Origin of the sequence: Phreatobacter aquaticus (assembly GCF_005160265.1) — a bacterium.
GTDB lineage: Bacteria > Pseudomonadota > Alphaproteobacteria > Rhizobiales > Phreatobacteraceae > Phreatobacter > Phreatobacter aquaticus.
On sequence record NZ_CP039865.1, the window covers coordinates 1,588,819 to 1,812,080 of the forward strand.

At 65.6% G+C, this 223,262-nt stretch carries 215 protein-coding genes, 4 tRNA genes, 1 other RNA gene and 1 pseudogene (2 of these 221 only partly in view); 112 read left to right on the forward strand and 109 right to left on the reverse strand.

Going from position 1 to position 223,262, the window contains the following annotated elements; all coding sequences use genetic code 11:
* The 5 genes from E8L99_RS07375 to E8L99_RS07395 all read left to right on the forward strand — a co-directional run.
* Nucleotides 1-53, forward strand: partial view of an ABC transporter ATP-binding protein gene (locus E8L99_RS07375; protein ID WP_137098935.1) — the 3' end only. It extends 661 nt beyond the left edge of the window; the window shows 53 of its 714 coding nt (coding positions 662-714); its start codon lies beyond the left edge, outside the window; the stop codon is at nt 51-53.
* A 15-nt stretch (nt 54-68) separates the two neighbouring features.
* A complete protein-coding gene (locus E8L99_RS07380) occupies nt 69-974 on the forward strand; it encodes a branched-chain amino acid ABC transporter permease (protein WP_137098936.1) in 906 nt (301 codons plus the stop codon).
* Nucleotides 975-977: 3 nt separating this feature from the next.
* Nucleotides 978-2,033: a branched-chain amino acid ABC transporter permease gene (locus tag E8L99_RS07385; protein ID WP_137098937.1), complete on the forward strand. Its 1,056-nt coding sequence runs from the start codon at nt 978-980 to the stop codon at nt 2,031-2,033.
* Between the two features lie 92 nt (nt 2,034-2,125).
* A complete protein-coding gene (locus tag E8L99_RS07390) occupies nt 2,126-3,370 on the forward strand; it encodes an ABC transporter substrate-binding protein (protein WP_137098938.1) in 1,245 nt (414 codons plus the stop codon).
* Between the two features lie 143 nt (nt 3,371-3,513).
* Nucleotides 3,514-3,589, forward strand: a tRNA-Thr gene (locus tag E8L99_RS07395).
* Nucleotides 3,590-3,728: 139 nt separating this feature from the next.
* On the opposite strand, the gene E8L99_RS24055 is transcribed toward E8L99_RS07395, so the two are convergent.
* The 5 genes from E8L99_RS24055 to E8L99_RS07415 all read right to left on the reverse strand — a co-directional run bounded on the left by E8L99_RS24055 (nt 3,729) and on the right by E8L99_RS07415 (nt 9,705).
* Nucleotides 3,729-5,993 carry a methyl-accepting chemotaxis protein gene (locus E8L99_RS24055; RefSeq protein WP_137098939.1) on the reverse strand — a complete coding sequence of 755 codons (2,265 nt, stop codon included), beginning with the start codon at nt 5,991-5,993 and terminating at the stop codon, nt 3,729-3,731.
* Nucleotides 5,994-6,467: 474 nt separating this feature from the next.
* Nucleotides 6,468-6,596, reverse strand: coding sequence for a hypothetical protein (locus tag E8L99_RS24030; RefSeq protein ID WP_256371382.1), 129 nt, complete (start codon nt 6,594-6,596; stop codon nt 6,468-6,470).
* 87 nt (nt 6,597-6,683) lie between these two features.
* Complete coding sequence (locus E8L99_RS07405; RefSeq protein ID WP_137098940.1) at nt 6,684-7,796, reverse strand: site-specific integrase; 1,113 nt, start codon at nt 7,794-7,796, stop codon at nt 6,684-6,686.
* Nucleotides 7,797-8,277: 481 nt separating this feature from the next.
* Nucleotides 8,278-8,484, reverse strand: coding sequence for a helix-turn-helix transcriptional regulator (locus E8L99_RS07410; RefSeq protein ID WP_137098941.1), 207 nt, complete (start codon nt 8,482-8,484; stop codon nt 8,278-8,280).
* Nucleotides 8,485-9,012: 528 nt separating this feature from the next.
* Nucleotides 9,013-9,705 (reverse strand): cyclic nucleotide-binding domain-containing protein, encoded by a 693-nt coding sequence (locus E8L99_RS07415; RefSeq protein ID WP_137098942.1) that lies wholly within the window; start codon nt 9,703-9,705, stop codon nt 9,013-9,015.
* 249 nt (nt 9,706-9,954) lie between these two features.
* Here E8L99_RS07415 and E8L99_RS07420 point away from each other — a divergent pair, with 249 nt between their 5' ends.
* The 9 genes from E8L99_RS07420 to E8L99_RS07460 are packed head-to-tail and all read left to right on the forward strand — an operon-like array spanning nt 9,955 to nt 22,444.
* The gene (locus E8L99_RS07420; protein WP_137098943.1) at nt 9,955-12,699 is read left to right on the forward strand and encodes a nitrate/nitrite transporter; all 2,745 of its coding nucleotides are present in this window, start codon (nt 9,955-9,957) and stop codon (nt 12,697-12,699) included.
* A 17-nt stretch (nt 12,700-12,716) separates the two neighbouring features.
* Nucleotides 12,717-16,472: a nitrate reductase subunit alpha gene (locus E8L99_RS07425; RefSeq protein ID WP_137098944.1), complete on the forward strand. Its 3,756-nt coding sequence runs from the start codon at nt 12,717-12,719 to the stop codon at nt 16,470-16,472.
* 15 nt (nt 16,473-16,487) lie between these two features.
* Nucleotides 16,488-18,005, forward strand: a complete 1,518-nt coding sequence (narH, locus tag E8L99_RS07430) for a nitrate reductase subunit beta (RefSeq protein WP_137098945.1) — start codon at nt 16,488-16,490, stop codon at nt 18,003-18,005.
* The gene (gene narJ, locus E8L99_RS07435) at nt 18,002-18,757 is read left to right on the forward strand and encodes a nitrate reductase molybdenum cofactor assembly chaperone (RefSeq protein ID WP_210421798.1); all 756 of its coding nucleotides are present in this window, start codon (nt 18,002-18,004) and stop codon (nt 18,755-18,757) included. Before narH ends, narJ begins: the two co-directional genes overlap by 4 nt.
* Before the next feature lie 13 nt (nt 18,758-18,770).
* Nucleotides 18,771-19,496 carry a respiratory nitrate reductase subunit gamma gene (gene narI, locus E8L99_RS07440; RefSeq protein WP_137098947.1) on the forward strand — a complete coding sequence of 242 codons (726 nt, stop codon included), beginning with the start codon at nt 18,771-18,773 and terminating at the stop codon, nt 19,494-19,496.
* The gene (locus E8L99_RS07445) at nt 19,493-20,332 is read left to right on the forward strand and encodes a peptidylprolyl isomerase (protein WP_137098948.1); all 840 of its coding nucleotides are present in this window, start codon (nt 19,493-19,495) and stop codon (nt 20,330-20,332) included. Before narI ends, E8L99_RS07445 begins: the two co-directional genes overlap by 4 nt.
* 13 nt (nt 20,333-20,345) lie before the next feature.
* On the forward strand, nt 20,346-20,657 hold the full coding sequence (locus tag E8L99_RS07450) for a hypothetical protein (protein ID WP_137098949.1): 312 nt from the start codon (nt 20,346-20,348) through the stop codon (nt 20,655-20,657).
* A gap of 27 nt (nt 20,658-20,684) precedes the next feature.
* The gene (moaA, locus tag E8L99_RS07455) at nt 20,685-21,686 is read left to right on the forward strand and encodes a GTP 3',8-cyclase MoaA (protein ID WP_137098950.1); all 1,002 of its coding nucleotides are present in this window, start codon (nt 20,685-20,687) and stop codon (nt 21,684-21,686) included.
* Nucleotides 21,687-21,697: 11 nt separating this feature from the next.
* A complete protein-coding gene (locus tag E8L99_RS07460) occupies nt 21,698-22,444 on the forward strand; it encodes a carbonic anhydrase (RefSeq protein WP_137098951.1) in 747 nt (248 codons plus the stop codon).
* Nucleotides 22,445-22,507: 63 nt separating this feature from the next.
* On the opposite strand, the gene E8L99_RS07465 is transcribed toward E8L99_RS07460, so the two are convergent.
* The 3 genes from E8L99_RS07465 to E8L99_RS07475 are packed head-to-tail and all read right to left on the reverse strand — an operon-like array spanning nt 22,508 to nt 25,493.
* Entirely contained in the window at nt 22,508-23,197 is a 690-nt protein-coding gene (locus tag E8L99_RS07465) for an ABC transporter ATP-binding protein (RefSeq protein ID WP_137098952.1), read from the reverse strand.
* Nucleotides 23,198-23,199: 2 nt separating this feature from the next.
* A complete protein-coding gene (locus E8L99_RS07470) occupies nt 23,200-24,333 on the reverse strand; it encodes an ABC transporter permease (protein WP_137098953.1) in 1,134 nt (377 codons plus the stop codon).
* Nucleotides 24,330-25,493, reverse strand: coding sequence for an efflux RND transporter periplasmic adaptor subunit (locus tag E8L99_RS07475; protein WP_137098954.1), 1,164 nt, complete (start codon nt 25,491-25,493; stop codon nt 24,330-24,332). Before E8L99_RS07475 ends, E8L99_RS07470 begins: the two co-directional genes overlap by 4 nt.
* 279 nt (nt 25,494-25,772) lie before the next feature.
* Here E8L99_RS07475 and E8L99_RS07480 point away from each other — a divergent pair, with 279 nt between their 5' ends.
* Both E8L99_RS07480 and E8L99_RS07485 read left to right on the forward strand, forming a co-directional pair.
* Nucleotides 25,773-26,090, forward strand: coding sequence for a hypothetical protein (locus E8L99_RS07480; protein ID WP_137098955.1), 318 nt, complete (start codon nt 25,773-25,775; stop codon nt 26,088-26,090).
* Nucleotides 26,080-27,576, forward strand: a complete 1,497-nt coding sequence (locus E8L99_RS07485) for a TAXI family TRAP transporter solute-binding subunit (RefSeq protein ID WP_137098956.1) — start codon at nt 26,080-26,082, stop codon at nt 27,574-27,576. Before E8L99_RS07480 ends, E8L99_RS07485 begins: the two co-directional genes overlap by 11 nt.
* Here E8L99_RS07485 and E8L99_RS07490 read toward each other — a convergent pair.
* From E8L99_RS07490 to E8L99_RS07580, 19 genes and pseudogenes are all read right to left on the reverse strand, one after another.
* The gene (locus tag E8L99_RS07490) at nt 27,564-28,577 is read right to left on the reverse strand and encodes a class II glutamine amidotransferase (protein ID WP_315862576.1); all 1,014 of its coding nucleotides are present in this window, start codon (nt 28,575-28,577) and stop codon (nt 27,564-27,566) included. The two genes, E8L99_RS07485 and E8L99_RS07490, sit on opposite strands and share 13 nt — an antisense overlap.
* Nucleotides 28,498-28,917 carry an OsmC family protein gene (locus E8L99_RS07495; protein ID WP_137098957.1) on the reverse strand — a complete coding sequence of 140 codons (420 nt, stop codon included), beginning with the start codon at nt 28,915-28,917 and terminating at the stop codon, nt 28,498-28,500. Before E8L99_RS07495 ends, E8L99_RS07490 begins: the two co-directional genes overlap by 80 nt.
* Nucleotides 28,902-29,138, reverse strand: coding sequence for a thioredoxin family protein (locus E8L99_RS07500; protein ID WP_137098958.1), 237 nt, complete (start codon nt 29,136-29,138; stop codon nt 28,902-28,904). The genes E8L99_RS07495 and E8L99_RS07500 overlap by 16 nt, the downstream gene beginning before the upstream one ends.
* A 16-nt stretch (nt 29,139-29,154) precedes the next feature.
* Nucleotides 29,155-30,198, reverse strand: a complete 1,044-nt coding sequence (locus tag E8L99_RS07505) for a permease (protein ID WP_137098959.1) — start codon at nt 30,196-30,198, stop codon at nt 29,155-29,157.
* A gap of 195 nt (nt 30,199-30,393) precedes the next feature.
* Nucleotides 30,394-30,792: a group II truncated hemoglobin gene (locus tag E8L99_RS07510; RefSeq protein WP_137102006.1), complete on the reverse strand. Its 399-nt coding sequence runs from the start codon at nt 30,790-30,792 to the stop codon at nt 30,394-30,396.
* A gap of 176 nt (nt 30,793-30,968) precedes the next feature.
* On the reverse strand, nt 30,969-31,589 hold the full coding sequence (locus tag E8L99_RS07515) for a Crp/Fnr family transcriptional regulator (RefSeq protein ID WP_137098960.1): 621 nt from the start codon (nt 31,587-31,589) through the stop codon (nt 30,969-30,971).
* On the reverse strand, nt 31,562-32,293 hold the full coding sequence (locus tag E8L99_RS07520; RefSeq protein ID WP_137098961.1) for a DUF4395 domain-containing protein: 732 nt from the start codon (nt 32,291-32,293) through the stop codon (nt 31,562-31,564). Before E8L99_RS07520 ends, E8L99_RS07515 begins: the two co-directional genes overlap by 28 nt.
* Before the next feature lie 75 nt (nt 32,294-32,368).
* A pseudogene (locus E8L99_RS07525) lies at nt 32,369-32,673 on the reverse strand (hypothetical protein); the annotation flags it as partial.
* 577 nt (nt 32,674-33,250) lie between these two features.
* The gene (locus E8L99_RS07530) at nt 33,251-34,150 is read right to left on the reverse strand and encodes a hypothetical protein (protein ID WP_137098962.1); all 900 of its coding nucleotides are present in this window, start codon (nt 34,148-34,150) and stop codon (nt 33,251-33,253) included.
* Nucleotides 34,147-35,388 carry a tyrosine-type recombinase/integrase gene (locus tag E8L99_RS07535; RefSeq protein ID WP_137098963.1) on the reverse strand — a complete coding sequence of 414 codons (1,242 nt, stop codon included), beginning with the start codon at nt 35,386-35,388 and terminating at the stop codon, nt 34,147-34,149. Before E8L99_RS07535 ends, E8L99_RS07530 begins: the two co-directional genes overlap by 4 nt.
* A gap of 186 nt (nt 35,389-35,574) precedes the next feature.
* A tRNA-Leu gene (locus tag E8L99_RS07540) sits at nt 35,575-35,659 on the reverse strand.
* A gap of 101 nt (nt 35,660-35,760) precedes the next feature.
* Complete coding sequence (truB, locus tag E8L99_RS07545; RefSeq protein ID WP_137098964.1) at nt 35,761-36,684, reverse strand: tRNA pseudouridine(55) synthase TruB; 924 nt, start codon at nt 36,682-36,684, stop codon at nt 35,761-35,763.
* Nucleotides 36,681-37,106 (reverse strand): 30S ribosome-binding factor RbfA, encoded by a 426-nt coding sequence (gene rbfA, locus E8L99_RS07550; RefSeq protein WP_137098965.1) that lies wholly within the window; start codon nt 37,104-37,106, stop codon nt 36,681-36,683. The genes truB and rbfA overlap by 4 nt, the downstream gene beginning before the upstream one ends.
* Before the next feature lie 120 nt (nt 37,107-37,226).
* Nucleotides 37,227-37,943, reverse strand: coding sequence for a nucleotidyltransferase family protein (locus tag E8L99_RS07555; protein WP_252511290.1), 717 nt, complete (start codon nt 37,941-37,943; stop codon nt 37,227-37,229).
* Between the two features lie 10 nt (nt 37,944-37,953).
* The gene (tsaE, locus tag E8L99_RS07560) at nt 37,954-39,462 is read right to left on the reverse strand and encodes a tRNA (adenosine(37)-N6)-threonylcarbamoyltransferase complex ATPase subunit type 1 TsaE (protein WP_315862577.1); all 1,509 of its coding nucleotides are present in this window, start codon (nt 39,460-39,462) and stop codon (nt 37,954-37,956) included.
* Nucleotides 39,463-39,481: 19 nt separating this feature from the next.
* The gene (locus tag E8L99_RS07565) at nt 39,482-42,016 is read right to left on the reverse strand and encodes a PAS domain-containing sensor histidine kinase (RefSeq protein ID WP_137098966.1); all 2,535 of its coding nucleotides are present in this window, start codon (nt 42,014-42,016) and stop codon (nt 39,482-39,484) included.
* 179 nt (nt 42,017-42,195) lie between these two features.
* Nucleotides 42,196-42,696, reverse strand: coding sequence for a GNAT family N-acetyltransferase (locus tag E8L99_RS07570; protein WP_137098967.1), 501 nt, complete (start codon nt 42,694-42,696; stop codon nt 42,196-42,198).
* A complete protein-coding gene (tsaB, locus tag E8L99_RS07575) occupies nt 42,693-43,391 on the reverse strand; it encodes a tRNA (adenosine(37)-N6)-threonylcarbamoyltransferase complex dimerization subunit type 1 TsaB (protein ID WP_137098968.1) in 699 nt (232 codons plus the stop codon). The genes E8L99_RS07570 and tsaB overlap by 4 nt, the downstream gene beginning before the upstream one ends.
* Before the next feature lie 96 nt (nt 43,392-43,487).
* Nucleotides 43,488-44,048 (reverse strand): NifU family protein, encoded by a 561-nt coding sequence (locus tag E8L99_RS07580; RefSeq protein WP_137098969.1) that lies wholly within the window; start codon nt 44,046-44,048, stop codon nt 43,488-43,490.
* Nucleotides 44,049-44,218: 170 nt separating this feature from the next.
* On the opposite strand from E8L99_RS07580, the gene E8L99_RS07585 reads away from it, so the two are divergent.
* Nucleotides 44,219-45,562 carry a hydrolase gene (locus tag E8L99_RS07585; RefSeq protein ID WP_137098970.1) on the forward strand — a complete coding sequence of 448 codons (1,344 nt, stop codon included), beginning with the start codon at nt 44,219-44,221 and terminating at the stop codon, nt 45,560-45,562.
* 2 nt (nt 45,563-45,564) lie between these two features.
* Here E8L99_RS07585 and E8L99_RS07590 read toward each other — a convergent pair whose 3' ends face one another.
* Nucleotides 45,565-46,062: a universal stress protein gene (locus tag E8L99_RS07590; RefSeq protein WP_137098971.1), complete on the reverse strand. Its 498-nt coding sequence runs from the start codon at nt 46,060-46,062 to the stop codon at nt 45,565-45,567.
* Between the two features lie 218 nt (nt 46,063-46,280).
* Here E8L99_RS07590 and lepA point away from each other — a divergent pair, with 218 nt between their 5' ends.
* Entirely contained in the window at nt 46,281-48,086 is a 1,806-nt protein-coding gene (lepA, locus tag E8L99_RS07595) for a translation elongation factor 4 (protein WP_137098972.1), read from the forward strand.
* A 20-nt stretch (nt 48,087-48,106) separates the two neighbouring features.
* On the opposite strand, the gene E8L99_RS07600 is transcribed toward lepA, so the two are convergent.
* From E8L99_RS07600 to E8L99_RS07610, 3 genes are all read right to left on the reverse strand, one after another.
* Nucleotides 48,107-49,159, reverse strand: coding sequence for a transporter (locus tag E8L99_RS07600; RefSeq protein WP_252511291.1), 1,053 nt, complete (start codon nt 49,157-49,159; stop codon nt 48,107-48,109).
* Between the two features lie 176 nt (nt 49,160-49,335).
* Nucleotides 49,336-49,674, reverse strand: a complete 339-nt coding sequence (locus tag E8L99_RS07605; protein ID WP_137098973.1) for a hypothetical protein — start codon at nt 49,672-49,674, stop codon at nt 49,336-49,338.
* Between the two features lie 100 nt (nt 49,675-49,774).
* Nucleotides 49,775-50,851: a class I SAM-dependent methyltransferase gene (locus E8L99_RS07610; protein ID WP_168201601.1), complete on the reverse strand. Its 1,077-nt coding sequence runs from the start codon at nt 50,849-50,851 to the stop codon at nt 49,775-49,777.
* A gap of 185 nt (nt 50,852-51,036) precedes the next feature.
* Here E8L99_RS07610 and E8L99_RS07615 point away from each other — a divergent pair, with 185 nt between their 5' ends.
* Entirely contained in the window at nt 51,037-51,498 is a 462-nt protein-coding gene (locus E8L99_RS07615; protein ID WP_137098975.1) for an Lrp/AsnC family transcriptional regulator, read from the forward strand.
* Between the two features lie 50 nt (nt 51,499-51,548).
* Here the strand turns inward: E8L99_RS07615 and E8L99_RS07620 are convergent.
* Nucleotides 51,549-51,622 (reverse strand) — tRNA-Gly (locus tag E8L99_RS07620).
* 92 nt (nt 51,623-51,714) lie between these two features.
* On the opposite strand from E8L99_RS07620, the gene hrpB reads away from it, so the two are divergent.
* Entirely contained in the window at nt 51,715-54,174 is a 2,460-nt protein-coding gene (hrpB, locus tag E8L99_RS07625) for an ATP-dependent helicase HrpB (RefSeq protein WP_137098976.1), read from the forward strand.
* Nucleotides 54,175-54,180: 6 nt separating this feature from the next.
* On the opposite strand, the gene E8L99_RS07630 is transcribed toward hrpB, so the two are convergent.
* Complete coding sequence (locus E8L99_RS07630; RefSeq protein WP_137098977.1) at nt 54,181-55,161, reverse strand: quinone oxidoreductase family protein; 981 nt, start codon at nt 55,159-55,161, stop codon at nt 54,181-54,183.
* A gap of 144 nt (nt 55,162-55,305) precedes the next feature.
* Between E8L99_RS07630 and E8L99_RS07635 the strand changes: the two genes are divergently transcribed.
* Entirely contained in the window at nt 55,306-56,223 is a 918-nt protein-coding gene (locus E8L99_RS07635) for a hydroxymethylglutaryl-CoA lyase (RefSeq protein ID WP_137098978.1), read from the forward strand.
* An 8-nt stretch (nt 56,224-56,231) separates the two neighbouring features.
* Here E8L99_RS07635 and E8L99_RS07640 read toward each other — a convergent pair whose 3' ends face one another.
* Entirely contained in the window at nt 56,232-58,076 is a 1,845-nt protein-coding gene (locus E8L99_RS07640; protein ID WP_137098979.1) for an extracellular solute-binding protein, read from the reverse strand.
* 131 nt (nt 58,077-58,207) lie between these two features.
* Between E8L99_RS07640 and E8L99_RS07645 the strand changes: the two genes are divergently transcribed.
* The 11 genes from E8L99_RS07645 to E8L99_RS07695 all read left to right on the forward strand — a co-directional run bounded on the left by E8L99_RS07645 (nt 58,208) and on the right by E8L99_RS07695 (nt 66,199).
* Nucleotides 58,208-58,672, forward strand: a complete 465-nt coding sequence (locus tag E8L99_RS07645) for an FxsA family protein (RefSeq protein ID WP_137098980.1) — start codon at nt 58,208-58,210, stop codon at nt 58,670-58,672.
* Nucleotides 58,673-58,782: 110 nt separating this feature from the next.
* Nucleotides 58,783-59,262: a protein-export chaperone SecB gene (secB, locus tag E8L99_RS07650; protein WP_137098981.1), complete on the forward strand. Its 480-nt coding sequence runs from the start codon at nt 58,783-58,785 to the stop codon at nt 59,260-59,262.
* Between the two features lie 67 nt (nt 59,263-59,329).
* Nucleotides 59,330-59,977: a class I SAM-dependent methyltransferase gene (locus E8L99_RS07655; RefSeq protein WP_252511292.1), complete on the forward strand. Its 648-nt coding sequence runs from the start codon at nt 59,330-59,332 to the stop codon at nt 59,975-59,977.
* 176 nt (nt 59,978-60,153) lie between these two features.
* Nucleotides 60,154-60,507 (forward strand): ribosome silencing factor, encoded by a 354-nt coding sequence (rsfS, locus tag E8L99_RS07660; protein ID WP_137098983.1) that lies wholly within the window; start codon nt 60,154-60,156, stop codon nt 60,505-60,507.
* Nucleotides 60,508-60,513: 6 nt separating this feature from the next.
* Nucleotides 60,514-60,990, forward strand: a complete 477-nt coding sequence (gene rlmH, locus E8L99_RS07665; protein WP_137098984.1) for a 23S rRNA (pseudouridine(1915)-N(3))-methyltransferase RlmH — start codon at nt 60,514-60,516, stop codon at nt 60,988-60,990.
* Nucleotides 60,991-61,152: 162 nt separating this feature from the next.
* Entirely contained in the window at nt 61,153-62,472 is a 1,320-nt protein-coding gene (gene ugpB, locus E8L99_RS07670; protein WP_137098985.1) for a sn-glycerol-3-phosphate ABC transporter substrate-binding protein UgpB, read from the forward strand.
* Between the two features lie 61 nt (nt 62,473-62,533).
* A complete protein-coding gene (gene ugpA / locus E8L99_RS07675; RefSeq protein ID WP_137098986.1) occupies nt 62,534-63,415 on the forward strand; it encodes a sn-glycerol-3-phosphate ABC transporter permease UgpA in 882 nt (293 codons plus the stop codon).
* Entirely contained in the window at nt 63,415-64,263 is an 849-nt protein-coding gene (gene ugpE / locus E8L99_RS07680) for a sn-glycerol-3-phosphate ABC transporter permease UgpE (RefSeq protein WP_137098987.1), read from the forward strand. The genes ugpA and ugpE overlap by 1 nt, the downstream gene beginning before the upstream one ends.
* A gap of 11 nt (nt 64,264-64,274) precedes the next feature.
* On the forward strand, nt 64,275-65,354 hold the full coding sequence (locus E8L99_RS07685; protein WP_137098988.1) for a sn-glycerol-3-phosphate import ATP-binding protein UgpC: 1,080 nt from the start codon (nt 64,275-64,277) through the stop codon (nt 65,352-65,354).
* 126 nt (nt 65,355-65,480) lie between these two features.
* Nucleotides 65,481-65,909, forward strand: a complete 429-nt coding sequence (locus E8L99_RS07690; protein ID WP_137098989.1) for an Hsp20 family protein — start codon at nt 65,481-65,483, stop codon at nt 65,907-65,909.
* Nucleotides 65,910-65,956: 47 nt separating this feature from the next.
* Nucleotides 65,957-66,199 carry a BQ00720 family protein gene (locus E8L99_RS07695; protein WP_137098990.1) on the forward strand — a complete coding sequence of 81 codons (243 nt, stop codon included), beginning with the start codon at nt 65,957-65,959 and terminating at the stop codon, nt 66,197-66,199.
* Nucleotides 66,200-66,235: 36 nt separating this feature from the next.
* On the opposite strand, the gene E8L99_RS07700 is transcribed toward E8L99_RS07695, so the two are convergent.
* On the reverse strand, nt 66,236-67,330 hold the full coding sequence (locus tag E8L99_RS07700) for a DUF2336 domain-containing protein (RefSeq protein WP_137098991.1): 1,095 nt from the start codon (nt 67,328-67,330) through the stop codon (nt 66,236-66,238).
* A gap of 311 nt (nt 67,331-67,641) precedes the next feature.
* On the opposite strand from E8L99_RS07700, the gene E8L99_RS07705 reads away from it, so the two are divergent.
* A tRNA-Ala gene (locus E8L99_RS07705) sits at nt 67,642-67,717 on the forward strand.
* Nucleotides 67,718-67,864: 147 nt separating this feature from the next.
* On the opposite strand, the gene E8L99_RS07710 is transcribed toward E8L99_RS07705, so the two are convergent.
* Genes E8L99_RS07710 through E8L99_RS07720 form a run of 3 tightly spaced genes read right to left on the reverse strand, consistent with a single transcriptional unit; the run spans nt 67,865 to nt 73,103 of the window.
* Nucleotides 67,865-70,951 carry an efflux RND transporter permease subunit gene (locus E8L99_RS07710; protein WP_137098992.1) on the reverse strand — a complete coding sequence of 1,029 codons (3,087 nt, stop codon included), beginning with the start codon at nt 70,949-70,951 and terminating at the stop codon, nt 67,865-67,867.
* The gene (locus E8L99_RS07715; RefSeq protein ID WP_137098993.1) at nt 70,951-72,018 is read right to left on the reverse strand and encodes an efflux RND transporter periplasmic adaptor subunit; all 1,068 of its coding nucleotides are present in this window, start codon (nt 72,016-72,018) and stop codon (nt 70,951-70,953) included. The genes E8L99_RS07710 and E8L99_RS07715 overlap by 1 nt, the downstream gene beginning before the upstream one ends.
* A complete protein-coding gene (locus tag E8L99_RS07720; protein WP_137098994.1) occupies nt 72,015-73,103 on the reverse strand; it encodes an efflux RND transporter periplasmic adaptor subunit in 1,089 nt (362 codons plus the stop codon). Before E8L99_RS07720 ends, E8L99_RS07715 begins: the two co-directional genes overlap by 4 nt.
* Before the next feature lie 113 nt (nt 73,104-73,216).
* Between E8L99_RS07720 and E8L99_RS07725 the strand changes: the two genes are divergently transcribed.
* The 3 genes from E8L99_RS07725 to E8L99_RS07735 all read left to right on the forward strand — a co-directional run bounded on the left by E8L99_RS07725 (nt 73,217) and on the right by E8L99_RS07735 (nt 77,837).
* Entirely contained in the window at nt 73,217-73,858 is a 642-nt protein-coding gene (locus E8L99_RS07725) for a TetR/AcrR family transcriptional regulator (RefSeq protein ID WP_168201602.1), read from the forward strand.
* 123 nt (nt 73,859-73,981) lie between these two features.
* Nucleotides 73,982-76,300 (forward strand): molybdopterin guanine dinucleotide-containing S/N-oxide reductase, encoded by a 2,319-nt coding sequence (locus tag E8L99_RS07730; protein WP_137098996.1) that lies wholly within the window; start codon nt 73,982-73,984, stop codon nt 76,298-76,300.
* A 43-nt stretch (nt 76,301-76,343) separates the two neighbouring features.
* A complete protein-coding gene (locus E8L99_RS07735; protein WP_137098997.1) occupies nt 76,344-77,837 on the forward strand; it encodes a carboxypeptidase M32 in 1,494 nt (497 codons plus the stop codon).
* Between the two features lie 12 nt (nt 77,838-77,849).
* Here E8L99_RS07735 and E8L99_RS23735 read toward each other — a convergent pair whose 3' ends face one another.
* The 3 genes from E8L99_RS23735 to E8L99_RS07745 are packed head-to-tail and all read right to left on the reverse strand — an operon-like array spanning nt 77,850 to nt 78,663.
* Nucleotides 77,850-77,990, reverse strand: a complete 141-nt coding sequence (locus E8L99_RS23735; RefSeq protein WP_168201603.1) for a hypothetical protein — start codon at nt 77,988-77,990, stop codon at nt 77,850-77,852.
* Nucleotides 77,991-78,010: 20 nt separating this feature from the next.
* Nucleotides 78,011-78,274 (reverse strand): DUF1488 family protein, encoded by a 264-nt coding sequence (locus tag E8L99_RS07740; protein ID WP_137098998.1) that lies wholly within the window; start codon nt 78,272-78,274, stop codon nt 78,011-78,013.
* Nucleotides 78,271-78,663: a hypothetical protein gene (locus E8L99_RS07745; RefSeq protein ID WP_137098999.1), complete on the reverse strand. Its 393-nt coding sequence runs from the start codon at nt 78,661-78,663 to the stop codon at nt 78,271-78,273. Before E8L99_RS07745 ends, E8L99_RS07740 begins: the two co-directional genes overlap by 4 nt.
* A gap of 526 nt (nt 78,664-79,189) precedes the next feature.
* Here E8L99_RS07745 and E8L99_RS07750 point away from each other — a divergent pair.
* Nucleotides 79,190-79,480, forward strand: coding sequence for a transcriptional regulator (locus E8L99_RS07750; RefSeq protein WP_137099000.1), 291 nt, complete (start codon nt 79,190-79,192; stop codon nt 79,478-79,480).
* Nucleotides 79,481-79,492: 12 nt separating this feature from the next.
* Here E8L99_RS07750 and E8L99_RS07755 read toward each other — a convergent pair whose 3' ends face one another.
* From E8L99_RS07755 to E8L99_RS07765, 3 genes are all read right to left on the reverse strand, one after another.
* Nucleotides 79,493-79,723 (reverse strand): hypothetical protein, encoded by a 231-nt coding sequence (locus tag E8L99_RS07755; RefSeq protein WP_137099001.1) that lies wholly within the window; start codon nt 79,721-79,723, stop codon nt 79,493-79,495.
* Between the two features lie 200 nt (nt 79,724-79,923).
* Nucleotides 79,924-80,955: an L-idonate 5-dehydrogenase gene (locus E8L99_RS07760; protein WP_137099002.1), complete on the reverse strand. Its 1,032-nt coding sequence runs from the start codon at nt 80,953-80,955 to the stop codon at nt 79,924-79,926.
* 30 nt (nt 80,956-80,985) lie between these two features.
* Nucleotides 80,986-81,753 carry an SDR family oxidoreductase gene (locus E8L99_RS07765; protein WP_137099003.1) on the reverse strand — a complete coding sequence of 256 codons (768 nt, stop codon included), beginning with the start codon at nt 81,751-81,753 and terminating at the stop codon, nt 80,986-80,988.
* A 310-nt stretch (nt 81,754-82,063) separates the two neighbouring features.
* Here E8L99_RS07765 and E8L99_RS07770 point away from each other — a divergent pair, with 310 nt between their 5' ends.
* The 6 genes from E8L99_RS07770 (at nt 82,064) to E8L99_RS07795 (ending at nt 88,986) form a co-directional block, all read left to right on the forward strand.
* Complete coding sequence (locus E8L99_RS07770; protein ID WP_137099004.1) at nt 82,064-83,122, forward strand: ABC transporter substrate-binding protein; 1,059 nt, start codon at nt 82,064-82,066, stop codon at nt 83,120-83,122.
* A gap of 66 nt (nt 83,123-83,188) precedes the next feature.
* Complete coding sequence (locus tag E8L99_RS07775) at nt 83,189-83,989, forward strand: ABC transporter ATP-binding protein (protein ID WP_215907058.1); 801 nt, start codon at nt 83,189-83,191, stop codon at nt 83,987-83,989.
* Nucleotides 83,990-83,997: 8 nt separating this feature from the next.
* Nucleotides 83,998-84,813 carry an ABC transporter permease gene (locus tag E8L99_RS07780; protein WP_137099005.1) on the forward strand — a complete coding sequence of 272 codons (816 nt, stop codon included), beginning with the start codon at nt 83,998-84,000 and terminating at the stop codon, nt 84,811-84,813.
* Nucleotides 84,814-84,858: 45 nt separating this feature from the next.
* Nucleotides 84,859-86,232, forward strand: a complete 1,374-nt coding sequence (locus E8L99_RS07785) for an amidohydrolase family protein (RefSeq protein WP_137099006.1) — start codon at nt 84,859-84,861, stop codon at nt 86,230-86,232.
* A gap of 4 nt (nt 86,233-86,236) precedes the next feature.
* Entirely contained in the window at nt 86,237-87,610 is a 1,374-nt protein-coding gene (locus E8L99_RS07790) for an amidohydrolase family protein (RefSeq protein WP_137099007.1), read from the forward strand.
* Between the two features lie 8 nt (nt 87,611-87,618).
* On the forward strand, nt 87,619-88,986 hold the full coding sequence (locus E8L99_RS07795) for an amidohydrolase family protein (RefSeq protein WP_137099008.1): 1,368 nt from the start codon (nt 87,619-87,621) through the stop codon (nt 88,984-88,986).
* 5 nt (nt 88,987-88,991) lie between these two features.
* Here E8L99_RS07795 and E8L99_RS07800 read toward each other — a convergent pair whose 3' ends face one another.
* On the reverse strand, nt 88,992-89,810 hold the full coding sequence (locus E8L99_RS07800) for a transglutaminase-like domain-containing protein (protein WP_137099009.1): 819 nt from the start codon (nt 89,808-89,810) through the stop codon (nt 88,992-88,994).
* Between the two features lie 850 nt (nt 89,811-90,660).
* Here E8L99_RS07800 and E8L99_RS07805 point away from each other — a divergent pair.
* On the forward strand, nt 90,661-90,873 hold the full coding sequence (locus E8L99_RS07805) for a cold-shock protein (RefSeq protein WP_137099010.1): 213 nt from the start codon (nt 90,661-90,663) through the stop codon (nt 90,871-90,873).
* A 179-nt stretch (nt 90,874-91,052) separates the two neighbouring features.
* Here E8L99_RS07805 and E8L99_RS07810 read toward each other — a convergent pair whose 3' ends face one another.
* From E8L99_RS07810 to E8L99_RS07825, 4 genes are all read right to left on the reverse strand, one after another.
* Entirely contained in the window at nt 91,053-93,689 is a 2,637-nt protein-coding gene (locus E8L99_RS07810; RefSeq protein WP_137099011.1) for an AAA family ATPase, read from the reverse strand.
* On the reverse strand, nt 93,686-94,807 hold the full coding sequence (locus E8L99_RS07815) for a metallophosphoesterase family protein (RefSeq protein ID WP_137099012.1): 1,122 nt from the start codon (nt 94,805-94,807) through the stop codon (nt 93,686-93,688). Before E8L99_RS07815 ends, E8L99_RS07810 begins: the two co-directional genes overlap by 4 nt.
* A gap of 94 nt (nt 94,808-94,901) precedes the next feature.
* Nucleotides 94,902-95,663: an aspartate/glutamate racemase family protein gene (locus E8L99_RS07820; protein ID WP_137099013.1), complete on the reverse strand. Its 762-nt coding sequence runs from the start codon at nt 95,661-95,663 to the stop codon at nt 94,902-94,904.
* A gap of 30 nt (nt 95,664-95,693) precedes the next feature.
* Complete coding sequence (locus E8L99_RS07825; RefSeq protein ID WP_137099014.1) at nt 95,694-96,044, reverse strand: RidA family protein; 351 nt, start codon at nt 96,042-96,044, stop codon at nt 95,694-95,696.
* A gap of 177 nt (nt 96,045-96,221) precedes the next feature.
* Here E8L99_RS07825 and E8L99_RS07830 point away from each other — a divergent pair, with 177 nt between their 5' ends.
* From E8L99_RS07830 to E8L99_RS07845, 4 genes are all read left to right on the forward strand, one after another.
* Nucleotides 96,222-97,199, forward strand: a complete 978-nt coding sequence (locus E8L99_RS07830) for an ornithine cyclodeaminase family protein (RefSeq protein ID WP_137099015.1) — start codon at nt 96,222-96,224, stop codon at nt 97,197-97,199.
* Nucleotides 97,200-97,252: 53 nt separating this feature from the next.
* Nucleotides 97,253-98,278 (forward strand): Bug family tripartite tricarboxylate transporter substrate binding protein, encoded by a 1,026-nt coding sequence (locus tag E8L99_RS07835; protein ID WP_252511293.1) that lies wholly within the window; start codon nt 97,253-97,255, stop codon nt 98,276-98,278.
* A 182-nt stretch (nt 98,279-98,460) separates the two neighbouring features.
* On the forward strand, nt 98,461-99,300 hold the full coding sequence (locus E8L99_RS07840; RefSeq protein ID WP_137099016.1) for a transketolase: 840 nt from the start codon (nt 98,461-98,463) through the stop codon (nt 99,298-99,300).
* Nucleotides 99,297-100,337, forward strand: a complete 1,041-nt coding sequence (locus E8L99_RS07845) for a transketolase family protein (protein WP_137099017.1) — start codon at nt 99,297-99,299, stop codon at nt 100,335-100,337. The genes E8L99_RS07840 and E8L99_RS07845 overlap by 4 nt, the downstream gene beginning before the upstream one ends.
* 414 nt (nt 100,338-100,751) lie before the next feature.
* On the opposite strand, the gene E8L99_RS07850 is transcribed toward E8L99_RS07845, so the two are convergent.
* The 5 genes from E8L99_RS07850 to E8L99_RS07870 all read right to left on the reverse strand — a co-directional run bounded on the left by E8L99_RS07850 (nt 100,752) and on the right by E8L99_RS07870 (nt 105,989).
* Complete coding sequence (locus E8L99_RS07850; protein WP_391527479.1) at nt 100,752-101,549, reverse strand: SDR family NAD(P)-dependent oxidoreductase; 798 nt, start codon at nt 101,547-101,549, stop codon at nt 100,752-100,754.
* A 7-nt stretch (nt 101,550-101,556) separates the two neighbouring features.
* Nucleotides 101,557-102,849, reverse strand: coding sequence for a TRAP transporter large permease (locus tag E8L99_RS07855; protein ID WP_137099018.1), 1,293 nt, complete (start codon nt 102,847-102,849; stop codon nt 101,557-101,559).
* Complete coding sequence (locus E8L99_RS07860; protein WP_137099019.1) at nt 102,849-103,349, reverse strand: TRAP transporter small permease; 501 nt, start codon at nt 103,347-103,349, stop codon at nt 102,849-102,851. Before E8L99_RS07860 ends, E8L99_RS07855 begins: the two co-directional genes overlap by 1 nt.
* 118 nt (nt 103,350-103,467) lie before the next feature.
* Nucleotides 103,468-104,463 (reverse strand): TRAP transporter substrate-binding protein, encoded by a 996-nt coding sequence (locus E8L99_RS07865; RefSeq protein WP_137099020.1) that lies wholly within the window; start codon nt 104,461-104,463, stop codon nt 103,468-103,470.
* Nucleotides 104,464-104,630: 167 nt separating this feature from the next.
* Entirely contained in the window at nt 104,631-105,989 is a 1,359-nt protein-coding gene (locus tag E8L99_RS07870; RefSeq protein ID WP_137099021.1) for an NAD(P)H-dependent oxidoreductase, read from the reverse strand.
* Nucleotides 105,990-106,265: 276 nt separating this feature from the next.
* On the opposite strand from E8L99_RS07870, the gene E8L99_RS07875 reads away from it, so the two are divergent.
* Nucleotides 106,266-107,210 (forward strand): LysR substrate-binding domain-containing protein, encoded by a 945-nt coding sequence (locus E8L99_RS07875; protein ID WP_137099022.1) that lies wholly within the window; start codon nt 106,266-106,268, stop codon nt 107,208-107,210.
* A gap of 79 nt (nt 107,211-107,289) precedes the next feature.
* On the opposite strand, the gene E8L99_RS07880 is transcribed toward E8L99_RS07875, so the two are convergent.
* Together E8L99_RS07880 and E8L99_RS07885 are read right to left on the reverse strand one after the other, a co-directional pair.
* Nucleotides 107,290-107,610 carry a hypothetical protein gene (locus E8L99_RS07880; protein WP_137099023.1) on the reverse strand — a complete coding sequence of 107 codons (321 nt, stop codon included), beginning with the start codon at nt 107,608-107,610 and terminating at the stop codon, nt 107,290-107,292.
* Nucleotides 107,611-107,782: 172 nt separating this feature from the next.
* A complete protein-coding gene (locus E8L99_RS07885) occupies nt 107,783-108,796 on the reverse strand; it encodes an ABC transporter substrate-binding protein (RefSeq protein ID WP_137099024.1) in 1,014 nt (337 codons plus the stop codon).
* Between the two features lie 159 nt (nt 108,797-108,955).
* Here E8L99_RS07885 and E8L99_RS07890 point away from each other — a divergent pair, with 159 nt between their 5' ends.
* Nucleotides 108,956-109,615, forward strand: a complete 660-nt coding sequence (locus E8L99_RS07890) for a TetR/AcrR family transcriptional regulator (RefSeq protein WP_252511294.1) — start codon at nt 108,956-108,958, stop codon at nt 109,613-109,615.
* A 145-nt stretch (nt 109,616-109,760) separates the two neighbouring features.
* Here the strand turns inward: E8L99_RS07890 and E8L99_RS07895 are convergent, their stop codons facing one another.
* The 6 genes from E8L99_RS07895 to E8L99_RS07920 form a co-directional block, all read right to left on the reverse strand.
* On the reverse strand, nt 109,761-110,540 hold the full coding sequence (locus tag E8L99_RS07895) for an ABC transporter ATP-binding protein (protein ID WP_137099025.1): 780 nt from the start codon (nt 110,538-110,540) through the stop codon (nt 109,761-109,763).
* On the reverse strand, nt 110,537-111,598 hold the full coding sequence (locus tag E8L99_RS07900; protein WP_137099026.1) for a dihydrodipicolinate synthase family protein: 1,062 nt from the start codon (nt 111,596-111,598) through the stop codon (nt 110,537-110,539). Before E8L99_RS07900 ends, E8L99_RS07895 begins: the two co-directional genes overlap by 4 nt.
* A gap of 17 nt (nt 111,599-111,615) precedes the next feature.
* Nucleotides 111,616-112,455, reverse strand: a complete 840-nt coding sequence (locus E8L99_RS07905) for a GNAT family N-acetyltransferase (protein WP_137099027.1) — start codon at nt 112,453-112,455, stop codon at nt 111,616-111,618.
* Nucleotides 112,442-113,503, reverse strand: coding sequence for an NAD-dependent epimerase/dehydratase family protein (locus tag E8L99_RS07910; protein WP_137099028.1), 1,062 nt, complete (start codon nt 113,501-113,503; stop codon nt 112,442-112,444). Before E8L99_RS07910 ends, E8L99_RS07905 begins: the two co-directional genes overlap by 14 nt.
* Before the next feature lie 5 nt (nt 113,504-113,508).
* Entirely contained in the window at nt 113,509-114,312 is an 804-nt protein-coding gene (locus E8L99_RS07915) for an ABC transporter permease (RefSeq protein WP_137099029.1), read from the reverse strand.
* Nucleotides 114,313-114,659: 347 nt separating this feature from the next.
* Entirely contained in the window at nt 114,660-115,490 is an 831-nt protein-coding gene (locus tag E8L99_RS07920) for a universal stress protein (protein ID WP_137099030.1), read from the reverse strand.
* Between the two features lie 171 nt (nt 115,491-115,661).
* On the opposite strand from E8L99_RS07920, the gene uxaC reads away from it, so the two are divergent.
* Both uxaC and E8L99_RS07930 read left to right on the forward strand, forming a co-directional pair.
* Nucleotides 115,662-117,101 (forward strand): glucuronate isomerase, encoded by a 1,440-nt coding sequence (gene uxaC / locus E8L99_RS07925; RefSeq protein ID WP_252511295.1) that lies wholly within the window; start codon nt 115,662-115,664, stop codon nt 117,099-117,101.
* Between the two features lie 11 nt (nt 117,102-117,112).
* On the forward strand, nt 117,113-118,567 hold the full coding sequence (locus tag E8L99_RS07930) for a mannitol dehydrogenase family protein (protein ID WP_137099031.1): 1,455 nt from the start codon (nt 117,113-117,115) through the stop codon (nt 118,565-118,567).
* Nucleotides 118,568-118,607: 40 nt separating this feature from the next.
* Here the strand turns inward: E8L99_RS07930 and recR are convergent, their stop codons facing one another.
* The 4 genes from recR to ffs all read right to left on the reverse strand — a co-directional run bounded on the left by recR (nt 118,608) and on the right by ffs (nt 121,578).
* Nucleotides 118,608-119,213, reverse strand: coding sequence for a recombination mediator RecR (recR, locus tag E8L99_RS07935; RefSeq protein ID WP_137099032.1), 606 nt, complete (start codon nt 119,211-119,213; stop codon nt 118,608-118,610).
* A 10-nt stretch (nt 119,214-119,223) separates the two neighbouring features.
* Nucleotides 119,224-119,547, reverse strand: coding sequence for a YbaB/EbfC family nucleoid-associated protein (locus E8L99_RS07940; RefSeq protein WP_137099033.1), 324 nt, complete (start codon nt 119,545-119,547; stop codon nt 119,224-119,226).
* 15 nt (nt 119,548-119,562) lie between these two features.
* The gene (locus tag E8L99_RS07945; RefSeq protein ID WP_137099034.1) at nt 119,563-121,419 is read right to left on the reverse strand and encodes a DNA polymerase III subunit gamma/tau; all 1,857 of its coding nucleotides are present in this window, start codon (nt 121,417-121,419) and stop codon (nt 119,563-119,565) included.
* A gap of 63 nt (nt 121,420-121,482) precedes the next feature.
* Nucleotides 121,483-121,578, reverse strand: an RNA gene (gene ffs, locus E8L99_RS07950) — signal recognition particle sRNA small type.
* A gap of 153 nt (nt 121,579-121,731) precedes the next feature.
* On the opposite strand from ffs, the gene E8L99_RS07955 reads away from it, so the two are divergent.
* Both E8L99_RS07955 and nudC read left to right on the forward strand, forming a co-directional pair.
* Complete coding sequence (locus E8L99_RS07955; protein ID WP_137099035.1) at nt 121,732-122,151, forward strand: HIT family protein; 420 nt, start codon at nt 121,732-121,734, stop codon at nt 122,149-122,151.
* Between the two features lie 87 nt (nt 122,152-122,238).
* Complete coding sequence (nudC, locus tag E8L99_RS07960) at nt 122,239-123,225, forward strand: NAD(+) diphosphatase (protein WP_137099036.1); 987 nt, start codon at nt 122,239-122,241, stop codon at nt 123,223-123,225.
* Here the strand turns inward: nudC and E8L99_RS07965 are convergent, their stop codons facing one another.
* The 3 genes from E8L99_RS07965 to E8L99_RS07975 are packed head-to-tail and all read right to left on the reverse strand — an operon-like array spanning nt 123,226 to nt 125,802.
* Nucleotides 123,226-124,140, reverse strand: a complete 915-nt coding sequence (locus E8L99_RS07965; protein WP_137099037.1) for a LysR family transcriptional regulator — start codon at nt 124,138-124,140, stop codon at nt 123,226-123,228.
* Nucleotides 124,141-124,183: 43 nt separating this feature from the next.
* Nucleotides 124,184-125,047 carry a prephenate dehydratase gene (locus E8L99_RS07970; protein ID WP_210421800.1) on the reverse strand — a complete coding sequence of 288 codons (864 nt, stop codon included), beginning with the start codon at nt 125,045-125,047 and terminating at the stop codon, nt 124,184-124,186.
* Between the two features lie 20 nt (nt 125,048-125,067).
* Nucleotides 125,068-125,802 carry a 3-deoxy-manno-octulosonate cytidylyltransferase gene (locus E8L99_RS07975; RefSeq protein WP_137099038.1) on the reverse strand — a complete coding sequence of 245 codons (735 nt, stop codon included), beginning with the start codon at nt 125,800-125,802 and terminating at the stop codon, nt 125,068-125,070.
* 175 nt (nt 125,803-125,977) lie between these two features.
* On the opposite strand from E8L99_RS07975, the gene E8L99_RS07980 reads away from it, so the two are divergent.
* The 9 genes from E8L99_RS07980 to E8L99_RS08020 all read left to right on the forward strand — a co-directional run bounded on the left by E8L99_RS07980 (nt 125,978) and on the right by E8L99_RS08020 (nt 133,162).
* On the forward strand, nt 125,978-126,523 hold the full coding sequence (locus tag E8L99_RS07980; protein ID WP_137099039.1) for a c-type cytochrome: 546 nt from the start codon (nt 125,978-125,980) through the stop codon (nt 126,521-126,523).
* 206 nt (nt 126,524-126,729) lie between these two features.
* On the forward strand, nt 126,730-127,425 hold the full coding sequence (locus E8L99_RS07985; protein WP_137099040.1) for a response regulator transcription factor: 696 nt from the start codon (nt 126,730-126,732) through the stop codon (nt 127,423-127,425).
* Nucleotides 127,426-127,456: 31 nt separating this feature from the next.
* Entirely contained in the window at nt 127,457-129,244 is a 1,788-nt protein-coding gene (locus E8L99_RS07990; RefSeq protein ID WP_137099041.1) for a sensor histidine kinase, read from the forward strand.
* 2 nt (nt 129,245-129,246) lie between these two features.
* Nucleotides 129,247-129,687 carry an HPr kinase/phosphorylase gene (locus tag E8L99_RS07995; protein WP_137099042.1) on the forward strand — a complete coding sequence of 147 codons (441 nt, stop codon included), beginning with the start codon at nt 129,247-129,249 and terminating at the stop codon, nt 129,685-129,687.
* A 127-nt stretch (nt 129,688-129,814) separates the two neighbouring features.
* Complete coding sequence (locus E8L99_RS08000; RefSeq protein ID WP_137099043.1) at nt 129,815-130,216, forward strand: PTS sugar transporter subunit IIA; 402 nt, start codon at nt 129,815-129,817, stop codon at nt 130,214-130,216.
* A gap of 79 nt (nt 130,217-130,295) precedes the next feature.
* The gene (locus tag E8L99_RS08005; protein ID WP_137099044.1) at nt 130,296-130,616 is read left to right on the forward strand and encodes an HPr family phosphocarrier protein; all 321 of its coding nucleotides are present in this window, start codon (nt 130,296-130,298) and stop codon (nt 130,614-130,616) included.
* Nucleotides 130,617-130,675: 59 nt separating this feature from the next.
* Complete coding sequence (locus tag E8L99_RS08010) at nt 130,676-131,215, forward strand: TIGR00645 family protein (RefSeq protein ID WP_137099045.1); 540 nt, start codon at nt 130,676-130,678, stop codon at nt 131,213-131,215.
* Nucleotides 131,215-131,922, forward strand: coding sequence for a class I SAM-dependent methyltransferase (locus E8L99_RS08015; protein ID WP_137099046.1), 708 nt, complete (start codon nt 131,215-131,217; stop codon nt 131,920-131,922). Before E8L99_RS08010 ends, E8L99_RS08015 begins: the two co-directional genes overlap by 1 nt.
* 82 nt (nt 131,923-132,004) lie before the next feature.
* Nucleotides 132,005-133,162, forward strand: a complete 1,158-nt coding sequence (locus tag E8L99_RS08020) for an aminotransferase (RefSeq protein WP_137099047.1) — start codon at nt 132,005-132,007, stop codon at nt 133,160-133,162.
* A gap of 11 nt (nt 133,163-133,173) precedes the next feature.
* On the opposite strand, the gene E8L99_RS08025 is transcribed toward E8L99_RS08020, so the two are convergent.
* The 8 genes from E8L99_RS08025 to ubiE all read right to left on the reverse strand — a co-directional run bounded on the left by E8L99_RS08025 (nt 133,174) and on the right by ubiE (nt 142,763).
* Entirely contained in the window at nt 133,174-133,587 is a 414-nt protein-coding gene (locus tag E8L99_RS08025; RefSeq protein ID WP_137099048.1) for an RrF2 family transcriptional regulator, read from the reverse strand.
* A 159-nt stretch (nt 133,588-133,746) separates the two neighbouring features.
* The gene (gene dut, locus E8L99_RS08030; RefSeq protein ID WP_137099049.1) at nt 133,747-134,208 is read right to left on the reverse strand and encodes a dUTP diphosphatase; all 462 of its coding nucleotides are present in this window, start codon (nt 134,206-134,208) and stop codon (nt 133,747-133,749) included.
* Nucleotides 134,205-135,416, reverse strand: a complete 1,212-nt coding sequence (gene coaBC / locus E8L99_RS08035) for a bifunctional phosphopantothenoylcysteine decarboxylase/phosphopantothenate--cysteine ligase CoaBC (protein ID WP_137099050.1) — start codon at nt 135,414-135,416, stop codon at nt 134,205-134,207. The genes dut and coaBC overlap by 4 nt, the downstream gene beginning before the upstream one ends.
* A 96-nt stretch (nt 135,417-135,512) precedes the next feature.
* The gene (locus E8L99_RS08040; RefSeq protein ID WP_137099051.1) at nt 135,513-137,651 is read right to left on the reverse strand and encodes an alpha/beta hydrolase domain-containing protein; all 2,139 of its coding nucleotides are present in this window, start codon (nt 137,649-137,651) and stop codon (nt 135,513-135,515) included.
* Between the two features lie 144 nt (nt 137,652-137,795).
* Nucleotides 137,796-138,881 carry an AI-2E family transporter gene (locus E8L99_RS08045; protein WP_315862578.1) on the reverse strand — a complete coding sequence of 362 codons (1,086 nt, stop codon included), beginning with the start codon at nt 138,879-138,881 and terminating at the stop codon, nt 137,796-137,798.
* 72 nt (nt 138,882-138,953) lie between these two features.
* A complete protein-coding gene (locus tag E8L99_RS08050; RefSeq protein WP_137099052.1) occupies nt 138,954-140,399 on the reverse strand; it encodes an AMP nucleosidase in 1,446 nt (481 codons plus the stop codon).
* Nucleotides 140,400-140,439: 40 nt separating this feature from the next.
* Complete coding sequence (gene ubiB / locus E8L99_RS08055) at nt 140,440-142,005, reverse strand: 2-polyprenylphenol 6-hydroxylase (protein ID WP_137099053.1); 1,566 nt, start codon at nt 142,003-142,005, stop codon at nt 140,440-140,442.
* 2 nt (nt 142,006-142,007) lie between these two features.
* Complete coding sequence (gene ubiE / locus E8L99_RS08060; RefSeq protein WP_137099054.1) at nt 142,008-142,763, reverse strand: bifunctional demethylmenaquinone methyltransferase/2-methoxy-6-polyprenyl-1,4-benzoquinol methylase UbiE; 756 nt, start codon at nt 142,761-142,763, stop codon at nt 142,008-142,010.
* Between the two features lie 99 nt (nt 142,764-142,862).
* Between ubiE and mutM the strand changes: the two genes are divergently transcribed.
* A complete protein-coding gene (gene mutM / locus E8L99_RS08065; protein ID WP_137099055.1) occupies nt 142,863-143,732 on the forward strand; it encodes a bifunctional DNA-formamidopyrimidine glycosylase/DNA-(apurinic or apyrimidinic site) lyase in 870 nt (289 codons plus the stop codon).
* A 9-nt stretch (nt 143,733-143,741) separates the two neighbouring features.
* Nucleotides 143,742-144,359, forward strand: a complete 618-nt coding sequence (locus E8L99_RS08070; protein ID WP_137099056.1) for a glutathione S-transferase family protein — start codon at nt 143,742-143,744, stop codon at nt 144,357-144,359.
* Between the two features lie 12 nt (nt 144,360-144,371).
* On the opposite strand, the gene E8L99_RS08075 is transcribed toward E8L99_RS08070, so the two are convergent.
* Nucleotides 144,372-145,403, reverse strand: a complete 1,032-nt coding sequence (locus tag E8L99_RS08075; RefSeq protein WP_137099057.1) for an NAD-dependent epimerase/dehydratase family protein — start codon at nt 145,401-145,403, stop codon at nt 144,372-144,374.
* 81 nt (nt 145,404-145,484) lie between these two features.
* On the opposite strand from E8L99_RS08075, the gene E8L99_RS08080 reads away from it, so the two are divergent.
* The 5 genes from E8L99_RS08080 to yihA all read left to right on the forward strand — a co-directional run bounded on the left by E8L99_RS08080 (nt 145,485) and on the right by yihA (nt 149,345).
* Nucleotides 145,485-146,108: a TetR/AcrR family transcriptional regulator gene (locus E8L99_RS08080; protein WP_168201604.1), complete on the forward strand. Its 624-nt coding sequence runs from the start codon at nt 145,485-145,487 to the stop codon at nt 146,106-146,108.
* A gap of 146 nt (nt 146,109-146,254) precedes the next feature.
* Nucleotides 146,255-146,389, forward strand: a complete 135-nt coding sequence (gene rpmH / locus E8L99_RS08085; RefSeq protein ID WP_136960844.1) for a 50S ribosomal protein L34 — start codon at nt 146,255-146,257, stop codon at nt 146,387-146,389.
* 48 nt (nt 146,390-146,437) lie between these two features.
* A complete protein-coding gene (rnpA, locus tag E8L99_RS08090) occupies nt 146,438-146,812 on the forward strand; it encodes a ribonuclease P protein component (protein ID WP_137099059.1) in 375 nt (124 codons plus the stop codon).
* A gap of 30 nt (nt 146,813-146,842) precedes the next feature.
* On the forward strand, nt 146,843-148,687 hold the full coding sequence (gene yidC, locus E8L99_RS08095; protein WP_137099060.1) for a membrane protein insertase YidC: 1,845 nt from the start codon (nt 146,843-146,845) through the stop codon (nt 148,685-148,687).
* A gap of 40 nt (nt 148,688-148,727) precedes the next feature.
* Nucleotides 148,728-149,345, forward strand: coding sequence for a ribosome biogenesis GTP-binding protein YihA/YsxC (yihA, locus tag E8L99_RS08100; RefSeq protein WP_137102017.1), 618 nt, complete (start codon nt 148,728-148,730; stop codon nt 149,343-149,345).
* Here the strand turns inward: yihA and E8L99_RS08105 are convergent, their stop codons facing one another.
* Both E8L99_RS08105 and polA read right to left on the reverse strand, forming a co-directional pair.
* Entirely contained in the window at nt 149,346-149,837 is a 492-nt protein-coding gene (locus tag E8L99_RS08105) for a hypothetical protein (RefSeq protein WP_137099061.1), read from the reverse strand.
* Nucleotides 149,838-149,864: 27 nt separating this feature from the next.
* Nucleotides 149,865-152,909: a DNA polymerase I gene (polA, locus tag E8L99_RS08110; protein WP_137099062.1), complete on the reverse strand. Its 3,045-nt coding sequence runs from the start codon at nt 152,907-152,909 to the stop codon at nt 149,865-149,867.
* Between the two features lie 170 nt (nt 152,910-153,079).
* Between polA and E8L99_RS08115 the strand changes: the two genes are divergently transcribed.
* From E8L99_RS08115 to E8L99_RS08125, 3 genes are all read left to right on the forward strand, one after another.
* Nucleotides 153,080-153,931, forward strand: coding sequence for a hypothetical protein (locus E8L99_RS08115; protein WP_137099063.1), 852 nt, complete (start codon nt 153,080-153,082; stop codon nt 153,929-153,931).
* Between the two features lie 181 nt (nt 153,932-154,112).
* Nucleotides 154,113-154,505 carry a thioredoxin family protein gene (locus tag E8L99_RS08120; protein WP_137099064.1) on the forward strand — a complete coding sequence of 131 codons (393 nt, stop codon included), beginning with the start codon at nt 154,113-154,115 and terminating at the stop codon, nt 154,503-154,505.
* A 12-nt stretch (nt 154,506-154,517) separates the two neighbouring features.
* Complete coding sequence (locus tag E8L99_RS08125) at nt 154,518-155,237, forward strand: cytochrome c biogenesis CcdA family protein (protein ID WP_137099065.1); 720 nt, start codon at nt 154,518-154,520, stop codon at nt 155,235-155,237.
* Here the strand turns inward: E8L99_RS08125 and E8L99_RS08130 are convergent.
* The 9 genes from E8L99_RS08130 to E8L99_RS08170 all read right to left on the reverse strand — a co-directional run bounded on the left by E8L99_RS08130 (nt 155,234) and on the right by E8L99_RS08170 (nt 162,456).
* The gene (locus E8L99_RS08130; RefSeq protein ID WP_137099066.1) at nt 155,234-156,256 is read right to left on the reverse strand and encodes an SMP-30/gluconolactonase/LRE family protein; all 1,023 of its coding nucleotides are present in this window, start codon (nt 156,254-156,256) and stop codon (nt 155,234-155,236) included. The two genes, E8L99_RS08125 and E8L99_RS08130, sit on opposite strands and share 4 nt — an antisense overlap.
* 75 nt (nt 156,257-156,331) lie before the next feature.
* Complete coding sequence (locus E8L99_RS23740) at nt 156,332-157,108, reverse strand: cyclase family protein (RefSeq protein WP_168201605.1); 777 nt, start codon at nt 157,106-157,108, stop codon at nt 156,332-156,334.
* Between the two features lie 13 nt (nt 157,109-157,121).
* Entirely contained in the window at nt 157,122-157,886 is a 765-nt protein-coding gene (locus tag E8L99_RS08140; protein ID WP_137099067.1) for an ABC transporter permease, read from the reverse strand.
* Nucleotides 157,883-158,644: an ABC transporter permease gene (locus E8L99_RS08145; protein ID WP_137099068.1), complete on the reverse strand. Its 762-nt coding sequence runs from the start codon at nt 158,642-158,644 to the stop codon at nt 157,883-157,885. The genes E8L99_RS08140 and E8L99_RS08145 overlap by 4 nt, the downstream gene beginning before the upstream one ends.
* The gene (locus E8L99_RS08150) at nt 158,644-159,420 is read right to left on the reverse strand and encodes an ABC transporter ATP-binding protein (RefSeq protein WP_137099069.1); all 777 of its coding nucleotides are present in this window, start codon (nt 159,418-159,420) and stop codon (nt 158,644-158,646) included. The genes E8L99_RS08145 and E8L99_RS08150 overlap by 1 nt, the downstream gene beginning before the upstream one ends.
* A 5-nt stretch (nt 159,421-159,425) precedes the next feature.
* Nucleotides 159,426-160,376: an ABC transporter substrate-binding protein gene (locus tag E8L99_RS08155; RefSeq protein ID WP_137099070.1), complete on the reverse strand. Its 951-nt coding sequence runs from the start codon at nt 160,374-160,376 to the stop codon at nt 159,426-159,428.
* Between the two features lie 69 nt (nt 160,377-160,445).
* On the reverse strand, nt 160,446-161,168 hold the full coding sequence (locus tag E8L99_RS08160; RefSeq protein ID WP_252511296.1) for a TetR/AcrR family transcriptional regulator: 723 nt from the start codon (nt 161,166-161,168) through the stop codon (nt 160,446-160,448).
* 103 nt (nt 161,169-161,271) lie between these two features.
* Nucleotides 161,272-161,904: an NrsF family protein gene (locus E8L99_RS08165; RefSeq protein ID WP_137099071.1), complete on the reverse strand. Its 633-nt coding sequence runs from the start codon at nt 161,902-161,904 to the stop codon at nt 161,272-161,274.
* 3 nt (nt 161,905-161,907) lie between these two features.
* Nucleotides 161,908-162,456, reverse strand: coding sequence for a sigma-70 family RNA polymerase sigma factor (locus E8L99_RS08170; protein ID WP_137099072.1), 549 nt, complete (start codon nt 162,454-162,456; stop codon nt 161,908-161,910).
* Nucleotides 162,457-162,709: 253 nt separating this feature from the next.
* On the opposite strand from E8L99_RS08170, the gene E8L99_RS08175 reads away from it, so the two are divergent.
* The 12 genes from E8L99_RS08175 to E8L99_RS08230 all read left to right on the forward strand — a co-directional run bounded on the left by E8L99_RS08175 (nt 162,710) and on the right by E8L99_RS08230 (nt 176,329).
* Nucleotides 162,710-163,444, forward strand: a complete 735-nt coding sequence (locus tag E8L99_RS08175; protein ID WP_137099073.1) for a TVP38/TMEM64 family protein — start codon at nt 162,710-162,712, stop codon at nt 163,442-163,444.
* Between the two features lie 106 nt (nt 163,445-163,550).
* Nucleotides 163,551-164,039, forward strand: coding sequence for a MerR family transcriptional regulator (locus E8L99_RS08180; RefSeq protein WP_137099074.1), 489 nt, complete (start codon nt 163,551-163,553; stop codon nt 164,037-164,039).
* A 47-nt stretch (nt 164,040-164,086) separates the two neighbouring features.
* Nucleotides 164,087-165,874: an acyl-CoA dehydrogenase C-terminal domain-containing protein gene (locus tag E8L99_RS08185; protein WP_137099075.1), complete on the forward strand. Its 1,788-nt coding sequence runs from the start codon at nt 164,087-164,089 to the stop codon at nt 165,872-165,874.
* 106 nt (nt 165,875-165,980) lie between these two features.
* The gene (locus tag E8L99_RS08190; protein ID WP_137099076.1) at nt 165,981-167,138 is read left to right on the forward strand and encodes an acyl-CoA dehydrogenase family protein; all 1,158 of its coding nucleotides are present in this window, start codon (nt 165,981-165,983) and stop codon (nt 167,136-167,138) included.
* Nucleotides 167,139-167,178: 40 nt separating this feature from the next.
* Complete coding sequence (locus E8L99_RS08195) at nt 167,179-168,390, forward strand: acetyl-CoA C-acetyltransferase (protein WP_137099077.1); 1,212 nt, start codon at nt 167,179-167,181, stop codon at nt 168,388-168,390.
* Between the two features lie 14 nt (nt 168,391-168,404).
* Nucleotides 168,405-170,612, forward strand: a complete 2,208-nt coding sequence (locus E8L99_RS08200) for a 3-hydroxyacyl-CoA dehydrogenase NAD-binding domain-containing protein (protein ID WP_137099078.1) — start codon at nt 168,405-168,407, stop codon at nt 170,610-170,612.
* Nucleotides 170,613-170,938: 326 nt separating this feature from the next.
* Complete coding sequence (locus E8L99_RS08205; protein ID WP_137099079.1) at nt 170,939-171,499, forward strand: F0F1 ATP synthase subunit delta; 561 nt, start codon at nt 170,939-170,941, stop codon at nt 171,497-171,499.
* Nucleotides 171,499-173,025, forward strand: a complete 1,527-nt coding sequence (gene atpA / locus E8L99_RS08210) for a F0F1 ATP synthase subunit alpha (RefSeq protein ID WP_137099080.1) — start codon at nt 171,499-171,501, stop codon at nt 173,023-173,025. The genes E8L99_RS08205 and atpA overlap by 1 nt, the downstream gene beginning before the upstream one ends.
* 7 nt (nt 173,026-173,032) lie before the next feature.
* Complete coding sequence (locus tag E8L99_RS08215; protein ID WP_137099081.1) at nt 173,033-173,533, forward strand: PH domain-containing protein; 501 nt, start codon at nt 173,033-173,035, stop codon at nt 173,531-173,533.
* On the forward strand, nt 173,533-174,402 hold the full coding sequence (locus E8L99_RS08220) for a F0F1 ATP synthase subunit gamma (protein ID WP_137099082.1): 870 nt from the start codon (nt 173,533-173,535) through the stop codon (nt 174,400-174,402). Before E8L99_RS08215 ends, E8L99_RS08220 begins: the two co-directional genes overlap by 1 nt.
* A 29-nt stretch (nt 174,403-174,431) precedes the next feature.
* On the forward strand, nt 174,432-175,889 hold the full coding sequence (atpD, locus tag E8L99_RS08225) for a F0F1 ATP synthase subunit beta (protein ID WP_137099083.1): 1,458 nt from the start codon (nt 174,432-174,434) through the stop codon (nt 175,887-175,889).
* Between the two features lie 26 nt (nt 175,890-175,915).
* On the forward strand, nt 175,916-176,329 hold the full coding sequence (locus E8L99_RS08230) for a F0F1 ATP synthase subunit epsilon (protein WP_137099084.1): 414 nt from the start codon (nt 175,916-175,918) through the stop codon (nt 176,327-176,329).
* Between the two features lie 59 nt (nt 176,330-176,388).
* Here E8L99_RS08230 and pncA read toward each other — a convergent pair whose 3' ends face one another.
* The 3 genes from pncA to E8L99_RS08245 all read right to left on the reverse strand — a co-directional run bounded on the left by pncA (nt 176,389) and on the right by E8L99_RS08245 (nt 178,910).
* Nucleotides 176,389-177,114, reverse strand: coding sequence for a bifunctional nicotinamidase/pyrazinamidase (gene pncA / locus E8L99_RS08235; protein WP_137099085.1), 726 nt, complete (start codon nt 177,112-177,114; stop codon nt 176,389-176,391).
* 90 nt (nt 177,115-177,204) lie between these two features.
* Nucleotides 177,205-177,711, reverse strand: a complete 507-nt coding sequence (locus E8L99_RS08240) for an RNA pyrophosphohydrolase (RefSeq protein WP_137099086.1) — start codon at nt 177,709-177,711, stop codon at nt 177,205-177,207.
* A gap of 26 nt (nt 177,712-177,737) precedes the next feature.
* Nucleotides 177,738-178,910 carry a divergent polysaccharide deacetylase family protein gene (locus E8L99_RS08245; protein WP_137099087.1) on the reverse strand — a complete coding sequence of 391 codons (1,173 nt, stop codon included), beginning with the start codon at nt 178,908-178,910 and terminating at the stop codon, nt 177,738-177,740.
* Nucleotides 178,911-179,074: 164 nt separating this feature from the next.
* On the opposite strand from E8L99_RS08245, the gene E8L99_RS08250 reads away from it, so the two are divergent.
* The 4 genes from E8L99_RS08250 to E8L99_RS08265 all read left to right on the forward strand — a co-directional run bounded on the left by E8L99_RS08250 (nt 179,075) and on the right by E8L99_RS08265 (nt 182,229).
* Nucleotides 179,075-180,367, forward strand: a complete 1,293-nt coding sequence (locus tag E8L99_RS08250) for a glutamate-5-semialdehyde dehydrogenase (RefSeq protein ID WP_137099088.1) — start codon at nt 179,075-179,077, stop codon at nt 180,365-180,367.
* Nucleotides 180,364-181,035: a nicotinate-nucleotide adenylyltransferase gene (locus E8L99_RS08255; protein ID WP_137099089.1), complete on the forward strand. Its 672-nt coding sequence runs from the start codon at nt 180,364-180,366 to the stop codon at nt 181,033-181,035. The genes E8L99_RS08250 and E8L99_RS08255 overlap by 4 nt, the downstream gene beginning before the upstream one ends.
* A gap of 70 nt (nt 181,036-181,105) precedes the next feature.
* Complete coding sequence (locus E8L99_RS08260; protein ID WP_168201606.1) at nt 181,106-181,618, forward strand: response regulator; 513 nt, start codon at nt 181,106-181,108, stop codon at nt 181,616-181,618.
* Between the two features lie 104 nt (nt 181,619-181,722).
* Entirely contained in the window at nt 181,723-182,229 is a 507-nt protein-coding gene (locus E8L99_RS08265) for an L-2-amino-thiazoline-4-carboxylic acid hydrolase (RefSeq protein ID WP_137099091.1), read from the forward strand.
* On the opposite strand, the gene E8L99_RS08270 is transcribed toward E8L99_RS08265, so the two are convergent.
* Complete coding sequence (locus tag E8L99_RS08270) at nt 182,230-182,742, reverse strand: DUF1993 domain-containing protein (protein WP_137099092.1); 513 nt, start codon at nt 182,740-182,742, stop codon at nt 182,230-182,232.
* 90 nt (nt 182,743-182,832) lie between these two features.
* On the opposite strand from E8L99_RS08270, the gene recF reads away from it, so the two are divergent.
* Nucleotides 182,833-184,014 carry a DNA replication/repair protein RecF gene (gene recF, locus E8L99_RS08275; protein WP_137099093.1) on the forward strand — a complete coding sequence of 394 codons (1,182 nt, stop codon included), beginning with the start codon at nt 182,833-182,835 and terminating at the stop codon, nt 184,012-184,014.
* 3 nt (nt 184,015-184,017) lie between these two features.
* On the opposite strand, the gene E8L99_RS08280 is transcribed toward recF, so the two are convergent.
* From E8L99_RS08280 to E8L99_RS08295, 4 genes are all read right to left on the reverse strand, one after another.
* Nucleotides 184,018-184,779: a TerC family protein gene (locus E8L99_RS08280; RefSeq protein ID WP_137099094.1), complete on the reverse strand. Its 762-nt coding sequence runs from the start codon at nt 184,777-184,779 to the stop codon at nt 184,018-184,020.
* A 111-nt stretch (nt 184,780-184,890) separates the two neighbouring features.
* Complete coding sequence (locus E8L99_RS08285) at nt 184,891-185,574, reverse strand: TerC family protein (RefSeq protein ID WP_137099095.1); 684 nt, start codon at nt 185,572-185,574, stop codon at nt 184,891-184,893.
* A 172-nt stretch (nt 185,575-185,746) separates the two neighbouring features.
* Nucleotides 185,747-186,823 (reverse strand): tartrate dehydrogenase, encoded by a 1,077-nt coding sequence (locus E8L99_RS08290; protein WP_137099096.1) that lies wholly within the window; start codon nt 186,821-186,823, stop codon nt 185,747-185,749.
* A 100-nt stretch (nt 186,824-186,923) separates the two neighbouring features.
* Nucleotides 186,924-187,997 (reverse strand): tartrate dehydrogenase, encoded by a 1,074-nt coding sequence (locus tag E8L99_RS08295; protein ID WP_137099097.1) that lies wholly within the window; start codon nt 187,995-187,997, stop codon nt 186,924-186,926.
* Between the two features lie 125 nt (nt 187,998-188,122).
* Here E8L99_RS08295 and E8L99_RS08300 point away from each other — a divergent pair, with 125 nt between their 5' ends.
* Nucleotides 188,123-188,827, forward strand: a complete 705-nt coding sequence (locus tag E8L99_RS08300; RefSeq protein ID WP_137099098.1) for a GntR family transcriptional regulator — start codon at nt 188,123-188,125, stop codon at nt 188,825-188,827.
* Between the two features lie 83 nt (nt 188,828-188,910).
* On the forward strand, nt 188,911-189,882 hold the full coding sequence (locus tag E8L99_RS08305; RefSeq protein ID WP_137099099.1) for a tripartite tricarboxylate transporter substrate-binding protein: 972 nt from the start codon (nt 188,911-188,913) through the stop codon (nt 189,880-189,882).
* A 3-nt stretch (nt 189,883-189,885) separates the two neighbouring features.
* Here the strand turns inward: E8L99_RS08305 and E8L99_RS08310 are convergent, their stop codons facing one another.
* On the reverse strand, nt 189,886-190,737 hold the full coding sequence (locus E8L99_RS08310) for an alpha/beta fold hydrolase (protein ID WP_137102020.1): 852 nt from the start codon (nt 190,735-190,737) through the stop codon (nt 189,886-189,888).
* Nucleotides 190,738-190,935: 198 nt separating this feature from the next.
* On the opposite strand from E8L99_RS08310, the gene E8L99_RS08315 reads away from it, so the two are divergent.
* Together E8L99_RS08315 and E8L99_RS08320 are read left to right on the forward strand one after the other, a co-directional pair.
* The gene (locus E8L99_RS08315) at nt 190,936-191,919 is read left to right on the forward strand and encodes a tripartite tricarboxylate transporter substrate-binding protein (protein ID WP_137099100.1); all 984 of its coding nucleotides are present in this window, start codon (nt 190,936-190,938) and stop codon (nt 191,917-191,919) included.
* A 57-nt stretch (nt 191,920-191,976) separates the two neighbouring features.
* Nucleotides 191,977-192,174, forward strand: a complete 198-nt coding sequence (locus E8L99_RS08320; protein ID WP_137099101.1) for a heavy-metal-associated domain-containing protein — start codon at nt 191,977-191,979, stop codon at nt 192,172-192,174.
* On the opposite strand, the gene E8L99_RS08325 is transcribed toward E8L99_RS08320, so the two are convergent.
* Nucleotides 192,175-193,467 carry a glycerate kinase type-2 family protein gene (locus E8L99_RS08325; RefSeq protein WP_215907060.1) on the reverse strand — a complete coding sequence of 431 codons (1,293 nt, stop codon included), beginning with the start codon at nt 193,465-193,467 and terminating at the stop codon, nt 192,175-192,177.
* 147 nt (nt 193,468-193,614) lie between these two features.
* Between E8L99_RS08325 and E8L99_RS08330 the strand changes: the two genes are divergently transcribed.
* The 3 genes from E8L99_RS08330 to E8L99_RS08340 all read left to right on the forward strand — a co-directional run bounded on the left by E8L99_RS08330 (nt 193,615) and on the right by E8L99_RS08340 (nt 197,201).
* Nucleotides 193,615-194,766 (forward strand): acyl-CoA dehydrogenase family protein, encoded by a 1,152-nt coding sequence (locus tag E8L99_RS08330; protein WP_137099102.1) that lies wholly within the window; start codon nt 193,615-193,617, stop codon nt 194,764-194,766.
* Nucleotides 194,767-194,775: 9 nt separating this feature from the next.
* Nucleotides 194,776-195,393, forward strand: coding sequence for a glutathione S-transferase family protein (locus E8L99_RS08335; RefSeq protein WP_137099103.1), 618 nt, complete (start codon nt 194,776-194,778; stop codon nt 195,391-195,393).
* A gap of 125 nt (nt 195,394-195,518) precedes the next feature.
* Nucleotides 195,519-197,201 carry a thiamine pyrophosphate-binding protein gene (locus E8L99_RS08340; protein WP_391527480.1) on the forward strand — a complete coding sequence of 561 codons (1,683 nt, stop codon included), beginning with the start codon at nt 195,519-195,521 and terminating at the stop codon, nt 197,199-197,201.
* Nucleotides 197,202-197,204: 3 nt separating this feature from the next.
* Here E8L99_RS08340 and E8L99_RS08345 read toward each other — a convergent pair whose 3' ends face one another.
* The 5 genes from E8L99_RS08345 to E8L99_RS08365 all read right to left on the reverse strand — a co-directional run bounded on the left by E8L99_RS08345 (nt 197,205) and on the right by E8L99_RS08365 (nt 202,784).
* Nucleotides 197,205-198,197: an ABC transporter ATP-binding protein gene (locus E8L99_RS08345; RefSeq protein ID WP_137099105.1), complete on the reverse strand. Its 993-nt coding sequence runs from the start codon at nt 198,195-198,197 to the stop codon at nt 197,205-197,207.
* On the reverse strand, nt 198,194-199,174 hold the full coding sequence (locus tag E8L99_RS08350; RefSeq protein WP_137099106.1) for an ABC transporter ATP-binding protein: 981 nt from the start codon (nt 199,172-199,174) through the stop codon (nt 198,194-198,196). The genes E8L99_RS08345 and E8L99_RS08350 overlap by 4 nt, the downstream gene beginning before the upstream one ends.
* Nucleotides 199,175-199,182: 8 nt before the next feature.
* Nucleotides 199,183-200,100: an ABC transporter permease gene (locus tag E8L99_RS08355; RefSeq protein WP_137099107.1), complete on the reverse strand. Its 918-nt coding sequence runs from the start codon at nt 200,098-200,100 to the stop codon at nt 199,183-199,185.
* A gap of 16 nt (nt 200,101-200,116) precedes the next feature.
* Nucleotides 200,117-201,094, reverse strand: coding sequence for an ABC transporter permease (locus tag E8L99_RS08360; RefSeq protein ID WP_137099108.1), 978 nt, complete (start codon nt 201,092-201,094; stop codon nt 200,117-200,119).
* A 76-nt stretch (nt 201,095-201,170) separates the two neighbouring features.
* Complete coding sequence (locus E8L99_RS08365) at nt 201,171-202,784, reverse strand: ABC transporter substrate-binding protein (RefSeq protein ID WP_137099109.1); 1,614 nt, start codon at nt 202,782-202,784, stop codon at nt 201,171-201,173.
* 291 nt (nt 202,785-203,075) lie between these two features.
* Here E8L99_RS08365 and E8L99_RS08370 point away from each other — a divergent pair, with 291 nt between their 5' ends.
* The 4 genes from E8L99_RS08370 to E8L99_RS08385 all read left to right on the forward strand — a co-directional run bounded on the left by E8L99_RS08370 (nt 203,076) and on the right by E8L99_RS08385 (nt 207,444).
* Nucleotides 203,076-203,969 carry a LysR family transcriptional regulator gene (locus E8L99_RS08370; RefSeq protein WP_137099110.1) on the forward strand — a complete coding sequence of 298 codons (894 nt, stop codon included), beginning with the start codon at nt 203,076-203,078 and terminating at the stop codon, nt 203,967-203,969.
* Nucleotides 203,970-203,978: 9 nt separating this feature from the next.
* Nucleotides 203,979-205,139: an acetylornithine deacetylase gene (argE, locus tag E8L99_RS08375; RefSeq protein ID WP_137099111.1), complete on the forward strand. Its 1,161-nt coding sequence runs from the start codon at nt 203,979-203,981 to the stop codon at nt 205,137-205,139.
* A 97-nt stretch (nt 205,140-205,236) separates the two neighbouring features.
* Nucleotides 205,237-206,295, forward strand: coding sequence for a GTPase ObgE (obgE, locus tag E8L99_RS08380; RefSeq protein WP_137099112.1), 1,059 nt, complete (start codon nt 205,237-205,239; stop codon nt 206,293-206,295).
* 75 nt (nt 206,296-206,370) lie between these two features.
* Nucleotides 206,371-207,444, forward strand: a complete 1,074-nt coding sequence (locus E8L99_RS08385; protein WP_137099113.1) for an NAD(P)H-dependent flavin oxidoreductase — start codon at nt 206,371-206,373, stop codon at nt 207,442-207,444.
* Here E8L99_RS08385 and E8L99_RS08390 read toward each other — a convergent pair whose 3' ends face one another.
* Genes E8L99_RS08390 through hisD form a run of 3 tightly spaced genes read right to left on the reverse strand, consistent with a single transcriptional unit; the run spans nt 207,445 to nt 209,725 of the window.
* Nucleotides 207,445-207,906 carry an arsenate-mycothiol transferase ArsC gene (locus E8L99_RS08390; RefSeq protein WP_256371383.1) on the reverse strand — a complete coding sequence of 154 codons (462 nt, stop codon included), beginning with the start codon at nt 207,904-207,906 and terminating at the stop codon, nt 207,445-207,447.
* A 3-nt stretch (nt 207,907-207,909) separates the two neighbouring features.
* Nucleotides 207,910-208,392, reverse strand: coding sequence for a UPF0262 family protein (locus tag E8L99_RS08395; protein ID WP_137099114.1), 483 nt, complete (start codon nt 208,390-208,392; stop codon nt 207,910-207,912).
* A 37-nt stretch (nt 208,393-208,429) separates the two neighbouring features.
* A complete protein-coding gene (gene hisD / locus E8L99_RS08400) occupies nt 208,430-209,725 on the reverse strand; it encodes a histidinol dehydrogenase (protein WP_137099115.1) in 1,296 nt (431 codons plus the stop codon).
* A 145-nt stretch (nt 209,726-209,870) separates the two neighbouring features.
* On the opposite strand from hisD, the gene E8L99_RS08405 reads away from it, so the two are divergent.
* On the forward strand, nt 209,871-210,662 hold the full coding sequence (locus E8L99_RS08405) for a HugZ family pyridoxamine 5'-phosphate oxidase (protein WP_252511297.1): 792 nt from the start codon (nt 209,871-209,873) through the stop codon (nt 210,660-210,662).
* A 9-nt stretch (nt 210,663-210,671) separates the two neighbouring features.
* On the opposite strand, the gene E8L99_RS08410 is transcribed toward E8L99_RS08405, so the two are convergent.
* Both E8L99_RS08410 and E8L99_RS08415 read right to left on the reverse strand, forming a co-directional pair.
* Nucleotides 210,672-211,310, reverse strand: a complete 639-nt coding sequence (locus E8L99_RS08410) for a TetR/AcrR family transcriptional regulator (protein ID WP_168201607.1) — start codon at nt 211,308-211,310, stop codon at nt 210,672-210,674.
* 25 nt (nt 211,311-211,335) lie between these two features.
* Nucleotides 211,336-212,976 (reverse strand): long-chain fatty acid--CoA ligase, encoded by a 1,641-nt coding sequence (locus tag E8L99_RS08415; RefSeq protein ID WP_137099117.1) that lies wholly within the window; start codon nt 212,974-212,976, stop codon nt 211,336-211,338.
* Between the two features lie 235 nt (nt 212,977-213,211).
* On the opposite strand from E8L99_RS08415, the gene E8L99_RS08420 reads away from it, so the two are divergent.
* The 10 genes from E8L99_RS08420 to E8L99_RS08465 form a co-directional block, all read left to right on the forward strand.
* On the forward strand, nt 213,212-214,402 hold the full coding sequence (locus tag E8L99_RS08420; protein ID WP_137099118.1) for an acyl-CoA dehydrogenase family protein: 1,191 nt from the start codon (nt 213,212-213,214) through the stop codon (nt 214,400-214,402).
* A 12-nt stretch (nt 214,403-214,414) separates the two neighbouring features.
* A complete protein-coding gene (locus E8L99_RS08425) occupies nt 214,415-215,551 on the forward strand; it encodes an acyl-CoA dehydrogenase family protein (protein ID WP_137099119.1) in 1,137 nt (378 codons plus the stop codon).
* Between the two features lie 14 nt (nt 215,552-215,565).
* Nucleotides 215,566-216,384, forward strand: coding sequence for an SDR family oxidoreductase (locus E8L99_RS08430; protein WP_137099120.1), 819 nt, complete (start codon nt 215,566-215,568; stop codon nt 216,382-216,384).
* A gap of 6 nt (nt 216,385-216,390) precedes the next feature.
* Nucleotides 216,391-216,852, forward strand: a complete 462-nt coding sequence (locus E8L99_RS08435) for a MaoC family dehydratase (protein WP_215907061.1) — start codon at nt 216,391-216,393, stop codon at nt 216,850-216,852.
* 12 nt (nt 216,853-216,864) lie between these two features.
* The gene (locus E8L99_RS08440; RefSeq protein ID WP_137099121.1) at nt 216,865-217,794 is read left to right on the forward strand and encodes an SDR family NAD(P)-dependent oxidoreductase; all 930 of its coding nucleotides are present in this window, start codon (nt 216,865-216,867) and stop codon (nt 217,792-217,794) included.
* 22 nt (nt 217,795-217,816) lie between these two features.
* Entirely contained in the window at nt 217,817-219,007 is a 1,191-nt protein-coding gene (locus E8L99_RS08445; RefSeq protein WP_137099122.1) for an acetyl-CoA C-acyltransferase, read from the forward strand.
* 155 nt (nt 219,008-219,162) lie between these two features.
* Entirely contained in the window at nt 219,163-220,410 is a 1,248-nt protein-coding gene (locus E8L99_RS08450) for a branched-chain amino acid ABC transporter substrate-binding protein (protein WP_137099123.1), read from the forward strand.
* Nucleotides 220,411-220,492: 82 nt separating this feature from the next.
* A complete protein-coding gene (locus tag E8L99_RS08455; protein WP_137099124.1) occupies nt 220,493-221,431 on the forward strand; it encodes a branched-chain amino acid ABC transporter permease in 939 nt (312 codons plus the stop codon).
* Nucleotides 221,428-222,678: a branched-chain amino acid ABC transporter permease gene (locus E8L99_RS08460; RefSeq protein WP_137099125.1), complete on the forward strand. Its 1,251-nt coding sequence runs from the start codon at nt 221,428-221,430 to the stop codon at nt 222,676-222,678. The genes E8L99_RS08455 and E8L99_RS08460 overlap by 4 nt, the downstream gene beginning before the upstream one ends.
* Nucleotides 222,675-223,262, forward strand: partial view of an ABC transporter ATP-binding protein gene (locus E8L99_RS08465; RefSeq protein WP_137099126.1) — the 5' portion only. The gene runs 159 nt beyond the window's last position; the window shows 588 of its 747 coding nt (coding positions 1-588); it begins with the start codon at nt 222,675-222,677; its stop codon lies beyond the right edge, outside the window. Before E8L99_RS08460 ends, E8L99_RS08465 begins: the two co-directional genes overlap by 4 nt.

A 223,262-nucleotide genomic window follows, 5' to 3' on the forward strand; every position in this document is an offset into this window, starting at 1 on the left:
CCCAGGACCTGAAGAACGACGAAGGCATCCGCCGTTCCTATCTCGGCTATTGAGGCAAGAGGCACGTCATGGAGCAACTCATCCAGCAGATGGCGTCGGGCCTGGCGAGCGGCGCGATCTACGCGCTGGTCGCGCTGGCCCTCGTGATGATCTTCACGGCCACCGACCACCTGAATTTCAGCCAGGGGGAACTCGCCATGTTCTCCACCTATCTGTGCTGGCAGATGATCCAGTGGGGCCTTGGATTCTGGTCGGCGCTCGCCATCACCATCGTGCTGTCCTTCATCATCGGTGTGCTGATCGAGCGGATCATCCTCAGGCCGCTGCACAATGCATCCGTGCTCTCCGTCGTCGTGGTGTTCATCGGGCTCTTGGCGATCTTCCACTCGCTGGCCGGCGCCATCTGGAGCCACACGATCAAGAATTTCCCCTCGCCCTTCCCGACGGTGACCTTTGCCGGCTCCGGCTACATCAGCTCGCACCAGATCGGCATGATCGCGGTCTCGCTGGTCATGCTGTTCGCGCTGTTTGCCTTCTTCCGGTTCACGCCGCTGGGCCTCGCCATGCGGGCGGCGGCGCAAAACCCGGTCTCGGCGCGCCTCGTCGGGATCCGGGTCGACTGGATGCTGGCGCTCGGCTGGGGGCTTGCCGCGGCCGTCGGCGCGGTGGCCGGCGCCATGGTCGCGCCCGTCGTCTATCTCGAGCCCAACATGATGGCCTCCATCCTGCTCTACGGCTTCGCCGGGGCGCTCGTCGGCGGCATTTCCTCGCCTGGCGGTGCGGTGTTCGGTGGCTTCCTGGTGGGCGTGCTGGAGAACCTGGTCGCCTATCTCGGCAACCTCACCGAGAAGACCTTCGGGGTCTACATCATCGGCAATGGCGAGAAGCTCACGGTGGCGCTGATCATCGTCATCGCCATCCTCACCCTGAAGCCGGCCGGCCTGTTCGGCCGCACCAATGTGAAGCGGGTGTAGGCCATGACAGCGATCTCCTCGGCATCGCCTGCCGCTCCCGACCGCACCGCCGACTTCACCCGCTATGCGCTTTACGGCCTGCTGCTGCTGGCCGCTGCCCTGCCCTTCATCGGCGGCAAGACCGGCCTCGTCTCCAACTTCACCTTCCTGCAGCTCAGCCTGATGATCGTCTATGCGATCGCGGTCCTCGGCCTGAACCTGCTCACCGGCTTCAACGGGCAGATCTCGCTCGGCCATGGCGCCTTCTTCGCGGTCGGCGCCTATGTCGCGTCCATCCTGATGGATCGCTGGGAGATCAACTACCTCCTCACCCTGCCGATCGCCGCCCTGTTCTGCTTCGTGGTGGGCTATCTGTTCGGCCTGCCGGCGCTCCGGCTGGAAGGGCACTATCTGGCGCTCGCCACCTTCGCGCTCGCCATCGCCGTGCCGCAGATGCTGAAATACAAGCATCTGGAGCCGCTGACCAATGGCGTCATGGGCATCAATCTGGTGAAGCCCGACGCGCCCTTCGGCCTGCCGCTATCGGGCGACCAGTGGATGTATCTGGTGGTGCTGGTCGTTGCGGTGATCATGTTCTGGTTCGCCCGCAACCTGCTGGATTCCAGGCCCGGCCGCGCCATGCGTGCCATCCGCGATCACACGATGGCGGCCGACACGATGGGCATCAACACGGCCCAGTTCAAGGCGATCACCTTTGGTATCTCCGCGCTCTATACCGGCGTCGCCGGTGCGCTCCACGCCATCATCTTCGAGTTCGTCTCGCCGGATTCGTTCCGCTTCGAGCTCTCCATCGCCATCCTCGTCGGCGCGGTGGTTGGTGGTGTCGCATCCCTTGGCGGCGCGGTCATCGGCGGCATTTTCGTCCAGGTGATCGAGAAATATGCCGATGCCGCCACCAAGAAGCTGACGGCGGCGGTCCACCTGCCGATCGAGCTCGAACCCTGGACGCTCTATGGGATCGCGCTCATCGTTCTGATCTACGTGATGCCGACCGGCATTGCCGGCGGCCTCGCGCAACTGGCAGCCCGCGTTCGAAAGCGCATGGCCGCTCCCTCTTGACCAACGTGCATGACCTCAAGACCGGGACGGCGCCCAAGGCCAAACCCGGCAATCGCTCAAGCGACGTTTCGGAAACATCCCGGAGGAAACCCATGAACGACCACACACCCAAGACTGGCATCAAGCGGCGCACCCTCATCGTCGGCCTCGGCGCGCTGGCAGCAAGCCCGCTGGCGGCCCCCGCCATCGCCCAGAAGCGCTATGACGACGGCGCGTCCGACAGCGAGATCAAGATCGGCAACATCATGCCCTATTCGGGCAATGCCTCGGCCTATGCCGCCATTGGCCGCACCTCCGAGGCGCTGTGCAAGATGGTCAATGATGCTGGCGGCATCAATGGTCGCAAGCTGACCTTCATCACCTACGACGACGGCTATTCGCCGCCGAAGGCCGTGGAAATGGTCCGTAAGCTCGTCGAGGAGGACAAGGTCCTGCTCGTGTTCAACCCGCTCGGCACGCCGTCCAACACGGCCATCCAGCGCTATCTGAACACCCGCAAGGTGCCCCAGCTCTTCGTCGCCACCGGCGCGTCGAAATGGGGCAATCCCCGCCAGTTCCCGTGGACCATGGGCTGGCAGCCCGATTACGCCACCGAGGGCGCGATCTATGCCAAGCATATCCTGCAGACCAATCCGAACCCGAAGATCGGCGTGCTCATGCAGAACGACGATTACGGCAAGGACTATTTCAACGGCTTCAAGGCGGCGCTCGGCAAGGAGAAGGAAGGCTCGATCGTCCAGCTCTCCACCTATGAGGTGACCGACCCAACGGTCGACAGCCAGATGATCCAGCTGAAGAATTCCGGCGCGGAGTTCTTCTTCAACATCACCACGCCGAAATTCGCCGCGCAGGCGATCAAGAAGGCGGCCGAGATCGCCTGGAAGCCGGTCCACTATCTCAACAACGTCTCCTCGTCCTTCGGCTCCGTCTTGAAGCCGGCGGGCATCGAGAACGCACAGGGGATCATCCTGGCGCTCTACCGCAAGGACGCCAACGATCCGCAATGGGCCAATTCTCCGGACATTCTCGCCTGGAAGGCCTTCATGGCCAAATACATGCCCAATGCCGACATCCGCGATGACGGGCACAATTTCGGCTTCTCCTGCTGTTCGACGCTCATCGAGGTGCTGAAGAAGGCCGGCGACAATCTCACCCGCGAGAACGTCATGAAGCAGGCGGCCAGCCTGCAGAATTTCGAAGCGCCGCTGCTGCTGCCCGGCATCAAGATCAACACCTCGGCAACCGACTTCTATCCGATCCAGTCGGTGCAGCTGGCCAAGGTCGAGGGCGAGAGCTTCAAGCTGTTCGGCAACGTTCTGTCCAACGAGACCGCCTGAACCTCAGGCGGTCCATTCCAAGCGCCTTGCCCCGCCGCACTGCGGCGGGGCACTTTCCCGGGGCATCGCCGACAGTTTGCCGCGCGGTCCAGGCGATCGGCAGTTGCAAATCGCCCCGCCCTTGTCTAGAAGCCGTCCCAATCGCCGCCTTAGCTCAGCTGGTAGAGCACCTCATTCGTAATGAGGGGGTCGTAGGTTCGAATCCTATAGGCGGCACCAGTTTTCCATGTTTGCCATCGATATCGCCGGGTTCCGGGCGAGCGCGGTCCACCTTCCAGGGGACCGCCCGCTGTCACGGGTCAGATGAACCCGTGACCGGATGCCGACGCCCTTGGCGATCGCCGCCCGTCTTGCGGTGTCAGGCCGCCATTTTCAGCGGCGGGATGCGATGCAGTCGCTCGGCGAACTCCAGTCCCGCCACGCCGTCGCCGATCCACCGCACAAAGGCGTCCACGTCGCGACCATCAAGACGGAGCATGATGCGCTGACCGACAGCCACACTGTCTGACGGGCGCAAGCGACAGCCGGTCAGACTGATGTCGCTCAGGTGAACCTTGCTGGCACGGCCATCCACCGTCATCTCGACCGTCAGGTCGGCCTCGCGGCGCACCGCCCTGCGGCGATCGCTGACATCGGCCTCCACCCCCTTGAGGAAGGTCTCGACCGCGTTCGACAGCCGCTGCTGCGCCTGCGTCAGCAGGGTCGCGCCGCTGGACACCAGGCCCGCCTCGCGACCGGTCTCGCTGGCAGCCGAGGTGACCGCCGAGACGTTGGACGACACTGTCATGGCGCCCTCTGCGGCGATGGCGACATTGGTCGCGATCTCGCGAGTGGCGGCCTCCTGCTCCTCCACCGCCGAAGCGATTGAGGATGTGAACACGTTGATCTCGCCGATGCGGCCGATAATGGCGCGGATCGAGCCGACGGCGGTCTGGGTCGACGACTGGATGCCGGCGATCTGGGTGGCGATCTCCTCGGTCGCCTTGGCGGTCTGGGTCGCCAGCGCCTTCACCTCCGAAGCAACGACCGCAAAGCCCTTGCCGGCCTCGCCGGCCCTGGCCGCCTCGATGGTCGCATTCAGCGCGAGCAGATTGGTCTGTTCGGCAATGTTGCGGATGAGGCCGATGATCGCGCCGATCCGCTCGGCAAGCGCCACCAGGCCCGAGACCTCCTCATCGGTCTTCTGACCCTGAAGCGTCGTCTCGCCCACGACGATCGTCGCGCGCTGGGCCTGCTGCCCGATCTCGCGCACGCAGGCGCCAAGCTCTTCGGTCGCTGCCGCAACCGCCTGGGCGCTGGCGGCAGCGCTTCCGGCGGCGCGCGAGGCGGAGCCGGCTTCCTCATTGGTCGTATCGGCTGCCCCCATCAAGGTGCGGGCGGACTGGCCCATCGAGCCGACCTGCGACGTCAGATCGGTCATGACGGTCGCCATGGCCGACTGGAAGTCCTCGATCAGCTTTTCGACATGACGCTGGCGCGCAATCTCGCCGGCCTGCGTCGTCAACGCCTGTTCCTCGAGCGTGCGTCGCTCCATGGCATTGTCGCGGAAGATCAGGATCGCGCGGCCCATCGCGCCGAGCTCATCGGTGCGGGATGCCTCCGGGACCTCTACTTCCAGATCGTCGGCCGCGAGCCGGGTCATGGTGCTGGTCAAGCCGGAAATCGCCATGATCAGTCCGCGGCCCAGCACGAAGGCGAGCGTCAGGACCAGCAGGCCAAGGCCTGTGGAGGACGATATCGACCAGACGAAGCTGCCATGCGCCGTCTCGGCAATGCGCTTCTGGTTGGCGACGCCTTCAGCCACCAGCACATCGACGACCTGCTGCGCATTGGCCAGCGCCGCATTGCCGGCTGTCCGCACCGCATCCACCGCGGCGCCACGCTGCTGGATGCCCTCGGACCAGGCGAAAAAGCTCGTGGCATAGGTTGTCAGCAGCCCCTTCATCCGCTGCTGCGCCGGCAGTGGTAGCTCGTTGTCTTCCAGCATCGCCTCGAAAACCGCGATGTTGCTCTTGAACTTGCCGATCTCCTCGGCCGTCAGCCGCAGCATGAAGTCCTTCTCGTTGCGACGAAGCTGGAGCATGGCGATCTGGAAATTGCGCGTATCGGCACAGCACACCGAGGCGAGCTGGGTGAGCGTCGTCTCGATCTCCTGGATCGCCTTGCGCAATTGTCCGTTGAGACCGAGTGTCGGGCTACGCCCCATGCGCTCCTGGATTGCCACCAGCTCTTCGAACAGGGCTGAAAGACGCGCAGGTGCGGCCAGTGCCGAGCGCGTGGCCTCGGCCGGCAGGCTCGCCGCTCCCTCCGATGTCTTCACAGCCTCGGCTGCCCGGGCTGCCGCCTGCAACGCGGCGCGGAACCGCTCTTCAGGTTCCTTGCCGCCGCCGCTGCCGGCGAACCGTTCGGCCTCGGCATTGGTCGCGCGGATGGCCGCGCGCAGATCATAAACCTGCGAGAGGAGCCTGGTGGACGCATCGAGCGCCACGATTTCAGTCTGGGTCCGCGTCGAGGTGAACCAGGTGAGCCCTGTCAGGCCCAGCAGGCCCAGCACAGGGATTGTGGCGATGACGAGAACGCGCGCCCGAATGGACAGGGAACCCAGCAGAGAAGTGGAAGCCATCGGCGGAGTCGTCCTTGGAATGGAGGCATGCCGATAGGTAAGCACGAACAATTTATGTTTAATGAATCATGGCGGATCGTTTGAATTTTGCCTCGCCCCTTCGTGGAGGGAGCACGCGCAAGCGCTCGGCCTCGGCGACCCACCAGCCGGTCATGCTGGGTCCTGGATATCAACGGATCACGCCCGGCAGTACCGGACCCCCAGACAGCAAAAAGCCCCGGAAAACCGGGGCTTTTTGCAGAGCTTCTGATGATCTCGGATCATCTGAAACGGGAATTTGGTGCCAAGAAGAGGCGCCGAATGCTAAGTCTAGGCCATTATAAAAAAGAGATAAAAAAGTTCCATCGTGACGCCGACACCAACAGAAACGCCAACAATCGACATCTTGTTCTGCGCAGCGGCCACGCGACCCGCCTGGTCGAGGTCCCTCATGCCTGTCACAAAGTGTTATCGATCCCTCGCTCATCGACTTGCTTAGAGTCGCTCCTGCATCGTGCGGTAGGCGCCGCTGGTCGCACCAAGATCGCCAAGTGTTGCCTTGTCCTCTCCAGCGCTGCCGTCACGCGCGGTCAGATGATGGCTGAGTTTCTGTGACTCGTACATGATCCCCCCGGTCCACCGGCTCAACGCGGTCGGCGCTGCATAGAACGGCAATCGATGGTCATTGCAACTGTGTCTGGCATGCGGATATCAGGCTACTGTCCTAAGGTGATCCAGCACGAGCTTGATCGTCTTCCCGTCCGGCTTCCCGTCCGGCTTCCCGTCGGCACTCGTCGCGCCCTGCGTGCGCAAACCATCGAGAATCTCGGCCTGCCGGTGGTGTGAAACCTCGCCGTAGCTCGTGAATGTTGTCAGGACGTTTTCGTGGCCGAGGTTCTGGCTCCAGGCCTTGAACTCCTCCGGGGTGCGGCAGGTCCGCTCGCCATGCAGGGCGAGAGTTTTCCGAAAGGAATGCGGATTGAAATACGGCAATCCCGCGGCCTCGAAAGCCTCCCGAAAAATGCGACGGATGACGTCAGCATTCTTCCAGTGTCGCCGTGACAGCCCTCGCCGCTTGAAGAGACCATCTATATCCGGCGCCACATCTGTGGCAGGGAAGAGCGGGTCGGCGGGACCGAACAGCTTGGCTGATGTCAGATACTGAACCCATTCGGTTACGATGGCTTCGAGTTCGTCGCCAACCGGGAAGAACCACGTGTCGATTGTCTTGCGGTTCTTGGTGCGGACCGTTCGGGCATCCTGAAGCACGAAGCGCTTGTCGATGTCGACATTGCCAAGTGATAGCGACGCGATTGCGTCATCGCGTGCGCCGGTTAGTATCGCGAAGGCCATTAGAGCGCGATCACGCTTCTCGATGTCGCTCCCGGAAGGCATCAAGCCGATAGTGTGTCGGATCTGTTCCAGGGTCGGAGCGGCTCGGTTGCGTCGAGCTGTCGCAATGCGGCTGTCATTCGCCGAGGGGTTGAAATAGTCGGCATCCGAATAGCTGATCCGAGACCGGTAGCGGGGCTGACCTGCGAGCCAGAACAGGAATGCTTTCACATTCATCAGCCTTGAATGGACGGTTGCCTTGGCCAAGGGCTTACCGGTCACCGGGTTCACCTGCTCTTCCAGCTTGCGCTTGAAGGCCTTTGCCCACTCGATCCGGAAGGCTGCAAAATCCCGATAGCCGATCGAAGCCTCGAACGCGGCAATGTCCGCTGCAACCCGATCGACGCTCTTCTGCGCCTTTCGTCTCGCTGCTTCCAGGAAGCTGAAATAGTCCCTTTTGACGCGCTCGTTCTTGGGGTGGTGCTTACGCATGGTTCAGTCATCCTTCGGGAAGTGATCAATCAGACAGGGGTTTCGGCTCTTAACTAGGTCCTTGTCTGCCGCCACGATGGATACCCGGAAGGGCGGGAGAATCGCCGCCAACCCTGACGGAGAGACGCGCTTGTTCATGACGGTGGCACAGGTCGCACACAGCGCCCTGAGAAGGCCGCCTACTCGCCCGTGGGGGCGCAGTTCGAGTTCGTCGAAGGCCGGGGGCCTGGGTTGCCGGCAGGCAAAGCAGAACAGTTCGTGTGGTGCACAGCGCTGCTTTGTCGGCTTTCGCGCTGCCAGGAAGTCAACTAAGTCGGCTCCGAGGATCAACGCGGGCCGCCTGTCTGCGATGATCGGTAGACCCTGCTTAATCCAACGGCGGATTGTGAGCTCACTGCTGACGAGAGCGCGGGCGGCTTCCGCGATGGTATAACTGCGATGCAGCCGCACACCGCGGTGTGCGCTCAAGCGGCCGCCCATCTCAGGCTACCCCCCTGCTCATTAATTCGCGGATGTCCTCGACCCGCCACGCTGTGATGCGCGAGCCTAGCTTGACGGGCTGGGGGAAGCGGCCGTCCTTCACGCCAGCCCACCAAGTGGACTTGCTGACGGGAATGGGACCTCTGGGTGCGATGATGGCGGGGAGCCGCAAAAGGCCGGCGGCGGGGAGTTCGGGAAGGTCCGACATGGTGCTACCTCGTGTCAGGGAAGACGAGGCAGCTGTAGGGAGGCCGATTGCGCCTGAGGACGAATTCGGTTTGCGCCTAACCGAATTCGGTTAGGCGTTAGCCGAATTCGGTTTCGTTGAGGGCCCGTTTGCTCCAAGGCCAAATGGCTGAAGCGAAAAGGATAAATCGATCAAGGCCAGTGTCGGAGATCGACGTTTTGGTTCTCAGCCAACGCGCTGAAAGTCTGCAAATAAACTGCAACGCTAAAGCAGATGCTGGCGATCCCCTCGCCTCCAAGCAGCGCCTAGGTCACCTCAACCGCGGCAATCGGTTCGGTCGCGGCACCGAGTGGCTCGCTATTCTGACAGTCGGCTGGGCAGGGTGAATCCAATTCGTGTGGCCCATGGACATGCCGCAGCGGGAAGCCGGATCACGGCGTCTTCGCCGAACGGAGCCCACGACGCAATCCCGCGCATGGGACTAAGGATTTCAACGGTTGAAGGACGGATCTTGAAGGTTTTCGATCAAACCTCTCGACGAGTTCGGTCTCAAACCTCATCAATCAATCTATTCAGCCTCGCTAGGCTCTCGAGCGCAGCGGGATCACGGCAGTTGATTGTCCTGCCGGTCACCGTGAGGTCGTAGGATTCGAGTGCTACGAAAGTGCGTGACAGATTTTCGCGGGTCATGCCCAGACGGCTGGCGAGCTTGCCTTTTTCGAAGGGTATGAGCGTCGTTAGGATGCCGTCCTTGACGGTCGCGTTCCGCAAGATCCAACCCGCCAGCCGCTCTAGGCCGGTCCGCACCTTTTGATCCTTCAGTTCGCGAATGACCTCGCGATAGCGCTCCGCCATCTCATTCACAACGGCGCGCGCGAATGCACCATCGCGCTGGAATACAGCGCGGATCAGTTCCGCCGGGATCATCAGAATGCGCGACGCGTGGAGGGTTCGGGCCGACTGGAGATGAATCTTGTCGACCAGCACCGCCGCCAGGATGAAGGTTGAGACCGGCGACAGGAACACGATGCTCGTCTCACGGTCTCCGTGCGTCGCATAGAGTTCGACCATGCCGTCGACGATGACATGCAGAAAGTCCGCGCTGTCGCCCTCGGCCACCAGTTCGACGTGGGCCGGGAAGCGCTGAAGGTACGAGGCCTGCATCAGCGCATCGAATTCAGGTTGAGCCATGTCGCAGAACAGCGGCAGGGCGCGAACCAGATGGGCGTCCGTTGGGCGCAAGTGCAGACTCCTCAACCATAGCCTTGCGTCATTTTTGATAATTGTCAAATATGAAGTGCAATAATGTAATTCTTAAAGCCAACATATGTATTATTTAAGAATATCTACTGTCAAAATTCGTAATTTTCCCGAGATCCGCGCTCGGTAGTTGATTTCAATCAATACATAATGCCGTCGTTCAGCCTTTTGTTCTGCCGTGTTGCGCAGCCGTCGGTGATCAGCCGATCGCGCGATGAGGAACGATAGGTCATGAGCACGACGTCTTCAGTACCGGTGGCCGACCAGCGCAGCGCGCTGTGGATGTCGACGCTGGCCTTCACCATCTGCTTCGCGGTCTGGACGATCTTCTCGATAATCGGAATCCAGATCAAACGGGACCTCGGCCTGACCGAGACGCAGTTCGGACTGCTGGTCGGCACACCGATCCTGACGGGCTCGTTGATCCGGCTGATCCTGGGCATCTGGACCGACCAGTACGGTGGCCGCCTTGTCTACACGATCACCATGCTGGCGGCGGCGCTGGCGACCTTCCTGCTGACCTTCGCCTACGATTACACGACCTTCCTGATCGCGGCGCTCGGCGTCGGCATCGCCGGCGGCTCGTTTGCGGTCGGCATCGCCTATGTCTCCAAATGGTATCCGAAGGAAAAGCAGGGCACCGCGCTCGGCATTTTCGGAGCTGGGAATGTTGGCGCAGCCGTCACCAAGTTCGCTGCGCCCTTTATCATGATCGCCTATGGCTGGCGGATGGTGGCGATCGTCTGGGCCGTCGTGCTCGCGGTCATGGCCGTCGTCTTCTTCCTCACCACCAAAGACGACCCGCAGCTCGCGGCGCGCCGGCTCAAGGGCGAGAAGCCCGAGCCCATGTCGGCCTTGCTCGAACCCTTGAAGAACGTCCAGGTCTGGCGCTTCTCGCTCTATTATTTCTTCGTCTTCGGCGCCTTCGTAGCGCTGGCACTCTGGCTGCCGCGCTATCTGATGAACGTCTACGGCCTTGGCATCGCCGCGGCCGGCATGGTCGGCGCCGCCTATTCCATCCCGGCCTCGCTGTTTCGTGCCTATGGCGGCCATCTCTCCGACAAGGTCGGGGCGCGAACCGTAATGTACTGGACCTTCCTGGTCAGCGTCGTCTGCACCTTCGTCCTGTCCTACCCGCCGACCGACTATGTTGTGCGGACCACGTCGGGCTCGGTGGCCTTCCACCTGGAAACCGGCCTCATAGCCTTCATGGTCGCTATCTTCGTGCTCGGCTTCTTCATGAGCCTCGGCAAGGCGGCGGTCTTCAAGCACATCCCCGTCTATTACCCGACCCGTGTCGGCCCGGTTGGCGGCATTGTCGGGCTGATTGGCGGGCTCGGCGGCTTCATCCTGCCGATCGTGTTCGGCGCCCTGAACGACCTCACAGGTGTCTGGCAGAGCTGCTTCTGGCTGTTGTTCGTGATTGCCACGGCCTCGCTGGTCTGGATGCACTTTGCCGTCCTGCACATGGAGCGCGAAGCCCGCGAGACCGGCACTGCCCGCGCGTCGCTACCCGAACTGCCGGAGATGCAGACGATCCATGGCGCAGGCCAGCAGGGCGCGCTGGCCGCGTCTGGCGCGATCCAGAACTGGAAGCCGGAGGATGCAGAATACTGGGCCCGGAAGGGCAAGGCTATCGCCCGCCGCAACCTCTGGATCTCGATCCCCAACCTCTTGCTCGCCTTCGCGGTGTGGATGGTCTGGTCGGTGGTCGTGGCCAAGCTCCCCGCCGTCGGGTTCAAGTTCACGACCGACCAGCTGTTCTGGCTCGCGGCGCTCCCCGGTCTGTCGGGTGCGACGCTCCGAATCGCCTATGGCTTCATGCCGCCGATCTTCGGTGGCCGGCTCTGGACGACGCTGACCACCTGGTCGCTGCTGATCCCGGCCATCGGCATCGGCATGGCGGTGCAGAACGTCACGACGCCCTATGTCATCTTCCTCGGCCTGGCACTGCTATGTGGCTTCGGCGGCGGCAATTTCGCCTCCTCCATGTCCAACATCGCCTTCTTCTTCCCCAAGGCCGAGAAGGGCAATGCGCTTGCCCTGAACGCCGGCCTTGGCAATCTCGGCGTCTCAGTTGTGCAGTTCGTCGTCCCGCTGGTCATCACGGTCGGCGTGTTCGGCGCCATCGGTGGCGAGGCCCAGGACATCGGGGGCGGCGCAAAGCTCTTCCTGCAGAACGCCGGCTATATCTGGGTACCGTTCATCGCAGCCTCCGCCATTGCCGCCTGGTTCGGCATGGACGACCTCGCCAGTATGAAGGCGACCTTCGCTCAGCAGGCCGTCATCTTCCAGCGCAAGCACAATTGGCTGATGTGCTGGCTCTATGTGGGCACCTTCGGCTCGTTCATCGGGTATTCCGCCGGCTTCCCGCTCCTGTCCAAGACGCTGTTCCCGAGCGTCGATGCCCTGCAGCTCGCCTTCCTCGGGCCGCTGGTCGGCGCCATGTCACGCTCGCTCACCGGCTGGATCTCCGATCGATGGGGTGGTGGCCGGGTGACGCTCTGGGTCTTCGCCGGCATGGCGGCCGCTGTCCTCGCTGTCCTCTACTTCATCACGATCAAGGACCAGCCCGGCGCGTTCCTCGGCTTCTTCCTGAGCTTCATGGCGCTGTTCATGCTCACCGGCATCGGCAATGCCTCCACCTTCCAGATGATCCCCGCGATCATGAGCAAGGACATGCCGCGGCTCATGCCGGGCGCCGACGAGATCACCCGCAACCGTCAGGCCGAGCTCGAGGGGGCCGCAATCATCGGCTTCTCCTCGGCGATCGGGGCCTATGGCGGCTTCTTCATCCCCAAGGCCTACGGCACGTCGATCGCGATGACCGGCGCCGTCAATGGCGCTCTGTGGGCCTTCTTCGCCTTCTACCTCACCTGCATCGCCATCACCTGGGCGGTCTACACGCGCAAAGGCGGCGTCCTGCACGACGTCGAGCGCCGCCGGACCGCGCCGTCGCTTCAGCCCGCCCAGTGACCCGAGAGGCCTGACCCATGTCCCATTTTCTCGATCGCCTGAGCTTCTTCACCAGGGCCACCGGAACCTTTGCCGACGGCCATGGCATCACCACCACGGAAGACCGGTCCTGGGAGGACGCCTATCGGCGGCGCTGGCAGTCCGACAAAATCGTCCGCTCCACCCACGGGGTGAACTGCACCGGTTCGTGCTCCTGGAAGATCTACGTCAAGGGCGGCATCGTCACCTGGGAAACCCAGCAGACAGACTACCCGCGCACCCGGCCGGATCTGCCGAACCACGAACCCCGCGGCTGCGCCCGTGGCGCCTCCTATTCCTGGTATCTCTATTCCGGCAACCGGGTGAAATATCCCATGGTCCGCTCGCGGTTGATGAAGCTGTGGCGCGAGGCGCGCGCGACGCTGACGCCCGTGGCCGCCTGGGCCTCCATCGTCCAGAACCCGGAGAAGCGGCGGAGCTACACCTCCAAGCGCGGCCATGGCGGCTTCGTCCGCGCCGCCTGGGACGAGGTCAACGAGATCATCGCGGCGGCCAATGCCTATACCGCCAAGACCTTCGGCCCGGACCGCATCTATGGCTTCTCGCCGATCCCGGCCATGTCGATGGTCTCCTATGCTGCCGGTTCACGCTACCTGTCGCTGCTCGGCGGCGTCTGCATGTCGTTCTACGACTGGTATTGCGACCTGCCGCCGGCCTCGCCGCAGACCTGGGGCGAGCAGACCGACGTGCCGGAATCGGCCGACTGGTACAATTCCGGCTTCCTGATCCTCTGGGGCTCGAACGTGCCGCAAACGCGCACGCCGGATGCCCATTTCTACACCGAGGCGCGCTATCGCGGCGCCAAGTCGGTGGTGATCTGCCCGGACTATTCGGAAGCCTCGAAGTTCGCCGATCTTTGGATCTCGGTGAAGCAGGGCACCGACGCGGCACTCGGCATGGCCATGGGCCACGTCATCCTCAAGGAGTTCTACGTCGACCGCCAGGCACCCTATTTCCACGACTATGTCCGCCAGTACTCGGACATGCCCATGCTGGTGCGGCTCGTCGAGCAGGACGGCCGCCTTGTGCCGGAGCGCCAGATCCGGGCATCCGACTTCGCCGACGGGCTGGGCGAAACCAACAATCCCGATTGGAAGACGGTCGGCATCGACGAGACCACCGACGATGTCTGCGTGCCGCAGGGCTCGGTAGGCTTCCGCTGGGGCGAGAAGGGCAAGTGGAATCTCGAGGAAAAGAACGCCACCGGCACGCCGACTCGGCTGCGACTGACCCTGACCGGCGCCGGCGAACAGCTTGCCGATGTCGCCTTCCCATATTTCGGCAATATCGAGCATGAGCATTTCGCGTCCACCAAGGATGCCTCGATCCTGGTGCGCAAGGTGCCGGTGCGCCGGCTCAAGCTGAAGGACGGCGAGGCGCTGGTCGCCACTGTCCACGACCTGATGCTGGCCAATTACGGTGTCGATCGCGGCTTTGCCGGTGATGCCGTCGCCAAGAGCTACGATGAGACCGGGCCCTACACGCCCGCTTGGGCCGAGAGCGTCACAGGCGTTCCGCGCGACCAGATCATCACGGTCGGCCGCGAGTTCGCCCGCAACGCCGAGAAGACCAAGGGCCGCTCGATGATCATCATCGGCGCCGCCATGAACCATTGGTACCACTCGGACATGAACTACCGCGGCGTGATCAACATGCTGGTCATGTGCGGGTGCATCGGTCAGTCGGGTGGTGGCTGGTCGCACTATGTCGGCCAGGAAAAGCTCCGGCCGCAAACCGGCTGGGCGCCGCTGGCCTTCGCGCTCGACTGGGCGCGTCCGCCGCGCCAGCAGAACTCGACCTCGGCTTTCTACGTCAACACCAACCAGTGGCGCTACGAGACCATGAAGGCCGGCGACATCCTTTCGCCGACGGCCCCGAAGGGCGACTGGGACGGCGCCATCATCGACTACAACATCCGCGCGGTGCGCATGGGCTGGCTGCCGGCCTATCCGACGCTGCAGGAGAATTCGCTCGAGATCGCCGGCAGCGCCGCCGCCGCGGGCCTCGAGGTCAAGGACTATGTCGCCCAGTCGGTGAAGTCGGGCGCGCTCAACTTCGCCTGGGAGGACCCCGACCATCCGAAGAACTGGCCGCGCAACATGTTCGTCTGGAGGTCTAACCTGCTGGGTTCATCGGGCAAGGGCCACGAATATTTCCTCAAGCATCTGCTCGGCACCACCCATGGCGTGCTGGGCAAGGATCTCGGCCGCACCGGCGGCGTCAAGCCGACCGAGGTCAAGTGGCGCGACGAGACCGTCGAGGGCAAGCTCGACCTCTTGGTGACGCTCGACTTCCGCATGTCGACCACCTGCGTCTATTCCGACATCGTTCTGCCCACGGCCACCTGGTACGAAAAGAACGACCTCAACACCTCCGACATGCACCCCTTCATCCATCCGCTGACGGCGGCGGTGGACCCGGTCTGGGAATCGAAGTCGGACTGGGAGATCTACAAGGGTCTCGCCAAGACCTTCTCGGAGGTCTGCACCGAGGTGCTCGGCGTCGAGAAGGACGTCGTGCTGACCCCGATCATGCACGACACCCCCGGCGAGATCGCCCAGCCCTTCGACGTCAAGGACTGGAAGAAGGGCGAGATCGAGGCGATCCCCGGCAAGACCATGCCGGCGGTCCAGGTGATCGAGCGCGACTACCCGAACCTCTATGCCCGCTTCACCTCGCTCGGCCCGCTGATGGCCAAGGTCGGCAATGGCGGCAAGGGCATGGCCTGGAATACCGAGCACGAGGTTCAGCTGCTGAAGGAGCTGAACGGCGAGCATGCCGACGGTGCCAACAAGGGCCTGGCCAAAATCGTCACCGACATCGATGCCACCGAAGTCATCCTGATGATGGCACCGGAGACCAATGGTGAGGTGGCGGTGAAAGCCTGGACATCGCTTGAGGGCTTCACCGGCCTCGACCACGCCCATCTCGCGCTGTCCAAGGAGGACGAGAAGATCCGGTTCCGCGATGTGGTGGCGCAGCCGCGCAAGATCATCTCGTCGCCGATCTGGTCGGGCATCGAGAGCGAGAAGGTCTGCTACAATGCTGGCTACACCAACGTTCATGAACTGATCCCGTGGCGGACGCTCTCCGGGCGCCAGCAGCTCTATCAGGATCATGTCTGGATGCGGGCTTTCGGCGAGGCGCTCTGCGTCTATCGGCCGCCGGTCGATATGAAGACCACCCACCCCGTGATGGCCCATGCGCCGAACGGCAACAAGCAGGTGGTGCTGAACTTCATCACGCCGCACCAGAAATGGGGCATCCACTCCACCTATACCGACAACCTGATGATGCTGACCCTGTCACGGGGCGGGCCCATCGTCTGGCTGTCGGAGGAGGATGCGGCCAAGGTCGATATCGTCGACAACGACTGGGTGGAGGCCTTCAACACCAATGGCGCGCTGGTGGCGCGTGCAGTGGTGTCCCAGCGCATCAAGACCGGAACGGTCTTCATGTACCACGCGCAGGAAAAGATCGTGAACGTGCCAGGGTCGGAGACCACCGGCAATCGCGGCGGCATCCACAACTCGGTGACCCGCGTCGTCCAGAAGCCGACCCACATGATCGGCGGCTACGCCCAGCTGGCCTACGGCTTCAACTACTACGGAACGATCGGCACCAACCGCGACGAGTTCGTCATCGTCCGCAAGCTGGCCCATGTCGATTGGCTGGAACGTCCCTTCGACGAGGCGAAAGCCCGTGCGAAGGCCGCCGCCCTCGCTGCTGAGTGACAAGGAGAGACTCCCATGAAGATCCGCGCTCAGATTGCGATGGTGATGAACCTCGACAAGTGCATCGGCTGTCATACCTGCTCGGTCACCTGCAAGAACGTCTGGACCAATCGCGAAGGCGTCGAATACGCTTGGTTCAACAATGTCGAGACCAAGCCCGGCATCGGTTATCCGAAGGACTGGGAGAACCAGGACAAGTGGAAGGGCGGCTGGACCCGCAAGAAGAACGGCAAGATCCAGCCGCGCATCGGCTCTAAGTGGCGGGTGCTGGCGAATATCTTCGCCAATCCGGACCTGCCGGAGATCGACGACTATTACGAGCCCTTCACCTTCGACTACGAGCACCTGCAGAAGGCGCCGGAGCTGGAGGCCTTCCCCACCGCCCGCCCGCGTTCGCTGATCTCTGGCGAGCGGATGGAGAAGATCGAGTGGGGCCCGAACTGGGAGGAAATCCTCGGCGGCGAATTCGCCAAGCGCTCGAAGGACAAGAACTTCGAAGGCATCGAGAAGGAGATCTACGGCCAGTTCGAGAACACCTTCATGATGTATCTGCCGAGGCTGTGCGAGCACTGCCTCAACCCGACCTGCGTCGCGGCCTGTCCGTCGGGCGCGATCTACAAGCGTGACGAGGACGGCATCGTCCTGATCGACCAGGACAAGTGCCGTGGCTGGCGCATGTGCGTCTCGGCCTGTCCCTACAAGAAGATCTATTTCAACTGGAGCTCGGGTAAGTCCGAGAAGTGCATTTTCTGCTATCCGCGCCTTGAGGCGGGGCAGCCGACGGTGTGTTCGGAGACCTGCGTCGGCCGCATCCGCTATCTCGGCGTTGTCCTCTATGACGCCGACGGCATCGAGAAGGCGGCGGCAACCGAGAACGAGCAGGATCTCTACGAGGAGCAGCTGAAGCTCTTCCTCGATCCGAACGATCCGAAGGTGATCGAAGAGGCCCGCCGCCAGGGCATTCCGGAGAACTGGCTGGAGGCCGCCAAGCGTTCGCCGGTCTGGAAGATGGCGATGGAATGGAAGATCGCCTTCCCGCTTCATCCCGAGTACCGGACCATGCCGATGGTCTGGTACGTGCCGCCGCTCTCGCCCATCCAGTCGGCCGCGGAAGCCGGCAAGATCGGCGTCGACGGCGATATGCCCGACGTCCGCTCGCTGCGCATTCCGGTCAAGTACCTTGCCAATCTGCTGACCGCCGGCAAGGAGGAGCCGATCGTCACCGGCCTCGAGCGGATGCTCGCCATGCGCGCCTACATGCGTGTCAAGACCATCGACGGTGTCATCGACGAGACCATCGCTCGGCGCGTCGGGATGACCGGTGCGATGATCGAGGACATGTACCAGGTGATGGCGATCGCTAATTACGAGGATCGCTTCGTTATCCCGACCAGCCACCGGGAATGGACCGAGGACGCCTACGAGCTGCGCGGCAATTGCGGGTTCTCGTTCGGCAATGGCTGCTCGGACGGCGACACCAAGCCCAGCCTGTTCGGCAAGCCCAAGGCCAAGAGCCCGATGGGAGTCGCGTGATGAAGACCTTCAAGGTTCTCTCGGCACTGCTGTCCTACCCGCAGGCGGGCCTCCTGCCGGCTTTGCCCGAGCTTGAGGCTGTCCTCTCCGGAGAGGCGCTTCTCTCGGCCAGCGGGCGGCGCCTGCTGCAACCTCTCTTCGACGACCTGAGGGCGAACGACCTGACGGAGCTGCAGGAGCGCTACGTCTTCCTGTTCGACCGGACACGGTCACTGTCGCTGCATCTCTTCGAGCACGTTCATGGCGAGAGCCGCGACCGCGGCCAGGCGATGGTGGATCTGAAGGGGGTCTACGAGGAGGCGGGCTTCGCGCTCGCATCTTCCGAGCTGCCCGACTTCATCCCGCTTTTCCTAGAATTCCTGTCACTACGGCCGGCGGCCGAGGCTGTCTCGTTCCTCGGCGAGACGGTTCACATCCTGATCACGCTGGCTGAGCGCCTGGAGAAGCGGTCCTCGCCCTATGCTGGCCTGTTCCGCGGACTGATCGAACTGTCGCGCGCTAGGCCCAAGCAGGAGGATCTCGCCGCGATCGTTCCCGACGACGGCATAGAAGCCGATGATCTGGAGGCGCTCGACGCCGTCTGGGAGGCCGAGGAGGTCATCTTCGGCCCGGGGGCCGCTGAGGCGGCCTGCGGCAAGGAGACACTCGGCTCGAAACTTCGCGCGGCGACCCGCCCGGCGGCCGGCGTCACCGTGCCGAAGCCGGTCGGGCCGCGCCCGATCGTCTCCCACAACAACATCCCGCGCGCCTGAAGGAGAGCGAGCCATGGCCGCCACCCTCAACCACATCCTGTTCGGCTGGTATCCCTACGTCGCGCTGACGGTGTTCCTCACGGGCAGTCTGATACGCTTCGATCGCGAGCAATACACCTGGAAGGCCTCGTCATCGCAGATCCTGCGCAAGCGGCAGCTGCGCTGGGGCTCGAACCTGTTCCATCTGGGCATTCTCGCCATCTTCGCCGGCCATCTCGTCGGCCTGCTCACGCCCATCCAGGTGTTCGATGCGCTCGGCGTGTCGCATGGTGCCAAGCAGATCCTCGCGATCATGGCCGGCGGCGTGGCCGGCATTGCATGCTTTATCGGCCTCGTCCTGCTGATCCACCGGCGCCTATTCGACCCACGCATCCGTCGCAATTCGTCCTTCTCCGACACCGCGATCCTCCTGATCCTGTTCGCCCAGCTTTGCCTCGGGCTTCTGACGATCCCGTTCTCGCTCGGCCATCTGGACGGTCACGAGATGCTCAAGTTCATGACCTGGGCTCAGGGCATCGCCTATCTGCAGCCGGGGGCTTCCGCGGCCATCTCCGACGTCGCCCTGGTGTTTAAGGCGCACATCGTGCTCGGCCTCAGCATCTTCATGGTCTTCCCGTTCACCCGCCTTGTCCACGTCTGGTCGGCACCGGTCTGGTACCTCGGCCGACGTGGCTACCAGATCGTCCGCACCCGCGACGGTCGTCGTGTTGCAACCCCCCAGGCGAGGCCCGTCCGATGACCCATGCAGCCCCCACGCGCACACTGATCTCCGCGCCAGGCCGCACGCCGGTAAGCGTCAACGGCCAGGTGATCGCCCGCGATGCCATCCTGCGCGAAGCCCGCAACCACCAGAGCGCCCAGGCGTCCGAGGCTTGGAAGGCAGCGGCAACCGCCCTGGTCGTCAAGGAACTGCTGGTTCAGGAGGCAAGGCGCCTCGGCGTCAGCGGCGAGGCGATGGACGACGGCGAAGGCCGGCGCGAGACTGATGAGGAAGCGGCAATCCGTAGCCTCGTTGACCGTGAGGTGATCGTACCGACGCCGACTGAGGCCGAGTGTCGGCGATATTACGCCGCGAATGCCGCCCGCTTTCGCTCGGCGACCCTGACGGAAGCCTGCCATATCCTTCTCGCCGCCTCGCCCGAAGACGGCGAGGCCCGACAGGCGGCAGAGGTGCTGGCGGACCAGATCCTTGCCGAGTTGAAGGATGATCCGGCCCGCTTCGGCGAACTCGCCGCCGCGCATTCGCGCTGCCCGTCGGCCTCGCAGGGCGGCTCCCTCGGACAGCTGACCTCTGGCTCCACCGTGCCGGAATTCGAGGCGGCCATGGCGCTGATCGAGCCCGGCACCGTTTCGCCAATGGCGATCCCGACGCGCTTTGGCCTCCACATCGTCCGCGTGGCGCGACGGATCGAGGGCGCGGCGCTGCCCTTCGACCTCGTCCGCGACCGGATCGCCGGCTATCTCGCCTCCGCCGTCGAGCGCCGGGCGACCGCGCAATATGTCGCGCGCCTGGTGTCTGCAGCCGATATCCGGGGCGTCGACCTGGCGGGCGCGCAAGCCCACCGCGTCCATTAGGAAAGATCAGGTCATGCTGCTCGGAGACCTTCTGGCCAGACTGCACGACGCGACCATCGCGGAGCAGACCCTGGCGTCCCTCAACGATCTGATCCTCGCGGCCACCGTGTCCCAGCGGGCGGTTGCGGCGGGTGTGCCGCTTGGCACTTTCGCCGCCGAACAGGTGGAGAGCTACGCCGACGGCGCAGACGATTCCGAATGGACCACCGTCATGGGCCTGATGGCCCGCGCCGATGATCCCGGAGCTGTCCTGTTGAGGCGCGCGCTGAACCATTCTGGCGGCGCAGCGGCCTCGGGCTGTTCCTGCGGCGGCAAGCACGCCTGAAATCGATCCCCCTGGAGGGCCACGTTCATGACAGTCTTGGGCCCGCTCATCGACCCGTTCGGCCGGCGCGTGACCTATCTGCGCCTGTCTGTCACCGACCGCTGCGACCTCCGCTGCTTCTATTGCATGTCGGAGCGCCCTGACTTCCTGCCCAAGCGCGAGCTCCTGAGCCTTGAGGAACTCGACCGCGTGGCCTCGGCATTTGTCTCCCGCGGCGTGCGCAAGCTCCGCCTTACCGGCGGCGAGCCGCTGGTCCGGCGCGACGTGGTCGAACTGTTCCGTTCACTTGGCCGCCATCTCGGATCGGGCGCGCTGGACGAGCTGACGCTCACCACCAATGGCTCGCAGCTCGCGCAGCATGCCGATACACTTGCGGCTGCCGGCGTGCGCCGTGTCAACGTCTCGCTCGACAGCCTTGATGCCGGACGATTCGCTGCGATCACCCGGCGCGGACGGCTCGCCGATACGCTAGACGGGATCGAAGCCGCCCGTGCGGCAGGGCTCGCGGTCAAGCTCAACACGGTGGCGCTGGCCGGCGTCAACGATGACGAGTTCCATGACCTCGTGGCCTTTGGCCATGAGCACGGCATGGACGTGACCTTCATCGAGGTGATGCCGATCGGCGAGATCGGCCATGGCCAGGCGCGGCATTTCATGCCGATCAGCGAGGTGCGCAAGCGGCTTGAAACGCCTTTTCGCTTGGCGCCGAGCCGGCATTCCTCCGGCGGCCCGGCGCGCTACTGGACGTCGGAAACCACCGGCCACCGTGTCGGCTTCATCGCGGCGACCACTTGTAATTTCTGCCCCGGCTGCAACCGCGTCCGGCTGACCGCCACCGGACAGCTGGAAGCCTGCCTCGGTCGGGAAGAGAGCACCGATCTCAGGGCGGCCATCCGCGGCAGCGAGGCGGATGAGGCTTTGCACACGGCTATCGATCGCGCGATCGCATCGAAGCCCGAGGGCCATGCCTTCGAGGCCGCGGCCAGCGTTTCGGCAACCACGCGCCCAATGCATCGCACAGGCGGTTGAGGAGCGATGGCATGACGCTCGACGATCTCTTCGACCGCAATGCTGCCTGGGCCGAGAAGAAGACGCGGGACGACCCGACGTTCTTCGTTCGGATGGCCGAACAGCAATCGCCGAACTACCTCTGGATCGGCTGTTCCGACAGCCGGGTGACCGCCAATGACGTGCTCGGCCTCGACCCCGGCGAGGTCTTCGTCCAGCGCAACATCGCCAACATGGTCCACACCAGCGACATGAACCTGCTGGCAGTGCTGGAATATGCGGTCGAAACGCTCAATGTCGGGCATGTGATCATCTGCGGCCATTATGGCTGCGGCGGTGTGCAGCGTGCCCTTGGCCATGACCGGTCTGCGCTGGTCGATCACTGGCTACAGCCGCTGGTCATGCTCCATCGCAAGCATCAGGCGACCTTCGCCGCGCTGGCCAGCGACAGCCTACGGCTCGACCGCATGTGCGAGCTGAATGTCGAGATGCAGGTCCGGCGCATCGCCGCGACCCCGATTATCGAAGCCGCCTGGGCGCGCGGTGAGCCGCTCCAAGTCCATGGCTGGATCTATGGCATTCACGACGGATTGCTGCGGGCGCTCGGCTCGCCGATCACGTCGATCGCCGAGCGCGACGCCCTTGCCAATATTGACCAGCGGGCGAAAGAGCCTGTCGAACCGTGGAGTGCCGCACGCCGCCACGCGGCCGAGGCCTTCGCCGCGCTCGATCCGCAGGTCGCAGAACGTCTTCCGTGCTGCAGCGGGCTTGCTCGATAGTCCTGAGAATGACCGGTCATGACCGCCACGCCTGGGCATAGGACATTCTCTGGGCGAGCCTCCCTATCCTGTGGTTTCGAGCCGCCCATCGCGCAACGAGAAGATGTGATCGAACCGCGCGAAGATCTTTTCGTCATGGGTCACCGTGACGATCGCCGCCTGCTGTTCCTGTGCAACCCTGCGCAGCAGGTCCATGACGATGCGCGCCCGGTCGGAATCGAGGGCCGCAGTCGGCTCATCGGCGAGAATGATCCGCGGCCGGTTGGCCAGCGCGCGGGCAATCGCAACACGCTGCGCCTCGCCGCCTGACAGTAGGGCTGGCAGGACGTCGCGACGGTTGGAGACTTCGAGATAGTCGAGCAGCTCGATGGCGCGGGCTCTCGCCTCTTCGGCACTCTGGCCTGCGAGCGTCAGGACCAGCGCAACATTCTCGGTCACAGTCAGGAATGGCAGCAGATTGTGGGCCTGGAAGATGAAGCCGATGCGCTCCAGCCGCATGCGCCTGAGATCGCCCTTGAGCCATCGCCCGTCGAAGATGGGCTCTCCGTCAAGCACAACGCGGCCGGATGACGGTTCCTGGATGCAGCCGATAATGTTGAGCAGGGTGGTTTTGCCCGACCCGCTCGGCCCCTTCAGGCCAACGACCTGACCCGGCATGACGTCGAGCGAGACGCCACGGAGCGCGTCGACGCGGGTCGCGCCCTCGCCAAAGTGCTTGGAGATGTCAATCAGCGACACGAGTGGGGGCGTCATGGTCAGCCCCCCAGCGCCTTGGCCGGATCGACCTTGAGCGCGAGCCGTACTCCGAGCCCGCTGGCGATCACGCAGACGCCGAAGACGACGATACCGATCATGCCGACATCCGCCGCTTCGATGATCACCCGGCGCGGGAAGTTGTCCTTGGCGAGCAGGACCAGCGCCACCCCGATGGCGAAGCCGATGGCTCCCATGGCCAGCGCCTGCTGAATGATGAGCCCCACAATGGTGCTGTCGGGCGCGCCGATCAGCTTGAGCGTGGCGATCTCCCGCAGCTTGTCGATGGTGAGCGTGTAGATGATCAGCGCGATGATGACGGTGGAGACCAGCATCAGGATCGACGTGAACAGGCCGATCTGGCGACGCGCCATCTCGACCACGGAGCGCGAGAGGATTGCTTCCTGCTCGTCCTGCGACAGCGCATTGAGGTGTTTCCAGCGCCGAACCGTCTCGGTGACGGCGCTCACCGAAGAGTTGGGCGTCAGCGTGGCCAGGACGGCGTTGACGATATCATTGGAGGCGCCGCCGGCCCCACGCGCCTGCTCGCGGCGTTGCGCGGCGGGTGACAGGTCGAATTGAAGCTTCTGCGAATCCTGGAGCGAAATATAGGCCACCGGGTCGCCGCCAGTCGCAACCTGCCCCCGCGTCGTGCCGACAACCTGGAACCGGTTGCGGCCGAGAATGATGACATCGCCAAGGGCAAGGCCGCTTTTCTCATCGGCGATCAGCTCGAAATGGCTGCGCGTGATCTGCCGGCCGCCGGCCAGAACCGACGGTCCGCCCGGGCGTCCCGGCTCGAAGCCGACGACGAAAAGACGCAGCGCCAGGCCCCTGAAGTGCGCCTCGATGTTCTGGTAGGTGACGGCGCCGGCCTGGTTGACACCCGAGATGCGTGCGACGGCTTCGCGGGTGTCGCCGGGTATGCGGGAGGCCTCCGCGAAAGGGCCGCGGCTCCTTGCCTCCACGATCCAGACCTGCGCGCCCGGCGCGCGCGCAATTCCCAAGGCATCGGCGACAAGACCCCGGTAGATGCCGATCATCGACAAGACGACGCCCAGCAGCAGGCTCAACCCGGCGCAGGTCAAAAGGAATCGCCCCGCATTGTGCCGTATGTCGCGTATGGCGAGGTTCATCGCCGAGGCACCTGATCGACGGTCACGGAGCGTCCTTCGCGGAACCGCGGGTGGCGGCTCGTGACGATGGTGACACCATCGTGGCCGGAGACCACCTCGTAGCGGCCATCGATCGTCCGGTGACCAACGACGATTGCGCGGCGGACGAGCCGTCCGTCGTCGACGGCCCAGACCTTGCCGCGTCCATGCACCAGTTCGTCAATGGCTGTTTCCGGCACCAGCGTTGCGCGCGCGAGCGTGGCCGCGGTGACCACGACTTCCGCCTGTTCGCCCAGAACATAGGCCGGGGGGCAGTTCTGGCAGACGACGTAGATGCGCCGCTCCTCGTTAACCCGATCACTCTCGAGACCGATACGGGCGACACGACCGCTGAAGGCCTGCCCGGGAAGGGAACGAAGACGGATCAGGACTTGATGTCCCTCGGCGATCAAGCCTGACCGCGCCTCATCGAGATAGGCGAGGATCCAGTAGGTCGCCGGATCCACCAGCGTGAACAGGGTCTCACCTGCGGCCGCGACACCGCCGAGCTCTCGGGATCGGGAGATGACCAGAGCATCGAACGGTGCGCGCAGCTCATGCTGGTTGAGCACGACGCCCTCGAACGCGAACTGGGCGCGGGAATCCTCCAGGCGTGCCCGGGCCGCCGTGACCTCGCTCCGCGCGACCAGCGTGTCGGCAAGTGCGGTCGCTTCTGTCAGCTGGGCCTCCTCGGCCTGCTCGACCGAGACCGTCCCTCTGGCAAGCAGGGTCTGGCGCCTCTGGTTCGCCTGTTGCCTCTGAGCGTGCACGACCGAGGCGCGATTGGAGACAGCTTCCGCGACCGCCAGGGCCGCCTCCGCATTGGCAATGCCGGACCGTGCCTTCGCCGCTCGGGCCTGCTGCTCGCGGGGATCGATGCGGGCGAGCAGCGCGCCGGCCGCAACGCGATCACCGTGGTCGGCCGTCAGCTCGACAAGTGTTCCGGAGACTTTGAAGCCGACCCGCGTGACGATCCGCGCTTCGACGGTCCCGAGCGCGAAGACCTCGACCGGCACGTTGTCGATGGTCTGCGCTCCGGCAACGGCGATCGGAGCGAAGCGCATGAGCCAGACGAAAGCACCCGCCGCGAGCGCTACCGCCACCACGACGATCGTCCACAATGATCTGGCTCGCAGGCGCATGACACATTCCCCGCCACCACCGGCGCCATGCCCCAGAGGCAGGCGTGTAGATCGGCATTGTTTCACCTTTAGAGTGCGATCGACCTAACCGATATGATCGAGATCATTCTGGATCGACCCCGGCCAGACTAGTTTCGCCTTGATCTCGGTTGCAGGCTCGGAAAGAAAAGTGTGATGGGTACGTCCCAAGGTCGCTCTCGCCTTTTCGGTCTGGCTCTGGCGCTGGCCTGCTCCACACCACTCGCTTGTGAGGCAGGTGCCGTCACACCAGCAGGTGCCTTGCCGACCCATGCCAGACTGAGCCATCCGCCGAGACTAGATCAGACGCAATATTCGCAGGCGACCCGCGAGCAGGTGGAAACGTCGGCGCGCCAGCTTCTGGCAACTGCGCGAAAGGGACGCCCGTTCACGACGCAGCGTGGCGTCAAGCGGATCCCCATCGAGATCAACGGCGAGACATATGGCACCCTCTGGGAGGATACCGATCTCGGGTTGGTGGGATTGGGCGCCCACTGGGAGAGCCAGGGCGGCATGCGTGTCGAGCTGGTGCGGGATGGACGGGTCATCGGGATGATGTGGATCGAAGATGCCCGATGAAGACCGAGGCGCGTTTGGACGATTGCGCAGCATGGCGCTCTTGTCGCGTCTGCGCGCCTATCGCGATCTGTTTGGCTATCTGGCGTTAGCCTTGGTCGGATTGTTCGCCGCGGGAATCTATTGGTATCTCTACGTCGCGCCCGTGGTTCTTCGCATTGCTGTCGCGCCGGCCGGCAGCGAGGTGGCGGAGCTCTTCGCGGCCATGGCGACGGCTTCCGAGCGGGAGCGGCTGCGAATCCGTCTCGTCGTCGCCCCGTATACGAACCTCGTCGAGACGTCCGCCGCGATCGATGCCGGCGATGCGGATCTGGCAATCGTGCGATCGGACTTCCGGTTGCCGTCGACGGGCCAGGCGGTCGCGATCGTGCACCAGAATATAGCTATCCTGCTCGCGTGCCCGGCAGTTCCAAGGGCCAGCGTTCGCCCCAGAGCGGGAGCCGCGGCCCCGTCTGCTCCTGTGAAAGCCATCCAGGGATTTGCCGATCTGAGGGGCCGCCGCGTCGCGGTACTGGGTCGTGGACCTGCGAACCTTGCCCTGTTCGACAAGCTCGCCGCCTATCATGGCATTTCGGCGCGGGACGCGGATGTGATTGCGTTGTCCAGCGCAACCGAAGTGGCAGCGGCGACTGCCGTGAAGCCGATCGATGCCATCTTCGTCAGCCCGGCTCGCGGCGATCGCTTCATCGTCGACGCGATCCAGGCCCTGAAATGCCCAGGTGACATGAGACCCGCCGTCGTGCCGCTGGCCGAGAGCGCGGTGCTTGCAACCCGCAACAAGATCTTTTCGTCGGTGGACCTGGTCGCCGGCGAATTCGGGGCCAATCCGCCAATGCCGCCCGAATCTGTTGCGACGCTGGGCTTCCCGTCGATTCTGGTGTCCCGAAACACCCTCTCCAGTGCCAAGGTCGAGGAGTTCACCAGGCAGCTTTTCAACCAGAGACAGTCGATGGTCGCGCAATATCCATCGGCCGGCCGCTTTGAAGCCCTTCCGACCGATCGAGGGTCGTCGTTCGCCCTCCATCCCGGCGCTGCCGCCTATTACGACGCCGACAGCAAGGGCCTGTTCGAAGCCTATGAGACCTTGATCTACATTGTGCTGTTCGGTGCCAGCGGCATCATCTCCGCGGGTCTCTGGCTGCTTGGCTTTCTCTTCCCCAGGAAAAAGCGTGTTCTCCACGCCGACCATAATGCGCTCAGCCATCTGATCGAGCGCGCAAGGCAGGCGCAGAGCACGCGCGAACTCGACGAGATCACGATTGAAGCGGATCACATCCTAAAAGCTCTGTCCGAGCGGATGCTGGATGGTGAGGTCGACACGGAACTGAAGCCAGCCTTCGACATGATCAGCGAGCGGCTTTCGGCGGCTATCGCCGAGCAGCGAAGCCGTCTCGCCATGCCGGCCGGGCCTGCCGAGCCAGCATCGCCGATGGCGATCATTCCTCCACCATCGACGGTTCCGGAAGGAAAAGCCGATCAGAGCGGATAGGCGCGTTCCTCGTCGGCAGAATGCCTGAGAACGGCTCGGCCTCCCGAGAAGGCGATGACGTCGCCCTGGCCGAACGACTGCCATTGTTCATCAGTCAATGGAACGCTGGCCACGAGGGAAACCATCTGATCTCCGCTCGCCATCACGACGCCATTCTGGGAAGACGGGTTCTCGTCAAAACGGCACTGACGCTGAAGGAACACAAGGCCCGGCGGTTCGACCGTCTGCGTGGGGAGTTGCTTACGACGATCGCCGTGAGCGAACAGGGCATCGCCATCCGAGTAGAGAAAGTTCGCGGGCCCAAGTGGCCTCAGTTCAGATGCAAAGGCCGCAACGACTGACAATCGGGCTTCAAGTGATGGGGCGGCTCGCGGCTCGGACCAGACCTCCTGTAGACGTTCAAGAAGATTGCAAAAGGCTTGTTCCGAGTCCGTCTCTCCGATGGGGGCAAACCGGCCCAGGCGAAATCTCGGTGAGGTCAGCATCTCGGGCATCCAGCCATTGTGGCTGAAGACGTGCATGCGGCCGGCGAGTTCCCGGGCGAATGGCTGAGCATTGCGGTAGGCAGGCTCGCCCATCGTTGCCTTCCGGATATGGGCCATGACGATGGTGCTTCGCAGGTCATGGGCGGCGACAAAGCGAACCCAGTCACTTTGGTCCGCCGGACCGACGTCCTTGATAAGACGGACATCGCGACCTTCGTAATAGGCCACTCCCCAGCCATCCCGAATAAGCGTCGGTGGGCCTCCATGGGCTGCGAGCCTGGGGAGCGAGAGGCTCAGTGTGGCGGGTTTGCTGCTCGACATTCCGAGAAGTTCGCACATTGGCCCACCGATCTGCTTGTTCAGCACGCATGGCCTGCATTGCCGGGCAACCGCATTCGGCCGGGCACCATCGCTTGCCGACCTCACATCTGGTTCGTCACGCTTTGCGTCGTATCGTTCCGTCCAGACGGGTGGCCTCGGCGATCGTGTTCGAGATCGTGCCGTACTTCCGGACATTCTTGTGCAGGAGTTCCAGGCGCTGGTCCGTCTCGTCGGTGTCGACAATCAGTTGGTAGTCGATCGAAACCATCTTGGGAGGACTGTCCTGCCGCACGCCGCGCAGCTTCACCTCGACGCCTCGCAACTCGAAGGCGATCATCGGCATGACACGCTCGATGCCCTTGATCATGCATGCGGCTACGGCTGCGAGGAGAAGCTCTGCCGGGTTGAAGGCATCGATCCGGCCGGCGAGATCCGTGTCGAGGACGATCTCCGCCGACTTCGTGGTGGCGACCGCCCCATGCGCGTCAATGCGCCTGGCTTCGACTTGATATTCCAGTTTCACGCTGCCAGCCATTTCGCGAGGTCCTCGGACTTCGGCAGGCCACCGGCATGGACGACCTTGCCATCGATGACGATGCCGGGTGTGGAGACGATTCCGTAGCCCGCGATTGCCGCGTAATCGGTGATCTTCTCGACAACCACCGGAACACCCAGCCGAGCGGCTTCCGACTTCACCATATCCTCGGTCGTCTGGCAGCGCTTGCAGCCCGGGCCGAGTACCTTAACGTCCTTCATGATGATGATCCCTTGATCAGGTGAAGAGCAGATTGAACAGGAAGCCGACGGACAGAATTCCCGTCGCGACGACGCCGACGAAGACAGCGATCAGCTTGAGATTGAGAACCTTGCGCAGGATGATCATCTCGGGGAACGACAAGGCGATCACGCTCATCATGAAGGCGAGCACCGTGCCGAGTGCCGCACCTTTGCCAAGCAGCGCCTCGACCACCGGTATGATGCCCGCGGCGTTGGAATACATGGGAATGCCGATCAGAACCGCTGCGGGGACAGACCACCAGGTGTCCTTGCCCATGATGGACGCGAGAAGGTCGGCAGGGACATAGCCGTGGATGAAGGCGCCAGCCGCAATGCCGACGATGATCCAGATCCAGACACGCCCGACGATATCCTTCACCGCCTCGATACCGGCTTGAATCCGATCAACGATGGTCAGGTTTTCCGGCGGAAGATCGATGGCACTCGCGCGGACATTGCGGACCCAGTCCTGGAGCCAATGCTCAAGGTGCAGCCGGCCGATGACCCAGCCCGACAAGATGGCAACGGCAAGGCCGAACCCGAGATAGGTCAGAGCGACCTTCCAGCCGAGGAGTGCCAGAAGCAGACCCAGTGCCACCTCGTTGATCATCGGGGCGGCGATCAGGAAGGAGAACGTCACGCCGAGTGGTACGCCAGCCGATACGAAGCCGACAAACAACGGAACGGCGGAGCACGAACAGAAGGGTGTGAATATCCCCAGAGACGCGGCAGCGACGTTGCCCAGGCCCTCGGCTCGGCCGGCAAGCAAGGCCCGGGTGCGCTCGGGTGAGAAGAAGCTGCGGATCATCCCCATGGCGAAGACCACCAGAGTGAGCAGCATCAGCACCTTGGGCGTGTCGTAGATGAAGAACTTGATGGCCTCATATGCGCCACTGCCCGGCGCCAGCGGCAATTGGCCGACAACCCACTCGGAGACCGGAACGAGCTGGCCATAGGCCAGGAACCAGGCGACGACGAACAGGATGGTCCCGACCACCCAGATCAGCGGGCGCGGGCCGCCCCGCGGCGTCTCGGTCATCGGTGTTGCCTGCGCGCTCATTGGTGGCCCGAACCTGTTGGAGCTTGCGGCCTGACGGCCTGGGCGAGGCAGACGATCAGGCTTGAACACGCCATGCTGCCTAGTCGACGCTTCCGGGAGCGGGATTAGGCCACAGGTTGGCGCTGCGGAGGTTGTTCTGGGTCAAGCGATGTGACGGCTTCGGCGCCTCGCTGGTCACGAATTCTGCATGTGATGGGCCAAGGCCTCGATTTTCGGAAGCACGAGCGCGTCGAGATCGGCATCCCGAACCGTCTCCCGCCATGCCTGGGTGAAGCAGGCCAGCCAGCCTTCGACCTCGGGTAGTCCGATGCTTGCGCGGAAATGACGCCGCCGCAGCATGGGAGCGCCATGCCGCTCGACGAAAAGCGGCGGGCCGCCGAGCCAGCCCGAGAGATATTCGAACAGTTTCTGTTCGGCCTGCACCAGGCTTGGCGGATGGACCGCCCGGCAAGCCTTTGCCTCAGGCAGTTCATCCATCAGCACGTAAAAGCGTGCCGTCAGCCGACGCACGCCGTCAGCACCACCGATGCGCTCATAGGGTGTCCGGTGATCGGCGGTCTGAAGTGCAGACATGCGTCCCTGCGGCATCACCGCTGTTGGGCCATGACGGTCGGGCACATTGTCTTCGGGCTGGCGACCGGGTGTTGAGGAACAACAACAACTCACGGCAGATTCCTGGCTGGATGGAGACCGCGCCGTCGCGGTCGACGATCTTTATCCCGTCACTGCGGCACACTGCATGATTACAATCATGCGTCTAACGATTTAGGGACCCTGATCACTGTCCCCTGACGGGTGAACGCACCCTCCTTCTCCAGCACGGCGATTGTCCGGTAGAAGGCTTCCCGCGTCAGCCCGAGATCGGCAGCCGTATCCTGCAGCGTGCCCGGCAGGCAGGCTATGCCATCGGGGTCGGCGATGTGCTTGACATACAGCATGACGCGCCGCTTGGCCGACCGGACCGACCGAAGCTCTGCCCGCAGCCGCAGTTCCTGAAGCTGGCGCGCCATATGGGCGAGCAGGCCTTCCCCACTTGTTGGGTCGGCCGCGATGGCACGCAACAGGTCCTGCTTGGGAAAGACGCGAACCTGGGTCGGCTTGAGGGCAAGGGCGTCGCAATGGTAGCGATCGCCGAATAATGAGGCCTCGGCCAGGAAACCGCCGGGACCAGCGACCTGCAATGTGATCTGCCGGCCATCCTCGCTGTGCCGTTCCAGCCGCAGCTGCCCGGAGATCACCTGAAAGATGCCGGACGCCCGATCGTTCTGACGAAACAGATAAGCGCCGGCGGCAATATCGCGCTTCGGTAGGTTGGCAGTATCGAGGCCGAGAAGGCGGATTGCTAACGGCAATTGTTGTGCAGCTTCCATTTCTCGGCGTGACCAATCGCGATGGCGAAGGCCGGCACGCGGCAACGCTCCGCCTCGGCAACGCTGTCCAAGCCTGGCGTGCTGATGGAGCGAGCCGCGGAACCGGGCATGGCAAGGACGATGCCTCCCAGCAGCGCTATGAACATTGTCAGCGCTGCGAGCTGAGCGGGGCTGACACGTTGGATGTCCTGGCGCTGGTGGATCTCGCAGGCCCCGCCGGGGCAGAGTTGCGCCTTCTCGCGGTTGAACAGGTTGTAGACCGAGCAGCCGATGCAGATGCCGAAAGCCGTCTCGAAGAACAGGAATCCGATACAGGCGAGGCAGATCAGTAGGTTGATCGGCCCCCGGACGTCGTTGAGGACGACGAGGTAGATCATCAGGGTTGCCATCAGAAGTCCTATGGCCCAGGCAAATTGCTTCTGCGGCGCTCCTACGAAGTCAGGCTTCTGGTTGCGAACGAAGAACCGGCCGATGATGAGGCTCGGAGCGAATGCTGGATTGACCAGCACACGGAGTGCAAACTCGACAAAGAAGGCGACCACGACAATGCGCGTCAGTCCAAAGTCGCCAAGATACCATGCCTTCAGAAATGCGGTGCCGGCAACGAGGAGAAGGATGCCGGCGCCCGCGCGAACCTCGCGCTCGTTGAGGACGGGCACTTCATATTCCGGACGCCGTTCGCCGAACTGAAATATCGAGGTCATCACCTAGTCCAAACCGCTATGAGAAGGTCAAGCACTAGCGCTCATGTGGAGTAGTCAGCGAGAGAATCATATGATTCAGATCATATGAATAGAGCGGTCGGAGTCTCGGCGGCACACAGGGGCCGTTACCGCCTTTCGATGATCACCCCTCTCCAGATACCCGGGACCGTCACCGCGCAGGACGACATAAATTGCCAGGATGACCAGCACGGTCAGCGTCGTCGATGACGCTAGCCCGAACAGCAGCGACACGGCCAGCCCTTGGAAGATCGGATAGGTCAGGATGGTGGCCGCACCGATCATCGAGGCGAGCGCGGTGACAAGATCGGCTTGAAGCGAAGCGCTCCAGCTTCGAGCGTCACATCGACGAGCATGCGCCCGGGCCCGCGGCCATAGCGAATTAGGGCCCGGGCTCATTGCTAGTACTGGACGGTTGCGGCGATGGAGACGGCCGCGAGGAAGTTGACAGCGCGGCTGGCGTTTACGTCGCGGCAAAGCACTTAGGCTGGAAGTCCGCCTGCGCTCGACTGCGCTTGGAAGAGATCGCCCGAAAATCCTTGCGACCCCGCGGACATTGCGGTTGCTGAGTTTCTTGCGCGGGCAGTAGTCGACTGGCGCGTCGACCCAGACCCCACCGGACTTCCGGACATTGGCGATCCAGCTGATCACACGGCGGTCGTGCACACGCAACCTGCCTCACGTATCCGTCGGCAGGTGTGGCTCAATCCGTGCAAACTACGCATCCGTGAGCCAGAAGCGATCCCGATCCATCCGTGCTTCCTCCAGAAAGCCGTGAATCACACCGAGCCTACGAAGCCAGCCGCTTTATGGGTCCGAGCCCTAGCGCCAACTCAGACAAACGAAGGTCCGAAAAGCGCGCTGATCTGACATCCAAATTTGAGCGCAGAATTAAACATAAAAAAGCAATGGCTATCTTGGTTTCCTGTTGATTGACTTCTATTTTGTCCGTCCTGGTAATAGTTCCTTCGCGTCGTTAAGATATTTTCGGATCGTATCTGAATCAAGAGATATGCCTAATCGGTCGAGATCACCTGATATTTCTTGAGTGATTGGACTGCGACTCGCTTTTGGGTTGTAAGCATAACCCTTGATGGCCATGCCAATTATCATCTTAAGCATGCTATCCCGCTCCCTCATACCCGGAGGCGAGTCAGAGTTGGCCAATTCAAGCAGGGCAATGCGTGCATTCAAGTGAAAGATCTCATTTGACTGACGCTCACAGATGCCCTTCCAATCGGCGACGCGATGCCCTTGAGCAACCACTGCTTCTTCAAGTCCAGCTGGAATATTGATTCCATTTCGCTTTGCCCATTCGAGATAGTTGTTTGGTTCCTTTTTCTCGTCGATCTGCCCGGCCTTGAGGGAGCGCTCGATTAGGTCACGGACAGCAAGAAACGATCGCAGGACGCTGGACTGCTCGCGGCTTTTCTCGGCAGTCTCGCGGGTCAACTCAGAGGGATTCCGTGCGACTAGAAGCGCCGCAGCTTCATCAGCGCTCCAATAAGCCGCCTTACTCCAGTGATCATATGTCTCTGGCGCTGCCGTAGCGGGAGGTACATTGGACCAGTGCTCACGTTCCAAGTTGGCCCTTCGCTCGTTATAGTGTGCCAGATAGAGGGAGAAAAGCTCGCTATCCGGCATAGCAAGTAATCGACTGTGATATGATTTTCCCGCCTGAAACTTCTCAGATATCCCTGTTTTGGGAAGCTTAATGCGAATTTTATCACTGGAAGGTGGGAACGTAGACGGATCCTCCATTTGTTTTATCCTCAAATACGTTGGATGGAACCAGTTGAGGAGACCATGGATGGCGAGCGCGCGCTTGGGAGTCTTCATAGGTCAATCTGAGCGGAGCAATTGCTTGTCTTTAAGCGGCTCGCGATGCCTGTCCCGTCTTTCATGCCGCAGATCTCCGCTGCCCACCATTCCGCCATCCGCACCCGTTCATCCCAATAGGTAGCCCGGTGGTAGGCCCGGCGAACATCATCCGCGCCGACATGACCGAGCTCAGCCTCAATGGCGTCAGCTAGCCACCGCCCACTCTCGTTCAACAAGGTCGAGGCTGAGGCGCGAAAACCGTGCGACGTCGCTTCATCCTTGGTGATGCCGACCCGTCGTAGCGCAGCATTCAGTGTGTTCTCGCTGAGCGACCGGCTCGTGGTGTGCATCGCGGGAAAGGCCAGACGACCTTTGCCAGTTAGGCGATGGAGATCGCGAAGAAGTGTGACCGCCGCCGCCGGCAGAGGCTTCCTGTGCTCGCGTCGCATCTTGGTCCGCCTAGCAGGTATGGTCCACGTTGCCCTGTCCAGATCGAACTCGGTCCATTCTGCCAATCTGAGCTCGCCGGGCCGCGGATAGAGCAAAGCCATGAGCTGAAGCGCGATCCGGGTAGTTGCCGCTCCAGGATATTCCCAGATCGATCTCAACAGGCCACCAAACGCCTTTGCCTCGGTAAGTGCTGCGCGGTGTACGACAGTCGGGGCAGTTAGCGCTCCCCGGAGCCCGAAGGTAGGATCATTTGAGGCAGCCGAAATCGCGATTGCGTATCGAAATACCTGACCGATTATCGCACGCAGGCGGCGGGCTGTTTCATAGTTTCCCTTGGCCTCGACCTTTCGAAGCGTGGCAAGGATCTCCACGGCTGTGATGTCGGCGATCGGCCTGACGCCCAAGTCAGGTCGCACCAAATCGACGAGCCAGCGCTTCTTGACAATTGTTGCAGGAGCTTTGCCCTCACGCACGGCCTTGGAAAGATATTCGTCGGCGACCGCGCCGAACGTCGTGGCGGTCGCGATTTGTGCGCGAATCTTTTCAATCTTGGCATGATGGGACGGATCGGTCCCATTGCGGAGCAGCCGTTTTGCCTCATCACGCTTCTGGCGCGCCTCGGCGAGTGGAACAACCGGATACGGGCCGAGCGCGATGGTTTTTTGCTTCGCGCCGAATCGGTAGGATAGGCGCCAGAGCTTTGAGCCGGTAGGCGAAACTAGAATATGAAGCCCGCCTCCATCGCTCACCTTCTGAGGCGTTGGTCGAGGGCGCAACCCTCTGATCTGAGCGTCGGAGAGCGACATTTGTTGGTATCCACGCAGCAGCCATGTTGGTGTTTATGGCGGTAGACCACAATAGGTACCAACAAAACCACTGGATGCAACTGCACTAGCCCGGACCGCATCGGACGACCAGACAACAAAAAACCCCGGAAAACCGGGGCTTTTTGTTGGGTCTCGGACGATCTCGGATCATCTGAAACGGGAATTTGGTGCCCAGAAGAGGACTCGAACCTCCACGCCTCGCGGCGCTGCTACCTGAAAGCAGTGCGTCTACCAATTCCGCCATCTGGGCGACGGGCCGTGTCATAGCGACCCGAACCGGATGCGTCAACGCAGCAATCGCAACTTCGTCACATGTCCCGCCTTTCATGTGGGAAAGGCAGGACTTGTCGGTCAGTTGGTGAAGACAAACACCCGCTTGGGGACAAGCTCGCCCTGCTCGACCTCGGCAATGGCGATCGGGTCGCCGGCAACCGACACCCAGACCGTGCCGTCGATCGGCGCATCGCGGCCGCGCACGATGGCCGACTGGCCGCGCGCAAGCCTCGCCGCCGTGTCGCGGTTGACCTTGACCTCGGGAACGTCGGCCAGCGCCGCCTCGACCGGCAGCAGCGCATCCTCGATCGTCTGCCCCTCGATCTTGCCATCGGCAAGCTCGCGCAGCTCCTCGAGCGTCACCGTGTCGTCCTCGCCGAACGGGCCGACGCGGGTGCGCCGGAGCGCCGTCACATGGCCGAAGCAGCCGAGATCGCGGCCGATATCGCGGGCGATGGCGCGGACATAGGTGCCCTTGCCGCATTCGGCCTCGAATTCGCCGGCAACGTCCGAGAAGGCGGTCAGGACCAGGCTGTCGACGCTGATGGGGCGTGCCTCCAGCGTCACCTCCTCGCCGTCGCGGGCGAGATCATAGGCGCGCTCGCCGGCGATCTTCACCGCGGAGAACTTCGGCGGCACCTGCATGATCGTGCCGGTATAGCGCGGCAGCAAGGCCTCGACCGCTTCGCGGGTCGGCCTGAGATCGGAGCTCTGCGAGACCTCGCCTTCGGTATCGTCGGTGGTGGTCTCTGAGCCCCAGGTGACGGTGAAACGGTAGGTCTTGCGGCCGTCCATGACGAAGGGGACGGTCTTGGTCGCTTCCCCCAGCGCAACGGGCAGCAGCCCGGTCGCCAGCGGATCGAGCGTGCCGGCATGGCCGCCCTTCTTGGCGTTGAACAGCCGGCGCACGGCGGAGACCGCGTGGGTCGAGGTCTGTTCCAGGTCCTTGTCGAGCACCACCCAGCCGTGAACGTCGACCTTCTTCGAGCGCGGCTGGTTCATGACTGGTCATCCTCATCGGCTGCGCCCGCAGGCTTTCCGACATCGCGGCGCACGACCTCGCTGTCGAGCAGCCGGTCGATGCGCGAGCCCTCGTCGAACGACTTGTCGACGCGGAAGCGCAGGTCGGGCGCGAATTTGAGATTGGTGCGGTGGGCAAGCTCGCCGCGCAGGTAGCGCTTGTTCTGGGCCAGCGCCTGGATCACCGCCTCGGCGTCCTTGCCGCCGAGCGGCATGATGAAGCAGGTCGCGATCTTGAGGTCCGGCGACATCTTCACCTCCGGAACCGTGACGACATTCGCCGCCAGGACCGGATCGTGAATGTCGCCGCGCGACAGCACCTCGGAGAGCGCGTGTCGCATCAGCTCGCCGACGCGCAATTGCCGCTGCGACGGGCCCGTGCCCGTGTCGAATCGTTTGGCCATGATCTTGTCCTTCTTCCGGGATCGGACCGGAGCGAAGTGGAATGAGGAGGCGCCGCATACACCGGGAGGGCCCTCAAGCGCAACCGGTTTCCCAGTTCCGAGCGTTTGACCGGGCCGGTGTCAGTGGTCGGCGGCGGCCTTGATCGCCGCCTCGGCCTCGCCGATGGCCTCCGGCGTGCCGACATGCAGCCACAGCCCGTCGAGCACCAGGCCGTGCAGCCGGCCTGCGGTGAGCGAGCTGTTCCACAGCGCATTCAGGGAGAAGATGTCGCCGGCCTTCCGGCCATCAAAATCGGCCTTCCGCATGATCGCGGCGCCCGCATAGGCGAAGGGCGCGCGGTCACGCTCGCCGCGGCGCTCCAGCCGGCCGTTATCGTGCCGGAAGAAGTCGCCCGCGCCGTCGAAGCCGACGCTGCCGGCAAGCGGCGCCAGGAGCAGCAGGCTGTCCATGCGGGCGGGATCGAAGGCCTCGATCAGCCGGGTGACGTTGGACTGGCCGTGATCGATCCAGAAGGAATCGGCGTTGCGGATGACGAAGGCCTCGCCGAGATGGGGCAGGGCCTGGGCGACGCCGCCGCCGGAATCGAGGATCGCCGCCCGTTCGTCGGAGATGACCACGCGCGGCGACTGGCGCGTCGCCACCGCCCGTTCAATCTGGTCCGCCAGATGGTGGACGTTGACGACCGTTGTCGTGATCCCGGCTTGCGCCAGCGGGTCGAGCACATGGTCGAGCAGGGTCTTGCCCGCAACCTCGACCAGCGGCTTCGGAATGCGGTCGGTGATCGGCCGCATGCGCGTGCCAAGGCCCGCGGCCAGCACCATGGCGCTGTCGATCATGGCTGACGCCTCACGGCTTGGGCACCCGGGCATCGACCCAGCGCTTCACCTCGGCGAGGGCTGGATGGGCGAGGCAGCGCTGGAGATAGGCGTAGATGCGCGGCAGGTGCTTCAGATAGGCGGGCTTGCCGTCGCGCTGGTCGAGGCGGGCGAAGATGCCCAGAATCTTTGTCGCGCGCTGCGCTCCCATGATCGCATAGAGCCTGGCGAAGGCCGCCATGTCGAAGCTCGGATCGTCCTTCTTGCGCTGGGTCGCGTAGCGCGACAGCAATTGCAGCTCCAGCGCCTCCGGCACGGTGACGCGCGCATCCTGCAGGAGCGAGGCGACGTCATAGGCGGCCGGGCCCATCATGGCGTCCTGGAAGTCGATGACGCCGATCTTCTCGACGCCCTCGCGCTCACTCAGCCAGATCAGGTTCGGCGAATGGAAATCGCGCAGGACCCAGGTCTTCGGCGCCGCTTCAACCTCGGCGAAGAGCGCCGCCCAGTGCTGCAGGAAGACATGCTTCTCGCTGGCCGGAATGCGCGTCTGCGCACGCGGAATGTACCAGTCGAGCAGGAGCTCGATCTCGATGGTCAGCGCCTCGCGGTCATAGGCCGGAAGAGTGTAGGGCCCCTTGGGCGTTGCCAGCGTCGCAGGCCTCGGTCGCGAATGGATCAGCGCGAGCACATCGACCGCCGCCATGTAGCGCTCGGCGATAGGGCCATTGGCATCCACCACGCCTTCGGCACCGAGATCCTCGAGGATCAGGAATCCCTGGTCCAGATCGACGGCCTCGATCTCCGGCGAGGACAGGCCGGCATCGCGCAGGCCCTCGGCCATGGCGACGAACGGCACCATATCCTCGGCAAGATGGGCGATCCGGCTGTAGGGCAGTCCATTGCGCACAGGCGGCCCGTCGGGCTTCTTGGGCGCATTCATCAGAACGGCGCGGCGCTGGCCGTCCAGCAGGCGCTCGTAGGCGCGCGACGACGCGTCACCCTGCAGATGGCGGCGCAGCGAGCCGCCCCAGCCGGCATTGTCGAGAAACACCCGCAAGGCCACCATGCGGGCCAGACGCGGCCCCCAGGTGCCATGGCCGATGAAGCGGGCCTCGCGGGCATTGATGCCCTGGCCCGGCGCCAGCACGAGTTCGATCTCCAGCCGGTCGCCGGAGAGCGCGCCACCGAGGCGGTCCGGCCATTCCACCACCAGGAGAGCGTTCTCCGAGACCTCGTCCCAGCCGAGTTCGGTGATCTCGTCGGGCGAGATCACCCGGTAGAGATCGGCATGGACCACGGGGAAGCGCGGCAGGTCATAGGGTTGGACCAGCGCGAAACTGGGGCTTGGGACCTCCAGTTTGTCGTCTTCGGCCAGTGCCCTGACCAGCGCGCGGGCGAGCGTCGACTTGCCGGCGCCAAGATCGCCAGCCAGCGTCACGACGTCGTTCGCCTGCACCGCCATGGCGAGATCCATGGCGAACTGACGGGTCGCGGCCTCGTTGGCCAGCAGCATCGTATGGCGGTAGGGCTCGGTCACGCGTGATCTCCGCGCACGGTCATTCCGCCGCCTTGGAATAGTCGGCGAGGTTCGCCGGGAACGTGACCTTGACCAGCGTGCCCTGACCGGGCGTCGAATCAACGCTGACGTGACCCTTGTGAAGCGTCACGAAGGACTGGACGATCGACAGGCCGAGGCCGGCGCCGCGATGCTGCGTGCCGGTGGAGCGGGTCTCGAACCGGTCGAAGATGCGGTTCATCAGATCGGGCGCGATGCCCTGGCCCTGGTCGCGCACCTTGAAGACGATCTCGTCGCCCTCGCGGCTGGCGTCGATGACCACCAGGCCGCCCTTGTCCGAGAAGCCGATGGCATTGGACAAGAGGTTGAACAGCACCTGCCGGACGCGCTGCGCATCGGCGCGGAACGAGCCGATGTCCTTCGCGCACCGCATCTCGACCCGCGTCTGGTTCTCGGCGAGCCGGTCCTGCACGGCATCGACGGCGGCCTGCATGGCGGCGCGGATATCGACGTCGGTGAGTTCCAGTTGCATGACGCCGGCATCGATCGTGGCGAGATCCAGCACGTCGTTGATGATCGACAGGAGCGAGGCGGAGGATGCGCCGATATAGCCGAGATATTCGCGCTGCTTGTCGTTGAGCGCGCCAACCGCGTCATTGTCGAGCACCTGGGCGAAGCCGATGATCGTCGTGAGCGGCGTCCTGAGCTGATAGGACACGTGGTGCACGAAGTCGTTGCGGATCTTGGCGGCCATTTCGAGCGCCTCGTTCCGTTCGGTCAGCGCCCGCTCGACCATGACCATGTCGGTGACATTGCGGAACGTCACCAGGGTCGCGCCATCCGGCAGCGGCGCGGTCACCGCGTCGAGCACGGAATTGTCGCTGCGCTCGATGCGAGACGCCTGCTGGCGGCGCTGATCGTTGAGCCCGGTCACCGCGCCCTTGATCTGGGAGAAGGCGGTTGGCTCCTTGACGAAGGACAGGCACGCCCCGGCGATCTGGTCGATATGGGGCTTGGCATCGAGAACGGTCTGGTCGAGATCCCAGAGCATGCGGAACGCGCGGTTGTGCAGCGTCAGCCGGCCATCCGAGCCGAACACGGCAACGGCTTCGTCGAGCGTATCAAGGGTTTCGCGCTGGACCTTGCCGAAGGCCGCGACCTGGGTTTCGAGCAGCAGCCGCTGGGTCAGGTCGTCGAAGACATAGGTCACGCCACCCGCGGGATCGGGATTCTGGACCACGCGCAGGAAGCGGCCGCCGGGCAGCGGCCATTCATGGATGCGTGGCTCGGTATCGACGGCCTGGTAGACGCTGTGCAGCGAGGCCTTCCATTCGCGGAAATTGGGCTGTTCGGGCAGCTTTCGCTGCTCGCGCAGGCGATCCAGCAGATCGCCGTCTGTCGGCGCCTGGTGCAGGAAGGCGGGATCGAGGCCCCAGAGCTGGCGGAAGGCCTCGTTGTGGAACACCAGGCGCTTGCGGGCATCGAAGATCGCGACGGCGGTGGCGAGCTGGTCGAGGGTCCGCTTGTGCGTCTCCATCTCGACGACCAGTTCGGAGCGGACGGCCTCGAGCTCGGTGACGTCGATGGCAAGGCCCGCCGAACCAAGGGCCGCCGGCCGCTCGATGGCATCGAAGACGCGGCGTGCGCCGGCCGAGACCGCCGTGACGCGCCGCGAGAACGGCGAGCGCTCGGCCCGCAGACGGGCGGCCTCGGTCCGGTCGGCCGGCTCCAGAAGCTCGATCCCGCGCGCAACGGCATGAGGACCGTTCTCGGTCTCGGTCGCGCTGGCATAGGCTTCGTTGACCCAAGTCAGCCGTCCTTCCGCGTCGCGCAGCCAGACCGGCATGGGGAGAGCTGAGAGGAAGGACCGGATCGCATCGGTGTCGCGGACGACGGCGTCGTGCTCGTCGCGCAACTGGGCGAGTTCGGCCCGGACGCCCGAGACGAGGCGCAACCGGAGCACGGCGCGACCGCCGATCGGCCGCCCTTCGGCCTCGACCGCGCGCCCTTGCAGGGTGACGAATTCAAGCTTGAACGGCGTACCGGACGAACGCAGCCGCTCGGCGGCGCGCTCCAGAACCTGGGCCTTCTCGACCGCCAGCCAGGAGCCGAAGGCCAGCACGCTGCGCGCGGCCGGCAATTCGACGACCAGCGAGACATCGCCCCAGATCGAGGGCTCTTCCGCGTCGCCATTCCAGACGACGACGACGTGCGGATCGAGGGTGAGCAGCTCATTGGAGCGGTCGAGCGCGAGCTTGAGCCCGGCAATCTCCTCGCGGTGCCGGCGACCCTGCGTGATCGCCTGCGCCTTGGTGCGCAACAGGCCGATACCGGTGACGACGCCAAACACCACCACGCCGACATGCAGCCCGAAGGCCGCCCATTCGTGCGGGGCAATGGCCGCGAGCGCTTCGCTGAAGCTGATCGGGTGTTCGGCCGCGCCGGCCAGCACTGTGGAACAGAGCAAGGCGGAAGCGGTTGTGCCAATCAGACGGGCGGAGCGACGGGCCAATCTTGCTCCACCGGGAACCATGTCCTGGGCGGATGCGTCGTCGACCTTTGCGAGGTCCGGCATCGCTTGTCCTTCGTCCGGCAGTCCAGGGCCTAGAAACCGCATGTGCGGAGATTCGCGACGGCGCCGCTCCGCGACGCGAATCAGTGCCACTCTACTCTCGGCGGGACTCGCGGTTTAAGAGTCCGAAACAAGAACGGTTGCAGGAAAAATTGCTTTTCTGCCGATCCTAGCGGCGCGCGTCAGATCGGCGGCAGGTTCCGCCGCATCATGACGGCGTCGGCAACGCCCGCCTCGGTCTTGTAATAGCCCTTGCGACGGCCGATCGGGGAAAAGCCGGAATGGGCATAGAGCGTCAGGGCCGCCTTGTTCTCGGCTTCAACCTCCAGGAACAATTGCCGGATGCCGGCGCGCATCAGGTCCTGGACATGGGCCGCGATCAGGCGGCCGCCATAGCCCCGGCCGCGCAATTTGGGCGTGGTGGCGATCGACAGGATCTCGGCCTCGTCGGCGGCGAGTCTGCTGACCACAAATCCGGCGACCGGCGCGCTGGCCCGCCGGCGGATCGCATGAGCCAGGATGGTGCGGTCGTTGAGCATGGCGGCGAAATCATCGGCGCCCCACCCGCGATGGAAGGAGCGGTGATGGATCTCGGCCATCTCTTCCGCATCGCGCGGCTCGGCCCGCGCGATCACCGGCAGCGCCACCGGCCAGAAACCCCAGAACGTATAGAGCGAACTCACGGTGACACTTTCCGGCGCAGGGCCTGGAACTGGGCAATGGGGGCGCGCGGCGACGGCAGCTTGGCGTCGACGGCCTTCAGATAGAGCGGCCTGGCCGGTGACAGATTTGCGTCAGCCGCGGCCCCCATCCGTGCCACGACGGCAATATCGGGAAAGGCGCGCGCATCAATCCCGGCCGGTGGTGGCGCGCCCTCGGGCCAGGCGGCGAGGATGGCCGTGGTCCCGGGGCCTCGGAGCTCCGCGCCATGCGTGCTCGCCATGAGGGCTGTCTCCGCCACCGGCACATAGGCCGCAGGCAGCAGAAGGGTGCCATCGGCGCCGGTCAGCTCCGCATAGACATGGCCGTGGCGGGCATCGATACAGGCGAGAACCGCGCCACTGGCACCGGCGCTGAGCGCCGCAAGTGTCGATATGCCGGCGGAATCGCCGCCAGCCGCCAGCGCCATGCCGCGCGCCGCCGCGATCGCCACCCTGAGGCCGGTGAAACTGCCGGGCCCGGTCGTTGCCACGAAGCGCCGGCAGTCCCGCGCCGCGATGCCCGCTTCCTCCAGAACCTCCGCGACCAGCGGCAGGAGCCGCTCGGCATGCCCGCGGTCCATGGGCTCGGACCGCGATGCAAGGATGCGGTCCGTCGCCGTGTCGAGCACGGCGACCGAGGAGGCGCCAAGGGCCGTGTCGAGAGCAATCAGCAACATTGACCTAGGAGCTACACGCTCGAATGCGGGTCGTGAAGGGCAGCCGGCCCGATGATCGCCGAAAGGCTAATCGTTCCTTCAGCGCTTCCGCCGCATTCAAATGGCCTGGACCTCGCGCACTTCCGGCAGGAAGTGCTTCATCAGGTTCTGGATGCCATGCTTCAGCGTTGCCGTGGATGACGGGCAGCCCGAGCAGGAGCCCTGCATCGCCAGATAGACCACGCCGTCCTTGAAGCCGCGGAAGGTGATGTCGCCGCCATCGGCGGCAACCGCCGGGCGCACGCGGGTCTCCAGCAATTCCTTGATCGTGTCCACCGTCTGGCTGTCACCGGCATCGAAGAACTCGCCGTCCTCGTCCGCGGCCGGCGCCGAGTCGGCCCGCACCAGCGGCTGGCCCGACATGAAGTGCTCCATGATCGCGCCGAGGATCGCCGGCTTCAGGTGCGGCCATTCGGCCGAGCCCTTGGTCACGGTGATGAAGTCAGTGCCAAAGAAGACACCGGCCACGCCGTCGATGCCGAACAGCTTCTCGGCCAGCGGCGACTGGCGGGCAGCCTCCAGCGTCGGCATGTGCAGCGTGCCCTGCGGCAGGACAGTGCGGCCGGGCAGGAACTTCAGGGTCGACGGATTGGGCGTCGCTTCGGTCTGGATGAACATGGCTCTCTCCTCGGACCGCCGGTTCAAAGGCCGGGGTCGGAACGGCGTCATCGGATTGCCGATCAGATGTGGCGATCCGCGCGGCTGGCGTCAACCTGTAAGGCCGTCACAAGGCCCGGGCCTTGACCCGGCGGGCCACGGCTCCGACGATCCGCGCCGGGAGAACGGCCATGATCATGACAAGACGAACCATGCTGCTGTCCACGACAGCGGCCACCGTGAGCATCCTGCCCGTGTGGGCCCAGCCGGCAGATCCGGTTCCGATCATCTTCGTCCATGGCAATGGCGACCATGCGGCGCTCTGGATGAGCACGCTGTGGCGGTTCGAGAGCAATGGCTGGCCGCGTGACCGGCTGCATGCCTTCAACTTCACCGATCCGCTGTCGCGCAGCGACGATGCCGTCCCGATGGCCGGGCGTTCCGGCACGGCCGACCAGCTCCGTGAACTCGGCGCGGTGGTGACCGAGGTCCGCGCACGCACCGGTGCCGCCCGCGTGGCGCTCGTCGGCAGTTCGCGCGGCGGCTATGCGATCCGTAATCTCGTCGTCGAAGCCGGCCGGGGTGCGGAGATCAGCCACGTGGTCCTCTGCGGCACGCCGAATCGCGGCGTGTTCGACTGGGAGGCGAATCCTGGCAGCGAGTTCAATGGCCGTGGCCCGTTTCTGCGGATGCTGAACGGCCGTGCGAGCGATGTCGTCCCCGGAACTGCATTCCTGACGCTGCGCAGCGACGGCAACGACAAATTCGCGCAACCCGATGGCAGGCTGCTGGGGCGGCCCGGCGTGCCGACCGGCATCACGTCAGAGGGGCCGGGCCTGCGCGGCGCGACCAATCTGGCGCTCGGGCAGCTCGACCATCGCGAAGTCGCCTTCCATCCGCGTGCCTTCCGCGAGATCTACCGCTTCATCGCCGGCCGCGAGCCTGCTCGCATTGCCGTCACTCCGGAGGAACGGGTGGTGCTGGACGGACTGGTCACCGGCAATCCGGGCGGGGCTCCGACCAATCGCCCGGTCTCCGGCGCGGAGATCGAGGCGTTCCGTGTCTCTGCCACCACGGGCGAGCGGATCGGCCCGGCGCTCCTCAAGCGGACCACGGCTGCCGACGGCCGTTGGGGTCCGGTGACCGTCGCTTCCACCGATGCGCTGGAATTCGTCCTGGCGGTTGCAGGTCATCCCGTGACCCACATCTACCGCTCGCCCTTCGCGCGCTCGTCCGCTGTCGTCCATCTGAGACCAGCCCGGCCCTTGGCTGAGGCGGACAAGGCGGCAGGTGCCGTGGTGCAGATGACCCGGCCACGCGGCTATTTCGGCATTCCGCGCGACATCGTGCTGCTCGATGGCCAGGAGCCCCGCGATGTCACGCAGGGCGTGCCGACCGATGCCACCAGCACGGTAAGGCTGCCGGCCTCCGAGATCGGGCGGACGGTGGTTGGCCAGTTCAACGAGGAGATCGTGGTGGCAAGGGCCTGGCCCGCCGCCGAAAACCGCGTAGCGATCGCCGAACTGACCTGGTGAGTTCAGGCCAGCGCTTCGATTTCCTCATCGCTGAGATGGCCAGGCACGAGGGCGACCGGGATCGGGAACGTGCCCGCCGAGCGCGCCAGGTTGGAGACGAGCGGTCCCGGCCCGTCCTTGGCCGTGCCCGCACCCAGCACCAGGATCGCGACGTCGGGATCCTCCTCGATCTGCGCGACGATGGCGTCGGCCATCTCGCCTTCGCGCACCACGAGTTCCGGTTCCACGCCGACGAGCTTCATGGCGCGGTCCGCTGCGGCGTCGAGCTTGGCGCGCGCCTCGGCATGGCCCTCGGCCCGCATCACGTCGGCGACACCGAACAGGCCCTGCCCGTCGCCGACCACCTGATCGACCACGGCCAGCATCTGCAGCCGGTGTCCGGTGCGCGACGCACGCCTGGCTGCGAAGACGATGGCCCGGTCGCATTCCGGGCTGTCATCGACGACCACCAGGAACTTCGGCGCGTGGCCGGACTGGTAGGATGTACGCTTGCGGGGCATTCGGCCTCTCCTGCGATCCGCTGAGCGTCAATGTCGCATTGCAGCAGCCCCAGTGGCAAGCCGCCCGCCTCTGCCGGGGAAAAGCGCTATCCGGGCGCGGCTTCGGTGGTAGATGACATCCGGGCCGGCCGATCGCCTTGCCGCCGCTGATGACACCCGATGACATGTCGCGCGTCGGGAACCTTTAAACTTGGGCGCTGCGCTGCTATGTGCGGCCCATGACCGACACGCCCCTCGACCTGATCCGCAACTTTTCCATCGTCGCCCATATCGACCATGGCAAGTCGACGCTCGCCGATCGCCTGATCCAGACGACGGGCGGCCTCACCGCGCGCGAGATGACCGAGCAGGTTCTCGACAACATGGATATCGAGAAGGAGCGCGGCATCACCATCAAGGCGCAGACCGTGCGCCTCGAATATCCGGCCAAGGATGGCAAGACCTACATCCTCAACCTGATGGACACGCCCGGCCACGTCGACTTCGCCTATGAGGTGTCGCGGTCGCTCGCCGCCTGCGAGGGCTCGATCCTGGTCGTCGATGCTTCGCAAGGCGTGGAAGCCCAGACACTCGCCAATGTCTATCAGGCGCTGGATGCCGGCCACGAGATCATTCCGGTCCTGAACAAGGTCGATCTGCCCGCTGCCGAGCCGGAGCGGGTGAAGGAGCAGATCGAGGAGGTCATCGGCCTCGATGCCTCCGATGCCGTCGCGATCTCGGCCAAGACCGGCCTCAATATCGAAGGCGTTCTGGAAGCCATCGTGACGCGTCTGCCGCCGCCCAAGGGCGACCGCAATGCGCCGCTGAAGGCCCTGCTGGTCGACAGCTGGTACGACGCCTATCTCGGCGTCATCGTTCTGGTGCGCATCCTCGACGGCTCGATGAAGAAGGGCCAGCGCATCAAGATGATGGGCACCAACGCCGTCTACGACATCGACAAGATCGGCGTGTTCACGCCGAAGCTGAAGGATGTCGTCGACCTCGGCCCCGGCGAGATCGGCTTCATCACCGCCTCCATCAAGGAAGTGGCTGACACCCGCGTCGGCGACACGATCACCGACGACCGCAAGCCCACCGCCCAGGCGCTGCCGGGCTTCAAGCCGGCCCAGCCGGTGGTGTTCTGCGGCCTGTTCCCCCAGGATGCCGCCGATTTCGAGGATCTGCGCGCCGCCATGGGCCGGCTGCGGCTCAATGATGCGAGCTTCTCCTTCGAGATGGAGAGCTCGGCGGCGCTCGGCTTCGGCTTCCGCTGCGGGTTCCTCGGCCTCCTGCATCTGGAGATCATCCAGGAGCGGCTGGAGCGCGAATTCAATCTCGACCTGATCGCGACCGCGCCTTCGGTCGTCTACCAGATCCTGCTCCGCAAGGGCGATGTGCTCGAACTGCACAATCCGGCCGACATGCCGGACCCGATGCAGATCGAGGAGATTTCGGAACCCTGGATCCGCGCCAAGATCATGACGCCGGACGACTATCTCGGTTCGGTGCTGAAGCTCTGCCAGGACCGCCGCGGCGTGCAGATCGACCTGTCCTATGTCGGCACCCGTGCCATGGTGACCTATGACCTGCCGCTCAACGAGGTGGTGTTCGATTTCTACGACCGGCTGAAGTCGATCTCGAAGGGCTATGCCTCGTTCGACTACCAGATCACCGACTATCGCGTCGGCGATCTCGTGAAGATGTCGCTCCTGGTCAATGGCGAGCCGGTCGATGCGCTCTCCATGCTGGTGCACAAGAACCGCGCCGAGAGCCGCGGCCGGGCCATGTGCGAGAAGCTGAAGGACCTGATCCCGCAGCATCTGTTCAAGATTCCGATCCAGGCCTCCATCGGCGCCAAGGTGATCGCCCGCGAGACGATCTCGGCGCTGCGCAAGGACGTGACCGCCAAGTGCTACGGCGGCGACATCAGCCGCAAGCGCAAGCTCCTCGACAAGCAGAAGGAGGGCAAGAAGCGCATGCGGCAGTTCGGCAAGGTCGACATCCCGCAGGAAGCATTCATTGCCGCGCTGAAGGTCGACGTCTGAGGCCTGGCGGGAAAGCCGGGCTAGTCGCGGGCTTTCGACAGCCAGCGGAACCAGAGATAGGTTGCAAGCGAGCCGCTCACCACGAGCATGGCGGCCCACAGCGTGCCATTCTCCACATCGTTGAACGGCATGTCCTTGGTGTTCATGCCGAAGAAGCTGGTGATGAGCGTCGGCGGCATCAAAAGCGTGCCGATCACGGTCAGCGTCTTCAGGAGCCGGTTCGACTCTTCGGCAACCTTGGCCACCACCTCATCCTGAAGCAGGCGCGCCCGATCCCGGGTTGCGACCACCTCGTGATCCAGCCAGTCCAGGCGCTGCACCAGTCGCGGCACGTGCCAGTCCATGTCCTCCGACATGGCATTGGCGCCATCGCGCTCCAGCCGGTGGAACAGGCTGCGCAGTCCCAGCAATTGCCGATGCAGGCGCACGGCATTGCGCCTGAGCTTGCCGAGCCGGTTGCGATCCTCGAACTTGCGGCCGCTGACGATGCGGTCCTCGATCTCGTCCAGCTCGGTACCGATCGCATCGGTGGCGAGGTCGATGGCATCCGCCACCTGGTCGATCACCACCTCGAACAGGGCCGCCACATTGCGCAGGCGATGGCCCTGCCGCAGCTTCTTGCGGGCATTGTCCGTTGCGTGCAGGGCTTCGGAGCGCGCGGTGATCATGCGGCGCTCGGTCATGGCGAAACGGAGATAACCCACCTGATCGGTGATCTGGCTCAGATCGCGCACCATGTCGGCGATGACGCCATAGATGCAGCGATCGGTCGTGTGGAGCTGCTGGTGCCGGTCGCTGCCGAGAAGCGCGGCCCGGGCCTGATCGGGCAAGCCTGGCGCCTCCGCCAGCCAGATGCGCGAGCGCGTGTCCGCCAGATTGAAATGAAGCCAGAGCCAGCCGTCATGCTGCTCGTCCAGCGAATGCGCGACGTCCAGTTCGTCCGCCGTGCCGTCGGGGTGGATCCGGAACGCCCAGACGAGGCCCGGAATGACGGCTGGGGCGGCGCCTGGGCTCGCGGCATTGTCCGGCTTTTGTCCGGGCGGGCCGGACATCGTTTCGAGGTGACCGCTCACGGTGTGATGCTCATGGGAGAGATCCGCCTCAAAGCCCGGTGCCTGGCTGCGAAACAGCCGAACCGGCGCCGGATCCCCTCAGATGCAGTGAAGCGCGAGGCGACGCCGACCGCACATGTGATGGCGGCGCGTGACACATGGATGACGGTGGCGCCGGCCAGGGGCCGGCCCCGGCCTCAGCCGACCGGCGTGCAGCGCTTCCAGACTTCCGGCGTGCCCGTCGTCTCGCCGCGCCAGAGATTGATCGTCGTCTCACCGTTCAGCCGCATGGTGATCGCCTGTCCGGCGCCGGGCTCGCCGGCGGGCACCGCATAGGCGAAATCGTGGCGGCCGTAGCGGCCCTGCAATGTCGATCCATGCGGCGTGATGACGGTCGGCCCCTGGATATCCATCCGGCGGCCATCTTCCGCGCACCAGCGCCCGTCAATGGCATCGGCGCGCGCCGGCGATGAAAGCGCGAGGAACAAGCCACAGAGACCGGCTGCCGTCTGCCACACAATCCGATGCCGTTGCATGCCACCCTCCCGATCTGGATGACGAAAGGTTAGCGGCCGCTGGCTCGCCCCGAAAGGCCCCGCCATTCACGGTCGCGCGAGGGCGCGCACCACCCCGTGCCTAGTCCCGCTCCATCACCAGTCGGTGCAGGGTCGCCTGCCTCAGATTGAAGAAGGCCCAGGACGAGGCGAAGAACGCCAGGTACTTGTTGACGTGCTCAACCCCGACAAGCGCGATGGCCTCGTCGCGCGATTCCACCAGCCGGTCGAACCAGGCGCGCAATGTCGGGCGGTAGTCGTGCAGGGAATCGTGGGTCAGGCGGAAGCCGGCTTCCTGCACCATCGCCAGATGGTGCGAATGCAGCGACAGCAGCGAGCCGGGAAACGGCAATTGTGCCGCGATCATCGAGGTCGGCATGGGGTCCGTGCCGTTGAGCGAGAAGAAGTGCTGCACCAGCCGACCTCCGGGTTTGAGCGCCCGGCGGCATGTCCTCAGCAGCGGCAGGATCTCGTCGGGGCGCACATGTTCGAGCGCGCCGATCGAATAGATCTTGTCGTAGCGGCTCTCCCCCATATCGGCGGTGGTGAAGTCCTCGAGCAGGACGTTGAAGCCGAAATTCTGCTCGATATGGGCCTTCTGCTCCCTGGAGAGCGTGTAGCCCCACAAATTGCCCTTGTCGCCGGTCGCGGCGTGAATGTGCCGGAGCATCGAACCCCAGCCGCAGCCCATTTCCATGATCGCCTCGCCGGCCTTCGGTTCGATCAGCGAGAGGAGATGGTCGGCCTTGTTGCGCTGCGCCTGTTCGATCGTGTCGGTGGGCGAATGGAAGTCGGCGCAGGTGTAGAACATGAACTCCCGGTCGAGAAACAGCCGGTAGAAATCGTTCGACAGATCGTAGTGATATTCGATCCCGTCGGAATGGGCCTGGTGCATCATCCGCGTGATGATCCGCCGCCGCACGGGCGCGACCGGATAATGATCCGTGACATATTGGACGGGTGCGGTGCGCAACTGGGTGAAGAAGGTCCAGACGGCTTCAGGATCGACCAGCGTCGGCGAGGACGCGAAGTAGTTGATGGCGGCGGAAGGGGGCCCATAGACCAGGCCATCGGTGACCACCCTCAGCCAGCGGCCAAGCGATGTGGTCGGGAGGTCGGGATTGCCGAACGGAACTCTCGGACGAGGTGGTTTGGTCACTGCGGGCCTCCGGTGGTGGGCACGAGCCGCGCCGGTCCTGGCCCGTGGCATGCGGTTCGATCACAGAGGCCGATCAGGCGAGACCGCACAGCGTGCGGTTGCAATCGACGAGGCCGATCATTGCAGCATTGATCGCCGCCAGCTAGTGCTTGTGCATCTGCCGACACAGATGGACCACGACAGGCATGGCCCGTTTCGATGAGATTGACCGCCGATTGATCGCCGCCCTGCAGCGCGACGACCGCCTGTCACTCGCCGAACTGTCGGTTGAGATCGGGGTTGCCGCTTCAACCCTCAATGATCGCATCAAGCGGCTGGTCCGGCAGGGCGTGATCTCCGGGTTCCATGCCCGCGTGGCGCCCGAAGCGGTTGGCCTCGACCTCCTGGCTTTCGTGCTGGTCGGCTGGAGTGAGCCCAAGGTGGAGAAGGCCTTCCTCGAACGCGTCCAGGCCTCGCCCGCCGTGCTCGAATGCCACCACGTGACCGGCGTCTGGAACTATCTCCTGAAGGTGCGCGTCGGCACCACGCGCGACTTCGAGGCCTTTCTCTCCGACACGATCAAGGGGATCGAGGGCGTGCAGCGGACCGAGACGATCATCGCGCTGTCATCCGCCAAGGAAACCTGGACGCTGCCGATATCAGAGTGAGATGGGTGGCTGGTGGCCGGCTGATCGCAGGCTCAGGGCCGGCGAGGGGCTGGAGCGGGTGAAGGGAATCGAACCCTCGTATGCAGCTTGGGAAGCTGCCGTTCTACCATTGAACTACACCCGCGATCAGCGCGGCGGACCATAGCCGCTGCGGCACGCGCTCCGCAAGCCCGGCCGTCGCTTGCAGATGCCGCCAAGGCCCCGTAAACGCCCTTCGTGTTCGATACGCACCTGCCCATCGACGAGGCCCTGCCGGCGCTGACTTTGGCGCTGTCCGGCCATGCCCGCGCCGTTCTGGTCGCCCCGCCCGGCGCCGGCAAGTCGACCCGCGTGCCGCTGGTTCTGGCGCGCGAGGCCTGGGCCGCCGAGGGCAAGATCCTCGTTCTCGAACCCCGCCGGATCGCCGCCCGCGCGGTGGCCGACCGCATGGCGAAGACGCTGGGCGAGCCGGTCGGGGCAACGGTTGGCCTGCGCGTGCGCTTCGGCTCCAGGGTCTCGGCGAAGACCCGCATCGAGGTGGTCACCGAGGGCATCTTCACCCGCATGATCCTCGACGACCCGACGCTTGCCGGCGTGTCGGCGGTGCTGTTCGACGAGTTCCACGAGCGAAGCCTCGATGCCGATCTGGGGCTTGCGCTGGCGCTCGACGCCCAGGGCGCCCTGCGCGACGACCTGCGTATCCTCGTCATGTCGGCGACCCTCGATGGCGCGCGGGTCGCGAAACTTCTGGGCGATGCGCCGGTCGTCGAAAGCCGGGGCCGCGCCTTTCCCGTCGAGACACGCTTCGTCGGCCGCGATCCCGTCGCGCGGCTGGAGGACGAGGTCGCCCGCACGGTCAGGCGGGCGCTGGCCGAGGAGCCGGGTTCGGTGCTGGTGTTCCTGCCCGGCGCGGCCGAGATCCGCCGCACGGGCGAGATGCTGGCCGCGACGGTGAAGGACCCCGCCGTCGACATCGTCCAGCTGTTCGGCGCGCTCGATCCGCGCGAACAGGACCGGGCCGTCGAGCCCGCGCCCGCCGGCCGCCGCAAGGTTGTGCTGGCAACCTCGATCGCCGAGACCTCGCTGACCATCGAGGGCGTGCGGGTGGTGGTCGATTCAGGTCTTGCCCGCGTGCCGCGTTTCGAGCCCGATCTCGGTCTGACGCGGCTGGAAACCGTGCGGGTGTCGCGCGCCGCTGCCGACCAGCGGCGCGGCCGGGCCGGCCGCACCGAGCCGGGCATCTGCTACCGTCTCTGGGAAGAGGCGCAGGAGGGATCGTTCCCGGCCTATGCGACGCCGGAAATCCTGGCGGCCGACCTCTCCTCCCTGCTGCTCGACTGCGCCGCCTGGGGCGTCACAGATCCGCTGACGCTGAGCTTTCTCGATTCGCCGCCGAAGCCGGCCCTGGCGGAAGCCCGGCTGCTGTTGGAGACGCTGGGCGCGCTCGATGGCACAGGCCGGATCACCGACGAGGGCCGGCAGCTCAGGGCGCTGCCGCTCAGCGTCCGGCTTGCCCGCATGGTGGTCGACGGGGCCCGCCGGGGCGAGGGCCGGATCGCAGCCGATCTGGCACTTCTGGTCTCCGAACGCGGCCTTGGCGGCGACGATGTCCATCTGGGCTACCGGCTGGACCGTCTGCGCCACGAACGCGGGCGGCGCGCCGAGGACAGCCGTCGCATGGCGCAGGGCTGGCTCAGGGAGGTTCAGGCGGCTCCCGATATCGGCTCGGGTCCGGAGCGCGCCGGCGCGGTGCTGGCCCTGGCCTTTCCCGACCGCATCGCCAAGGCACGTGGCCGCGACGGCGAATTCGTGCTGGCGAATGGCCGGGGTGGCGCGGTGGATGCGGCTTCCCCGCTGGCGCGCGAGCCGTTCCTGGCAGTCGCCGAGATCGGCGGCATGGCCGCGCGCTCGCGCATCCTGTCGGCGGCCCCCATCACGCTGGTCGAGATCGAGGAGGCGTTCTCGGACCGCATACAGGCACGCGACGAGGTGACTTTCGACAAAGCCGCTGCGGCGCTCAGGGCCAAGCGCGTGAAGCGGCTCGGCGCGATCCTGCTCGGCGAGCAGACGCTGGCGGTTCCGCAGAACGAGGCGAGCGCCGAAGCTCTGGCCCAGGGGATCGCGGCGATCGGCATCGCGCGCCTGCCCTGGTCGAAGTCGCAGCTGGCGCTTCGCCATCGCATCGCATTCCTCCGCCGCGTCGACGAGAGCTTTCCCGACCTCTCGGACGAAACGCTGGCCACGAGTGTCACCGACTGGCTCAGCCCGCACATTCTCGGCAAGACGGCGCTGTCACAGATCGGAGCCGATGATCTGGGCGTTGCCCTCGACCAGCTCGTGCCCTGGGATGTGAAGCGGCGGGTGGAGAACGACCTGCCGAGCCATTTCGATGCGCCGTCCGGCCAGCGTCACCCCATCGATTACGAGGGCGAGGAGCCGACTTTGTCGATCCGCGTGCAGGAATTGTTCGGCCTTGCCGTCCATCCAAGCGTGGCGCGCGGCAAGATCCCGCTGGTGGTCGAGCTGCTGTCACCGGCCCATCGGCCGGTGCAGGTCACGCGCGACCTGCCCGGCTTCTGGAAAGGGTCCTACCAGGCGGTGAAATCCGAGATGAAGGGGCGCTATCCCCGCCATCCCTGGCCGGATGATCCGGGCTCGGCGGCCGCCACCCACCGGGCGAAGCCGCGCGGCACCTGAGAGCTGTTACGGCGTGATCAGGATCGCGCCGGTGGTCGCGCGGGCCTCGGCCGCCTCATGGGCGTTGACGATCTCGTCCAGCGTGAAACGGGCACCGATGTCAACCGTCACGGCACCGCTGGCGATGGCTGCGAAGAGTTCGGCCGCATTGGCCCGGAACACCGCGACATCAGCATTGTGAGGGAAGACCGAGGGCCGCGTGATGAACAGGCAGCCCTTCTTGTTGAGGAGTTCCGGCGCGATGGCAGGCGCCGGTCCCGAAGCCGCGCCATAGGACACGACGAGACCGAAGGGCGCCGCGCAGTCCAGCGACTTCAGGAACGTGTCCTTGCCCACCGCATCATAGACGACGCGCGCCTTGCGGCCGCCGGTGGCGGCAAGCAGCGTCTCGACCCAATCGTCCTTCGAATAGTCGATGGCGATATCGCAGCCGGCCTTCCGGGCGATGGCGCATTTCTCCGGCGTGCTCGCCGTCCCGATGACGGTTGCGCCCAAGGCTTTGCCCCAGCGCGACAGGATCTGGCCGACGCCGCCGGCCGCCGAATGGACGAGGATCAGGTCGCCCGGCTGAACGACATGGGTCTTGCGCAGCAGATATTGCGCGGTCAGGCCCTTGAACAGGACGGTGGCGGCGACCTCGTCACTGACGCTGTCGGGCAAGACCACAAGCCGGTCGGCGGGCACATTGCGGCGGTCGGCATAGGCGCCGATGCCGGCATTCATATAGGCGACGCGGTCGCCGGGCTTCACGGCGGCGACGCCAGCACCCACCGCCTCGACGACGCCGGCCGCTTCATGGCCGAGCCCGGTCGGCAAGGGCAGGGGATAGATGCCACTCCGCTGATAGACGTCGATATAGTTGAAGCCGATGGCGGTCTGCCGAATCTGCACCTCACCCGGGCCCGGCGCGGCGATATCCACGGTCTCGACCTGCATGACGCTGGCGGCGCCGAGCTGATGGGCGCGAACGATCCTGGCTGTGGCCATGGCGATGGTTCCTTGTGGTTTCATTCCCTGACCGGTCCGTCCCACACTCGGGCGGAAAGGGCAACGCGGGCGAATGGCACTCCCCCGGCTGGCCGCCTTGTCATCGGCTAAGCGATTTCCGACAACCGGGGCCCGGAGGATGCCATGAACACCAAGCCCAACAGCGTCGAACTGATCGAGGTCGCGCCCCGCGACGGTCTGCAGAACGAGAAGGTGCCGGTCTCGACCGCCGACAAGATCCAGCTCATCGAACGCTCGTTTGCCGCCGGTTATCGCCAGGTCGAAGTCACGAGCTTCGCCCATCCCAAGCTCGTGCCGCAGATGGCCGATGCGGAAGCGGTGATGGCGGGCATCCTGCCGAAATGGAAGGACAAGGTGCTGATCGGCCTCGCGCTGAACGCCCGCGGTGCCGAGCGGGCGGTCGCTGCCGGCTGCAACCAGATCAATTATGTCTGTGTCGCCAGTGACACCTTCGCCGCGAAGAACCAGAACTCGACCAGCGCCGAGCTGACCGCGCGAGCCGCGGATGTCGCCGAGATCGCGAAGGGGGCCGGCGTGCCGTTGTCGATCTCGATCGCGACGGGCTTCGGCTGCCCCTTCGAAGGCGAGATCGCTCTGTCCCGCGTCATCGACATCGCCCGCGCCGTGCTGGTCCATGATCCGGTCGAAATCGGCTTTGCCGACACGATCGGTTGCGGCGTGCCGACGCAAGTGACCGAGATGATGGCGGCCGCCCACGGCCTGTCGCGCACCGTGAAATGGCGCATGCATTTTCACGACACCCGCCACACCGGCGTCGCCAATGCCATCGCGGCGGTTCACGCCGGCGTCGACTATCTCGATGCCTCGGTTGGCGGTGTCGGCGGCTGCCCCTTCGCACCGGCGGCCACCGGCAATGTCGCGGCCGAGGACCTGGTCTATTCGTTCAACCGGATGGGGATCGCGACCGGCCTCGACCTCGGCAAGCTGATCGATACGGCTCATTGGCTCGGCGGTGTGCTCGGCAAGCCGCTGCCCTCGGCGGTCGCCCGCGCTGGTCAGTTCCCCTCGACGGCCGCCTGACGCCCGCCTCAGCGCCCGCCGGTCTTGCGGGCCTTGGCCTCGTCCCACCACCAGATGGCCGGGAAGGCGGCCGCGCCATATTCCGGCATGGTGTCGGGCCTGGAGAACCGGTCCCAGCGCGCGGTGCGCTGCTCGCCCAGGTGCCATGTCGGCACCATGTAATGGTTGGCGAGCAGCACCCGGTCGAGCGCGCGCGTCGCGGCAACCAGCTCCGCCCGATCCTTCGCGAAGATGATCCGGTCGATCAGCTTGTCGATGGCGGGATTGACGATGCCTGCATAGTTCCGTGAGCCTTGCAGCGCGGCCGCCTCCGAGCCCCAATAGTCACGCTGCTCGTTGCCGGGCGACAGGGACTGGCCGAACGAGCCGAGGATCGCGTCGAAATTCCGTTCGCGGATCCGGTTCACATATTGCGCGGAATCGATGACCCGCAGCGCCAGTTCCACGCCAAGACGGTCCAGGGCGGTCTTGTAGGCGAGGGCGTGCCGTTCGAAGGTCGGGCCATTCAGCAGCAGCTCGATGCGGAAGGGTTCGCCGGACTGGCGGTTGACCATGCGCCGGTTGCGCACCTCATAGCCCGCCTCGCCCATCAGCCGGATCGCTTCGCGCAGATTGGTCCGCTGCGCGTCCTGCGATCCGCCAACCGGCGGCTTGTAGGGTGTGGTGAAGACCTCGGGTGGAACCTGGTCGCGCACGGTTTCGAGGATGGCGAGCTCCTGGCCCTCGGGCAGGCCGCGCGCGGCAAGCTCGGTATTCACGAAGAAGCTGTCGGTTCGCTTGTAGGCTCCGAACATCAGGTTCGCGTTCATCGTCTCGAAGTCGAACACCTGGGTCAGCGCGCGGCGGATGCGCACATCCTGAAATTTCCGACGGCGCAGGTTGAGGATCACAGCCTGCATGCCCGTGCTCGAGCGGTCGGCGAACGTCTCCTTGATCACGCGGCCCTCGCGCAGCGCCGGAAAATCATATTGGGTGGCCCAGGTCCGTGCCGATATTTCGGTCCGGAAATCGATCTGGTCGGCCTTGAACGCCTCCAGCTCCACCGTATCGTCGCGAAAGAAGTCGAAGCGCAATTCGTTGAAATTGTGCAGGCCGACATAGATCGGCAGATCCTTCGCCCACCAATCGGCGACCCGCTCGAGGATCAGATTGCGGCCACCCTCGAAGCTCTTGATCCGGTAGGGACCGCAGCCGAGCGGCGCCTCCAGCGTCGTCTGGGCAATGTCGCGCTTGCGGCCCTGTGCGTCGGTGCCCTCCCACCAGTGGCGCGGCATGACCATCAACTGGCCAACGATCTGCGGCTTCTCGCGGTTGCCCTTGGAATCGAAGGTGAAGGTCACCTCGCGCTCGGCGGATTTCTCGACCTTCACGACGTTGTGGTAGTAGGCGCCGAGCCGCGGATCGAGCTTCTTCACCTGCTCCATGGTCCAGATGATGTCCTCCGGCGTGATCGGCTGGCCATCGTGCCAGCGCGCCTTTGGATTGATCCGGTAGGTGACAGCGGAATAGTCGTCGGGGTGGTGGACGGCATCGCAGATCGCACCATAGGCGGTCGAGACCTCGTCGAACGAATCCGTCATCAGCGGCATGTAGAGATAGCTCTCGATCGGCGCCGCGGTGCCGCGCGGAATCACCGTGTTGAAACTGTCGAAGCCGCCCTCGACCGACTGGCGGACGGTGCCGCCCTTCGGCGCCGCCGGATTGACGTAAGCCGTGCGGGTGAAATCCGGCGGATAACGCACGGTGCCGGTCATCGACAGGGCATGACGCCATTCGGGAGCGGCCTGTGTCAGGCGCGGCGCGAAGGGCAGCGCGGCTGCCGCGAGCGTCAGGGTGCGTCGTGAAAGGCGCATGAGTCTCGTCCTGCCAATGTCTCGGGGGCGATCGCCCTCGGGTGCGACATCATAGCGATGACCATGGCTGCGGGAAGACGCTTGCATTGTGTCACCCGCGATCACAGCTATGGTCGCGTCAGGAGATCGTGATGATCCGCGTGCGTTGGCTGGCATTGGGCGTGATCGCCCTGCCTTTTGTCGAATTTGCCGCCTTCTGGGCGGTGGCGGGACGCGTCGGATTCCTGGGGGCGCTCCTCGGCGTCATCGCGACATCGTTCGCCGGTGTCGTTCTGCTGAAGGGCGGCGCCCGCCTTCTGCTCGCCCAGTTGGCGACCGGGCGCGTGGTCGTGCTGTCCGACGAGGCTGCCCGCAATGGTCTTCTGACCGCGCTCGCCGGACTGCTGCTGGCCATTCCCGGTTTCGTCACCGATGCCATTGCCCTTGTCCTGCTCATCCCGGCACTGAAGACGCTGCTCCTCGGCTCGCGCGCCGTCTCGGCCGGCAGTGGCCGCTCGCCCACCCCTCCCGGCGTCGTCGATCTCGAGCCGCAGGACTGGCGTGACGAATCCCGCCGGCCTGACCCGCCCGGCAGTCCCCGGATTGGTCACCCCTGAGCGGAGGCCGAAGCCTGCGGCTTCTTGCCCCTCCTTGCCCCGCGTGCTAGCGAGCGCGCGACATTCAAGCCTCTGCCGCGTCCCGCGCGGCGCGAACGGAGTAAAAACCAATGAACCCGAATGGCGGGAACGACATGGACGCCGCGCCGCAGCTGAACGTGCTGGCGCAATATATCCGCGATCTGTCGTTCGAGAATCCGAATGCGCCCCGCTCACTGACGCCCCAGCAGGAGCAGCCGGCGATCAACATCCAGATCAACGTGAACGCCAATCCGCTGGCCGACACCGAGTTCCAGGTCGAGCTGACCATCGAAGGCGATGCCCGCACCCAGGACCTGCTGCTGTTCAAGTTCGAGCTGGTCTATGGCGGCATTTTCCGCATCGTCAACGTGCCGCAGGAATCCATCCACCCGCTCGTGCTGATCGAGTGCCCGCGCCTGATCTTCCCGTTCGCCCGCCAGATCCTGGCCAATGCGACCCGCGATGGCGGCTTCCCGCCGCTCTATCTCGATCCGGTCGATTTCGCGCAGCTTTACCGCCAGCGCATGGCCGAGAACCCGCAGGCGGGCGGTCCGGCCCTCACGCAGTGAACCTTGCGCACAGCGCATCTTTGGAAAAGCCGGGCTCGCTGCCCGGCTTTTCTGTCTGCGAGGCCTTGTGATCGACGATCCCGCCGGATTCATTCGCGCCAATACCCGCCTGCTCGCGGTGCCGCACGCCCCCGAGATCCGGTTGCATCTGGCCGACGAGGCGACGGCGCTCTGGCAGAAGACCGAGGACGAGCTTGGAGAGATCGGTCTGCCGCCGCCCTTCTGGGCCTTTGCCTGGGCCGGCGGTCAGGCGCTCGCCCGCTATGTGATGGACAATCCGGACCTCGTGCGCGGCAAGACCGTTCTGGATGTCGCGACCGGCTCGGGCCTGGTCGCCATCGCCGCCGCCAAGGCCGGAGCGCGGGCGGTCATCGCCGTCGATATCGACGATTTCGCCGAAGTGGCGGTTGGCATGAATGCCGGGGCCAATGGTGTGGCGATCACCGCGAGAACCGGTGATCCCACGGGGTCGGACGAGGGCTGGGACGTGATCCTGGCCGGCGACATCTGCTACCAGCGCGACATGACCGACGCGATGACGGCCTGGCTCGGGCCGCTTGCCGCATCGGGCCGCACCGTGCTGATCGGCGATCCCGGACGAACCTATCTGCCCCGTGAGCGGCTGACCAAGCTCGCCGAATATCAGGTCCCGGTCACCCGCGCGCTGGAGGACATGGAGGTCAAGCGCACCAGCGTCTGGAGCCTCGACCGCTGACGTCTCTTGACCATGTAACCGCCCGATATCCGGTTTCGTTGTCCAAACGCCACATTTTCAGGTATAGTATCATTTGTTGCGCTCATTCGTGGCGCGAAGCCGAGAGGATCGGACCCCTGTCCACCACCGCCCTGCCTGGGAAGACTGCAGCTCAGTCACCCGCCAGGACCCAAGCCGTGAGCCCCGCTCCGGCCGAAGTCCTCAAAATCGTCCTCGACATCCTTGATGATAACAAGGCCGAGGAAGTGCAAACAATCGACCTGAAGGGCAAGACGTCCATCGCTGATGCGATGGTGGTCTCCTCCGGCCGTTCGCATCGCCATGTCGGCGCCCTGGCCGATTATGTCGTGCAGGCGCTGAAGGAAGCCGGCCTCTCGCAGGTGCGCGTTGAAGGCGTGCCAGCCTGCGACTGGGTGCTGGTCGATGCGGGCGACGTGATCGTCCATATCTTCCGCCCCGAAGTGCGGCTGTTCTACAATCTCGAGAAGATGTGGACCGCCGCCCGTCCGGACGATCGTCTGGCCGGCTGACCGGCCGTGCGCCTGCTTCTGGTCGCAGTGGGGCGGATGAAGTCCGGCCCCGAGACAGAGCTTGCCGACCGCTATCAGGATCGGGCGGCCAAGGCCGGCAAGTCCCTCGGCTTCCGCTCGGTCGATGTTGTCGTTCTCGACGAAAGCCGCTCAGCCGACAGTGCCCAGCGCAAGGCCGATGAGGCTGCCGGCATCCTGAAGGTTGCCGCTGGCCGGATTGTTGCGCTGGACGAGCGCGGCAAGGCGATCGCCAGCGACGCCTTCGCGGCCAGGCTTGGTCAGTGGAAAGACAGCGGGGAAGACGCGACCACCCTCGTCATTGGTGGTCCGGATGGCCTCGATGCCACGATCCGCGACAAGGCCGATCTCGTCATCTCGTTCGGCGCGATGACCTGGCCCCACCAGCTGGTCCGTGTGATGGCGCTCGAGCAGATCTATCGCGCGGTGACCATCCTGTCGGGACATCCCTATCACAGGGTCTGAGCGTTCTACGGGCGCGGATCTTCAAGGCGGCGGATGCCCCCTTACCCTGTCACTCAACCTTCATTAAAGTGTCATCCGTCCGTCATCTGGCGGACCCAAGAACGGCGCGGGTATAACCGCCAGCCGCATTGACGCTTCTGGCGTCCATTGGGAGGTTTTTCGATGTTTGACCGCCGAATTGTCATCGCAGCCGTGGCTGCCATGACCCTGAGTGCCGTCCCGGCCGCCGCGCAGACCGAGATCCAGTGGTGGCACGCGATGACCGGTGCCAACAACGACGTCGTCGTCAAGCTGGCAGAGGAATTCAACGCCTCGCAGCGCGAGTTCCGCGTGGTTCCGACCTACAAGGGCTCCTATCCCGACACGATGAACGCCGGCATCGCCGCGTTCCGCGCCAACAACGCGCCCCACATTCTGCAGGTCTTCGAGGTCGGCACCGCGACCATGATGGCCGCCCGCGGCGCCATCAAGCCGGTCTATCAGCTGATGGCCGAGGCCAATGAGCCGTTCGACCCGAAGGCCTATCTGCCTGCCGTTGCCGGCTACTACTCCACCTCGCGCGGCGAGATGCTGTCGTTCCCGTTCAATTCGTCGTCCTCGGTGATGTGGTACAACAAGGACGCGTTCCGCCGGGCCGGCCTCAATCCGGACCAGCCGCCGAAGACATGGCCCGACCTCTTCGAGGCCGCCAAGCGCCTGCGCGCCGCTGGCTTCGACAAGTGCGGTTTCTCGTCGGCCTGGATCACCTGGCTGAATCTCGAGCAGTTCTCGGTCTGGCACAATGTGCCGCTGGCCAGTCGTGCCAATGGCATTGATGGCTTCGATACCGAGCTCAGGTTCAACTCGCCGCTGCACGTGCGCCACCTGCAGAACCTGGTCGAACTGCAGCGTGACAACACGTTCAGCTATTCCGGCCGCACCAACACGGGCGAAGGCCGTTTCACCTCGGGTGAATGCCCGATCATGCTGACCTCCTCTGGCTTCTACGGCAACGTCCGCGCCAATGCGAAGTTCGAGTGGGCCAATGCTCCGATGCCCTATTATCCCGATGTGGCCGGTGCTCCGCAGAACTCGACCCTGGGCGGCGCCTCGCTCTGGGTCATGGGTGGCAAGTCGGCGGCCGAATACCGCGGTGTCGCCCGCTTCCTGACGTTCCTGTCGAGTGTCGAGCGGCAGGCCAAGCTGCACACCGATTCCGGCTATCTGCCGATCACGACGGCAGCCTATGAGCAGGTGAAGGCTTCGGGCTTCTATCGCGCCAATCCCTATCTCGAGACCCCGATCCTGGAGCTCACCAACAAGCCGCCGACGGAAAATTCCCGTGGCCTGCGGCTCGGCAACATGGTGCAGATGCGCGATGTCTGGGCCGAGGAGATGGAGGCGGCACTGAACGGCCAGAAGACGGCTCAGGCCGCACTCGACGCCGCTGTCTCCCGCGGCAATGTGATGCTGCGCCAGTTCGAGCGCACCGTCAGCCGCTGATCGCATCCCGGTCGGGGCGGCCCACAAGGCCGCCCCGACCCAATCCTCCGAAAGAACCGAGATGGAAAAGCGGGTCATCTTTGACGGCAAGCTGCTGCCCTATGCGCTTCTCCTGCCTCAGCTCCTCGTCACTCTCATCTTCTTCTACTGGCCGGCGGCCCAGACCGTCTGGCAATCGTTCCTGATCCAGGACGCCTTCGGCCTGTCGACCGAGTTCGTCTGGCTGGAAAACTACACGACGCTGTTCGCCAATCCGGACTATTACCGCTCCATGCTGACGACGCTGGTGTTCTCCGGCCTTGTCGCGGGGTTTTCGCTGGCGATCGCGCTGATGCTGGCGGTGCAGGCCGACAAGCAGATCAAGGGCGCCAGCGCCTACAAGACCTTCCTGATCTGGCCCTATGCGGTAGCGCCCGCCGTTGCCGGCGTGCTCTGGCTGTTCATGTTCCAGCCTTCCCTCGGCCTGGTCGCCCAGGCGATCCGCTCGCTCGGCTTCGAGTGGAACCCCCTGCTCAATTCCAACCACGCCATGACGCTGGTGGTGATGGCGGCGACCTGGAAGCAGATCAGCTACAATTTCCTGTTCTTCCTGGCAGGGCTCCAGTCGATCCCGAAAAGCGTGATCGAGGCAGCCGCCATCGACGGTGCCAGGCCCGCGCGGCGCTTCTGGACCATCATCTTCCCGCTTCTGTCGCCGACCACCTTCTTCCTGCTGGTGGTCAACATCGTCTACGTGTTCTTCGACACGTTCGGCATCATCGATGCGACGACCGGCGGCGGTCCGGCCAAGGGCACCGAGACGCTCGTCTACAAGCTGTTCTCCGACGGCCGCCTCGGCGGCGATCTCGGTGGTTCGGCCGCCCAGTCGGTCATCCTGATGATCCTGGTCATCGGTCTGACCGCCATCCAGTTCCGCTATGTCGAGCGCAAGGTCCAATACTGATGGTCGAGCGCAAGAGCATCTTCGACTTCCTGCCCCACCTGGTGCTGCTCATCGGCATCCTGATCGTCGCCTTCCCGGTCTATGTGGCATTCATCGCCTCGACCTGGGACGCGGCCACCATCGCCAACGGCACGATGCCGCTGAGGCCCGGCCCGCATTTCCTCGAGAACTATTACCGGACGATCTTCGTCGGTACCTCCAGCTCCACCCGCCAGCCGGTCGGCGGCATGATGCTGAACAGCCTGATCATGGCGCTGTCGATAGCCATCGGGAAGATCGCGATCTCGCTGATCTCCGCCTTCGCCATCGTCTATTTCCGCTTTCCGTTCCGCATGCCGGCCTTCTGGCTGATCTTCATGACGCTGATGCTGCCGGTCGAGGTGCGCATCTACCCGACCTACAAGATCGTCGCCGATCTCGGCCTGCTCGACAGCTATCCGGGCCTGACCATTCCGCTGATCGCCTCGGCGACCGCGACGCTGCTGTTCCGGCAGTTCTTCATGACCGTGCCAGACGAACTGGTGGAAGCCTCGAAGATCGATGGCGCGAGCCCGATGCAGTTCTTCAAGGACACGCTTCTGCCCCTGTCGCTGACGTCGGTGGCCGCGCTGTTCGTGATCCAGTTCATCTATGGCTGGAACCAGTATCTCTGGCCGCTCCTGATCACCACCCGCGACGACATGCAGACCATCGTCATCGGCATCAAGAAGATGATCGTGACGCAGGATGCGCTCACCGAATGGCAGCTCGCCATGACCACCGTCATCCTGGCCATGCTGCCGCCGGTGCTGGTCGTCATCGTGATGCAGCGGCTGTTCGTCAAAGGCCTGGTCGAGACCGAGAAGTAGGATTTGAAAGTATGAGTGAGGTCGTTCTCGATCAGGTCCGCAAGGTCTATGCCGGCAATGTGGAGGCCGTGCGCGGCGTCAGCATCGACGTGCCGGACGGCGCATTCTGCGTGCTGGTCGGCCCCTCCGGCTGCGGCAAGTCCACGCTGCTGCGCATGATCGCCGGCCTGGAGACCATCACGGGCGGCACCGTCTCGATCGGCACCAAGCGCGTCAACGAGCTGGAGCCGGCCGAACGCGACATCGCCATGGTGTTCCAGAACTATGCGCTCTATCCGCATATGAGCGTCTACGACAACATGGCCTATGGCCTGCGCAATCGCGGCACGCCCAAGGACGAGATCGACGCCCGCGTCCGCGAGGCGGCCCGCATCCTCGAGATCGGCACCTTCCTCGACCGCAAGCCGCGCCAGCTCTCCGGCGGCCAGCGCCAGCGTGTCGCCATGGGCCGCGCCATTGTCCGCAAGCCGCAGGTCTTCCTGTTCGACGAGCCCTTGTCCAATCTCGACGCCAAGCTGCGCATCCAGATGCGCGTCGAGATCAAGAAGCTGCAGCGCGACCTCGGCGTGACCTCGGTCTACGTGACCCATGACCAGCTGGAGGCCATGACGCTGGCCGATGTGCTCGTGGTCATGAACAAGGGCCTGGTCGAGCAGGCGGGCAAGCCACTGGACCTCTACGAGAAGCCGGCGACCACCTTCGTGGCAAGCTTCATCGGCGCGCCGCCGATGAACCTCGTCGCTGTCGAGCGCCAGGGCGAGAACGGCTGGTCGGTCCCCGGCATCACGGGCGGGGCGGGCCTTCCCATGCCCGCCGGTGGGGCGATGCTCGGCATCCGTCCCGAGCATCTCCATGTGGCCACCGGCAGCGTGCCGGATGGTGCGCTGGCCTTGTCATTCCCGGTGCTTGCCGTGGAGGCCGTCGGCGCCGAGACCTTCGTCCACGGGCCGCTCGGCGGCACGGGCGCGGTCGTCATCGCCCGGCTGCCCGGCAAGGCGCTGCTGGAGCCGGGAACCCCGGTTTCGGTCTTCGCTCACCATGGGGATCTGCACCTGTTCGACCGCGAGACCGGCAAGCGGATCGCAACCTGACCGATCGCCGCCCGCGTCTTGAACCGCGGGCGATCGGTCTCCATATTGGGTCTGTCCCGGAATGATCCGGGGCGGTGGGTGCCTTCAGGGGCCCATACGATGTCGCTCAGCCGAGGGCTTCGATCCATGTCTCGCGTACCATCCCTGTCGTCGCCTTTCCTGCTGGGATTCGACCAGATCGAGCGCGTGCTCGACCGCGTCACCAAGGCCGCCGACGGTTATCCCCCCTACAATATCGAGCGGGTCGGCGCCGGTGCCAATCAGCCCGAGCGGCTGCGCATCACGCTGGCGGTGGCGGGCTTCACCCGTGATCAGCTCGACGTCACGGTCGAGGAAAGCCAGCTCACCATCCGCGGACGCCAGCAGGATGATGCGGAAGAACGGATGTTCATCCATCGCGGCATCGCCGCGCGCCAGTTCCAGCGCGTCTTCGTGCTGGCGGAAGGGATGGAGGTCATGGGAGCCGACCTGAAGAACGGGCTCCTCTCGATTGATCTTGCGCGGCCTGAACCGGAGCGCATCGTGCGGCGTATCGACATAGCCGCTCAAGACTGAGGGCGCCAGTTTGCGTCCCGCCTGCCTATACCAGGAGGTTTGAGGCCATGATTTCTGAGATTTCCCCCGACGTGCTGGCCAAGCTTGGCGTGTCCAAGGTTGCCTACGTGAAGCCGATCCGCTCCGACGACGTGTCGCGGATGTTCCCTGACGCACCGCCCCTGCCGCCCGGCATCGATCTGTTCGCGCTGGTGTCCGCCGACGGCTCGCCGATCATGGTGACCGAACGGCGCGAGGATGCCGAGGCAGGCGCCTGGCAGAACGAACTCGAGACGGTCAGCCTGCACTGAGCGTTTCGTCGGGCGGTCGACAAGGCCGCCCGGCTCTCAGCTCGCCTGGGCCGAGCTGTCTCTGATCTGCCAGAAGCGCAGCACCCTCAAGGCCGTGTTGGCCGTCAGCTTGGCGTAGGTTTCCCGGATCTCCTCGATCCCCGTCTCGGAGGTCCCGGCCGAACCCGGCCGGATTTTCAGGATCGCCTTCAGAGTCGGCCATGCAAGGCCGATCGAACGCGCCAGGATCAGGATGGGGTCAGGCCGCTCGCCAAGGAACAGGCGCTCGACCATATCGATCTTCACCCCGCACAACAGCGACAAGGCGCAGACCGTCTCGTCGAACAGCTTCTGGTCGGCGAAGCCCTTCAGCGCGGCTTCGGTCAGTTCGCCCTTGCGCTGACGGCCCAGCATGGCGCGGTGGATGGCGGTGAGGTCGCGCGAATCGGCAGAACCGACGGCGATGCGATCGGCGATGCCGGCGACCGTCGCGCGCACCTGTGCCTGATCCCGCGCGGCGCTGGCCGCGATCAGACGCTCCTGAACCTGCGACTTGGCGTTTTCCAGGATGACTCGGAACAGGAAGGGCGGAATGTCCGCCCGCATGCCCACGCATTCCGCGAGCAGGTCGTCGGCCTTGGCGCGCTGGACCAGCCGGACGAATCCAGCGTCGGAGATGCGGGCGCCATTGTTGGAGGCGAGCGACAGCATCACCTTGCCATCGCCGTGGGCAACCAGGGTATCGGTCACCTTCTCGGCGACGACCGGGCGGCGGGAGATCGCCAGGCGATGCTCGTTGCTCTTGGTCTTGGCGATCTCGGCGAGCAGTGAATCATCGAGCTGCGAGCACAGAAGCAGAATGGGCCTTGCGACGTCGATCTCGTCGTCCTGGGCGAGGCTGCGGATGATGGTCGGCGGGGCATTCGGAACCGGGGCGAGACGCATGGCCAGTTCCTGGCGGGCCGCCGTCTCCATGGCCAGCCCGAGACGCGTGATCACATCGTCGAACAGGGCCACCTGTTCGTGGGTGTAGCGGGCTGCATCGACCAGGAAAAGGTCGGTCACGCGCCGCAGCGTTTCCACCCGGCGGTTGCTCGGGCCGTTTTCAATGACGTCCTCAAGCTCTTCGATGATCTTTTCGGTGGCGGCCATTGCTGTTTCGCCCGGACAACATGTGGGCGCCTTTGCTCTACAGAAACTAGGCCCGGGCCCTTAAGAAGGTCTTGCGGCAAGCCTGCAGAAAGGGGTTACAGCGGCAAGTTTATGCGGCATTCGAGACAAAATGGCGCTTTCGTCCGGGCTGTGCGAAATTCCTCCGGGCAGTGCTTGATGCCACGAATGAAATATGCCAAACACGCGCTCCGCAACGAAGGCCGCTTGGCCCGAGACGCGATGGCACGCTGCGATGCGGGCCGAACCCGGTGGATATCCCATTGTCCGCCACCGCTCTTGACAGGGCAAACGGGGCCATAGCTCAGCTGGGAGAGCGCTTGCATGGCATGCAAGAGGTCGGCGGTTCGATCCCGCCTGGCTCCACCAAATTCCCGATTGATGTGAAATGAAGTGACGGCGCCACAGCGTGCGCTGGCCGTGGCGCGCTTGTCGCCAGACTGCCGCGCATGATGCCTGTGCGGTTGCAGCAAGGGCTCGAGCGCGAGCGGCCTTCGCCGCCCGCGCACCATCGTGTCAGGCGTGGACGGCCTCGTCCTCGTGGCCCTGGCCTTCCTGCTGCCGCGGCGGGACAGGGATCCGGAACCATGCGATGTAGAGCGCCGGCAGGAACAGCAGCGTCAGCACCGTGCCCACGATGATGCCGCCCATCATGGCATAGGCCATGGGGCCCCAGAACACTTCGCTGGCGATCGGGATCAGCGCCAGGCTCGCGGCGGCCGCCGTCAGCATGATCGGCCGCATGCGGTGCTCGGTCGCCTCCACCACCGCCTCCCAGGGCGCCATCCCCTCATCGCGGAGGTGTTCGATCTGGACGACCAGGATCACGGAATTGCGGATCAGGATGCCGATCAGGGCGAGCACGCCGAGGATCGCAACGAAGCCCAGCGGCGAGCCGCTTGGCAACAGGGCCGCCACGACGCCGATGAGCGCCAGCGGCGCCACCGCGAAGACCAGGAAGAGACGGCTGAAGCTCTGCAGCTGCAGCATCAGAACGGTCGCCATCGCGAACAGCATGAGGGGCGCAACCGCAATGATCGGCCCTTGCGCCTTGCCGCTTTCCTCGACGCTGCCGGCGGTCTCCAGCCTGAAGCCCGCTGGCAGCGAGGCCGCGAACTGGTTGACCGCAGGCCGCAGCTGTTCCACCGCCGTTGCCGGCTGGATCGCATCGATGAGGCCGGCCTTCAGCGTGATGGTCGGCACGCGCGAACGGCGCCAGACGATCGGCTGTTCGACCTCGTATCGGAACGACGCCACCGCGGCGAGCGGAATGACCCGGCCATCGCTGGTGGTGATCTGCAGATCACGCAGGGTCTCCACCGCATTGCGTTCGGCTGCGATCGCGCGGCCGACAACATTGACCAGATAGATGTCGTCGCGGATCTGGGTGGCGGTCTGGCCGCCAATCATGCCGTTGAGAACGGTCGCGATATCCTCCGAGGTGATGCCGAACTGGCGGGCCTGGTCCTGCATCACGTCGACGCGCACGACGCGGGCGGGCTCGTTCCAGTCATAGGTCACCACACCGAGATGCGGATTGGCCGCGAGCACGTTCCCGAGTTTAAGCGAAAGGGTGCGCAGCTCGGTCACATCGGGGCCGCTCAGCCGGTAGGCGACGGGCCGGCCGACCGGGGGGCCGATGTCGAGCAATTTCACGAAGCCATCGGTGCCGATGAAGGTGCGCCGCAGATAGGCTTCGAAGATCGGCTTCAGTTTGTCGCGTGCCTTCAGGCTCTTGGTCACAATGACCATCTGGCCGAAGGAGGGCGAGGACGGTTGCACATCATGCGACAGGACGAAGCGCATGGCACTCTGCCCGACATAGGTCGACCAGCGCTGGATATCGGCATTGCCTGTCAGCATCTCCCGCTCGAACTTGGCCATCTGCGCCGATGTCTCCGCGATGGAGGCGTTCTGCGGCAGGTTCCAGTCGATCAGCAGTTCTGGGCGGTCCGACGCGGGGAAGAACTGTTGCTGGACGAAGCGCATGCCACCGAGGGAGACGCCGAACATGACCAGTGTCACGGTGATCGTCAGCCAGCGATGACGCATGCAGCCCAGCAGCAGCGACGAGAAGGCCTTGCCGAGCCTGCCCTTGTCCTGATGGTGGTTCGGCAGGGACTTCGGCAGGATGATGACGCCGAGCAGCGGCGTGAACAGCACCGCCACGATCCACGACAGCAGCAACGACACCGCGATCACGACGAACAGGGTGAAGGTGAATTCGCCGGCGGCGCTGCTGTTGAGGCCGACGGGAATGAAACCGGCCACCGTCACGACCGTCCCCGTCAGCATCGGGAAGGCGGTCGATGAATAGACGTAGGTGGCTGCCTTGCGGAGCGAATCGCCGAGCTCAAGCCGCGCGACCATCATCTCCACGGCAATCATGGCGTCATCGACCAGCAGGCCGAGCGCGATGATCAGCGCGCCCAGCGAAATGCGCTGCAGCGAGATGCCGAAATACTCCATGAACAGGAAGGTCATCGCCAGCACGAGCGGGATCGAGACGGCGACGACCAGGCCAGCGCGCCATCCCAGGCTCACGAAACTGACCAGAAGCACGATGGCGACGGCCTCGAACAAGGCCTTCGTGAAGCCGGACACGGCCTCCTCGACGACCAGCGGCTGGTCGGCGACCAGATGCACGCCCACACCCACAGGCAATTCGCCCTGGATCTTCTTCATCTCGGCCTCGAGCGCATGGCCGAACGTGAGAAGATTGGCGCCGGCCTTCATGCCGATGGCCAGGCCGATGGCCGGCTTGCCGTCAAAGCGCAACAGAGAGCTCGGCGGATCGGCATAGCCACGCGTGATCTCGGCGACATCGCTCAGCCGGAAGAAGCGATCGCCCGCCCGCAGGTTGATCGCCCGCAGGCTCTCCTCCGAAGTGAACGAACCGCCGACGCGGATGCTGATCCGCTCGGGGCCGGCCTGGATCACGCCGGACGGCGTCACGGCATTCTGGGCGCGAAGGGAGTTGACGACTGTCTGCCTGTCGATCCCGTAGGCGGCCAGCTTGCGCGCCGAGAACTCGAGGAAGATCACCTCGTTCTCCGTACCGACCATGTCGACCTTGCCGACATTCGGCACGGTCAGAACCCGCGCCCGAACCTGTTCGACATAGTCGCGCAGCTGTCGGGGGGTGAGCCCATCGGAGGTGAAGGCGTAGATATTGCCGTAGACATCGCCGAACCGGTCGTTGAAGGCCGGACCGACAACGCCACTGGGCAGTTCCGACTGGATATCGGCGATCATGTTGCGAACGCGGAGCCATGTCGGGTCGACGTCGCGCGCCTTGGTCGTGTCCTTGAGATTGACGAAGATGGTCGTCTGGCCGGCCGATGTCATCGAGCGGGTGTAGTCAAGCGAGGGCAGTTCCTCGAGCTTCTTCTCGATGCGGTCGGTCACCTGGCGCATCGTCTCTTCGACCGATGCGCCGGGCCATTGTGCCGAGATCACCATCGTCTTGATGGTGAAGGCCGGGTCTTCCTCGCGCCCAAGGTTGAGATAGGAGAAGAAGCCGGCAAACGAAAAGACGATCATGAAGTACCAGAGCAGCGAGCGATGATCGAGCGCCCATTCCGAGAGGTTGAACGGCTTCATCACTGAGCTCCGAGAATACGCACGCGCTGACCTTCAGCCAGGCTGTTGACCCCTGCCGTCACGACCCGGTCTCCGGCGGAGACCCCGGATGTGACTTCCACCAGATTGTCCGAGATTCTGGTCACTGATGCGTCCCGTGTCGTGACCGTGAGGGCCGCCGGATCGACGATCCAGACCTTCGTCTTGCCGTCGCGCTCCAGGACCGCCGATGCCGGCAGGAGGATGCGATCCGGACCCTTGGTCGTGAGGGCCGCGGTGATGTTTGAACCGAGGCGGAAGGTTTCGCCGGGATTGTCGAGGGCGATCCTGATGCGCCGGGTGCGCGTCGAGGCATCGGCCAGCGGCGCGATCTCGCGCACGGTGCCGCCTACGGTGACGCTCGTATCGAGCTGGAGTGCGATCAGGAAGGGCGTGCCGATGCGGACATCGCCGGCGATCAGTTCGGGAATGTCGACGATGGCGTCACGCAGACCGGGACGGGCGATGGTGACCACCGATTGGCCTGGCGATACGACCTGGCCAACTTCGGCCGAGACCGCGGTGACGACGCCATCGAAGCCCGCCGTGAGCCGGGCATAGCCCAATTGCTCGCGGGCCTTGAGGAGGTCCGACTGCGAGCGCTGCAACGAGGATCGCGCGGCCTCCAGCGCTTGCTCCGCGCTCTCAAGATCGGCCTGTGTCGCGGCGCCGGTCTGGCGGAGCGTGCGCTTGCGTTCCTCGGTGTTCGTCGCATTGACGAGTTCGGCGCGCGCGCCGGCCAGAGACGCCTCGGACGAGCGGACCGCCAGTTCCAGCGCAATCGGATCGATCGTGGCCAGACCCTGTCCCTGCCGGACGAGGTCGCCGACATCGACAGTCCGGCTCAGCAGTCGCCCGAGAATCTGGAAGCCGAGGGCTGTTCGCACCTGCGGCTCGATCGAGCCGACGAAGCGCATGGCCTGGCTCTCGAGCGGGGCCACGACCACAGAGAGGACAGGTCTCACGATGGGTGGGGGCGCCTCGGCGGCCGGGCCGCAGCCTGCAAGGCTCAAGGCGCCGATGGCGATCAGAACGATGGAGCGGTTCATCGCGCGGCCCCCGGCGAGATTTCGACAACCTGGTTTGGACGGAGCAGTTTGGTCCCGTCGGTGACGACCATGTCGCCTGCGGCCAGGCCGTTGGACACGACGAAGCTGCCGGACTCATGGGCGGCCACGGCAACCTTCTGCAGACTGACCGTGCGGTCCTGTGGGTTGAAGCGCCAGACGGCCGGTCGCCCATCGGCGGACGACAGCGCCCTCCACGGCAGCATGAAGGCGGGCAGGGGGCGCCCCCGGCCCGTGCCGCTGACGACGGCTCCAAGCGTCATCTCGGCAGGTGGATTGTCCAGTCCGATCTTGATGCGAACGGTCCCGTTTCGGGTGTTGACCGTCGGGGAGACCTGCCGGACCGTCCCCAGGGTCCGGATGTCCGGGCGCGAGACGAGCACGACATCGATCGACAGCCCGTCGCTCGGCTGCAGAAGCAGCGATTCATTCACCTCGAACACGGCGTCACGCGGGCCGTCCTGAGCGAGGGTGAAGACCACCTGAGCGGCCTGGGCGACTTCGCCGACATCGACGTTGCGCGCCGTGATGACACCCGCCGCGTCGGCCCGCAGTTCCGTATAGGACAGGGCATCCTCGGCAATTCTCATCTGGGCCTTCGCCTGCTCCGTCATCGCTTGTGCGACACGCAGGGCACGCTCGGCCTGGTCGTAATTGCTGCGCGTGGTGAACCCGTCGCCCAGCAGTGCCTTCTGCCGGTCAAAAACCGCGGAGGCCTGGCGCAACTGCGCTTCGGCCGAGGATGTGCTGGCCTGGGCTGCGCGGAGTTCGGCCTGCTGCTGCACCGGATCGATGCGCGCCAGGACCTGACCCTTGTCGACATGGACGCCGACATCCACCAGCCGCTCGGTCATCCGTCCGCTGACCCTGAACGACAGGTCGCTCTGGATGCGGGCAGCGATCGTGCCGGTGAGTGTGACGGCTGGTGCGTAAGGCTGGGGCGCCATGCTGGCGATTGTCACAAGCGGTACGGCCGGCTGGGCCTGTTCGGTCTTGTCCTGGCAGCCTGCCAGAGCCAAGGCCAGGGCGAACAGGGACGGGGTGGAGACGAGGCGGGATGGTGACATCAGGGTGTCCGGAGGGAACGGATCATGCCTCACCTTCTACTCATTGACTGACCCGTAAGTCAATGAGTAGAATTCCAATGCACCCAAATAGCGAATCACAGGCTGCTACAACCATGACCATACGTCGAGCGGGAGTGCGGGCAGAGAAGAAGGCCGCGCGTCCGGCCGAGATCCTGGAGGCCACGTTCCAGGAATTCCTCGACAAGGGTTACGACGCCGCCAGGGTCGAGGACATCGCGGCGCGCCTCGGGATTTCCAAGGGCGCCGTCTACTTCTATTTCGGCAGCAAGGAGGCCCTGTTCGCCGCGATGATCGGCGACCTCTCGACCAATCTCATGGCCAATCTGGCCGAGACCGAGGAGGTTGCCCGTGGGTCGGCGACGGAACGGTTGAGGGCCTGCATCACGCTCCATTTCAGGCGCGTCACCGCGGCCCCCAGGGGCCGCGAGGTGATCCGCTTCCTGCTGGCGGAAGGGCGCAAGTTCCCTGACCTTGTGGACCGTCACTTCAACGAGTTCGCCGTGCCGGTCTTTGCCATGTGCCAGCGGATCATCGCGGATGGCATTGCGTCCGGCGAGTTCAAGCCCTCGGCTGCCGAGCTTCATCCGCAAATGCTGCTGTCGCCCATTCTCGCCGTGGCGGTGGATCTGCTCATTCACGGCGATCGCCGGGTGGTCGACGAGGCCATCACCATCGAAGGCTATCTCAAGGCCATTTTCTCGGGCATTTCCGCGACGCCCGACCCGGTGGTTTGATACCGCAACCCTGCCTCGTGCGGAGTGCGTGGCGTTTGGCGGCCCGATCTGCTCAAGTCGGAGCATCGCGGCCTCTGGTCAGCCTGTCCTGACGAATGCCCCCGAACGACTGAGGATCCCGCCATGGCCGATGGAATCGCTTCGAACGATGCGGGTTTCAAGCCACACACGTCGCATTGGGGCGTTTTCTCGGCGCGGATGAAGGACGGAGCGCTCGACATCCGGCCACATCCCGGCGACCCGGATCCGAATGGCATCATCGGCAATTTCCCGGGCGCGCTCCGGCATCGGGCGCGCATCGCCGAGCCCATGGTCCGCAAGGGCTGGCTGGAGAACGGTCCCGGTCCCGATGAAAGGCGCGGTCGCGATGAATTCGTGGCGGTGAGCTGGGACAAGGTCATCGAGCTTCTGGGCGGCGAGCTTGCCCGCGTGAAGGACCAGTTCGGACCGGGCGCGGTGTTCGGCGGTTCCTATGGCTGGGCCAGCGCCGGCCGCTTCCACCATGCTCAGAGCCAGATTCACCGCTTCCTCAATGTCGCGCTCGGCGGCTATGTCCGCTCGGTCAATTCCTATTCGTCGGGCGCCTCTTCCGTCCTGCTGCCGCAGATTCTCGCCGGCTATGAGGAGATCACCAAGCGCAACGTCTCCTGGGACCAGATCGCCGAGCACACCGACATCGTGCTGGCATTCGGCGGCATGGCGCTGAAGAACTCGATGGTTGCCGGCGGCTCGATCAGCCAGCATGTCGAGCGCGGCGCGATGGACCGCGCCCGAGCGCGCGGCTGCGACTTCGTGCTGGTTAGTCCGCTCAAGGCCGATCTGCCCGACGAGGCCGGCGCCGAATGGATCGCCGGCATGCCCGGCACCGACACCGCCATGATGATGGGCATCGTCCACACCCTCGTCGTCGAGGGCCTTGCCGATCGCGCCTTCCTCGATCGCTACACCGAGGGCTGGCCGGTCTTCGAACGCTACCTGATGGGCGAGACCGACGGCCAGCCGAAGGATGCCGCCTGGGCCTCCGGCATCACCGGCATCGCCGCCGACGAGATCGTCGCGCTCGCCCGGCGGCTCGCCGGCAAGCGGGCCGTGATCGTCGTCTCCCACTCCCTCCAGCGCGCCGAACATGGCGAACAGCCGGTCTGGATGGGCATGGTGCTGGCAGCCGCCCTCGGCCAGATCGGCCTGCCCGGCGGCGGCTACGCCTATGCGCTGGGCGCCATCGGGTATTATGGGCGGCGGTTCAATGCCGTGCCGGGGCCGACCCTGTCGCAGGGCCGCAATGGTGTCGCGGACTTCATTCCCGTCGCGCGCATCTCGGACATGCTCCTGAAGCCCGGCACGACCTATCGCTATAACGGGCAGACCCGCACATACCCTCAGATCAAGCTGGTCTATTGGGCCGGCGGCAATCCGTTCCACCACCACCAGGACCTCAACCGGCTGCGCAAGGCCTTCGCCAGGCTCGACACGCTGGTCGTCCACGAACTCGGCTGGACAGCGACCGCCCGCCACGCCGATATCGTCCTGCCCTGCACGATGACGCTGGAGCGCGAGGATATCGGCTTCTCCTCCAACGACCCGCTCATGGTCGCGATGCACCAGGTCGCCGAGCCCTATGGCAAGGCGCGCGATGACTACGCGATCTTCGCCGATCTGGCCGAGCGGCTCGGCGCGCGCGAGGCCTTCACCGAGGGGCGGACCGCCCGCGAATGGCTCGCTCATCTCTATGAGACGACGCGCGCCGGCCTCGCCAAGCAGGGATTACCCGCGCCATCCTTCGAGGAGTTCTGGACGCAAGGGCTGATGGAGTTGCCGCAGCTGCCCGACGATGGCGGCGAGATGCGCCGGTTCCGCGACGATCCCGTCGCCCATCCGCTGTCCACCCCCAGCGGAAAGATCGAGATCTTCTCCGCCAAGATCGATGGCCACGGCGATGCCGATTGTCCGGGTCATCCGGTCTGGCTCGACAAGACCGAGGTTCCGCGGCCGGCGGCGCCGCTGTTCCTGGTGGCCAACCAGCCGGCCACGCGCCTGCACAGCCAGCTCGATTTCGGCGGCCACAGCAGCGATGCCAAACACCGCGGCCGTGAAGTTGCACGGATGCATCCGGAGGATGCCAAGGCGCGCGGCATCGGTGATGGCGACATCGCCCGGCTGTTCAACGAGCGCGGCGCCTGCCTCGCCGCCGTCCGGGTGACCGCTACGGTCCGCAAGGGCGTGATCCAGCTGCCAACCGGTGCCTGGTTCGATCCGGCCGATCCGAGCGAGGAGACATCGCTCTGCGTCCATGGCAATCCGAACGTGCTGACCCGCGATGTCGGCACGTCGAGTTTCGCCCAGGGGTGCGCCGGCCAGTTGACGGTGGTCGAGGTCGAGCGGTTCGAGGGCAATCTGCCGCCGATCCAGGCCTTCGATCCGCCCGTCAGCGTGGCGGTCTGACCAGACCGACCTGCTACCCCCGCCTCACCCGAGAGTGCCTGCCATGACCGCCTATGCCGATCTTTCCGCCCATTTTGGCCGGATCGCCGCCCTGTCCAATGCCATCGGCATCCTGCAATGGGACAATGACGCGATCATGCCGAAGGGCGCCGCGGGCACGCGCGCCGAAAGCATGGCGCTGCTGCATGTCATGAGCCACGACATGGTCACCGACATCAGGCTGGGTGACTGGATCGCCGGCGCCGAGGCCGACAGCGCGCTTGGCGACTGGGAGCGCGCCAATGTCCGGGAGATCCGGCGCATCTGGACGGTTGCGACCGCCTTGCCATCCGATCTGGTCGAGGCGTCGAGCAAGGCCGTCTCCGCCTGCGAGATGCGCTGGCGGCAGGCGCGCGCCGATGCCGATTTTGCCGGGCTGCTGCCTCACCTCTCCGAGGTCCTGCGGCTGCAGCGCGAGATCGGCCAGGCCAAGGGCGAGCGGCTGGGACTCTCGCCCTACGACGCCCTGCTCAACGACTACGAGCCCGGCGGCCGGTCCGCTCGCATCGACGCCCTGTTCGATGATCTCGCAGGCTTCCTGCCAGGCCTGACCGAGGACGCCCTGGCAGCCCAGGCCCGGCGGCCGGCGCCACTGGAGCCCGACGGCCCCTTCGCGGTGGAGAGCCAGAAGCAGCTCGGCCTCAAGATGATGGCGGTTCTCGGCTATGATTTCGACCGCGGCCGCCTCGACATTTCCACCCATCCGTTCTGCGGCGGGGCGGACAATGACGTGCGCATCACCACCCGCTACGACGAGGCCGATTTCGCACGCTCCATGATGGGCGTGCTGCACGAGACCGGCCACGCCATCTATGAGCAGGGGCGCCCCCAGGCCTGGCTCAACCAGCCGGTCAGCCGCGCGCGCGGCATGTCGCTGCACGAGAGCCAGTCGCTGCTGGTCGAGATGCAGGCCTGCCGCTCACGCGAGTTCATCGGCTTCGCCGCGCCGCACATGCAGGCCGCGTTCAATGGCACCGGGCCGGCCTGGGAGGCGAACAATCTCTGGCGGCGCGGCACGCGCGTCGCGCCGGGCTTCATCCGCGTTGATGCCGACGAGGTCACCTATCCAGCCCACATCATCCTGCGCTACCGCCTGGAAAAGGCGCTGATCGCCGACCAGATGACGCTCGCCGAACTGCCCGGCCTCTGGAACGACGGCATGAAGGAACTGCTCGGCATCGTGCCGCCGAACGATCGGCTCGGCTGCCTGCAGGACGTTCACTGGCCGGGCGGCGGCTGGGGCTATTTCCCGACCTATACGCTCGGCGCAATGACGGCGGCGCAGCTGTTCGACGCCGCCTGCAAGGCGGTGCCCGACATCCTGCCGGCGATCGGGCGGGGCGACTTCACGCCGCTGGTCGGCTGGCTCGGCACCCACATCCATAGCCAGGGCTCGCGCTACGAGACCGACGAGTTGCTGACCCGCGCGACCGGCCGGCCGCTCGACGCCAGCGTGTTCAAGGCCCATCTCAGGCGCCGCTATGCGAGCGAAGCCTGAGGCAAGGGCGGCTTACTTCTTCTTGGCAGCGGCGGCGTCGACCACCCGCTTCTGGACGGCGGCGAAAGTCGTCGCTCCGGCGGGCGCCGGTTCGGCCTTGGGCTTCTTCGGTTTCTTGGCTTCGCGATTGCCGCGGGCGTCACTTCTGGCCATGCAGGCCTCCTCTTGGTCGTTCAGAATTCGGATGCGGTCAGGCGGTAGAAGCTCTGCTTGCCGCGTGCATGAGCAACGCCTGCCGCCTTCTCGATGCGTGGCCGATTGGCATCGAAGGTGCGCAGGAGTGAGGCCTCATCATCAAGTCCGCGCGGATCGAGCCGATGCAGGGCATCGGCATCCACATAGAACGTGAACTCGAACTGGGATTCGTGGCCCCAGAAGCGGATGGCGCGGCGCTCCGCCTCGTAGCTTCGGCTGGCATTGGGGAAGGCGAGTGTCATTCCTTGGCTCCTGTATCCGAGCGGGGGCCCGGCGAAGGCGTTCCGTCCCGCCCGTTCCCCTGATCGGCCGGGAGATCGTGGTCGGCCACATGCGGAGTCTGGGCGAGCAGGCGATCGAAATCCTCGAACAGCGTCTGGATCAGATGGAGCCGCCGGGGATCCTGGGCCTCCAGCGTGCCGGCGAACAATCCGACGAGATAGCGGGCCTTCTCGACGGCCTCCGACCAGGACGCGGACGGTGCCGCCAGCAGGAACTTCTCAAGCTCGTCGCGGCGCGCCCTGAGCGCCGTCTGGTCGGTCTCGACTTCGATGCGCAACCTCCGCAACTCGGTCGCCTTCTGCGCGGCCATGCCGCGCCGGCCATCAAGATCGGTGATCTGGTCGGTCATGGCGACATATCCCAGGGAGCGCGCGAACCCGGTCGCGGCCGGTCGCTCCAATCAGAGCGACAGCCGATAATACCGGTCTTGGAAAAACGAGATGCGGGCGGAAGAATTCGGCAGAAAAAATGTGTCCAGCCAAGCGCACGCAAAGTGATCATACGCTCTTCCAAGACGAATAGCCCGACAAAAATCCCGCGCACTCCGGCCGAACTATTTATTTTTCTGTCATTTCCAGCCCGGTTCCGCTATGCTGAAAAGAGGCAGAGTGATCGCGCTCCCCAAGGGAAGCTGAGATTTCCTCCGTAGTCCTAACCCTTGCCGCAAGGCTGAGGGGGCCTGTGTCGCCCACAGCGATGACCCGCGAGAGCGCCTGACCCACCGTGGTGGGCAGCCGGATTGCTGCGGTCTTCCAGGAATTTGACCAGCACACGGGTGACTGAGCCCGTTTTCAACGCAGATGCGGCAGCTGTGATGCGGTCAGCGTTTGTTTCCAGTGACGCCCTCACGGCGCCAGCGTTCAAGGAGCCATTCCATGGTTTATCGCGGCCTCTCCCTTGAGGAGATCAAGCAGAAGGCGAGCTCGAGCTTCGACACGATCGAGCAGCGCAAGAAGGACAATGCCAAGTCATTCGCGGCTCAGCAGACCGCCCGCAATGCGGTCAACACCAACATGATGCGCCTGCGCGCGCTGCGTGAGGCCAAGGAAGCCGCCGATGCGGAAATCGCCGCCGAGCAGAAGGCTCTCGCGGCAGCCGCCAAGCCGAAGCCCAAGCCGCGCGCCGCCGCGAAGACCGCCAAGGCCCCGAAGATCGCCGCCGAATAAGCCTGTGCCGCTTTAGGCGGCCGAGGCATCGACGGGAAGAGCACCGATCCTGCGCTCGTCACTGAGCGCGGCATCGATGATGCCAATCTGGCTGTCTATCAGCCTCAGATTGTCCTGCAGCGAGGACCGGCGCGACCGGTCCTCGAAATTGGCGAGCGTCTCGCCAATGGTGTGCCGCCGCACATCGACATAGCGCGAGCGCAGGTCGAGCAGGTGCCGGACAGGCTTGGTTTCGGCCATCATGGATGGGTCCTCGGTGGGGCTGGCGTCCGGCCGCGATCAGGATTGTGGCGAAGCCGGGCAGCATCGTTCAGGTTCCGATCAGGCTGGCCCGAGGGCCAGTCCAGACGGCGAGCGCCGCAGCCACGCAGAACGCCATGGCTGCCGGACCGTCGCACAGTTCGCGCCGCTGCGGGAATGTTTGTTCCCGTCAGCCCGCGCGATCAGAAGCTCAGTTGCACCTTCATCGACTGGCTGCGATCACCCGCGATCTCGAAGGCCTTCACGGCATCCTCGAGGGGATAGATGCCTGTCAGCAGCGGCGTCATGTCGATGCGGCGCTGGCTGATCAGATCGACGGCGAGCGCGAACTCTTCGTGGAACCGGAAGGAGCCCTTCATCCTGATCTCCTTGGCCACGATCAGGTTGAGCGGGATCTTGATGTCCCCGTTGATGCCGAGCTGGACGAGCGTGCCGCGGGGCTTCAGCACGTCGATGCCGGTGCGCAGAGCGGCCTCGTTGCCGGAGCATTCGAACTGCACGTCGAACGAGCCCTTGTTGGCCGAATAGGCGGCGATCTCCTCAGGGTTCTCGGCGACATTGATCGCGCGGTCGGCGCCGATGGTCAGCGCGCGGGCGAGCACCGCCGAGGCGACATCGGTGGCGACGATCTCGCGGGCGCCATGGAGCCTCGCCGCCATGATGGTCAGCGCACCGATCGGCCCGCAGCCGGTGACCAGCACGCGCTTGCCGAGCAGCGAGCCGGCATGGCTCAGCCCGTGCAGCACAACGGCGAAGGGTTCGGCAAAGGCGGCTTCGTTGACCGAGACCCCATCGCCGACCTTGTGGCACTGCCAGGCCTCGGCGACGAGCCTCTGGCGGAACGCGCCCTGGATGTGAGGCATGGGCATGGCGCTGCCGTAGAAGCGCATGTTCAGGCAATGGTTCTGCTGGCCCTTCAGACAATAGGTGCAGGCATTGCAGGGCCGGCTCGGCGACACCGCCACGCGGTCGCCGATGGCGAGCCCCGAGACCGACGACCCCAGCGCGACGATCGTGCCGGCGACCTCATGGCCGAGGATCATCGGCTCGCGCACCCGCACCGTGCCGAACCCGCCATGGTGGTAATAGTGCAGGTCGGAGCCGCAGATGCCGCCGGCGCCAATGGCGATCTCCACCTGGCCCGGTCCTGCGGTCTCCGCCTCGTGCTCCTCGATGCGCAGATCGTGGGCGGCGTGAATGACGATGGCCTTCATGTGACCTCTCCCTGATCTGGTCCGCCGGCCTCAGAGGCAGGTGGTGATGCCGCCATCGACATAGAGCGTATGGCCGTTGACGAAGGACGAGGCCCGGCCCGACAGGAAGATAGCGGCGCCGACCAGTTCCTCGACATTGCCCCAGCGCCCGGCCGGCGTGCGCTTCTCGAGCCAGGACGAGAATTCGGGATTGTCGACGAGCGCCTGGTTGAGCGGTGTCTTGAAATAGCCCGGCGCGATGGCGTTGATCTGCAGGCCGTATTTGGCCCAGTCGGCGCACATGCCGCGGGTGAGATTCTTCACCGCGCCCTTGGTCGCCGTGTAGGGCGCGATGCCGGGACGGGCGAGTTCGCTCTGCACCGAGGCGATGTTGATGATCTTGCCGCGACCGCGGGGGATCATGTGCCGGGCGACCGCCTGCCCGACATAGAAGGTGCTGGAAATGTTGGTGGCGAGCAGCAGCTCCCACTTGTCGGCGGGAAAGTCTTCCAGCGGCGAGCGGAACTGCATGCCGGCATTGTTGACGAGAATGTCGATCGCGCCGACGGAGGCCTCGATCTCAGCCACGCCCGCCTGGGCCGCCTTGGCATCGGTGACGTCGAAACCCGCGACTGACACGGTGTGGCCCGCAGCCTTCAGCCGGGCAGCGGCAGCCTCCAGCTTGGCCTGGTCGCGGCCGTTCAGCACGACCGAGGCCCCATGGGCAGCGAGCCCCTCTGCCAGCGCGTAGCCGATACCCTGCGATGAGCCGGTGACCAGCGCCCGCGCGCCAGTGAGATCAAACAGTTCGAAGGCCATGCCGTCTCTCCCGCAGGACAGCGATCGTTCAGCGCCGCTTGTCCGCCTGCCTTCATGCAGCCGTCCGCCCGCCGCCGCAAGAACCTGCCCCGGGCGAATTGCGGCAAGCTACCGCGCCCCATGGACATTTGCGAAACCTCCCGGCAGCCTGTCGTGATGGCGACGAACCGTCGCAGGGGGCAGGCTTCGCGCCGATACCGGGTTGCATCGGTTGGTGAAGGCGAGTTGCATTGCCGGTGTGCGGAAATGACATGGACACAGGGTGCAATCGATTGCACGTTGTCATTGGCGATCAACGAGGAGACCTGAGATGGTGGCATGGACAAGACGCGGATTCATCGCGGCATCCACGGCTGGTGCCGGCCTCCTGGCCGCGCCGCAGGTGCGGGCTCAGACCGATTTCATGGAGCCGGTGCGCATCCGCATGGGCTTCGCGCCCTATATCTCGGCGGGGCCCTATTACATCGCCCAGGCCAAGGGCTATTTCAAAAAGCTGAACATCGAGATCGAGCCGTCGAGCCACGTCGATGGCTCCCTGTCCATGCCGGCTCTGGCCGCGGGCGAACTCGACATCACGGGTGCAACCCTGAGTGCCGGACTGTTCAACCTGATGTCGAAGGGAACGGGCCTGCGCCTGTTCTTCGAGCGGGGCCGCGAGGCGCCGGGCTGGGGCTCCAACTCCATCATGGTATCGAATGCCATGTGGGAGAAGGGCTTCCGCTCGGTGGATGGCTACAAGCTCGCCAAGGGCGCTAAGATCGGCATTTCCTCGCGCGGCAGCGTCGCCCACTACCTGCACGGCGTCGGCCTCGAGCGGGCCGGACTGAAGTTCGACGATGCCGACTGGAACTGGGGCATGTCACCCCAGGTCAGCCTGCCGCTGATGCAGCAGAACCGCATCGACATTCTCAACATGCCGTTGCCCGGCGCCTATGCCGCGCAGAGCCGCGGGATCGGCAAGATCGCCACCTGGAGCGACGAGATCGCCCCCAACTTCGTGCTGGCCTGCTCCGTCGCCAGCGAGAAGTTCCTGCGCGAGAAGCATTCGGCCGCCGTGCGCTTCTCCATGGCGATCATGCAGGGCAATGTCGAGTTCATGGATGCCGCGCGCAACGGCACACCGGAGATCCTCAAGATCATGGCCGAAGGCACCGGCCTGACGCCCGAGGTGATCGATTCCACCCGCCAGCGCTGGACCTTCATGTCGCCCGACGGCCTGCCGAACATGCCCTCGATCCTCGGGCAGCAGCGCTACTGGCACGAGAAGACCGACCTTTTGGCCCGCATGGTGCCGGAGAACCAGATCTTCGACGATCGCGCCGTGCGCGAGGCACGCAAGCGGATGGACGACAAGAACCCCTTCATCTGACGGGAGGGCGCCGGAAGCGCCGCCCCCGAGGCGACCCGTTCGCGCCAAGGAGGCGCATCTCAGCCCATGTCCTTTGAAGCCATATCGATCGAGGGCCTGTCGCACCGCTTCCTGTCGCGGTCGCGGCCCCCGACCACGGCCCTCACCGACGTGACCTGCCGGTTTCCCGCCGGCAAGGTCACCGCGATCGTCGGGCCGTCCGGCTGTGGGAAATCGACCCTGCTGCTCATCATGCGCGGGCTGGTCAAGGCGAGCCAGGGCGAGGTGAAGTTCCTCTATGGCGACGGCAAGGGCGGCCTTGCGCCCGGTGCTCCGCCGCGCATGGCGACCGTCTGGCAGTCGTTCAATCTGCTGCCCTGGCGGACTGTCGCCGACAATGTCGCCTTCGGTCTGGAGCTTGCCGGCATGGGCGCCGAGGAGCGCCGGGCCAAGGCGATGGACGCCATCAAGGCGGTCGAGCTTGCGGGCTTCGAGAACCATTATCCGGGCCAGCTCTCCGGCGGCATGCGCCAGCGCGTTGGCCTTGCCCGCGGCCTGGTGATGGCGCCCGACATCCTGTTCCTCGACGAGCCTTTCGGGGCGCTTGATGCCCAGACGCGTCTCTATCTGCAGGAACAGCTGTCGACGCTGGTCGAGGCGAGCGCCAAGACCGTCATCCTGATCACCCATTCCATCGAGGAAGCGATCTTCCTCGGCGACCATGTGGTGGTGATGACCGCGCGTCCCGGCCGCGTCGCGGCAACCCTTGACGTGGACCTGGCCCGCCCGCGCGGCATCGACGTGCAGAACGACAAGCGCTTCGGCGAGCTGTTCTCCGAGATCTACGGCCTGCTGCGCGACGAAGTGCGCAAGTCCATGCTGAACTGAGGCGCACCATGACCGACGTCAAGGCAACCACGGATCTCAGCAGCCTGGCCCAGCCGGTCGCCGACGAACGGCTGCGCGACGACACCTGGTGGTATGGCCCTGTCGCGATGGTGCTGTTCCTGCTGTTCTGGGAGGTCTCCGTCCAGTTCGGCAATATCCCGGAAATCTTCCTGCCGCGCCCGTCCCTCGTGGTGGTGACGCTCTACGACCTCTTTGCCCGCAAGGGCCTCGCCTATGATCTCGTCCTGACGCTCTACCGCATCTTCGGCGGCTTCCTGCTGGCCGCCGTCGCCGGGATTGCGCTGGGACTGCTGATGGGCATGTCGAAGCGCATCTACGCTGTCGCCGATATCTTCGTTGCCGCGATCTATCCGGTGCCGAAGATCGCGCTGGTGCCGCTGCTGGTCATCTGGCTCGGCACCGGCAATGCCTTCCAGATCGCGCTCTCCGCGCTCGGCTGCATCTTCCCCATCCTGGTCAATACGATCATCGGCGTTCGCCAATGCGACGAGGGGCTGATCCTGGCCGCCCGCGATCTCGGCGCATCGCCGGTGCAGATCCAGCGCAAGGTGGTGCTGCCGGCCGCCATTCCCGCCATCTTCGGCGGCTTGAGACTTGCGCTCGGCATCTCGATCATCCTGGTCGTTGCCGCCGAGATGCAGACCGCCCGCTACGGCCTTGGCGCCAAGTTGCAGGCGGCCGGCCAGGTTCTGGAGACAGGGCAAGTCTTCGCCATCCTGCTGCTCCTGTCGATCCTCGGCATCATGCTGAGCAAGGGTCAGGACCGGCTCGGCAACCTGGTCAATCGCTGGCGCGCCAACTGACGTGAATGCAATGAGGGCCGGTCAGCCAGCCCGGGAGAGAATGCCATGACACGGACGCTGATCGAATGCGGCTGGCTGGTCTCGATGGACGAGACAGTCGGCGATCACCGGGATGCCCGCATCCTGATCGAGGGCAACCGCATCGTCGCGGCGGGCAAGGGCATCGAGGCCGACGCCGACACGGTGATCGATGCCCGCGACAAGATCGTCATGCCCGGCCTGATCGATGCCCATATCCACACCTGGCAGGCGGGGCTGCGCGCCATCGGCTCGGAATGGCTCGGGCCGGACTACCACAAGAACATCCACGCCAATCTCGCGACCCATTACGGCCCCGGGGACAATTATGTCGGCAACCTGATCGGCGCGCTTGGCCAGATCGATGGCGGCGTCACCACCATTCTCGACTGGTGCCACAACCTGACCTCGCTCGAACATGCCGAGCGCTCGGTCGATGGTCTCGAGGAATCGGGTATTCGCGCCGTCTTCGCCCATGGCACGGCCAAACCGCCGACCAAGCCGGGCGAACTGCCCTACACCCACGTGCCCCATCCGCGCGACCGGATCGAGGCGCTGCGCAAGGGGCGCTTTGCCTCCGACGACCGGCTGGTGACGCTCGCCATGGCGATCCTCGGGCCCCACTGGGGCACCTATGAGGTCGCCGAGCAAGATCTGCGCATGGCGCGCGAGTTCGGCCTGCTCTCCACCTCCCACGCCACCCGCAAGATTGCCGACCAGGTGGCGCCCGGCGGCTATGGCAAGCTGGTGAAGGCGGGCCTGATCGGCCCCGACCACAATCTCGTCCATGGCAATTACATCGAGGACGAGGAGCTCAAACCTCTGATCGAGGCCGGCGCCTCGGTCACCGCCACCGTGCTGGTCGAACTGCACGGCCACGTGGCCGAGCCGGTGACGCTGCGCGTGCGCAAGTTCGGCGGCATGCCGTCGATCGGCATCGACGTCGAGCCGATCGTCACCGGCGAGATGTTCCGCGAGATGCAAGCAGCCCTCCTCCATGCCCGCTGGGCCTCGCTCCGCGACAACCAGGCGGCCGGCAATCCGCCGTTCAAGACCATCCCGATCAGATCGCGTGAGGCGCTGACCTGGGCGACCATCGGCAATGCCCGCGCCATCGGGCTGGAGGATCAGATCGGTTCGATCACGCCGGGCAAGAAGGCGGATATCGTCATGCTCCGGGCGAACGACCTCAACCTGTTCCCCGTCCACGATCCGCTTCTGTCGATCACCGACCAGGCCAATGCCGGCAATGTCGACACCGTCATCATCGATGGCGTGATCAAGAAGCAGGGCGGCAAGCGCCTGTTCCGCGACGATGTGCTGGAACGCCGCAAGCTGGAGCTTGTCGCCTCGATCGAGCGCATCATGCGCGCCGGTTCGTTCTCCGTGACGGCGGCCTGAGACCATGACGAAGACGCTCATCACCTGCGGCTGGATCGTCTCGATGGATCCGGCCATCGGCGACCTCAAGGGCGGGCAGATCCTCGTTGAGGACGACCGGATCGCTGCCGTCGGCCGGGATCTCGTAGTCGACGCCGATGAGGTCATCGACGCGCCGTCGATGATCGCCATGCCGGGCCTCGTCAACGCCCATATGCACACCTGGCAGACGGGGCTCCGGGCCATCGGCTGCGAATGGGCCCATGGCGAATATTTCAAATATCTCCATGGCGGCATGGCGACCCAGTATGGCCCCGAGGACAATTATCTCGGCAACCTGATCGGCGCGCTGAACCAGATCGATGGCGGCTGCACCACGCTCAACGACTATTGCCACAACATCACCTCGACCGAGCAGGCCGAGCGCTCGATCGACGCCCTGAAGGATTCCGGCATCCGGGCGGTCTTCACCATGGGCGCCGGCAAGCTGCCGCCGGCGCGCGAGGCTATCGAACCCTTCGAGAAGCGGATCAATCCGCGCACCCGCGTCGATCACATCCGCCGCAGGCTGGCCTCAAACGACGCGCTGATCACCATGGCGCTGGGCGTCGCCGGACCCCACTGGGCCGAGATGGAGCCGACGCGGGTCAATCTCAGGCTCGCCCGCGAGATGGGGCTCCGCTCCTCCTCGCACGCCACCAAACGACCTGAACTCGCGGTCGATCCGCGCGGCTATTATCCGCTGCTGGACGAAGGCCTGGTCGGCGAGGATCACAGCGTCGTCCATGGCAATTACCTCTCCGACGACGAGCTGAAGCGGCTGGTCGATGCCGGCGTCACCATCTGTGCCACCGTCCAGACCGAACTGCGCGGCTATGCCGGCGATCCCCTCGTCGGGCGCGTGCGAGCCCTCGGCGGGTTGCCGGCACTCGGCATCGATGTCGAGCCCCGCGTCTCCGGCGAGATGTTCCGCGAGATGCAGATCGCGCTGCTCTATGCACTTTCCGTCTGCCAGCGCGAGAATGTCCGCGACGGCAAGCCGCCCTTCTCGGCTGTGCCGATCCGCTCGCGGGAAGCGCTCGCCTGGGCGACCATGGGCGGGGCGAAGGCGCTGGGGCTCGACCACATGATCGGCACGCTGACGCCCGGCAAGAAGGCCGATATCGTCCTGCTCGACGGCGACGACCTCAATCTCTTCCCGGTCCACGACCCCATCCTGTCGATTGTCGAACAGGCCAATCAGGGCAATGTCCACACGGTGATGATCGACGGCGTGATCGCCAAGCGTGATCGCAAGCTGGTGTTCCCCGAGACGGTCCGCCGGCAGCGGATGGCCGAGCTCGCGACCTCGGTCGATCGCATCATGGCGGAAGCCGCCTACGTGCCCTTCGGCCGGTGAGGAGCGGAATGGCGAGCCCGAAGCGCACGCTCATCCGCTGCGGCCATCTCGTCACAATGGACGGGGCCATTGGCACGCGCCGCAACTGGGAATTGCTCTATGTCGGTGACCGGATCGAGGCGATTGCCGAGAGGGTCGACCAGCCTTGGGATGACGTGATCGACGCCTCCGGCATGATCGTCATGCCGGGCCTCGTCAACATGCACCTCCACACGTTTCAGGCGGGCTTTCGCGCCATCGGCTCGGAATGGCTGGCGCCGGACTATTTCCGCAATTTCTACGGCAATGCCGCCACCCGCTTCGGGCCGGAGGACAATTACCTCGGCACGCTGTTCGGCGCGCTCAACCAGCTGAACAACGGCGTGACCACGCTTGCCGACTATTGCCACAATGTCCGCACGCTCGAGCAGGCCGAGCGGTCGGTCGATGCTCTGGTCGATGCCGGCATTCGCGCGGTCTTCATCCATGGCGACGGATTGCGTGAGCCCGCGCTTCCCGGCGCCCTGCCGGCCCGCCGGCTGCATCCGCGCGAGCGGGTGGAGGCGCTGCAACGGAGCCGCTTTGCGACACCGGGCCGCGTGACCCTCGCGTTGGGCATTGCCGGCCCGCACTGGGCCGACTGGGAGGCGAGCCTCGCCAATGTCAGGCTTGCGCGCGACCTCGGCCTCATCGCGTCGTCCCACGTCACGCGCCCGCATGCGGCGGCCATCGTGCCCGATGGCTATGACCGCCTCGCCGCGATGGGTCTGCTCGGACCGGACCACAATCTCGTCCACTGCAACCATCTGACCGCCGATGAACTCGGCCGCCTGCTCGATGCCGGCTGCACGGTGACGGCCACCACGACCAACGAATTCCACGATTACCCCAGCGACTCGGCGCTCAGGAAGGTGATGGATCGCGGCCACAGGCCCTCGCTCGGTGTCGACGTCGAGGCGATGGTCTCCGGCGATCTCTGGCGGGAGATGCAGACGGCCCTGCTGTTCGCCCGCAACGAGGGTCTGCGCCACGGCCGCCCGGATGCGATGATCCCTGTCAAGACCGCGCTCGGCTGGGTGACCGCGGCTGGCGCGCAGGCGCTGATGATGGAGGGGGCCATCGGCGTCCTGAAGCCCGGCGCCAAGGCCGACATCGTCCTGCTGCGGGCAGGTGACCTCAACCTGTTCCCGGTCCACGACCCTGTCTTCTCGATCGTCGAGCAGGCCCATGCCGGCAATGTCGACACCGTCATCGTCGATGGCGTAACGCGCAAGCGCGACGGCCGCCTGTTGGTGGAGGCCGGCTGGCTGTCGCGCCTTGGAGAGCGCCTGCGGCAATCGGTGGCGAGGCTCGCCCATGAGTCAGGGCTGGCGCTGCCGGGGCCGGCTCAGCCCTAAGGCGCTTAGACTGGCGCCACGCCGGACACGTCATAGGCCCACACCCGGAAGCTCTTCAGGATGTGCGGGCCGAACGAATTGATCAGCGGCACATCGGCGGCATCGCGTCCGCGGGCGACGACGATCCGCCCGATCCGCGGCACGTTGTTGCGCGGGTCGAACGTGTGCCAGCGGCCGCCGATATACACCTCCATCCAGGCGCTGAAATCCATCGGGTCGACAATCGGCACACCGATGTCGCCGAGATAGCCGTTCACATAGCGCGCCGGAATGTTCATGCAGCGGCAGAGCGCGATCGCCAGATGCGCATAGTCGCGGCACACCCCGATCCGCTCCTCATAGGCTTCCATCGCCGTGCGCGTGGAGCGGGCATCCATATAGCCGAACCGGATATGGCCGTGGACGAAGTCGCAGATCGCCTGGACGCGCGACCAGCCCGGGCTGACCCCGCCGAACCGGTCCCACGCGACCTGGCTCAGCTTGTCGGTCTCGCAATAGCGGCTGCCGATCAGGTAGATCAGGCAGTCATCCGGCAGGTCGGCAATGGCGATCTCGGCGGCATCGGGCCAGATGCGGTCGTGCAGGCCATCGTCGCGCACGGTGCCGTCGCCCCACAGCGAGAGATCGCCGGCAGGCGCGACGAAGCGGCGGCAGACATTGCCGAACAGGTCGACATAGGTCGTGCTCGCAATGGCCGGTGTCGTGACCAGCTCCTCGGCCTTGACGATATCATCCGCGCGCTCGCCATGGGCCGTCAGCAGCGCCACCATGGGCGTCGGCTGGGTGCAGGTGACCGTAATGTCGTAGCCATAGCGGATCAGCATGATGGACGATGTCCTTGTGTCGGGGGCAAGAGTGAAGCTTGGGCGGGCGTCTGTTCGATCGCCGCCGTGTCGGGATGCACGTCTGGTGCGTCCTCGTGTGGAAGCAGCGTCGGGATAGAGATCTGCGTTCGCGGCAGTCAGCAGGTCGGCGGGCTGGCCTCGTCCTGCAGTGCGGCTCGCACCATGTCGGCCGGCCTCAGGCGATCGAGGTCGGAGACCACGATGGCCTATCCCATTCTTCCAGCGGCAGAATGGTCCATGAAAAAGGATAGAGGCTTCGATGGAAAAAGGACAGGAAATAAAACATCAAAACAGGCCGATACCAAATAATACCATGATGTCATCGTGAAATCAGGATGGCCCTCAGCGTGAGAATACGTTTCCCGGTTCTCTGCCCATCCAGCGGACATCGCCTGGATACAAAGGGGGGATCGTGAGCGGGAAGGTCATTGGGCCATGTTTCGTTTGCGGGCCGCTGTTGGGGCAGGGCTGGCGAAACGCGCGGGACGCTCTGCGAGGCCAATCGTTCAAGCGGCCGTTCGGGCTCGCGGAGGAGCGGGTCGATCGTAATTGGCCCTGAAGAGACAAGTTTTTCCGCGGCTTTTTACCGAATTCAGGGTGTAAATTTGCAATCTTGCGCAATCGATTTCGGCGTCAAATAAATTGGATGAACAATCGGCCTTGCAAAATATCTGGCTGGTGACCATATCAGGCTGGTCGATGGACGGCCTTATGGAATGACCTCTTCAGGATTTATCCCAAGGAGGCCGACGATATTCTGCCGGAAAAGCAATTTCGACAGTCTGCGTGCTCGCAGGCCGCACAATCCTATTCTGCAAAGGTGAGTCCCATGCCTACGGGAACCGTGAAGTGGTTTAACGTTCAAAAGGGCTTCGGCTTCATTGCGCCCGATGGCGGCGGCAACGATGCCTTCGTCCACATCAGCGCGGTCGAGCGTGCCGGCATGGGCGATCTCCAGGAAGGCCAGAAGGTCAACTTCGAGCTCGTGGCTGATCGCAAGACCGGCAAGATGTCGGCCGAGAACCTCAGCTCCGCCAGCTAACCAATTGGCGCGCGGACCGGCTTTCAGCCGGATCGCGATGCCCTTGTGAGAGATCGCACATTGGATGCCGACCGCGGATGTACCGGCGGCGGATATGCGCGATGTCTCCAGTCTTTCGCCTCGGCCGCGTCTGCCTCCATGGCAGTGCGTTCCGGGGCGTTTGCACGTTTGGCCGGGCCTTATCGTGCGGCGGCGTCAGGCACCCAATCCGTCATGTGCAGCACGTGGCCGCCGAGCCTGGCGAAGGCGCGCTGCCGGCACGAGAAGACGATGATCTGCTGCTCGCGCGCCTGCCGGTGCAGCGCATCGAACATGCGCTCGATGCGGTCATCGTCCGAATAGACCAGCGCATCGTCGAGAATGACAGGCGCCGCGCGACCGTCGCGGGCGAGAAGCCGCGCGAAGGCCAGCCGCGTCAGGATCGACAGCTGCTCGCGCATGCCGCCGCTCAGCCGATCGATGTCCTCGTCCTGGCCATTCCTGCGGATCGACTGGGGCAGCAGCGTCTTCTCGTCGAAGACGATGGACACGTCGTCGAACAGCATGCCGAGCAGCGGCCGCAATTCGGTCAGCACGGGCTTGAGATAGAGATCGCGGGCCGCCGAGCGTGCCTGTTGCAGCACCGCCTTGAGGCGATCCAGAACCGCCACCTCCGTCTCGAAGGCCGCGACCCGCGCCTCGGCCGCCTCGCGCTGGTCCTTGGTTTCCCGCCAGCTCTCCTCCACCGCATCGTCGGAACGGGAGCGGATCTGCCCGTTCAATTCGGCCAGCTGCTCGCGGAGCGCTGCGGCTTCCCTGGCCGCGCCATCCTCGATCGACCGGACGCGCTGCAGCGACGCCTCGATCGCCTCAACCGACGGCGCATGCTCACGGAGCCCTGTGAGCTGCATGTCCAACTGGTCGACCTGAATCTGCTGGCTCGCGCGCTCGGCCGCAAGCGCCTGCTCCCGCGCCATCCGGGCCTCCGCCGGTCCCAGCAAGGCCTCGAGACCGGACAATTCGCCGTTCAGCCGGACATAGGCGGCCTCCGCCTGTCCCTCGGCATCCTGAGCCCGGCTCAATGAGGGACCAGCCTCCCGCTCGGCATTGCGCGCCGCATCGACCTGGAGGTCGGCCTTGGCGACCGCCTCGCGGGCCGCATCAGGATCGCCCTTCAGCTCGATATCGGCCGGGGCGATCGCCTCCAGCCGCGCGACGTCGGCGCGCAGCGCCGGCACACCCTCCGGCGCCAGAAGCCGCAGCTGGAGGCGCAGGCTCGCGACCGATCCCGCCTTGTCGCGGGCCTCGGCCTGGCGCTGTTGAGCCGCCGGCAGATCGTCCACCCCCAAAGTGGCGAGCAGCGATTGCCGGCCCGCAACGGCCTTGGTGAGCGCTGCATCCGCACCGGCCGGCCGGTTGGAGCGAAGTGTCAGGGTGCCGATGCCCGGCAGGGTCAGCACGAGGTTATCCGGCACGCTGCGATCGACGCCATCAGCCAGCGGCACGCCATCGGCCAGCACGGCGGATGCGCCCGGTTGATAGTCGAGGCGGACGGAGGGAAGCCCGGCCTCCGCCGACGCCCGCAGCCGTGCGATCTCCATGTCCAGCTTCTGCAGCCGGTCGATCGCATCCTCGGGCATGGCGAGGCGGGCAAGCTCGGCTTCGCCCGCTTCCAGGCTCTGGCGGACCGTCTCGGCCTCGGTGAGACGCTCGCGGCGGACCAGCAGATCCTCCATGGCCTGCCGCGCCTTCATCGCCGCGTCGAGGCGGGCCAGCAGATCGCGCGCCGCCCGCTGTTCGGCCTCGGCCGCCTTGGCCAGGGCCGATGCCGTGTCGATGGCCGCCTGGCATTCGGCGCGCCGGGCGCGCAAGGCACCGCGCTGCTCGGCGGCCTGGCCAAGCTCATGCGACAGGGTAGCGGCCCGCGTCAGCGCATCGCGAAAGGCGGTCAGCTCCCGATCCGCCTTGGCGAGGCGGTCGCGGGCGAGCGCTGTTTCCGCCTCGCGCGCCTTCAGCGCGTCGCTATGGGCGCGGGCCTTCTGGAGGGCGGCCTCGGCTGTTACAACAGCCGCGCGCCGCGAGGCCTTCTCCTCGGGGGCGTCCAGCTCGGTGAGGCGCCTTGTCGCCATCAGGCGGCGGTCGAGCGCGTCGCGGAGATCGGCGACGTCCTTCTCAAGCCGCTTCTCCTGCGCCAGCAGACGGGCCAGGTCCTCAGCGGCCGCGGCATAGGGGCCACCGGCCTTCGGCTTCAATGTCGGCGTGGCGAACCGGCCGAGCTCCTCGGATGCCGCCTCCATGATCGCCGCCATGCGCCGGCCGCCGGTGACCGCCTCGACCTCGCCCTGGACGGAGGTCAGCAGGCTCTCGCGGACGCGCCGATCGCCCTCCTCGTCGCTGCGGCTGCGCTCCTCCAGTCCGGTAATGCCTTGCCGCACCCACAGCATGCCGGCCGGACCCGCCGTCCCGCCATGGACCAGATCGGCGATGAACCGTTCGGCCTCGTCCTGTTGGGCCACCAGCCGCCCGCTGGCGATCTCGGTGACGGTTGCGCGCTTGCCGCCGATGAACTGCTTGGTCAGGCGGAACTGTCCCCCCGCCGTCACGATGTCGGCCTCCACCAGCGGATTGCCGCCGCTATAGGGCTGCAGCCTGCGGACCTCCTTGGGCACGCCCGAATGCGGCTGGAAGAACAGCGCATGCAGCGCTTCGAAACTGGTCGACTTGCCGAATTCATTGGCGGCGCACAGCACGTTGACGCCGTCGCCGATGCCCTCGATGGCAACGCCGCGTCCGGCGAACCGCTTGACGTTGTGAAGCCGCAGCGCCGAGATCTTCATGACGCGGCCTTCTGGGCATAGGAGAACAGGCGGACCAGCGCCGCGCGCGCAATCTCGCGCTCCGCTGCCGTCTTGGCCCCGTCCAGGCTCTCCACTTGCAGGATCTCGGCGGCCTGGCGCAGCGCGCCCGCACGATCGATCAGATCGAGGTCGCCGGCCTCGCATTCGGTCTCGAGGCCATCGGTCAGAAGCTCGAGCAGGGCGAATTCCGGCGCGGCCTGCTCGACGGCCGCCGCCAGCGCGGTGCGCGTGGCGATGCTGGCGCGGCCCGAGGCGGCAATCCGCAACAGGCTCTGCCGGCGCTGCGGGCCGGCGGGCAGAAGGGTTGGCAGCATCGCCGCGCCGTCGTCCTGCGCCAGCAATGGCAGCGGCAGCGTCCGCCAGTCAAAAAGGCCGGTTTCAAGCGGCGTCACTTCCGGCTGTGCGCCTTTCGCCTCGATCACGACCATCAGCGCGCGTCCGGGCGCGTCATGCTTGAACCGGTCCGGCTCGGGCGTGCCGCTGTAGCGGGTGCGGGCATCGACGGCGACGGCACCGTGCCAGTCGCCAAGCGCCAGATAGTCGAGCCCGGCGCGGACAGCCCGGTCCGGCGCGATGACGTCGGAGATCGCGGCCTCCTCCGAGAAGGTCTGGATCGGTCCATGGGCGAGGCCGATGCGCATGGCCTCGCCGGTTGCGGCACCCTCCATCCATTCGGTCAGGTCGCGGCCTGGCCGGCGTGTGGTGCAGGGCGCGGGGAGGATCGTCACCCCGGGCTGGAGCTCGATCGGCTGGGCCTCGGTCGCCAGCAGGACATTGCCGGGGCGATCGGCGGCGAGCGCGCGCCACAATTCGCTGGATTGCAGGGAATCGTGATTGCCCGGCAGAATGATCCAGGTGAGCGGGTGATGGTGGTGCATCGCCGCCAGCGCCTGCCGGCGGATGTCCGGCGCCGGCGTTTCGGTATCGAACGTGTCGCCGGCCAGCAGCACCGCCTGGGCGCCGTTGTCGCGGGCCACGGCGGCAAGCCGGCCGATCACGCTGTGACGGGCTTCTCTCAGCCGCCCGCGCAGATCCTCGGCCATGTTGCCGAAGCGCTTGCCGAGATGCAGATCGCTGCTGTGGATGAAGCGCACCATCGCTATCCTGACCGTCCCTGTCCCGGATGCGCGCAAGATCGGGCCGCGGCACCCGCCCCTCGGTACCACGCGAATCGGCCTTCAGCGACAGCCGTCAGGTGCGCAGGCCAGACCCGAAGGCGCGCGGCCTGAGGCCCGCGTGGAGCCAGGTGATCAGCGTGTAGATGTCATAGACCGGCAGGCCGAGGGCCGCCTGGAGCGCTGCCGCATAGGGCGGCATGTTGGTGCATTCCAGCACGATGGCGCCGAGATCGGGATGGGCCGCGACAAGCGCCCGGCCGGCCTCGATCACGTCTTGCTCGGCGAGCGCGACATCCAGGTCCTCGCTCTCTGCCTTCACCAGCACCCTGAACAATTCGCGGCCGTTCTCGACTCCAACCACCGGGGCGTCCAGCGGCACACCGGCGGTCAGCAGATGCGCAGGCGTCAGGGACGAACGCGACACCGTGACGATGCCGACACGCTTGCCCGGCGGCAATGTTGCCTGCACCCACGGCACCTGCATCAGCGATGAGGTTACGACCGGCACACCGACCGCCGCCGCGATCTCGGCCTGGAAGATCGACAGGAAGCCGCAGCTGGTGGTGATGGCCTCGGCGCCCTGCCGCACCAGGTCGCGGGCCGCGTCGATGAAAGCCGGCAGAAGTCCGGCGGCGCCTTCCAGCACCACCTTCTCAGCGGTCGCGCCGGTGACGACCTTGTAGAGCACCGGAAACGGCCAGGTCCCCGCATGGCCGATATCGCCGGCAATGCGGGGAAAGCGCGTCTCCAGCATCAGGATGCCGAGGGGCGCGCCGTAGAGCGCCCAGCCGCCTTTGGCGATGCGGGGGGAGGAGGGTGCGATGGGCGTCGTCATGGCAGTCTCCTCAAAGCCCCGCGCCGCCGGTCAGCGCGCCGCGATGGCGATGACCTCGATCAGGTAATCCGGATGGGCCAGTTCGACGCGGCCGCAGGCCCGGGTCGGCGCCTGGCCCGGAACGACCCAGGCATCATAGACGGCATTCATGGCTGCGAAGTCGTCCATGGATTTCAGCCAGATCTGCACGCTCAGGAGACGCGACCGCTCGGTGCCGGCCTGCGCCAGCATGTCGTCGACCTTGGCGAGGGCCTCGCGGGTCTGTTGGGTGATGTCGCCACTCTTGTCGTCGGCAACCTGGCCGGCGAGGAACACGAGGTCGCCGAAGACGGACGCGCGGCTGCGGCGGGCGTTCTGGTCGATGCGGATGATATTCGTCACGGTGTCCTGCCCTTGTTCGGTGGTGCCATCGGCCGGGTGCCACGACGCGGCGGCGCTTGTCCAGCGCCGTATGCCATTGCGCTAGCGAGGCTGGCGCTGCGAGCGAACTTGCGCAAGGCTGGCGGCCGATCTCCCCCGGCTCTCCGGGCGAGGGCAGGGCAATTGGAGACCTCCCCTATGACGTCGCATGCCGGGCATCACCTGACCTATCTCTCGCAGGCCGACGTCGTCGCCTGCGGCGTGACGGCCAGCGCGCTGGAGGAGGCCATCCGCCAGGTCTTCCTGCGCCGGGCCGAGGGCGGTGTCTGGTCCCATCCGAAGGTCGTCATCGGCGCCGGTGGCCGCAACTGCTTCCGGGGCAAGGGCGCTGCCATGGATCAGCCGGCCTATGGCGCCTTCAAATGGTTTGGCTATTTCCCGGGCAATGGCAGCGCCGGCCTGCCGGATTTCATGCCGATGATCATCCTCAACGAGGCGACCACCGGTCGACCCCTGGCAATCATGGATGGCATCTGGATCTCCGCCATCCGCACCGCGCTGATCTCGCTGATCGCCGCCCGAATCATGGCGCGTCCCGATGCCCGCACCATCGGCTTCCTCGCCTGCGGCGCGCAGGCGCACAGCCATCTCGACGCGTTCTCGGCTGCCTTGCCGCTGACGACGGTCGTCGCCTACAGCCGCCGCCTGGAGACGGCCGAGGCCTTCGCCGCCCATGCCCGCGCCAAGGGGCTGGACGCGCGCGCGGTCAGCGATCCCAGGGCCGCGATCGCCGGCAGCGACATCATCGTCAGCTCTATCCCCCATGGCTCGGCCACCGCCGGTCAGCTCGACGCCAACTGGGTCGAGCCGGGCACGTTCGTCGCTTCCGTCGATCTCGGCTTCGGCTGGCGCCGCGACAGCCTGTCGGCCTTCGACCGCACGGTGACCGACGACCACGAGCAGAGCACGGTCGGCCCCAAGGGCACGCTGAACTATGACGGGCCCTTTGCCGCCGAACTCTGCGATCTCGTCGCGGGCCGTCAGCCGGGGCGCGCCCATGCCGCCGAGCGCAACGCGCTGATCTTCTCCGGCACGGGGATTGCTGATCTCGCGTCGGCGATCCTTGTCTACGAGACCGCGCTGGCCAAAGGTATCGGCACGACGCTGCCGCTCTGAACACGCCCGAACGGGCATCGGCTCATGCTTGCTGGAATGAAGGGGACTGACAGATGACGCACTCTTCCGATCGCGATCGATCCATGGCGCCGCGCGGCCTGGCCACATTCAGCCGGCGGGGCTTCTCCGGGCTTCTCGGCGGCTCGGCCGTTCTGCTGGCGGCCCCCAATGTGGCCCGCGCGCAAGCCTATCCGGCCCGCCCCGTGCGCGCCATCGTCACTTTCGCGCCGGGCGGCACCGTGGACGTCTATGCGCGGCTGGCCTGCCAGCACCTGTCGCAGAAGCTCGGACAGCAATTCGTCGTCGAGAATGTCGCCGGCGCCACCGGCAATCGCGGCACAGTCCAGGCGGCTCGTTCCACGGCCGATGGCTATACGCTGTTGTTCGCTCTCAGCACCCATGCGGTGAATGCCTCGGTCTTCAACAATCTGCCCTACGATCCGGTCGCCGATTTCGTGCCGATCAACCTCTCGGTCTCCTCGACCCATGTGATCTCGGTCCATCCCTCGCTTGCCGCCAAGAGCGCCAAGGAATTCGTCGCCGACCTCAAGGCACGGCCTAACCAGAACTACGCCCATGGCGGGATCGGCACCCAGGGCCATCTGCTGGCGGAACGGCTGAAGGTGACCCAGAATCTCGACATGGTGGCCGTGACCTTCCCCGGGGCCGGACCGGCGGTTCAGTCGGTCGTCGCCAACCAGATCCCCAGCGCCTGGACCACCATGGCCTCCGCCGGACCGATGATCGCCGGCGGCCGCCTGAGAGCGCTGGCAGTGACCGGCAAGACCCGCTCCGCGCTTCTTCCTGACGTGCCGACCATGGTCGAGCAGGGCTTCCCCGAGATCGAGGGCGATACCTGGGTCGGCATCATGGCCCCCAAGGGCACGCCCGGCGAGGTGGTCTCCACCGTCAATCGCGAGATTTCGGAGTTCCTCCAGCAACCCGCGGCGCGCCAGCGGCTGGCCGATGTCGGCTTCGACGTGGTCAACAAGGGCCCCGCCGAATTCGCGCAGGTGCTGAAGGAGGAAATGGTCTTCTGGAAGAAGGTGGTCGAGGAGACCAAGGTCAGGATCGAATGACCCCGCGCGCGGGCCGCGCAAGCGCCTGACCAGACAGCCTCCCGGCCATTTGCGCATCCCTGTCCGCCAATCGCGGGCAGGGCCCAACGAGACGTTGCCGCGCCCCGCCGCGGCATCCTATGAAAGGTGCAGGGGAGGACCAGCTCAAGGCTCGGCCTTCAATCACCAGAGGTCTCGTTCAAATGACCCAGTTAGGCCATAACGTCTCGCTCGCCGAGCGAGCCTGGCGCATCCGCCGCAATGCCTTGCGCATGGGCGAGGTGCAGGGCCAGGGCTATATCGCGCAGGCGCTCGGCATCGCCGACGTGCTGGCGGTGTCCTATTTCCACGCGCTGAACTACCGGCCCGACGATCCCGAATGGGAGGAGCGCGACCGCTTCCTGCTCTCCATCGGCCATTATGCGATTGCGCTCTATTCGGCGCTGATCGAGGCCGGGATCATCCCCGACGATGAGCTGGAGACCTATGGCGGTGACGACAGCCGCCTGCCCATGTCCGGCATGGCCGCTTACACGCCCGGCATGGAGATCACCGGCGGCTCGCTCGGCCATGGTCTGGGCATCGCGGTGGGCATGGCGCTGGGGCTGAAGCGCAAGCGCTCCAAGGCCTTCGTCTACAATCTGTTTTCTGACGGCGAGCTCGACGAGGGCTCGACCTGGGAGGCCGCCATGTCGGCCGGCTCCTTCGGTCTCGACAACCTCATCGGCATCGTCGACGTCAACAACATGCAGGCAGACGGCCCCTCCACCCAGCAGCTGAACTTCGAGCCGCTGGTGCCGAAATTCGAGGCCTTCGGCTGGCATGTCCAGCGCCTCGACGGCAACGATATTCCAGGTCTCGTGAAGGCCTTCGACGCCGCGCGGAACGCGCCTGTATCAAAGCCGCGCATCATCATCTGCGACACCAAGATGGCCAAGGGCGTGCCCTTCCTCGAGGAGCGCGAGCGCAACCATTTCCTGCGCGTCGAGCCGGACGAATGGGCGAAGGCCCTCGACATTCTGGAAGCCGGGAGGCCCGCATGACCCGGCGCTCGAAATATGACCGGCCGGCCCATCTCGCCGAGCGTGCGGAAGGCGGCGTCCGGCTGAAGACCTCGGCAATGATCGCTTCCATTGCCGGAGAAGGACAAAGGACCGCGCCGGCGCCCTTCGGCCATGCGCTGGTCGAGGCCGCGCGCACCCGCCCCGACATCATCGGGCTGTCGGCGGACCTGTCGAAATATACCGACCTGCACATCTTCGCGAAGGCCTATCCCGACCGCTTCTACCAGATGGGCATGGCCGAGCAGATCCTGATGAGTGCTGCCGCCGGTCTCGCCCGCGAGGGCTTCACGCCCTTTGCCACCACCTATGCGGTGTTTGCCTCGCGCCGCGCCTATGACTTCATCTTCATGGCGATCGCCGAGGAGGGGCTGAACGTCAAGATCGTCTGCGCGCTGCCCGGCCTCACCACCGGTTATGGGCCGAGCCATCAGGCGACGGAGGATATCGCGATCTTCCGCGGCATGCCGGGCCTGACCATCGTCGACCCCTGTGACGCCCATGAGATCGCCCAGGCGACCACCGCCATCGCCGACCACAAGGGCCCCGTCTATATGCGGCTCCTGCGCGGCAATGTGCCGATGGTGCTGGACGAGTACGGCTACACGTTCGAACTCGGCAAGGCCAAGATGATCCGCGGCGGCAACGACGTGCTGATCATCTCGTCCGGGCTCATGACCATGCGCGCGCTGGAGACGGCCAAGGCGCTGGAGTCCGACCGCATCGATGTCGCGGTGCTGCATGTGCCGACCATCAAGCCACTGGACGAGGCGACGATCCTGAAGGAAGCGGCAAAGACAGGCCGAAAGGTCGTCGTGGCGGAAAACCATTCGGTGGTCGGCGGCCTCGGCGAGGCGGTGGCCGGCGTGCTGATGCGGGCGGGCGTCATGCCCTCAGGCTTCGCGCAGATCGCCCTGCCGGATGCCTTCCTCGATGCCGGCGCCCTGCCGACGCTGCACGATCGCTACGGCATTTCGACCGAGGCGATGTGCACGCGGCTGAAGGCGATGGTGGGGTAAGGAGCCCGCGCGACCCTCTCCTCGGACCCATGCGAGGCCCGCTCCCGAAGCCGGGCGCGTCCTTCACCTCGCCCCAACGGGGAGAGGTCGATCCGAGCCATAGGCGAGGATCGGGAGAGGGGGATGGTGCTTACCGGAGACAGCTCGCCCCCTCACCCGCCGCCCTTTCAGGGCGCCGACCTCTCCCCGTCGGGAAGAGGTGAAGGGCGGGCCCGGCCATTCGCACGGTCTCAGCGGGAAAACCCGAGAGCCATGGGCGTGCTGCTTGAGCTGGCATCTCTTCACCCTCCCCCTCCAGGGGTGGGTGAAGAAGGGTCGCCCTCCGGACGATTTCGAACATCACGATAAGCCGGCAAAAGAAAAGCCGCCGGCTTGCGCCAGCGGCTCGATTGTCAGGCGCTCCGTCTCAGTCCGTCACGCACATTTCGCCGTGAACCCGCCATCCACCGGCAGGCAGACGCCGTTGATGTAGCTGGCTTCGTCGCTTGCCAGGAACACGGCGGCATTGGCGATGTCCCAGCCGGTGCCCATGCGGCCCATCGGGGTCGCCTCGTGGCGGGCCTTCACCATCTCGTCGGGCGAGCCATAGACGCCGCTGATCTGCTGGTAGATGAGCGGCGTGTCCATCAGGCCCGGCAGGATCGCGTTGCAGCGCAATCCGTCGCGCGCATATTGCAGCGCCACGCCGACGGTGAACTGGTTCACCGCGCCCTTGGCGGCGTAATAGCTGGTGTAGGGATAGCCGACATAGCGGATGCCCGCCGACGACGAGATGTTGGTGATGACGCCGGTCTTGCGCTCCATCATGGACGGGATCACCACCTTGCAGGCGATGAACATGCCGGTGACGTTGAGGTCGAGCTCGCGGTGCCATTCCTCGACGGTGAGGTCCGGCGGGCCGCCCATCTTCGCATGCCCCACATTGTTGTGCAGGATGTCGACCGGCCCGAAGGCCTTCAGCGTGCGGGCAACGACATCCTCCACCTCGGTGAGCTTGGTGACGTCGCAGACCAGGGCCTCGGCCTTGCCGCCTTCGCCAGCGATGATCTGAGCCGTCTCGTCCGCCGCCGTCCGGTTGATGTCAACGCAGACGACCTTCGCGCCGGCCCGCGCATAGGCCACCGCGCTCGCCTTGCCATTGCCCCAGCCGGGGCCAACCGAACCCGCGCCGAACACCAGCGCCACGCGATCCTTCAGTCTTGTCATGGTCATGCAGTCCTTATCCCGCGTAGCCGACGAGCACTCGCGGCAGCCAGAGAACGGTTGAGGGGAAGACCGAGATGATGATCAGCACCACGACACCTGCCGCCAGGAAGGGGCCGAGTTCGCGGCTCTCCTCCTCGAGCTTCACCTCGGCGAAGTTGGCGCAGATGTAAAGCAGGATGCCCACCGGTGGCGTGATCAGCCCGAGGCAGAGGTTGAACACCATGACCAGCCCGAAATGAACAAGGTCGATGCCGACCGCCTGCACCACCGGCACAAGCACCGGGATGAGGATGAACATCGCTGGCAACGGCTCCATGAAGATGCCGATGATCAAAAGGAACACGTTGATCATCATGAGGATGATCACCGGATCCGATGAGACCGAGGCGATCCAGGCCGCCGATGCCCGCGGCAGGCCTGACACCGCCAGCAGCCAGCCGAAGCCCGAGGACAGCGCGATGATGAACATCACCAGCGCCGTGTCGAGGGCCGTCTGCACGAGGATCGGCCAGATCGATTTGAGCGTCAGCTCGCGATAGACGAAGAAGCCGACAAGCGCCGCATAGACCACCGCGATGGTGGCGCTCTCGGTCACCGTCACAACGCCGCCGGTGACGCCGATCAGGATGATCACCGGCATCATCAGCGCCCACATGGCAGGCCCGATCAGCTTCGGGATCTCGCGCAGCGGCACGGCCTCGGAGACGGGATAGTTGCGCTTCACCGCGATGATATAGGCCGCGATCATCAGCGAGAGGCCGAGCAGCACGCCAGGCACGATCCCGCCGAGGAACAAGGCGATGATCGACACGCCCTTGGCGGCCGACAGGCCGTAGATGACCAGCGGGATCGAGGGTGGAATGATCGGTCCGTTGACGCAGGCCGACGCCATGAGCGCCGCCGCGAAGCCGCCGCCATAGCCCTGCTTCTTCATGGCCGGGATCAGCACCTTGCCGAGCGCCGAGGCATCGGCCGCGGCCGAGCCGGACAGGCCCGAGAAGATCATGGCCGCCGTCACCGAGGTCAGTGCCAGTCCGCCGCGGAACCGGCCGACCATCGCATTGGCCAGCTTGATGATCTGGTCGGTGATGCCGCCGCCATTCATCAGATTGCCGGCCAGGATGAAGAAGGGGATGGCCAGCAGCGCATAGGAATCGGCGCCCACCAGCGTGCGCTGGGCGAGCAGCGACATGGGCAGGCCGCCATGGGCCCAGATCGCTCCCATGGTCGACAGGCCGAGCGCGAAGCCGATGGGAAAGGACAGGGCGAGCAGGACGAAAAAGCCGCCGATCAGGACCGTGCCCATCAGAAGTCTCCCACAGAGCCTTCGGGCCGTCGCTTTGACGGATCGACGATCTTTTCAATGAAGTAGAGCATCATCATCGCGCAGGAGACCGGCGCGGAGAAATAGAACCAGGCCGGGCTGATATCGAGCGCGCCATAGGTGTTGGGCAGCACGTCGATCGACAGTTTCATGCTGTAGATGAACAGGATGGCGATGAAGAGCAGATTGCCGACCTCGATGATCCAGAACATCACCTCCTTGGCGCGGCCCTTCAGCATGTCCATGAACATGTCGACGCCGATATGCAGCTTCTGCCTGTAGAGGACGGCTGCACCGACGAAGGTGATCCAGATGAACAGCATGTTCGAGACCTGCTCGATCCAGGCGATCGGCGAATTGATCACATAGCGCCACCAGACGGCGGCAATGGTGATCAGCACGATGGCGGCGACGCAGGTGCCGAGGAACAGCTTGGCGATCTCGGTGACGACATTCGAGAGCTTGCTGATGATGGCCGTCATGGACTGCGATTTCCCCTTCTGCGCCACCCGTGTGCAGGGCGCGTTCGTCTCGCCCGGTGTCTGAGCCAGGTGGTATGGCCGGCAGCGGACAGCCGCCGGCCACACGCATTCGAATGGATCAGGCGATCTGGGCCATGCGGTCGGCCCAGCGCTTGCCGGCGGGGAACTCGGTGATCAGGCTCTTCACCGACTGGGTGAAGGCGGCCTTGTCGACCTCCGTGATGACGATCTTCTTGGCCTTCACCTTTTCCAGGATCTGCGCGTCGTCGGCGATCACCTTCGGCCGGATGTCGGCTTCCATGTCGCGGCCAGCCTTGTCGACGGCGGCGCGAAGCTCGGGGCTCAGCCGCTCGTAGACCGTCTGCGACATCAGGATGCAATTGTCCTGCATCATGTGCTCGGTCAGCGACATGTGGGTGTTGGCGTCGAAAATGCCGGAATTGAAGGTCAGGCCCATCGGGTTCTCCTGGCCGTCGATCACGCCGGACTTCAGCGCCTGGAACACTTCCGGGAAGGCCATCGGCGTCGGCGAGGCGCCGAACAGCTCGAACGTGCGCCGCCACAGGGCCGTCTCCGGCACGCGGATCTTCAGGCCCTTCATGTCGGCCGGCGACTTCACCACGCGGTTGCACGACAGCATGCGCGGCATCCGCGGGATGGCAGCGACCGGACGCAGCTTGGCGACCTTGCCGATATCCTCCTGATACTCGGCGCGCATCGTGTCCCAGACGCGGTCCTTGTGGGCGACATCCTTGAACAGATAGGGGTGGGTCCAGACCTCGGCCGGGCGGTAGACGCCGGCCAGCACGCCCTGTCCGGGCGAGCCGATCTGGATCGCGCCCTGCTGGATCGCCTCGATATGCTCGCGCTCGCCGCCGAGCGACCCGCCATGATGGTTGGTCACCACGATCTGGCCGCGGGTCAGTTCGCCGAGCCGCTTGCCGAAGAAGTCGAGCGACAGGCCGATGAAGTCCTGCTGGGACGCCGTGTTGGCGCCGATCCACTGCAGGGTCTGGGCGCGCAGCGTCACCGGCGCTGCGAGCAGGGCGGTGCCGGCGCCAAGACCGCCGAGCACGGCGCGGCGGGACAGGGATGTCTTGCCGGAATGGGTCATGGTGTTCCTCCTAGTTGGCCGCTGACCCGTTGGCCGGGTCTAGCGTGTGGTTTCCTCAGGGATAGATCGCGCCGGCTTGGCCGGTCTGCTTGTTGTGCGGCTGCCGCCCCGCCTCCGTCAGGGAGGCAAGGGGCGGCGCGCTGGTGGTCACGTCCAGGACCTGGATGTCAGGCCTGTTTGGCATTCGGCCTGGCAAAGGCCGCTTCCATCTCGCGGCGGACCTTCACCGCCTGGCTGTTCGGATCGTACTCGACGTCGCTCCACTTCAGCCGCTCGCCGACCTTGATCGGGTTCTTCAGCTTGACGTTATGTGCAAGGCCGAGCGGGAGATAGCCCTGGGCGAGCGAGGCATCGGCCGGGGTCTGCTTGCCCCAGACACAGAAGCCGCCTTCGCCGTCCAGCATCTCGCCCGGCTTGAGGTCGCGCTTGGCGGTGGCGATCACGTCCGAGTTGAAGCAGATCGGCGCACCCGTCGCCTCCTTGCGCAGCGCGGCGGAGGCCACCGAATAGCCGAGCTCCAGACCGATCATGTGGATCGGCCGGTAGAGGCAGGAATATTTGCCGCTCTTGTCGGGCAGCATGGAATATTCCCGGAAGCACTCTTCCGAATAGGCGCTGTCGCTCTCGAACACGACATAGGTGCCCATGACGAGTGAATGCGGCACGTCGGTGCCGTCGCGATAGACCGAGGAGGTGACCTCCGTCACGCCCTTGCGCTCCAGCACGCCGCCATCCGCCTTCGGCTTGCAGATCTCGGCATGTTCGAAGCGGGTCGCCGGCGGGAAGGACAGGCCCTCCGACTGGGATTCCAGACCCGTCGCATTGCACACCGCGGTCATCTCGATGCCCGACTTGGTGCCGTCGACGAAGGAGTTGAACATCTTCGGATTGATCGAGTTGCGATCCTTGATCTTCATGTACTTGTCGAGGATGTCCCACACCGTGTCGGGCGTCGACTGGTGGTAGGTCGGGTGGTAGCGCGTGCCCTTGCCGGCAGCGACCACCTTGAAGCCGGACGCGCGGGCCCAGTCGACGTGGTCGGCGATGAGCGCCGGCTGGTCGCCCCAGGCGAGCGAATAGACGACACCGGCCGCCTTCGCCTTGCGGGCGAGGATCGGGCCCGCCACCGCATCGGCCTCGACATTGACCATCACGATATGCTTGCCGTTGTCGATCGCCTTGATCGCGAAGCGGATGCCGGCGCCGGGATCACCGGTTGCCTCGATGATCACCTCGATCCCCGGATGGGTGACCAGCGAATCCGCATTGTCGGTGATGAAAGTCGACCCGTGCTTCAGCGCATCATCGATCGACGGCGCCGCATATTGCTCGTCGGGCCAGCAGGCGAGTTTCAGCTGCGAGCGGGCGCGGGCGGTGTTGAGGTCGGCGACGCCGACCAGATGCATGCCGGCGGTGGAGCGGGCCTGGCTCGCGAACATCGTGCCGAACTTGCCGGCGCCGATCAGCGCCACCGTGACGGGGCGGCCTGCCGCCTGTCGTTCAAGAAGCATGCGGTGAAGGTTCATGCGACGGACGTCCTCTGCCAGATTCCGGGACGGCTACCGCCATGAGCGGGGCCGAAGATGGACGGCGTGAAGTGGTCGCGGGTCAGGAATGCGGTCGACCGGCCCAAGGGCCCCGGCCGTTCGCCAGGCAGCGCGGCGTCGTCGCCGTTCTGCAATATCCTCCCCCGCGGCCCGTTCTTGCGCGTGGCCGTCGTCCAGTCTTGGGTAAACGCTAACAAGGATGGCAATTTCACGGAAACGAAATAAACTGGCCAAATCGATGAGCAGGATTTGCCAATGATCCGGGGTATGCCGCCGCTGAAATGCCTGCAGACCTTCACCGCGGTGATGGAGAGTGGCAGCTTCGCGCGCGCCGCCGAGAGCCTCAACGTCACGCCCTCGGCGGTCAGCCACCAGATCCGCATGCTTGAGGATATCCTCGGCAAGCCCTTGTTCGTGCGCAAGAACCGCACCGTCGAGCCGAGCGAGGACGCGGTCGCCTATGCCAATGCGCTGGGCGAGAGCTTCACCCGCATCGCGGTCGCCACCAGCCGCTTCTCGTCGGAGGGCGGGGTCCAGCGGCTGATGCTGCACTCGGCGCCGAGCCTTGCCACGCTCTGGCTGGTGCCGCGGCTTGCCTCGTTCCGCCGCCGCCATCCCGAGATCGACCTGACCCTGTTCGCCGGCCACGAACCGGCCAAGCTCGGCGACGAGGGCTTCATGATCGACATCCAGTATGCCCGCCCGGTGCCGGAGGATTGCGAGGGCATCGCGCTTGGCGAGGAGACGATCCTGCCGCTGGCGAGCCCCGACTTTGTCGAGCGGCACCGGCTGGAGCGGGTCGAGGACATCTCCAACGTGCCGCTGATCCATTCGGTGCGCTGCGTGGTGCAATGGGACCAGTGGGTGGCGCGCCATGCGCCCCATGTCATGCTCAACCGGCGCGCCATGACCTTCGACCGCGCCTTCCTCGCCCTGATGGCGGCGCGCGACGGCCTCGGCCTGATGCTGGAATCCAACCTGCAGGCTTCCGACATGCTGCGAGCGGGCGAACTGGTCCTGCCCTTCGGACCGCTCGGCATCACGGCCGTGGCGCATCGTCTGATCTATCGGCGCGAGGATCGCGCGCGGCCGCAGATCGAGGCCTTCGTTGCCTGGATCACCGACGAGATGGCGGCTGACCGTGCTCTTGCGGGCCAGTCGCAAGGCTCGCCTCGACGGCCGTTGCCATCGCTGGCCTGAGCGGGACCTACTATCCCGACATGAAAAGGCCCGGCCGGATGAACCGGTCGGGCCTCTTCATGGTCAGATCCTCAGGATATTACCAGACGGGACCGCGGCACACCCGCTGGCCCCACCGGTTGATCCAGCACCGGCGCACCGGGCCCGGACCGCCCCAACGGCGACCGCGCCAGCCGGGTCCGCCCCGCCAGCCGGGGCCACCGCGCCAGCCGGGACGACCGCGCCAATCGCGGCGCTGCATCTCGCTCGGCTCGGTCGCGGCGGCAGCGCCGCCGAAGGCGCCACGAACCGCGCCGACCGTCGACATGTCGTTGGGAGCCGCCTGCGCGGCACTCACGCCACCAAGGCCCGCCGCCACCAGACCACCCATCATCGTGGTCAGAAAGATTCTTCGTTCCATGCTGCTTCCTCCTGCTGGCCTTACAAGCTGGCCCACCTGACGATGAAACAGGCAGGTCGCGGGGAGGTTCCGCGAGCCCAGGAATTTTGGAGCCGGCTCGCGATCTCCTGCCAGGGAAGCAGCGGGCGGCCCATCGGCCGCCCGGTCGTTGAATATGCCGCCTGGTTGTCGATCAGGCCGCCGGCATCTTGATCGAGGTGTCGAGGAAGCTGTTGCTGGCGAAGGATGCGAGATCCACCGCGCCGACATTCTCGAAATAGGCCTTCACCAGCTCATAGTCCTCCTTGAGCCGGTCGGCGTTGAGCGCGCCCAGCGCGACCGATGTCGTGGTGGGATCGCGCATCAGTTCGAGGATGCGTGTCCACTGGTTGCGCTGGTTGGCTTCGTCGAGCCCCGAGACCGAGGCCATCAGCGCCTTCAGGCCCGGCCCGATATCGCCCACACAGGCTTGGAAGGCCTTCTGCGACACCCGCACGAAGGACCGAACGACCTCCGGCTTCTTGGCGAGAAAATCGCCATTGGCGATGACCGAATTGCCATAGGTGTTGATGCCGAGATCCCGCCAGGCGGCAAAGCCTAGATCGGCGCCGAACTCGCGCACCTTCAGATCGTGCTCGTTGTAGAAGTCGGACGTGATGTCGATCGCCTTGGAGCGCAGCGCCTGGATCTTCGCCTGCGGACTGACATTCACGAACTTCACGGAGGCCGGATCGATGCCGACCTTGCGGGCGAAGGCCGGCCACATCAGGCGCGAGGCGTCGCCCGGCGGATTGCCGATCGAGCGGCCGGGGAAGTCCTTCGGGCCGGTGATGCCGCTCGACTTCAGCCAGTAGAACCCTTGCGGCGAATTAGCATAGACGACCATGACGGACGAGAGGTTGGAGCCGCGCGAGCGGGCGAGCAGGGCGGTGGCCATGTCGGCAATGCCGAGCTCGGCGCCACCGGCCGCCACGCGCTGCGCCGAGGCGCCCGAGCCGCGTCCCGCCTCGATCGAAAGATCGATGCCGGCCTGCTCGTACCAACCCTGGGCCTTGGCGTAGTAATAGGGGGCGTGGTCTGCGGTCGGCGTCCAGTTGAGCACCAGGTTTACTTTTTCCGCCGCCCGTGCGAGGCGCGGAGCCATCAAGGTTGCGCCGGCAAGGCCGCCGACAAAGACGCGCCGCGTCGTTTCATGGAGCTTCGACATGCCGTTCCCCTTCGCGTGTCAGAGTGCCGCCAGGACCTGGCGGGCTGGAGGGTCGAGTGAACCACTGTTCCTTGAATTAGACAACCAGTTGGTTGATAGTGATCGGATCGCGCCGGCATTGCTCTGCCTTCGGGCGCCCGGCCAGCAGGGACGGACGATGTGAGCCTGAAGCCCAAACCACAGCCGAAAGTGGTCCGCGTGCCGGGCCAGCGTGACCCGGAAGCGAGCCAGCGGGCGCTGCTCGACGCCGCCGTCGCGGAGTTCGCGGAAAAGGGCCTGGCCGGTGCCCGCGTCGACGAGATTGCGGGACGGGCCGGCGTCAACAAGCAGCTCGTCTACCACCATTTCGGCAACAAGGACGACCTCTACCAGGCAGCCCTCGAGCGGGTCTATGCCGAGATCCGCGAGCGCGAGCGGGCCTTGAAGCTTGGTGATCTCGCCCCCGTCGCGGCGATGGAGCGGCTGGTCGGTTTCTCCTTCGACTATCTCGTCGACCATCCGGAATTCGTGGCCCTGCTGACCGATGAGAACCGCCAGGGCGCGCGCCATGTCCAACGCTCGGAACGGCTGCAGGAAATGCATTCGCCGCTGATCCAGCTGATCGGCGAGACCCTGGAAAAGGGCGGGCGCGAAGGCCTGTTCCGCACTGATCTCGACGCGGTGAATGTCTATATCTCGATCGCCGGCCTGTCCTATTTCTACATGTCGAACGGCCGCACGCTGTCGGCGATCTTCGGCCGCAAGCTGGATACGGCGAAGGCCCTGGCGGCTCGGCGCAAGCACGTCATCGATTTCGCATTGGGGGCGCTCAGGGCGTGACGCCCGATGGCTCCGGCGTCTCCCATCCGCCCGATCGCAAGGCATGACCAGTCGCGTCGTGTCTGCCTTGCAGCGCAGACATTCCCTCTCCCCGCCTGCGGGGAAAGGGCGAGAGTGAGGGGCAAGGCGCCCCAAACACCTTCGCTCAATCCAGCCCGAGCAGCGCGTAGATCCGCTTCACATAGGTGCCGAAGGCCTCGGTGGTCTTGATGTCGAGGCCACGATCCGCCGGCAGGTCGATGGTGAAATAATCGGCCATGCGGGCAGGCCCCGCGGTCAGCACGGCGCAGCGGCCGCCGAGGAACACCGCCTCCTGGATCGAATGGGTGACGAACAGGATCGTCTTGCCGCTCTCGCGCCAGATCCTGAGCATTTCGAGGTTCATCCGCTCGCGAGTCAGCGCGTCCAGCGCACCGAAGGGCTCGTCCATCAGGATCAGCTTGGGATCATGAACCAGTGCCCGAGCAATGGCCGCGCGCTGCTGCATGCCGCCGGAGAGTTCGTAGGGGTATTTGTCCTCGAAGCCGGCGAGGCCGACCATGGCGAGGAGATCGTGGGCGCGCGCCTTCGCGGCTTTCGCCGGGAGGCCAAGAATATCCGCGGGCAGCAGGACGTTTTCCAGAATGGTCCGCCATTTCAGCAGCAGCGCCTGCTGGAACACCATGCCGACATCGCGGCCGGGCTCGAAGGCGGTGCGGCCATTGCCTATCGACACCGTGCCGCCATCAGCATCGTGCAGGCCGGCGAGGATCTTCAGGACCGTGGTCTTGCCGCAGCCGGAGGGGCCGACAAGCGCGACCATATCGCCCTCGGCCACCTCCATCGTGACATCGGACACGGCGGTGAAGCGCTTCGCGCCGCTGCCATAGGTCTTGACCACATTGGTCAGCCGGATCAGCGGTTCGGCAAGGGTCGCGGTCGTCATGCGAGCCAGCGCGCGAGGTTGGCCGCGACGAAGGCGTCGTCGGCGAGGTCGGCATGGTCCACCGAGACCCGGTCGATCAGCTCGGACTGGCCAGGGGAGAGGCCCTCCTTGGGGTTGAGGCACCAGATGCCCTCGAGCAGTCCCTGCCGGCGCAGCACTTCGTGGCAGCCGGCAATGCAGCCATGGAAGGCGTTGGCGACATCGAAGAAGGCGGCGTTGCAATCGGTGACGCGGGCATCGAGCGCCAGGATCTCGGCGGGAACGGCGGGGGCGGCAGCGGCCTGTTTCAACCGGGCGAGCAGATCGACCGCGCCCTTGGTCCAGACCGACCAATGGCCGAGCAACCCGCCCTGGAAGCGCACCGTCACGGGCTTGCCGTCGCGCATCGCGACGAAGGGCGTGACGAGGTCGAGCACGATATGGTCGTCATTGCCGGTATAGAGCGTGATCCGGTCCTCGGCGCCCGCCGCGATCAGGCCGTGGACGACGTCGAGCGTGCGGTAGCGGTGGAACGGCGCGGCCTTGATCGCCACGACGTTGTCGATGGAACAGAAGCGCTTCCAGAACCCGGCCGAGAGGTCCATGCCGCCGACCGCCGGTTGCAGATAGAAGCCGACCAGCGGGATTTCCTCGGCCACGCGCTCACAATGGGCGATGATCGCGTCCTCGCTCGCGCCCTTCATGGCGGCGAGGCTCAAGAGGCCGGCATGATAGCCGAGCGACACCGCGAGCTTCGCCTCGCGCACCGCCTGCTCGGTCTTGCCGCACACGCCGGCGATCATCACGAGGGGGCGCGCAGTCCAGGCCTTGGCGTCTTCCATGGCCGCCGAGAGGACCGGCTCGTAGAGCCCGACATCGCGGATCTCGAACTGGGTCGTATGGACGCCGACCGCGAGGCCGCCGGCGCCGGAATCGACGTAATAGCGAGTGAGCGCGCGCTGGCGCCGGCGGTCGAATTGGCGGTTCGCGTCCAGCGCCAGCGGATGGGCCGGAATGACCGCGCCACCCTTCAGGATGGCCATGACCTCGGCGGGAAGCGCGCTGCGGTGAAGTCCCATGCTTGTCCCCTTGGATGTCAGCCGAGTTCCGGCCCGGCAATGGCGAAGAGTGTGTCGGGTGAGCCGAACGGCTCGGCGCGGCCATGGGCCATGCGCAGATAAGGCCGCTCTTTCGTGAAACCGTGGCGCGTGAGCAGGGCCTCGATCCCCGTCCGGCCCTCCGGCACGTCGATCAGGACCGGGCCGTCAATGATGGCGAGCGCGGCTTCAAGCAGGGCGACGGCTGACGCCTCGTCATCGGCGACAACAGGGCCGATGGAGGTGGCTGCGCGGCCGGGCCGGGCCAGCACGAAGCCGTTGGCGGCGGGCATGACGAGAGCCAGCGCGGGGGCGCGCTCGATCAGCGATGCGACGAGATCGGCGCGCGGCGCACCGAAGGCCTTGGCATCGCGGGCGATGATCCAGTCGCGATCGGATTCGCCGGCCTGCGCGATGCCGGCAGCGACGTCGCCGCTTCCGGGGCTTGTGCCCCGCCAGCGCCAGAGCGGCGCGACGGGCAGAAACCCAAGTGGCCGATAGATCCGTTCCCCCGCCGGGGTCGCGTCCAGCACCGGCACGCAGCCGAGCTCGGCGAGATCGGCTGTCGCCTGTTTCAGGATCGCCGTGCCGATGCCGCGGCCGCGCGCGGCCCTGGTCGTCAGCACCATGCTGATCCAGCCGAAGCCGGCATAGGGCAGGATCGCGCCGGTCGCGACGATTGCGTCGCCCTCACGCAGGCCATAGACCACGCCGGATCGGAAGAAGATGCGCCAGTCATCGGCCGCCTGGTTCCAGCCGGCTTCCTCCGACAGCGCGAGCGCACCGTCGAGCGCGGTCTCGTCGAGCCGGACGATGTCGAAACCGTCAGTATGCGCCATCCCGCACCTCGAAATGGGTGGGCTTGCCGAGGCCCGGCTGGTTGCGGCCGACCCAGTCGGCGACCCAGTCGATCATGCGGGCAAGCGGCACGGAGGGATAGCCGAACAGGCGGGCGGCCTCGGCGGCATTGTTGAGCCAGGCGGTGGGCGCTTCCTCGCCGGTGATGACGGGGCTCTTGCCGAGCCGCTCGCCGAATGCCTTGGCCAGCCAGCGCACCGCAATGGTCTCCGGGCCGGTGACGTTGAGCGGGCTTGCCGGAACCGTCGCGTGTGCCAACGCCCTGAGCGCCTGGGCGTTGGCATCGCCCTGCCAGATGACGTTGACATGGCCCATGGAGACATCGATCTCAAGCCCATCGCGCACCGCGCTCGCCACATCGAATAGCACGCCATAGCGCAGGTCGATCGCGTAGTTGAGGCGGAACAGCCGACCGGGCGTGCCGTGGACGCCGGAGAAATAGCTCATCATCCGCTCCCGCCCGATGCAGGAATTGGCATATTCGCCCGGCGGATTGAGAGGCATGTCCTCGGTCGCGCCCTGACCGGCGGTCGACACGAAGGGATAGACGCAGCCGGTGGAGAAGGTGACGATCCGCGAGGCCCTGAAGGCTTCCGCGACGATCGTCGGCACATGGACGTTCATCGCCCAGGTCAGCGGCTGGTCGCCGGAGGCGCCGAACTTCCGGCCGGCCATCATGATGACATTGGCCGCCTTGGGCAGCGCCTCGACGGCGGCGCGATCCAGGAGGTCGCAAGCGATGGTCTCGATGTCGTAGAGCGCGAGTTCGTCGCGGAGCGCGGGATCGCTGAAGCGGGCCACGCCGATGATGCGTTTAGCCGGCGCGGCATTGCGGGCGAGGCGCGCCAGCGTCGGGCCCATCTTGCCGCCGACGCCGAGGATCATGATGTCGCCGTCGAGGCTGGCCAGATCGTGGGCGAGCGCCTTTGTCGGTAGCGCCATGAAGGCGTCGATTTCCTCCGCCGTCTCGAAGCGCTCGGGAAGATCAGCGGGATCGAGCCAGATGGTGCCGTCGTCGAGGTCGGTCATGTCGGTCACTTTCTGGCGTCGCGCGGCACGAACAGGAGCTCCAGGCCGAGGACGGCCAGATAGAGCGCGACGCCGATGAAGGTCAGGATCAGCACGGCCATGAACATGGCCGGCGTGTCGAGGGAGGCCTGCACCTGGATCATCAGGTAGGCGAGGCCGCGGTCGGAGGCGATGAACTCGCCGACGACGGCACCGGCCACCGCCAGGATGGCCGCCACCTTCATGCCGGAGAAGATATAGGGCAGCGATCCTGGCAGCTGGATGTAGCGAAACATCTTCCAGCGCGAGCCTTTGAGCGATTTCACGAGATCGAGCAGGTCCGGCTCCACCTCGCGCAGGCCTCTGAGCGTCGTCAGCAGGACGGGGAAGAAGCAGAGCGAGAAGGTGATCAGCATGTTGGTGCGGATGCCGTAGCTGAACCACACGATGACCAGCGGCCCAAGCGCCACCTTGGGGATCATGTTGAGGGTGACCAGCAGCGGGAAGACCGCCAGCGTCAGGATGCGCGACCAGGAGAAGACCAGCGCCAGGGCCACACCAAAGACCACCGCCAGCGCATAGCCGCCGAGGATCTCGATGGTGGAAACCAGCGTGTTGTCCCACCAGGCGTAGCTGGTCTTGGAGAGCGTCGCGAGAATGTCGGTCGGTGCCGGCAGGACGAAGGCCGGCAGCGAGGTCATCCGCACGCCGAACTGCCAGGCCAGAACCAGCGCGACATGAACGCCGACGATGGCCGCCCAGCGGCCGAGATTGGCCCGCCAGGCGGGGCCATCGGCGCTGGGTTGGGTCTGGTTGGGCGCGTCGGCCATGGGTCCCCGTCGACCAGGTTGTGATGAGGGGAGGCTATGGGCGCGACGACGGGATGTCAACCAATTGGTTGATATCGGATATGCCTCATCCGCAGCCCGTGAGGCGGTGACATTGGCCCCTCACGCTCGCCCTCTCTCCGCAGGCGGGGAGAGGGGATTCCAGCGCGCTTTCGGTGTCCTGCAATCCCGTTCCGGGTCGATCGGCATCACATTCTGGCTGGCCACGGGCCGATGGCGCGCATCACCTCTCCCCCTGGAGGGGAAAGGTCATTAGCGCAGTTGCCGGGTGAGGGGGGCACTCGCCAAAAGCCGCCACGGCCGAAGAACCAGCGACTGGCCTTCTACCCTCAATGCGCCATCAGCATGGGCACTGTCGCCTTGGCGAGCAGATGGGCGGTGGCGCCGCCGAAGATCATCTGGCGCAGCCGGCTCTGGGTATAGGCGCCCTTGAACATGAGGTCGCCGCCCACCCGCGTGGTCTCTTCCTGGAAGGCCTGTCCGATCGAGCGCGAGCCGAGCTCCACCTTCACATTGGTCACCGGCAGGCCGTAGCGCAGCAGATGCTCCGTCAGCGCCGCGGCCGGCGGCCCGCGCACGCCGATATCGTCAATGCCCAGCACCGTGATCTTCTCGGCGGCCTTGAGCAGGCCCATGCCGTGCGACACCGTTCGCGCCGTCTCCGAACTGTTGTTCCAGGCGATCACCACATGCTTGCCGAAATTGGCGCCCTGGCCCGGCGGCACCACCAGCACGGGACGGCCGCTTTCGAACAGGCATTCGTCGAGCACGATGGAGGAGCCGACGGTGCCGTCGCGGCGCGGCAAGGGCAGCACGGTGACGTCATAGACGCGGGCATGTTCGGCAATGGTCAGGCGCGGACCGGTCGTCCGCTCGATCCAGGCAAAGCTCGGTTGGCCCTGGCCGGCCGGCGACAGGCCAGCCTCGGTCATCGCGCGGTTGAAGATCTTGGCAGAAGAGGCCTCGATCTCGGCCTCGCGCTGCTGCACGAAGGCGAGATCGCCCTGCGCCACGAAGCCATCGAGGGCGACGAGCCCCAGCGGCGTATCGATCGAAATGCCGCCGACATGCCCTGCATTGCGGCGCGCCAGACCGATGGCGCATTCATAGACCGCCTCCTGCGAGCCGTCGGGGAAAGTTGGGACAAGGATGCTTTTCATGACGTCCCCCGCCAATCGGATCTGAGGTCAGGCTAGTCCAGCCGGCGCCAAATGCAACCTTCTGATTGGCGGCGGCGCGTGCGTTGACTTCCTGGCGGGCGACCGTAGGTTTCGGCCAACAGGATGCTGGCAAGGCGCGCGCGGACGATGCGCCGGCCGGATCGGGGGGACATGATGACGCCACTGCGACTGCCGAGGGCGGAGAACCGTCTCTGCCATCCTGACCGGCTGTTTCCCGCGGCCGAGACCACGCGGGCCATCGCCCGCAGGCTCTATGACAGCGTCGCCGGCCTGCCGATCATCTCGCCCCACGGCCATACCGACCCGCGCTGGTATGCCGAAAACGAGCCTTTTCCTGATCCGGCCAAGCTGTTCGTCGTGCCGGACCACTATGTCTTCCGCATGCTCTATGCTCAAGGGTTGCGCATGGAGGATCTGGGTGTGCCGACCCGCGACGGGTCGCCGGTCGAGACCGATCCGCGTGCCATCTGGCGGCGTTTTGCCGCGCATTACCACCTGTTCCGCGGCACCCCCACGCGGCTCTGGCTGGATCATGCCTTCGCAAGCCTGTTCGGCTTCGAGGAGCGCCTGTCGGCGGCCAATGCCGATGCCACCTACGACATCGTGGCCAGGGCACTGGCACAGCCGGCCTACCGGCCGCGGGCCCTTTTCGAGACCTTCGGCATCGAAGCCATCGCGACCACCGAAGGCGCGCTCGACGAACTCAACTGGCACGCCATGCTCAAGGCATCGGGCTGGAAGGGCAGGGTGGTCACTACCTATCGCCCCGATGCGGTGGTCGATCCCGAATTCGAGGGTTTTGCCGGCAATCTCGCCAAGCTCGGCGCCATCACCGGCGAGGATACCGCGACATGGTCCGGCTATCTGGAGGCGCACCGCAAGCGCCGCGCGTTCTTCAAGACCTATGGCGCCACCGCGAGTGACCATGGCCATGCCTCGGCCCGCACAGCCAATCTCCCGAAGGCCGATGCCGAGCGCCTGTTCGCCAAGGTCGCCGCAGGCCCGGTGACGGCGGAGGAGGCCGATCTCTTCCGTGGCCAGATGCTGACCGAGATGGCGAAGATGAGCCTCGATGACGGGCTGGTCCTGCAGATCCATCCGGGCTCGCGCCGCAACCACAACCGCGCGGTGTTCGAACGCTTCGGCCGCGACATGGGCGCCGATATTCCAGGCGGCACCGATTATGTGACGGCCCTGAAGCCGCTGCTCGACGCCGTCGGCAACGAGCCGAACCTGACCGTCATCCTGTTCACCCTGGACGAGACCGCCTATTCCCGCGAGCTGGCCCCGCTTGCCGGCCATTATCCCGCGCTTCGCCTCGGGCCGCCCTGGTGGTTCTTCGATTCGGTCGAGGGCATGAAGCGCTTCAAGGAGCAGGCGATCGAGACGGCGGGTTTCTACAACACCGTCGGCTTCAATGACGACACACGTGCCTTCCCCTCGATCCCTGCTCGCCATGACGTGGCGCGCCGGGTCGACTGCGCCCATCTCGCCGAACTCGTCGCCGACCATCGGCTCGACGAGGACGAGGCAGCGGATCTGGCCGCCGACCTCGCCTATCACCTCGCGAAGAAGGCGTACCGGCTGTGAAGCGGTTGTCCATGCAGACCCTCGCCGCGCTGCCGGCGACTGTTGCCCGGCCGGCCTATGATCGTGCGCGCATCACGCCGGGCATCGTCCATCTCGGCATTGGTGCCTTCCACCGGGCCCACCAGGCCGTCGTCATCGACGACCGGCTCAATGCCGGCGAGACCTCCTGGGGCATCATCGGCGCGTCGCTGCGCTCCCCCGATACCCGTGACGCCCTGAACCCACAGGACGGGCTCTATACACTCGCCGTGCGCTCGGCCGCGCCGCCGCAATACCGCCTCATCGGCTCGATCTCGGATGTGCTGGTCGCGCCGGAAGACCCGGAAGCGCTGCTCGCCCGCCTTGCCGATCCCGCCATCCGCATCGTCTCGCTGACCGTCACCGAAAAGGGCTATTGCCACGACCCGGCGACCGGCTCGCTGAACGAGGACCATCCCGATGTCCGCCACGATCTGACGGCGGCCCTGCCGCGCTCGGCGCCGGGCTATCTGGTGGAGGCGCTGGCGCGCCGCCGCAAAGCGGGCTTGAAGCCCTTCACCGTGCTCTGCTGCGACAATCTTCCCTCGAACGGTGCGACCGTGAAGCGGGTGCTGACGCGCTTCGCGACCTTGCGCGATCCCGATCTCGGCCGATGGCTGGCCGATGAGCTGGCCTGCCCCTCCACCATGGTCGACCGCATCGTGCCGGCGACCACCGATGAGGATCGTGCCCAGGTCTCGCAGGCGCTTGGCCTCATCGATGCCTGGCCGGTCATGGCCGAGCCGTTCTGGCAATGGGTGGTGGAGGACCATTTCCCGACCGGGCGGCCGGATCTGGCGGCAAGCGGCGTCGAACTGGTCAAGGATGTCGCCCCCTTCGAGCTGATGAAGCTCCGCCTGCTCAACGGCTCGCATTCGACGCTCGCCTATCTCGGTTATCTCTCGGGCCGCGAGACCATCGCGGATGCCGTCGGCCGGGATGTGCTGCGCAAGGTCGTGAGCCGGCTCATGGAAGAGGCGACCGTCACCCTCAAGCCGCTGCCGGGCTTCGATCTCGATGCCTACAAGGCGAGCCTGCTCAACCGTTTCGCCAATCCGGCATTGCGCCACCGCACCTGGCAGATCGCCATGGATGGATCGCAGAAGCTGCCGCCGCGCCTCGTTGCCATCTCCCGCGATCGGCTGGTGCGCGGGCTTCCTGTCGGGGTCGCCGCACTGGGCATCGCGGCCTGGATGCGCTATGTTGCGGGACCCGACGAGGCCGGCCGGCCGATCGATCTGCGCGATCCCATGGCCGACCGTCTGAAGGCTCTGGCCGCCGGTGCCGGCGGGGATCCGGCGAAGCTTGCAAAGGCGCTGCTCGGCGTCGAGGCGATCTTCGGCGCAGACCTTCCCGCCGATCCGCGTTTTTCGGCGGAAGTCGCCCGGCATCTGGCGGGTCTCATGACCCAAGGTGCTGAGCGCACTGCGGAAATGGTGATCGGCTAGCCGGAGTGAGCTCTCGCTCCTGTTCCACGAAAGCTCCGCCTCAGAACGTGGTCCGCGAGCGGATCGCGGCGGTGATCGTACCCTCGTCGAGATAGTCGAGTTCGCCACCGACCGGCACGCCATGGGCGAGCCGCGTCACCCTGACCTCGGTGCCGGCGAGCAGGTCTGTGATGTAGTGGGCGGTGGTCTGGCCATCCACCGTGGCGTTGACCGCCAGGATCACCTCGCGCACCCCGCCATTGCGCACCCGGTCGACCAGGGTCGCGATGTTGAGGTCGCTCGGACCCACGCCGTCCAGCGGCGACAGCGTGCCGCCCAGCACATGGTACTTGGCGTTGATGGCGCTGGCCCGCTCCATCGCCCAGAGGTCGGAGACATCCTCCACCACGATGATCACATGGCCGTCGCGGCGCGGATCCGAGCAGATCGTGCAGGGATCGGACGTGTCGACATTGCCGCAGGTCGTGCAGATGACGATCTTGTCGAGCGCCTCTTCCAGCGCCGCGGTCAGCGGCTGCATCAGGCTCTCGCGCTTCTTGACCAGATGCAGCGCCGCGCGCCTGGCCGACCGGGGCCCGAGCCCCGGCAGCTTGGCGAGCAGCTGGATCAGCCGCTCGATCTCAGGTCCGGCAACGCGCTTCTGCATGGACCCGGTCTTAGAACGGCAGCTTCATGCCGGGTGGCAGCGGAATGCCGCCGGTGACGCCCTTCATCTTCTCGGCCATCACCACCTCGGCGCGCTTGCGAGCCTCCGCATGGGCGGCGACGATCAGGTCCTCGACGATCTCGCGCTCGTCGACCTTGAGCAGTGACGGGTCGATCGAGATGCCCTTGAGGTCGCCCTTGGCCGTCAGCCGCACCGACACGAGGCCGCCGCCTGACGTGCCTTCGACCTCGGTGCGCTCCATGTCGGCCTGCGCTTCCTGCAGCTTCGCCTGCATGGCCTGCGCCTGCTTCATCAGGCCCATAATGTCCTTCATGGCAGCATCTCCGGTCTAGAAGTCGTCGTCCCAGGGAGCAACCGGCTCCCAGCTGTCGGTATCCTCGTCGTCGTCGCGCTCGACCGGCGCGGCGACCGCGGCGGGCGGACCGCCGGCATCGCCCATCGGGCGGACCGCGATGATCTCGGCGCCGGGAAACCGCGCCATGATGGCCTGCACCGCCGGATGGGCGCGCACGCCGCGCTCGCGGTCGGCCTGTTCGGCAAGCTGGCGCTCGCGAATGGTCTGCTCGCCTTCCTCGCGGGAGATGCTGACCATCCAGCGCCGACCGGTCCAGTCGGACAGCTTCTTCTGGATCTCGCCGGCAAGCGTCGGAGCGGCGCTGCCGGTCAGCGCGATGTCGAGCCGCCCGTCCTCGCAGCGCACCAGCCGCACGTCGCGCTCGAGCGCGTTCTTCAACAGGATGTCCCGCTTCTCGGCCGCCAGCGCCACGATCTCGGTCAGCGAGCCGAGAGCGATGCCAGGCTGGACCTGCGGAGCGGCGGCCGGGCGTGCCGCCATGGTGACGGGGTTGGGGCTTGCCTGCGGCACCGATTGCAGCCGCGCGGCGCTGGCCCCACCGCTCGAAGTGCCCGATGCTCCCCCGCCATTGCCGCCACCGGCCGGCAGGCGCGGCGCGGCCGCGCCGCTCGCGCCCATGCCCTCGGCCAGCATGCGCAGGGCCTCGTCGGGCGTCGGCAGGTCGGCGGCATAGGCGATGCGCACCAGCACCATGTCGGCGGACGCGAAGGGTTTCGGCGAGCGGCCGACCTCCTCGATCCCCTTCATCAGCATCTGCCAGGCGCGCGACAGCACGCGGTGCGACAGGGTCTCGGCGAAGGAGCGGCCGCGCTTCCTCTCGGTCTCGCTCAGCGAGAGGTCGTCGGCCGCTGCCGGTACCACCTTCACGCGGGTGACGAAATGGACGAACTCGGCAAGCTCGGTCAGCACGATCTCGGGATCGGCGCCGTCGTCATACTGGCTCTTCAGCTCAGCCATGGCGGCGGCGATGTCGCCCTTCATCAGATGCTCGAACAGGTCGATCACCCGGCCCCGATCGGCAAGGCCGAGCATGCGGCGCACCTCGTCCGAGGTGACGTGGCCGGCGCCATGGGCAATGGCCTGGTCGAGGATCGACAGGCTGTCGCGCACCGAGCCTTCGCCGGCCCGCGCGATCAGGCCGAGGGCCTCGCCGTCGACTGCGACCTTCTCCTGGTCGCAGATGCCCTGAAGGTGGCGGGTCAGCACATCGGCATCGACGCGGCGCAGATCGAAGCGCTGGCAGCGCGACAGCACCGTCACCGGAACCTTGCGGATCTCGGTGGTGGCAAACATGAACTTCACATGGGCCGGCGGCTCTTCCAGCGTCTTCAGGAAGGCGTTCCACGCCTTCTCGGAGAGCATGTGGACTTCGTCGACGATATAGACCTTGTAGCGGGCCGAGACCGGCGCATAGCGCGCGCCATCGGTGATCTGGCGGACATCGTCTATACCGGTATGCGACGCCGCGTCGATCTCCATCACATCGACATGGCGGCCCTCCATGATCGCCTGGCAATGGGTGCCGAGCCGGTCGAGATGGATGGAGGGGCGGTCGATCTCGCCTGATATCTCGTAGTTCAGCGCGCGGGCGAGGATGCGGGCCGTGGTCGTCTTGCCGACGCCGCGGACGCCGGTGAACATGTAGGCCTGCGCGATCCGGCCGGTGTCGAAGGCGTTCGACAGCGTGCGGACCATGGCCTCCTGGCCGATCAGATCATCGAAGTTCTGGGGCCGGTACTTGCGCGCGAGCACGCGATAGGCCGCCTGCGGGGCCTGCGGCTCGACCACTCCGAGATCGAACCCGGGTTCGTTCTCGGGCGGTTGGTCCATGGTCTAAGGCGCTCGCTCAGGGCTCGAGGCCGGGCCGGCCTGCAATGGCTCTGCGCGGCGAAAGTGGGAGGCTGACACGCGACCCGAAACGGGCTCGTTACGGCTGCTTCCTTCCGGACCTGACCGGGTTGGCGAGAGTCTCGTCCACCGCCAACCTCCCGCTGCCTATATGGCGGCAGGCGCGGGGAAACTCAAGCGCCTTTGGCGCAACGGCGAGCCTATCCCGAGCGGCGAGCTTGAACGCGGCGCCGAGACGCGCGATCCATGGCGGGCCGGCGTGCCGCCCGGCCTCGCCGAGATCCGGAGCTTTCGATGACCGCATCCTTCCCGGACCTCGACGCCCGCCTCGCCGCCGATTCGGTCCCGGTCGCCGACCTGGCCCTCTGCCAGGTCCGGCTGATGAACGATGCGACCTATCCCTGGCTGCTCCTGATCCCGCGGCGGCCCGGCGCCATCGAGATCATCGACCTGTCAGCCGCCGACCGGGCGACCCTGATGAACGAGATCGCCTTGGTCTCAGGTATGATCCGCGACATGACCGGTTGCGACAAGCTGAATGTCGCAGCGCTGGGCAACATGGTGCCGCAGCTGCATGTCCATGTCATCGCGCGGTTCCAGGGCGACCCGGCCTGGCCGGGACCGGTCTGGGGCAAGGTGCCGCCCAGCGCCTATGCCGAGGCCTCGCGCGACAGTCTGGTGGCAGCGCTGATCGCACGGCTCTCCGCCGTCTGACGCGTTGCTCAGCCACGCAGGCCGTGCCACCGTCACAGCCCTCTTCCGCGATATCGCCTGCGGGCCGACCCGAGCAGACCTCACCCCATGTCCGACTTTCCGCCGCTTCCCCCCGCCCGCCTCGGCTATATCGACAATGATCTCGACCGGATGAGCGCCAAGCGCGGCGATGCCGATTGGTTCGCCGCAACGCTCGCCGATCCGCGCGCCCGCTTCTATCTCTTTGCCGGCGAGACGCCGGTGCTCACCCGCAACGGCGACATGGGCGATCCGCTGTTCTCGGCAGCCGAGGCCGAGCGCTTCGGGCCCGGCACGGAGACGGCGTTCCTGGGGCTCGCCAACGGCGCGCCGCGCTTCGTCCGGCTGGTTCCGGAATTCGCCAAGCCCGATCCCAATGCCTACCGCCTTCCCGAGGTTAAGACCGACGATCCGAACCTGCTCGTCACCGACATGCGCTCGGTGGCGGTGATGGGGTTGGTCGAAGCGCATCATCTCGGCCCCATGGCCGAGGGCAAGGCGCTGATGCACTGGCATTCCAGCCACCGCTTCTGCTCGAAGTGCGGCAAGCCTTCGACCTTGTCGCAGGCCGGCTGGCGCCGCGACTGCCCGCATTGCAATGCCCAGCATTTCCCACGCACCGATCCCGTCGTGATCATGCTGCCGGTCCATGGCGACAAGTGCCTGATGGGCCGTCAGCGCCGCTTCCCGCCGGGCATGTATTCGGCGCTCGCCGGATTCCTGGAGCCTGGCGAGACGATCGCCGGTGCGGTCCGCCGCGAGATCATGGAGGAGAGCGGCATTTCGGTTGGCCGGGTCGGCTATCTCTGCGACCAGCCCTGGCCGTTCCCTGCCTCGCTGATGATCGGCTGCCACGCCGAGGCGACCTCGCAGGAGATCGAGATCGACACCGAGGAGCTGGAGGATGCCCGCTGGTTCACCCGCGAGGAGTGCTGGCTGATGCTGACGCGCCAGCATCCCGAGCGTTTTACCTGCCCGCCGCCGGTGGCGATCGCCCATCATCTCATCCGCGCCTTCGTCGAAGGCGGCCTGCAGATCAAGGCAGAGGCGAGCTGATCACCCGAACCGCGCCTTGATGATCCGTATGGCCTCGGCGCCGCGCGATCCCGGCGGCTGAGGCAGCCAGATCAGCGTCGTCGGCCAGGGCGGCAGGTCGCCGGCTTCCACCAGCGGCAGAACGGTCGCGCCGGGTATGGCCACGCTCTTCGCGATGTCGGAGGGCACCAGCGCTGATCCGAGACCGAGCGCCACCATGCTGATCGCCGCCGGCCAGTCGGGCGCCTCCTGCGCCAGATAGGGCTCGGCGCCCGTTGCCCGGATTGCCGCGACCACACCATCGACGACCAGGCTCGATCGCCCGCGGGCGATCATCACCAGCGGCTTGCGGGCGAGATTGGCGAGGCTTGCCGTCTTGCGCAGGCGTGCCTCGGAATCCGGCACCACAGCCGACCATTTCGAGCTCGCGATCAGGCGATGCTCCAGCCGTGGCGTCGCCGGGAACGGGCCATTGATCAGCCCCGCGGTGATGCGGCCCTCGGTGAGCGCCACGATCTGCTCCTCGATCCCCATCACAGCGAGGGTGACGGCCAGGCCGGCCTCCTCAAGGATGGGATCTTCCAGCAGGTGCCGCATGGGCGAGTAGAGCGCGTCCGGCGTGGAGCCGATCGTGATACGGTCTGGCCGTCCCGCCACGTTGCGGGCCAACTGCTCGGCGCGCTCGATCGCGACCAGGGCGAGCCGCGCCTCGGCAACGAAGGCATCGCCGGCAGCGGTCAGTCGCACGGCCTTGCCGGAATGGTCGAAGATGATCGCGCCAACGCGCCGCTCGAGCTGGGCGATCCGGGCGGCGACGGTACGCCGTCCGATGCCGATGGCGGCACCGGCGCTGGCGAGTTCGCCGCAATCGGCCAGCGCCACCGCCAGCCGGAGGGCATCGATATCGAGGGGCTTTCCCGGCGGCTCCTGGCTCATCGCGCCAGACTGCCGTGATTCGCGTGGGAAACGGCAGCCCAGCCTATTCAGCCACGCTCTTCTCGACCTCGTTGCGCCAGGGATGCTGCTTGTAGACGCCGAGAATGGTCAGCTCCTTGGCGAAGAAGGCGAGCTCCTCCAGCGCCAGCTTCACCGAGCGATCGTCCGGATGGCCCTCGATCTCGGCATAGAAGCGCGTCGCGACGAAGCGGCCATCGATCATGTGGCTCTCGAGCTTGGTCATGTTGACGCCATTGGTGGCAAAGCCGCCCATCGCCTTGTAGAGCGCGGCGGGTACGTTGCGCACCTGGAAGACGAAGCTGGTCAGGCAGTCCTGGCCCGGCGCCGCCCAGATCTTCTGGCGCGACAGGATGACGAAGCGGGTCGTGTTGTTGGCGGCGTCCTCGATGTCCTCGGCCAGGATGTCGAGGCCATAGACCTCCGCTGCAAGCCTCGGCGCGATGGCGGCCTGCGTCGGATCGCCCATCTCGGCGACCTCACGCGCCGAACCCGCCGTGTCGGCGGCGACGATCGGCTTCAGTCCGAGCTTGCGGATCATCTGGCGGCACTGGCCGAGACCCATGATGTGGCTGCGCGCCGTCTTGATCGTGCCAAGCGACGCGCCCTTGATCGCCATCAGCTGGAAGCGGATCGGCAGGAAGAACTCGCCGATGATGTTGAGGCCCGCCGTCGGCAGCAGATGGTGCACATCGCCCACGCGGCCGGCGATCGAGTTCTCGATCGGGATCATGCCGAGATCGGCCTCGCCATTCAGGATGGCGGCAAAGGCATCCTCGAAGCTCGGGCAGGGCAGGACGTCGGCGTCCGGGAACACGGCCTTGGAAGCCTGGTGCGAGAAGGCGCTGAGCTCTCCCTGGAAGGAGACCCGCTTGGGAGCGAGGATCATGGACGCTTGAACTCCGGTTCTTATCGTTGGGAGAGAAGTGAGCGCGCGCGCTCGAGATCGGCCGGCGTGTCGACGCCGAGCGGCACCGCGTCGACCACGGCGACGTCGATCCGCATGCCGTCCTCCAGCGCCCGCAGCTGTTCCAGCCGTTCGCGTTGTTCCAGCGTGCCGGGCGGCAGCGCCACGAAGCGGTCGAGTGCCGCGCGTCGATAGGCGTAGAGGCCGATATGGTGATAGAGCGGCCCCTCGCCGGAGGGGGCCGTCGTCCGGGTGAAGTAGAGCGCCCTCAGCCGCCGGTCGGCGACCGGGGTTCCCACCACCTTCACGACATTCGGATTGTTGATCTCGTCGAGCCGCGTGATGACGGCTGTCAGTGTGCCGATATCGACGGCGGGATCGTCGAGCAGGTCGGCGGCGGCGCGGATCACCTTGGGATCGATGGTCGGCAGGTCGCCCTGGACGTTGATGACGCGCTCGACATGGCCGTGCGGATCCATCGCGCCGAGCGCCTCGTGGATGCGGTCTGAGCCGGACGGGTGGTCGGCGCGGGTCATCACCGCGCGCCCGCCGGCCTGGGTCACGGCTGCGGCAATCGCCTCCGAATCGGTCGCCACAACCGGCTCACCGATGCCGGATTCCATGGCGCGCCGCATGACGTGGACGATCATCGGCTCGCCGGCAATATCCGCCAGTGGCTTGCCCGGAAGGCGCGAAGCGCTCATGCGGGCCGGAATGAGGATGACGGAACGGGACATTTTGTGGTCTTGCGCAGCCGGTTCGAGAGCGGCAGAAAGTAGCATGCGAGAAGCGTGCATATACGGGTTGCCTCCGACAGCGCAAATTGGATAGTGTCCGCGCGAAATCGGTCGGCCACCCAGCCCTTGCGGGTATGCCGTCTTCTGCGCTGCCGATCGCCTGGAGCAGGTCCCGATGGACTCTTTCGAAGTGAACAAGATCGCAATGGCCGTGCTGCTCGTCGCAGCCAGCACGCTGGGCGGCCAGATCCTCGCCAATGAGGTCGTCTTCAAGCCGAAGGCGCCGGCAAAGCCCGGCTATTCGGTCGCTGTCGCCGGCGCCGGCGGCCAGCAGGCGGCTCCCGCTGCGGCCGAACCGCAGAAGTCGATGACGGAAGTCTTCGCCTCGGCCAATGCAGCCAATGGCCCGGCGGTGTTCCGCCAGTGCGCCACCTGCCACACCATCAACAAGGGCGGCGCCAATGGCGCAGGCCCGAACCTCTGGGGCGTCGTTGGGCGCAACCACGGCGGATCGACCGGCTTCAACTATTCGGCAGCCATGAAGGCCAAGGCCTCCGAGCCCTGGACGCTGGAACAGATCTACGCCTTCATCACCAATCCGCGCGGCGCCTTGCCGGGCACGACCATGTCGTTTGCCGGCATCCGCTCCGAGCAGCAGCGCGCCGACCTCATCGCCTATCTGCGCGAACAGGCGGACAGCCCGGTGCCGGCACCGAAATAATTGGCTGGCGCGGCCAGTTGATCGAGGAGGCCGGGCCCAGTGCCCGGCCTTGTCATTTGAGGGGCGAGCCGGTCGAAAAATCGGCTTTCCTTGCGGATTCTAGCCCTTACCATTGCCCCGCCACCGCATTATCTTGAGCGAGTCGCATTTCCGCCACGCTTCGCGGCTTCCAACAGCGGGCTGTATCCGTTCCACAAGGTTGAACAATGCCGACCATCGCACTCGTCGACGACGACCGGAATATCCTGACCTCGGTCGCCATCGCTCTCGAAGCCGAGGGTTATCGCATCGTCACCTACAATGACGGCGCCTCCGCGCTCGACGGTTTCAAGCAGTCCCCGCCTGATCTCGCCATCCTCGACATCAAGATGCCGCGCATGGACGGGATGGAATTGCTGCGTCGGCTGCGTCAGAAGACCGACATGCCCGTGATCTTCCTCACCTCCAAGGACGAGGAAATCGACGAACTGTTCGGCCTGAAGATGGGCGCCGACGATTTCATCCGGAAGCCGTTCTCGCAGCGCCTGCTTGTCGAGCGCGTCAAGGCGGTGCTCCGCCGTGCCGCCGCCAAGGATCCGGTTGCCGACGCCAAGGCCGATGCCAAGGTGCTGGAGCGCGGCAAGCTGCGCATGGATCCCGAGCGCCACACCTGCACCTGGGACGGCAATCAGGTGACGCTGACCGTCACCGAGTTCCTGATCCTGCAGGCCCTTGCCCAGCGTCCCGGCGTCGTGAAGAGCCGCAACGCGCTGATGGACGCCGCCTACGACGATCAGGTCTATGTCGACGACCGCACCATCGACAGCCACATCAAGCGGCTGCGCAAGAAGTTCAAGGTTGCCGACGACGATTTCGAGATGATCGAGACGCTGTACGGCGTCGGATATCGCTTCAAGGAGTGAGCGGGTCCCTCACGGGCCTCGCCGCCACACCATGCTGGACCGCACGCCCGAGAGCGCCCTCCACGATCGCGATGCGGTGAGCCACGAGCCGCGGCCGCCGCTTGTGATGCGCGTCGGCGCCGCTATCTCGCAAGCCGGGCGCTCGGTGGTCGATGCCCTATTCTCCAGCCTGACGCGCCGCATCGTCCTCCTCAATCTGGTTGGCCTCGTCGCATTGGTCTCCGGCATCCTCTGGCTGTCGCAGTTTCGCGCCGGACTGATCGAATCCCGCGCGCAGAGTCTGCTCGTCCAGGGCGAGATCATCGCTGGAGCCATCGCTGCTTCGGCGGCGGTCGATGGATCGGTGATCCCGATCGACCCCGACAAGCTGTTCGAACTGCAACTGGGCGGCACCGGGTCCTCGGTCGACGATCCAGCGGCTCTGCTTGAGTTTCCGATCAATCCCGAGCGCGTTGCGCCCGTCCTGCGCCGGCTGACCGGCCCAACAGAGACCCAGGCCCGGATCTACGACCGCGAGGGCACCCTGATCCTCGACAGCCGCAACCTCTACGGTCGCGGCGACATCACCGCGCTCGATCTGCCGCCGATCGGCGAGAAACCGCCCTTCTATGTGAAATGGTGGAACGAGGTCCGCCGCTTCGTGCGGGGCGGCAGCAATTTCCCGATCTACCGCGATCTCGGCTTCCGCAATGGCAAGTCCTATCCCGAGGTGGCGCAGGCGCTCAATGGCCAGAAGGCCAGCATGGTGCGGGTCAATGATGCCGGAGAGGTCATCGTCTCGGTGGCGATCCCGGTCCAGCGTTTCCGCGGCGTTCTCGGCGTCCTGCTGCTCAACACGCGGGGCGGCGAGATCGATGCGGTTCTGGATGCCGAGCGCTTCCAGGTGCTGCGTGTGTTCCTGATCGCGGCCTTCGTCATGGTGGTCCTGTCGATCCTGATGGCGCGCACCATCGGTGGCCCTGTGCGCCAGTTGGCCGATGCCGCCGAGAAGGTCCGCCGGCGCCACCGCTCGCGCGAGGAGATCCCGGACTTCACCCAGCGGCGCGACGAGATCGGCCATCTGTCGCAATCGCTGCGCGACATGACGGAAGCGCTCTATGCGCGCATCGAGGCGATCGAGCGCTTCGCCGCCGACGTCGCCCATGAACTCAAGAACCCGCTGACCTCTCTGCGCTCGGCGGTCGAGACCATGCCGCTCGCCAAGACCGATGCCTCGCGCACCCGCCTGCTCGAGGTCATCCAGCACGATGTGCGCCGGCTTGACCGTCTGATCACCGACATTTCCGATGCGAGCCGCCTGGACGCCGAACTGCAGCGGCAGGAATCGGCGCGAGTCGACATGAGCCTGCTGTTGAGCACGCTGGTGACGATCGCCAACGAGGTGAAGAACAAGAATGGCACCAAGGTGAAACTCACCTTCGAGGGCGGCAAGCCTGCCGACTTCGCCGTTCCCGGGCATGATTCCCGTCTGAGCCAGGTGGTCACCAACCTGATCGACAATGCGCGCTCGTTCTCGCCCGAAGGCGGCACGGTCTCGGTCACGGCGCGCAAGCTCAAGGGAGCTGTCGAGGTCATCGTCGATGACAATGGGCCCGGCATCCGTCCGGATGCCCTGGAGCGGATCTTCGAGCGCTTCTACACCGATCGCCCGCACCAGGATTATGGCCAGAACTCCGGCCTGGGCCTGTCAATCTCCAAGCAGGTGGTCGATGCCCATGGTGGCCGGATCTGGGCCGAGAACCGCCTGGGACCGCTGGACGCCGACGGCGAGCCGACTGTGCTCGGCGCCCGCTTCGTCGTGCGTCTTCCCTCGGTGTGACGATGGCGAGCGTCCATGCAAGCGTGGTTCTGGTCGGCGCGCGGGCCGTTCTGATCCGTGGGGCCTCCGGTTCCGGCAAGTCCCGTTTGGTCCTGGCGCTGCTGAAGGCCGGCGCTGCCGGGGACTTGCCCTTCGCCCGCCTGGTCGCCGATGACCGGGTCCACCTTGAGGCCGCCCACGGCCGGCTGATCGCGCGGCCGCCTCCCACCATCGCCGGCCTTGTCGAGATGCGCGGTCATGGGCCTGTCGAGATGGCTCACGAGCCGCAGGCAGTGGTTGGCTGGGTGGTCGATCTCGATGCTCCAGATGGCCAGCGGATGCCAGAACCGGCAACCGGGACCACCGAAATTGCCGGGGTCGCACTACCGAGGGTTGCAGTTAGCCGTGGTCAGGACCCGCTTCCCCTGGTCCTCCAGGCGGTTGGTGCGGGCTTTCCGCGCTGAGTGTTGCTGCGCCGCACCAAGTTTCCGAACTTCGCGACGCGGGGGGCCTTGCGCTTCTGGGTCACATAATGATCATATCCGCCTCCTTGTTGATTTTGCGCGCTGTTCCTGGCGCGCGGAGTACCGGATGATCGGTCTCGTAATTGTAACCCATGGCCAACTCGCCATCGAGTTTCGGGCGGCTATGGAACACGTGGTCGGCCCGCAACGGCAGGTCGAGACCGTGGCCATCGGCCCGAGCGACGATATGGACCAACGCCGGCGCGACATCATCGCGGCCGTCGAAAAGGTCGATCTCGGCGATGGCGTCGCGGTGCTGACCGACATGTTCGGCGGCACGCCGTCCAATCTCGCCATATCTGTGATGAATGGCCGGGCCGTCGAGGTCGTGGCGGGGATCAACCTGCCGATGCTCGTCAAGCTCGCAACCGTGCGCGGTGAGAAACCATTGCAGGAGGCGGTGCTGCAGGCCCAGGAGGCCGGGCGCAAATATATCAACATAGCCAGCAGGGTGCTGGCCGGCCATTGAGGCCGGTGAGGCGTTTTCGGGCGGTGCAGGGTGCAATGACGCGGCAACAAGCCGGCGGGCACGGGGAGGGAAGACGGCAATGACCGACGAGGAAACCGACTGCGCCCCGACAGAACCCGCAGCCGAAGGCGAGCTTGTTCGCGAAATTCCCATTCTCAACATGCGCGGTCTGCACGCACGGGCATCCGCGAAGTTCGTCGCCTGCGTCGACCGGTTTGACGCCGGCATCACGGTTTCCCGATGCGGTGAGACCGTCGACGGCACCTCGATCATGGGTCTGATGATGCTGGCTGCCGGCATCGGCACGACGATCGTCGTTCGTGCCAGGGGCGAACAGGCGGCCGAAGCCATGGACGCTGTCTGCGCGCTGGTGGCGGATCGGTTCGGCGAAGGCGAGTAAACACGAAGCAGCGGCGCTGCCGTCTTGTCGGCAATCGGCAAGGCATGCGAGAAGAGGTCATGGTCGATCCCGTCCCCTCCACGATCCCCACCGGCGAGCCCCAGTCCGGACACTGGATCGAGAAAACCCTGTTCGCCAGCCGCTGGCTGATGGCCCCGTTCTATCTCGGGCTGGTCATCGCGCTGGCGCTGCTTCTCATCACCTTCGGGCGTGAACTGGTTCACCTTCTGGCCAAGGTGCCGAATGCCAAGGAATCCGACATCATTCTCGGCATCCTGACGCTGGTCGACCTCTCGCTCGCCGGCAACCTCGTCGTCATGGTGATCTTCTCGGGCTACGAGAATTTCGTTGGCAAGATGCGTCACATTTCCGCCGAAGACCGGCCGGAATGGATGGGCACCATCGATTTCTCCGCGTTGAAGATGAAGCTCCTCGGCTCCATCGTCGCGATCTCCGCCATTCATCTGCTGAAGGCCTTCATGAACGTGTCAGTCATGACCGACCGTGACCTCATCGCGCTTGTCGCCATTCACGTCGTGTTCGTTGTGTCGGGCGTGTTCCTGGCCTTGTCCGACAAGCTCACATCGTCGTCGCACTGATGGCTGACTGGCGCTCCTTCTGGGACGGCGAGCACGCGATCTACGTCGATCAGCGGCACAAGACGGTCCACTACCAGGAGATTGCCAAGGGCATCCTGGCCCATCTCGCGGATGTGCCGGCGGGGCAGCAGGCTGTCGTGCTCGATTATGCCTGTGGCGAGGCGCTGGAGGCGGCAGAAGTGGCCGCGCGTTGCGCCCGTCTCGTGCTCTGCGACGGCGCGCCATCGGTGGTCGCCAAGCTTGCCGAGCGCTTCGCGTCCGATCCGAAGATTGCGGCCTGCACCCCGGAAGACCTCGATGCAGCCCTGGCCGATGGCACCGCTGACCTGATCGTCGTCTCCTCGCTCATCCAGTACCTGAGCCGCGCCGATTTCGAGGCGCTGCTTGATCGCTTCGCGGCCAAGCTCAAGCCCGGTGGCCGGTTCGTGCTGGCTGATGTCATCTCGCCGGATGCCGGAATGGTGGCCGATATCCTGGCACTGCTCCGCAATGGGGCCCGCCACGGCTATTTCCTGTCGGCTCTTGTCGGCCTGGTGGCCACCGCCGTCTCGCCCTATCGCAAGATCCGCAGCGAACTCGGCCTCGCGACCTATGCGCCCGACGACATTCTGGGCTTGTTGAAGAGCCACTGCTTCGCGGCCAATCGCCACCAGCCCAATCTCGGCCTGTCCCCTCACCGGATGACCTTTGTCGCCATCCGGTCCTGAATCCGCCGTTTGACACACTCGCCCCAATCGGCATAACGATCATCTCGTTCTTTCCAACGAACGACCGTGCCGTGGTGCCGTGATGAACCCCATCTTCGCCGACCTTCCGACCACCGTTTTCGAGGTCATGTCGCGGCTGGCCCGCGAGACCGGCGCTGTCAATCTCGGCCAGGGCTTCCCGGATGATCCGGGTCCTCAGGACGTGCGCGAGAAGGCGGCCGAAGCCGTCATATCCGGTTGGAACCAATATCCTCCGATGATGGGCACGCCTGAACTGCGCCAGGCGGTCGCGACCCATTATGCCCGCCATCAGGGTCTGACCATCGATCCCGACCAGGAGGTCATGGTCACCTCGGGCGCCACCGAGGCGCTGGCCGGCGCCCTGTTCTCGCTGATCGAACCCGGCGACGAGGTCGTGCTGTTCCAGCCGATGTACGACGCCTATCTTCCGTTGGTCCTGCGGGCTGGCGGCGTGCCGCGCTTTGTCACGCTGAAGCCGCCGCACTGGCGCTTCACCGAGGAGGATCTGGCCGCCGCCTTCTCGCCCAGAACGCGCGTGGTGCTCTTCAACAATCCGCTCAATCCGGCCGGCACAATCTTCCCGCGCGAGGATCTGGAGCTGATCGGCCGCTATTGCGAACGCTTCGGCGCAACGGTCATCTCGGATGAGGTCTGGGAGCATGTGGTGTTCGATGGCGCGACGCACCTGTCGGTGCTCGCCATCGACAGCCTGCGCGAGCGCTCGGTCAAGATCGGCTCCGCCGGCAAGATCTTCTCGCTCACCGGCTGGAAGGTCGGCCTGGTGGTTGCAGCGCCTGCCATCATGAAGGTGCTGGCCAAGGCGCATCAGTTCCTCACCTTCACGACCCCGCCGAACCTCCAGACCGCAGTTGCCTATGGCCTCGCCAAGGAGCTCGGATATTTCCAGGGCATGCGCGCCGACCTGCAGCGCTCGCGCGATCTGTTCCACAAGGGCCTGGTCTCGGCAGGTTTCGAGGTGCTGCCGAGCGCGGCGACCTATTTCATCAATGTCGACCTGGCCTCCGCCGGCATCACCGACGACGTCGCCTTCTGCCGCACGCTCGTGACCGATCATGGCGTCGCAGCCATCCCGGTTTCGGCCTTCTATGCCGTAACGCCTGTCACCTCGGTGGTGCGGTTCTGCTTCGCAAAGAAGGATGCCACGCTGAACAGCGCGCTCGACCGCCTCGCCAAGGTCTTCCCGCGTGCGGCAGCCTGACCCGCAGGCGATCAGTCCGCGAGCACCAGCTGCCGGTTCTTCGCTTCGTTGCAGAGATCAGTGACCGTGATCTTGTCGAGTTCGGCGAAATAGAGCGCTTCGGCGCGTTTGACCGTCGGCAATATGACCGATTTGATCAGCGCCGAAGTGCTCCGAGCGTCATCCTCCGCATTGCCGGCAGCGGCCCTGACGATCTCGCCGCAGGTGATGTGCTCCCGGCTGATGTTGTAGCCCCCACGCGGCCCGCGCAGTCCCTTGAGGATGCCAGCCCTCACCAGTTCCTGCAGCATGGGCTCGAGGTGGCGGGGTGGCAGGTCGTGCCGCTCCGCCAGCGCCTTGGCTGCAACGGGGGAGTTCTCGCCATAGACGGCGATGTCAACGACGGCGGCGATCGCAAGGCGACCGCGGCGTGACAATATCGGCATGTGTACCTCAACGTCCGGAGGGGGGACGACGTTTGGGACAAGATTAATCCACGGATCGTGATCGGCTTAGTACAATTCGGAAACCCCAAAAAGGCATAGCGGACACGATGGAACCTTATCGTGGTTCGAGCGTTGTTTGTGCTTTGTCCGATGCTGATATCAGCGCCCGGTGGAACCGAAACCTCCAGCACCACGGCCGGTTTCGCCAATGAGGTCAACGAGATCAAGGCGCGCGCTGGTCACCGGGGCGATCACCAGTTGGGCAATCCTCTCGCCCCTGGCGAGGGTGACGGCCTCCTCGCCAAGATTGATGAGAATCACCTTCACCTCGCCGCGATAGTCAGCATCGATCGTGCCGGGCGCATTGGCGACGGTCAGGCCATGCTTCAGCGCGAGCCCCGAGCGCGGGCGGACCTGGCCCTCGAACCCCATGGGAATGGCCATGACCAGGCCAGTTGGAACCGCGGCGCGGGCGCGCGGCGCCAGCACGAGCGGCTCGCCTTCGGGAAGCGCCGCAACGAGGTCCATGCCCGCGCTACCGGCCGTCTGGGCCCTTGGCAGAGGCAGCCCCGCACCGTGCGGCAATTGCTGGACGGGAATGGCGAGCGGCTGGTCGGTCATGCTTTGGCGATCATTTCTGCGAGGCGGGTGACAAGGGCGCGGGCAACACCGTCCTTGGACTGGCGGTCCCAGGTCTCGACGCTGTCGGGGGTGACAAGATGAACCGTGTTGGCATCGCCGCCGAATGTGCCGGTGCCGGGCGCGACATCATTGGCGACGATCAGGTCGCAACCCTTGCGGGCAAGCTTGGCACGGGCGTTGTCGACGACGGCCTCGGTCTCGGCGGCAAATCCAACCACCAGTTGGGGGCGCTTCGAGCCATGTTTGGCAATCGTCGCGAGAATGTCGGGGTTCTCGACGAAGGCGAGCGACGGCGGCCCACCGGCCCCCTTCTTCAGCTTGTTGTCGGCGACCGACGCGACGCGCCAGTCGGCGACCGCGGCCGCGAACACGGCAATATCGGCCGGCAGAGCCGCCTCGACCGCCGCCAGCATGTCGCGGGCACTCTCGACATGCACGACCGTCACGCCCACCGGATCGGCGAGCGATACCGGGCCAGTCACCAGCGTCACCTCGGCGCCGGCCTCCGCTGCCGCCTTGGCGATGGCGTGGCCCTGCTTGCCTGAGGAATGGTTGGAGATGTAGCGGACGGGATCGATCGGCTCACGGGTCGGGCCGGATGTCACGAGGACGCGCTTGCCCTTCAGCGGATGACCGACGGCTGGGTCCTTCATCAAGCCTTCGATCGCGGCGATGATCTCCATCGGTTCGGCCATCCGACCCGGGCCGAACTCGCCGCAGGCCATGGAGCCGTCATTGGGGCCGACCACGGCCACGCCGTCCGCCTTCAGGGTGGTGAGATTGCGCTGGGTTGCCGGATGGCTCCACATCCGCACGTTCATGGCGGGGGCGATCAGCACGCGCTTGTCGGTCGCCAGCAGCGTGGTCGACGCCAGGTCATTGGCATGGCCATTCGCCATCTTGGCCATCAGGTCGGCGGTCGCTGGGGCCACCACCATGAGGTCGGCGTCGCGCGACAGCTCTATATGGCCCATCTCGGCCTCGTCGGTCAGCGAGAACAGCTCCATGAACACCTTGTCGCCGGTCAGCGATCCGACCGACAGCGGTGTGACGAATTCAGTCCCCGCCTTGGTCAGGATGGCACGCACCTTCGCGCCGCGATCCTGCAGCCGCCGGATCAGCTCCAGCGACTTGTAGGCCGCGATACCGCCGCCGATGACCAGAAGAATGCGTTTGCCCTGCAGCATGATGCGCCTTGAGCCCTGGGATGGGGTCGGGACCCTAGCGGTTTGTGCGGTGCGGGGCAAAGGGGGGCGGCGCGACGGCTGCCCCCGCCATGTGGCTCATGGGGAGAGGCGGATGCCTTCTGTCTCGGCCTGACGGATCAGACGGGTGGCATCGGCCGGCAGCATGGTGCGCTGTGCGACCAGAGCCTCGGTTGCCGACCGGACGGCGGCGACATAGGCCTCGCGGTTCGGATAGCGCTCCTCGATCGAAGGTCTCGGATCTCCCGCGGCCTCGCGTTCGGCCCGGGTGCGGGCGAACGGAATGAAGGCGCCCTGGAACAGGCAGAAACCGTCCTCGAACCGGTCCTTCCGGCCGACATTCCAGGCCATGTAGCTGCCGATCGGCGCCCGCTGGTACACCGACCGCACACCGCCTATGTCGGCGCCATCGCTGTCGGCCTGCGGCACGAGAATGCCGTAGCTCTGCACGCCTGGGCGGGGCGGCTCGATGCTGATCACGCCGCTGGATTCGCCTGCCCGGTATCCAGGTCCGAAATCGAAGACCTGCAGCGGATTGTGGTTGGCCAGATAGCGCAGCGCCGGCCTTTGCACATTGCCATAGGCATTGGCGGGGATGGCCGGAATGCGGACCTGGTTGGGCGCGACCAAGGTCCCGTCGGCAATCCGCGGCACGACGCTGGCGGGTGGCGCGCGACCGTCCTTCACCCAGGCGACCAGTTCGGTCATCAGGGCCCGCATTGCCCAGGTATGTGGATTGGGGTTCGATTGCTGGACGCAGGAGCCGAAGGGCGCCGCCGTCGGCAGCGGCGGATTGGCCGGGCTATGCTGGGTCGATGCCAGGATGAAGGTCCGCACATTGGCGGGATCGGCGACATCGCGCCGGCCCAGCGGATCGGTCAGGCCAAGCGACTGCCGGCCCTCCCAGATCTCCAGTGACGTCGCGACATGGAAGATCTTCGGGCAGGTGCCATTGGCGGCGCAGCGGTCGAGAATGCCTTGTGTGCGGCCGGTGATCGGATCGCGCATGGCCGCATAGTGGAAGGGAAAATCATAGGCCTGGTAGAGGTGGTCGATCTGGTCGCCCCAGGCACGGCCGGGATGGCCGAAGCGCACGTTGATCGGCATCAGGCCACCGCCGATATGCGGCATGGCGCCGTCATAGGCAACGCGGCCGCGCTCGTCCCGGTTGAAGCCGAGATGCAGATAGGAGCGGATGAACCGGCCACTCTGCGACGTGCCAATGGTGATCGCCCGCTGTCCGGGCCGGAACACCGGATTGGCATTGCCGGCCTCGTCGCGCCGCTCGAACTTGAAGAACGAGCCCACATCGCGCAGTGCGGCAAAGCCGAGGCCGAGGACGATCGGATCCTTGGCGCGATAGATCAGTTCGTAAAGCCGTCCCGGCTGGAAGCCCGCGGGCAGGCAGATCTGCGTGTCGCTGGCCGTTGCCGGCTGGCCATCCGGGCAGGCGCCGAAGCTCCAATCGGAAGGCGCGATTGGCACACGCGGCGCATTCTCCTTGGCCCGCACGGTCAGCGTTGGCAGGAAACCGTCAGCCAGCGGCGTCGTGTTGCTGGTTGAAACCGTCGCATAGGCCGTGTGGGTAAGCGCTGTGAAGAAGCCCGCCGACAGAGGCAGGGTCCGGGTCGGTGCATTGACGACCATTTCCGAGCGCAGAATGCCGGTGACGGACGACCCGTCAGGATTGCGCGCAACCGGTGCCTGCATCCGGACGCGGTTGTTGCCGGCGACCAGATCGGCTTGCCAGCCGAACCAGATGATCGTGTAGCCCTGCTCCATCAGGAAGCCGTCACCGGCCGTCTTCACCGCGTTCATGTCGGCGGCATTGGCGGGAATGTCGGCATTCAGATTGCGCAGCACCAACTTGTTGCCGCGGTTGACCACCTCGACCAGCAGGATGCCGTTACCCTTCGCCGCATCGCGCGGGCGCAGGATTTCGATATCGGTGACATATTCGACCAGGCCTGCGGCATTGCGCGGTGCAAGCGCGATGTCCTGAATCGTCCGGTTGCTGGCGGAGCGGGGATCGACCGCGCCATAGGCCTTGCCGATCAGGCGCTCATAGCTGCCGACCTGTCCAAAGCTCCTGCCTTCGAAAGCCGGCTCTGTCCGTGTGATGTCAATTTTGACGATTCGGGCGCTGGCGGGTTGCGATGTCAGCCAGACGAGGGCCACGACAAGCGCTGTCGCGGCGCTGAAACAGCGACCGATCATGATGTACCTCCCTGAGCCCCGCCGGATTCAATGTCCGGTCGGGATGTTGCGGGAGAGGCTAGCAGCGCGAACAGCTCCACGCCAAGCCGCTATGGCGCGTGGCTGTCTTCGCAAAAGACTGATGGTCAAGCTGGATCAGCTCGCTCAGGTCGATGATTGCTCGGTCTCACCGGCGGCATCGGAAGCATCCCGGCGCGTGACGATGAAGATGTCCCAGGCGACAATGGCCATGGCAGCGATGACAGGTCCGACAACGAAGCCATTGAGGCCGAACATCTCGAGGCCGCCAAGCGTCGACAGCAGAACGACATAGTCCGGCATCCGCGTGTCTTTGCCGACCAGAATGGGCCGCAGGGCATTATCGACCAGGCCGATGACCAGGACACCGAAGGCGATCAGCACCGCTCCCTGCCAGACCGCTCCGGTGGCGAGAAGATAGATCGCGACGGGAAGCCAGACGATCCCCGCTCCCACCGATGGCAACAGCGAGAGGAACGCCATCGCGACAGCCCATAGCAGCGGCGCATTGATGCTGAGAGCCCAGAAGATCAGTCCGCCAAGCGCTCCCTGGATCAATGCCACCAGGATGCTGCCCTTGATGGTCGCTTGGACGACAACGGTGAACTGCTCCAGAAGGGCGCGCTTGCGGTCCTTGTCGATTGGAAAGGCCGCCTCGAACCGGCCAGCGATAGTCCCTCCGTCACGCAGCAGGAAGAACAGGAGGTAGAGCATGACGCCGAGATTGACGATGAAGCCGAATGTTCCCTGGCCGATGCTCAGCGCGTGGCTGGCAACAGTGCCGCTGCTCGACGCGAGCCCCTGCACCAGCTTCCGCTGGATGGCGCCGAGGCTGGTCAGGCCGTTATCGTCGAGCAGATTGGAGGCCCAGGCCGGTAGAGCGGTGACGACCCGTCGCAGCGCACGGACGAGATCCAGTTCTCCCGATTGGAACTTGGCATAGGCCGATGCCGCTTCCGGAACGAGTGCGGCACCGATCAGGATGAATGGCACGATCACCAGAGCGATGATGAGCAAGAGGGTGGCAAGTGCTGCAAGGCTGGTGCGCCCCCCGAATGACTGGTTCAGCCGGGCCTGCACGGGAGCGAAGACGATGGCTGCCACCACGGCCCAGAGGATGGCGCCGTAATAGGGCCAGAGAATCCAGGCCAGCAGGGCGGACAGCGCCACCACCAGGATCAGGAAGGCCGCATCTTCAAGACTTCGCATCATGGCGCCCGGTTTGGCCGTTGGAAGCGGCAGGAGTGTGTCAGTCGATAAGCCGGCAAACAGGTCGTTCTCTGGCTATCGGAACGGCGGCTCGTCGAAGCTTCTAAGCTTGCGGGAGTGGATCGCGCCACCGGCGCCCTTCAGCCGCTCGATGGCATTGAGCCCGACCAGCAGATGCTGCGCCACCGCTGTCGCGTAGAAGGCGTTTGCCGCGCCTGGCAGCTTGATCTCACCATGCAGCGGCTTGTCGGACACGCACAGCAATGTCCCGTAGGGCACGCGCAGGCGATAGCCCTGGGCCGCGATGGTGCCGCTCTCCATGTCGACAGCGATGGCCCGGGATAGATTGATCAGCTTCGCTTCCTGAGTGAACCGCAGCTCCCAGTTCCGGTCGTCATTGGTCACCACCGTCCCGGTGCGCAGCCGGTGCTTCAAGGCATCGCCGTGCGCGCCGGTCACCTCGGCGCAAGCCTCCTGCAGCGCGGTCTGGATTTCGGCGAGCGCCGGAATCGGAATCTGGGGCGGCAGCAGGTCGTCGAGGATGCGGTCGCGCCTGAGATAGGCATGTGCCAGCACGTAATCGCCGATTTCCTGCGCCTGCCGGAGGCCACCGCAATGGCCAACCATCAGCCAGCAATCGGGTCGGAGCACCGCGAGGTGGTCGGTGATGTTCTTCGCATTGGAGGGGCCGACGCCGATATTGACCAGGGTCACGCCGGCCGCATCCGCGCGCTCCAGGTGGTAGGCGGGCATCTGGAAGCGGTGCCAGCTGGAAGCGGCGATCAGGCCGGCAGCATCGTCCAGCGTATCGGCATCGATGACGAGCCCGCCCGGCGCGACGAGGCGGGTGGCGCGTCCTGCCGCGATCTCCGCCACGCCCCAGGCGACGAACTGGTCGACATAGCGATGGTAATTGGTCAACAGGATCCAAGGCTGCACCGCACGCCAGTCCGTGCCGGTATAATGGATGATGCGGCGGAGCGAATAGTCGACGCGGACGGCATCGAACAACGCCAGCGGCTTGGCCTCGCCTGGCGATAGCGCATAGGTGCCGTCCGGCACCTCGTCGCCGACCACGGCCAGCAGCGGCACTGGAAAATGGCGCGCGAGATCGCCCGGGCTTGCACCGCCTTTGGAAAGCTCATTGCCGCCGTCGAGGACGTAAGGATAGGGAATTTCCTGAGTGCTCGGACCGACCGCGATGGTCGCGCCATATTCGGCGACCAACGGTCTCAATTGGTCCAGGAGATAGCGCCGGAATTCGGTCGGGTGGGTCACCGTCGTCGCATAGCGGCCGGGGGTCGAGAACTTGGCGTAGGCGCGGCGGTTGCGCGGAGCGGCCCGGTCTGGCGCATAGGTGACGGCAAGCTCGGGATAGACGAAGCGGGCGCGCTCGGCGGCGTCCGGCGGCGCGCCACCGGCGAGGAACCGGTCCAGCGCCGCCCGTAACGCTCCGGTTGCTTCGGCATAGAGCTGGGCGAGACGGTCGACGGCGGATTCAGGCGAAAGGTTCTCGGTCATGACCGACCATAGTCTGCCGGCATGATCCGAAAAAGGCGGCTCATCGCAGGAGGTGAAGGGCCAACAGGCCCGCGATCACCCACAACGCCACCGTGCCCCAGCGGTTCCGGCGCGCTTCCGCCTCGCCGATACCTTTCAGCGATTGCGGCGCGAGCACGAAGCCCTCGCGGGTGAGCTCATCGATCCGCTCGGAGAGCAGCGCCGCCCGCTTCAGCAAAGCTGGTGCTTCCGCCACCAAGCGGCCGAGCGTTGCCGCGCCGGTTCCGGCATCCTGGATCAGCCCAACCGGCCCCAGATTGCGGGTGATCCATTCGCGCACCACCGGCTCGGCGGTCGACCACATGTTGAGGCGCGTATCGAGCGAGCGGGCGACGCCTTCCACCACCACCATGGTCTTCTGCAGCAGGATCAGTTCGGTCCGCGTCTGCATCTCGAAAATACCGGTCACCTCGAACAGCAGCGACAGCAGCTTGGCCATCGAGATCTGGTCGGCGGTCCGGGAATGGATCGGCTCGCCGATGGCACGGATGGCCTGGGCGAATTCATCGATCGAGTGATGGCCGGGCACATAGCCGGCTTCGAAATGGACCTCCGCCACCCGGCGATAGTCCTTGGTGATGAAGCCGAGCAGGATTTCGGCGAGGAACCGCCGTTCCTTCGGCCCGATGCGCCCCATGATGCCGAAATCGACCGCCACCAGATTGCCGGCGCGATCGGCGAACAGGTTCCCCTGGTGCATGTCGGCATGGAAGAAGCCGTCGCGCAGCGCATGGCGCAGGAAGCTCTGGATGACGGTACGTCCGAGCGCTTCGGGATCGATCCCCTCGGCCGCCAGCGCTGCCGGATCGTTTAGGCGAAGCCCGTCGATCCACTCCGTCGTCAGCACATTCTTGCCGGTCCGGATCCAGTCGACCGAAGGCACCCGGAACCCCGGATCGTCCTTCGTGCGCTCGGCCATCTCCGAGGCGGCGGCGGCCTCGAGCCTCAGATCGAGTTCGATCGCCATGGAGCGGGCCAGCGTATCGACGATGCCAACCGGCATGAGCCTGCGGCTCTCCGGAGCCAGCTTCTCGGCGAGATGGGCGGCAAAGTAATAGTCGGAGAGATCGGCGCGGAAACGGTCTGCAATGCCGGGACGCAGCACCTTCACGGCGACATCGCGTTCGGTATCGCCGTCGCGCACGCGCGCCTTGTGGACCTGCGCGATGGAGGCCGCGGCAATCGGTGGCCCGAAGGACAGGAACAACGTGCCGAGCGGCTCCCCCAGCGTGTCGGTGACGATTCGTTCCGCCTGCTCCTGCCCGAAGGGCGGCACCTTGTCCTGCAAGGCTTCGAGGTCGCGGGCAATCGTCGCGCCGACAACGTCGGGACGTGTGGAGAGGAACTGGCCGAGCTTCACATAGGTCGGCCCAAGCCGCGTCAGCGCCGAGGTCAGCTTGTCGGACCGCGTGCCGGAACTCCGCCGCTCGATCAGCCGGGCGATCGACAGCGCGACCCTTGCCGGGCGCGGCAGGGCTTCCGGATCGACAAGACCGAAGACGCCCTCGCGGGCAAACACGAAGCCGGCGCGTCCGAGGCGTGCGAGATGGAGGAGGCTGCCGAACACGCTCAGATCTTCCAGCCGCCATGCAGGCACACGACGCCGCCGGTCATCGGCGTCACGTCCACGCGCGAGAAGCCAGCCTTGGCGATCATGCCGGCAAAGACCTGCGGACGCGGGAACTTGCGGATCGATTCGACGAGATACTGGTAGGGCTGGGCATCGCCGGTGACGAGCTTGCCCATCGGCGGGATGATGTTGAACGAATAGAGGTCATAGGCGCGGTCGAGCCCGGGGATCACTTCGGGCGAGAATTCCAGAACCAGAAGCCGCCCGCCGGGGCGCAGCACGCGATGGGCTTCGTCGAGCGCCTTCTGGATCCGCGGCACGTTGCGGATGCCAAACGCAATCGTGTAGCCGTCGAAGGTCGAGCTCGGGAACGGCAGTTCCTCGGCATTGCCCTGGACGAACTCGACCCTGGCGTCGAGGTCGCGCTCGGCGGCCCGCTGGCGGCCGACCTTCAGCATCTCGCCATTGATGTCACAGACGTTCGCCCTGGCGCCCGACCCTTCGCTCACCACCTTGAAGGCGACATCGCCCGTGCCCCCGGCGACATCGAGATGGTTGAAGGCCCGTGTCTTCGAGATGCCGAGCCGGTTGACCATCACATCCTTCCAGACGCGGTGGAGGCCGACCGACATGAAGTCGTTCATCAGGTCGTAGCGGCCGGCCACCTTGTGGAAGACATCGTCGACAAGGCCCTGCTTTGCGTCGAGGTCGACGCGGCGGAAGCCGAAATCGGTGTCGGTGCTGGTGGCGGTCATGCGCGGTCCTCGAAATTGCGGCGGGACCATAGCGGAAGCGTCCTGCCGACGCTATGACGCCCGTTATCCCGGATGGAGCAGGCTGCCGCCTGAACGCCGATGCCTGAACTGCCCGAAGTCGAAACCGTCCGGCGTGGCCTCAGCCCTCATCTGGAAGGCGCGACCATCGTGCGTGCCGAGGTGCGCCGGCCGGACCTGCGCTTCCCCTTTCCGGAGCGCTTCGCGGACCGCCTGGCCGGGCGTCGCATCGACAGCGTCGGGCGCCGCGCCAAATATCTCCAGCTCGATCTCGACAATGGCGAAGTGCTGGTCATGCATCTCGGCATGTCCGGTTCGTTCCGCATCGAGGCGGGGATCGTTGGCGAGTTCCACCACGAGCGCTCGCGGCTCGCGGCGCACGACCACGTCGTCTTCCACATGTCGAACGGCGCGACGATCACATACAACGATCCGCGCCGCTTCGGCTTCATGCTGCTGATCGGGCGCGCCGGGCTAGCCGATCACCCGCTCTTCGCCCATCTCGGCATCGAGCCGACCGGCAACGACCTGTCCGCCGATTATCTCGCCAGCGCGTTTCGCGGCAAGAAGGCGCCGCTCAAGGCGGCCCTCCTAGACCAGTCGATCATTGCCGGCCTCGGCAACATCTATGTCTGCGAGGCTCTCTTCCGTTCGGGTCTCGGGCCGGAGCGGAAGGCGGAGACACTGGTCACCAAGGGCGGCCAGCCGAGCGTGCGTCTCGAGCGGCTTGTGCCGGTGATCCGCGCCGTCATTGCCGAGGCCATCGAGGCCGGAGGCTCCAGCCTGCGCGATCATGCCCAGCCCTCCGGCGAACTCGGCTATTTCCAGCACCGTTTCCAGGTCTATGACCGGGAGGGCGAGCCTTGCGTCACGCCGGGATGCGGTGCGCAGATTCGCCGACTGGTACAATCGAACAGATCAACGTTCTACTGCCCGTCCTGCCAACGATAGGATCGATCCATGCTGAAGATTTGGGGCCGGACGAATTCGTCCAACGTCCAGAAGGTGATGTGGTGCGTCGGCGAACTGGGGCTCGCCCATGAACGCCATGATGCCGGCCGTGAATTCGGCGTGGTCAACGAACCCGATTACCGGGCCAAGAACCCCAACGGCCGGGTGCCGACCATCGAGGACAATGGCCTCGTTCTGTGGGAATCGAACGCAATCTGCCGTTATCTCGCCCGCCGTCACGGCCGGCTCATGCCGGCGGCACTGGCAGACCAGGCGCGCGTCGACATGTGGATGGACTGGCAGCAGACCGAGGCCATGGCGGCGTTGACGCCGGTCTTCTGGGGGCTTGTGCGCACCGCGCCGGAAAAGCGCGATCATGCCGCCATCGAGGATGGAAAGGTGAAGTCGATTGCGGCCATGACCATCATGGACGCCGAACTCGGCCGCCATTCCCATGTCGTCGGCAACACGTTCACGGTGGCCGACATTCCAATGGGGATCGTTGCCTTCCGCTACTTCGCGTTGATCAAGGAAGGCCCGAAGCTCGCCAATCTCGAGCGCTGGCACAAGCTCATGCTAGATCGCCCAGCCTTCGCTGCCCATGTGGCGGATGTGCCGCTGACCTGATGCTGACTGCCGTCACCGGCCGACATGGCCCCAGCGGGACATGTCGGCAACGGCGTCGGCGATTGATATCCGGATATCGCGGAACGACAGGCCGAGGTCGCGCTGGATCTTGGATGTGTCGTAGCGCGGCACGCGGCCCACATGGCTGCGCAGATAGGAGCCTACGCCGCCGGGCTGGGTGTAGGACATCAGCTTGACCGCTACGCTGCCGACTGCGTTGTCGAGGCCGAGAGAGGGGAGCCTTGCACCCGTCACGTTCAGGCCGCGGAGCAGGCTGACCACCTCCCGCATGGTGATCGTGTTGCCGGCGCAGAGGTATCGGCCGGCCGCCTGATGGGTTTCCAGCGCCAGGACATGCGCGAGCGCGACGTCGCGGACATCCACGAAACCCCAGGTCAAGGCGAGGATGCCGGGGTAAGTGCCTTTCACGAGATCGGCCAGGATGGCGTTCGATGTGTTGAGCTGTGCCGTCAGGCTCGGTCCGATCACGATGAAGGGGTTGATCGCGACGAGATCGAAGGCCGGCTTCTGGGTCTCCATAAACGACCAGGCGGCGCGCTCGGCCTCTGCCTTCGAGAAATAGTAGGGATTGCGGACAAGCGAGGAACGCGTGTTCCAGTCGGCCTCGGTCAGCACAACCGACTGGTCCGGCTCATCGGTCACGGCCGCCATCGACGAGGTCACCACGACGCGCTGGACCGATGCCGTGCGGGCGCAGGATTGCAGCACATTGACCGTTCCCTTGACCGCTGGGTCGACCAGATCGGCCTGCGCATCCGCGACACTCATCACATAGGGGCTCGCCATATGGAGAACGGCATCGCAGCCGGCGATGGCCGCATCGAACGAGCCTGGCTCCAGCAACTGGGCCTCGACCAGTTCGAGGCGCTCTGCTGCGCCGGGCAGCGCAGTCAGGAAAGCATGCGCGTCTGGCCGCGCCAGCGAACGCACGGTGCCGCGAACATGATAGCCGCGGTCGAGCAGGAGGGCGATCGTGTGCGAGGCGATGAAGCCAGTGGCTCCGGTGACGCAGATGGTTTGCATGAGGGGCTCCAGAGGGTCACATTCACATACCGATTGGTATTTGAATACGAAATGGTATTCAAAAGGGCAAGGAATTCCTTCATGCCCCGTCTCTCCCGTGCCGATCAGAAAGCCGAGACAAGCCGCCGTCTCATCGAGGCAGCTCATCGGCTCTATCTCGCTCATGGTCTTGACGGGGTGTCGGTGGACGCAGTCGCTGAGGCCGCAGGGTTCTCCAAGGGCGCCGTCTATGCCAATTTCAGCGGCAAGGAAGCGCTGCTGCTCAGCGTCTGGCAGTCGCATTACGCCGCCAAGCGTGACAGGCTGGCCGAGGCCCTGGCGTCGGGCGATGATCTTGCTGGCGTGATCGCCGCGATCCGGGCCGTGATGGTTACCTTCTTCTCCGACGGGCCCTGGGCACTGCTCCAGGCGGAAGTGCGGCGCCGTGCAGCCGACTTGCCGCTTCTTTCGCGGGAATTGGCCGCGATGGAGCGGGCCGAGATGGCCGAGATGCAGGGCCTGGTTGGGCAATTTGTCTCGCTTGCCGGACTGACGCCCCGGATCGCAATCGCGGACATGACCGAGACGCTCGCGGCGCTGTTCGATGGATTGGTCATCCGCGCGGCGGCCGATTCCGTTTCTCCGGAGCAGCTTGCCGACCGCTTCGTCGGGGTGCTTGTCGCCTTGGCGGGCATCGGTTCACGAGATGTGGCGCCGCCGCGTTGACTTTTCTCAGGCCTCCTGCCTATAACCCGGCCCGACTTGGGAGCGGCCTGCGCCCGAGTGTGTGGTGCGTGCAAACGCATCGCCGCTAGCAGGCTGCTTCAGACCCCCATCCGATCTTACGATCCAGATCCGCGCGGAGACGTCCCGTGAAACGCACCTACCAACCCTCCAAGCTTGTGCGCAAGCGCCGCCATGGCTTCCGTGCCCGCATGGCCACCAAGGGCGGCCAGCGGATTCTGTCCGCCCGCCGCGCGCGTGGCCGCAAGCGCCTGTCGGCGTGATCGGCTTCAGCCGTCAGGCTGGCCCGTCGTTCTGAGGGGAGGGCGCCGATGACTTGCCAGTCACCGCCCCTCCGTCTCGTGCGCCGCGCCGATTTCATCGCCTGTTCCAGGGGCCGCCGCGTGAACTCGGCGGCCTTCGTGTTGCAGGAACGCCGGCGCGACGATAGCGGCGCGCCCCGTTTCGGCTTCACAGTGACCAAGAAGACCGGCGGCGCCGTCGAGCGCAACCGCATGCGGCGCCGGCTGAGGGAAGCCGTGCGTCTCGGTGCCGCAGATGCGGCCCGTCCTGGCTCCGATTATGTGCTTGTCCTCAACCGGGCAGCGCTCGATCGGCCCTTCGAGACCCTGATCGTCGACTTGACGGACGCAATTCGCCGCGCCGCCAAAGCCCAGGAGCGCTCGGTCGCGCGCTCCTCGTCCTGACCTTTCTCCCGACCGCACCCGGACGGACCGATGGCTGACAACCGCAACTACATTCTCGCGATCGTGCTCTCGATCCTCGTTCTGGTCGGCTGGCAATATTTTGTCGGCATGCCGCAGGTCGAGCGGCAGCGCGAGGCGCAGCGCCAGCAGCAGGCGCAACAGCCGGTCGCCCAGTCGCAGACGCCGCCCGCACCCGGTGCGGCGCCCGCTCAGCCCGGCCAGCCGGCAGCGCCGAGTGCGCCAGGCGTCGTTGCTCCGACACCGGCCAGTGCCCAGACCCGCGAGGCTGTGCTCGCCTCCACGCCGCGTATTGCGGTTGCGACGCCGCGCCTGAAGGGCTCGATCAATCTGGTTGGCGGTCGCGTCGACGACCTCGTGCTCGCGACCTATCGCGACACGGTCCAGCCCAACAGCCAGAACGTCGTGCTGTTCGCGCCGGAAGGTTCGCCGATCGACACCGCCAATCACCGCCAGCCCTTCTACGCCGAGTTTGGCTTCGTGGCCGGCGCCGGCCAGACGGTCGCTCTGCCCAATTCGCGGACGCAGTGGACCCAGTCGGGCACCGGTTCGCTGACGCCCTCGACCCCTGTGACCATCTCCTGGGACAACGGCCAGGGCCTGACCTTCCGCCGTACCTTCGAGATCGACGCGAGCTACATGATCACCGTCAAGGATGCGGTGACTAATGGGGCCGCGGCTGCGGCGGTGATCCATCCCTTCGGCCTGATTTCACGCCATGGCCTGCCGCAGACGGCCGGCTATTACATCCTCCACGAGGGCCTGATCGGCGTCTTCGGCGACAAGGGCCTGCAGGAAGTCGGCTATTCGGCAATCGAGAAGGACCGCACCCAAGCCTTCAAGTCGCTCGGCGGCTGGCTCGGCATCACCGACAAGTACTGGGCTGCGGCGCTCATTCCCGATCAGACGACCGAGACGGATTCGAGCTTCAAGTTCTTCCAGAACGGCACGACCAAGAGCTTCCAGACCGACTACCTCAAGCCTGCTCTGGCGATTGCGCCCGGCGCGACGATCGAGACCATCTCGCGCCTGTTCGCCGGCGCCAAGGAAGTGGCCGTTGTCGACGGCTATGCCAACACGCTGAAGGTCGACCGGTTCGACCGGCTGATCGACTGGGGCTGGTTCTATTTCATCACCAAGCCGCTGTTCATCGTGATGGACTGGATCTTCCTGAAGACCGGCAATTTCGGCATCGCCATCCTGCTCGTCACCCTGCTGGTGAAGGGCCTGTTCTTCCCGCTCGCCAACAAGAGCTACGCCTCCATCACGATGATGAAAAAGGTGCAGCCGGAAATGACGGCGATTCGCGACCGCTTCGCCGACGACAAGATGAAGCAGCAGCAGGAACTGATGGCGCTCTACAAGCGCGAGAAGATTAACCCGCTCGCAGGCTGTTGGCCGATCGTCATCCAGATTCCGGTGTTCTTCGCGCTCTACAAGGTGCTGTTCATCACCATCGAAATGCGGCACGCGCCGTTCTTCGGCTGGATTCACGATCTCTCGGCACCGGATCCGACCTCGCTGTTCAATCTCTTCGGCCTTCTGCCCTTCACCGTGCCCGCCTTCCTGCTGATCGGCGTCTGGCCGCTCATCATGGGCGTCACGATGTGGGTCCAGATGCAGATGAACCCGGCGCCGACCGATCCGATCCAGCAGGCATTCTTCAAGTGGATGCCGATCATGTTCACTTTCATGCTGGCATCGTTCCCGGCCGGTCTCGTCATCTACTGGGCCTGGAACAACACGCTGTCGGTGCTGCAGCAGGCGCTGATCATGCGGCGCTACGGTGTGAAGCTGGAACTGTGGGACAATCTGCGATCGATGTTCGGCAAGGGTCCGGCCAAGCCGGCCAGCTGACGGAGCTGATTTGACCGACTTCTTGGAAACCGGCCGGCTGATGTTCGCCAGACCCTGGGGGTTCTGGCGCGGCACGCCGAATATGGCGCATCTCCCGCCGATCACAGGTGTGGAGATCGCCTTTGCCGGGCGGTCGAATGTCGGCAAGTCGAGCCTGATCAATGCGCTGGTGGGGCAGAACAGCCTTGCCCGCACGTCCAACACGCCCGGCCGCACCCAGGAACTCAACTTCTTCCACGTGCCGCCGGTGGATGGCGAGCCGACCGATCTCGTGATTGTCGACATGCCGGGCTACGGCTTTGCGGCGGCTCCCGAAGCCAAGGTCAGGGAATGGCAGAAGCTCATCCGCGACTATCTGCGCGGACGCCAGAGCCTTGCCCGCGTCTATGTGCTGGTTGATGCCCGCCACGGCATCAAGCCCGTCGACACCGAAGTGTTCGACGAACTCGGTCAGTCTGGAATTTCCTATCAGGTCGTGCTCACCAAGGCCGATCAGATCACCGATGCGGCGTTGACCAAGCTGATCGCCACGACGCTGGACCAGCTGAAGAAGCGCGCGGCAGCCTTTCCCGAGATCATCGCGACGTCCAGCCGCAAGGGCCAGGGCATGCCGGAACTGCGGTCGGCAATCGCGCGGGTGGTTGCCGAGCGCCCCTGATCATTGCTGACGCCAGAGCGGCGCGAGCTGAAACGCCCCGATCACCAGCATGATCAATCCGATGATCATGAGGGCTCGTCCATATCCGGTGCGGTTTCCGGCTGTCTGCTCGTAGGCCAGCAAGGTCCGCCCGTCGGTCGTCGCCTCGAAGACAATTTGCTGATCCAGATCGACCAGATAGCGAACCGCCTGATCACGGCGAACGGTGTCGAGGTCACCCACCCACAATGTCCTGGCCGGCGAGACAATGTGGACGCCCTTGCCGGGCACCTGAAGCGCGATACGCTGGGTGCGATAGGTTGTGTCACCGCGCCGGCTGTACTCCCGGATCAGTTCCGTTGTGACACTGGGAGGCCCGATCTGCTCCACGACGGTCAGCACGGTTTTGCCTGGTGGCAAGGTGCTCCAACCCCAGCCGAGCAGAACGATCCCGGCCGCGATAAGCCCGATACTCCATAGGAGGCTCCAGACACTCGGCTCGGTCCTGTCCATCGTCCTCCCGATGCGGGCATCGGCCCGCTAGTGCGCCTCGTCCCAGTTGACGGCCGCGCGCGCATCGACCGCAAGCGGCACCTTCAGGTTCAAGACGGGCTGCGTCGCCTCTTCCATCACCCGGCGGATAACCGGCAGAGTTCGGTCCACCTGATCGTCAGGCACTTCGAACACCAGTTCGTCATGCACCTGCAGCAGCATCAGCGCGTCGAGCTTCGAGCCGGCGAGCGCGGCTTCCATGCGGATCATGGCGCGGCGGATGATATCAGCCGCCGACCCCTGGATCGGAGCATTGATCGCCTGGCGCTCCACGAAGGCCCGTTCCGAAGGATTGCCGGACTTGATTGCGGGGTAATGGCAGCGCCGCCCGAAGATCGTTTCGACATAGCCGTTCTCGCGGCAGAACGCCTTGGTCGCGTCCATATAGTCGCGGATGCCGGGGAACCGCTCGAAATAGCGCTTGATATAGGCGCCGGCCTCCTCCCGCGCGATGCCCAGCTGGTTGGCGAGGCCGAAGGCGGAAATGCCGTAGATGATGCCGAAATTGATCGCCTTGGCGCGTCGGCGTACGAGCGGATCCATGCCGGCGACGGGTACGCCGAACATTTCGGAGGCGGTCATCGCATGGATATCGATGCCGTCGGCGAACGCCTGCCTGAGCTGCGGGATATCGGCGATATGGGCGAGGATGCGCAGCTCGATCTGGCTGTAATCGGCGGACACCAGCTTCCGCCCCGGGGGGGCGATGAAGGCGGTCCGGATCTTCCGGCCTTCCTCGGTGCGCACCGGGATGTTCTGGATGTTGGGTTCGGACGAGGACAGGCGGCCTGTGGTGGTCGCCGCGAGCGAGAAGGACGTGTGGACCCGTCCGGTCTCCTTGTTCATGTAGTTCGGCAGCGCGTCGGTATAGGTCGACTTGAGCTTGGAGACGGTGCGCCAGTCGATGATCTTGCGTGGCAGGTCGTGGCCCTGCTCGGCGAGATCCTCCAGCACGCCGGCGGCCGTCGACCAGGCGCCGGTCTTGGTCTTGGTGCCGCCCGGCAGGCCCATCTTGCCGAACAGGATATCGCCGAGCTGCTTGGGTGAACCCGGATTGAGCGGTTCACCCGCCAGCTCCTGGATCTCTGCCTCCACGCGTGCCGCTACTTGAGCGAAGTCGCCGGACAGCCGCGACAGCACCTGCCGGTCGACCAGAATGCCATAGCGCTCCATGCGGGCGAGTACGCTGACCAGCGGACGTTCCAGCGTTTCATAGACTGTGGTCTTGCCCTCGGCCGGCAGCCGAGGCTTGAGCACGTTCCAGAGCCGTAGCGTGACATCGGCATCCTCGGCGGCATAGGCGGTTGCCTTGTCGAGGGGCACACGGTCGAAGGTGATGCGGCCCTTGCCGGTCCCGGTCACGCTGTCGAACGAGATCGGCTCGTGGCCGAGCAGCCGTTCCGACAGGGCATCCATGCCATGGCTGCCGCGCCCGGCGTCCAGGGCGTAGGAGAGCAGCATGGTGTCGTCATAAGGCGCGATGGTCATCCCATGCCGCGCGAGGATCAGCATGTCGTATTTGAGGTTCTGCCCGATCTTGAGGACCCCCGGGTCCTCGGCGAGCGCCTTCAGCCGGTCGAGCGCGGCACGAGCCGGCATCTGGTCCGGCACGAGCCCTGAATCGAACAGGCCGGCCTCGCCAGCCCGATGGGCAAGCGGCACGTAGCAGGCCTTGCCGGGGGCATAGCTCAGGGAAAAGCCGACAAGTTCCGCTGACATGGCATCGAGGGACGTGGTCTCCGTGTCGAGCGCGACGACCCCGGCCTCCCGAGCGGCTGCGATGAACTGGTCGAGCTCTGCCGGGCTGGTGATGCACTGGTAACCCGAGCGGTCGACCTTGGCGGTGAGACCCATATGGGCAGCAGCCGCTGCAATGGCCTGCGGCGTGGCGCCTCCGGCCTCGGGAGCCGTGGCGTCTGTCGCACCGGATGCCTGGCCGCCGCCGAACAGGTCGGAGCCGCTGCCTGGTGCAGCCTTGGCCGGTACGCCACGGGTTGATGCCAGCCGCGGGTCAGGTTCGATCTTGGCGGCATCGACGCCGTAGAGTTCCGCCACCTTCTTGGTGATGGTGGTGAATTCCATCGCCTTCAGGAACGCGACCAGCTGCGTTCCGTCCGGCTTTTCGAGCCCGGTATCGTCCAGCGGCACTTCCAGCGGTACGTCGCGCACCAGTTCGACCAACTTGCGCGAGATCCGGATCTTCTCAAGCACCTCCGGATTGGTCAGCGTCTCCCGGCGCTTGGGCTGCTTGATCTCGCCGGCACGGGCGAGCAGCGTGTCGAGATCGCCATATTCTGTCAGCAACTGGACGGCCGTCTTGCGGCCGATTCCCGGTGCGCCCGGCACGTTGTCGGAGGTGTCGCCTTCCAGCGACTGGATCTCGACGATCCGGTCCGGTCCCATCCCCTCCCAATATTCACTGACATCGCCGAGCTTTTCCTTCGGTACGTTCCAGCGCTCGAAGCTGTCGCCATGGACCAGCAGTCGCTCGGGCCGATAGCCAGGCTTGCCCTTGATGCCGCTTTCGGGATCGTAGAATGCGACGCAGGGCCGGACCAGCTGCATCAGGTCCTTGTCGGCCGAGATGATGAGCACATCGGCGCCGCGCTCGCAGGCCTGTTCCGCATAGGTCGCGATCAGGTCGTCGGCCTCGTAGGTGTCCTGCTCGATCGCGTGCAGGCCGAAGGCGCGGATGGCGTCGCGCATCAGCGGAAATTGCGGCACGAGATCTTCCGGCGGCGGCGGGCGCTGGGCCTTGTAGAGCGGATAGAGCGCCTTGCGGAACGAGTTCTCGCTCTTGTCGAGGATCATGGCGAGATGGGTCGGCTTCACGCCGAGCGCGCCGTCCTCGACGAATTGCAGCACCTTGGTCGCAAACAGGCGAACGGCGCCCGTCGGCAGGCCGTCAGAGCGCGCATTGTACTTCCGGTCCTGGTTCATCGACTGGAAATAGGCGCGGAACACGAAGGACGAAGCGTCGACGAGGAAGACGCGGTCGCCCTTCTGGACGGGACGGTGATGATCGGCGTGCATGGATCGGGGAACCTCGGTCGAGTCAGCGTCCATTATGGACGCACCGTCCCGCCCCGTCATGTCGTTTGAGCCTGGAACAGGGCTCCCTTCTCATCTGCGGGCGTGACCAAGCTGAAACAAATCGCCCATAGTCCTTGGGTCTCTGCTTCGCCTGATCGCTGGAACCCGCCGTGCAACAGCCGCTTTTTCCCACCCGCCCCTTGAAAGTGACGCTGCCGAAGCCGCCAAGCCGCATCGGCGCACTGCTCCTGTTCCTCGTCGGCGTTGCCTTCGTCACAGGTATCGGCTTTCTCATGGGCCCTGGCCTTGTCCGGGACGCTCAGATCCTCGGGAATGCTGAGCCGGCAACAGCTGCCCGCTTCGTGTCGGGCCGATGCAAGAGCAAGCTGATCATCCACTTCTGCGATGTCACGATCGAGCGCCGTGGTCCGACAGGACCGATCCGCGAGGAAAACAGTTTCGGCTTCTTCGACCTGCATCTCGGCTCCTATTCGATCGCGCTGATGCAGAAGAAGGGTGATCCGACCATGGTCACCAGCGACCTCGCGCTCGACCATTTCTGGAATCGCGTCATCACGGCCGCGCTGTTCGTGCTCCTGTTCGGTGCCGGCGCACTGGCGTCCCTTAGGCAGGCAACCCGCAAAGGGATCGGCGACGTCAACAAGCCGTTCCGCGAACTCTCCGGCAAGGTGCTGACCCTGCAGATTGTCGACGTGCTGGACCGCGCGCTTCCGGATGAGAAGTCCTGGCTGTGGACCTATGCGCCGGTTTCGGCGGGGCCTGCGATGGGCCAGCAATTGACGCTGTTCACGCCAGTGAACACCTGGCCCTTCATGCTGGATCGCGCGGGGCGCCGGGCGCTTGCGGCCTCAAGGCCCGATGGCGGTCCGGTTCTGATGCTCGATTCGGGGCTCACCTTCCTCAATCTGAAGGCTGATGAGCAGGCGCGCATCCTCGCCTGGCGCGACAGCCTGCTGGCAGAGGAAGATGCGCGGCAGCAGGGATATGCGCAGGGCACGTGACGCTCTGATTGCCTTGCCAGGCCGCGCCTGGTCCAGAATGGAGGGCTTGCCGCGCGGGGGACTTGCCCGGTTGCGATCACGTCGCGGTGATCGTGTAACGGACCGGATCGTTTCGAAGAAAGGAGAGCTGGCGGCGCCGTTTCAATGGCCGGTCGCTTGGTCCTTCCTGGAGCGCTTTCCCATGATCCACCGCAGAACCTTCATCGCCCTCACTGCCGTGACCTGCTCTGCAGCCTATGCGGCGGCCTGGGCTGCCGGCCCCATTGCCTTTACCCCCTCGGCATTCCAGGCGGCGAAGGCCAGCGGCCAGCCGATCCTGATCGAGGTCACGGCGCCGTGGTGCCCGACCTGCCGGGCACAGAAGCCCATTCTCTCCGAACTGACGGCCCAGCCGCGCTTTGCGGCCATGCGTGTCCTGACGGTCGATTTCGATAGCCAGAAGGACGTGCTCCGCTCGCTCAACGTGCAGATGCAGAGCACGCTGATCGTCTTCAAGGGCGACCGCGAGGTCGGCCGGTCGTCGGGTGACACGAACCGTGCATCCATCGAGGCACTGCTGGCCAAGACTCTCTGAGGCCGCAAAGCCATGATCGCAACCATCGGCCTGGCATTTCTCGCAGGTGTTCTGTCCATCCTCTCGCCTTGCGTCCTGCCTCTGCTTCCCGTCGTGCTGGGAGCGGCGGTCTCGGAGCATAGGCTGGGGCCGATTGCCCTGGCCGGTGGTCTCGCCTTGTCGTTCACCGTCATTGGATTGTTCGTGGCCGTCTTTGGGTTCGCGATCGGCCTCGATGCAGGTTTCTTCCGGTATGTTGCGGCGGTGCTGCTGATCGGCGTGGGTGTCACCCTGATGATCCCCGCCGCTCAGATCCGCTTTGCTACCGCTGCCGGCCCGCTGTCCAATTGGACGGAGCAGCGGTTCGGCGGACGCTCGACCAACGGCCTCTCCGGCCAGTTCGCCGTTGGCCTGCTCCTCGGAGCGGTCTGGAGCCCCTGTGTCGGGCCGACGCTTGGTGCGGCGTCCCTGCTTGCGGCGAGGGGGGAAGCGCTGGGCTCCGTGGCGCTGACGATGCTCGCCTTCGGCATCGGTGCCGGATTGCCCCTGGCGCTTCTGGGGCTCCTGTCGAGAGAGCGCCTGCTGCGCCTGCGCGACCGCATGCTCAGTGTCGGCAAGACCGCCAAGGTTGCGCTTGGCGGTGTGTTGGCTCTGGTCGGTGTCCTGATCATCAGCGGCCTCGACAAGCGCATCGAGACCTGGCTCACCAACATCGCGCCAGACGCACTCATATCGCTGACAACGCGCTTCTAGCGCTCGTTCCAATGCACCATCGGCAGTCCCGCGACCGGCGAACGGAAGAAGGGGATACGGGTGCCGCGCAGCGAGCCGATATAGACGGTCTTGAGGTCGGGCCCGCCAAAGGTGACGGAGGCAAACCAGGGCGCGATACGCCCGCCGCAGGCGAGCATCAGGTCGGCGGTCGCCTTGCCCTTCCAGAACGCGTCCATCAACTGCCGGCTGGACCAGGGGTCGTGGTCGTCGAGGATGATCCGGAGCTCTCCCTCTGGCGTGATCGCAAAGATGCGATCCATCATCACATGGGTGCCCCAGAGGTTGCCGTGAGCGTCGAAGGCGATGCCGTCGATCGGCGCTCCATGGTTCTCCGGTCCGAAGGTCTGCCGGTCGCTGAGCGTGCCATCCGGCGCCGCGCGGAAGCGGGTGATCTTTGGCCCCGAGGTCTCGACCGCGTAGAGCCATTCTTCCTTGGCGTCGAAGCGGATCTCGTTGGTGAAGGCGAGGCCCTCGGCCACAACCCGCAGCTTGCCCTGGTCATAGACCGCGATATAGCCGTCGCGGATATGCGGTGACACCGCCTCCATCCAGTTGACGATCCGTGTCGAGATGGTCAGCCAGAGCCGATCCTTGCTGTCACGCAGGACGAAATTGACCTTGCCGATCGGCTGGCCGTCCAGCGTGTCGGCGAGCACGGTGGTACGGCCGGTCGCGCGCTCCATGATCTCCAGCCGGTCGGTGCCGAAATTGGAGATGACGATGTCGCCGTAGCGGTCGAAGGCGAGGCCGTTCGGCAAGGTCCCCTTGGTGAAGCGGGTCGCGTCGTCGGCTGCGCTGGCAAAGGCGCCGGGATGGCTCTGGGTGATCAGCTGCTGCGAGCCGTCGGGCTTGATATGAACGACCCCGCCCCGCGCATCCGCCGCCCAGAGCGAGCCGTCGCGTTCGGCCAGGATGCATTCGGGCCGCTGCAGGCCCTCGCCGACATAGCCGATCTGGGTCCGGTCGACCGTGAAGCCATCGATGGGGTTTGCGGGCATGATTTCTCTTTAAGCGTTTCCTGGGGACGAGGAGGCGCTGTTGGCCGCGCCTCCCCCGGGCGTTTATCGTTGGCGTCAGTCCTCGAAGATCGCGACAGCGCGGCAGAATCCCGCCGAGGCCTTGTGGATCTTGAATGGGAAGCAGGAGATCGTGAAACCGGTCGCCGGCAGCTGATCGAGATTGGCGAGCTTCTCGATATGGCCATAGGCGCGCACCATGCCGGCGCGGTGGCCTTCCCAGATCAGGCTCGCATCATGGGTCTCGGCATATTTCTTCGCGGTCAGCGTGAAAGGCGCGTCCCAGCTCCAGGCATCGGTGCCCGTGATGCGCACGCCCCGCTCGGTCAGGTAGAGCGTCGCCTCACGGCCCATGCCGCAGCCGCGCCCGACATAGTCAGGCTGGCCGTAGCGGGCGCCGGCGGACGTATTCACCACCACGATATCAAGCGGCTGCAACGTTACTCCGGTGCGCTTCAGCTCCGCCTCCACATCGGCGGCGGTTGCGACGTAACCATCGGGGAAGTGGCGGAAGTCGAGTTTCACGCCCCGTTGCAGGCACCAGTCGAGCGGCATCTCGTCGATGGTCCAGGCCGGCTTGCCGCCATCGGTGGTCGAATGAAAATGGTAGGGCGCATCGAGGTGGGTGCCGTTGTGGGTGGACACCTGCAGAAGCTCGACAGCCCAGCCCTCGCCACCCGGCAGGTCGTCCTGGGTCAGGCCCGGGAAGAAGTTCAGGATCTGAGGCGCCGAGGTCTTGTGGTCGACATAGGTGATCGACGGGGTTGAACCCGGCGGGTCGGAAGCAATGCCGGCTTGCAGCGAAACGGACAGGTCGACGATCCGACGCGCCATGGAAGTCACTCCCTCAATGTTGTGATTGCCAGCGCAGCGTGCGGATCTCGACCGCTCGCAGCGCCAGATTGGAAACGAGCCCGATCAGCCCGAGCAGGGCAATGCCGGCGAACAGATCCGCCGACTGGAATGAGCGGGCCGCGAGCAGGATCGCCGTGCCAAGCCCCGATTGCGACGCCAGCATCTCGCAGATGATCGCGAGGATCAGCGCCACCGTCATGGACAGCCGCATGCCCGCGAGAATGTCCGGCATGGCATTGGGCAGCCCGATCTTCCAGGCGAAGGCATGCCCGGGCATCTGCAGGCAGCGCGCCACTTCCTTCAGCCGCGGTTCGACCTCGGCGAAGCCATGGATGGTGCCGAGCAGCGTCGGCCAGAGCGACCCGAAGGCGACGACCGACAGCGCCATGGCGGGCGACAGGCCAAACAGCGCGATCGCCACCGGGATGATCGCGGAAGCCGGCAGCGGCCGCAGGAATTCCAGCGTCGGCTGAAGATAGTCGCGGGCCGTCTTCGACAGACCGATGGCGGCCCCGAGCACAACACCGATCAGGCCCGCGAGCAGCCAGCCCTGCAGCATGCGTCCAACGGTGCCCATGGTCTGCGCGGCAAGGTCGCCGCGCTGGAAGCCGCGCACCAGCGCTGCCCAGGCATCGAAGGGATTGGGAACGAAGGCGCGCGACACCGTGCCGGTGACGGCGGCGAGCCACCAGAGGAACAGGATGGCGAAGACGACGCCGATCGAGCCCAACAGGACGAGGGGGTTCTGCCGCTTCATGGCCGAGCCTCCACGAGCACGCGCTGGTGCCGGAACAGCCGCGATTGCAAGGCATTGAGCCCGGCATTGACGCCCCAGCCGATCAGTCCGACCCAGAGAAGCGCCGCCAACATGAGTTCCGGCCGCAGTGTCTGCTGGGCGATCATCAGCATATAGCCGAGCCCTTGCGGATTGGCGGCGATCTCCACCGTCACCGCCACCACCAGCGCGATGCCTGCAGCGAGCCGGAGTGCCACGAAGATGCGGGGCATGGCGGCGGGCAGCACGATCTTCCACAGACGCTGGCGGGTCGAGAGCCCAAGCACCTTCGAGACCTCCAGCAGCCTGGGCTCGACCTGACCGGCGGCGGCTTGCGCCAGGATCAGGCTCGGCCAGAACGTGGCGAAGGCGACGATCGCCACCTCGAACCGGTAGCCGAATCCATAGATCAGCATGACCAACGGGATGAGAGCCGGCGAGGGGATCGGTCGGAACAGCTCGATCGTTGGCATGGAGAGCGCAATCGCGGTCCGCGACAGACCGATCATGAAGCCGAGAATGAGGCCGAGACCCACGCCTATCGCCATGCCGCAGAGCGCGGCAAACAGCGTCTGCCAGGTGGCGAGCGCCAGCGTCCCGTCGCCGAGTGCCTGAACCAGCGCGACCATGACTGCGGAGGGGGCGGCGAGGCTCTCGGAATCCGACCCCGGTCCGCGGAACCAGAGTTCTGCGGCCAGCACGAAGACTGTCGGGAGTGCGAGCGCCTTGGCGAGCCGCATCAGTGGCTCTCCTGCATCATGTCAAAAAGTTCGCGGCGCAGCCTGAGGAAATCCGGATGTTCCCGGGTCGTCAGCTGGTTGCGCGGATGGGCAAGCGGCACATCGACCAGGCGCGCGATGCGGCCGGGATTGGGCAGCAGCGCCACCACACGGTCGCCGAGATAGAGCGCTTCTTCCAGGTCGTGGGTGACGAAGAACACGGTGGTGTTGCGCTCGGCGGCGAGTGCCAGAACCTCGTCCTGCAATTGCTGGCGCGTCATCGCGTCAAGCGCGCCGAATGGCTCGTCCATCAGCAGGACCTTCGGGTCCTGCGCCAGACAGCGGGCAATCTGCAGGCGTTGCTGCATGCCGCCCGACAATTGCGACGGGAATTTCGCCGCGTGGTCCTTCAATCCGACCTTCTCGAGCAGCCGCTCGATCACCGGCTTCTGCTCTGAGCGCGGCATTCCCGCGGCCTCCAGAGCCAACGCGACATTGCCGCTCGCATCCCGCCAGGGCAGCAGGGCACGCCCGTAGTCCTGGAACACGACGGAGACCTCTCTCGTCGGACCGGTGATCGGTTTGCCGGCGAGCGAGACCGTGCCGGCGCTCGCCTGGACGAGGCCGGCCACCACCCGGAGCAGCGTTGTCTTGCCGCAGCCGGATGGCCCCATGACGCAGATGAACTCGCCCGGCTTCACGTCGAGCGAGACATCCTGAAGGATGGCCCGCCCGCCGAGATCGACCCGGATTCCGGAAAAGGAAATGGCGGCTTCGGGACCTGACCGGGCGAGCATGGCGGTCACGGCAGGACGACGTTGGCGGCAACCGGCTGGCCGCGCAGCATGTCCTGCTCCTTCATGATGGTGATCCAGTAATTGATCTCTTCCACCGTGATATCGGCCTTCTGCCGGGTGATGATGGCGGTGGCGATCACCGCCGGCGGCAGCGGAATGTACTTGCCGATGATGGCGCGGACGCGGCTGTCATTGGCCTTGTCGTTGACGAAGGCGACGCCCTCGGCAACGCCTTCGCGGAAGGCCTTGAGAAGCGCCGGGTTCTTGGTCGCCCAGGCGCGCGTGGTCGAGTAGATGACGGCGGGCAGGCCGGCCGGCAGCTCGGTGTGGAAATAGGACACGACCCGGCCGATATTGCCCTGGACGATCCGCTCCATGATCGGCGATCCCGTGATCAGGCCATCGACCGATCCGCCGCGCAGGATGTCCGGCATCTGCGGGAACGGTGTCTCCACGAAGGTGACCTTCTTCCAGTCGGCGCCCTTTTCGGCCATCCATTTGCGGAACAGCACGTGCAGGAAGGCACCGAGGCCGGGAACGCCGATGCGCTTGCCTTCGGCCGACTTGGCGTCGGTGATGCCGGCGCCGGTACGCTCCACGAAGCCGTAATTGGCGACGTCGCGCGCCGTGACCGACGCGCCGGCGATGGCCACGAGATCGAGACCGCCATCATTGGCCTGCAGCATGACGGAAGCGGTCGGGCCGCCGATCTGCACGCTGTCGGCCTGCATGGCGGCCGGGATGTTGGAATTGAGCGCGATCAGCTGGAAGCCGACATCAAGTCCCCGCTTGCGAAAATAGCCCTCCTCCTGAGCGACGAAGGCGGAGGTGAAGTCGGCGACGGCCGTGTAGCCGAGCGTCACCTTGGTGGGCGCCTGTGCGAAGGCCGGCGATGCGACGATGGCCGAGCCGGCAGCAAGGCCGCCCGCGAAATGGCGGCGTGTCAGATTGATCATGGACGTGTCCTCGTTGGTGTCTCGTGATGATCCGGGTCTTGGTTGCCCGGTTGCAGATGGATTGAAGCGTCAGTGGCTCTCCGCGGCATGCCGGGCGACAAGGCCATCGGCGAAGGCCCGAAGACCGGCAGAGGAGAAGACGACGGCACGCGACAGGATGGTTTCGACGTCCTGATCGGAGGTCTGGCCGTCGGAAAGGCGGTCGGCGCGGCCGGTCGGCGACATCTGTGTCAGGCCGGCACCGATGATGAAGAGATAGCCCCAGGTCGCATCGGCGACACTCAGGCCCGGAAGCGCCAATTGCAGCGCTGCGATGAAGCGGCGCGCCACCTGGTCATAGCTCGCCTGGATCAGGTCGCGGCCCCAGTCGCGGCTCATCGAGCTGGTCGACAGGATAAGGGACGCAAACGAGCGCCCGCCGCGGCTCGCATCATGGCCGGCTTCGACGGTCGGGCGCAGCAGCGCATCCACCATGTCCTCAAGCGTCATGTCGCCACGGGAGAGCATGGCATCGAGGCGCGCCAGGCGGATGCGGTTGATGGCGCTCGAGCGACGGGTGAACATCGCCTCGAACAGGCCTTCCTTGGTCTTGAAATGATAGTGGAGCAGGGCCTGGGCGACGCCAGCTTCCAGGGCGATCTCGCGCATGCTGGTGCCGTCGAAACCGCGCACCGCGAACAGCTCCTCTGCGGCGTCGAGGATCTCTTCCTTCGACGTCGCCTTGGCGCGGATCTTGGCGAGTGAGGTCACCACGGGATGGGTCGGCCTTGTCCTGACTGTTCGATCAGTCAAGCATGTGGCCGGCCGGTGTTCAAGACCCAAGGCGCCGCACAGGGCGTCTGCGGCCTCTGCCGATCAGGGGAGGTTCGGAAGCGGGAACGCCGAGCCGCGTGCGCTACCAGGCCAGGACGCGGCGGCCGATGGCTGCACCCAGAAGCGTCATCAGGCCGATGGCGATCGTGTACCAGGTGACCACGAACAGCAGTGAATCGTCGATGCAGTGGATGCCGTAGAAGAAGCCTGCCACGACACCTGCCGCGAAACCGGCAATCGCGCCGGCCAGTGCGGTCTGCGACGGAGCCGAGGCCCGCATGGCGGTCATGATCAGCGCTAGCGGTCCGGCTGCCATGAGCGGAATGGACACCAGGCAGAATGCCCAGTTTCGTCCAACCAGGCGCGAACCGTAATTCGCCGGGGCCTGAGTTGCCAGTTCATGGCCGATGCCGAAGACCAGCAGCGCCACAGGCAGGATCAGCACGGCTTTCGGCAAGTGCCCCTCAGGCCGTGCGACGGCATGCAAGAGCGCGATGGCCGCGACCACAAGGGTCGCGATCAGCAGCATCTTGAGGTCGAACAGCATGGTGGTCGCAGCCACCAGAAGATCAGGCCGCGGCTTGATCACGAGCATGAGCAGCGCGAAGGCCACAGCTGCGGACATGGCGAGCGCGAGGGTCAGGCGCTTCCCGACAGGCGCTTCCGTCAGGGTGGCATCGCGCGACAGGGCGGCGATCAGGTCATCGGTCTTCATGGCTCAGACACTCCCCCGTAGCATCTTGGCAAGGCCGCCAAGGGCTCGGTGCAAGGCGACGCGCACGGCGCCTTCGCTCATCGACAGGGCGGCCGCCGTTTCGGCCGTGTTATGGCCGTCGACGAACATGGCCTCGATCACGGCCTTCTGGCCGCTTGGCAGGTTAGCCGCCAGTTTCATCACATCGCGAGTCGCGATCTCGGGCTCGTTGGACGGGGCGGGGATCGCCTCCGCGAATTCGTCGATATCGATATGACCGTGCGAGCCGCGCTTGCGCAGGCTGTCGATCAGCTTGTGCTTGAGAATGGCGCGCAACCAGGGAACGACCGGCTCCGTTGGGATCCAGCTCGTCCGCTTGGTATGGATCGCGATCAGCGCGTCCTGCACGATATCCTCCGCTTCAGCACCTGACCGGCCTGCACGCGATAGCCCGGAACGCGCTATGGCACGCAGGTGGGGGGTCACCTCGCGAAGGAACCGCCCATAGGCGGCTTCGTCGCCAGCAATGCCCGCGCGCAGCCATGCACTCCAGTCGTCGTTGCGGTCTCTCACGTCGGACCAGTCATCGGGTTTCGCTGCCTTCGTCGGGTTCGTTACAGGCCATGCTGGAAAAACTGTCACAATCTACGGGCAGAGCGGTCGCGCACACGCCGTTGTGACCAGAGCTAGCACCGGACGCTGCATTTGCGAAGGTGTCGGGGCTTTGCGCAGCCGCCACTGCCGGTCATGATGCTGCGCGCGTCCGCAGGCGCAAAAAAAGAGCGTCCCTGACCGTCATGCCTCGCACGTCCGCGTTCTCCATCTCATGAATTCCCTCCGCTTCCTGAAGGACCGCCGCGTCCTCGTGATCGGCGCCATCGCCTTGGTGCTGCTGGCTCTGCAGTTTTCCGGCCTCGGCAAGGCGCTCACGATGGAGATGCTACGGACCCATCGCGCCGATCTCGGCGCCTGGGTTGAGGCTCATCGCGTGCTGGCTGCCGTCTGCTATCTCGGCATCTACATCGCCGTTGCCGCCCTTTCACTGCCGGGCGGGGCTGGACTGACGCTGATCGGTGGATTCCTGTTCGGTCCGGTCCTCGGGGGCTGCCTCGCAGTCCTGGCCGCAAGTACGGGGGCCGTTCTGGTCTTCCTGTTCGCTCGTCGCCTGTTCGGCGACGACGCCGTCGGGCGGCTCGGGCCGAAAGCTGCGAGCCTGGCGGCGAACATTCGGGCCAATGCCTGGTCCTACCTGCTGGTCTTGCGGCTCGTGCCGCTGTTCCCGTTCTTCCTGGTCAATCTCGTCCCCGCCTTTGTCGGTGTGCGGCTGAAGGTTTTTGCGCTCACGACCGTGTTCGGCATCATTCCCGCGACCTTTGTCTTCGCGCTGGCCGGCTCCGGCCTTGGGCGGGTGTTCGATAGCGGCGAGGCCTTCTCGGTGAAATCGGTCCTGACACCGGAAATTTGGGGCGGTCTCCTCGGTCTGGCGCTTCTGTCGCTTGCCGGCATTCCCCTGCGTCGACATTTCGAGGCGCGCCGGAACTGTTCCCAGCCCCGCCCCTGACAACCCGGCCAGGCGATATGTCGGGGCTCGATGTTGACGTTTACGTAAACGTAGACTAGTCTTTCTGCCAAGGCGATCTGAAGCTCGCCGCTGGGAGGCAGGACGCATGGCCACGGCAGCAGGCAACGACATCGCGGTGCGCGGCGCTGGTCCGTCGCTGAGCGATCTCGTGGCCAGCGTTGGCGGTCAGGGCGCCCATGCCACCAAGGACATTCTCACCATGCGTGAGATGACGCGCGCCTTCGGGCTGACCGCCCGGTCGCTGCGCTTCTACGAGGAAAAGGGCTTGATCGCGCCGGAGCGCCAGGGCCAGGACCGCCTCTATTCGCGCCGAGATCGTGGCCGGCTCCGGCTGGTCCTCATGGGCAAATGCGTTGGCTTCTCGCTGGAAGAGGTCAAGGCCATGCTGGATCTCTACGACCTTGGCGATGGCGGCGTCACACAGCTGAAGGTCGCGCGCGGCAAGTTCCTCGAACAGGTGTCGCGGCTGCATGCCCAGAAGCGCGACATCGACAGCGCCATCACCGAGCTCGAACGGGCCGTGACCTTCATCGACCAGCGCCTGGCGCCCGCCGGCGCCGACAGACAAGACTGATCAACCTTTCCCGGCTGAAACCGCCGGCCTCTGCGAGGAGAAGCGCCATGCCCGTCTACAAGGCCCCCGTCGAAGACACGATGTTCGTCCTCTACGACGTCCTGAAAATGGAGTCCTACGGCAACCTGCCGGGCTTCTCGGATGCCCCGCGCGACCTCGTCGAAGCCGTTGTCAGTGAAGGCGCCAAGTTCTGCGAGGAGGTCATCCAGCCGCTGAACGTCGTCGGCGACGAGATCGGCTGCAAGCGCAACGAGGACGGCTCGGTCACGACCCCGCCCGGCTTCAAGGATGCCTACAAGCAATATTGCGAGGGCGGCTGGCTCTCGCTGGCCTTTGATCCCGCCTATGGCGGCCAGGGCCTGCCGGTGACGGTCAACGCCATTGTCGGCGAGTTCCTGTCCTCGGCCAATCTCGCCTGGGGCATGTATCCCGGCCTGACGCAGGGCGCGATGGCGGCGCTGCACGTCCATGCCAATGACGAGATCAAGAGCCTCTACCTGCCGAAGATGGCGACCGGGCAGTGGACTGGCACGATGAACCTCACCGAGCCGCATTGCGGCACGGATCTCGGCATGCTGCGCACCAAGGCCGTTCCGAACGGCGACGGCTCCTATCGCATTTCCGGCCAGAAGATCTTCATCTCGGCTGGCGAGCACGACATGTCGGACAATATCATCCACCTGGTGCTCGCCCGCATCGAGGGCGCGCCGCAGGGCACCAAGGGCATCTCGCTGTTCGTCGTGCCGAAATTCATCCCCGGCGCCGATGGCGAGGCCGGCAAGCGCAACCCTGTCTCCTGCGGCAAGATCGAGGAGAAGATGGGCATCCATGGCAACGCGACCTGTGTCATGAACTATGACGAGGCGACCGGCTGGCTGGTCGGCCAGGAGAACAAGGGCCTCAACGCCATGTTCGTCATGATGAACGAGGCGCGCATGTCGGTCGGCATCCAGGGGCTGTCGCAGTCCGAGGTCGCCTACCAGAACGCGGTGGCCTATGCGAAGGACCGCATTCAGGGCCGCTCGCTGTCCGGCCCGAAATCGCCCGAGAAGCAGGCCGATCCGATCATCGTCCATCCGGACGTGCGCCGCACCCTGATGTCGATCCGCGCGATCAACGAGGCCGGCCGTGCGCTGGTGCTGTGGACCGCGCTGCAGGCCGACGTCTCGCACCGCTCCGAGGATGCGGCCGAGCGTCAGAAGGCGGAGGACCACATGGGCCTGATGACGCCCATCGTGAAGGGCGTTCTGACCGATCTCGGCTTCGACAATGCGGTCAAGGCCCAGCAGATGTATGGCGGTCACGGCTATATCAGCGAATGGGGCATGAGCCAGTTCGTGAGGGATGCCCGCATCACCATGATCTACGAGGGTGCCAACGGCATCCAGGCGCTCGATCTCGTCGGCCGCAAGCTCGGCGCCCATGGCGGCCGCGCCGTCATGGCCTTCTTCAACGAGGTCGGCACGTTCTGCGCCCAGAGCAAGGACGATGCCGCGCTCGCACCCTTCGTCGGCTCGCTGTCCAAGGGCCTGAAGGACCTGCAGGCCGCCACCATGTGGTTCATGCAGAACGCGCTTGCCAAGCCCGACAATGCCGGCGCCGGTTCCACCCCCTACATGCACCTCTTCGGCCTCGTCGCCATGGGCTTCATGTGGGGCCGCATGGCCAAGGCCGCCCAGGACAAGCTGGCCGAGGGTGCCGACGAGCGGATGACCGCCAAGCTCGCCACCGCCCGCTTCTTCTTCGAGCAGCTGATGCCGGAGAGCTCGGTCTATCTCGCCCGGGTCACGGCGGGAGCCGATTCCATGATGGCGCTGCCGGCAGAGGCCTTCTGAGCCGCCGGCTCAGCCCTATGACAGATGGAGCCGGGGCCTCGTTCGGTGGTGTAACAGCACGCCGGACCAGCCCCGGCCCTCAATCAAGAAATCCGGGAGAGATGTCATGAGCGTCCTGAACCTGCCGAAGCCGGCCTGGCACACCGAAGAGCATGACATGCTGGCCGACAGCGCCAAGGCGTTCCTGGCCAAGGAATTCGTGCCGCACATCGACCGCTGGACCGAGGCCGGCGTGATGGATCGCGATGCCTGGACCAAGGCAGGTGACGCCGGCCTGCTTTCGGCTTCCATCCCGGAGGAATATGGCGGTTCGGGCGGCAATTACAGCCATGAGGCGATCATCGCCCACGAGATCGCCCTTGCCGGCGCCGACTCATGGGGCTGGGCGATCCATGGCCCGATCGTCGCGCCCTATGTCCAGCATTACGGCACCGACGAGCAGAAGAAGCACTGGCTGACCAAGATGGCCACCGGCGAGCTGATCGCAGCTCTCGCCATGACCGAGCCCGGCGCCGGCTCCGACGTCCAGGGCATCCGCACCAAGGCCGAGCGCTCCGGCAATGGCTGGGTGCTCAACGGCTCCAAGACCTTCATCACCAATGGCCAGCACGCCAACATGATCGTGGTGGCCGCCAAGACCGATCCGAGCCAGGGCGCCAAGGGCGTCTCGCTCTTCGTGGTCGAGACCGAGAACGCGCCTGGCTTCCGGCGCGGCCGCAAGCTGAAGAAGCTCGGCCTCGACTGGGCCGATACGTCCGAACTGTTCTTCGACGACATGAAGCTGCCGGCCGAGGCGCTGCTCGGCTCCGAGCCCAACCAGGGCTTCTACCAGATGATGCAGGCGCTACCGCAGGAGCGGCTGACCATTGCAGGCGGTGCCGTCGGCATGATCGAGCGGGCGCTGGGGCTCACCATCGACTACGTCAAGGAGCGCAAGGCCTTCGGCAAGCGCATCCTCGACTTCCAGAACACGCAGTTCGAACTGGCCGACATGAAGACCCAAGCGACCATGGCCAAGGTCTTCTACGAGTACTGCGTCGGCCTGCACATCGAGGGCAAGTGCGACACCGCTATGGCCTCGATGGCGAAGTACAAGCTGTCCGACCTGCAGAACACCATTGTCGACCGCTGCCTCCAGCTCTTCGGTGGCTACGGCTTCATGGACGAATATCCGATCTCGCGCATGTACCGCGACGCGCGCATCCAGCGCATCTACGGCGGCACCAACGAGATCATGAAACTGCTCATTTCGCGCACGCTGTAAGCGCTGCGTCTCAAGCGATCCGAACGGGAAGGAACCCGCCATGACCGATGTCTTCGTCTACGACCATGTCCGCACGCCGCGCGGCAAGGGCAAGTCCGACGGTTCGCTGCACGAGGTGACTGCGCTGGAGCTTGCCGCCACCACCTTGCGCGCCATCAAGGCCCGCAACGGGCTCGACACGGCGCGCCTCGTCGACGACGTCATCCTCGGCTGCGTCGACCCGGTCGGCGAGGCCGGTGGCGACATTGCGCGCGCGGCCGCGCTCGCCGCCGACTATGGCGACAGCGTCCCGGGCATCCAGATCAACCGCTTCTGCGCCTCCGGCCTCGATGCTGTGAACTTTGCCGCTGCCCAGGTCATGGCCGGCCAGCACGACATGACGGTCGCCGGCGGCGTCGAGAGCATGTCGCGCGTCGGGATGGGGGCTGCCGGCGGTGCCTGGCCAGTCGATCCGTCCATTGCCGTGAAGACCTATTTCATGCCGCAGGGCATCTCGGCCGATCTGATCGCCACCAAATACGGCTTCTCGCGCACCGACGTCGACGCCTATGCGGTGGAAAGCCAGAAGCGCTCGGCGCGCTCCTGGGAAGAAGGCCGGTTCAAGAACTCGGTCGTGCCGGTCAAGGACATCAACGGCATCACCATCCTCGATCGCGACGAGCACATGCGCCCGTCGACGACCATGCAGTCGCTCGGCGGCCTCAACCCGTCCTTCGTGATGATGGGCGAGCATGGCGGTTTTGACGCGGTTGCGATCCAGGCCCACCCGGAGATCGAGGGCGTCAACCACGTCCATCATGCCGGCAATTCCTCGGGCATCGTCGACGGCGCCGCCGCCGTCCTGCTTGGCAATGCAGAGGCCGGCAAGGCTGCGGGCCTCAAGCCGCGCGCCCGCATCCGCGCCTTCGCCAATATCGGCTCGGAGCCGGCGCTCATGCTGACCGGTCCGGTCGACGTGACCCGGAAGCTCCTCAAGAAGGCCGGCATGACGATCGGCGACATCGACCTGTTCGAGCTCAACGAGGCCTTCGCCTCCGTCGTGCTGCGTTACATGCAGGCCTTCGACATCCCCCACGACAAGATCAATGTCTGCGGCGGCGCCATCGCGCTCGGCCATCCGCTGGGCGCCACCGGCGCCATGATCCTCGGCACCGTGCTCGACGAACTCGAGCGCACCGGCAAGTCGACCGCCCTCGTGACGCTGTGCATCGGCGCCGGCATGGGCACTGCCACCATCATCGAGCGCGTCTGAGGGAGATCGAAGCCATGAACCTCAAGAACTTTACCTGGTCGGTTGATTCCGACGGCATCGCGCTCCTGACCTGGGACATGAAGGACAAGTCGATGAATGTCATCGACGTGTCCGTTGGCGAGGACCTGAATGCGGCGATCGATGCCGCTGTCGCCGATCCCGCCGTCAAGGGCGTGGTGATCACCTCCGGCAAGGAGACGTTCTCCGGCGGCGCCGATCTCACCATGCTCGACCAGATGGGCAAGACCCTGGCGGCCTCCGCCAAGGCCAAGGGTCCGGAAGCCGCCATGGTCGATTTCTTCGAGCAGAGCCGCCAGTTCTCTCTGGTGATCCGCAAGCTCGAGACCTGCGGCAAGCCCTTCGTCGCCGCCATCAACGGCATGTGCCTCGGCGGCGCTTTCGAGATCACGCTCGGCTGCCACGCCCGCATCGCTTCCGACAATCCGAAGCTGCGCGTCGGCCTGCCGGAAGTGAAGGTCGGCCTGTTCCCCGGCGCCGGCGGCACCCAGCGCGTGCCGCGCATGGTCAACACCCAGGACGCCCTGCAGATGCTGCTCAAGGGCGACCAGTTGAAGGCCGATCGCGCCAAGGCCATGGGCCTGATCGACGACATCGTGCCGGCTGCCACCCTGATCGAGGCCGCCAAGGCCAGGCTCAAGGCGGGCGTCGACCCGAAGAAGGCCTGGGACAAGGACAAGTTCCGCCTGCCGTCCGGCCCGATCTATTCAGCCGCCGGCATGATGGTCTGGCCCGCCGCCAACGCCATCTACCGCCGCGAGACCTACGACAATTTCCCCGGCGCCCGCGCCATCCTGAAATGCGTCTATGAGGGCCTTCAGGTCCCCATGGACACGGCTCTGCGCATCGAATCGCGCTATTTCGCCAATGTCCTGCGCTCACCTCAGGCCCAGGCGATGATTCGCTCCCTGTTCGTCTCGATGGGGGCTCTCGGCAAGGGCCTCCGCCGCCCGGCTGGCGTACCGGCCTCCCAGCTCAAGACGATCGGCGTCCTCGGCGCTGGCTTCATGGGCGCGGGCATTGCCTATGTCTCGGCTCAGGCCGGTTTCGACGTCGTGCTGATCGATCGCGACCAGGAAGCCGCCGACAAGGGCAAGGCGCACTCGCAGAAGCTGATGACCGACCAGGTCAACAAGGGCCGGGCGACCTCCGCCCAGCGCGATGCCTTGCTCGGCAAGATCACGGCAACGCCTGACTATGCGGCGCTCGCCAATGTCGACCTCGTCATCGAGGCCGTCTTCGAGGATCCCGCCGTCAAGGCCGACGTGATCAAGCGGGCCGAAGCTGCCATCCGCCCGGAGGTGGTCTTTGCCTCCAACACCTCGACCCTGCCGATCACCGGCCTCGCCCAGAACTCGGTCCGCCCGGACCAGTTCATCGGCATCCACTTCTTCTCGCCCGTCGACCGGATGATGCTGGTCGAGACGATCATGGCCGAGAAGACCGGCGACAAGGCGCTGGCGGTGGCGCTGGACTACATCAAGGCGATCAAGAAGACGCCGATTGTGGTCAACGACACCCGCGGCTTCTACGTCAATCGCTGCGTCGGCAACTACATCAAGGAAGCCCACCTGATGGTGATGGAGGGCGTGCCCCCCGTCATGATCGACAATCTCGCCAAGCAGGCGGGTATGCCGGTCGGTCCCCTCACGCTCAACGACGAGGTCGCCATCGATCTCGGCCTGAAGATCCTGAAGGCGACCAAGCTGCAGGTCGGCACGCAGGCGGTCGATCCGCAGCAGGAAAAGCTGCTGACCTTCCTGGTCGAGCAGGAAGGCCGGATCGGCAAGAAGGCCAAGAAGGGCTTCTATGACTATCCCGACAACGCCAAGAAGACGATCTGGCCGGGGCTGAAGGCCTTCGTCGGCAGCCAGCAGGATCCCGACGAGATCAACCGCCAGGAGATCATCGACCGGCTCCTGGTGACGACGGCGCTGGAAGCAGCCCGCTGTGTCGAGGAGGGTGTGGTCACCGATCCCCGCGAGGCGGATGTCGGTTCCATCCTTGGCTTCGGCTTCGCGCCATGGTCGGGAGGCACCCTGTCCTATATCGACATGACCGGCACCAAGGCCTTCGTCGCCAAGTGCGATGCGCTGGCCGCAAAATTCGGCGATCGCTTCGCGCCGAACAAGCTGCTGCGCGACATGGCCGCAGCTGGTGAGACCTTCTATGGCCGGATGAACAAGACGAAAGCCGCCGCCTGACGGTGAGCCGGCTTTGGCCAAAAGGATCGGGCGGCCAGACTGGTCGCCCGTTTCCATGTCTGGGGCCCGAACCGGGCCCGGAATGACAGTGAAATCCGGCGGATATCCACTATCCGCGACCTTTGGCGCAGTCCCTCATGCGTCCGATGGCGTTGCACGAGCGAAATCCCTGTGCTACCGGACAGCCGACTTCGGAGACGGGGGGTGCGAGCTCCCAGTCTTCGGATCAAAATTCCCCAGTTGAGCCAACGATTTGCGGTTTTCACGCCTCGGTGTGGTTGCCGGTTCGGTCGAGATGGCTTGACGTCCCTAGCGCGAGAGACGCGGTGGCTGGCGAAGACAAGACAGTTTCAGGTATGGCGGGGCGCTATGCGCTCGCTCTTTTTGAGCTCGCCAGCGAGGCGGCCAAGGTCGATGAGGTCTCGGCCGATCTCGACCGGTTCTCGGCGCTGGTCGACGGCTCCGAGGATCTCAAGCGCCTCGTGCAGAGCCCGGTCTTCTCGGCCGAGGATCAGGCCCGCGCCGTCGGCGCCGTCCTCGACGCCGCCAAGATCGGCGGCATTGCCGGCAACCTTGTCCGCCTAGTTGCCACCAACCGCCGGCTGTTCGCCATCGCCAGCATCATCCGCGGCTACAAGGGCCTGGTCGCCCGTTCGCGGGGCGAGGTGATCGCCGAAGTCACCGTGGCCGAGGCCCTCTCGGACGCCAATTCCAAGACCCTTGCCGGCGCCCTCAAGGACGTTCTTGGCAAGGAACCGAAGATCGAAGTGAAGGTAGACCCGGCCATCCTCGGCGGGCTGATCGTCAAGGTCGGCTCCCGGATGATCGACACCTCGCTCCGCACCAAGCTCAACTCGATTAAAACCGCCATGAAAGAGGTCGGCTGATGGATATCCGCGCCGCTGAAATCTCTGCGATCCTCAAGGACCAGATCAAGAACTTCGGACAGGAGGCGGAAGTCTCCGAGGTCGGTCAGGTGCTGTCCGTCGGTGACGGCATCGCCCGCGTCTTCGGCCTCGACAATGTCCAGGCCGGCGAAATGGTGGAATTCACCAACGGCACGCGCGGCATGGCGCTGAACCTCGAAGTCGACAATGTCGGCATCGTGATCTTCGGCTCCGACCGCGACATCAAGGAAGGCGACACCGTCAAGCGGACAGGCGCCATCGTTGACGTCCCCGTCGGCAAGGGCCTGCTCGGCCGCGTCGTCGACGCCCTCGGCAACCCGATTGACGGCAAGGGCCCGATCGTCGCCGACAAGCGTTCGCGCGTCGACGTCAAGGCGCCGGGCATCATTCCGCGCAAGTCGGTGCATGAGCCGATGGCAACGGGCCTGAAGTCGATCGACGCCCTGATCCCGATCGGCCGCGGCCAGCGCGAGCTGATCATCGGCGATCGCCAGACCGGCAAGACCGCCATCGCCCTCGACACGATCCTCAACCAGAAGCCGCTGAACCAGGGCACCGACGAGAGCGCCAAGCTCTATTGCGTCTATGTCGCTGTCGGCCAGAAGCGTTCGACGGTTGCCCAGTTCGTCAAGGCGCTGGAAGAGAACGGCGCTCTTGAATATTCGATCGTCGTTGCCGCGACCGCCTCTGACCCGGCTCCGATGCAGTTCCTGGCGCCCTTCTCGGGCTGCGCCATGGGCGAGTTCTTCCGCGACAACGGCATGCACGCCGTCATCATCTATGACGATCTGTCCAAGCAGGCCGTGTCCTACCGCCAGATGTCGCTGCTGCTGCGCCGCCCGCCGGGCCGCGAAGCCTATCCGGGCGACGTGTTCTATCTTCACTCCCGCCTGCTCGAGCGCGCCGCCAAGATGGGCGATGCCGCCGGTAATGGCTCGCTGACCGCGCTTCCGGTCATCGAGACCCAGGCGAACGACGTGTCCGCCTACATCCCGACCAACGTGATCTCGATCACCGACGGTCAGATCTTCCTCGAGACCGACCTGTTCTTCCAGGGCATCCGCCCGGCGGTGAACGTCGGCCTCTCGGTGTCGCGCGTCGGTTCCTCGGCGCAGACCAAGGCGATGAAGAAGGTCGCCGGCAAGATCAAGGGCGAGCTCGCTCAGTATCGCGAAATGGCTGCCTTCGCGCAGTTCGGTTCCGATCTCGACGCCACCACCCAGCGCCTGCTGGCACGCGGCTCGCGTCTGACCGAACTCCTGAAGCAGGCCCAGTACTCGCCGCTGAAGATGGAAGAGCAGGTCTGCGTGATCTGGTCCGGCACCAACGGCTATCTCGACAAGCTGCCGCTCAACCGCGTGAAGGCTTTCGAGGACGGTCTCCTCGGCAAGCTGCGCTCCGAAGGCACGATCCTCGAAGCCATCCGGTCGTCGAAGGATCTGTCCGACGACACCGCGGGCAAGCTGAAGGCACTGGTCGAGGCATTCGCCGGCGCGTTCGCCTGATCCGCTGATGAGCTACGTCACCGACAGTCTGGGACCGGGCGAGACCATCGTCCATGAGGCGAGCATCCACTGGATCGCCTATCTCTGGCCGTTCGTGACGATCATCCTCGGTCTGGGCATCGCTGTCCTGACCGTGACCTTCGGATCCAGCCGTCTGAACACCAGTTCGAACGGCCTGATCTGGCTCCTGGGTTTCGTGCCGCTGCTGGTCGGCATCGTCTGGTTTCTGGTCTCCAGGTTCCTGACGCGCACGACCGAGCTGGCAGTGACCTCCCGCAAGGTCGTGGCGAAGTGGGGCCTGATTGCCCGCTCCACCATCGAGCAGCGGCTGGAGAAGGTCGAATCGATTTCGGTCGATCAGACCTTCTGGGGCCGCATGTTGAATTTCGGACATGTGACGGTTCACGGAACGGGTATTTCCGAGACCCCGATCAAGAGAATTGCTGATCCGCTGACCTTCCGCCGCAAGGTGGAGCAGGCCATCGAAGCCAGAAGGGAAGTCGGCTAATGCCGAGCTTGAAGGATCTGAGGAACCGCATCGCCTCCGTGAAGGCGACGCAGAAGATCACCAAGGCCATGCAGATGGTGGCCGCGGCGAAGCTGAAGCGTGCGCAGAACGCGGCCGAGGCGGCGCGTCCCTATGCGGAGAAGATGGACGCGGTCCTGGCCAATCTCGCCAGCTCCGTGTCGGGCGCCGATGCGCCGCGCCTTCTCGCCGGCACGGGCTCCGACAACGTCCACCTGCTGGTGGTTGCCACCGGCGAGCGCGGCCTGTGCGGCGCCTTCAACACCTCGATCGTCAGGCTTGCCCGCGAGCGGGCCCTGGCGCTGATGGCCGAGGGCAAGACGGTCAAGTTCTTCTGCGTCGGCCGCAAGGGCTATGACCTGATCCGCCGCCAGTTCGACAAGCAGATCGTCGGCTATGTCGAGTTCCGCAGCGTGCGCCAGCTCGGCTATTCCAACGCGGCGGAAGTCGCCAATCAGGTCCTGAAGCTGTTCGAGGACGGTGCCTTCGACGTCTGCACCCTGTTCTTCTCGCGCTTCAAGTCGGTGATCGCCCAGATCCCGACGGCCACCCAGCTCATTCCGGCGACCATTCCCGCCGGCGCGGCCGAGGCCACCGCCCCCTACGAGTTCGAGCCCGGCGAAAGCGAGATCCTCGCCGATCTCCTGCCGAGCAACATCACCGTTCAGGTTTTCCGGGCCCTCCTGGAAAACAACGCCTCGTTCTACGGTTCACAGATGTCCTCCATGGACAGCGCGACCCGCAACGCCGGCGAGATGATCAAGAAGCAGACGCTCAAGTACAACCGCGCGCGTCAGGCGATGATCACCAAAGAACTCATTGAAATCATCTCGGGCGCTGAAGCGCTCTGATCCGACACAGTTAGATCGAGGACCGTATCATGGCGAAGAAAGCGACGAGCGCGAAAGCCACGAATGCTCCGACCGGCACTGGCCGCATCAGCCAGGTCATCGGCGCCGTGGTCGACGTTCAGTTCGAGGGCACCCTGCCCCAGATCCTGAACGCGCTGGAGACCTCCAACAATGGCAACCGCATGGTGCTGGAAGTTGCCCAGCATCTGGGTGAGAACACCGTGCGCTGCATCGCCATGGACACGTCCGAGGGCCTCGTCCGCGGCCAGGAAGTGACCGATACCGGCCAGCCGATCGCTGTTCCGGTGGGCGTCGAGACGCTCGGCCGCATCCTCAACGTCATCGGCGAGCCGATCGACGAGGCCGGCCCGGTCGCCACCTCGCGCACCCGCGCCATCCACCAGCCGGCTCCCTCTTTTGCCGAGCAGTCGACGGAAGCGGAAATCCTGGTCACCGGCATCAAGGTCGTCGACCTTCTCGCCCCCTACGCCAAGGGCGGCAAGATCGGCCTGTTCGGCGGCGCCGGCGTGGGCAAGACCGTGCTCATCCAGGAACTGATCAACAACGTCGCCAAGGCCCACGGCGGCTACTCGGTGTTCGCCGGCGTCGGCGAGCGCACCCGCGAGGGCAACGATCTCTATCATGAGTTCATCGAATCCGGCGTGAACAAGAAGGGTGGCGGCGAAGGCTCCAAGTGCGCCCTCGTGTTCGGCCAAATGAACGAGCCCCCGGGCGCCCGCGCCCGCGTCGCGCTCTCCGGCCTCACCATCGCGGAAGATTTCCGCGACCAGGGCCAGGACGTGCTGTTCTTCGTCGACAACATCTTCCGCTTCACCCAGGCCGGCTCGGAAGTGTCGGCTCTGCTGGGCCGCATCCCCTCGGCGGTGGGCTATCAGCCGACGCTCGCCACCGACATGGGTGCGCTCCAGGAGCGCATCACCACCACGCAGAAGGGCTCGATCACCTCGGTTCAGGCGATCTACGTGCCGGCCGACGACTTGACCGACCCGGCGCCTGCCACCTCCTTCGCCCACTTGGACGCGACGACCGTTCTCAACCGCTCGATCGCCGAAAAGGGCATCTATCCGGCGGTCGATCCGCTCGACTCGACCTCGCGCATGCTTGACCCCCGCGTTATCGGCGATGACCACTACAACGTGGCCCGCAAGGTCCAGCAGACCCTGCAGCGCTACAAGTCGCTCCAGGACATCATCGCCATCCTCGGCATGGACGAGCTGTCGGAAGAGGACAAGCTGACGGTGGCCCGCGCCCGCAAGGTCGAGCGCTTCCTGTCGCAGCCCTTCTTCGTGGCTGAAGTCTTCACCGGCGCGCCGGGCAAGTTCGTCGACATCAAGGACACCATCAAGGGGTTCAACGATCTCGTCGACGGCAAGTACGATCACCTCCCCGAGGCCGCCTTCTACATGGTCGGCACCATCGAGGAAGCGGTCGAAAAGGGCCGCAAGCTCGCTGCCGAAGCCGCCTGATCACCTGACAGGGATCGAGATAGCCCATGACGACCTTCTCCTTCGAACTGGTCTCGCCGGAGCGTCAGCTCTTCTCCGGCGCGGTGACCCAGGTGGTCGTGCCTGGCGCTGATGGTGAGTTCGGCATCTTCGCCGGCCACGCGCCCTTCGTGTCGTCGATCCGTCCGGGCATCCTGACGATCTACGGCGAAGGTCAGCCGAAGCGGCTCTATGTCCGCGGCGGCTTCGCCGAGGTCTCTTCCGGCACGCTCACCGTGCTTGCCGAGCAGGCCGTGGCGGTCGAGGACCTCGATGCCGGCCAGATCGACCGCGACATCAAGGCGGCCGAGGAAGACCTCGCCGACGCCAAGAGCGATGACGCGCGTTCGCGTGCTGCCGAGAAGTTGGCCCAGTTGAACGACGTCAAGGCCATCCTTGCCACGTCGTCGACGGTCCACTGAGACAGGCCTGCTGATCACTTCGAAAGGGCCGCCTTCGGGCGGCCCTTTTCGTTTGGGGGTCAGGCCGGCAGGTCCGCGACACTGATCTTCTTGACGCCGAGCGCCGCCATGTCGGTCCAGGCTTTCGCGAGCGAGCCACCGAGGTCGATGGCCCGGCAGCCCTCCTCGACCACGAAGGTCTGCAGGCCGTTCTTGGCGGCGTCCTGGGCCGTCCAGTTGACGCAGAAGTCAGTGGCAAGGCCGACCACGACGGCCCGTGCGATGCCCCGCTCTTTCAGATAGCCGCCAAGGCCGGTTGCGGTCTTGCGGTCGGCCTCCATGAAGCCGGAATAGCTGTCGACTTCGCGGCGATAACCCTTGCGGACAATGGTCTGCGCATGGGCGATGTCGAGACCCTCGTGGAACTCGGCACCGGCACTGTCCCAGGTGCAGTGGTCGGGCCAGAGCACCTGCGGCCCATAGGGCATCTGGATCAGCTCGAAGGGCTTCTTGCCGGGATGCGAGGTGGCGAAGGAGGAATGACCTTCCGGGTGCCAGTCTTGCGTCAGCACGACATTCTGGAAGCGCTTCGCCATTGCATTGATGACAGGAACCACCTCGTCGCCCTTGCCGACGGCCAGCCGTCCGCCTGGACAGAAGTCGTTCTGCACGTCGACGACGATCAGGACGGTGGAACTGTCGATCACAGGCTTGTCCTGCGCATGGGCAGTGAGACTGCCTGCGGCTGTCAGCAGGGTGGCTCCGGCAATGGCAGCGCGGCGATCGATCTCGAATGGGCGTTTCATGGGATCCTCCTCGGCGGTCGGTGACACCTGCCGGAAGGCTACGCTCATGCTCGGATTGTGCGATGCGGAAGAACCCTTAACTGGGATGCTTCAGTGCGCGAAGGCCGAGAAGCTCGCGACGACGCGCTCATAGACGCCGCGCTTGAACGGAATGATCAGGTCGGGCGTCGCCGTCAGCTTCTCCCAGCGCCAGGCTTCGAACTCCGCCTTGTGCCTGCCCTCGGCCGGCTGCAGCACGTTGATCTCGCTATCGTCGCCGTCAAAGCGGAAGGCGAACCATTTCTGCGTCTGGCCGCGATATTTGCCCCGCCACGCCTGACCAGCCACCACCTGCGGCAGGTCATAGGCGAACCATTCCGGCGCCTCGGCAATCAGCGAGGCGGATCGGACATTGGTCTCTTCGTAAAGCTCGCGTTTGGCGGCGGCGAGCGGGCTCTCGCCGGGATCGATGCCGCCCTGCGGCATCTGCCAGGCATGGCCACCATCGACATGCTCCGGGGCGGGGCCCTTGCGCTTGCCGACAAAGACGAGACCGTCCCGGTTGATCAGGACCACGCCAACACAGGGGCGGTATGGCAGGTCTTCGAAGGGTGTCATCGTCGATGTCCGGCTCGGCATTCGTTTTACCCCGATGAAGGACGGCGCGCCACGCCTGTTGTGACGGGGACGAGGATGATGCCTCGCTCCTCGAGCGCGCGCGCCCAGTTGGCGACGCGGTCTATGGTGACCGGTAATGCCGAGCCGATGCCAAGCGCGAACCCCTTCTCACGCGCCCGGGCTTCGAGGCGGCTGAGCTGGGCATCGAGTTCGGCAGGTGTCGGCACCCGGTCGATCTGGATATCGCCGCGCAGATTTGGCTGCTGGAGACCGGTCGCAAGCTGGCCGATCAGGCTGCGCGGGCTCGACCCGTCGTCGATCATCATCAGGCCGCGCCTATTGGCCTCGCGCAGCATGGGCGCCAGCGACTGCTCGGTCGCCGTGAACTTGGCGCCCATGTAATTGACGATGCCGACATAGCCCTGGAAGCGGCCCATGGCCCAGAACAGCCGCTCGGTATTGCGCTCAGCGGACAATGTGGTGAGCAGCGTCTGCGGTCCGGGATCGTTCTCGGGATAGTCGAACGGCTCCATCGGCACCTGCAGGAAGACCTCATGGCCGATCGAGCGGGCGCGCATGACAGCGCGTTCGAGGTCGTTGCCATAGGGCGCAAAGGCAAGCGAGACCGCGCCCGGCAACTTGGTGATCGCTTCCGACGTGCCGTTGGCACTGATACCCAGGCCGCCGATGAGGATGGCGATGCGCGGCAGATTGGATTGCGCCGAGGTTGGAACGCGGAATGCCCGGGCATAGGCCTCAAGGGGGCGGCGGCCGTCGGGAGCGACCCGAGGCAGCGGGCCATGGGGCGTGCGTTCCGACAATCGGGGATCGAGGCCGGTGGCACGCTCCTGCGAGGGCGGTGGCGTCGCGATGCGAACCTGCTGCGCGGCACCTGACATGCCGTTGATCACATTGATCGTCGTGCCTTCCGGCTGCTCGGTCGGTGTCGCCGCCGGCGCAGCAGCTGGAGGCGGCTGGACGACCGGTTCCATCTGGCGCGGCTTGGGCTCGGCGATCGCCGCAAGAGCGCGCGGCTCACCGCCCAGCGGATTGTGAACGAGCAGGATCGTACCGATGAGGCCGAGAACGATGAGGCCGACCAGGCCGGCGGCAAGCGGCATCAGAGGCGGCAGCGGCCACCTGCGCTTGGGCTTGGTCTCTGGTTCCACCCCGAGAGGGGCGTTGAGCTCGTCGGTCATCGTGCGCCGGATGTTGGCGGCGGAGCGCCCCCTTCCTTCATCAGGCCGGAACCCTTAACTCCCGGTTAACCACATTGTCGCGTGTGGCGGGTTGGGCGATTTTCCCGGCGGATTTTGCGTTCTTTCGCCTGCGTGCTAGGCAATGCGCCCCTTCGGAGGGACCGATGAGTGCGAAGCTGAGTGCTGTCGACGCCGCTGCCGGCATCGAAACCGTCATGAACGTGCTGGGCGCCGACGCCCGGCGCGCGGCTCGGCAGGTCGCGCTTGCTTCGCCTGCCGACAAGAATCGGGCGCTCGATGCGATCGCCATCGCCATCCGTGCATCTGCCGCCGACATTCTGGCCGCCAATGCCGAGGACCTCGCGGACGCCCGCCGCGACGGGCTCGCCGCCTCGTTCATCGACCGGCTGACACTCACGCCTGCGCGCGTCGAGGCGATGGCTGCCGGCGTCGAGGTGGTTCGTGATCTGCCGGATCCCGTTGGCGAGGTGATCTCGGCGTGGGACCGGCCGAACGGCCTGCACATCGAGCGCGTCCGTGTGCCGCTCGGTGTTGTCGGCGTCATCTACGAGAGCCGGCCGAACGTCACGGTTGATGCCGGTGTGCTCTGTCTCAAGGCCGGCAACGCGGTGATCCTGCGCGGCGGGTCCGACAGCTTCCGTTCATCGCGCGCGATCCACAGGGCAATCGTCACGGGCATGGAACAGGCCGGCCTGCCGGCTGCTGCCATTTCTCTCGTCCCCACCCGCGACAGGGCAGCCGTCGGCATGATGCTGCGTGGCCTGGAGGGCACGATCGACGTCATCGTGCCGCGTGGCGGACGCAGCCTGGTCGAGCGGGTTCAGCAGGAGGCCCGTGTGCCGGTCTTCGCCCATCTCGACGGCAATTGTCACGTCTATGTCCATGCCGGAGCGGACCTGGCGATGGCGCGCGATATCCTGATCAACGCCAAGATGCGGCGCACCGGTGTCTGCGGCTCTGCGGAAACCCTGCTGGTTGATCGCGCCGTCGCAGCCACGCATCTGAAGCCGCTGGTCGAGGCGTTGTTTGCTGCCGGCTGCGCGGTACGCGGGGATGCTGCGGCGCGCGCCGTCGATGCCCGGGTGACCGCTGCCGTCGAACTGGACTGGTCGACCGAGTTCCTGGACGCCATCATTGCGGTGAAGGTCGTCGACGATCTCGACGCAGCGATTGCCCATATCGAACGCTATGGGTCGCACCACACGGACGCCATCGTCACGGCGGATCAGGGCGCAGCGGAGCGCTTCATGCGCGAGGTCGACAGCGCCATTCTCCTGCACAATGCCTCGACGCAGTTTGCCGATGGCGGCGAGTTCGGCTTCGGCGCCGAGATCGGCATCGCGACCGGCAAGATGCACGCACGCGGGCCGGTCGGCGTCGAGCAGCTGACCTCGTTCAATTACCGCGTGCGCGGCACCGGTCAGATCCGTCCGTGAGGCCGTTCGGCTCGCGCATCGCGCCACGGCTGAAGCGCTCCGGGCGGCGGCTCGTCCTGCCGCCGCATGCCAAGGGCATGACAATCGGGCTGTTTGGCGGATCCTTCAATCCGCCTCACGAAGCGCACCGCTTGGTTGCGCTCGCCGCGCTGAAGCGGCTTGGCCTCGACGCCGTCTGGTGGATGGTGTCGCCGGGAAATCCGCTCAAGGCCCATTCAGGCCTCGCCCCGCTGGCGGAACGGGTGTCGGCCGCCCGTGCGCTGGCCCACCATCCTGCGATCAAGGTCACCGATATCGAGGCGCGGCTCGGCACCCGCTTTACCTTCGACACCATCGCTGCCCTGAAGGCGCGCTGCCCCGGTGTTCGCTTCGTCTGGATCATGGGGGCTGACAATCTGGCCCAGTTCCATCTGTGGCAGAACTGGCTGGGCATTGCCGGTCTTGTGCCGATGGCGATCGTCGACCGACCGGGGGCCGGCCTGAAATCCGCAGGCGGCGTCGCGGCCACCCGCCTTGCCCGCTATCGCCTCGACGAATCCGACGGCCACCGGCTGGCTTTCACCCAGGCCCCGGCCTGGATTTTCCTGCACGGATTGAAGTCGCCGCTGTCATCGACGGCGCTTCGCGAGAAAAAGCTGATACCCGTAAAATTGCACCTATCCACTTAAGCGCGGGGCAAAGCGCGCCGGTTAATGTCGCCTCATAGAAACGCGGGGCGGGATGCATATGAACGGGCTGATGTCCAAGAAGGCCGAGCAGCTTCTGTCGAGCGTCGATGTCCTCGTCATCGACGACAATCAGTTCATGCGGAAGATTATCCGCAACATTCTGACCAATATCGGGATCAAGAGTGTTTCCGAGGCCGTCGATGGACTGGCAGGTCTTGAGCATATCAGGCTGCACGCCCCGGACATCGTCATTCTCGACTGGGAAATGCCGATGCTCAACGGCGCCGAGTTGATGCGCATCGTGCGCAACCCATCGACCTTCCCGCTGCCGGATATCCCGATCATCATGTTGACCGCGCATCTGGAGCGCTGGCGCGTGATGGAGGCGACCAAGCTCGGCGTCAACGAGTTCGTCGCCAAGCCGATCTCCGGCAAGATCATGCTGGAGCGCATCATCTCGATCATCACCCGACCGCGGCCTATGGTGCACATTGATGGCCACTATCGTCCCGAGCCGCGTCGCAATCTGATCGAGCCGCGGCTGCGTCGCGCCTCCGCTCCCCAGCCCGCAAGCGTGGTCTGACGCCGCAGGCTGGCGGCGGCAGACGTCCCTTGCGACGGCCCTACTTGCGAAGATTTCCAAACACGGGTCCTCTTGCGTTCTGATCACGCATCGAGGATCCCGTCATGACCAAAGCTGCCACTCCCGCCCATCCGCAGGGCCTCTCGATGTACGAGAAGCGCCGGATCGAGGCGGAGATTCTCAAGCACGTCTATGACGCGCTGACCGCGAGCCACGGCAAGGCCATTGCGGAGGCCTCGGTTGCCGAGGCTGTGCGCCGTTCTGCCATCGAGCAGGGCGAGCGTTTCGCCGCAGAAGCGCCGCAGGGCCCGTCGCTGCAGGGCTTCATCGACATGCAGGAATTGTGGACCAAGGGCGGTGCGCTTGATGTCGAGGTCCTCGGCCGCACCGAGGACACCTATTCCTTCAACGTCACCCGTTGCCGCTATTCCGAAATGTACAAGGACATGGGATTGGGCGAGATCGGCCACCTCCTGTCGTGCCAGCGCGATGGCACCTTCTGCGAAGGCTACGACAAGAGGCTCAAGCTCGACCGGACCCAGACCATCATGCAGGGCGCAAGCCACTGCGACTTCCGGTTCCGCTATGAGAAGGACGCGGCGTCGTCCTGATCAGACGGGCGGGCGGCCGACGAAGTCGCGCTTGCCGATATCCATGCCGTTCTCGCGCAGGATGTTGTAGGCCGTGGTCACGTGGAAGAAGAAGTTCGGCAGGGCCATATAGGTGAAATAGACGCGTGACTTGAACGCGACCTGCTGGCCGGCGAGCGGCACGGTGATCTCGACATCGGCACGGTCGTCGATTGCCTTGGTGTCGGCGCTCCTGACGAAGGCGATCGTGGTGGCGATGCGCTGCTTCAGCTCCTCGATCGTCGTTTCGGTGTCGGGATATTTCGGGATCTCAATGCCCGAGAGACGGGCCGTCGGGCCCTTGGCGAAATCGGTGGCGAGTTGCACCTGTCGGGTCAGCGAGAACATGTCGGGCGCCAGCCGCGAGTCCAGCAGGACCTTCGGGTCGATTTTCTTGGCGGCGGCGAATTCAGCCGCCTTGTCGAGCATTGCTGACAGATTGGTCAGCATCTGGACGAAGATGGGCAGCGAGACGTCGGACAGGCGCGTGCTCATGGGGATAATCCTGAAGGATCGAGGCGCAGGAGTTGCGCATTCCCCATTTAGGCCTCGCGCATCGATTGCGCCACCACGCTATAAGAGCCCATGCCGATTCAGCACGCCATCGACCAGCCGGCCCCGATCGGGCGGCAGCCAATCCAGGGTCGCGTGACGCGCATCCAGCTGTCGCGGTTTCGCAGCTATGCCGCGGGCGACCTGCGACCCGAAGCCTCGCTTGTGGCGCTCGTGGGCCCCAATGGAGCCGGCAAGACCAATGTTCTCGAAGCGCTGTCGCTGCTGACGCCTGGCCGCGGCCTGCGGCGCGCGACCTTGAGCGAAATTGCTTCCGACCAGGGCGATGGCGGGTGGGCGCTCAACGCGACCGTAGAGGCGGCCTATGGCGAAACCATGCTGGGCACCGGCATTGAGGGTGGCGAGGAAGAGGCGCGAACCCGCATCTGCCGCATTGATCGGGTGCCTGTCGGTTCGGCTGCGGCCTTTGCCGAGCATATCCGCGTCGTCTGGCTGACGCCCGCCATGGATGGCCTGTTTCTCGGCTCTGGCGGTGAGCGTCGGCGCTTCCTCGACAGGCTGGTTCTGGCGGTGGATGCCGAGCACGGCAGCCGCGTGAATGCGCTGGAGCGGTCGCTCCGCGCGCGCAATCGCCTGCTGGAGGAGCCGGCCCCCGATCCCGCCTGGCTGGAGGCGGTGGAACATGAGACGGCGGAACTCGCGGTTGCCGTGGCGGCCGCACGGGCCGAAACGGTGCGCCGTCTCGCAGGCCTGATCGAGGCGACCAAGGACCCGGCCTCGCCCTTCCCCTGGGCGGCGCTCGCGCTCGATGGCGCGGTCGAGAATGCCGTGCTGGAGCGTCCTGCCCTGGAGGTGGAGGACGATTACCGGGCGGTGTTGCGCGCCAATCGCAACCGCGACCGGGCTGCAGGGCGGACCACCGAGGGCCCGCATCTGACCGACCTGCAGGCGGTCCATGGTCCATCCGGGTCACCCGCCGAGCGCTGCTCGACCGGCCAGCAGAAGGCCCTGCTCGTCGGGCTGGTCCTGGCCCATGCCCGTCTCGTTGCCGAAATGGCAGGTTTCACGCCGCTGGTCCTGCTCGACGAGGTGGCGGCCCATCTCGATCCCGAGCGTCGAGCCGCTCTCTACGATGCCCTGGAGGCACTGGGCGCCCAGGTCTGGATGACTGGCGCCGATCCCCAGGCTTTCGACAGCCTGAGGACCCGAGCCGATATCTTCGCAGTCGTGCCCGGCACGATCAGCCGGGCCTGACTGTCAGGCGACCGCCTGCGACGCGTGCCGCCGGCGCAGGACATAGCCGATCGCCAGCACGACGACCGCACCGCTGAGCGCGGCCACATAATGTGGCAGTGCCGCAGCCTTCAGCGAACCAGCAGGCGTCGGATCGACCACTACCAGGTTCAGGCTCCAGCCGGCGAGCTGTCGGAGGACGGCGGGATCGCTGACGATCATGTCGCCGGCAATCCATCCGAGCAGCGCCGCGCCAGCCCAGACGAAGATCGGGAACCGCTCGATGATCTTCAGCACCAGGCCCGATCCGGCAATGATCAGCGGGATGGTCAACAGCAGGCCGAAGATGAAGAGCCAGACATTGCCGTGCGAGGCGGCGGCGATAGCCAGCACGTTATCGAGGCTCATGACAGCATCGGCGATGGCAATGGTGCGCACGGCCTTCCAGAGGCTGTCCGTCGCTTCCATTTCGGTATGGGCTTCCTCGCCCTCACCCACCACGAGCTTGACGGCCACCCAGAGCAGCAGCAGGCCACCAATCAGCCGCAGCAGCGGAATGGCGAGCAGATAGGTGATGATGAGTGCGAACAGGATGCGCAGGCCGATAGCCGCACCAGCACCGAGCAGAATGCCGTAGAATCGCTGGCGCTCCGGCAGGCCGCGGCATGCCAGCGCGATGACGACCGCATTGTCGCCTGACAGGAGAAGGTCGATCCAGATGATCTGGAGCAGGCCGATCCAGAACTTGGTGTCGGAGAACAGGGTTCCAGAGAGAATGCTTTCCATATCGGCCCCACGGCGCAGGCCGCGCACCGATGCGCGGCCGATCGGCCACCGACATAATAAGCATTTGTGCCTATGTCACGAGGGGGGGCGAAAAACCCCTAGGTGTATCCCTTATGCTTCAGCTGCCGCGTGTCGCTTCCTGATCAGGAAGGCCGTCGCCACCACGAAGATGGCCCCGATGATCGCCGCAGGCATTTCCAGCTTGTGGGCGAGATCGCCACCGATGAACTGCTTCACAATCGGGTCATTCAACGCCATGTCGCCGGCAAGCCAGCCGAGAAGAGCGGCGCCCGCCCAGATGAGAATGGGGAACCGCTCGAGCATCTTCATGATCAGCGTGGCGCCGGCGACGATCAGCGGGATCGAGATCACGAGGCCGAAGATGAGCATGAACTTGTTGTCGCGGGCGACGGCGGCAATGGCCAGCACGTTGTCGAGGCTCATGACGGCATCGGCGATGGCCACGGTGCGAACTGCATACCAGAGCTGATCGGATGCCTGGATCTTGTCGTCGTCGCCGCCTTCATCCGTGACCAGCTTGACTGCGATCCACAGCAGCAGCAAAGCGCCGACCACCCGCAGGAAGGGCATGTCGAGCAGGGTTGCGACGAACAGGGTGAAGACGACGCGGAGCAGGATCGCCACGCCTGCGCCCAGCACCATGCCGATCATGCGCTGCCGGTCAGGCAGGCCGCGGCAGGCCAGCGCGATGACGACCGCATTGTCGCCCGACAGGATGATGTTGATCCAGATGACCTGAATGATGCCCACGAGGCTGAGCGAGCTGAAGTCCATCGGGGGCACCTTCAATATGGGATGGGTTGAAACGGCCGACGTGCCGACTTTGGGCCGCACACTAGGGGCAGGACCTCATCGCTGATATTAGTATTTCTGACTAAGAAATGCGTGGAAATGCGCATAACTATATAGAAACACGTATCAGTCCGGCCGTTTCATCTTTCCCATATCAGCCGATGGCGTCGACCACAGCCTTGCCGCAGTCGATCGTATTGGCCTGGCCGCCGAGATCGCGTGTGCGGTACGCAGCGCTCGCCAGCACTTCCTCGATGGCGCGGACGATTTCGGCAGCGGCCTCGGGCTCGCCGAGATGGTCGAGCATCATGGCCGCTGACCAGATCTGGCCGATCGGATTGGCAATCCCCTTGCCGGCAATGTCGGGAGCCGAACCGTGCACCGGCTCGAACAGCGAGGGGAACTTGCGGTCCGGATTGATGTTGCCCGACGGCGCGATGCCGATCGTGCCGGTGCACGCCGGACCAAGGTCGGAAAGAATGTCGCCGAACAGGTTGGACGCCACCACCACGTCGAACTTGTCGGGGTTCAGCACGAAGTGGGCGGTGAGAATGTCGATGTGGAACTGGTTCACCTCGACAGCCGGATAGGACTTCTTCATCTCGGCCACCCGCTCGTCCCAATAGGGCATGGAGATCGAGATGCCGTTCGACTTGGTGGCGCTGGTCAGCTTGCGCCGCTTGCGCTTCATCGCGAGCTCGAAGGCATATTTCAGGATCCGGTCGACACCGACGCGGGTCATGACCGTTTCCTGCAAGACGAACTCGCGGTCGGTGCCCGGGAACATGCGGCCGCCGATCGAGGAATATTCGCCCTCGGTGTTCTCGCGCACGACGAAGAAGTCGATGTCGCCAGGCTTGCGGCCGGCCAGCGGCGAGGGCACGCCCGGCATCAGCTTGACCGGGCGGAGGTTGACGTACTGGTCGAACTCGCGCCGCATCAGCAGCAGCGAGCCCCAGAGCGAGACATGGTCGGCGATCTTGTCGGGCATGCCGACGGCGCCGAAGAAGATCGCGTCATGGCCGCCGATCTTCTCCTTCCAATCCTCCGGCATCATGCGGCCATGCTTCTCGTAATAGTCGAAGGACGAGAAGTCGAAATGGTCGAGATCGACGGAGAATTTGTACTTCTTCGCCACGGCTTCCAGCACGCGCACACCCTCGGGCATGACTTCCTTGCCGATGCCGTCGCCGGGAATGACGGCGAGCCGGTAGGTGTTCGAGCGGGCCATGCGTGTCTCCTTGGGAAGCGAAGTCCGACCGGATAGCCAGCGGGACGGTGGCGGACAAGCCTTGCCGGCGGCAGGGCGCCCATGAGGTCAGGGAAGGGCTCTATTCGTTATCGGCGAGGATCGCGGTGATCACGGCATCGGTGACCTGGCGGGTCGTCGCCTTGCCACCGAGGTCGGGCGTGTGAAGGCTCGGGTCCGCCGTGACGCGTTCGATCGCGCGCATCAGCCGGGCCGCGGCCGGCTGCTCGCCAAGATGGTCGAGCATCAGGACGGCCGACCAGAACGTGCCGATGGGGTTGGCGATGCCCTTGCCCATGATGTCGAAGGCCGAGCCGTGGATCGGCTCGAACATCGAGGGAAACTCGCGCTCGGGATTGAGATTGGCGGTCGGAGCGATGCCGAGCGAGCCGGCAAGGGCCGCAGCGAGATCGGAGAGGATGTCGGCATGCAGGTTGGTGGCAACCACCGTGTCGATCGTCTCCGGCTTCAGGGTCATCCGCATGGTCATGGCGTCGACGATGGCCTTGTCCCAGGTCACGTCCGGGAATTCGGTGGCCACCTCGGCGGCGACCTCATCCCACATCACCATGGCATAGCGCTGGGCGTTCGACTTGGTGACCACGGTGAGGAGCTTGCGCGGGCGCGACTGCGCCAGCTTGAAGGCGAAACGCATGATGCGGGTGACGCCGGCGCGGGTCATCATCGACACGTCGGTTGCCGCCTCGATCGGCAGGCCCTGATGGACGCGGCCACCGACGCCGGAATATTCGCCCTCGGAATTCTCGCGCACGATCACCCAGTCGAGTTCCGGCCCCGACACGTGGCGCAGCGGCGAGGTGATGCCCGGCAGGATGCGGGTCGGGCGGACATTGGCGTACTGGTCGAAGGGTTGGCAGATCGCGAGCCGGAGGCCCCAGAGCGTGATGTGGTCGGGAATGTCGGGGTGGCCGGCGGAGCCGAACAGGATGGCGTCATGTTTCCTGATCTGCTCGCGGCCGTCCTCCGGCATCATCCGGCCATGCTTCTTGTAGTACTCGCCGCCCCAGTCGAACCGGTCGAAGGAGATTGTGAACTGTTCGCGCCCGGCGAGCGCCTGCAGGACCTCGACGCCGGCATCGACCACCTCGGCGCCGATGCCGTCCCCTGGAATGGATGCGATGCGATAGGCCTTCATGGGGCTGGTCCTCGGTGGCGCGGTGGCTGGCGATCAGGCTTGATTGCAATCGAAACCAATCGATGTCAACATTCCATTGGAGCTTCCATGGAAGCATCGTCACAATGCGCAGTTCGGGAGATCAGATGGTTGCGGGCATTGCCCACGAGGAGCAGGTGCAGGACCGGCGGCCGTCGTTGGTCGACGACGCCTATGCCGCGCTGAAGGAAGCGATCCGCGAGAGCATCTTCCCGCCGGGCTATCAGGCATCGGCCCAGGAACTGGCGCTGCGCCTCGGCATGAGCCGGACACCGGTCCACGAGGCCTCACTCAAGCTGCAGGAGGAGGGTCTTGTCCGCATCGTGCCCAAGCGCGGGATCGTCATCTGCGCGCTGGCCCCGGACGACATCCGCGAAATCTACGAGGTCATCATTGCCATCGAGGCCAGCGCCGCCCAGCGCCTGGCTGGCCTGACCGCGCCCGAGCGCGCCATCGTCTGCGATGAACTGGCGACGGCCACCGACCGCATGGCCGAGGCGCTTGCACGCGGCGATCATGGAGAATGGGGCCGCGCCGACGAGGCCTATCACCAGCTTCTGGTCGAGCGCTGCGGCAATGGCCGCTTCGTGCGCATCATGCAGACGGTCAAGGACCAGCTCCATCGCGCCCGCATGCTCACCCTGAAACTTCGCACGCGGTTGCCCGCCTCCGTCGACGAGCATCGCGCGGTGATCGCGGCGATCCGTGCCGGCGACGGCGAGGCTGCCCATGCCGCCGCCCGCCGCCATCGGCTCAACACGAGCGATGAGCTTCTGCCGCTTCTGGAGAACTTCGGACTGAAGCACCTATAGTCATACGGCCAATCCGGCGTTTTGCCGGCATAACAACAAGATCGCGCATCCGGCGCGGCGCACCCCAACTCAGGAGGAAATCCATGCGACTGTTTGCCAGTGCCCTAGCGGCAGGCCTCATTGCTCTCGCCAGCCCCGCTGCGGCGCAGAGCTTTCCCAGCCGCGCGATTACCATGATCGTGCCTTTCGCGGCCGGCGGGACGACCGACATCATCGCGCGGATCGTCTCCGAGCACATGTCGCGAACGCTCGGCCAGTCGATCGTGGTCGAGAATGTCGGCGGCGCCGGCGGCACGACCGGCTCGACACGCGTCGCCCGCGCGACCCCTGACGGCTACACGCTGATCATGGGCAATATGGGCACCCATTCAGCCTCCGTCGGCCTCTATCCCAATCTGGCCTATGATCCGCGCACCGATTTCGAGCCGATCATGAATGCCGCCGGCACGCCGATGATGATCGCGGCGCACAAGGATTTCCCGGCCAGCACGTTGCAGGAGATGATCGCGCTGATCAGAGCCAATCCCGGGCGCTACAATTACGGCCATGGCGGTGTGGGCTCGACCTCCCATCTCACCTGCGTGTTCTTCCACCACCTCGTCGGCGCGCCGGTCCAGCATGTGCCGTTCCGCGGGTCGGGTCCGGCGCTCGCGGCCCTGCTCGGCAAGCAGCTCGACTATGTCTGCGACCAGACCGTCACCATAGTGCCGCAGCTTGCCAATCTGAAGACCTATGTGGTCGCAACGCCGAGCCGCCTTGGCGTTGCCCCGGATGTGCCCACCTCGGCCGAGGCGGGTTTGCCCGTCTTCCAGGTTGTCGGGTGGAACGCCATGTTCGCCCCGAAGGGCACGCCGCGCGAGATCATCGAGCGCCTGAATGCCGCCGGTCGTGCGGCCTTGGCCGATGAGAGCGTTCGCAAGCGCCTGCTGGAACTCGGCTGCGAGATTCCCGATGCCGCGGGACAGACACCCGAGGCGCTCGGTGCTCACGTCCGTGCAGAGGTCGAAAAGTGGACGCCGGTGATCAAGGCCGCCGGCGTCACTGCGGGCAACTGATGATCAGGTGAAGAACGCTTCGAATTCGGATGCCACGAGGTCGGGCACTTCCTCCGCGAGGTAGTGCCCGCCCGGCAGGGGATGGCCCCTGACATCGCTTGCCCGTTCGCGCCACAGCGCCAGCGGGTCGAAACATTTGCCGATCACGCCATTCTCTCCCCACAGTGCCAGCAACGGCATGTCGAGCTTGCGCCCGCCGTCCTCGTCGTCGTGGACGATGTCGACCGCGGCGCCGGCCCGATAATCCTCGCAGCTGGCGTGGATGGTCGCGGGGTTGCGGAAGCAGCGGAGATATTCGGCCAATGCCTCCGGCGAGAACGGATTGAGGCCGGCCGCGCCCGAGCCGCACTTCTTCAGCCAATAGGCATCCGGATCAGCCCCGATCATCCGCTCCGGAAAGGGAGCCGGCGTGATGAGGTAGAACCAGTGCCAGTAGGCGCGTGCGAAGGCATCCGTCGTGTCGCGGTACATCTCACGGGTAGGCGCGATGTCGAGGGTTGCGAGCTTCCGCACCCGGCCGGGATGGTCCAGGGCCAGCCGGTGGGACACGCGGGCGCCGCGATCATGGGCGCCAAGGAAGAACTGCTCGTGCCCGAGCGCGGTCATCACCTCCGCCATGTCATTGGCCATCGCCCTCTTGGAATAGGGCATATGCTGTGCGTCCGTCTCCGGCTTGCCGCTGTCGCCATAGCCTCTGAGGTCGGCCGCCACCACGGTGAAACGCTCTGCCAGCCGCGGCGCAATCCGGTGCCAGAGAACGTGGGTCTGGGGATAGCCATGGAGCAGCAGCAGGGCCGGCCCCGATCCGCCTGTTCTCAGCCGGATCGTCGTCCCCGACGTGGTGACGTCGAGCATGCGAAAGCCAGGGAATAGGCGATCAGACACGGGCAATTGGGCGATCATCGCGGTTTTCCCTGTGAAATTGACGCAAACGGCATGTGCGCCGAAGGTCGCAGCAGGTCCTTGTATCCAGAAGCGCGAAGATTAGGTATTCGAAAAGCTCCACAGCAAAGAAGCTCCCCCCAGGAGCCGCCCAAGCCCCAGAGGACCCCGATGAACAAGCGCTTCTTCCTTGCCGCCGCAGCGACTGCCCTGGCGACCGGCCTTTCGCCCGCCGCCGCCCAGACGTTCCCGTCGCGGCCGATCACCATGATCATTCCCTTCGCCGCCGGCGGCCCGACCGATGTCGTCGCCCGCATCGTCTCCGAGGCGATGGGCAAGTCGCTGGGCCAGGCTGTCGTCATCGAGAACGTCGCCGGCGCCGGCGGCACCACAGGTTCGACCCGCCTGACCCAGGCCGCCGCCGATGGCCATACGATCATGATCGGCCACACCGGCACCCATGCGGCTTCCGTCGCGCTCTATCCGAACCTGCGCTACAACCCGGCCACCGACTTCGCGCCGATCGGCCTGGTCAACACCAATGCCATCCTGATCACCGCCAAGAAGGCACTGCCGGCCAACACGCTGAGCGAATTCGTGGCCTGGGTGAAGGCCAACGAGCGCACGGCCAACAATGCCCATGCCGGCATCGGCTCGGTCAGCCACACGACCTGCCTGCTGCTCAATTCGATCATGGGCGTCAACCCGCAGACCGTGCCCTATCGCGGCACCGGCCCGGCCATGAACGATCTCGTCGCCGGTCAGGTCGACTATCTCTGCGATCAGGTGGTCAACGTCGCCCCGCAGGTCCGCGCCGGCACGATCAAGGCCTTCGCCGTCGCCCAGATGACCCGCAACCAGGCGCTGCCTGATGTCCCGACCACCACAGAGGCTGGTCTGCCCGGCTATCAGGTCGTCGTCTGGAACGCCATGCTCGCGCCGAAGGGCACGCCGGCTCCGGTCGTTGCCCGGCTGAACGAGGCTCTCAAGGCTGCTTTGGCCGACGCTAATGTCCGCGCCCGCCTGGCCGAACTCGGTGCCGATCTCCCGACCGATGTCCAGGCGACGCCTGCCGGTCTCCAGGCCTTCATCGAGTCCGAGATCGCCAAGTGGACGCCGGTGATCAAGGCGGCAGGCGTCACCGCCTCGAACTGATTGATACGGCGCGTGCCCGGCGGATTCCCGCCGGGCACGTCGTCCAGGAGAACGACCATGGTCGTGTTGAATGTTCAGGGAATGACCTGTGGCGGCTGTGCTGCCTCGGTCGAGAAGATCATCCGCCGCACCGATCCTGCGGCAATCGTCCGGGTCGATCTGGCGTCCGGCCGCGTGGAGGCCGATACCTCGGCCGACGCCGCGATCCTTGCCGAGGCTGTCAGCGCGGCAGGCTACCAGGCCAAGGCGGCCTGATCAGCCGACGAGAATAGCTCTGAAATCATTGACATTCGTGTGTGTCGGGCCGGTCACCACCAGCCCGTCCACCGCGGCGAAGAAGCCGAAGCCGTCATGGCGGTCGAGGTGGCTGCGGGCGGATAGTCCCCGCCGCTCGGCGTCGTCGATCAGCCCCGGCGTGACGATCGCGCCCGCATTGCTTTCGATGCCGTCGATGCCATCGGTATCGAGTGCAATGGCATGAAGGCGCTTGCGCAACTCCGGCTTCCATCCCTGCACCGCAACCAGCAGCGCCAGCGCGAATTCCGAGTTGCGGCCGCCGCGCCCGAATGATCCGCCGCGCGGCAGGGTCACCGTCGTCTCGCCGCCCGAGAGAATGAGCAGGGGCGGCCCAACCGGCAGGCTGTGCTCCAGCACCGAGCGGGCAAGGGCTGCATGGACCTGCGCCACATCGCGCGCCTCGCCCTCGATCGTGTCGCCCAGCACCAGCGTCGGGATGCCGGCCTTCTCGGCAATCGCAGCGGCGGCTCGCAGGCTCTCGACGGGGCGTGCAATCAACCGAACGTCGATCCCTTGCGCAAAGGCCGGATGGTCCGGCTTCGGGCTTTCGCAGGCCGGATCGGCCAGATGCCGCATGACGGCGTCGGGCAGTTCCATGCCGTAGCGCTGGACGATCGCCAGCGCATCCTCGCGCGTCGTTGTGTCGGGCACGGTGGGGCCGGACGCGATGACGGCTGGGTCGTCGCCGGGCACATCGGAAATGGTCAGCGTCACCAGCCGCGCCGGCAGCGCCGCAGCAGCCAGCCTGCCGCCCGCAATGGCCGAGACATGCTTGCGCACGCAGTTCATAGCGCCGATATCGGCGCCCGATGCCAGGAGCGCTGAATTCACCGCCTTGAGATCATCAAGCGTCAGATCGCCGCCCGGCAGTGTCAGCAGGGCCGAGCCGCCGCCCGATATCAGCGCCACGACCAGATCGTCAGGCCGCAGGCCCTCAAGCCGGCTCAGGATGCGGCGCGTTGCCGTCAAGCCGGCCTCGTCGGGCACCGGATGCGACGCCTCCAGCACCTCGATCCGCGAGCAAGGCACGGCATGACCATAGCGCGTCACCACCGTGCCGCTGAGCGGAGCCGGCCAGGCCTTCTCGAAGGCGGCCGCCATGGCCGCCGCCGCCTTGCCTGCCCCGATCACGATGGTCCGGCCGGTCGGAACCGCCGGCAGGTGATCGACCAACCGCTCGGCAAGGGCAGCGCCGATCGCGGCGTGACCGAGCGAGACGAGAAAGGCGCGCGGGTCGGAGGGCAGGGGCACAGCTTGGGTTCCACGGTCATGCAGGGGCCGCGAGACAAGCAGGCGCGCGCCACCTGTGCAAGGGCGACCCCGGTCCTTCGCCCGGATTGCCGGCAAGCCGACGCGCTCCTAAACCTTGGCCAGTAAACCGACGCCGTGGGGAAACGCATGCTGTTCGAACTCAGCGAGGAAGAGATCCTGATCCGCGACACCGCGCGGCGGATGAGCGCGGAGATTGTCGCTCCGCTTGCTGAGACGCTGGACCACGGCGGCGGGCGTCCCGCATTCCTGGCCAATCTCAAGCAGCTGGCCGAGGCCGGTTTCATGTCGGTCAATGTCCGCTCCGAATTCGGCGGCACCGAAGCCGGCACGGTCGCCTTCGCGCTGACCATCGAGGAGCTGGGCTATGCCTGCGCAGCAACCGGCGTCACCGCCTCGGTCACGAACATGGTGGCCGAGGTGATCCAGGCGGTCGGCTCGGCTGAGCAGAAGGCCCGCCATCTGCCACGCATTGCCGATGGCACCTATCCCGCCGGCGCCTTCTGTCTCACCGAATCCGGGGCCGGCTCCGACCCTTCCGCCATGGCGACGAAAGCGCGCATCGACGGCGACCATTTCGTGCTGGACGGTCAGAAGCTCTACATCACCTCGGCCGAATATGCCGGGCTGTTCGTCGTCTGGGCGGTGACAGACCCCACCGCGCCCAAGGGCAGGGGCATTTCCTGCTTCCTGGTCGAGGCCGGCACGCCGGGCCTCACCATCGGCAAGGCCGAGAGGAAGCTCGGCCAGCATGGGTCCGCCACGAATGTCGTCCATTTCGACGGCTGCCGTGTGCCCGCTTCCGCGCTCATGGGCAAGCTGCATGACGGCTTCCGCATCGCGGTCGGCGAACTGGCGGGCGGCCGCATCGGCATTGCGGCGCTCTCGCTCGGCATTGCCCGCGCCGCCATGGATGCCGCCAAGGCCTATGTGAAGGAGCGCCGCCAGTTCGGCCAGGCGATCGCTGATTTCCAGGGCATCCAATGGATGATTGCCGACCGCGAGACCGACCTCGAGGCTGCCCGCTTGCTCATGCTGTCGGCGGCCGCGAAAAAGGACCGCGGCGAGCCCTTTGGCCGCGAGGCATCCATGGCCAAGCTGTTTGCCTCGGAAGCGGCGCTCCGCTGCACCGACACGGCAGTGCAACTCCATGGCGGCGCCGGCTATTGCGCCGACTATCCTGTCGAACGGCATTTCCGGGATGCTCGCATTACCCGAATCTATGAGGGCACCAGCGAGGTCCAGCGTATGATCATCTCCCGCGAAACCTTCCGGCAGTAAGAAGCGACCATGAAACTCACGATCTATGGAATTGCCCGCTCGCGCGCCATCCGCAACCTCTGGATGGCCGAGGAGCTCGGTCTGGCCTACCAGCACGTTCAGACCGTCTATGGCCCGGAAGGCTCCCGCAAGCCCGACTTCCTGAAGCTCAATCCGAACGGCCGCGTGCCCGCCGCCGATGTTGACGGTGTGATCCTCTGGGAATCACTCGCCATCAACCTGCATCTGGCCAAGAAGGTCGGAGGCTCGCTCAGCCCGAAGGATGTCGATGAGGATGGCCTCATGACCATGTGGAGCATGTGGGCGGTCACCGAGGTCGAGACCCCCGCGCTTGCCGTGCTCACCCATGGCAGCCTCAAGTCCGAAGCCGAGCGCGACAACGCCTTGCTCGCGAAGAGCATCGAGGCACTGAAGGCCCCGCTCGCCGTGCTGGAGGCGCATCTGGCCGCCCATTCCGGCCACCTGGTCGGCGGGCGCTTCACGGTGGCGGACCTCAATGTCGCGGCCTGCGTGTTCTATCTCCGCCTGTCGAACCTCCTGGCCGACAAGCCGGCGATAACCGCCTGGTACACGGGCGCGATGGAGCGGCCGGCGGCGAAGAAGGCCTTCGCGCTCAGGGGCGACTGAACCGCTGCGGACGGAAGCGTCCCCCGCATTTCCGGAACTTCCCCGCGGGGCGTGGCATCGCTATGGTCCGCGGCGAATGAAGCCGCGACCGTCGCGCGGCCGTGACGACACCCGAGGATATGTCCATGCGCCCCGACACCGTGACCCGCACCGGCGGTCAGATCCTGGTCGATCAGCTCGTCGCCCAGGGCGCCGACCATTGCTTCTGCGTGCCCGGCGAGAGCTATCTCGCCGTGCTGGACGCGCTGCATGACGCCAAGTGTCAGGTCACCATCTGCCGGGCCGAAGGCGGCGCTGCCATGATGGCAGAGGCCCATGGCAAGCTCACGGGACGTCCAGGCATCTGCATGGTCACCCGCGGCCCCGGCGCCACCAATGCCTCGCCGGGCATCCACATCGCCCAGCAGGATTCGACCCCGATGATCCTGTTCGTCGGCCAGATCGAGCGCGGCATGCGCGGACGCGATGCCTTCCAGGAGGTGGACTACACCCAGCTCTTCGGCGGCATGTGCAAATGGGTCGCCGAGATCGACGATGCTGCCCGCATCCCGGAAATGGTGGCGCGGGCCTACGCCACCGCCATGCAGGGCCGTCCCGGCCCCGTCGTCCTCGTCCTGCCCGAGGACATGCTGACCGAAAGCGCCTCCGTCCCCGACGCTCCCTATGTCGAGGCTGCCGAGACCTGGCCCGGCAACACCGACATGATGAAGCTGCAGAAGATGCTCTGGGCGGCGCAGAAGCCGGTGCTCATCCTCGGCGGCTCGCGCTGGTCGGCCAAGGCGACCGCGGCCATCGCGCGCTTTGCCGAGCGTTTCGACCTGCCGGTCATCTGCCAGTTCCGCCGTCAGATGCTGTTTAGCAGCGACCATCCGAACTATGCCGGCGACCTCGGCCTCGGCGGAAATCCCTCGATGATCAAGCTGATCCAGGAGAGCGATCTCGTCATCGCGCTCGGCGGCCGCCTCTCCGAGATCGCGTCGCAGAGCTACACGCTGTTCGACATCCCGCAGCCGAGCCAGCCCTTCGTCCACATTCATCCCGGCGCAGAGGAACTCGGCCGCGTCTATCAGGCGACGCTGGCGATCCAGGCAAGCCCGACGGCCTTCGCCGCCGCCGCCGAGGGCCTGCAGCCGCCGCAGACGCTCGCCTGGGCCGGCCGCGCCACCACCGCTCACGAGAGCTATCTCGGCTGGACCGGCAATCCCGCGCGCCTGCCGGGCAAGCTGCAGTACGGCGAGATCATGGCCTGGCTGCGCGACCGCCTTCCGGACAATTCCGTCATCTGCAACGGCGCCGGCAACTACGCGATCTGGGTGCACCGCTTCCTGCGCTTCAAGCAGTTCGGCTCGCAGCTCGCCCCGACCTCGGGCTCGATGGGCTATGGCACGCCGGCTGCAGTTGCCGCCAAGCGCATCAATCCGGAAAAGACCGTCGTCGCCTTTGCGGGCGACGGCTGCTTCATGATGAACGGCCAGGAATTCGCCACCGCCTGCCAGTACGATCTGCCGATCATCGTCATCGTCGTCGACAACGGCATGTACGGCACGATCCGCATGCATCAGGAGCGCGACTATCCGACCCGCGTCTCGGCTACCACGCTGAAGAACCCGGATTTCGCCGCGCTCGCCCGCGCCTATGGCGGCCACGGCGAGACGGTCCGCGAGACGGCGGAATTCGCGCCGGCCTTCGAGCGGGCGGTGGCCTCCGGCAAGCCGGCAATCCTCCACTGCTTCCTCGACCAGCAGGCGATCACGCCGACCACGACGATCGACGCGATCCGCGAGAAGGCCTTCGCCGCGAAGAAGTGACGCTCACCCGTTCAGATGACAGGCCGACAGCCGTCCTGGCGCGATCTCCCTCAGCGCCGGGATATCCGTCTTGCAGCGCGCCATGGCGAGCGGGCAGCGCGGATGGAAATGGCAGCCTGACGGTGGATTGAGCGGCGAGGGGATCTCGCCCTCGATCGGCTTGAACTGCCGCTTGCCGGTGTCCACCCGCGGCACTTCGGCGAGCAGTGCCTGCGTATAGGGATGGTTTGGCGTCGAGAACAGCTCTTCCGCCGGTGCCAGTTCGACGATCCGGCCGAGATAGAGGATCGCCACCCGGTCTGCGACGTGCCTGACCACGCCGAGATCGTGGCTGATGAACAGATAGGTGAGGCCGAAGTCCTCGCGCAGCTTCATGAACAGGTTCAAGACCTGCGCCTGGATCGACACGTCGAGCGCCGCCACGCTCTCGTCCGCGACGATCATCTTCGGCTTCACCGCCAGCGCCCGGGCAATGCCGATGCGCGCCCGCTGGCCGCCCGAGAACTGGTGCGGATAGCGCTTGGCATAGGCCGGGTCGAGCCCGACTTTGCGCATGAGATCAGAGAGATAGGCCTCAGCGTCGGCCTTCGCGACAATGCCGTGATAGATCGGCGCCTCGATGATCGCATCGCCGATCCGCATGCGCGGATTGAGCGACGACATCGGGTCCTGGAACACCATCTGCACCGCCAGTTCGGCCGCCCGCTTCTCCGCGCCGGAGAGCTTTTTGCGCTCCTTGTCCTGGAACAGGATGGAGCCCTCGCTCTCGTTCCAGATGCCCGCGATGATGCGGCCGAGCGTCGACTTGCCCGAGCCACTCTCGCCGACGAGGCCCAGCACTTCGCCGGGCATCACCTTCAGGTCGACATGATCGAGCGCATGGACCACCTCGCGCTTCGGACCGGCGCCGAGGAGCCCAGCCAGCTTGGCTGCCAAATCGGGTTCTTTCGAGAAGCGCTTGGAGACGCCGCGGGTTTCGATGATCGGCGTCGTCATGCGGCCACTCCGTCGAGAACCGGGTGGAAGCAGCGCAGCCGCCGGTCGGGCAGCGGCCGGGTCTCTTCCGGCGGCGCCAATGTGCAATCGGGCCTGGCCGCGACGCAGCGCGGCGCGAAGGCACAGCCGGTCGGCAGCTTCAGGAGGTTTGGCGTCATGCCGGCGATCTGGGCAAGCGGCACACCGCGCGCATTGCGGCTCGGCAGGCTCTCCAGGAGGCCCTTGGTGTAGGGATGGGCAGGGTTTGCCAGCACGTCGGCGGTCGCACCTTCCTCCACCACGCGGCCGGCATACATGACCGCCACCCGGTCGGCGAGACCGGAGACGATGGCGAGGTCATGGGTGATCCAGACCAGGGCCGTGCCGGTATTGGCGGCAAGCTTCTGCACCTCGGCGAGGATCTGCGCCTGGATCGTCACGTCGAGAGCCGTCGTCGGTTCGTCGGCGATGATGAGCGCCGGCTTGTGCAGCAGTGCGATCGCGATCGCCACGCGCTGGCGCATGCCGCCGGAGAACTGGTGCGGATAGCTCTCCAGCCGCTGATCGGGCGAGGCGATGCCGACCTGCACCAGCGCCTCGCGGCAGCGCTCGCGGGCGCTCTCCGTCGAGACGTCCTCGTGGGCCTGGATCGTCTCGATCATCTGGGTGTCGACGCGCAGCACCGGATTAAGCGTCATCATCGGGTCCTGGAAGATCATGGCGACCTTCTTGCCCCGGATGGTCCGCCAATGCGCCTCGTCATAGCGGGCGGCATCCTCGCCCATGATCTTGATCGAGCCGGAGACGATCCGGCCCGGCGGGTCGATCAGCCCGAGGATGGAAAAGCCGGTCACCGTCTTGCCGGAGCCGCTCTCGCCGACAAGGCCGAGCACCTCGCCCCGCTCGACCTTGAACGACACGCCGTCGACCGCCTTCACCACGCCGCCGCGGGTGAAGAAATGCGTCTTGAGATCCTGGACCTCGAGGACCGGAGCCATGCTGTCGCTCACTTCTTCAGGCGCGGGTTCAACAGGTCGCGCAGATGGTCGCCGACCAGGTTGATGAGCAGGATGGTGATGAGCAGCGCGATGCCCGGGAATACGCTGACCCAGTACTTGCCTGAGAGGATGTACTTGTAGCCGTTGGAGATCAGCAGGCCGAGCGAGGGCTCGGTGATGGGCACGCCGACGCCGAGAAACGACAGGACGGCCTCCAGCGACACCGCATGCGCCACCTGCACGGTCGCCACGACGATCAGCGGCGGCAGGCAGTTCGGCAGGAGGTGGCGGAAGATGACCCGGTACTTCGGCAGGGCCAGGCACTGCGCCGCCTCGATATATTCGCGCCTGCGCTCGACCAGCGCGCCGCCGCGCACGGTGCGGGCATAATAGGCCCATTGGGTGGCCACCAGAGCGAGAATGACCTTGTCGATGCCCTTGCCGAGCACGGCCAGCAGGATCAGCGCGATCAGGATCGCCGGGAACGACAGCTGCAGATCGACCAGCCGCATGATGACGGCATCGACCTTGCCGCCGAAGAAGGCGGCGATGACGCCGACCGTCAGTCCCACCACCAGCGCGATCAGGGTCGCCGCGGCGGCGACGAACAGCGACAGGCGCAGGCCATAGATCATGGCGGAGAGCATGTCGCGGCCCTGGTCGTCGGTGCCGAGCAGGTACAGCTTGCCCTCAAGCGACCTCTCGCCCGGCGCCAACATGTTGTCCATGATCGAGATCTGGTTGAGATCGTAGGGGTTCTGCGGCGTCAGCCAGGGCGCGAAGATGGAGACCAGCGTCAGCAGCGTCACCAGCGCCAGGGCGCCGACGGCAACGCGGTTCTCGCTGAACTCGGAGACGAAGCGGCGGAACGGCGTCTCCACATCGGTGGCAATGGCGGCAGGTGCCGGCAGCGCGGTATCGGTCATCGGGCGGCCCTCGCGCTTACTTCTCGATATCCTGCAGGCGAACCCGCGGATCGAGGATCGAATAGAGGATGTCGACGGTCAGGTTGATCACAACGAACATCACCACGACCACCATCAGGTAGGCGACGATGACCGGGCGATCGAGCCGGTAGATGGAATCGATCAGGAGCTTGCCCATGCCGGGCCAGGCGAAGACTGTCTCCGTCACCACCGCGAAGGCGATCATCGCGCCAAGCTCCAGGCCGAGCACGGTCACCACCGGGATCAGGATGTTCTTCAGAACATGGACGCCGATGATCCGGCGCGGCGACAGGCCTTTGGCGCGGGCGAACCGGACATAGTCCTGCAGCATGGCCTCGCGCGTGCCGGCATAGGCAAGGCGGATGACCAGCGAGGTCTTGTAGATGGCAAGCGTCAGCGCCGGCATCAGCAGGTTCGGCCAGCCCGACGGATTGAGCAGCGAGAGCTCCACCCCGAACAGCGTGCCTGTGGGGCCACGCCCGCCGGCCGGCAGCCATTGCAGCGTTACCGCGAACAAGAGGATCATCATGATGCCGAACCAGAAGTTCGGCAGCGAGAAACCGACGATCGAACCGGAGACGATCGAGCGGCCAACGATCGTGTCGTGTTTCAGTCCGGCAATGACGCCGAGCGGGATGCCGATCATCGCGGTCATGAACAGGGCCAGCACGGCCAGTTCCATGGTCGCCGGCATGCGCGAGACGATCAGCCCCATGGCATCGACGCCGTGGACGAAACTCTTGCCGAAATCGCCGTGCAGCATGTTCCAGACGAAGACGCCGAACTGGACATAGAGCGGCTTGTCGAGACCGAGCCGGGCGATCGCCGCGTCGCGCTCGGTCTGGTCAGCGTCGGGAGCGAGCAGGATGTCGATCGGATTGCCGATCGCATAGACGCCCATGAAGACGAGCACGGCCATGGCGGCGACCACGAAGGCGCTCTGGCCGAGACGTCGGAGAATGAAGACGAGCATGGGCGGTTCCCCGTGGATCGGGATGTCGGGGCGTGCCCCTCCCGGCGAACCGGAAGGGGCAGGGGCGGCTCGCGCGTTACGGAGCCGGCCGCACCAGTTCGGCGCGCGTGTACTGGTTCATCTGCGCCTCGTAGGTCAGGCCCTTGCGGAACGCCCAGACCGACACTTCGAAATGCAGCGGCAGCAGGCCGAAATCGGCCATCGACATGCGCGAGGCCTCCGCCAGCAGCGCGTTGCGCTTGGCATCGTCCACCATGGTCAGCGCCTCCACGACCTTGGCGTCAACGGCCGCGTTCGAATAGCCGCCCGGATTGGTCGTGCCCATGCCGCGATTGCGGTCGGGCGTCGAGATCAGGGCGCGCAGCGGGTTCGACATCTCGCCGGTATCGGCGCCCCATCCGGCCAGCCAGAAGCCGAACTCGGCGCGATTGCGGCGCGCGAAGAAGGTGGAGGCGGTCATCGCCTCGACCTGCGTCTTGATGCCGATGCGGGTGAGCATCTGGGCGACCGCCTGGGCGATCTGGCCGTCATTGATGTAGCGATCGTTCGGGGTCGCGAGCGTGATCGAGAAGCCGTTGGGGAACCCGGCCTCGGCGAGCAGGCGCTTGGCGCGGTCGAGATCGGGACGGGCGGGCTTGGCGTCCGCATTGGTGCCGGGCAGCGGGCTCGGCAGCATTTCGGCCGCCGCCACCGCGACGCCGCCCATGATGCGGGCAACGATCGCATCGCGGTCAAGCGCCAGGCTGAAGGCCTCGCGCACGCGCCGGTCGCGGAACGGGTTCTTGCCACCGGTGTCGGTGACGCCCGGCGGCGGCGTCTCGGTCAGGTAGTTGAAGTGCAGGTAGATGATCCGGCTCGACAGGGCCTGCACGGTCGCGAATTGGGGATTGGCGCGGATGCGCGGCAGATCCTGGATCGGCGGGTTCTCGATGAAGTCGACATCACCGGCGAGCAGGGCCGCGACGCGCGCGGCGGCCTGGGTGATCGGACGGAAGGTGACCTTCGACCAGGCCGGCTTCGGACCCCAATAGGCGTCGTTGCGCTCGACCACGATCCGGTCGCCACGCGTGAACTGGGTGTAGCGATAGGGACCCGTGCCGATGGCAAGCTTCAGCGAGTTGAAGTCCTCGGTCTTCGGCCAGGCGTCCACACCGGCACAGCCAGCGCGATTGAAGGCAAGGTTCTCCGGCGCGCCAGCGGCCTTGGCCGAGATGATCGCGATATTGGCGGTCTCGATCGGCAGCAGCGGATGCGGCGCCGTCGTGGTCATCACGATCGTATAGGGATCCGGCGCGGTCATGGTCGCGACAGCGCGGGTGTTGACGATGAAGGAGGAGGGCGAGTTCTCGACCTTCGGAATGCGGCAATAGGAGAAGATCACGTCGCGGGCGGTGAGCTCGGTGCCATCAGAGAACTTGACGCCGCGGCGGAGCTTGAACTCCCAGGTGGTGGCATCGACTGCGCGATAGCTCTCGGCGAGCCGCGGGATCGGCTGCTGGTTCTTGTCCTGATCGAGCAGGCTCTCGAACACGTGCCAGCGCAGCTGGATGTTCGGCGTCAGATTGTGAAAGTGCGGATCGGCCGAGCTCGGCTCGGACGACAAGCCCACCCGGAGCTCCTGTGCGGCGGCCGGTCCGACCAGCACGAAGGCGGTCGCGGCTGCAGCCAGGATGTGATGAAGTCGACGCATGTCGTTCCCCTGCTTCTGATCAGATTGAAAAGGCGGACTGAACGCCACCCTTGGTCGAAGCAAATGCCAAATCCGCGGCGCGAGCTAGCCCCGTCCGGCAACGCCGCTGCGACATAGCGCGCCTGAAGCGTTTGGACAGCCCTGTCCGCACCGCTCTTCACAACAGCTTCTTTTTCATCCAGATTATCGTCAATCAAAATATCATAGCGTTTTGTTATAGTGTCTATAGCGCGCGCCACCGTTCCTGACGACGCCGGCGCCCTCTCCGAGGGTGTGCGGGGCTTTGCCTCCATGCGCGACCTGGAGGTTCTGCGGGCGCTGGTTGTCGCCCGCAAGATGACGGCGGCTGCCACCCAGCTTGGCATTTCCCAGCCGGCGGTCAGCCGCACCATTGCTCTGCTGGAGGAACGCTCGGGTCGGCAGCTGTTCCGCCGCGAGGGCGGCCGCCTGGTGCCGACGGCCGATGCCCTGGCGCTGTTCGCCGAGACGACACCGGTCTTCGATGCGCTCTCCAAGCTGGATCGCTTTTCGTGGAACGCGCAATCGCATGAGCCGCTGCGTGTGGTCGCGCCGGCGACCATCGCCCATCACTTCCTGCAGCGCGTGATCGCCGGCTATCTCGCGGCCCAACCGGAAGAGACGGTGTCGCTGGAGATCACCACATCGCCGGATGTCTTTGCCGCCGTCGCCGACCGCAAGGCCGATATCGGCATCTCCGACAGCTACATCTCCCATCCGGCCCTGCTGCGGGAGCCGTTCCGGCGCTCCTTCGCGGTCTGCGCGCTGCCGGCCGGCCATCGTCTCGCCGACCGTCCGCATATCCAGGCCTCCGATCTCGACGGCGAGAACTTCGTCTCCTTCGCGCGGCGCCTCACCATCCGCGCGACGCTCGACCGCATCTTTGCCGAGGCCGGCGCGCGCCCCAAGGTCCGTTGCGAGACCGCAACCGTCGTCTCCGCCGTCGAGATGGTACGCTCTGGCGTCGGCCTGTCCGTGTTCAATCCGTTCCCGGTGGCGCTGCGCCCCGACATCGGCGTGGTCTTCCGCCCCTTCCTGCCACGGGTCGCCTACGAGACCGCCTTCATCTTTGCCGCCGAAGGGCCAGCAAGCCCCGCTGCCCGCCGGCTTGCCGACTTCACCCGCAGCCAGCCCATCGAAGACATCTATTCCGCCGCCATTGCCTGAAAGGTCATCATGTCACCGCTCTCGACTCCCGACATTCTCGCCAAGCTGATCTCGTTCGACACGACGAGCCGGAACTCGAACCTGCCGCTGATCGACTGGGTGGAGACCTATCTCGACGGGTTCGGGCTGAAGGGCGAGCGGGTCTATGACGAGACCGGCAAGAAGGCCAATCTCTGGGTGACGATCGGTCCGAGCGATGTCGCGGGCTATGTGTTGTCCGGCCATGTCGATGTCGTGCCGGTCGATGGCCAGAACTGGTCGACCGATCCGTTCCAGATGGTTGAGAAGGACGGCAAGTTCTTCGGCCGCGGCACCTGCGACATGAAGGGCTTCGTCGCCTCCGCGCTCGCCGCCGTTCCCGCCATGGTGAAAGCGCCGCTCGCCAAGCCCATCCATCTCGCCATCTCCTATGACGAGGAGGTCGGCTGCCGCGGCGTGCGCACGCTGCTCGCCGTGCTGAAGGAGCGGCCGCTGAAGCCCGAGGCCTGTTTCGTCGGCGAACCGACCAACATGCAGGTGATCACCGCCCACAAGACCGGCCGGCCCATGCGCTGCACGGTGCGCGGCAAGGAGGCCCATTCCTCGCTCCGGCCCTTCGGCGTCAGCGCCATCGAGGAAGGCGCCAAGCTGATCGTCAAGATCAACGAGATCGGCCAGCGGCTCGCCGCCCGCAAGGATCTCGACATGCTCTATTCCGTCCCCTTCAGCACCACCTCGGTCGGCGTCATCAAGGGCGGCACGGTGCGCAACATCGTCGCCGGCGAATGCGTCATCGATTTCGACCTGCGCTGCGTGCCGGGCGACGATCCCTATGTCATCGTTGCCGAGCTTGAGGCCTATGCCCGCGATGTGCTGGAGCCGCCGATGAAGGCGATAGACCCCGCCTGCGGCTTCACCTTCGAGGAATTGTCGCTGGTGCCCGGTCTCGATACCCCGGCCGATGCAGCCGTGACCGTGCTCGCCAAGCACCTGGCTGGGCGAAATGACCATGCCAAGGTCGCCTATGGCACCGAAGCCGGCCTGTTCCACGAGATCGGCATTCCCACCGTCGTGGTCGGCCCGGGCTCGATCGAGCAGGCCCACAAGCCCGACGAATATGTCGAGGCGATCGAACTCACCAAGTCCGACGACTTCATTGCCCGGCTGATCGACCACGCCCGCCGCCATTGATCCCGGCGCAAAGTCACCGCCGGGGCGGTTTTTGCTGTCCCCGGCGGCATTTTTGCTATAGAGACGCGGCCCGCCATCCCGGCGGCTGTGGACAATTATGAAGTTTCTGGATCAGGCGAAGGTCTACGTGAAGTCGGGCGCGGGTGGCGCCGGCTGTGTCTCGTTCCATCGCGCCAAGTTTGTCGAGTTCGGCGGCCCTGACGGCGGCGACGGCGGTCGCGGCGGCGATGTCGTCGTGCAATGCGTCGATGGCCTGAACACCCTGATCGACTACCGCTACCAGCAGCACTTCAAGGCCAAGACCGGCGTCCACGGCATGGGCCGTGATCGTGCGGGCGCCCGCGGCGCCGATGTCGTGCTGAAGGTGCCGGCCGGCACCCAGATCTTCGAGGAAGACGGTGAGACGCTGGTCGCCGACCTCACCGAGGTCGGCCAGAAGGTCGTGCTGTTCCAGGGCGGCAATGGCGGCTTCGGCAATGCCCATTTCAAGAGCTCGACCAACCAGTCGCCGCGCCACGCCAATCCCGGCCAGCCGGGCATCGAGGCCTGGATCATCCTCCGGCTGAAGCTGATCGCCGATGCCGGCCTGGTCGGCATGCCCAATGCGGGCAAGTCGACCTTCCTGGCCGCCACCACCGCCGCCAAGCCGAAGATCGCCGATTATCCGTTCACGACGCTCCATCCGGGCCTCGGCGTGGTCCGTGCTGTCGGCCGCGAATTCGTGCTCGCCGACATTCCCGGCCTCATCGAGGGCGCCCACGAGGGCCATGGCCTCGGCGACCGGTTCCTCGGCCATGTCGAGCGCTGCCGCGTGCTCCTGCATCTCGTCGACGGCACCGGCGACCATGCCGGCAAGGCCTACAAGCTGGTGCGCGAGGAGATCGAAGCCTATGGCGGCGATCTCGCGTCGAAGCCCGAGATTGTCGCCTTGTCCAAGGTCGATGCGCTCGATCCGGCCACCCGCAAGGAACAGATGGCGCGGCTGAAGCGGGCGGCCAAGCGCGCCCCGCTCGCCCTGTCGGCGGCGTCCGGCGAGGGTGTCGAGGCGGCCCTGACCGAACTCCTGATGATCATCGACGGTGCGCGCGCGGCCGAGGCCCCGCCCAAGGTCATCGTCGAGGACGACGTTCCGGTTGCGACCACCTGGCGGCCCTGATGGCCGTTCGGCAGGCTGGCTGAACGGCGTCGAACCCGCCAGATTGCGCCCCCGCGCACGTTTGGAGGCATCGCCATGCCGCTCGACCGACGTATCCAGGATCTTCTCGGCATCGACCTGCCGATCCTCCAGGCTCCCATGGCCGGCGCTCAAGGCGCCGGCATGGCCATTGCCGTATCCGAGGCCGGTGGGCTCGGAGCCTTGCCCTGCGCTCTGCTCTCGGTGGCGCAGGCGCGCACCGAACTCGGCATCATCCGGCAGCGCACCAGCCGGCCGATCAACCTGAACTTCTTCTGCCACAAGCCGCCCGTTCCGGATGCTGCCCGCGAAGCGCAATGGCGGGCGCGGCTCGCCGGCTATTACCGGGAACTGGGCATTGATCCCGAAGGTCCGATCCCAGCGTCCAACCGCGCGCCGTTCGACGATGCCTTCTGCGAGCTTGTCGAGGAATTCCGCCCCGAGATCGTCAGCTTTCATTTCGGTCTGCCCGAGGAGCGTCTGGTCAATCGCGTCCATGCGGCCGGTGCCAGGGTCCTGTCGTCCGCCACCACTGCGGCGGAAGCCCGCTGGCTGGCGGATCACGGCTGTGACGCGATCATTGCCCAGGGCAACGAGGCTGGCGGCCATCGCGGGATTTTCCTCGGAGAGGACGTCGGCGCCCAGCCCGGCACCCTGGCGCTGGTGCCGCAGGTGGTGGATGCGGTGAAGCTGCCGGTGATCGCGGCCGGCGGCATCACGGACGCCCGCGGCATCGTCGCCGCCTTCGCGCTCGGCGCCTCCGCAGTCCAGGTCGGTACGGCCTATCTCTTCACACCTGAGGCGACGATCACGCCCATGCACCGGGCGGCGCTCGCCCGCGCCACGGACGATGGCACCGCCCTGACGAACCTGTTCACCGGCCGCCCGGCGCGGGGGCTCGTCAACCGCGTGATGCGTGAGATCGGCCCGCTCTCCACTGATGCCCCAGCCTTCCCGACCGCAGGTGGCGCGCTGGCCCCGCTCAAGGCACGGGCGGAAGCGGCAGGATCGGCGGATTTTTCGTCGCTCTGGTCGGGCCAGGCGGCGGCCCTCGGCCGCGCCATGCCAGCGGGGGATCTGACCCGGTTGCTGGCATCGGAAGCGAAAGCGCTGCTCTCGGCCTTGTCCTGATCACTCGTTGCCGGTGCTGGCTCGGCTGAAACGCTTGCGGATCCGCATCAGCAGCATGTCGCGCACCTCGCGATAGGCCTCCAGCCGCTGCTCCCGTGACCCCTGCGCGAGCGTCGGATCCGGGGTCGGCCAGTATTCGACCTCCATGTCGAGCGTGCGGGTGAGGTCCAGCGCCTTGTGGTGGGCGTCGGGCGCCAGCGTCACCACCAGGTCGAAGTTCAGCCCCTCCCACTCTTCCAGCTCTTCCAAGGTCTTCGGCCTGGTCTTCTGGGTGTCGATGCCGATCTCGTCCATCACCGCGTCGACGAAGGGGTCATGCTCGCCCTTGTGCACGCCCGCGCTCTCGACGAACACGGTGCGCCCGTGGAAATGCTTCATGAGGGCCGCAGCCATCGGCGAGCGCACCTGGTTCATGCCGCATGCGAACAGGACAGCCTGAGGGTTGCGGCGGCGGTCGGACAAGCCTCAGCCTTTCCAGTGCAGGACCGAGATCAGCGTGAACAGCCGCCGTGCCGTATCGAAATCGAATTCGAGCTTGTCCTTCAGCCGCTCGGTGAGCGTCTCCGAGCCCTCGTTGTGCAGGCCGCGGCGGGCCATGTCGATGGTCTCGATCTGGGCTGGCGTCGCGGTGCGGATCGCCTCGTAATAGCTGTCGCAGATCATGAAATAGTCCTTCACGATCCGCCGGAACGGCGTCAGCGACAGGATATGGGTAACGACCTGCCGGCCATCCTCGTGCTTCACGTCGAGGACGAGCTTGCCCTCGGAGAGCGAGATCGCCAGCGCGAACGGCCCTTCGTCCGTGCCCTTGGGCGCGAAACTGTTCTGCTCGAGCAGGTCGTAGATGGCGATCGCGCGCTCGTGCTCGATATCGGCCGACGGGCGCCCGATTGACGCTTCGTCCAGCGTCACCGCCACAAGTCGCCGCGACGTCTTCGGAGCCGTCATGCCATGCCTCCGGAAGGGTCGATCCCCTCTGTCTCGCTTATCCGAGATTCATCCGGATCGCCACCGATCGTGCGTGGGCGGCAAGACCTTCGGCTTCACCCAATGCGATGGCGGCCGGCCCGAGCGCCCGCAACTGGTCCGGCCCGCATTTCAGGATCGAGGTCCGCTTCATGAAATCGAGCACGCCGAGGCCCGACGAGAAGCGCGCCGAGCGTGCCGTCGGCAGCACATGGTTGGAGCCGCCGACATAGTCGCCGATCGCCTCCGGCGTGTGACCGCCGAGGAAGATCGCGCCGGCATTGCGGATGCGGGCGGACAGCGCCTCGCCGTCCTCGACGATGATCTCCAGATGTTCGGCGGCGATCCGGTCGGCGAGCGGCACGGCCTCGTCCAGTGACCGCACCTGGATGACCGCGCCGAAGTCGCGCCAGCTGGCGCCGGCGATGTCGGCGCGCGGCAGAGTGGCGAGCTGGCTCTCGACGCTGGCAATGACCGCCTCGGCCAGGGATGCGTCGTCAGTGATCAGCAGCGACTGGGCCGCGACGTCGTGCTCGGCCTGGGCCAGCAGGTCGGCGGCGATCCAGTCGGGATTGGCGGTGCCGTCGGCGATCACCAGAACTTCGGACGGACCGGCGATCATGTCGATGCCGACCGTGCCGAACACCTGCCGCTTGGCGGCCGCGACATAGGCATTGCCGGGCCCCATGATCTTGGCGACCGGGCGGATGGTCTCGGTGCCATGGGCGAGCGCGAAGACCGCCTGCGCGCCGCCGATCCGATAGACCTCGTCGACGCCGGCCAGCTCGGCGGCCGCTAGCACCAGCGGGTTGAGAATGCCGCCCGGCGCCGGCACGACCATGACGATCCTAGGGCAGCCCGCAACCTTCGCCGGAATGGCGTTCATCAGGACGGAAGACGGATAGGCGGCGGTGCCGCCGGGCACATAAAGGCCCACCGCCTCGATGGCGGTCCAGCGATAGCCGAGCTCGACACCCAGCGCGTCGACGAAGCGATCGTCCTTCGGCTTCTGGCGCTCGTGATAGGAGCGGATGCGGGTCGCCGCGAGCCGGAGAGCCTCGAGCGTCCGGGCATCGCATTGGGCGGTCGCGGCCGCGATCTCCTCCGGCGTCACGCGCAGCGTCGCGGGCGTCAGCGTCAGCCGGTCGAACCGGGCCGTATAGTCGATCAGCGCCTGGTCGCCGCGTGCGATCACCTCGGCGCCGATCGCCTTGACGGTCTGGCTGACCTCCTCCGAGACCTCGCGCTTCATGGCGAGAAGCTCGACGAAGCGGGCCTCGAAATCAGCGGTCGCGGTGGACAGTCGGATGGGCATGGCGATGTTCCTGATCGGCGGGAGCCATGCGGGACGAGGTTCCCGGCGTCAAGTGCGGCGGGTTGCCGGGCTGTTGCGGCACCTATGTCCGGTCGGTTGCGCGCATGGGCGGCGCCTGCCATTCAGGCCGCAACGGAGACAGGCCATGGACATCAAGACCCAGCCCGGCGCCATGCCGGGGAACATCCCGGAGAACGCGCCGCAGCCCGCCGATTTCAAGCCGGTGGCCTGGGCGCGCGACCTGCTGCGCAGCGTGCGCACGGCGGCGCTGGGCACGATCGACCGCAATACCGGCCATCCCGTCACAACGCTGGTGACCGTTGCGACCGATACCGACGGCTCGCCCATCATCTCCATCTCCAACCTGTCGAGCCATACGGCGAACCTCAAGGCCGATCCGCGGGCGTCGCTGCTGCTCGCACGCACCGGCAAGGGCGATCCGCTCGCCCATCCGCGCCTCACCGTGCTCGGCGCCTTCGAGAAGATCACTGACGACGCCACGCGCGCCCGGCTGCGCGGCCGGTTCCTCCTGCGCAATCCGAAGTCGCAGATCTATATCGACTTCCCCGATTTCAGCATCTGGCGGCTGTCGGTTGCTGCCGGCCATCTCAATGGCGGCTTTGCCCGTGCCGCCGATCTGCCGGCTTCCGACCTGATCATCGACGTCGCCGATGCCGCGGACCTCATCGCGTCGGAGGCGGGCGCCATCGCGCATATGAACGACGACCATGCCGAGGCCGTGTCTCTCTATGCGACGGTTCTGGCCGGCGAGGATCCCGGCCCCTGGCGCATGACCGGCGCTGATCCCGAAGGTTTCGAACTCGCCGCGGGGGACCGCACCGCCCGCGTCCTGTTCCCCGAGCGCGTGACCACCGGCGACCAGCTGCACAAGACGCTGGTCACGATGGTGCGCGCAGCGCGGGCGAAGGCGAGCTGAGGCGGCGGCTCAGCCGCTCCTGGGCGCCAGATAGCCGCCGAGCACCGTCTCGACGATCTGCTCGGCGAGCTTGTCACGATGCGGACGGTCCTCGCCGGGGCGAGGCGAGTACCAGACTGCCACCCAGTTGAGCGCTCCGAGGATCGTGCGCATGGCGAGCGAGGGGTCGGGCACCTTTAGAGATCCATCGGCTTGCCCCTCGGCGAAGACCTTGCGGAACAGGTCCTCATAGGTGAAGCGCAGCCGCATCAGGTCTTCCAGCACCACCTTGTGTTCGTCGCTCGGCGAGCCGAACCGGTAGAGGTCGACGCCGAGCGTCAGCGAACGCTGGAAGGTCTGGGATTCCATCATGGCCAGCGTGTGGGCCTTGGCGAGACCGAACAGCCGTCGCTCCGCCGTGCCGGCGTCCGCCATCGCCGGCGCTGCCCCCTGCATAAGGATTTCCATCGCGCGCCGGTAGACCTCGAAGAACAGGTCCGGCTTGGACGGGAAGTGGTGGTAGACGCGTCCCTTGGTGGCGCCGAGCGCGTCGGCGACATCGTCCATGGAGGTGGCCTCGTAGCCCCGCCGCATGAAACATTCGGCAGCCGCCGCGAGAACCTCCTCGCGACGGGCATGGGACTGGCGGGCCTGCGGCAGGGCGGTCATCGGCACTCGATCGGCTGGAAGGGGATCAGTCGACATCCGGCAGGGCGTGATCGGCGAATTGCTTGCGCAATGTCAGCTTCGACACCTTGCCAGTCGCGGTCAGCGGCAGCTGATCGACGAAGACGACGTCATCCGGCATTTGCCATTTTGCGATCGCCTTTTCCAGTGTCGCAAGCACCTCTTCCTTCTTGGGATCGGCGCCGGAGGCCCTGACCGCGATCATCAGCGGCCGCTCCTGCCATTTCGGATGGGGCACGCCGATCACGGCGCAGGCGGCGATGCCCGGATGCGACAGGGCGGCATTCTCGACATCGATCGAGGAGATCCACTCGCCGCCCGATTTCACCAGGTCCTTGGTGCGGTCGACGATGATCAGATAGCCGTCCGGCGTGATCTTGGCGACGTCGCCCGTGCCGAACCAGCCCTCGGCATCGAAGGCCTTCGCGCTGGCCTCCGGGTTCTCGTAATAGCCGGAAATGATGCCGGGTCCCTTGACGAACAATTCGCCCGAGGCCTCGCCGTCATGGGGCAGGCGCTTGCCCGCCTCATCGACGATCTTCAGCTCGACGCCGAACATCCGGCGGCCCTGCCGGGCCTTCAGGTCGATCCGCTCCTCGATGGGCTTGTCGCGATCCTTCGGCGGCAAGGTGCCAAGCGTGCCGACCGGGCTCATCTCGGTCATGCCCCAGCCGTGGACGACGGAGATATCCATCTTTTCGAAGGCCTCGATCATGGCGCGCGGCGCCGCCGAGCCGCCAATGATCACCTCGCCAAGCGCCGAGGGCTTCTTGCCCCGCTTCTGGATTTCCGCCAGCAAGCCCATCCAGACGGTTGGCACGCCCCAGGACGAGAAGACCTTCTCGCTCTCGAGCAGATCATAGAGGTTCGGGCCGTCGAGCTTCACACCCGGCATGATCAGGTTGAGCCCGATGATCGGCGCCGTATAGGGCAGGCCCCAGGCATTGACGTGGAACAGCGGCACCACCGGCAGGATCGTCTGGCCCGAGCGCAGGCCCGGCATGCCGGAGGTCAGGGTGAACAGCGCGTGCAGCATCACCGAGCGCTGCGAATAGAGCGCGCCCTTGGGCTCGCCGGTCGTACCCGACGTGTAGCAGAGCGAGACGCCGGCATTCTCGTCGATGGTCGGCCAGGCGATGCAGGTCGGCTGTCCCGCCAGCAGATCCTCATAGGCCAGCACGCCCTCCAGCCCCTCGCCGGTCGGCTTGTGGGCGGCGTCGCACATGGCGACATAGATCAGGTCCTTCGGCCAATGGGCGCGCATCTTGGCGACGAGCGGCGCCAGATTGATATCGAAGAACATCACGCGGTCCTTGGCGTGATTGACGATGTAGACCAGCTGTTCCGGGAACAGCCGCGGATTGATCGTGTGGCAGACCGCGCCGATGCCGCCGATCGCGTAATAGAGCTCGAGATGGCGGTAGCCGTTCCAGGCGAGTGTCGCCACGCGGTCGCCCTCCTTCACGCCGAGGGCCTTCAGCGCATGGGCGAGCTGCGCGGTGCGTGGCAGCATCTGTCCGAAGGTCGTGCGGTGCATGCCGCCCTCGATCGCCGCCGAGACGATCGCCGCGTCGGGATACATCTCCGCGCCATATTCGAGTGCCGCTGACACGTTCAGCGGGGTGTCCATCATCATGCCGCGTACCATGGCGGTCTCCTCCCTGGATTGTCCGCCGTTGATCGGCGGTTGATCGTTGGTCTTCAGGCCCGTGCCGTCCGGTCGAGTGCCGCGGCAAAAAGTTCGCCGCGCTTGGGACAAACCCTCTCGACAAGTCTGCCGAGCCTGAACATACTCATCAGTATGTCCTTGCTCAGGCAAGGCCGTCAACGAATGAAGCAGTCGAGCCTGCGGAAAACCGCCGGGCCAGAACGGGAGGCGTCCGATGGAAGCGCTGGACCAATTCCGGCGGGATACACGCGCGTGGCTGGAGGCGAATTGCCCGGCCGAGATGCGCGTGCCCGTGCGCGGCGACGACGACATCTGCTGGGGTGGCCGCAACTGGGTGTTCAAGTCGGAAGCGCAGCGCGTCTGGCTGGAGCGGATGGCGGCCCGTGGCTGGACCGTACCGGCCTGGCCTAGGGAATATGGCGGCGGCGGTCTCTCCCATGAGGAGGTGACGATCCTCAAGCAGGAGATGGCCGCCATCAAGGCGCGCTCGCCGCTGGAGAGCTTCGGCATCTGGATGCTCGGCCCGGCCTTGCTGGCGTTCGGCTCTCATGAGCAGAAGCTCGAATATCTGCCGCCGATCGCGCGCGGCGAGATCCGCTGGTGCCAGGGCTATTCGGAGCCCAATGCCGGCTCCGACCTCGCTTCGCTGCAGACCCGCGCCGACGATGGCGGCGACCATTTCGTCGTCACCGGCTCGAAGATCTGGACGAGCTATGCCGACAAGGCCGACATGATCTTCTGCCTGGTGCGGACCGACTTCTCCGCGGCCAAGCATCTCGGCATCTCGTTCATTCTCTTCGACATGACCTGGCCCGGCGTCTCGACCAAGCCGATCATGCTGATCTCCGGCAAGTCGCCGTTCTGCGAGACCTTCTTCGACGGTGTGAAGGTGCCGAAGGCCAATCTGGTCGGCACGCTCAACCGCGGCTGGGATATCGCCAAATACCTGCTCACCCACGAGCGCGAGATGATCGGCGGCGGTGGCGGCGGATTGCTCGGCGGTCGCTCGCCCGGCCAGCTGGCCGCACAGGAGATCGGCGTCGGCGACGACGGCCGGCTCGCCGATCCGTTCCTGCGCGTCGACATGGCGCGCGCCGAGGTCGACGCGCTGGCCTTCGCCCTCACCATGACCCGCTACAAGGACGAAGCGGCCTCCGGCGGCCGCGGCGTCGGCGACAAGTCCTCCGTGCTCAAATATTACGGCACCGAGCTGAACAAGCGCCGCTACGAACTGATGATGCGGGCGGCTGGGACCCAAGGCCTCGAATGGGAAGGCGCCCGCACCAATGACGGCGAATTGCCGCGTGGCTGGCTGCGCACCAAGGCCAATTCGATCGAGGGCGGCACGTCGGAGGTGATGCTCGACATCGTCGCCAAGCGCCTCCTGCAACTGCCGTCCGCGTAAGGGGTCGAAGCCATGCTCGTTCATGACGAAGACCAGCGCCTGCTGGCCGATGCGGCCAAGGGCTTCATCCAGGAAAAGGCGCCTGTCGCCGCGCTCCGCAAGCTGCGCGACGAGAAGGTCGCCGACGGCTTCGACCGCGACCTCTGGCGCCAGATGGCCGAGATGGGCTGGACCGGCATTCTCGTGCCGGAGGAGGCGGGTGGTCTCGGCTTCGGCTTTGTCGGCGCCGGCATCATCTGCGAGGAAATGGGCCGCACGCTGACCGCCTCGCCCTTCCTCTCCACGGCCATGATGGCGGCGACCGCCGTCTCGCGGGCGGGCTCTCCCGCCCAGAAGGAGCGCTGGCTTCCGGCCATTGCGGCGGGCGAGACGATCATCGCGACAGCGATCGACGAGGGCCGCAAGCACGCGCCGGAAAAGACGGCGCTCAAGGCGGAAGTCTCCGGCAACGGGTTCAGGCTGTCAGGCGCCAAGACCTATGTCGCCGATGGTCAGGTGGCGGACGCCTTCCTGGTCGCGGCCCGTACCGCAGGATCGGCTGGCGAGACCAAGGGCATCAGCCTGTTCCTGGTGGATTCGAAGCTTGCGGGCGTGTCCTCCGAGCGTGTCGTCACTCTGGATTCCCGCGGCGCAGCCCATGTCAGTTTCGACAATGTGCAGATCACCGGTGCGGACGTGCTGGGCGAGATCGATGATGGCTTAGGCCTGCTCGAGATCGTCCTCGGCGCCGGGCGTGCAGGCCTCGCCGCCGAACTCTCCGGCAATGCCCAGGAAAGCTTCGGCCGCACCGTCGACTATCTGAAAGAGCGCAAGCAGTTCGGCCGCACCATCGGCGCCTTCCAGGCCCTGCAGCATCGCGCCGCCCATCTGTTCAGCGAGATCGAGATCGCGAAATCCGCCGTGCTCGGTGCGCTCCAGGCGCTCGATGCCGATCCTGCCGGGGCCGCACTTGCGGTCTCGCTGGCCAAGTCCAAGGCGGCGTCGGTTGCCCGGCTCGCCGCCCAGGAGGCGATCCAGATGCATGGCGGCATCGGCATGACCGACGCCATCGACATCGGCCTGTTCGCCAAGCGCATGCAGGTGGCCTCCGAACTCTATGGCGATGCCGATTTCCACGCCGATCGCGTGGCGCTGGCGCGTGGGTTCTGACCGGAGTGGATGAGATGACCTTTCTCGAAACCCTGTTCGGCCTGAAGGGCAAGACAGCACTGGTGACCGGTGGCGCCACCGGCATTGGCCGCATGGGCGCCGAGGCGCTGGTCATGGCCGGCGCCCGGGTCCTGATCGCCTCGCGCAAGGCGGATGCCTGCGAAGCCGTGGCGAAGGAGCTCAATGCGCTCGGCGGTTCGGGCTCGGCCGAAGGCTTCGGCGGCGACGTCGGCACGGAAGCGGGCGTCAAGGCGCTGGCCGACGAGGTCCGCTCCCGCACCGACCGTCTCGACATCCTCTGGAACAATGCCGGCAAGACCTGGGGCACGCCGCTCGGCGCCTTCCCGTTCAAGGCCTGGGACGGCGTCATGTCGGTCAATGTGGCCGGCCTGTTCACGCTGACCCAGGAATTGCTGCCGCTTCTCGAGAAGAACGCCAGCACCGACGATCCCGCCCGCGTGGTCAATGTCGGTTCGGTCATGGGCACGATCCCCGTCGGGGCCGGCGCCTATTCCTATGCCGCCTCCAAGTCGGCCGTGCACCACCTCACCCGCATCCTCGCTCTGGAACTGGCGGGACGCCGCATCACCGTCAATGCACTGGCGCCCGGTCCCTTCATCAGCCGAATGACCGCCTTTGCACTGTCGTCGGATGAAGGGCAGGCTCACGCGGCGGCGGATACGCCGATCGGACGGATCGGCCGGCCGAGCGACATCATGGGCTGCCTCCTGTTCCTGTGCGGACGCGGCGGCGCCTATACGACCGGCGCGATCCTGCCGGTCGACGGCGGCATTCATGTCGATTCCGGCCACAAGCTCTTCGGAGGAGAGTGACCCCCCATGGCAGCAGAGATGACCATTGACGAGATGAAGGCGCAGATCGGCCAGGAGATCGGCGTCTCCAAATGGTTCGAGATCAGCCAGGCGACCATCAACTCCTTCGCCGATCTGACCCACGATCTCCAGTTCATCCATATCGATCCGGTGGCCGCGGCGAAGACGCCGTTCGGCACCACCATCGCCCACGGCTTCCTCACCGTGTCCTATCTGTCGGCCTTCGCCATTGACGCTCTGCCGGGGGTTGCCGGCCGGGTGATGGGCGTCAACTACGGCTTCGACAAGCTGCGCATGATGAGCCCGGTGAAGTCCGGATCAAAGATCCGCGGCCGCTTCGTGCTGAAGGCGCTGGACTCCAAGAGCCCGCAGCAGCACCAACTGACCTATGCGGTCACCGTCGAGATCGAGGGAGGCGACAAGCCGGCCCTCATCGCCGACTGGGTGACGCTCGCCTATACCAAGTGAAGGACTGACAGCATGACCATTCGTTTCGACGGGCGCGTCGCCATCGTCACGGGAGCCGGCAACGGACTCGGCCGGTCCCACGCGCTGGGCCTGGCCAGCCGTGGCGCCAAGGTGGTGATCGTCGATTTCGGCGGCGCACGTGACGGCACCGGCGGATCGTCGGAAGCCGCCGAGAAGGTGGTCGCCGAGATCAAGGCCGCCGGCGGCGAGGCGATGGCGCATGGCGCCAATGTCGCCGATTTCGCCCAGGTTCAGGACATGGTCGCCAAGACCATGGCGAAGTGGGGCCGCATCGACATTCTCATCAACAATGCCGGCATCCTGCGCGACAAGACCTTCGTCAAGATGGAGCTGCCGGACTTCGAGGCCGTGATGGCCGTGCACCTGATGGGCACGGTCAACTGCACCAAGGCGGTGTGGGAGATCATGCGCGCCCAGAATTACGGGCGCATCGTGTTCACCTCGTCGTCGTCGGGGCTCTACGGCAATTTCGGCCAGTCGAACTATGGCGCCGCCAAATCCGCCATGGTCGGCCTGATGAACGTGCTGCATCTTGAAGGCGCCAAGAACGACATCCGCGTCAACACGCTGGCGCCGACGGCGGCCACCCGTATGACCTCCGACCTGCTGCCGCCGGATGCGCTGCAATTGCTGACGCCGGAATCGATCACGCCCGGTGTTCTGTTCCTCGTCAGCGACAAGGCGCCGTCGCGCGTCATCCTCTGCGCGGGCGCCGGCGCCTTCGCCCGCACCATGATCTACGAGACCGAGGGCATCTATCTCGACGAGGCCGAGCGTACGCCGGAGACCATTGCCGCCCGGTTCGACGACATCTCGAATCCCGACGGCCAGAAGGCGCTGCAGGGCGCCTTCGAGCAGACAACAAAATTTGCCATGAAGGCCGCGGCTGCCAAGGGCGTTGCCCTTCCGCCCCGCGGCTGATCAGATTTCAAGGAGAAGCGCCATGCGCGAAGCCGTCATCGTCTCCACTGCCCGCACGGGCCTTGCCAAGTCGTTCCGAGGCGCCCTCAACAACACCCATGGTGCATCCATGGGCGGTCATGCCACCCGTCACGCCATCGCCCGCGCCGGCATCGATCCGGGCGAGGTCGAGGACGTGATCGTTGGCTGCGCCAATCCGGAAGGCGCCACCGGCTCCAATATCGCGCGCCAGATGGCGATCTCGGCCGGCTGCCCGGTCACCGTGTCGGGCGTCACGGTCAACCGCTTCTGCTCGTCGGGCCTGCAGACCATCGCCATGGGCGCCCAGCGCATCCTGGCCGGCGAAGGCGACATCTATGCCGCCGGCGGCGTGGAATCGATCTCGCTGGTCCAGAACAGCTTCAACAAGTCGAACCTGATCGACCCCTGGCTGAAGGCCAACAAGCCCGACATCTACATGTCGATGCTGCAGACCGCCGAGACGGTCGCCAAGCGCTACAACATCCCGCGCCAGCTGCAGGACGAGTATGGCGTCGAGAGCCAGCGCCGCGCCGCCGCCGCTCGCCAGGGCCGCAAGTTCGACGACGAGATCGTGCCGTTCACCACCTCGATGACCAAGTTCGAGATGAACGACAAGAAGGAGGTCGTGCGCACCTGGCAGGAGGAGGTCACTCTCTCCGAGGACGAGGGCATCCGCGCCGACACGACCTATGAGGGCGTGTCCAAGATCCGCCCGGCGCTCGAGGGCGGTGTCATCTCCGCTGGCAATGCCAGCCAGTTCTCGGACGGCGCTTCCATGGCCATCATCATGGATTCCAAGCTTGCCGAGCAGCGCAACCTCAAGCCGCTCGGCATCTTCAAGGGCTTCGCGGTCGCTGGTTGCGAGCCCGACGAGATGGGCATCGGCCCGGTCTTCGCCGTGCCGAAGCTTCTGAAGCGCGCCGGCCTCAAGGTCGAGGACATCGACCTGTGGGAGCTGAACGAAGCCTTTGCCGTGCAGGTCATCTATTCGCGCGACAAGCTCGGCATCCCCAATGACCGGCTGAACGTCAATGGCGGCGCCATCGCGGTCGGCCATCCCTATGGCGTCTCGGGCGCCCGCCTGGTCGGCCATGCGCTGATCGAGGGCAAGCGCCGCGGCGCGAAGCACGTGGTGGTCACCATGTGCATCGGTGGCGGCATGGGTGCCGCTGGTCTGTTCGAGGTCGCCTGACCTCTTCTACAATCCGGTGGGATGGCGGGGTTTGACCCCTGCCGTCTCGCCCATTCGACGAGAGCCGCGCCAAGCGGCCAGTTGTTTCGAGAGGAAACCCCGTGCGTCCCGAACTACCGCCCCCGGCGGCCGGGCGCCATCACAGGAGGATCACCATGTCCCGTCTCAATCGCCGTCAGGTCATTGGCTCCGGCATTGCCGCCGCTGCCCTGTCCACCATGCCGCTGCGGGCCCAGGGCGCGCCGGTCAAGATCGCGTTCATCGATCCGCTCTCGGGCTTCATGGCCCCGGTCGGTGACGGTGGGCTCAAGCAGTTCGAGTTCGAGTGCGAGCGCATCAATGCGGCCGGCGGTGTTGCCGGCGGGCGCAAGCTCGAAGTCGTCGGCATGGACAACAAGCTCAACCCGCAGGAATCGATCGTCCAGCTTGAGAAGGCGATCGACCAGGGCGTCCGCTACATCGCCCAGGGCAACGGTTCCTCGGTCGCCTCGGCGCTTGTCGATGCCATCGAGAAGCACAATGCGCGCAACCCGCGCCAGACCGTGATGTATCTGAACTATGCCGCGGTCGATCCGGTCTTCACCAACGACAAGTGCTCGTTCTGGCACTTCCGCTTCGATGCCGATTCCGACATGAAGATGTCGGCCATGACCGACTACATCAAGGCTCAGGCGGATCTGAAGCGCATCTACATCATCGGCCAGGACTATTCCTTCGGTAAGGCGGTGGCCGATGCCGCGGTGAAGATGCTCGGAGCCAAGCGCCCTGACATCCAGATCGTCGGCAACGAGCTGCATCCGTTGGCCCGAGTCCGCGATTTCTCGCCCTACATCACCAAGATGCGTGCCGCCGGCGCCCAGGCCGTCATCACCGGCAACTGGGGCAATGACATGCAGCTCCTGATCAAGGCCTCGTCGGATGCGGGCTTCAACGTGCCCTATTTCACCTATTACGGCGGTGGCCTCGGCGCGGTCGCCGGCATGGGCAAGCCCGCTGTCGGCCTGGTGCGCCAGATCACCGAATGGCACGCCAACATCCCCGATATCGGCATGGATGACATCGTCCGCGCCTTCAAGGCCAAGCACCGCGACCTCGACTACTACTATTATCGGGTCAAGGTGATGTTCGACATGCTGGCCAAGGCGATGAACGACACCAAATCGGTCGATGTGCGCGAGGTCGCCCTGGCGCTCGAGGGCATGGAGATCAAGATCGAGACCGGTACGGCCTCGATGCGCAAGGACAATCACCAGCTCATCCAGCCGCTCTACATCTCGACGCTGGCCGAGAACGTGAAGTTCGACGTCGACAACACCGGTCTCGGCTTCAAGACCGACATCAAGATCGAGGGTCCCGCAACGTCGATGGCCTCGACCTGCCAGATGCGGCGTCCCGCCAGCTGATCCGCCAAGGACCAGAGGAATCGCGGCGGAGGGCATCCCTCCGCCGCGCCCAGCGGCCAGTCGATCCCCGGAGGCTCTCCGTATGGAGACGATCGTCTTTTCCACGCTGAACGGCGTGCTCTACGGCCTGTTGCTGTTCATGCTCGCGAGCGGGCTCACCCTCATCTTCTCGATGATGGGCGTGCTGAATTTTGCCCATGCCAGCTTCTACATGCTCGGCGCCTATCTCGCGGTGACGCTGGGATCGGTTGTCGGTTTCTGGGCGGCCCTGGTGCTGGCGCCCATCTGCGTCGGGCTGTTCGGGGCCGCGGTCGAGCGGCTGGGATTGCGCCATGTGCACAAGAACGGCCATGTGGCGGAGCTCCTGTTCACCTTCGGCCTCGCCTATCTCATCGAGGAGATCGTCAAGCTGGTCTGGGGCAAGAATCCCTTGCCCTACACGCCGCCGCCGATCCTCCAGCAGCCCCTGTTCACGCTCTGGGGCACCCATTATCCCTCGTTCCGCATCTTCATGATGGTGGTCGCCATCGCCATGTTCGTGGCGCTGTGGCTCCTGCTGAAGCGCACCCGTGTTGGCCTCATCGTTCAGGCATCCCTCACACACCCGCACATGGTCGGCCATCTCGGCCATAACGTGCCGCTGGTCTTCATGGGCGTGTTCGCGGTCGGCTGTGGCATGGCGGGTCTCGCTGGTGTCATCGGCGGCGCGCTGCTCGTCACCGACCCGGCCATGGCGCTGACGCTTGGTCCCATCGTCTTCGTGGTGGTGGTGGTCGGCGGCATGGGCTCGCTCGGCGGCGCCTTCCTCGCTTCGGTCCTGATCGGCCTGATCCAGACCTTCGCGGTGGCGGTCGACGCGTCCCTGTCTGACCTGCTCGCCCGCTTCGGGGTTCTGGTGTCCAACCGCTCCGATCTCGGCCGCATCACGCTGGCGCAGGTCGCGCCCATGCTGCCATTCTTGATCCTCGTCCTGGTGCTGATCTTCCGGCCCCGCGGCCTCATGGGAGCTCGCGAAGGATGAGCCTGAACCCGACCCTCAAGACCATCGCCATCTGGATCGCCTTTGCCCTCGTGCTCGCCGTCCTGCCGATGATCTTCTCCTCCCGCCCCTCGCTGACGCTCATGAACATCATCGGCGTCTGGGTGGTGTTCGCGCTCGCCTACAACATGCTGCTCGGCCAGTCCGGCATGCTGTCCTTCGGCCATGCCGTCTATTTCGGCCTTGGCGGCTACGCCGCGATCCACATGATGGCGGCGATCAAGGCCCAGAAACTCGGCATTCCCGTCGCCGCCCTGCCACTGGTCGGCTTCATGGCGGGCATGGCGGCCGGCGCCGTCATCGGCTGGTTCTCGTGCCGGCGCTCTGGCACACCCTTCGCCATGATCTCGCTCGGCGTCGGAGAACTCATCGCAGCGTCCGGCCTGATGTTCGTGTCGATCTTTGGTGGCGAGGAGGGCATTTCCGGCGACCGCTCCGCCGGTCCGGAACTGCTCGGCTTCTCGCTGGGGCCGCAGATCAACGTCTATTACTTCATCGCCTTCTGGATGTTCATGGCGACGCTTGCCATGTGGGCTTTCACCAAGACCCCGCTCGGCCGGCTCGCCAATGCGGTGCGCGACAATGCCGACCGTGTCGCCTTCATCGGCTACGATCCGCAGCGCGTGCGCTATCTGGTGTTCCTGATCTCTGGCGGTTTCGCCGGGCTTGCCGGCTCGCTCTCGGCGGTGAATTTCGAGATCATCACGCCGGAAAAGCTCGGCGCCATCAATTCCGGCGCGGTGCTGCTCATGGCCTATATCGGCGGCGTCGCGGTGTTCTTCGGCCCGATCATCGGTGCGGTCCTGATCTCCATCATGCAGTCCATGCTGTCCGACTTCACCAAGGTCTGGCAGCTCTATCTCGGCCTGCTCTTCGTCGTCGTGGTGATGTTCGCGCCCTATGGCATCGGCGGCATCGTCGCGCAGGTTCTCGGCGCCATCCGCAAGGGCGAACTGGCCGAGAAACTGCCGGGCTGGCTCATGGGGCTCGTCGGCGCGCTCATCGCCTTTGGCGGCGCCATCATGGTCATCGAGATGGCCTACCGGATCCGCGAGGGCGGCCGTCCGTTCCAGGCCTTTGGCCGGGTGTTCCCCCATGGCGACCCCTTGAGCTGGGTGGTTGCGGCGGCCGTGACAGCCATTGGCCTCGCGGTCCTGGTGGTGGCGGTCCGGTGGCGACGGCGAGGGTCGCTGGGCGCGGCGCTCAGCTTCGGGGAGGCCACGCCATGAGCGCGCTGGTTCTGAAGGATGTCACCAAGCGCTTCGGCGCGGCCGAGATCATCCGGGGGGTCAATCTCGACATCCCCGCCGGAGAGCGCCATGCGATCATCGGGCCGAACGGCGCCGGCAAGTCGACCCTGTTCAACCTGATCTCCGGTGCCTTCCCGCCGAGTTCCGGGGAGATCCTGGTCAATGGTAAGCCGGCCGGCGGCGTCTCGCCATTCCAGATCAACCGCAACGGCCTGTCGCGCTCGTTCCAGGTCACCAACATCTTCCACAACATGAGCGTCTACGAGAACGTGCGCTGCGCCACCCTCTGGTCGCTCGGCCATCGCTATGTGTTCTGGCGGTTCATTGGCGGCATGCGCGACGTGGCGGACCGCACCGAGGAGATCCTCGATCTCATTGGCCTGTCAGCCGTGCGCGACACCCAGGCGGGGCTCTTGTCCTATGCCGATCAGCGGGCGCTGGAGATCGGCGTCACCATCGCCGGCGGCGCCAAGGTGATCCTGCTCGACGAGCCGACAGCCGGCATGAGCCATCACGAGACCGAACGCGCCATGGCGCTGATCCGCAAGGTCACCGAAGGCCGG

Bases quoted from the DNA above. Each gene is read 5' to 3' on its own strand.
- E8L99_RS07380 (WP_137098936.1), top strand. From the start codon at position 69: ATGGAGCAACTCATCCAGCAGATGGCGTCGGGCCTGGCGAGCGGCGCG.
- E8L99_RS07385 (WP_137098937.1), top strand. From the start codon at position 978: ATGACAGCGATCTCCTCGGCATCGCCTGCCGCTCCCGACCGCACCGCC.
- E8L99_RS07390 (WP_137098938.1), top strand. From the start codon at position 2,126: ATGAACGACCACACACCCAAGACTGGCATCAAGCGGCGCACCCTCATC.
- E8L99_RS24055 (WP_137098939.1), bottom strand. From the start codon at position 5,993: ATGGCTTCCACTTCTCTGCTGGGTTCCCTGTCCATTCGGGCGCGCGTT.
- E8L99_RS24030 (WP_256371382.1), bottom strand. From the start codon at position 6,596: ATGTACGAGTCACAGAAACTCAGCCATCATCTGACCGCGCGTGACGGC.
- E8L99_RS07405 (WP_137098940.1), bottom strand. From the start codon at position 7,796: ATGCGTAAGCACCACCCCAAGAACGAGCGCGTCAAAAGGGACTATTTC.
- E8L99_RS07410 (WP_137098941.1), bottom strand. From the start codon at position 8,484: ATGTCGGACCTTCCCGAACTCCCCGCCGCCGGCCTTTTGCGGCTCCCC.
- E8L99_RS07420 (WP_137098943.1), top strand. From the start codon at position 9,955: ATGAGCACGACGTCTTCAGTACCGGTGGCCGACCAGCGCAGCGCGCTG.
- E8L99_RS07425 (WP_137098944.1), top strand. From the start codon at position 12,717: ATGTCCCATTTTCTCGATCGCCTGAGCTTCTTCACCAGGGCCACCGGA.
- narH (WP_137098945.1), top strand. From the start codon at position 16,488: ATGAAGATCCGCGCTCAGATTGCGATGGTGATGAACCTCGACAAGTGC.
- narI (WP_137098947.1), top strand. From the start codon at position 18,771: ATGGCCGCCACCCTCAACCACATCCTGTTCGGCTGGTATCCCTACGTC.
- E8L99_RS07445 (WP_137098948.1), top strand. From the start codon at position 19,493: ATGACCCATGCAGCCCCCACGCGCACACTGATCTCCGCGCCAGGCCGC.
- E8L99_RS07450 (WP_137098949.1), top strand. From the start codon at position 20,346: ATGCTGCTCGGAGACCTTCTGGCCAGACTGCACGACGCGACCATCGCG.
- moaA (WP_137098950.1), top strand. From the start codon at position 20,685: ATGACAGTCTTGGGCCCGCTCATCGACCCGTTCGGCCGGCGCGTGACC.
- E8L99_RS07460 (WP_137098951.1), top strand. From the start codon at position 21,698: ATGACGCTCGACGATCTCTTCGACCGCAATGCTGCCTGGGCCGAGAAG.
- E8L99_RS07465 (WP_137098952.1), bottom strand. From the start codon at position 23,197: ATGACGCCCCCACTCGTGTCGCTGATTGACATCTCCAAGCACTTTGGC.
- E8L99_RS07470 (WP_137098953.1), bottom strand. From the start codon at position 24,333: ATGAACCTCGCCATACGCGACATACGGCACAATGCGGGGCGATTCCTT.
- E8L99_RS07475 (WP_137098954.1), bottom strand. From the start codon at position 25,493: ATGCGCCTGCGAGCCAGATCATTGTGGACGATCGTCGTGGTGGCGGTA.
- E8L99_RS07485 (WP_137098956.1), top strand. From the start codon at position 26,080: ATGCCCGATGAAGACCGAGGCGCGTTTGGACGATTGCGCAGCATGGCG.
- E8L99_RS07490 (WP_315862576.1), bottom strand. From the start codon at position 28,577: ATGTCCGGAAGTACGGCACGATCTCGAACACGATCGCCGAGGCCACCC.
- E8L99_RS07495 (WP_137098957.1), bottom strand. From the start codon at position 28,917: ATGGCTGGCAGCGTGAAACTGGAATATCAAGTCGAAGCCAGGCGCATT.
- E8L99_RS07500 (WP_137098958.1), bottom strand. From the start codon at position 29,138: ATGAAGGACGTTAAGGTACTCGGCCCGGGCTGCAAGCGCTGCCAGACG.
- E8L99_RS07505 (WP_137098959.1), bottom strand. From the start codon at position 30,198: ATGACCGAGACGCCGCGGGGCGGCCCGCGCCCGCTGATCTGGGTGGTC.
- E8L99_RS07510 (WP_137102006.1), bottom strand. From the start codon at position 30,792: ATGTCTGCACTTCAGACCGCCGATCACCGGACACCCTATGAGCGCATC.
- E8L99_RS07515 (WP_137098960.1), bottom strand. From the start codon at position 31,589: ATGGAAGCTGCACAACAATTGCCGTTAGCAATCCGCCTTCTCGGCCTC.
- E8L99_RS07520 (WP_137098961.1), bottom strand. From the start codon at position 32,293: ATGACCTCGATATTTCAGTTCGGCGAACGGCGTCCGGAATATGAAGTG.
- E8L99_RS07530 (WP_137098962.1), bottom strand. From the start codon at position 34,150: ATGAAGACTCCCAAGCGCGCGCTCGCCATCCATGGTCTCCTCAACTGG.
- E8L99_RS07535 (WP_137098963.1), bottom strand. From the start codon at position 35,388: ATGTCGCTCTCCGACGCTCAGATCAGAGGGTTGCGCCCTCGACCAACG.
- truB (WP_137098964.1), bottom strand. From the start codon at position 36,684: ATGAACCAGCCGCGCTCGAAGAAGGTCGACGTTCACGGCTGGGTGGTG.
- rbfA (WP_137098965.1), bottom strand. From the start codon at position 37,106: ATGGCCAAACGATTCGACACGGGCACGGGCCCGTCGCAGCGGCAATTG.
- E8L99_RS07555 (WP_252511290.1), bottom strand. From the start codon at position 37,943: ATGATCGACAGCGCCATGGTGCTGGCCGCGGGCCTTGGCACGCGCATG.
- E8L99_RS07565 (WP_137098966.1), bottom strand. From the start codon at position 42,016: ATGCCGGACCTCGCAAAGGTCGACGACGCATCCGCCCAGGACATGGTT.
- tsaB (WP_137098968.1), bottom strand. From the start codon at position 43,391: ATGTTGCTGATTGCTCTCGACACGGCCCTTGGCGCCTCCTCGGTCGCC.
- E8L99_RS07580 (WP_137098969.1), bottom strand. From the start codon at position 44,048: ATGTTCATCCAGACCGAAGCGACGCCCAATCCGTCGACCCTGAAGTTC.
- E8L99_RS07585 (WP_137098970.1), top strand. From the start codon at position 44,219: ATGATCATGACAAGACGAACCATGCTGCTGTCCACGACAGCGGCCACC.
- E8L99_RS07590 (WP_137098971.1), bottom strand. From the start codon at position 46,062: ATGCCCCGCAAGCGTACATCCTACCAGTCCGGCCACGCGCCGAAGTTC.
- lepA (WP_137098972.1), top strand. From the start codon at position 46,281: ATGACCGACACGCCCCTCGACCTGATCCGCAACTTTTCCATCGTCGCC.
- E8L99_RS07605 (WP_137098973.1), bottom strand. From the start codon at position 49,674: ATGCAACGGCATCGGATTGTGTGGCAGACGGCAGCCGGTCTCTGTGGC.
- E8L99_RS07615 (WP_137098975.1), top strand. From the start codon at position 51,037: ATGGCCCGTTTCGATGAGATTGACCGCCGATTGATCGCCGCCCTGCAG.
- E8L99_RS07630 (WP_137098977.1), bottom strand. From the start codon at position 55,161: ATGGCCACAGCCAGGATCGTTCGCGCCCATCAGCTCGGCGCCGCCAGC.
- E8L99_RS07635 (WP_137098978.1), top strand. From the start codon at position 55,306: ATGAACACCAAGCCCAACAGCGTCGAACTGATCGAGGTCGCGCCCCGC.
- E8L99_RS07640 (WP_137098979.1), bottom strand. From the start codon at position 58,076: ATGCGCCTTTCACGACGCACCCTGACGCTCGCGGCAGCCGCGCTGCCC.
- E8L99_RS07645 (WP_137098980.1), top strand. From the start codon at position 58,208: ATGATCCGCGTGCGTTGGCTGGCATTGGGCGTGATCGCCCTGCCTTTT.
- secB (WP_137098981.1), top strand. From the start codon at position 58,783: ATGAACCCGAATGGCGGGAACGACATGGACGCCGCGCCGCAGCTGAAC.
- ugpB (WP_137098985.1), top strand. From the start codon at position 61,153: ATGTTTGACCGCCGAATTGTCATCGCAGCCGTGGCTGCCATGACCCTG.
- ugpA (WP_137098986.1), top strand. From the start codon at position 62,534: ATGGAAAAGCGGGTCATCTTTGACGGCAAGCTGCTGCCCTATGCGCTT.
- ugpE (WP_137098987.1), top strand. From the start codon at position 63,415: ATGGTCGAGCGCAAGAGCATCTTCGACTTCCTGCCCCACCTGGTGCTG.
- E8L99_RS07685 (WP_137098988.1), top strand. From the start codon at position 64,275: ATGAGTGAGGTCGTTCTCGATCAGGTCCGCAAGGTCTATGCCGGCAAT.
- E8L99_RS07690 (WP_137098989.1), top strand. From the start codon at position 65,481: ATGTCTCGCGTACCATCCCTGTCGTCGCCTTTCCTGCTGGGATTCGAC.
- E8L99_RS07695 (WP_137098990.1), top strand. From the start codon at position 65,957: ATGATTTCTGAGATTTCCCCCGACGTGCTGGCCAAGCTTGGCGTGTCC.
- E8L99_RS07700 (WP_137098991.1), bottom strand. From the start codon at position 67,330: ATGGCCGCCACCGAAAAGATCATCGAAGAGCTTGAGGACGTCATTGAA.
- E8L99_RS07710 (WP_137098992.1), bottom strand. From the start codon at position 70,951: ATGAAGCCGTTCAACCTCTCGGAATGGGCGCTCGATCATCGCTCGCTG.
- E8L99_RS07715 (WP_137098993.1), bottom strand. From the start codon at position 72,018: ATGAACCGCTCCATCGTTCTGATCGCCATCGGCGCCTTGAGCCTTGCA.
- E8L99_RS07720 (WP_137098994.1), bottom strand. From the start codon at position 73,103: ATGTCACCATCCCGCCTCGTCTCCACCCCGTCCCTGTTCGCCCTGGCC.
- E8L99_RS07725 (WP_168201602.1), top strand. From the start codon at position 73,217: ATGACCATACGTCGAGCGGGAGTGCGGGCAGAGAAGAAGGCCGCGCGT.
- E8L99_RS07730 (WP_137098996.1), top strand. From the start codon at position 73,982: ATGGCCGATGGAATCGCTTCGAACGATGCGGGTTTCAAGCCACACACG.
- E8L99_RS07735 (WP_137098997.1), top strand. From the start codon at position 76,344: ATGACCGCCTATGCCGATCTTTCCGCCCATTTTGGCCGGATCGCCGCC.
- E8L99_RS23735 (WP_168201603.1), bottom strand. From the start codon at position 77,990: ATGGCCAGAAGTGACGCCCGCGGCAATCGCGAAGCCAAGAAACCGAAG.
- E8L99_RS07740 (WP_137098998.1), bottom strand. From the start codon at position 78,274: ATGACACTCGCCTTCCCCAATGCCAGCCGAAGCTACGAGGCGGAGCGC.
- E8L99_RS07745 (WP_137098999.1), bottom strand. From the start codon at position 78,663: ATGACCGACCAGATCACCGATCTTGATGGCCGGCGCGGCATGGCCGCG.
- E8L99_RS07750 (WP_137099000.1), top strand. From the start codon at position 79,190: ATGGTTTATCGCGGCCTCTCCCTTGAGGAGATCAAGCAGAAGGCGAGC.
- E8L99_RS07755 (WP_137099001.1), bottom strand. From the start codon at position 79,723: ATGATGGCCGAAACCAAGCCTGTCCGGCACCTGCTCGACCTGCGCTCG.
- E8L99_RS07760 (WP_137099002.1), bottom strand. From the start codon at position 80,955: ATGAAGGCCATCGTCATTCACGCCGCCCACGATCTGCGCATCGAGGAG.
- E8L99_RS07765 (WP_137099003.1), bottom strand. From the start codon at position 81,753: ATGGCCTTCGAACTGTTTGATCTCACTGGCGCGCGGGCGCTGGTCACC.
- E8L99_RS07770 (WP_137099004.1), top strand. From the start codon at position 82,064: ATGGTGGCATGGACAAGACGCGGATTCATCGCGGCATCCACGGCTGGT.
- E8L99_RS07775 (WP_215907058.1), top strand. From the start codon at position 83,189: ATGTCCTTTGAAGCCATATCGATCGAGGGCCTGTCGCACCGCTTCCTG.
- E8L99_RS07780 (WP_137099005.1), top strand. From the start codon at position 83,998: ATGACCGACGTCAAGGCAACCACGGATCTCAGCAGCCTGGCCCAGCCG.
- E8L99_RS07785 (WP_137099006.1), top strand. From the start codon at position 84,859: ATGACACGGACGCTGATCGAATGCGGCTGGCTGGTCTCGATGGACGAG.
- E8L99_RS07790 (WP_137099007.1), top strand. From the start codon at position 86,237: ATGACGAAGACGCTCATCACCTGCGGCTGGATCGTCTCGATGGATCCG.
- E8L99_RS07795 (WP_137099008.1), top strand. From the start codon at position 87,619: ATGGCGAGCCCGAAGCGCACGCTCATCCGCTGCGGCCATCTCGTCACA.
- E8L99_RS07800 (WP_137099009.1), bottom strand. From the start codon at position 89,810: ATGCTGATCCGCTATGGCTACGACATTACGGTCACCTGCACCCAGCCG.
- E8L99_RS07805 (WP_137099010.1), top strand. From the start codon at position 90,661: ATGCCTACGGGAACCGTGAAGTGGTTTAACGTTCAAAAGGGCTTCGGC.
- E8L99_RS07810 (WP_137099011.1), bottom strand. From the start codon at position 93,689: ATGAAGATCTCGGCGCTGCGGCTTCACAACGTCAAGCGGTTCGCCGGA.
- E8L99_RS07815 (WP_137099012.1), bottom strand. From the start codon at position 94,807: ATGGTGCGCTTCATCCACAGCAGCGATCTGCATCTCGGCAAGCGCTTC.
- E8L99_RS07820 (WP_137099013.1), bottom strand. From the start codon at position 95,663: ATGACGACGCCCATCGCACCCTCCTCCCCCCGCATCGCCAAAGGCGGC.
- E8L99_RS07830 (WP_137099015.1), top strand. From the start codon at position 96,222: ATGACGTCGCATGCCGGGCATCACCTGACCTATCTCTCGCAGGCCGAC.
- E8L99_RS07835 (WP_252511293.1), top strand. From the start codon at position 97,253: ATGACGCACTCTTCCGATCGCGATCGATCCATGGCGCCGCGCGGCCTG.
- E8L99_RS07840 (WP_137099016.1), top strand. From the start codon at position 98,461: ATGACCCAGTTAGGCCATAACGTCTCGCTCGCCGAGCGAGCCTGGCGC.
- E8L99_RS07845 (WP_137099017.1), top strand. From the start codon at position 99,297: ATGACCCGGCGCTCGAAATATGACCGGCCGGCCCATCTCGCCGAGCGT.
- E8L99_RS07850 (WP_391527479.1), bottom strand. From the start codon at position 101,549: ATGACCATGACAAGACTGAAGGATCGCGTGGCGCTGGTGTTCGGCGCG.
- E8L99_RS07855 (WP_137099018.1), bottom strand. From the start codon at position 102,849: ATGGGCACGGTCCTGATCGGCGGCTTTTTCGTCCTGCTCGCCCTGTCC.
- E8L99_RS07860 (WP_137099019.1), bottom strand. From the start codon at position 103,349: ATGACGGCCATCATCAGCAAGCTCTCGAATGTCGTCACCGAGATCGCC.
- E8L99_RS07865 (WP_137099020.1), bottom strand. From the start codon at position 104,463: ATGACCCATTCCGGCAAGACATCCCTGTCCCGCCGCGCCGTGCTCGGC.
- E8L99_RS07870 (WP_137099021.1), bottom strand. From the start codon at position 105,989: ATGAACCTTCACCGCATGCTTCTTGAACGACAGGCGGCAGGCCGCCCC.
- E8L99_RS07875 (WP_137099022.1), top strand. From the start codon at position 106,266: ATGATCCGGGGTATGCCGCCGCTGAAATGCCTGCAGACCTTCACCGCG.
- E8L99_RS07880 (WP_137099023.1), bottom strand. From the start codon at position 107,610: ATGGAACGAAGAATCTTTCTGACCACGATGATGGGTGGTCTGGTGGCG.
- E8L99_RS07885 (WP_137099024.1), bottom strand. From the start codon at position 108,796: ATGTCGAAGCTCCATGAAACGACGCGGCGCGTCTTTGTCGGCGGCCTT.
- E8L99_RS07895 (WP_137099025.1), bottom strand. From the start codon at position 110,540: ATGACGACCGCGACCCTTGCCGAACCGCTGATCCGGCTGACCAATGTG.
- E8L99_RS07900 (WP_137099026.1), bottom strand. From the start codon at position 111,598: ATGGGACTTCACCGCAGCGCGCTTCCCGCCGAGGTCATGGCCATCCTG.
- E8L99_RS07905 (WP_137099027.1), bottom strand. From the start codon at position 112,455: ATGGCGCATACTGACGGTTTCGACATCGTCCGGCTCGACGAGACCGCG.
- E8L99_RS07910 (WP_137099028.1), bottom strand. From the start codon at position 113,503: ATGACCGACCTCGACGACGGCACCATCTGGCTCGATCCCGCTGATCTT.
- E8L99_RS07915 (WP_137099029.1), bottom strand. From the start codon at position 114,312: ATGGCCGACGCGCCCAACCAGACCCAACCCAGCGCCGATGGCCCCGCC.
- E8L99_RS07920 (WP_137099030.1), bottom strand. From the start codon at position 115,490: ATGAAAAGCATCCTTGTCCCAACTTTCCCCGACGGCTCGCAGGAGGCG.
- uxaC (WP_252511295.1), top strand. From the start codon at position 115,662: ATGATGACGCCACTGCGACTGCCGAGGGCGGAGAACCGTCTCTGCCAT.
- E8L99_RS07930 (WP_137099031.1), top strand. From the start codon at position 117,113: ATGCAGACCCTCGCCGCGCTGCCGGCGACTGTTGCCCGGCCGGCCTAT.
- recR (WP_137099032.1), bottom strand. From the start codon at position 119,213: ATGCAGAAGCGCGTTGCCGGACCTGAGATCGAGCGGCTGATCCAGCTG.
- E8L99_RS07940 (WP_137099033.1), bottom strand. From the start codon at position 119,547: ATGAAGGACATTATGGGCCTGATGAAGCAGGCGCAGGCCATGCAGGCG.
- E8L99_RS07945 (WP_137099034.1), bottom strand. From the start codon at position 121,419: ATGGACCAACCGCCCGAGAACGAACCCGGGTTCGATCTCGGAGTGGTC.
- E8L99_RS07955 (WP_137099035.1), top strand. From the start codon at position 121,732: ATGACCGCATCCTTCCCGGACCTCGACGCCCGCCTCGCCGCCGATTCG.
- nudC (WP_137099036.1), top strand. From the start codon at position 122,239: ATGTCCGACTTTCCGCCGCTTCCCCCCGCCCGCCTCGGCTATATCGAC.
- E8L99_RS07965 (WP_137099037.1), bottom strand. From the start codon at position 124,140: ATGAGCCAGGAGCCGCCGGGAAAGCCCCTCGATATCGATGCCCTCCGG.
- E8L99_RS07970 (WP_210421800.1), bottom strand. From the start codon at position 125,047: ATGATCCTCGCTCCCAAGCGGGTCTCCTTCCAGGGAGAGCTCAGCGCC.
- E8L99_RS07975 (WP_137099038.1), bottom strand. From the start codon at position 125,802: ATGTCCCGTTCCGTCATCCTCATTCCGGCCCGCATGAGCGCTTCGCGC.
- E8L99_RS07980 (WP_137099039.1), top strand. From the start codon at position 125,978: ATGGACTCTTTCGAAGTGAACAAGATCGCAATGGCCGTGCTGCTCGTC.
- E8L99_RS07985 (WP_137099040.1), top strand. From the start codon at position 126,730: ATGCCGACCATCGCACTCGTCGACGACGACCGGAATATCCTGACCTCG.
- E8L99_RS07990 (WP_137099041.1), top strand. From the start codon at position 127,457: ATGCTGGACCGCACGCCCGAGAGCGCCCTCCACGATCGCGATGCGGTG.
- E8L99_RS07995 (WP_137099042.1), top strand. From the start codon at position 129,247: ATGGCGAGCGTCCATGCAAGCGTGGTTCTGGTCGGCGCGCGGGCCGTT.
- E8L99_RS08000 (WP_137099043.1), top strand. From the start codon at position 129,815: ATGATCGGTCTCGTAATTGTAACCCATGGCCAACTCGCCATCGAGTTT.
- E8L99_RS08005 (WP_137099044.1), top strand. From the start codon at position 130,296: ATGACCGACGAGGAAACCGACTGCGCCCCGACAGAACCCGCAGCCGAA.
- E8L99_RS08010 (WP_137099045.1), top strand. From the start codon at position 130,676: ATGGTCGATCCCGTCCCCTCCACGATCCCCACCGGCGAGCCCCAGTCC.
- E8L99_RS08015 (WP_137099046.1), top strand. From the start codon at position 131,215: ATGGCTGACTGGCGCTCCTTCTGGGACGGCGAGCACGCGATCTACGTC.
- E8L99_RS08020 (WP_137099047.1), top strand. From the start codon at position 132,005: ATGAACCCCATCTTCGCCGACCTTCCGACCACCGTTTTCGAGGTCATG.
- E8L99_RS08025 (WP_137099048.1), bottom strand. From the start codon at position 133,587: ATGCCGATATTGTCACGCCGCGGTCGCCTTGCGATCGCCGCCGTCGTT.
- dut (WP_137099049.1), bottom strand. From the start codon at position 134,208: ATGACCGACCAGCCGCTCGCCATTCCCGTCCAGCAATTGCCGCACGGT.
- coaBC (WP_137099050.1), bottom strand. From the start codon at position 135,416: ATGCTGCAGGGCAAACGCATTCTTCTGGTCATCGGCGGCGGTATCGCG.
- E8L99_RS08040 (WP_137099051.1), bottom strand. From the start codon at position 137,651: ATGATCGGTCGCTGTTTCAGCGCCGCGACAGCGCTTGTCGTGGCCCTC.
- E8L99_RS08045 (WP_315862578.1), bottom strand. From the start codon at position 138,881: ATGATGCGAAGTCTTGAAGATGCGGCCTTCCTGATCCTGGTGGTGGCG.
- E8L99_RS08050 (WP_137099052.1), bottom strand. From the start codon at position 140,399: ATGACCGAGAACCTTTCGCCTGAATCCGCCGTCGACCGTCTCGCCCAG.
- ubiE (WP_137099054.1), bottom strand. From the start codon at position 142,763: ATGACCGCCACCAGCACCGACACCGATTTCGGCTTCCGCCGCGTCGAC.
- mutM (WP_137099055.1), top strand. From the start codon at position 142,863: ATGCCTGAACTGCCCGAAGTCGAAACCGTCCGGCGTGGCCTCAGCCCT.
- E8L99_RS08070 (WP_137099056.1), top strand. From the start codon at position 143,742: ATGCTGAAGATTTGGGGCCGGACGAATTCGTCCAACGTCCAGAAGGTG.
- E8L99_RS08075 (WP_137099057.1), bottom strand. From the start codon at position 145,403: ATGCAAACCATCTGCGTCACCGGAGCCACTGGCTTCATCGCCTCGCAC.
- E8L99_RS08080 (WP_168201604.1), top strand. From the start codon at position 145,485: ATGCCCCGTCTCTCCCGTGCCGATCAGAAAGCCGAGACAAGCCGCCGT.
- rnpA (WP_137099059.1), top strand. From the start codon at position 146,438: ATGACTTGCCAGTCACCGCCCCTCCGTCTCGTGCGCCGCGCCGATTTC.
- yidC (WP_137099060.1), top strand. From the start codon at position 146,843: ATGGCTGACAACCGCAACTACATTCTCGCGATCGTGCTCTCGATCCTC.
- yihA (WP_137102017.1), top strand. From the start codon at position 148,728: ATGTTCGCCAGACCCTGGGGGTTCTGGCGCGGCACGCCGAATATGGCG.
- E8L99_RS08105 (WP_137099061.1), bottom strand. From the start codon at position 149,837: ATGGACAGGACCGAGCCGAGTGTCTGGAGCCTCCTATGGAGTATCGGG.
- polA (WP_137099062.1), bottom strand. From the start codon at position 152,909: ATGCACGCCGATCATCACCGTCCCGTCCAGAAGGGCGACCGCGTCTTC.
- E8L99_RS08120 (WP_137099064.1), top strand. From the start codon at position 154,113: ATGATCCACCGCAGAACCTTCATCGCCCTCACTGCCGTGACCTGCTCT.
- E8L99_RS08125 (WP_137099065.1), top strand. From the start codon at position 154,518: ATGATCGCAACCATCGGCCTGGCATTTCTCGCAGGTGTTCTGTCCATC.
- E8L99_RS08130 (WP_137099066.1), bottom strand. From the start codon at position 156,256: ATGCCCGCAAACCCCATCGATGGCTTCACGGTCGACCGGACCCAGATC.
- E8L99_RS23740 (WP_168201605.1), bottom strand. From the start codon at position 157,108: ATGGCGCGTCGGATCGTCGACCTGTCCGTTTCGCTGCAAGCCGGCATT.
- E8L99_RS08140 (WP_137099067.1), bottom strand. From the start codon at position 157,886: ATGAAGCGGCAGAACCCCCTCGTCCTGTTGGGCTCGATCGGCGTCGTC.
- E8L99_RS08145 (WP_137099068.1), bottom strand. From the start codon at position 158,644: ATGCGGCTCGCCAAGGCGCTCGCACTCCCGACAGTCTTCGTGCTGGCC.
- E8L99_RS08150 (WP_137099069.1), bottom strand. From the start codon at position 159,420: ATGCTCGCCCGGTCAGGTCCCGAAGCCGCCATTTCCTTTTCCGGAATC.
- E8L99_RS08155 (WP_137099070.1), bottom strand. From the start codon at position 160,376: ATGATCAATCTGACACGCCGCCATTTCGCGGGCGGCCTTGCTGCCGGC.
- E8L99_RS08165 (WP_137099071.1), bottom strand. From the start codon at position 161,904: ATGAAGACCGATGACCTGATCGCCGCCCTGTCGCGCGATGCCACCCTG.
- E8L99_RS08175 (WP_137099073.1), top strand. From the start codon at position 162,710: ATGAATTCCCTCCGCTTCCTGAAGGACCGCCGCGTCCTCGTGATCGGC.
- E8L99_RS08180 (WP_137099074.1), top strand. From the start codon at position 163,551: ATGGCCACGGCAGCAGGCAACGACATCGCGGTGCGCGGCGCTGGTCCG.
- E8L99_RS08185 (WP_137099075.1), top strand. From the start codon at position 164,087: ATGCCCGTCTACAAGGCCCCCGTCGAAGACACGATGTTCGTCCTCTAC.
- E8L99_RS08190 (WP_137099076.1), top strand. From the start codon at position 165,981: ATGAGCGTCCTGAACCTGCCGAAGCCGGCCTGGCACACCGAAGAGCAT.
- E8L99_RS08195 (WP_137099077.1), top strand. From the start codon at position 167,179: ATGACCGATGTCTTCGTCTACGACCATGTCCGCACGCCGCGCGGCAAG.
- E8L99_RS08200 (WP_137099078.1), top strand. From the start codon at position 168,405: ATGAACCTCAAGAACTTTACCTGGTCGGTTGATTCCGACGGCATCGCG.
- atpA (WP_137099080.1), top strand. From the start codon at position 171,499: ATGGATATCCGCGCCGCTGAAATCTCTGCGATCCTCAAGGACCAGATC.
- E8L99_RS08215 (WP_137099081.1), top strand. From the start codon at position 173,033: ATGAGCTACGTCACCGACAGTCTGGGACCGGGCGAGACCATCGTCCAT.
- E8L99_RS08220 (WP_137099082.1), top strand. From the start codon at position 173,533: ATGCCGAGCTTGAAGGATCTGAGGAACCGCATCGCCTCCGTGAAGGCG.
- atpD (WP_137099083.1), top strand. From the start codon at position 174,432: ATGGCGAAGAAAGCGACGAGCGCGAAAGCCACGAATGCTCCGACCGGC.
- E8L99_RS08230 (WP_137099084.1), top strand. From the start codon at position 175,916: ATGACGACCTTCTCCTTCGAACTGGTCTCGCCGGAGCGTCAGCTCTTC.
- pncA (WP_137099085.1), bottom strand. From the start codon at position 177,114: ATGAAACGCCCATTCGAGATCGATCGCCGCGCTGCCATTGCCGGAGCC.
- E8L99_RS08240 (WP_137099086.1), bottom strand. From the start codon at position 177,711: ATGACACCCTTCGAAGACCTGCCATACCGCCCCTGTGTTGGCGTGGTC.
- E8L99_RS08245 (WP_137099087.1), bottom strand. From the start codon at position 178,910: ATGACCGACGAGCTCAACGCCCCTCTCGGGGTGGAACCAGAGACCAAG.
- E8L99_RS08250 (WP_137099088.1), top strand. From the start codon at position 179,075: ATGAGTGCGAAGCTGAGTGCTGTCGACGCCGCTGCCGGCATCGAAACC.
- E8L99_RS08260 (WP_168201606.1), top strand. From the start codon at position 181,106: ATGTCCAAGAAGGCCGAGCAGCTTCTGTCGAGCGTCGATGTCCTCGTC.
- E8L99_RS08265 (WP_137099091.1), top strand. From the start codon at position 181,723: ATGACCAAAGCTGCCACTCCCGCCCATCCGCAGGGCCTCTCGATGTAC.
- E8L99_RS08270 (WP_137099092.1), bottom strand. From the start codon at position 182,742: ATGAGCACGCGCCTGTCCGACGTCTCGCTGCCCATCTTCGTCCAGATG.
- recF (WP_137099093.1), top strand. From the start codon at position 182,833: ATGCCGATTCAGCACGCCATCGACCAGCCGGCCCCGATCGGGCGGCAG.
- E8L99_RS08280 (WP_137099094.1), bottom strand. From the start codon at position 184,779: ATGGAAAGCATTCTCTCTGGAACCCTGTTCTCCGACACCAAGTTCTGG.
- E8L99_RS08285 (WP_137099095.1), bottom strand. From the start codon at position 185,574: ATGGACTTCAGCTCGCTCAGCCTCGTGGGCATCATTCAGGTCATCTGG.
- E8L99_RS08290 (WP_137099096.1), bottom strand. From the start codon at position 186,823: ATGGCCCGCTCGAACACCTACCGGCTCGCCGTCATTCCCGGCGACGGC.
- E8L99_RS08295 (WP_137099097.1), bottom strand. From the start codon at position 187,997: ATGAAGGCCTATCGCATCGCATCCATTCCAGGGGACGGCATCGGCGCC.
- E8L99_RS08300 (WP_137099098.1), top strand. From the start codon at position 188,123: ATGGTTGCGGGCATTGCCCACGAGGAGCAGGTGCAGGACCGGCGGCCG.
- E8L99_RS08305 (WP_137099099.1), top strand. From the start codon at position 188,911: ATGCGACTGTTTGCCAGTGCCCTAGCGGCAGGCCTCATTGCTCTCGCC.
- E8L99_RS08310 (WP_137102020.1), bottom strand. From the start codon at position 190,737: ATGCTCGACGTCACCACGTCGGGGACGACGATCCGGCTGAGAACAGGC.
- E8L99_RS08315 (WP_137099100.1), top strand. From the start codon at position 190,936: ATGAACAAGCGCTTCTTCCTTGCCGCCGCAGCGACTGCCCTGGCGACC.
- E8L99_RS08320 (WP_137099101.1), top strand. From the start codon at position 191,977: ATGGTCGTGTTGAATGTTCAGGGAATGACCTGTGGCGGCTGTGCTGCC.
- E8L99_RS08330 (WP_137099102.1), top strand. From the start codon at position 193,615: ATGCTGTTCGAACTCAGCGAGGAAGAGATCCTGATCCGCGACACCGCG.
- E8L99_RS08335 (WP_137099103.1), top strand. From the start codon at position 194,776: ATGAAACTCACGATCTATGGAATTGCCCGCTCGCGCGCCATCCGCAAC.
- E8L99_RS08340 (WP_391527480.1), top strand. From the start codon at position 195,519: ATGCGCCCCGACACCGTGACCCGCACCGGCGGTCAGATCCTGGTCGAT.
- E8L99_RS08345 (WP_137099105.1), bottom strand. From the start codon at position 198,197: ATGACGACGCCGATCATCGAAACCCGCGGCGTCTCCAAGCGCTTCTCG.
- E8L99_RS08350 (WP_137099106.1), bottom strand. From the start codon at position 199,174: ATGGCTCCGGTCCTCGAGGTCCAGGATCTCAAGACGCATTTCTTCACC.
- E8L99_RS08355 (WP_137099107.1), bottom strand. From the start codon at position 200,100: ATGACCGATACCGCGCTGCCGGCACCTGCCGCCATTGCCACCGATGTG.
- E8L99_RS08360 (WP_137099108.1), bottom strand. From the start codon at position 201,094: ATGCTCGTCTTCATTCTCCGACGTCTCGGCCAGAGCGCCTTCGTGGTC.
- E8L99_RS08365 (WP_137099109.1), bottom strand. From the start codon at position 202,784: ATGCGTCGACTTCATCACATCCTGGCTGCAGCCGCGACCGCCTTCGTG.
- E8L99_RS08370 (WP_137099110.1), top strand. From the start codon at position 203,076: ATGCGCGACCTGGAGGTTCTGCGGGCGCTGGTTGTCGCCCGCAAGATG.
- argE (WP_137099111.1), top strand. From the start codon at position 203,979: ATGTCACCGCTCTCGACTCCCGACATTCTCGCCAAGCTGATCTCGTTC.
- obgE (WP_137099112.1), top strand. From the start codon at position 205,237: ATGAAGTTTCTGGATCAGGCGAAGGTCTACGTGAAGTCGGGCGCGGGT.
- E8L99_RS08385 (WP_137099113.1), top strand. From the start codon at position 206,371: ATGCCGCTCGACCGACGTATCCAGGATCTTCTCGGCATCGACCTGCCG.
- E8L99_RS08395 (WP_137099114.1), bottom strand. From the start codon at position 208,392: ATGACGGCTCCGAAGACGTCGCGGCGACTTGTGGCGGTGACGCTGGAC.
- hisD (WP_137099115.1), bottom strand. From the start codon at position 209,725: ATGCCCATCCGACTGTCCACCGCGACCGCTGATTTCGAGGCCCGCTTC.
- E8L99_RS08405 (WP_252511297.1), top strand. From the start codon at position 209,871: ATGGACATCAAGACCCAGCCCGGCGCCATGCCGGGGAACATCCCGGAG.
- E8L99_RS08410 (WP_168201607.1), bottom strand. From the start codon at position 211,310: ATGACCGCCCTGCCGCAGGCCCGCCAGTCCCATGCCCGTCGCGAGGAG.
- E8L99_RS08415 (WP_137099117.1), bottom strand. From the start codon at position 212,976: ATGGTACGCGGCATGATGATGGACACCCCGCTGAACGTGTCAGCGGCA.
- E8L99_RS08420 (WP_137099118.1), top strand. From the start codon at position 213,212: ATGGAAGCGCTGGACCAATTCCGGCGGGATACACGCGCGTGGCTGGAG.
- E8L99_RS08425 (WP_137099119.1), top strand. From the start codon at position 214,415: ATGCTCGTTCATGACGAAGACCAGCGCCTGCTGGCCGATGCGGCCAAG.
- E8L99_RS08430 (WP_137099120.1), top strand. From the start codon at position 215,566: ATGACCTTTCTCGAAACCCTGTTCGGCCTGAAGGGCAAGACAGCACTG.
- E8L99_RS08435 (WP_215907061.1), top strand. From the start codon at position 216,391: ATGGCAGCAGAGATGACCATTGACGAGATGAAGGCGCAGATCGGCCAG.
- E8L99_RS08440 (WP_137099121.1), top strand. From the start codon at position 216,865: ATGACCATTCGTTTCGACGGGCGCGTCGCCATCGTCACGGGAGCCGGC.
- E8L99_RS08445 (WP_137099122.1), top strand. From the start codon at position 217,817: ATGCGCGAAGCCGTCATCGTCTCCACTGCCCGCACGGGCCTTGCCAAG.
- E8L99_RS08450 (WP_137099123.1), top strand. From the start codon at position 219,163: ATGTCCCGTCTCAATCGCCGTCAGGTCATTGGCTCCGGCATTGCCGCC.
- E8L99_RS08455 (WP_137099124.1), top strand. From the start codon at position 220,493: ATGGAGACGATCGTCTTTTCCACGCTGAACGGCGTGCTCTACGGCCTG.
- E8L99_RS08460 (WP_137099125.1), top strand. From the start codon at position 221,428: ATGAGCCTGAACCCGACCCTCAAGACCATCGCCATCTGGATCGCCTTT.